The sequence below is a fragment of the Actinoplanes palleronii genome (assembly GCF_016862315.1).
Lineage (GTDB): Bacteria > Actinomycetota > Actinomycetes > Mycobacteriales > Micromonosporaceae > Actinoplanes > Actinoplanes palleronii.
In genome coordinates this window covers 1-230,686 of the sequence record NZ_BOMS01000009.1, presented here as the reverse complement: position 1 = coordinate 230,686, position 230,686 = coordinate 1, and the positions used below count along the sequence as shown (strand labels likewise).

Genomic DNA, 230,686 nt, shown 5'->3' with positions numbered 1-230,686 from the left:
TTGCCGGAGACCGCCGAGGTGTCGTCGATACCGATCGACTTCTCGGTCAGCTCGGCCTCGGTGACCAGCGGTTCGATCTCGGAAATAGCACCGACGAAGGTGGTTTTGCCGACCCCGAATCCGCCGCTGATGACGATTTTGACAGCGATGGGGTGCGCTGCCGACGGCTCGCTAGAGCGCCCGGACACGGTCCCTGATCCTTTCGATCAAACTGGTGGAGAACTCCTCGGGCTGTATTTCCACGTCGAGGAACCCTTGAGTGATCAGGTCGGCCACGATCACGCGGACCACGCCGAGCGGCACCCGCAGCGCCACCGCCAGGTCGGCCACCGACATCGGTGACTGCGCGAGCTCGACGATGCGCCGGGACTCGAAGCGCAGCGGGGCCGACAGCGCGGCCGGCGCCGCGCGTAACAACGTCTCGATCCGCAGGCCGTCGTGCAGCGGCTGGGTGCGCCCGTTGGTGAGCATGAACGGACGGATCACCGGATCCTCGTCCATGTCGCCGGAATGCCGCCCGGTGGGCGTCAACGGCCCACCGGCGTACGGGAACAGCTCCGACTCGGAGCCCCACGAGGACTCGCTCATAGCGGCAGGTGTTGCCGGGACTCTGCGATCAGGGCCGGGGTGAGCATGCTGCCGAAGCGGTCGGCGAGCAGCGAGATCTCGTAACCGACCAGCCCGAGGTCGGACTCGCTGCCGGCCACCACGCCGAGGACGCTGCCGCCGGAGATGACCGAGACCAGCAGGAAGCCCCGATGCATCTCGATCATGATGAGCTTCAGGCCGTCGAAGTCGTACCGGCGGGACGCGCTGCGCGCCAGGCTCGCCAGGCTGGAGACGATCGCGGCCAGCTGATCCGCCTCGGCCCGGTTCAGCCCGTCCGAGCTGGCGATCAGCAACCCGTCGGAGGACACCGCCACGGCGTCGCGCACGCCGTCCGTCTGGTGAACGAAGTTGCCGAGCATCCAGTTGAACTGGTGCCGATCCGCCGAGGTGTCAACGCTCATTTTTCTTCTTTCCAGGTTGCTGCCAAGGGGCCATTTCGGAGTGCCGGTCACGGCAACCCCGCGGTTTCGGCGTTACCGCGCTGAATACCACCGCGCAGCGCGTTGAGCCGGTCCCGCACCGCGTCCGGTGAGTCGCTGATCGGGGCCGGCCGGTCGACCGGCGCGGTGCTGGGCGCGTCCGCCCGTGGCTGGGCGCGCTGGGCGCGGGGGATGCGTTTGCGCAGGCCGTTGGGGGTACGAGGAGCGCTGTCGTCGGCGAAGCTGGGCACGGTGTCGTCCATCGCCACGTACTCGATGGCGGCGGGCTGGAACGGCCGGTCGGCCGTGACCACCGCGCTCGCCGCCGGGGCGGGCGCCTTCTCGGCCGTCGGCAGCCGCAGCGGCCGGGCCGACTCGACGGTGGAGGTGACCTGGCGGGCCGGCTGCCGGGACGGCCGGGACGCGCTGATCACCGGCTGGTCGGTCAGGATCTCGGCGGGCAGCGTGATCCGCGCGGTCACCCCGGTCACCGGCGACGGGGTGAGCTGCACGTCGATGCCCATCTGCAGGGCGAGCCGGCCGACCACGTAGTGGCCCAGGAACCGGGCCGGTGCGGTGATGAAGTCGCCCTCGCCGCGCAGCCGGGCGTTGGCCCGCTGCATGTCGTCCGGGGACATCCCGACGCCCTGGTCGGTGATCGCGATCAGGTAACCGGTGCCGATCCGGCGGCCGTGGATCTCCACGTCCATGTCCGGCGGGGAGAACGACAGGCCGTTCTCGATCAGCTCGGCGAGCATGTGCGCGATGCCGCTGACCGTGGAGCCGGCCACCAGCACGTCGTCCACCCGGCGCAGCGTGACCCGGCGGTACTCCTCGACCTCGGAGACCGCGGCGCGGATCACGTCCGGAACCATCAGCGGCTCGGTGAGCTGGCGCGGGCTCGCCGCGCCGACCAGGACCAGCAGGCTCTCGGCGTTGCGGCGCATGCGGGTGGCCAGGTGGTCGAGCTCGAAGAGGTTCGCCAGGCCGGTCGGGCTGGCCTCCTCGCGCTCCAGCTTGGTGATGAAGGCCAGCTGGCGGCGGAGCAGGTTCTGGTTGCGCCGGCCCAGGTTGGCCATCGACTCGGCGGCCGTGCGGCGCAGCTGCGCCTGCTCGGTGGCGAGCGCGTACGCGGTCTCCTGCACCCGGTCGAACGCGTCGGCCACCAGCCGGACCTCGTCGCTGGCGCCGCGGGGCACGAGCACCGGGGGCGGTGGCTCGGTGTCGGCACCGGCCGACACCCGCTGGACCGCATTCGGCAGCTGGGTGCTGGCCAGCTGGTTGGCCTCGCCGGCCAGCAGTGCGAGCGGCCGGGCCACCGACTTCGACGCGACGGTGGCGAGCCAGACCGAGCCGGCCAGGCAGAGCAGCACCGCACCGAGCAGCACACCCATCCGGACCGAGGCGTCGTCCTCGAGCGTCGAGGCGCGCGCCGCGATGACCGAGCCGACGTGGTGCTCCAGCTGCAGCATGTCGTCGAGCACGGTGGTCTGCGCGGACCACCAGGACTGCGGGTTGACCTGGAGGTACTTGCCGTCACCGGAGAGCAGGGCGACCCGCTCGAAGTAGGCCGCCTCCCGGGCCGCGCCGGTGTCCAGGGTGTAGTCCCGGGCCGCCCGCGAGGCGGGGTCCGCGTAGCGGTCGAACGCGGTCAGCGCCGCGTCCTTGGTGGCGCGCATCGTGACGAACTGCAGGAACTCGCCGCGCTTGAAACCGCCGGCCGAGAAGACGCCGTTGAGGAACGCCCGCTCCTGAGCGGTGGCCTCCTTGACGTCGCCGAGCGCCTCCAGCGCGGTCGCGCCCCGGCGCAGCTCCTCGTCGCCGGTGCTGTCCAGGTCGAAGTCGAGGTTGCCGAGCTCGGCGATGCGGTCGGTGTAGTAGCCGATGGTGGCGATCTGCTTGCCGGAGCCGGTGTCGGTGCCGGCCCGGACGCTGGTCAGGCCGTCGAGTTCGCGCACCGCGGCGGCGGTCCGGTTCTCGACATCGTCGTCGTCGGTGATCAGTCGCTGCACCGCGTCCCGGCCCAGGTCGACCTCGTTGCGGGCCCGCTGCAGCTCGGTGCGGAACCCGTCGTTGCCGCCGAGCAGGCCGGCGGCCAGGCCACGTTCGGTCTGCAGGCCCTGGATCAGCTCCTGGACCGCGAGGTCGATGGTGACGGCGTGCGAGGTCGCCGACGCCGTCCGGAAGTTCTCGATCTCGCCGACCGCCACGATGGAGAGCAGCACCAGGGTGGTCGCGACCGGCAGGGCCAGGGTGCGGACCACACGCCGGCGGATCGTGCCGCCGGTCCGGCGACGTGGGGACGTCTGGTGTCGGGGGGCGGCGCTGGGGTCGGGCGGGCTGGTGTGGCCCGGCTCGGTCTGCTCGGCGCCCTCAACGTGGACGGACAAGCGATCAGCTCCTCTGTCGACTGCCTGCCCGGCGAGGTCACGGCCGGCAGACAAAGTCGAAGTGACTACGGAAATACCGTTAAGTTTGTTTAGCGAAGCCGAGAACGGCGCAGCGCAAAATGCGGCCCCCGGGGGAATGGGGCCGATCATTCGCGATCGCCGGAATAGGATCTGCTCTTTGTCCTTGATGGTCAACACCGCGAACCGAAATTTACGGCGCTGCAACCTCTTTATGCAGCGGTGCGATTACTCAAGGTCATCTGGGAGCGCTCTCAGTTGCTGGCTGTGAAACCCGGCGCGGTGGACGGGGACGGGCTTTCCGGGCCCACCACCCGATTACGGCCGCCGTTCTTCGCCTCGTACAGGCGGCGGTCCGCGATTTCCAGCAGCGCGGCGGCCGAGCCGGCCTCGTGGTGCGCGGCGATGCCGATGCTCACGGTGACCCGCAGGCCCGGTGCGATCGGCGTCCAGTCGAACGCCTCGATCAGCTCGCGTAGCCGCTCGGCGACGGCGTCGTCCGGCTCGTCACCCTGGTCGCTCAGCAGCAGGGCGAACTCCTCGCCGCCGTAGCGGGCCGCGTGGTCGGCCGGCCGGCTGGACTGCAGGAGCAACGCGCCGAGCTGACGCAGCACCTGATCGCCGATCTGGTGCGAGTAGCTGTCGTTGACCCGCTTGAAGTGGTCCACGTCGAGCAGCGCGATCGAGTACCGCTGCCCCTCGGTCTCCAGCAGCCGGTCCAGCAGCCGGCGGTTGGCCAGGCCGGTCAACGGGTCCTCGAGGCTCTGCTGCAGCAGGCTCTCGGCGTGCCGGGTCAGCTCCAGATTCGAGTGGTAGAGCTCCTCCGCGCGGGCCCGTTCCCGCATCGCGTAGTCCTGCGCCCGGGACGTCTCCAGGCGGATCGCGGCGATGCTGGCGCTGCGCTGCGCCGCCTCGGAGGCGACCAGGGTGAACAGCGTGTGGAAACGCTTGTGGTACTCCAGGGCGGCGCGAAAGTCGCCGTTCTTCTCGTGCGCCTCGGAAAGGTGCTCGCAGTAATACATCGCGGTGTTGTTGCCCGCGGACAGTTCCAGGGCCTCGGCGAAGAGCCGGGCGGCCTGGTCGTAGTTCTTCAGCGCCAGGTGGACGCATCCGCGGGTGTCCAGCAGATGCGTCACCATGGAGACCGAATCGAGTTCCGGATCGATCTCGATGGTGTCCATCAGCTCCAGCGCCTCGGCCGGGCGGCCGATGAAAGCGAGCCCTTCGGCCAGATTGCCCAGCGCGTTCACCTGGTAATAGCGGTGCCCGCACTGACGGCCGATCTCCATGGCCTCGCGGGCCCGGTCGGCGGCGAGCTGGCCGTAGGAGAGCGCGGCGTCCTCGTTGCCCTCCTCGCGGGCGGCGTAGGCCTGGCCCATGAAGACGCAGGAGATGGTGTCGATCAGGCTGCCGTGCACCGCGACGTCACCGAGCAGCCGCGCGGTCTCGGCGGCCCGCTCGCAGTACTCGATCGACAACTCGTGCTGGCGCAGGCACAGGTGCACGATGCCGATCGCGGTCAGCGCCAGCAGGCGGGGTCGCAGCTCGCCGCTAAGGTCGGCCAGCTCCAGGGCGATCAGGCCCTCGTCGAGCGACTCGGTCAGGTCACCGGTGAGGATCAGGACCCGGGCGATGGTGGAGCGGGCCGAGGACTCACCGGCCAGGTCGCCGAGCTCGTGCCACAACCGGACGGCCTGCAGCCCGACCTCGATGCTCTGCGCGTACCGGTCCAGCCGGTGGTGACAGGCGGAGATGACGGCGAGCGCGTGTGCCCGGACGGCGGGCGTGCCGGCCAGGGTCTCGGCGCGCACGGCGAGCTCCATGGCCGGGGTGTACCGGGCCATGTCGAGGTGCTCCTGCGCCTGAAGGACCATGGACGCCGCGTCGTCCATGGTCTCGATCACAGGCTGAGCGTTCACGCTCGGTTCTATCGGCCGGGAGCGCCCGGAACTGAGCGTCCGGCCCGCGGTCAGCGGCCGTAGCGGTCGTACGAGACGGTCCAGTCGCCGAGGCCGTTCCAGATCTGCAGGGTGCGCGGGCTGTTCTTGACGTCGACCACGTCACCGACGATGAAGTTCTCGTACACCCATTTGGCGTCGGCGGTGCTGAGGTTGACGCAGCCGTGCGACTTGTTCGCCTGGCCCAGCGACCGGTTCCACGGGGCGGCGTGCAGGAACTCGCCCGAATAGGAGATCCGGGTGCAGTACTCGATCTCCTCGTCCCCGTAGTAGTACGGGTTCTTCGGGTCGGTGACGCCGTAGCTCGACGAGCTCATGCTGTGCGTGCGCTCCTTGGAGAGCACGACGTGCGGGCCACCGGCGGTCCAGAAGTTGATCTCCTGGCCCTGCGCGCCCTTGGTGGTGCCGCCCATCCCGAAGCTGCTGGCCATGGTGCGGACCACTTTGCCGTCGATGTAGACCTTCGTCTGGTGCGTCCGGCTGTCGGCGATCGCGATCAGCTGGCGGCCGATCCGGAAGTTGGCCGACGCGTTCTTCTCGCCGTAGACACCGCTGCCCAGGTTCTTGCCGTGGATGTCGACGCTGACCTTGATGCTGGTCCCGCTGGTCCAGTACTTCGCCGGACGCCAGTGCACGGTGCTGTCGTTGACCCAGTAGAACTTGCCCTCGACCGACGGCGACGTGGTGATCGCGATCGCCTTCTCGGCCTTCTCCTTGTCGACGGCCCGGCTGAACGCCACGATCACCGGCTGGCCGGCGCCGTACGTGCCACCGTCCTTGAGCACGTTCAGCGCGTTCGACTGGAACGTGATGTGGGTGAGGTGCTTCGGCTTGACCGTGGCGAAGGTGGAGGTCTGCTCGGTGGCCACGCCGGAGCTGTCCGCGGCGGTCACCACCACTTTGTACGTCTTGTCGTACGAAAGGTCCTCGCTCGAACGCCAGGTCCCGTCGGCCTGGACCGAACCGTCGATCTTCGCCTTGCCCGCCGTGACGGTGACCTTCTGCAGCGTGCCACCCGCCGCGGCGACCGTGATCGGCTTCGTCACACCCCATCCGGTGGCCTTGTCGGCCGGCGTGACGGTCAGTTGGACGGTCGAGGCCGGCGTGCCCTCGGTGACGGGCGCGGCCTGGTCGTCGGAGACCGGCTGGGTCCAGACGGCACTGCCGGCACTGGCCGAGGCGTGTGCGGAACAACCGGCGGCGGTGGCCGTGGCGGCCACTCCGAGAGCGCCGACGATGACCTTGCGTCGCTGAATCATGACTCTCGCAATCGAGGGGTCCGCTGCTGCCCTGGCGGGCCGCACACCCTGTAACACGCGCAGGGGCGGCAAAAGGTTGTCCGCCGAATTTGATCAATCTGCCCAAGTCCACGAACGTTGTCAACCCGTCGATGTCCCAGGTCACGTTTTCGCTGGCAGTGAACACCGGAAGATCCGAGGCCCGGCCGAGGTTGAGCCGCTTGTACTCAACTCCTCGGAGGTACCCGGTGACCAGTAAGCGACTCCCCGTTCTGTTCCTAGAAGACATCGTGCTGCTCCCCGGCATGGTGGTGCCGGTCGAGCTGGACGAGAAGGCCCAGGCGGCCGTGGACGCCGCCCGCACCTCGGCCGACGCCGAGCTCCTGATCGCCCCGCGGCTCGACGACCGGTACGCGTCCTACGGCGTGGTGGCCGTGGTCGAGCGGGTCGGCAAGTTCCGTGGCGGCACGCCCGCCGCCGTGCTGCGCACCGGTGTCCGCGCCAAGATCGGCAGCGGCGTGACCGGCCCCGGCGCGGCGCTCTGGGTCGAGGCCGAGCCGGTCGAGGCCGTCGCCGGCGGCGAGGCTGCCCGTGAGCTGGCCGCCGAGTACAAGCAGCTGGTGGTCTCGGTGCTGCAGCGCCGGGAGGCGTGGCAGGTGCTCGACTCGGTCAGCGCCATCGACGACCCCGGTGACCTGGCCGACACCGCGGGCTGGGCGCCGTACCTGTCCAACGACCGCAAGCGTGAACTGCTGGAGACCCCTGACGTCACGGCCCGGCTGCGGCTGCTGATCGACTGGACCAAGGACTTCCTGGCGGAGTCCGAGGTCAACGACAAGATCGAGACCGACGTACGGGAGTCGGTCGAGAAGCGCAACCGCGAGTACCTGCTGCGCGAACAGCTCAAGGCGATCCGCAAGGAACTCGGCGAGGGCGACGCCGACGGCACCGACGACTACCGGGCCCGGGTCGAAGCGGCCGACCTGCCCGAGCCGATCCGCGAGGCGGCGCTGCGCGAGGTCGACAAGCTGGAACGCGCCGGTGACCAGAACCCCGAGGCCGGCTGGATCCGCACCTGGCTCGACACCGTGCTGGACCTGCCCTGGGCCACGCGTACCACCGACAACACCGATCTCGGCGCGGCCCGCGCGGTGCTCGACGCCGACCACCACGGCCTCGACGAGGTCAAGGAGCGGATCGTCGAGTACCTCGGCGTCCGCGCCCGTCGCGAGTCCCGGGGCCTGACGACCGTCGGCGGCCGCGGCTCCGGCGCGGTGATCCTGCTGGCCGGCCCGCCCGGCGTCGGCAAGACCTCGCTGGGCGAGTCGGTCGCGAAGACCCTCGGCCGCAAGTTCGTCCGGGTCGCCCTGGGCGGCGTGCGCGACGAGGCCGAGATCCGCGGGCACCGGCGCACCTACGTCGGCGCGCTGCCCGGCCGGATCGTACGGGCGATCAAGGAGGCCGGCTCGATGAACCCGGTCGTGCTGCTCGACGAGGTCGACAAGGTCGGCAGCGACTACCGCGGTGACCCGGCAGCGGCACTGCTCGAGGTGCTGGACCCGGCGCAGAACCACACGTTCCGCGACCACTACCTGGACCTCGATCTCGACCTGTCCGACGTGCTGTTCATCGCGACGGCGAACACCCTGGAGACGATCCCGCAGGCGCTGTTCGACCGGATGGAGCTGATCGCGATCGACGGCTACACCGAGAACGACAAGGTCGCCATCGCCCGCGACTTCCTGGTGCCCCGGCAGCTGGAGCGGGCCGCCCTGTCGCCGGGTGAGGTGACGGTGACCGACGACGCGCTGCGCGAGATCGCCGCGAACTACACCCGCGAGGCCGGCGTTCGTACGATGGAAAGGCTTCTGGCCAAGGCGTTCCGTAAGGCCGCGCTCGGATCTCTGCCGGCCACGGTCTCGGCGGGAGATCTGAAAGATCTGATCGGACGGCCGCGCTTCATGCCGGAGTCGGCCGAGCGGACCGCGGTCCCCGGCGTGGCCACCGGCCTGGCGGTGACCGGGATGGGCGGCGACGTGCTCTACATCGAGGCGTCCCTGCTGCCCGGCGACAAGGGTGGGCTGTCCGTTACTGGTCAGCTCGGTGACGTGATGAAGGAGTCCGCGCAGATCGCGCTCTCCTACGTGCGGGCGCACGCCGACGAGCTCGGCATCTCGCCGGAGCAGCTCGATCACCCGATCCACCTGCACGTGCCGGCCGGCGCGGTGCCCAAGGACGGCCCGTCGGCGGGCGTCACCATGACGACCGCGCTGGTCTCGCTGCTGCTCGGACGGAACGTGCGTGCCGAGGTGGGGATGACCGGTGAGGTGTCGCTGACCGGCCGGGTGCTGCCGATCGGCGGGGTGAAGCAGAAACTGCTCGCCGCGCAGCGGGCCGGTCTCACCGAGATCTACCTGCCGCAGCGCAACGAGCCGGACCTCGACGAGGTGCCTCAGGACGTGCTCGCGGCGCTGACCGTGCACATCGTCGCGGACGTCCGCGACATCCTGAAGACCGCTTTGGACCAGGTGTCCGTGGAAGCGGTCGCCGCGGCCTGACGGGCGGGGACGTGGCCGGCGGGGTCTCCCTCGCCGGCCACGTCTCTGTGCCGGGCGATCCGCGGTCATTTCTTCTGCTGTCTGCCCGGGATGTGCCGAATACAGCAGGTGGCACATCCCGGCGCAGCCTGGCGGCCAGTGAAACAATCCGGGAGACACCGTGCTCACCCAGCAATTCGTCACCTTCGACGTCGAGAACCACTTCTTCGGCGTCCCGGTCGGTGCGGTGCAGGAAGTCCTGCTCAACGAGCACTACACGGCGATGCCGCTGGCCCCGCCCGCGTACGGCGGACTGTTCAACCTGCGCGGCGAAGTGATCGGCACCGTCGACCTGCGGGTCCGGTTCGGGATGGCGCCGCGGCCGATCACCGGTCCGGTCATCAACGTGGTGGTGCGGGTCGCCGGCGAGGCGGTCAGCCTGCTCGTCGACCGGATCGGGCTGGTCGCCGACCTCGACGACAGCGCGTTCGAGCCGCCGCCGGAGACGCTGACCGGCCCGACCCGGCGGATGGTGACCGGGACGTACAAGACCGAGGGCCGGCTGTTGCTGGTCCTCGACGTGGACCAGTGCGTGAACCCGACCCCGGCCGTGGCCGCCGTCTAGGGCGTCGTCCGGGGCCGGTAACGCTCGGACAGTTCCGCGCCGATGCGGGCGAGTTCGGCGCGGACCGCGGGTGGGTCGAGGACCTCGACCATGGCTCCCCACCCGGCCAGCGTGCGGGCGATGTCGCGCGGTGTCGGCGCGCCGACCCGGAGCCGCGCGCGGCCGTCGGCGAGCACCTCGAGCTGCTCGCAGTGCCGGCCGAAGTGGTCGCGCAGCACCCACGCGAAGCGCTCCTCGATCAGCAGCTCGGCCCGGGTGCCGGCCCGTTTCTCCTCGACCTCGCCGACCACGGTCTGCCACGCCTCGCCCAGGTCGAACCCGGCCGGCGGCTCGACGGTCTCCGTGGTGACCACCAGCTCGCCGACCCGATCCACCCGGAACGTGCGCCGGCCCCGCTCGGTGCCGGCGATCAGATACCAGATGTCGTCCTTGTCGACGAGCCCCCACGGGTCGGCCACCCGCTCCGCGCCCCGGTAGGCGAACCGGATCCGGCGCCGCCGGACCACCGCGTCCTGCAGCCGGTCGACGATCTCCGGGCGGGAACCGGCCCGCTCACCCCAGCCGGCCGGGTCGACGAGGGTGGCCGTGGCGGCGGCCTGCGCGTCCGCCCGGAACGGCGCGGGCAGCGCGCGGACCAGCTTGCGCAGCGCCGACCTGGCCGCCGGGGAGACACCCGCCGCCGGGCCGGCCAGCAGGAACAACGCTTGCGCCTCCGCGGACGTCAGCCCGGTCAGGTCGGTCCGGGCCCCGCCGACCAGCGACCAGCCGCCGTGCCGGCCGGGCTGCGGATAGACCGGGATCCCGGCGGCGGACAGGGCTTCGAGGTCGCGGCGGGCGGTCGCCACCGACACCTCCAGCTCGGCGGCGAGCTCCGCGGCGGTCACCCGGCCGCGGGTCTGCATCAGCAGGAGGGTGGCGACGAGCCGGTCCGCGCGCATGTCGTTGAGGATAAGTGCTCAGAAGGTGAGCACTTAAGCCGCGAGGATGGGGCTGAGACGTCGACGGAAAGAGGAACAGCCATGCTTCGCGGATTGACCACCGTCACCTTCTTCGCCGAGGACCTGGACGCGGCCCGCACCTGGTACACGACCTTCCTCGGGGTCGAGCCGTACTTCGTCCGTGAGGGCGGCTATCTCGAGTGGCGGGTCGGGGACTACCAGCACGAACTCGGCATCGTGAACGCGCGGTTCGCCCCGCGCCCGCACGGCCGGGAGCCGGGCGGCGCGATCGTCTACTGGGCCGTCGACGACCTCGAAGCGGTCTTCGCCCGGCTGCTGGAGCTGGGCGCGACGGAATACGAGAAGCCGGTCGAGCGCGGACCCGGTTACGTCACCGCGTCGGTCACCGACCCGTTCGGCAACGTCCTCGGCATCATGCTCAACCAGCACTACCGCGACGTCCTGGCGGCGTCCGGGAACAAGCCCGCCGCGGACTGACGCTGCACCCTTTGTGATCAACGCCGAGGTGCAGATCTCTCTGCTCGACCGGTCCCGGAGCCGGGCCGGTGAGGCCGAGACGGTGGCGCTGCGGGGCACCGTCTCGCGCGCCAGGCACGCCGAGCGGCTCGGCTACCAGCGGTTCTGGGTCGCGGAGCACCACGGGGTGCCGGGCATCGCCGGGGCCGCGCCGGCCGTGCTGCTGGCCGCGATCACCGGCGCCACGAGCACGATCCGGCTCGGGTCGGCCGGTGTGATGCTGCCGCATCACCAGCCGCTCGTCGTGGCCGAGCAGTTCGCGACGCTGTCCGCGTTCGCTCCGGGCCGCGTCGACCTCGGGCTCGGGCGGTCGCCCGGTTTCACCCCACCGGTACGGCGCGCGCTGCGGCAGGTGGATCGGGACTTCGCCGCGGATCTGGCCGAGCTGCGCGGATTCCTGGACGGGACGGCGGAGATCACCCTGCATCCGCGTCCGGAGGGTGCGGTGCCGCTGCACGTGCTGGCCACCGGGAGCGGGCTGCGGGTCGCGGCCGAGCTGGGGCTCCCGGTGATCGTGGGCGGGCCGCTGCTCGGGGTGGCCGGTGATCCGGAGCCGGGGCGGGCGGCGCTGGCGGAGTATCGGCGGGCGTTCCGGCCGTCCGCGCAGCAGCCGGTGCCGCGGGTGGCGATCAGCCTGGACGTGCTGGTGGCGGACACCGCGGCGGAGGCGGCTGAGCTGTTGCTGCCGGAGGCGTGGGCGATGGCCCGGAGTCGTACCACAGGGGTTTTCCCGCCGTTGGAACCGGTGGCCGCGGTGCGGTCCGGAAGCCGGACCTCGCGCGAACAGCAGTATCTGGAGCAGGTGGCCGCGGCGGCGATCACCGGGACGCCGGCGGGGGTGGAGAGCCGGCTCGCCGAGCTGATCGAGCGGACCGGGGCGGCGGAGGTGGTCGCCGCGGGGAGCACGTTCGACCGGGAGGCGTTGGCGGCGTCGGATGCGGCGGTGGCCGCGATGGTCGGCGGAGTGGCGCGCTCGCTCGACTCCACAGGGGCGGCGGGGGTGCGCGGTCGGCTGTGAACGGGCGGTGGGAGCGCGCGTTCGGGTTTGGCGGGGCGGTGGGAGTGCGCGTTCGGGTTCGGCAGGGCGGTGGGAGTGCGCGTTCGGGTTCGGCGGGGCGGTGGGAGCCCGCGTTCGGCTTTGGCGGGGCGGTGGGAGTCCGCGATCGGTCGGGGTTCGGGGCGGTAGTGGCACGCGATCGGGGATTGCGTGCGGGTGCCGCCCCTATGGGGGCGGTGGCGGGCCGCAATCTGATACTGCGTGCTCGCACCGCCCATCCGAAGACGAGGGACTAACCGCGGGTCATGGGCAATCGGGGCACCCGAAGCCGGGTCGATGCCGCTGAGTTGTCGGCACGCGCAGACGTCTCGGCGGCTGATGGCAGGCGTATTGCGAACGCAATACGGTGGATGGATGTCGTGCGCCTGCTTGTCGATGATTGAGGAGTAGCGCCAGCTGGATCAGTGGGAGAGGAGCCGTCATGAGCAGCCATGAGGTGCGGATGGCCGGGCTTGCCGAGGCAATTGCCGAGAACCGGCTCGTCTTCGATCACGGGGTCACTGCTGAGTTGCCCCCGGCGCTGGAGAGCGAGCCCAAGGTGACGGTTTCGCTGCGTCTGGATGTCGCCGACTACGAGCGGGTCCGGGCGGTGGCCAAGGCTGCCGGGATCAAGCCCACCAGGCTGATGCGCGACTGGATCCTCGCCGGGCTCGCGGGAACCGACGACGAGAAGACCATTTCCGTCGCGGACCTGTTGCGCGCGGTCGCGGCGATCGCACCCGCCGTCGCTGCCGGCGGTCCGACCCGAAATGCGGCCTGAGGCGCGGTCAGGCGGGGGCCGGGGCGATCGTGGTGGCCAGGTGGCGGAGGGCGGCGGTGAGGTCGGCGGCTGACGGGGCCTGGTCGGGGTCGATCAGCCACTGGGTCAGGACACCGGTCAGCAGGGCCTGATGGAAGGCGCCCACCGCCGCGGTCAGCGCCGGGGAGACCGGCGTCGGGGAGACGTCGAAGAGCTCGGCCAGGCCCAGCCGGGCGGCGGCCAGGCCGCCGGCCAGCTGGGCGCGGACCTCGGGCTGGTGCTGGCTCTGGGTCAGGGCCTCCAGCTGCATCGCCCACAGTGACCGGTGCGTCCGGAACGAATCGATGATCCGGGTCCAGACGGCCTCGAAACGCTCCAGCGGGCCGGCGTCGGCCAGGTCGTCGGTGGCCAGGGCCCGGGCCATCTCGTCGCCCCACTCCTGCATCACCTCGAACAGCGCGGCGTTGAGCAGGGCCTCGGTGGTGCGGTAGTGGTAGCCGATGGCGGCCAGGCTGGTGCCGGCCGCGGTGGCGATGTCGCGGGCGGTGGTGCGGGCGTAGCCCTTCTCGGCCAGGCAGCGCTTCGCGCCCTCCAGCAGAGCCTCGCGATTTCCCATACCGGTCAGGCTACCGTCTCAGACATTCATCTCACACAACAGTGCAACCGCCGCGTCGAGGGTGGTCCCGGCGGCCGCGCGGACGGCCCGGGTGATCTCGTCGGCGGTCAGCGACTCGCGGGCCGCGCGTTCCGCCGAGTCGCGGTCGGCCACCTCGTCGGGGGTGAACAGCGACGAGCCGAGCGTGACGCGTTCCCGGGCGGCGAGCAGCAGCAGGGTGAGCCCGCGCGCCGGGTCGCCGTCGAGAACGGCCAGCTGGGCCAGCCCCTCGACCGCGTCCACCTGCCCCTCGACGATGGCGAGGTCGGTGTAGAGGCGTAGCGCCGCGCGCATGTGCCCGGCGGAGGCGGCGAGCCGGCCGCGGCGGCGGGACACGATGCCGAGGTTGTTCAGCGCGGCCGCCTCGCCCCGCGGATCGCTGATCTCCCGGAACACCGCCAGGGCCCGCTCGAACAGCGGTCCGGCCTCGTCCAGCCGCCCGGCGCAGCGCAGCGTCCCGGCGGTGTTGTTCATCGCCGCGGCGATCCCGCGCCGGTCACCGTCCTGCTCGGCCAGGGCCAGACCGCCATATCCGTACGACAGGGAGCCGTCGTAGTCCTGCTGCCCCTGTGCGGTGATGGACAGGCTGTTGAGCGCGGTGATCGTGCCGGGCCGGTCACCCAGTTCGCGGAAGACGGCCAGGCTCTGCTCACCGAGCGCGCGAGCGGCCGCCAGGTCACCGGAGCTGCGAGCCAGCGAGGCCGCGCCGCGCAGGGCCTGCCCGCGCGGCGGGGTCGGTGTCGCCGGCGCGGCGGCCAGCGCCCGGCCCAGCCAGGAACGGCCCTCGGCCACCCGGCCGGTGACCCACCAGTACCACCACATGGCCGCGGCGATGGTCAGCCCCTGTCCCGGGTCGCCGTGCCCGAGCGACCGGTCGAGGGCGGCCACGATGTTGTTCGTGCCGAGCAGCCGGATCACCCGGTCCAGCTCGGCGCGCCGGCCGATGAACCGGCTGCGCGAGCCGGGCAGCCCGGGCACCGGCTGGTCGAGGGTGGGGTCACGGCGGCGGACCGCCCGCCGCGGCCCGCGGCCGGTCGCTGCCGTCCCACAAGGTGAGCGGCCGGTCCCGGCAGGCGATCCGGCGCGGACCGTTCCGGGGCGGCCCGAGCACACGGTACGGCGTGGAGCACGCGATGTTCCGCGTCCCCGGGCGGCGGCGCGGCTCCCGCCCCCGGCTGGCTCTCACGGCCCTGTCAAGCCCGTCTTAACGGCCGCCAGAACCAGCCGCACATCCCCGCCGGCCGGGCTGGCTCCGGCGGCCGTTATGGGTGCTGTTTGAGGGCCGTGAGGGCCAGCTTGGTGGGCCGGGCTGGCTCCGGCGGCCGTTGTGGGTGCGGTTTGAGGGCCGTGGGGCCGGCTTGGTGGGCCCGGCTGGGCGTGATGGCCGTTATCGGGCTCAGGCGGGAGGCGGCGGTGGGCGGGCGGTCGGGGCTTTCGGGATGGGGCTGGTCGTCGCAGCTGTTCTGGCGCAGCGTTCAGGGCGTCAGGATCCAGGCGTCTACATTGCTGATACAAACGTCTTGCACAAGTGTCTTACACGTGCGTATCGTCGAGGCATGACGAAGACGGTCCTCATCTCAGGCGCCGGTGTCGCCGGCGTGACCTTGGCGTACTGGTTGCGCCGCCACGGCTTCACGCCCACGGTCGTCGAGCGGGCGCCCGCTCTGCGCGACGGTGGCTACAAGGTGGACATCCGCGGCGCGGCGCTCGAGGTGGTGCGCCGGGCCGGGCTGCTGGAGTCGATCCGCGAGCGGCGCACCGACGTGCGCTCCGGAGCGGTCGTCGACCGCACCGGCAAGCGGGTGGCCAGCATGAACGGCGACGTCTTCGGCGGACGCGAGGAGGCCGACGCGGAGATCCTGCGCGGCGACCTGACCCGCCTGCTGTTCGACCTGACCAAGGACGAGGTGGACTACCGGTTCGGCGACGCGATCGCCGCGATCGACGGCCACACGGTGACCTTCGACAGCGGCCGCACCGGCACGTTCGACCTGATCGTCGGCGCCGACGGGGTGCACTCGCGGACCCGGGCACTGGCCTTCGGCCCGGAGGCCGGCTTCGTCGCCGACCTGGGTTACCGGGTCGCCATCGCCTCGGTCCCCAACCACCTGGGCCTGGACCGTGAGGAGCTGACCTACGTCAGCCCGGGCCGCACCACGCTGGTCTACAGCACCGCCGGCGCACCGAGCGCCAAGGCGATGTTCCTGTTCAGCGCGCCGGACGGGATCGACGAGAGCGACCCGCGGCAGGCGCTGCGCGAGGCCTACGCGGATCAGGGCTGGGAGGTGCCACGGCTGCTGGAGGCGGCGGCCGACGCCGGCGACTTCTACTACGACCGGATGCTGCAGGTGCGGATGGACCGCTGGTCGACCGGCCCGGTGGCGCTGGTCGGCGACGCGGCCTACTGTGCGGCTCCCTCCTCCGGCCAGGGCACCAGCCTCGCGCTGGTCGGGGCGTACCTGCTGGCCGGGGAGCTGGCCGCGGCCGGCGGGGACCACACCGCGGCCTTCACGGCGTACGAGAAAAGGATGCGGCCGTTCGCCGAGCGCAACCAGAAGCTCGGCCCGGCCAACGTCAAGCGGATGGTGTTGAGCAGCGCCGGCCAGGTGCGGACCTCGATGGTGATGCTGAGCGTGATGTCCCGCCTGCCCGGCCGCGACCGGATGATGGCGGCGATGATGGCCCCGCTGCACAAGGCCGCCAACGCCATCGAGCTACCTGCCTACCCCACCACGGCGGACCGGCCCTGACCTGCGGTTCGGCCCGACGATAAGGGTACGAAGGCGCCCCGATAGCGGTCGGTCCCACAGTGGAGGCAGGCAGCCGGGATGTCCGGTCGCCTCCCCGGCGGAAGCGGCACCTCCCACCGGGGGACGGGGGATCCGACACGGAGGTCCATCATGGGACTTATCGAGCGCGATGAGGCCGTGGCCTGCCTCGACGAACTCCTGGCCGACGCGGTCGCCGGCCGGGGGCGGGTGGCCCTGGTCACCGGCACCGTCGCGACCGGCAAGAGCGAGCTGCTGAACGTCCTCGCCGACCGGTCGATCGAGCGCGGCGCGCTGGCGGTCACGGCGACCGGCTCGGCGGACGAACGGGACCTGCCGCTCGCCCTGCTCGGCCAGCTGTTCCACGACGCGCCGCTGCCCACCGAGGACCGGGACCGGGCGATGAGCCTGCTGCTGGAGGGCACCAAGGCGGTGCTGGCGACCGGCGGCCAGCTCGACCCGCAGGTCATCCACGGCCTGTGCGCCATCCTGCTGGAGCTGGCCGGGCGGTTCCCGCTCGCGCTGCTGGTCGACGACGTCCAGCACGCCGACCGGGCCTCGCTGGTCTGCCTGTCCTACCTGGCTCGCCGGGCCCGCCCGGCCCGGGTGCTGCTGGTCGTCACCCGCAGCACGTTCCAGGCGGCCGGCGACCCGGCGTGGCAGAACGAGCTGCTGCGCCCGGCCTCCGGCAACCGGATCCACCTGGAGCCGCTCACCGGCGACGGGGTCCGTGAGCTCGCCGGGCAACTGGCCGGCCCGGAGACCGCCGGCCGGTTCGCCGAGCAGTGGCACCGGCTCAGCGGCGGCAACGCGCTGCTGGTCGAGGGCCTGGCCGCCGACCACCGGCAGGCGCTCGCCGAGACCGGCGCGGCGCCGGACGGCCCGGTCGCCGGCGACGGTTACACCACGGCCGTGATGGCCTGCCTGCACCGCGGCGAGGCCCGGCTGCTCGAGGTGGCGCGCGGCGTCGCGGTGCTCGACGACCCGGAGAGCCTGGACGCCCTGATCGGGCTGGACACCCAGCAGGTGGCGCAGGCGGTCCGGGCGCTGACCACGGCCGGTCTGCTCGGCATGGGCGCGTTCCGGCATCCGGCGGCCCGCGCGGCGGTGCTCGGCGACGTACGCCAGGAGCAGCGCGCCGAGCTGCACCGCCGCGCCGCGGTGCTCACCTACGACCGTGGCGCCTCCACCCGGGTGGTCGCCGAACACCTGGTCGGCGCGAGTGACGTCCAGGAGAGCTGGGGCGTCACGGTGCTCGAGGACGCCGCCCGCCAGGCGCTGCGCGAGGGGCGCGTCGAGGCCGCGGTGCGTTACCTCAAGCTCGCCTGGAAGGCGTGCACCGACGACCGGCGCCGCGTGCGGATCATGACGACCCTGGTCCGTGCCGAGTGGCGGATCAACCCGAGCACGTCGGCCGGGTACCTGCCCGAGCTGACCGGCGCCCTGGACAAGGGCGTGCTGCGCGGCAGCGACGCGATCGTGCTGGCCAAGGCGTTGCTCTGGCACGGGCAGTTCCGCGACGCCGAGCACGTGCTCGACCACCTCGCCGCGAACGGCGCCGACCTCGACCCGGACACCGCCGCCGAGCTGGCCGCCACCCGGCCGTGGCTGCGCTGCACGTACGCCCCGTTCGTGGCCCGGCTGCCGAAGACCACCGCCACGGCCGGCACGGTGTCGGCCAGTCGCCGGCTGGCCGCGGCCCGGGCGCTCTCCTCGGTGATCAGTTCCAGTCCCGGCCCGGACCTGGGCGACTCGCTGGAGCGGATCCTGCGCGGCTCCCGGCTCGACGAGATGTCCCTGGACACCGTGGAGAGCGCGCTGCTGGCGCTGACCTACGCCGGGCACGCCGACAAGGCGGCCGGCTGGTGCGACCTGTTCGTGGAGGAGGCGTACACCCGGCGGGCGCCCAGCCGGCAGGCCCGGCTCGCCGTGGTCCGCGCCGAGGTGGCGGTCCGCACCGGCAACCTGGCCGGGGCGGCGCGGTACGCCCGTACCGCGCTGGAGATCATGCCGCCGGCCAGCTGGGGGGTGGCGATCGGGCACCCGCTGTCGCTGCTGATCATCGCGTCGATCGCGATGGGCGAGTTCGACGACGTCCGCGAGCAGCTCGACCAGCCGGTGCCGGAGGCGATGTTCCAGACCCGGTACGGCCTGCACTACCTGCAGGCCCGTGGCCGGTACAGCCTGGCCACCGAGCACCCCGCGCTGGCCCTGCGCGACTTCCAGCGCTGCGGCGACCTGATGATCGCGTGGGGGCTGGACGCTCCCGGGCTGGTCGCGTGGCGGTCCGACGCCGCCGAGGCGAACCTGCGGATGGGCCGGCCGCTGCAGGCGCGCAAGCTGGTCGAGGAGCAGCTGGCGCGGTGCACCGGGCCGATGCCCCGGGCCCGCGGGATCGGGCTGCGGCTGCTGGCCGCCACCGAGCAGGCCCGGCACCGCCCGATGCTGCTGCGCCAGGCCGCCGATCTGCTGCAGACCAGCGGCGACCGGTACGAGCTGGCACACGCCCTGGCCGACCTGGCCCAGGCGTACCAGGCGCTCGGCGAGTCCCGGCGGGCCGGCATGATCACGCATCGGGCCCGGGCCCTGGCCGAGGGTTGTGAGGCCGCCCCGCTGCGCCGGGCCCTGGCGCCGGACGAGGCGGGGGAGTCCGGCGAGCCGGCCCCGGCCGTGGTGCCCGTCCCCGCCGCCGGGACGCTCAGCGACGCCGAACGGCGGGTGGCCGCGCTGGCCGCGGTCGGCTACACGAACCGGGAGATCGCCGACAAGCTCTACATCACCACGAGCACGGTCGAGCAGCACCTGACCCGTACGTACCGGAAATTGAACGTCACCCGCCGCAGTGACCTGCCGGCGAACCTGGACGCAACGCTCACCCCGGCCGGCTGAGGGACGACATGATCGAGAAAATCCTGCCCGCCGGCGTGACGGCGGTCGACACGTTCGACGACCTGCCGGACGCGACGCTGCTGCCCGCGGAGGAGAGCATCGTGGCCACCGCGGTCGAGAAGCGGCGCCGGGAGTTCACCACCGCCCGGCACTGTGCCCGGGCCGGCCTGGCGCGGCTCGGCCGGCCGGCGGCGCCGATCCTTTCCGGTCGGCTCGCCGAGCCGCTGTGGCCGGCCGGGGTGGTCGGCTCGATCACCCACTGTGCCGGTTACCGGGGTGTGGTGGTCGCCGACGCCGCGACGATCACCACGGTGGGTATCGACGCGGAGCCGGACGAGCCGCTGACCCCCGGGGTGCTGGAGTCGGTGGCGCTGCCGGACGAACGTGTCCACATCGCCGAGTTGCTCCAGGCCCGGCCGGAGATCCGCTGGGACCGGATGCTGTTCTGCGCCAAGGAGGCGGTCTACAAGTCGTGGTACCCGCTGGCCCAGCGGTGGCTGGACTTCGACGACGCGGTGATCACGCTGCGGCCGGGGTCGGCCGGCGCGCTGACCGGGGATTTCGACGCGCGGCTGCTGGTGGTCGGACCCCGGGTGGCCGGCCACCGGCTCACCGGGTTCACCGGGCGCTGGCTGGTCGAGCAGGGGCTGATCCTGACCGCGATCGTGCTGCCGTGTCACCGGCGCGCAACGCACTCTTAACGGAGTTACCAGTCGGTAGGGCAAGGGGTTGACCGGGCAATTCTTGTGTTCGAAGGTCGGACCTCCGGCAGTCACAGCGGGTAGCGCTACCGGCCGTACTTGCATAGCATTCCTTCTATACGGGGGCTATACGGGGGTTTTCTGACGTGCCCGGCTGTGATCAGCGGTGAGCGGGCGGCCCCGCTCAAGGAGGCGCACGTGCAGATTCTCATTCTGGGAATTCTCGAGGTGCTCATCGGCGAGCAGCTCGTCGAGCTCGGCGGTCAGCGTCAGCGGATCGTTCTCGCCACCCTGGCGCTCGAGTCGAACCGGGTGATCCGGGTGACCCGGCTGATGGAGGCCCTGTACGGCGACGACCTGCCGTCCACCTCCCGGGTCCAGGTGCAGATCTGCATCTCCGCGCTGCGCCGGCTCTTCGCCGGGCACGGCCACCCGGACGCCATCATCACCCGGACCCAGGGGTACGCCCTGCAGGTGCCGGACGGCAGCCTCGACCTGCACCGCTACGAGGAAGCCCTGACCCAGGCCCGCCAGCTGCGCGAGTTCCGGCGTCCGGCGGAGTCCGCGGCCCAGTACCGCCGGGCGCTGGCCCTGTGGCGCGGCCCGGCGCTGGACGGCATCGAGAGCCGGGTGGTGCAGGGCGCCGCCGACCGGCTGGCCGAGCGCCGGCTCACCGCCACCGAGGAGTGCATCGAGCTGGAGCTGCGGCTCGGCCGGCACCGTGAGCTGCTCGACGAGCTGGGCGCCCTGGTCGGCGAGCACCCGCTGCGGGCCCGGCTGCGCGAGCACCTGATGCTCGCGCTCTACCGGTCCGGCCGGCAGGCCGAGGCCCTGGACACCTACCGCGCCGCGCGCCGGCTGTTCATCGACGAGCTCGGCCTCGAACCGGGCGAGGAGCTGCGCCGGCTGGAGCACGCCATCCTGACCGGCGACGCCACGCTGACCCTGCCGGAGCCGGCCGTGGTGCTCACCCCGCGGCCGATGGACCCGGTGCCGCCGCCGATGCCGCCGGTGATCCTCGATCCGATCCGGGATCCGGCCGGCGTGACATCCCCGGCGTCGCCGACGGCGCCACCGATCGCGCCACCGGTGTCGGCCGTGCCGGCGGCCGGGCCCGGCCTCTCGCCGGTGCCGTGCCTGCTGCCCACCGACATCGCCGACTTCACCGGGCGCAGCCAGCAGATCGCGGCCATCCACGGCCAGTTCGGCCTGGCCGAGGACGCCGCGCAGTTCGCGGTGCCGGTCGTGGTGATGGCCGGCAAACCCGGTATCGGCAAGACCACGCTCGCCGTGCACGCCGCGCACCGGCTGGCCGCGCGGTACCCGGACGGGCAGCTCTTCGCCGACCTGCACGGCCGGCACACCGAGCAGGTCGGCCCGATGCGGGTGCTGGAACGCTTCCTGCGCGCCCTCGGCGTGACCGGCACCCAGATGCCGGAGCTGCTCGAGGAACGCGCCGAGTTGTACCGGGCGCTGCTCGCCGACCGCCGGATGCTGGTGGTGCTCGACAACGCCGGCGGGGAGGGCCAGGTCCGGCCGCTGGTGCCGGGCACCTCGCAGTCCGCGATGCTGATCACCAGCCGCAGCCGGCTGGCCGGGCTGCCCGGCGCGGTGCACATCGACGTCGACGTGTTCAACCCCGAGCAGTCCACCGAGCTGCTCTCCCGGATCGCCGGCGCGGAACGCATCGAGGCCGAGCCGGACTCCACCGCCGAGCTGGCCGAGCTGTGCGGGCACCTGCCGCTGGCGCTGCGGATCGCCGGCGCCCGGCTGGCCGCGCGTCCGCACTGGAGCGTCGAGCACCTGGTCGAACGGCTGGCGAACGAGGCCCGCCGGCTGGACGAGCTGAAACACAGCGGGATGGGGATCCGGGCCAGCATCTCGCTGACCTACGACCACCTCGAGGACGACGCGCGGCGGCTGTTCCGGCTGCTCACCGTGCTGGACTTCCCGCACTTCTCCGGCTGGGCGGCGGCCGCCCTGCTGGACACCGGTTTCGGCGACGCGCAGGACCTGCTCGACGACCTGGCCGACGCGCAGCTGATCGAGACCAGCAGCGACGGCCGTGGCGTGCACGCGCAGTACCGCTTCCACGACCTGATCCGGGTCTTCGCCCGCGAGCGCCTGGTCGCCGAGGACTCGGTGGAGGAGCGCGACCAGGCGCTGCAACGGGCCATGGGCGCGCTGCTGTTCCTGGCCGAGGAGGCGCGCCGTGGCCTGTACGGCGACTACCTGCGGGTGCAGACCGAGGCGCCGCTGCACGAGCTGCCCGCGCGGCAGGTCCGTCAGCTGGTCGATCCGCCGCTGCCCTGGTTCGAGCGGGAACGGCTCACCATCGTCGCCGCGGTCCGGCAGGCCGCGCAGGCCGGGCTGGCCGCGCACAGCTGGAGCCTGGCGATGACCGCGGTCACCCTCTTCGAGTCGCGGATCTACCTGAGCGACTGGCGGGAGACCCACCAGGTCGCGCTGGACGCCGCCCGGCAGGCCGGTGACGAGCGCGGGCAGGCCGCGATCCTGTACTCGCTCGGCTCGCTGCACATCGGCGAGCAGCGCTTCCCGGAGGCGGTACGCCTGCTGGCCGGCGCCGACGAGCTGTTCCAGCGGGTCGGTGACCTGCACGGGCGGGCGATGGTCAGCCGGTACGTGGCGTACATCGACCGGCTCAGCGGGCGGTACACCGAGGCCACCGAGAACTACCAGAAGGCGCTGGAGACGTTCCGGACCGGCGACGACCTGGTCGCCGTGGCGTACGTGCTGCAGAGCATCGCGCAGATCAAACTGGAGCTGGGTGACCTGGACGCGGCCCGCACCCTGCTCCCGGAGGCGCTCGACTACGCCCGGCGCGCGAACAGCCGGCGGGTGGAGGCGCAGGTGCTGCACCGGCTCGGTGAGACGCACCTGCAGGCCGACGAGGTGCAGGCCGCCATCGCGGTGCTGCGGCAGGCCGTCGCCGTGGTGCGGGAGCTGGGCGATCCGGTGGGGCAGGCGTACACGCTGCAGGGGCTGGGCGCCGCGTATCTGCGGGCCGGCGCGTATGCGGAGTCCGGCGAGGCGCTGCGCGAGGCGATGGAGCTGGCCTGCGCGGCGACCGAACGACTGATCGAGGCCCGGGTCTCGATGGTCCTCGGCGAGCTGGCGATGGCGGTCGGCAATCCGCCGCAGGCGGTGGTCCACCTGCATCGCTCGCTGGGACTGTTCCGGGCGATCTCCGCGCCGCAGTTGGAGGCGCAGGTGCTGGGGTTGCTCAGTGACGCCTACACGGCCGCGGACAACCCGGTGGGCCGGGACGCGGCGGCGCTGGATCCGATCGCTGGTGCGGTTTTCGGTACGCCCGCAAGCTGACGTCGCCCGCGAGCTGACGTCCGCGACGATCCCGGCCGGCCGGTCCGGGGGTCATCGGGCGCCACGGTGGCGCTCAGTCGCCGTTCAGCCCCACTTGGTGTCGTCGGTGGTGGCGGTCGGGCTGGGGGTGCCACCCTCGGACTGGACGCTGACCGAGTGGCTCGCCGGCGCCGTGCCGGTGGCCGTCGCGGCGAACACCGCGGCGACCGGAGCGGCCGTCAGGACGATGGCGAAAGCGACCTTGACCGACGCGGTGACGAGGTTCTTACGCATGGGTTTACCTGCTCTTTCGTAAGTGGGGTCCGGCGGGCTGTGTCACCTTCCGCCGTGCTGCCACCGACGCTAGGGACACCCCTCATCGCCCGGTTATCGCCGCACCACGCTTCCGGCATCGCCGGGGTTATCGGGGCCGGCGATAAGGGCCGCGGGCCGGGGGATAACGCGGCGAAGCCGGTTCGATAACGGGCGTGCCCACCATCGGGACCGGAGCCGGATCGCCCGGCCCCGGCACGGGCGCCGCGGTCGGATCCGCACCCGGGCGTGGTGAACAGGTGGTGATCGGCATGAGCGTCTCGGCTCAGGCCCTGGACGGCGTCTACGGGAAACCGGCGGCCGGTGTGCGGGCCCGCCTCGAGCACGGGGTCGACGGCCGGTGGCAGGCCGTGGCCAGCGCGGAGACCGACGAGGCGGGCGGCATCGCCGGCTTCGGGACCGGGCGGCTGACCCGCGGGCCGTACCGGATCGTCTTCGACAGCGACCGCTACTTCGCCGGGCTCGGTGTCAGCGCCGCGTACCCCGAGATCACCGTGGTGTTCCGGGTCCTCAGCGAGCTGCACGCCTGCCAGATCCAGGTGCTGATGACCCCGTTCTCGTACTCCTTGTACTTCGGCGAGCGGGCCTGACCCGACCGCCTGGCGAAAGGACCGGCCAGTGACAAGCAACCACCGATACGTACGCCCCGCGACCGTGGACCTGCCCGGGCGCGCCTGGCCGGGCCGGACCATCGACGCCGCGCCACGGTGGCTCAGCACCGACCTGCGGGACGGCAACCAGTCGCTGGTGAACCCGATGACCCCGGACCGCAAGCTGGCCATGTTCCGGCTGCTGGTGGAGATGGGCTTCACCGAGATCGAGGTCGGTTTCCCGGTGGCCAGCCAGGACGACCACGACTTCCTGCGGCTGCTGATCGAGCGGGACCTGATCCCGGACGACGTGCGCATCTCGGTGCTGGTGCAGGCCCGCGACGAGCTGATCCGGCAGACCGTGGAGAGCCTGGCCGGCGCCCGGTCGGCCACCGTGCACCTCTACAACGCGACCTCGCCGGAGTTCCGCCGCACGGTCTTCGGACTGTCCCGTTCGGAGTGCAAGGACCTCGCGGTGCAGGGCACCCGGCTGTTCATGAAGTACGCCGACCGCACGCTGGCCGGCTGCGACCTGGGGTTCCAGTACTCGCCGGAGATGTTCGCCGACACCGAGCCGGAGTTCGCGCTGGAGGTCTGCGAGGCGGTGATGGACGTCTGGCAGCCCGGACCGGGCCGGCCGATCACGCTGAACTTCCCGACCACCGTCGAGCGCAACACCCCCAACGTGTTCGCCGACCAGATCGAGTGGCTGGACCGGAACCTGTCGCGCCGCGAGCACGTGTGCCTGTCGGTGCACCCGCACAACGACCGCGGCACCGGGGTCGCCTCCGCCGAGCTGGCCGTGCTGGCCGGCGCGCAGCGCGTCGAGGGCTGCCTGTTCGGCAATGGCGAACGGGCCGGCAACGTGTGCCTGGTGACACTCGCGCTGAACCTGCTCACCCACGGGATCGACCCGGGGCTGGACCTCAGCGACCTGAACCGGATCCGGCGGACCGTGGAGTGGTGCAACGAGATGCCGGTGCACCCGCGGCACCCCTACGGCGGGGACATGGTCTACACCGCGTTCTCCGGCTCGCACCAGGACGCGATCAAAAAAGGCTTCGACGTACGGGCACGCGCGCTCGACGCGGGCGCCGACCCGGAGCAGCTGCGCTGGGAGATCCCCTACCTGCCGCTGGACCCGCACGACGTGGGCCGCACGTACGAGTCGGTGGTCCGCATCAACAGCCAGTCCGGCAAGGGCGGGGTGGCCTACGTGCTGAGCAGCCGGCAGGGCCTGGAGCTGCCACGTGACCTGCGGATCGAATTCGCCGGCACGGTGCAGGCGGCCGCCGACGCGCTCGGCCGGGAGATCGCGCCGGACGAGGTCGCCGCGATGTTCCTGGAGGAGTACGCCTCACCCCGGTTCGTCACCGTCCCGGTGGCGTTCCGCAAACCGGTGCCGACCGTGCTGCACGTGCAGGGTGACGGGTTCGCGGTCGGCGCGGGCCGGGCCGACGCGCTCGGCGACCTGGAGGCACACCTGGCCTCCTGGGGCATGCAGGTGCACGAGGTGCACCGGATCGGGGTGAGCGCCGCCGACTCGCGCCGCGAGGACGTGGTGGTCTACGCCGAGTGCGTGATCGGGCAGCGCCGGGTGTGGGGGGTCGGCACCGCCGCCGACCTGGACGGGGCCGCCCGGGCCGCGGTCCGCGCCGTGATCACCCGGGCGCTGCACGGTGCCGGTGCCCGGCGTACCCCTGAAACGCGGCGCTGGGAGCGCGCCGGCTGATCTGGGGTGTACGACCCGATCCGCGGCTGTTTACGGTCGAAGTCCAGTTCGTTCGAGGAACAGGGTGACTTCGATGATCGCTGCGCGGGCCCGCTCGCTCGGCCCCGCGCTGGTGCTGGCGATGGCGTTGCCGACCTCGGTGCTCTACTCGGTCGGCGCGGTCGGCGCGCAGATCACCGCGACGTTCGGCGTCTCCCGTTCCGCGCTGGGCGCCTTGCCCGCCGCGGTGTTCGCCACCGCCGCGGTGCTGTCGCTGTGGTCCGGCGGCCTGGTCGACCGGATCGGCGCCCGGGCCGCGCTGTTCACCCTCTTCGCGGTCGCCGCGAGCGCGTTCCTGCTGATGGGACTCGCCACCGGGTACGCCGGGCTGGTCGCCGCCATGGTGCTCAGCGGGGTCGGCCAGGCGATGTCCAACCCGGCCACCAACCTGGCGATCACCGAGAGCCTCGGCCCGGCCGACCGGGCCGGCGCGGTCGGCCGCAAACAGGCCGGTGTGCAGCTCTCGGCGCTGGTGGTCGGTCTGGCCGCGCCGCTGCTGACCGAGCTGGCCGGCTGGCGGGCGGTGCTGCTGGCCGGTGCGCCGCTGGCGGTGGCCGCGCTGGTCGTGACGGGCACCGCGGTGCCGGCCCGGCCGCTCGCCCGGCGGGCGTTCAGCTGGCGCCCGGCCCGGCCCAACCACTACCTGGGCCTGCTGATGGTCTTCCTGGCCGCGCTCGGCTCCGGGGTGTCCGGGGTGGCCACCTTCACCGTGCTCTACAGCCAGGAGCGGTTGCACCAGGGCCCGGCGGTCTCGGCCGTGCTGATCGCGGCGCTCGGTGTCGCCGGGGTCGCCTCGCGCCTGCTCTGGTCGCGGCACGCGGCGGCGCTCCCGCTGCTCAGCCCGCTGCTGCGCCGGCTGTCCGGCGGCGCCGCGGCCTCCGCGCTGCTGATCTGGAGCGCAGCCAGGCTCGGCCCGGGTGCGCTGTGGGCCGGCACGGTCGGGGTCGGCGCCACCGCGGTCGGCGCGAACGCGGTCGCCATGGTGCTGATCGTGCGGGACCGGCGCTGCGGCCCGCTCGGCCCGTCGTCGGCGCTGCTGTCGCTGGGCTTCTTCGCCGGATTCGTGGCCGGGCCGGTACCGCTCGGCCTGCTCGCCGACCACTGCGGCTACGGCCCGGCCTGGCTCACCGTGGCCGCCCTGTTCCTGCTGGCCGCGGTTCTGGCCGGCCGGGTACTGCGCCACGAGGCCGCCGACCGGCCCGGATGACGGCCCTGGACTCGCCCCGGACCCTGGGTCTAGCTTGTCGATAGTGGCTTTCGCTAGTCGAGAATGCAGTGGGAAGAGTCCACCATGACACCTCACCCCCAGGATCTATCGCTCCGCGCGGCCCGGGCGCTGGTGCGCCGCGCCGTCGACAAGGCCGAGCAGCTCGGTCTGCGGGGCGGCGTCGCGGTGGTCGGCGCGAGCGGCGCCCTGATCACCGCGTCCCGCCTCGACCACGGCGGACCGGGCGGGATGGCCCGGGCCCGTTCCAAGGCCTGGATCGCCGCGACCCAGCAGATCCCCAGCTCGGAGCACCTGCGCCGGATGACCACGCTGCCGGCGCCGATCGCGGACGGCTTCGTCCGGGTCAGCCCGGAGGCGGTCTTCCCCGGCGCCGGCGGGATCCCGGTGCGCGACGAGGACGGCGTGGTGGTCGCCGGGGTCGCCGCGTCCGGCGCGACGGTCAGCCCGTTCCTGCCGGAGGGGGTGGCCCCCGAGGTGGTCAGCGCCGACGGTCAGCCGGCCAACCCCGAAGATCTCCTCATCGCGTACGCCCTCGGCGTCCCCTACGCCGGCCAGCACGGCGACGACCTGGCCCGCTGGACGCAACGGTTCGGTGACCTGGTGGTGCCGCCCGGGGACAGCCTCGGGATGAGACCCGCCCCGCCGGCGTCCCGGCAGCCCGAGCTGGCCTGGGCCCGGGACCTCGCCGACCGGGTGCTTGCCGAGGCCGGGCGGCGCGGCCTGCTGATCAGCGTCGCCGTGACCGACCGGGGCGGCGACCCGATCCAGCAGGACCGGATGGACGACGCGCCGGCCGGTGGCGTCGAGGTCGCGCTCGGCACCGCGGCCGCCGCCGCCCGGTTCGGCTGCCCGAGCGAGCTGCCGGCCCAGTGGTACGGCGCCGCGGTCACCGGCCTGCACCCGGTCCCGGTGCTCGCGGTCCCGGGCGGCCTGCCGCTGCCCGAGGACGGCCGGATCGTCGGCGGCATCGGCGTGGGCGGCGCGAACCCGGCCACCTGTGCGGCCCTGCTGCGCGAGGTGGTGAAGCCGTGAGCCCCGACCCGTTCCGGATCGCCGTGCTCGGCTGCGGCGCCATCGGCAGCCTCTACGCCGCCCACCTCGCCCGCGTTCCGGGTGTCGAGGTCTGGGCGGTCGACCCGTGGCGCGACCACGTCGAGGCGATCGCCGCCGGCGGTCTCACGGTGACCGGCCAGGCCGCCTTCACCGCGCCGGTGCACGCGCTGACCAGCGCCGACGGCCTGCCACCCTGCGCGCTGGGGATCGTGGCGACCAAGTCGCTGCACACCCGGGCGGCGGTCACCGCGGCCCGGCACGCCCTGGCCGACGCGGCGGTGGTCAGCGTGCAGAACGGCATCGGCAACGAGGAGCTGATCGCCGAGGTGGTGCCCCGGGTCATCCGCGGCACCATCGTCACGGCCGGCGCGGTCACCGCACCCGGCACGGTCCGCTACGACGCGCCCGGCGACTCGTGGTTCGGGCCGTTCGAGCCGCAGCCGGCGTACCCGGGCGAGATCGGGGTGCTGGCCGGGCTGCTCAGCGAGGGTGGCCTGCGGTCACACGCGGTCGACGACGCCCGGGGTCCGCAGTGGACGAAGGTCGTGTTCAACGCGGCGACCAGTCCGCTCGCCGCGCTGACCGGGCTCACCGTGGGGCAGGTGTGCACCGAGCCTGCCCTGCGTACCCAAGTGGAGATTTTGATCGTGGAGGCGCGGGCGGTGTGCCGGGCGGCGGGAATCGCGCTGACCAGCGACCCCGCCGAGGCGGTCGAGGAGGCGATCCGGGAGGCGTTCGGGCACCGGCCGTCGATGCTGCAGGACGTCCTGGCGCGGCGGCCGACCGAGATCGACGTGCTCAACGGCGGCATCGCGGACGAGGGCCGCCGGGTCGGTGTGCCCACGCCCGCGCACGACGCCATGGTCGCGCTGGTGCACGGCCTGGAGAGGTCCTGGACATCCCGGTGAGTGTCGTTTACGTTTCCATCAGCAACACAGAAAGTCGTTTTCACCTGGTGAAAGTGCCATGCGGCACGGCCTGCGGGGAGGCCGGACCGGTCCGATAGCTCTCGTTCCGTCGTACGGAGGAGTCCGGCCGTGACATCTCATCCTGCGCGCACCTCGCGCGCCGTCATCCTTGCCACGTCGCTGCTGCTGGTGGCGTCGTGCAGTCACGCCTCGGAGTCCGGTGGATCCACCACCGGCACCTCCGCGGCCCTTCCCAAGACCCTGGTCTTCTCGCCCCTGTCGCTCGCCCCGCCGGCCCTCAAAGGACTTTCCGAGGGCGTGAAGGGCTACGCCGGTGGCAAGGGCTGGGAGGTCATCGTCCAGGACCCCAACTTCGACCCGAGCAAGCAGACACAGCAGCTGAGCGAGGTGCTCGGCTCCGGGCGGGCCGGCGCCGGCTGGATCCTCGCGGTGGCGCCGCCGTCGATGCTGCCGATCATCAAGACCGCGCAGGGCAAGGGCATCCCGCTGCTGGTCAACGGCCGCCCCGACGAGTACGGCTTCACCGGCCCGCAACCGGGCGTCACGTTCGACTACGTCGACTACACGGCCGGCGGCAAGGCCCTCGGCGAGCAGCTCGGCAAGTGCGTCAACGAGAAGATGGGCGGCACCGCCCAGGTGCTCGCGGCACAGAGCTCCGAGGGCCAGGCCGGCAAGAAGGAGTTCGAGGAGGCCGCCGCGGCCGCGCTCAAGGCCACCGCGCCCGGCGCCAGCATCGTGCAGACCGTGGTCGCCAAGGACCGGGCCGGCGCGCAGACCGAGATCGGCAACGTGCTGCAGGGCAAACCCGGCCTGTCGGCGGTGATGGCCTCCAACGACGAGGGCGCGCTCGGTGCGATCGGCGCGTTCGCGGCGGCCGGGAAGACGGCGCAGTGCGTGACCGACTTCGGCGGCAACGACGAGGTGCTCGCGAACGTCAAGTCCGGGAAGATCTACGCCTCGGTCGCGCTGCAGTTCCAGGCGGACATGGCGCAGTCCTTCGACACCCTGGTGGCGATGCAGGCCGACCCGAAGGCGAACGGTCAGATCCTGATCGTGCCGCAGAAGGTCATCACGGCGCAGGGATGACAGTGACCGCAGAACCAACGATCGCGGAGACCGCCGACCCGGCCGGTGTCCGAGGGCTGCTGTTCGTCCGCGACCGCGGCATCTTCGTCCTCTGGGCCGCGCTGCTGATCGGTTTCGGCCTGTGGGCCAGCCCGTACTTCGCCAGCCTGGACAACGCGCTGCTGATCGCGAACGCCGCGGCACTGACCGCGATCTTCGCGGCCGGGATCGCGGTCGGCATCATCTGCGGCGCGCTCGACCTGTCCATCCCGGGCACCGCCGCGATGGCCGGCTGCGTCTGCGGCGCTCTGATGACGCACGGGGTGCCGGTGGGTCTCGGCATCGTCGCCGGGCTGGCCGTCGGCGTGCTGGTCGGTGTGCTGAACGGGCTGATCGCGCTGCGCGGCTTCAACCCGATCATCGTGACCATCGGGTCGTTGTCGGTGCTGTCCGGGCTGGCCGCCGCGCTGGCCGGCGGGTACACCATCCCGGGGCTGACCGGGCTGATGTTCCTCGGCACCGACCGGTTCGCCGGGATCCCGGCGCCGGTCTGGGTGGTCGCCGCACTGTTCGTGGCCGGCACGGTGTTCCTGACCCGGACCCGGGACGGCATCCGGCTGATGGCGGTCGGCGGCAACGCCGAGGCGGTCCGGCGGGCCGGCATCCACGCCGACCGGTACAAGGTGCTCGGCTTCGTGGTCAGCGGGTTCTGCGCGGCGCTCGGCGGCCTGGTCACGGCGGCGCTGGTGACCGAGGCGAACCCGGCCGCCAACCCGGGCATCATCTTCAACGCGCTGACCGCGGTGGCGCTGGCCGGTGTCTCCCTCGCCGGCGGGCGCGGGTCGCTGCCGCGGGTGCTGGTCGGCGCGCTGATCCTGGGCACCATCGCGAACGGGCTGACCATCAAGGGCATCCAGCCGTACTGGGCGACCGCGGTGACCGGGGTGCTGCTGCTCGCGTCGCTGGGTCTGGAGAAATGGGTGTCCACCACGGTCTCCCGCCGGCTGGTCGTCGCGGCGCAAGACGACAAGAAGGTGACCCGATGACGGAATCCGTGCTGGAACTGCGCGGCATCGACATGCACTACGGCTACGTCCGCGCGCTCGACGCCATCGACGTCACGGTGGGGCACGGCGAGGTGGTCGGCCTGCTGGGCGACAACGGCGCCGGCAAGTCGACCCTGCTCAAGGTGATGTCCGGGGCGCACCAGCCGACCAGCGGCACGATCCTGGTGCACGGCGAACCCACCACGTTCGCCTCGCCGAGCGACTCCACCGCCGCCGGCGTGCAGATGGTCTACCAGGACCTCGCGCTGGTCGAGGCACAGGACATCGCGACCAACCTGAACCTGGGCCGGGAGATCCTGCGCAAGGGCCCGCTCGGCTGGCTCGGCTTCGTCGACCACAAGGCGCAGCGCAAGCGGGCCGCCGACGAGCTGGACCGGCTCGGTGTGCGGACCGCGCCGGTGACCCGGCCGGTCGAGATGCTCTCCGGCGGGCAGCGGCAGGTGGTCGCGCTGGCCCGCGCCGCGACCCGGGTGACCGGCGAGCGCAACGGCGTGCTGCTGCTCGACGAGCCCACCGCGGCGCTCGGCTACGAGCAGACCCGGCAGGTGCGGGCGCTGATCCGGCGGATGGCCGAACAGGGCGTCGCGTGCGTGCTGGTCACCCACGACCTGCCGCTGGCCGCCGCGGTGTGCGATCGGATCGTGGTGCTCAACCGCGGCCGCAAAGTCGCCGACGTGGCAGCGGCGGAGACCGACAACGATCAGCTGGTCGGCTGGATCACCGGAGCGCGGGAGTCGATGTTCTGTTAACGGCTCCACTGGACGGATCCAGGGGATTCCCAGCTCGGACTGCATCCGATCCACCGTCCCGAGAGGAAGCGATCGAATGTCTGATGTCGTCGGCACTGGCACGGACACGCTCTGCCGTGGCGAGGATCGTCCTCGCGGCGTTGACGTCGCGGTCTGCGGTGTAACCGCAGGCCGCGCAGTCGAAGACGCGGATACCGAGTCCGAGGCGTTGCTTGGCTCTCGCGCCGCATTCGGAACAGGTCATCGTGGTGTAGGCGGGCGGCACCAGCACCACCTTCCGGCCCGCCCGCTTGCCGCGGTAGATCAATTCTCGTTTGCATGCCCCGATCGCGGCGTCAGCTGCTTTGCGGGCCATGCGGGACTTGGCCAGGAATTTCGGCTTGAAGTCCTCGACCGCTATGAGGTGATGTTGCTGGACCACGCTGGTGGCCCACTGGCGAGCGTCATGGGTGTTCTGCCGGGCGGCTTTCTTTTCGATGCGGGCCGCCTGCCGTTTTGCCCGCAGATAGCCTCTCGACGGCGTGACACCCCTCGGGCGACGTCGTCGAGCCATCCTGCGTTGGGCCTTCGCTCGTTCTGCGGCGCAACGCTTGCGGTGGCCAAGGTGTGGCAGGTCGAACCGGGTGTCTGTGGTCGTTGCAGTGGTTTTCACGCCCCAGTCGATGCCGATGGCGGAACCGTCCGCCGGTGCCGGGGTCAACGTCTCGCGTTTGACTACGAAGGACGCATACCAATGGCCGAGGTTGTCCTGGTAGACCCGGACGCTGGTCGGATCGGACGGCAACTCTCGCGACCAGACGACCGGAATACTGACCTTGCCGGGGAGGCGCAGCCGTCCGGCTTTGATCCGGAATCCGTGAGTGGTGTATTCAAGGCTCGGCAGGGTCCTCTTGAGTTTCTTGACCTTTGGTCTCCCGCGACCTTTGACTGTGAACGAGGAGCTCAGAGCTGCCATGTAGGTACGCAGTGTCTGCTGCTGGGCGACCTGCGACCCCTCTCGAAGCCAGGCTTTGCCGGCCCGGGCCTGAGTCAGCAATTTCGACAATTTGCACATGGTCGGGTTGCGGCGGGTCTTCTGCTGGTGGACGGCTTCGTTCCACAGCCAGCGGCAACGCCCCCACTCGGCAAGCAGTGCGGCCTCAGCCAGGCGGCCGGGCCGAAGCCGGTAGGCGTAGCGCACCGTCTCCGTAGGCACCGAAAAAATATACAGCCGAGATATCGATCCCCAAGGACGAGTTCGGCAGTAGTTCTGTCTTCTTCCCAACGCTGAGCCAAAAGCTGAGGGTCCCCCACGGAAGGATTCTGATGGCATTTCTCTGGGGCGTCGCCACGTCCGGGCACCAGACCGAGGGTGGCAACGACACGAGCGACACGTGGTTCGCCGAGAGCGTCTCGCCGACCGTCTTCCGGACGCCGTCCGGGCCGGCCTGCGACAGCTGGGCCCGCTGGCGCGACGACCTCGACCTGGTCGCCGGGATGGGCCTGACCGCGTACCGGTTCTCGGTGGAGTGGGCGCGGGTCGAACCGGTCGAGGGGGAGTTCTCCGCGGCGGCGCTGGACCACTACGCGGCGATCGCCGAGCGGTGTGCCGAGCTGGGCCTCGCGCCGGTGGTGACGTTCAACCACATGACGGCGCCGCACTGGTTCGCGGCGCGCGGCGGCTGGCTGGACCCCGGTTCGGCGGAGCTCTTCGCGCGCTACTGCGGCGTGCTGATGGACCGGTTCGGCGACACCATCGCGTACGCGATCACGCTCAACGAGCCGGACCTGCCGCGCCTGCTGTCCTGGGTACCGATGCCGGACTTCGTGCGCGACCTGGAACGGGCCACCCTGGACGCGGCGAGCGCGGCGGCCGGCGTGCCGCGCTACCGGCTCGCCAACGTCGCGCTGCCCGAGGAGTTCGACGCGCTCGAGGACGGCATGGCCGCCGCGCACACCGCCGGGAAAGCGGCGATCAAGGCCCGTCGCCCGGACCTGCCGGTCGGACTGAGCCTCGCGGTGGTCGACGACCAGGCGGTGGGCACGACAGCGGTCCGCGACCGCAAAAGATCAGAGGTGTACGGCCGGTGGCTGCGTCTCGTGCGCGACGACGACTTCGTCGGGGTGCAGAACTACGAGCGCGCCCGCTACGACGGCGACGGCCTGGTCCCCCCGGAGCACGCCGCGGGGGAGCTGTTCTCCGACGTGCACCCGCCGTCGCTGGGCAACGCGGTCCGGTACGTGCACGCCGAGACCGGCGTCCCGGTCTTCGTCACCGAGCACGGCCTGGCCACCGACGACGACACCGCCCGCGTGGCGTTCCTCGAGCCGTCGATCACCGGTTTGCGGGACGCGATCGACGACGGGGTGCCGGTGCTCGGCTACCTGCACTGGACCCTGCTCGACAACTTCGAGTGGGTCTTCGGCTACGACATCAAGCTCGGCCTGGTCGAGGTCGACCGGGCCACGTTCGCGCGCACGCCGAAACCGAGTGCCGCCGAGTACGCGCGGATCGTACACAAAGGGGGTTGGTGATGTCCCTGATCCGCCGCGGCGACGACGGCTACGAAGCGGCCCGGACCGGCCGGATCTTCAACGACCGGCACCCGGAGCGCTACCCGGCGGCGATCCTGCGGCCGGCCGACGCGGACCAGGTGGCGGCCGGGGTGCGCCGGGCCCGCGCCGAGAACCTGACCGTGAGCGTCCGCTCGGGCGGGCACTCCTGGGCGGCGTGGAGCCTGCGCGACGACGCGCTGCTGATCGACCTGGAGCGGCTGAACCGGCTCGACTACGACCCGGCGACCGGCGTGGTGATCGCCGGTCCGGCGGTGCGCGGCGGCCTCGACCTGGCACCGTTCCTCGCCGAGCGCGGCCGCGCGTTCCCGGGCGGGCACTGCCCCGAGGTCGGGCTCGGCGGTTACCTGCTTCAGGGCGGGCAGGGCTGGAACGGCCGCCGGATGGGCTGGGCCTGCGAGAGCGTGGTGGCCGTCGACGTGGTCACCGCGGACGGCGAGCAGGTCCACGCGGACAGCGAGCAGCACAGCGACCTCTACTGGGCGGCCCGCGGTGCCGGACCGGGCTTCCCCGGCATCGTGACCGCGTTCCACCTGCGGACCTACGAAGCGCCGGCGGTGATGTGGCACGACACCCGGACGTTCCACCCGGACGACGCCGCCGTGCTGCTCGGCTGGCTGCACGACCTGCTGCCCGGCCTGGACCGGCGGATCGAACCGGTCCTGGCCGCGACCCGGCTGCCCGGCGAGACCACCCTGCTGCTGCACACCACGGTGATGGCCGGCTCCGACGACGAGGCGGCCGCGCTGCTGCGGGTCTTCGGCGACGGACCGCTGGCGGGCAAGGAGCGCAGCCGGGTCACCGGGCCGACCTCGATCGCGCAGGAGTGCGTGGCGCAGGCCGAGCAGAGCCCGGAGGGTTACCGGTACGCGGTCGACTGCACCTGGACCGACGCCCCGGCCGACGTCCTGGAACCGCTGCTCAGCCGGCTCTGGCGCGAGCTGGACACCGAGCACTCGTTCGCCATCTGGTACGGCTGGGCGCCCGATCACGAGCTGCCCGACATGGCGTTCTCGGTGCAGGGCAACGTGTACATCGCCACCTACGCGATCTACGCCGACCCGGCGGACGACGAGAAGTACCGGACGTGGGTGCACGAGCGGACCGCCGACCTCGCCCGGCACGGCACCGGCGTCTACCTCGGCGACACCGACTTCACCGGCCGGCAGGACCGGTTCCTCTCCGGCGAGCACTACCGCCGGCTCGAGGAGATCCGCGCGCACCGGGACCCGGCCGGGGTCTTCGCGTCCTACCTGACCGCCGACCGGGAACGCCTGAACGTCCATGACTGAGCCCCGCCTGGACCACGCCGGGCTCTCGGTACGCGACCTCGAGGCCGCCGCCGACTGGTACTGCGCCGCGTTCGGCTACACCCGGGAGGTGGCGCTGCGGGTCGACGCGATCGACCTGGACATCGTGATGCTGATCCACCGGGCGCACGGCGACCGGCTGGAGCTGCTGCACCGCCCCGGCTCCGCACCCGGCCCGCGCCCGGCCGACCCGGCCGAGGCCGCGCTGTCGCAGACGTTCGGGCACGTGGCGTTCGACGTGGCCGACCTGGACGCCACGGTCACCCGGGTGGTCGGCCTGGGCGCCCGGCCGGTGATGCCACCGCGGCCGTCCCCCGAACCGGGCGTACGGATGGCTTTTGTGGCCGATCCTGAGGGCAACCTGATCGAGATCCTGTCCCGAGGAGCAGCGTCATGAAGGTTCTGGGTCTGGGCTGCGGCCGGCCCGGCGGCAGCGCCGAGATCCTGCTGACCGCGGCGCTGCGCGCGGCCGGCGACGCGCACCTGGTCCGGCTGACCGACCTGAGCGGCGACGACGACCTCTGGTGGCTCTGGGAACGCCTGGTCGAGTGCGACGGCCTGATCGTCAGCACACCGATCATGACGCGCACCATCGCGGCCCGCCTGAAAACCGTGATCGACTTCTTGCTGGGGCCGAACGCGGACGCCGCCATCATCGAGCACCTCACCGCGGTGCGCCGTGGCGGCACCGAGCCGGCCGTGCCGTTCCGGGTCGACGAGCGGGTGCTGAAACCGCGGGTGGCCGGCCTGCTCGCGGTCGGCGGCTCGCTCACCCCGCAGTGGAAGACCCTGGCGCTGCCGCTGCTGCACACCACCGCGTTCTCCATGCACATGGCGGTCGTCGACCAGGCCGTCTTCGGCGGCGCCGGCACCCCGCAGTCGATCCTGCTCGACGACGCCGCCCTGGAACGCGCCGCCCGGCTCGGCGGCAACGTGGTCTCGCAGCTCGGCCTGGCCTTCGACGACGTGCGCTACCTCGGCGAGCCGGGGCTGTGCCCGATGTGCCACCTCGACGTGGTGGAGCTGACCGGCACCGCGGTCACGTGCGCGACCTGCGGCAGCGCGGGGGAGCTGGGCGACGGCGGCACGATCCGCTGGACCGACCTGACCTCGTCGGTGATCTCGATGGCCGAGAAGCGCGCGCACGCCCGGGAGATCCAGGAGACCGCCGCCGCGCACGGGAAACTGCGGGCGGACATCGACCGGCGGGCCGCCGAGTTCGGGATCTTCGAGCACATGCTGCGCCCATAGGTGGCTTTTTCGGAGCCGGCCGGGCTCCGGACGAGCGACCGCAGCCTCCACAACGGACATCCAGGCGCTAGCCTCAGGGCTGGCAGCGATGATGGTCTATGTGTTGGAGGTCAGATGAGTGTGCGCAGGTGGACGACGGCCGCCGCCGGGGCGTTGATGACGGTGGCGGCTCTCGGCGTCAGCAGCCCGGCGACGGCGGCCACTCCGGCGCCGCCGGGTGTCACCCACGAGCAGAACCCGCGCGTGCCGGAGGGCGCGGTGTGGACCGAGGAGTACTTCCCGTCCGCCGACCACAGCGGCGTCGAACTGCACGCCGACGTGCTGCGCCCGGCCGGCCTGCCACCGCACGCGAAGACGCCGGTGATCCTCGCCGTCGGGCCGTACTTCAGCCACGCGGGACAGACCGGTCCGGAGGGGTGGCCGCAGACCGGGCCGTCCAGCCGGTTCGCCGACTTCACCACCGGCACGAACCTGTTCGCCCGCGGCTACACGTACGTGATGGTCGACCTGCGCGGCTTCGGCGGCAGCACCGGCTGCCTCGACTGGGTGGGCCCGGGTGAACAGGCCGACGTGCGAGCCGCGATCCGGTGGACAGCCACTCAGCGCTGGTCGACCGGCAAGGTGGGGATGTACGGCAAGTCGTACGACGCGGTGACCGGCCTGGTCGGCAACAACCTGCGTGTCGGCCCGCTCAAGGCGGTGGTGGCCCAGGAACCCGTCTGGAACATGTACAACTACCTGTTCAGCAACGAGGTGCCCCGGCCGAACGTGACCGGCACCCCGAACGCCTACAACAGCATCGCCACCATGCCGACGCTGCCCGACGACACCGGCCGCTACCAGGCGAACGCGACCTACGAGCAGGCCCACCCCGAGTGCCTCGCCGACAACCTCACCAACAACGACAACCCCGACCTGGACTCGTCCTACTGGCGGGCCCGCGACCTCGCCACCCGGGCCAAGGGCACGAACACCCCGCTCTTCGTCACCCAGGGCTTCATCGAGAACAACACCAAACCCGAGGACATGGAGAGTTACCTCGACAACCACCGGGGCGTCGAGCGCGGCTGGCTCGGGCAGTGGGAGCACGTCCGCGGCAACGAGACGAACAGCTCCGGCCAGCTGCTGCAGGGCCGGGCCGGCTTCTTCGACGAGGTGATGCGCTTCTACGACTTCTACCTCAAGGGCATCCGGCCGGCGGTGCACGACCCGGCGTACGCGATCGAGGACAGCACCGGCGTGTGGCGCGCCCAGCCGACCTGGCCGATCGAGTCCTCGGACACCACGGCCACCCTGCTCGACGGCGAGTACGTCGACGACGGCGCCGCCTCGGCCCTGGCCGCGCCGAGCGATCAGCAGTGGGACATGGAGCACGGCGCGGACCCCGCCCCGCCCGCCGCCCGCGGCCTGGCCCCGGCGTCCGGGAGCTACGTCACCTGGTCCACGCCGGTGAAGTCCCGGCTGCGGATCACCGCCACCCCGCGGCTCACCCTGCGCGCGAGCGCACCCGGCAACGTCATGGTCAAGCTCTGGGACGTCGCACCGGACGGGACCGCGGTGATGTTCGACGAGAACGTGGCGCTGATCGAGAAGGCCGGCCGGGTCGGGTTCGACCTGAAGTCCACCGACTGGACCCTGGAGGCCGGGCACCAGCTCGGCGTGCAGATCGGCACGATCGGCAGCGGCAGCTGGCGCGACACCCCGAGCGGCAACACCATCGCGGTGACCCGGGCACGACTGGACCTGGCGCTGCAGAACCCCCGGTTCGACGTGCCCACCCAGGGCGACCGGTCGCCGTTCCTCGACACCTACCTGAGGCAGTACACCCGCACGCTCACCGGGGTGGGTCCGGGAACCTTCCCGCTCACCCTCCGCACGGTCGTGCCGGACTGATCGACCCCGGTCCCGGCGCCGATCGGCCACGGTCCTCAGCACCGTCGGCGCCGGGATCCCCGCGGGCGACATACTCCTTGGGTGAATCTTCCCGTTCTGGTGGTCGGTGCCGGGCCCGCCGGCCTGGTCGCCGCACTCGACCTCGCACGCCGTCGCGTCGATGTCCGGCTGATCGAGCAGTCGGCGTCGCCGTCAGCCGGCTCCCGGGCAAAAGGAATCCAGCCCCGCACCCTGGAGGTCTTCGAGGCGCTCGGCGTCGTCGAGGAGGTGTGCCGCTCCGGCGGGCCGTTCCCACGCTGGCGCACCTACCGGGCGGGGCGCCCGGCCCGAGAGAAGTCGATCTACGACATGCTCGGGATCGGCCAGCCGGTCGCCGGTCCGGCCGTTCCCTATCCGGAGACCTGGATGATTCCGCAGTGGCGCACCGAGGAGATCCTCCGGGACGCCCTGCGACGCCTCGGCGTGCGGGTCGAGTACGGCTCGGCGCTCGTCGCGCTCACCGACGAGGGAACCGAGGTCACCGCCACGATCCGCCGGGACGGGGAGCAGGAACGTCTCCGCTCGTCCTACGTCGTCGCCGCCGACGGCGCGGCCAGCACCGTACGCAGGATTCTCGGCGTCGCGTTCGACGGGGTGACCCGGGACGACGAGCGATACCTCACCGCCGACGTGCGCGCCACCGGGCTGGACCGTTCCTGCTGGCACAACTGGTCGCGCCCCGACGACCCCGCGGCCCGGGTGTCCGTCTGCCCGCTGCCGGGGACCGACACCTTCCAGTTCGTCGCCCCGCTCCCGCCGGGGGAGGAGACACCCGCTCTCGTGCTGGCCACCGTGCAGCGTCTGTTCGACGAGCGGTCCGGCGGTGCCCCGGTGACCTTCGACGAGGTCTGCTGGATCACCGTGCATCGGGCCAACGAGCGGCTGGCGGATCGGTACCGGGTCGGCCGGGTCTTTCTCGCCGGTGACGCCGCGCATGCCGTGCCCGCGGCCGGCGGCCAGGGGTTGAACACCGCGGTCCAGGACTCGTACAACCTCGGCTGGAAGCTCGCGGCGGTGCTGGCGGGCGCGCCCGAGGAACTCCTGGACAGTTATGAGGAGGAGCGGCGTCCCCTCGCGGCGCGCCTGATGCGGGGCCTGGGTGCGGCCGACGACCGCGGCGAGGTGCCGGACATCTTCCAGCTCCGGAACAACTACCGCGGACGCCGGCTCAGCGCCGAGACCCGGCGGGATCCGGGCGGTGTGCAAGCCGGTGACCGGGCGCCGGACGCGCCGCTGAGCCTTCTGGACGGTTCGCGGTCCCGGTTGTTCGAGTTCCTGCGCGGCGCCGACGTCACCGTTCTCGCGTTCGGCGACGAAGCGGCCGGGGGAGGCCACGCCGTCGCGGGCCGGCACGGATCGTCGGCTGTCCTCCGGATCCTCGACGTCCGCACCGAGTCACCCGCGACCGTGGGCGCGGTGCAGGAGATCTATGACGTCGCTTCCGGCCAGGAGGCGCTCTTTCTGGTACGTCCGGACGGTCATGTCGGGCTCGCCGCGGAGGACCACTTCGCCGAGCGGCTGGCCGAGCACCTGCCGCGGTTGACCGCCGGAGGACTGGCCCGGACGTGAGCAGCGGGCCGCACGGTCACCGGCCGTCCACCGGCCGGACGGCCCGCGCACTCACGTAGTTGTTGTCGTGCTCCAGATCCAGGGCCTGTGCACTCAGGTAGTCCACCCCGTCGACGTAGGTGTACGGCTGCATGAACCGGCCGGCGCGCACGTCCCGGTACAGCCGCGCCAAGGGGTGACCCGCCACGTACGTCGCCCCGCCCACCACGGTCAGGCAGTCGTCGACCACCGCCGCCGCCAACTGGTTGACCATGAGCTTGGCGCACTGGAACGGGGTCATCATGCGCCGGCCCCGGTCGTCCGCGTCCATGTCCTGGCGCGGTGAGAGCTCGTCGGCGTTCATCAACGCGGCAGACGCGGTCGCCCGCAGCGCGTACAGGCGTGCGTCGATCTCGGCCACCAGGGTCCGCGTCGCCGCCGGCGGTGTGCCCGGCCGCCGGGTGACGGTGAGGTCGCGGGCCGCCTGGGCCACACCCGCGTAGATGCCGAGCATCGTGATGGAGCTCACCGTGTGCCCGGCCAGGGCCGCGTCGCTGTGCGCGCCGACGCTGCCGCGCGCCAGCACGTCACCGGCCGGCACCGGGCAGTCGTCGAACGCCACGTCGAGCGTGCCGGACGCACGCATCCCCAGGCCCTCCCAGCCGTCGATGACGGAGAGCCCCGGGGCGTCGCGGGACACGATCGGCGCGAACAGCAGCGTCGGGCCCCCGGCCACGGGCGCCTGGGCGGAGACGACGAAATGCGTCGCGATCGGCGCCATCGTCACCAGCATCTTGCGGCCGGACAGCAGCCAGCCACCGGAGCCGTCGGGGCGCAGCCGGGTGACCGCGCCCGGGTGGTCCTTCACCGCGCCGCAGACCACCGCCTCGCCGCGCGCCATCCCGCGCAGCAGCCGTTCGGCCAGGGCGCGGGCGGGCGGCGGTCCGTGCCGCCATTCGTACGTCAGGGTGATCCCCCGGCTGAACTGGGCATGCAGGGCCAGCGCGGTGGAGGCGTCGGCGTCGGCCACCCGCAGCAGCGCGACCGCCACGTCGTGCAGCCGGCTGACACCCATGCCGCCCAGCTCCGCGGGTACGGTCGCGCCCAGCACACCGTCGCGCGCGAAGTCCCGGAAGGTCGCCACGGGGAAAGCGCCGTCCCGGTCGTTGGGCGTGGCCCCGGACCGGATCGCGGGCAGGTGCCGGCTCAGGACGGCCAGCAGCTCACCACCGGGCCGGGTGATCGCGTCATCCAGGGTGCCGGGCGTGACCGGCCGCGACACGCCGGGACCGGTCTCCGGCACGGTGGCGACGGCCCGGGGGGAGACCGGGATGCCGGGCCCTCGCTTCACGCTCTCTCGATTCATCAGAGCACCCGGACATCCGGCACATAACTGATCCATTGCCCGCCACGGCGCCGGAACTCCTCTTCCTTCGCCATGATCTCGTCGGCGTGGTTCCACGCGAACAGCAGCGCGTAGTCCGGGTACGGGTCGCGGAACGCCGTCGGTGGGCGCACCGGGATGTGCTTGCCGGGGGTGATCCGGTGCTGCTTGGCGGGCGTGCTGTCACACACGTACGAGACGAGCTCGGGCCCGATGCCGCAGAAGTTCGTGACCGTCGCGCTCTTCGCGGTGGCGCCGTACGCGACCACCAGGGATCCCTCGGCGCGGAGCCGCCGCAGCAACGCCATCAGGTCGTCGCGGACCCGCAGCACGCTGTCGCCGAAGCGGCGCAGGGTCGTCAGGTCGGACAGGCCACTGGCGTCCTCCTCGGCGAGCAGGCCGGCGACGGCGGCGCTGGGCACGCGCGCGCCGGCCCGGGCGAGCGTGTACCGGACCTCGCCACCGTGCACCGCCAACCGGTCCACGTCCACCAGCTGGAACCCGTAGTGCTCCGCCATGGCTCGCACCGAGTGCCCGCTGAACAGGAAGAAGTGCTCGTCGTAGATCTGGTCGAAGGACGTCTTCGCCACCAGGTCGCCGAGGTACGGGTCCTCGAACACGAACACGCCGTCCGGAGCCAGCAGCGCGTCGACACCGCGGAAGATCGATTCCGGGTAGGGGATGTGACACATGGTGTTCGCCGCGTAGATGACCTGGGCCGGTCCCTCCTGCGCACGCACCCGCGCCGCGGTCTCCTCCTCGAAGAACGCGGTGCGCACCCGGATTCCCTGAGCGCGGGCCGCCTCGGCCACCCCGTTGGAGGGTTCGAAGCCCAGGTGGCGTACCCCGGCCTGGTTGATGGTGGCGAGCATGACGCCGTCGTTGCAGCCCATCTCGACGATGAACGGGTCCGCCACGGCCAGTTCGGTGTCGAGGAACCGCCGCGCGACGGTCGCGAAGTGCGCCCGCATCACCGCGGACCCGGACGAGTGGTACGGGTAGTCCTCGTGGAACATCTTCTCCCGCGGTACCGACTCGGTCAGCTGCACCATGGTGCACGACTCGCAGCGCCCGACGGCGAGCCGGAAGAAGAACTCCGGGGCGACGCTCTCCGGCTCACGGAACGCGTCGGACAGCGGCTGCCGTCCGAGATCGAGGAACTCGTGGACGTGTCCGCCGCACACCTTGCAGGTGACGGCCACCGGCTCGTTCGGCACAGTGCTCCCTCCATAGCAGTGTGGATGTGTCATGAACCGGTCAGTACGTCGCGAAGTCCCCGGATGACGGCCTGCTGGCGGTCGAGCGGCAGCGACGGGTACATCGGCAGGGAGAACACCTCACCGGCGAGTCTCTCGGTGACCGGCAGCGAGCCCTTGGCGTACCCGAGGTGCGCGAATCCGGTCATCGTGTGCACGGGCCAGGGGTAGCTGATGTTCAGCGCGATGTCGTACGCCCGCAGCCGCTCGATGATCTCGTCCCGGCGGGGATGCCGGACCACGTACAGGTAGTACACGTGCTCGTTGCCGGGCGACACCGCCGGCAGCACGAGCCCGCCCGGCTCGGCGAGGTCACCCAGCGCCTCGGTGTATCGCCGCGCCACGGCCCGGCGCCCCGCGATGTAGGCGTCGAGCCGGCGCAGCTTGCCCCGCAGGATCTCGGCCTGCACCTCGTCCAGGCGACTGTTGTGGCCGGGAGTCCGCTCCACGTAGTAGCGGTCCTCCATGCCGTAGTAGCGCAGCCGCCGGACGTCCTGGTCGACGTGCTCGTCACCGGTGATCACGGCGCCGCCGTCACCGTAGGCGCCGAGAACCTTCGTCGGATAGAACGAGAACGCGGCCGCGTCGCCCATCGTGCCCGCGAGCCGGCCCTGGTGGCGCGCGCCGTGTGCCTGGGCGCAGTCCTCCAGCACGGCCACGCCGTGCCGGGCGGCCAGCCGGCGCAGCGGGGTCATGTCCACGCACTGGCCGTACAGGTGCACCGGGACCAGCGCGCGGGTGCGCGGGCCGATCGCGGCCGCGACCTGGTCGGTGTCCATCAGGAAGTCGTCCTCGCGCACGTCCACGAAGACCGGTACGGCACCCGTGCCGTCGATGGCCACCACGGTCGGCGCGGCGGTGTTGGCCACCGTGATCACCTCGTCGCCCGGACCGACGCCGAGCGCCTGCAGGGCCAGCTTGATCGCGTTGGTGCCGTTGTCGACACCGATGCAGTGGCCGATGCCGTGGTAGGCCGCGAACTCCTCCTCGAACCCGGTCACCCCGGGACCCAGGATCAGCTGGCCGGACTCGAACACCCTCGCCACCGCGGCGAGGATGTCCGCACGTTCCTCCTGGTACTCCGGCAGGTAGTCCCACACCCGGATCGTCATCGCCGCCCCCTGAGACCGGCGGGCAGACGATCGGCCGTGCGGCCCGCCGCCCCGGCTTCCCAGCCCGCGTCGATGCCCCAGGCGACGATCCGGACCGGGTGGATCCGGATCAGCTCGGTACCGGCGCCGCCGGCGGCCGGGAGCGCCTCGGCCTCGCCCCGGATCTCCAGGCCGCGGAACGCCGGCGGCGAGTCGGAGGTGATGTCGTCGACGACGAAAGCCACCCGGCCGTCCGCCCGCACGTCACGGTACTTGCGGCTCCCGCTCAACTCCCGGCCGGTGATGTCGATGGTGTCCCGGTCCGCGTTGTAGGTGAACCTCACCGGGACGCAATGCGGATGGCCGGCGCCGCCGGTGGTGGCCAGGCGGCCCAGCGGCTGTGTCCGCAAGTAGGCGACTTCCCCTGCGGTGAACAACATGGCGTTCCCTTCTGCACGGGGCTGCGACGCCGGTGATCCTTCGGGACGCCGATCGAGATCTCCTCAAGGGCGGTTGGGGGCGGGGTCGTCCGCCGCCCGAGCGGTTCTGGAACCGGCATCCGTACGGTTCGGCGCACCGACCCACTACCCCGGAGGCCGCCGTCATGGGCCGCATCGCCGTCACCGGCTCCATCGCGACTGATCACCTCATGCGGTTCCCGGGCAGTTTCAGCGAGCAGTTGCTGCCCGACCAGTTGCACACCGTCTCACTGTCGTTCCTGGTCGACGCGCTCGACGTGCGGTACGGCGGGGTGGCCGGCAACATCGCGTACGGGTTGGGCCGGTTGGGCCTGAGCCCGTTCCTGATCGGCGCGGTGGGCGCGGACTTCGCCGCCTACCGGACGTGGCTGGAGAGCCACGGCGTGGACTGCGAGTTCGTCCGGGTCAGCGAGACGGCACAGACATCCCGGTTCACCTGCACCACCGACACCAGCATGTGCCAGATCGCGTCGTTCTATCCGGGCGCCATGGCGGAGGCGGCTCAGATCGACCTGGCGCCGCTGCTCGCCCGCTCGAACCCACCCGACCTGGTCATCGTCGCCGCGGACGACCCGGCCGCGATGATGCGCCACGCCGACCAGTGCCGCCGGATCGGGCAGCCCTTCGTCGCCGACCCGTCGCAGCAACTGGCGACCATGCCGGGCGGGGTGGTCACCGCGTTCATCACCGGCGCCGACTATCTGGTGACCAACGAGTACGAGGAGCACCTGCTGCTGGCCAAGTCCGGGTTGACCCCCCGAGAGTTGCTCGACCGGGTCGCCGTGCAGGTGACCACGCTCGGCGAACGCGGCGTCCGGATCACCGGCCGGGACATCGAGCCGGTGTGCGTACCGGCGGCCGGCGGGGTGCGGCCGGTCGACCCGACCGGCGCCGGGGACGCCTTTCGCGCCGGTTTCTTCGGTGGCCTCGGCTGGGGGCTGCCGCCGCGGCGGGCCGCCGAGGTCGGGTGCCAGCTCGGCGCCCTGGCGCTGGAGAGCGTCGGCACCCAGGAGTACACCGTGGACCCCGCCGGCTTCGGTGAGCGGCTCGCCGCCTCCTACGGTGACGAGGCGGCGGCCGACGTGTGGTCGCACTGGACGGCCTGATCGCGGCTCGTCCTCACGCCGCAGCGTGCGACCGCGGCAGCACGAGGTCCAGGTCGGCCTCCGGTCCCGGCGTCCACGGGTCGCCGGTGACCACGTCGTGCTGGAGCCGGCACAACCCCGGCGAGGGGTGTACCCCCAATTCGGCACCGAGGGTGACCCGGATGCGTTCGTACACCTGCAGGGCGTCGGCGCGCCGGCCGGTCTCGGTCAGCGCGATCATCAACTGCTGGTGGAACCACTCGTCGAGGGGGTGGGCGGCCGCCAGGAACTGAAGTTCGGGGATCAGGTCGTGGTGGCGGCCCAGCCGCCGGTCGGCGAGGATACGCAGCCGCAGGGTCCAGGTCCGGGTCTCCTCCAGGTGCGTGAGGTGCGGCGCCAGCACCGGCCCGGCCGGGACGTCGGCCAGCGCCGGGCCGCGCCACAGCGCGAGTGCCTCGTGCAGCTGCCGTGCGGCCCGCTCGACGTGCCCGGCCTCCAGTGACGCGTGCCCCTGGTCGCTGAGCCGTTCGAACACCCGCGCGTCGATCTGCGCCTCGTCCGCCTTGAGCAGGTATCCGGCCAGGCGGGTCTCCACGAGCTCGCCCGCGCCGAGCCGGTCCTGATATTTCTTGCGCAACTGGTAGATGTAGGTCTGCGCGGTGGTCACGGCACTGCGAGGCGGGTTCTCGCCCCATAGCTCCGTGATGATCGACGTGCGGCCGACGACGTGGTTCGCCCGCAGCAGCAGCAGGGCGAGCGTCCAGCGGACCTTGGCCGCCGTGGGCGTGTCGACCGTGCCCTGCACGGTGACTTCCAACGGGCCGAGTACTCGAAAGATCATGCCGCTTTGTAACACCACAGATGCTCTGCGTGACAGGTTGAGCGGTCCAATGAGGAGTGTCGCTGGTTCCGGGGGTACAGCGGCACTGGGCACCGGGTGACAGTGCCGCTCAACCCGTACTGATCGTCGCTTGAATCTCGACCCGGCGTCGAGCGGGCGGGCGAAGAGTCAGCCGTGGGCCGCACGGTGCGGCCGGCACCTCCGAGAACGGACGGGCTGATCTATGTCCGAGACCACCATCGAGGCGGACGGCTTCCTTCGCGGTCCGCCGCTGGACCACACCGTCGCGCACGAGATCGACGCACGCGTGGACGCACTCCTGACCCGTGCGGCGCTACTGGCACCGGACCGGATCGCCGTGCGCTCCGACACCGCCTCGCTGACCTTCGCCGAGCTGGACCGGCTGGCGACGCGCAGCGCGGCCGCGCTGCGCACCCTGACCGGCGGGCCGGACCAGGTGGTGGCGCTGGCCGGCGTGCTGGATCCGGTCTTCGCGGCCGGATTCTTCGGGATCGCGCGGGCGGGTGGCGTCAGCGCGCTGATCAACCCGTTGCTGCGGGAGGACGGCCTGGTCCACGCGCTGAACACGGTCCGGGCCGGCGCCGTCGTGGCGACGCCGGAGATGCACCGCCGGATCCAGTCGGTGCGGCATCGGCTGCCCGGGCTGCTCCACCTGGTGCTGACCCACCGGGAGGACGGCGTGCCGGCCGACCCTGACGTTCCCACGCTGAGCGAACTGATCGCCGCCGCCCCGCCCGGGGTGCCGGCGCCGGCCGGCACGCCGGACGCGGTGGCCTGCCTCCAGCTCACCAGCGGGACGAGCGGGCCGGCGAAGGCCGTGCAGCTGACCCATCGCAACCTGACGGTCAACGCCGCGCAGACCGTGTACGGCCACCGGCTCACCGCAGACTCGGTGCTCTTCAACTACCTGCCCACGTTCCACCTGATGCATCTGACCATCGGACTGGTCGCGACGGCGACACACGTGCTCTGTGCGGAGCCGGACCTCGCCGTGGCGATGCGGGCCGCCGCCGCGTGCGGCGCGACGCACCTGTACAGCCTGCCCGTGCGGCTGTCCCGGCTGGCGGTGGATCTGCGGCTGCCGGCGATGCGGATCGACTCCCTGCGAGCCATCCTGTCCGGCGGCTCGGCCATGCCCGAATCGGCGACCGTCACCCTGAGCGAGCACTTCGGGATACCGGTGGTGCAGGGGTACGGCCTGGCGGAGACGTCGCCGTCGACGCACCTCGGCGACCTGGACCGGCCCCGGACGGGTTCCTGCGGGCTGCTGGTGCCCGGCACGGATTGCCGGATCGTCGACGTGGACACCGGTGCGGTGCTGCCGATCGGCGCCAAGGGCGAGGTGCAGGTGCGCGGCCCGCAGCTGATGCACGGGTACCTCGGTCGTGAACGCTCCCAGGACGTCGACCCCGACGGCTGGTTCGCGACCGGTGACATCGGCCGGATCGACCCGGACGGCTACCTCTTCCTGGTCGACCGCCTCAAGGACGTCTTCAAACGCGACAACTGGCTGGTGGCGCCGGCCACCGTCGAGCGCGAGCTGCGCCGGCATCCGGCGGTCACCGACTGCGTCGTCTTCGACTACCCGGACGAGTTCAGCGGGGCGGTGGCCTACGGCTTGGCCGTGGTCCGCGACGGCGCCGCCGGTCCGGCCGACCTGATGGCGTACGTCAACGATCGCCTGCCCTACTACGAGCACCTGGCCGGGGTGGAACTGGTCGACGAGATCCCGCGGTCGGCCACCGGCAAGGTGCGGCGGCGAGAGCTGCGCGACCAGACGCTCGACCGGCACCGGGTCACCACGGCCCGCGCCGACCAGGACTCATTCCCCGCAGGACGCAGCTGAAGGTGAGGACCACATCGTGTTCATTTTCATCGACCGGATGACGGTCACCGGAGACGTCGAGGAGTTCGAACGGGCGCTGGCCCAGATCTCCGACCACATGGCGCGGCAACCGGGCTTCCGTTCCCACCAGCTGTACCAGTCGGCCGGTGACCCGAAGGTGTACGTGGAGATCGCCCACTGGCAGGACGCGGCCGCGCATCGCACGGCCACCGGTTCGGAGGGCTTCCGCACGCCGTTGCAGCAGGTGATCAAGAATGCCACTGTCGACTTCTCGCCGTACGAGTTGCGCTCCAGCCACGGCGCCGGCGCGGTGACGCCGTCATGAGCGACATGACGGTACCGCAGGCCGTCCGGCAGCTGCGTGAGCTGGCGCTGAGTGCCGCGTGCGCCGCGGCGCTGCGAGCCGCGGCGCGGCTCGGTGTGGCCGACGCGCTGGACGACGACCCGGCGTCCGTGGACGAGATCGCGCGGACGGTGAAAGCCGACGCCGGTGCGCTGCGGCGGCTGTTGCGCGCCCTGGCCAGCAACGGCATCTTCACCGAGGTGACCGGCGACCGTTTCGCGCACACCGACGCCTCGCGCCTGCTCCGCGAGGACACGCCACGCGGCCTGCGATACACCACGCTCTGGGCGACCGAGCCGTGGACCTGGGAACTGTGGCCGCGGCTGGACGAGGCGGTACGGGCCGGCCGCAGCGTCTTCGGCGACCTGCACGACAAGGGCTTCTTCGAGTACCTGCACGAGGACGCGCCGGAGTCGGCCGCCGTTTTCGACCGGGCGATGACACAGGCCAGCGCGCTGTCCGCGCAGGCCCTCGCGGGTGTGCTGGACCTGCACGGGATGGCCGTGGTGGCGGACGTCGGCGGCGGGCAGGGCGGCGTGCTGCGCGCCCTGCTGGAGCGCACCCCGGCGCTGCGCGGCGTGTTGTTCGATCTGCCGGAGGTGATCGCCAACGCGGACCCGTGCCTGCGCCCGGGCGGCTCCCTCGGTGATCGGGTCCAGCTGGTCGCCGGTGACTGCCGGCGCGAGGTCCCGGTCGAAGCCGACCTCTACCTGCTGAAGAACGTCCTGGAATGGGACGACGAGAGCACGGTGGCGACCCTGCGGGCCATCGCGTCGAGCGGCCGGCCGGGGGCACGGGTGGTCATCGTCGAGAACCTCATCGACGGCAGCCCGGAATTGCGGTTCACCACGGCCATGGACCTGCTCCTGCTGCTCAACGTCGGCGGCCGGAAGCACACCCGGGCCGGCCTGGAGGACCTGATCGGGCAGGCCGGCCTGATCCTGGGCAGGGTGGAACCGGTCAACTCCTACCTGCACATGTTCACCTGCGTGGTATCCGCCTGACCATCGGCGCCCCGTCCCGATCATCGGGGACGGGGCGCCGCCGTGCGGGCCGGGATCAGGCCAGGTCGTCGCGAGTGACCCGGCGGGACCGCACCCGGAGCTGCCCGTCCTCGAGCACCAGGACGTCCTCGCAGACGCAGGTGCGGTGCAGGCGCGGGGTCCCGCCGCGCAGCGTCGAGAAGACCAGCGCGTAGCAACGGACCGCGATCGTGCCGTCCGGAGCCGGCCGGACGTCGAGCATGCCGTGCCAGTGCCGGCGGATCTCGCCGGCCGCGGCCAGCTCCGCGGCGGCCCGGCTCATCGTGGCGATCAGCTCGTCCCGGCCCCGGGTCGGCTCGTCGAGTGTCGGCGCCTCGAAGGTGCCGTCCTGGGTGAAGGTCTCCGCCCACTCCCGCGCCGCGCCGGCGTCCAGCAGCTGCATGTGTCGTGCGTAGAACTGCTGGACCTGGACGTAGCGGCGTTCGAAGGCGAGGTCCGTGGTGGGCAGGTCGACCTGTGTAGGCATGGCCACTCCGTTAGGGCAGGTGGGTTGGGTTACCGCGCGCACCGGCTCAGTCTGTGCCGCAGCTCTCGAACCGCGGTGGAGCGTCGTTCACGGGCCCGCTGTCGACCGGTGCTCCACCGTGCCTCCAGCAGCCGCGTCGACGGTGGCAACCATCGCCCGCGATTTCATGGCCGAAGGGATCATCCAGTGTTGACCAGTGCTACCCATGTCGTTGAGGAGAAGATTCCGGTCCGCGCGCCGGTCCAGGTGTGCCGCGACCTCGTGACCGACCTGGCCGGCTGGAGCCAGCTGCACCGGCCGGCGGTGCACGCCGAACACCTGGCCGGGGACGCCTCCGGTGAGCTGGTCCAGCGGTGGTACGTCACCGGACCCGACTCCGTCCGGACCTGGCGTGAGCGTCGCACGGCCGAGGACGACGGCCGGCGCGTCACGTTCGTCCACGAGCCGGCCGACCCGCCCTTCGCGGACCTGCGAGGGGCCTGGTATCTCGAGGAACAGCCGGACGGCACCACGCTTGTCGTCCTGCGTCACGAGTTCGCGCTGCTGGATCCGGATCCCGCCGAGCTGACCCGCCGGGCCGGCCTGCTGCGCCAGGACAGCCTCGCGGAGCTGGAGACCCTCCGGTACGCCGCCGAACACCGCGACGAGCTGGCCGAGCTGATCATCTCCTTCGAGGACCCGCTGTTCGTGGCGGGTTCCGTGCGCGACGCCTACACGTACCTCTACGAGGCGGACAAGTGGCCGGAGCGCATCCCGCACGTGGCCCGGCTGACGATGACCGAGGAGGTGCCGGGTATCCAGTTCTTCGACATGGACACGGTCTCCGCGGACGGGTCCGAGCACACCACCCGTTCGGTCCGTATCTGCCTGCCGAACCGGAAGATCGTCTACAAGCAGACCCAGCCGCCCGCGACGATGACCGCGCACGCCGGCCACTGGATGTTCACCGAGACGCCGGAAGGCCTGATCCTCGGCGCCCGGCACACCTGCACGATCCGTCCCGACGGGCTGCACCTGCTGGGTGCGGGCACCACGGTCGCCGGGGCCCGGCGCTATCTGCGCAAGGTGCTCAGCGCGAACAGCATGGGCAACCTGCGCCTGGCCAAGGCGTACGCCGAGGAGCGGGCGGAAGCGTGAAGCGGACCGAACCGACACATGGGGAAGACCCCGCCATGCCCGCCCAGCCCGCCGACGGCTCCGGCGACGCGGTGATCGCCCTCGCACCGGACCAGGTGATGGCCGGTGCCGCCGTGTACAGCCGGAGCATCCTGGCCGCCTACGACGTGTGGGTGCTCGGCTTCGTCTGCTCGGCCGTGTGGCACTGCCCGCGGCGGCACATGCTGAAGCACTACGACCGCAACGTCGGCCGCCGCCACCTGGATCTCGGCCCGGGCACCGGCTTCTTCCTGGACCGCTGCACGTTCCCCGCGGACCGGCCCCAGGTGGTTCTGGCCGACTTGAACGACGAGGTCCTGCGCAAGACCGCGGGCCGCCTGGCCCGGTACCGCCCGGCCATGTACCGCCGCGACGTGCTGCAACCACTGGAGTTCGGCGCCGCCCGGTTCGACTCGGTCGGCATGAACTTCCTGCTGCACTGCATGCCGGGTGACATCAAGCAGAAGGCCGTGGTCTTCGACAACGTCCTGCCGTACGTGGTGAAGGGCGGGCGGATCTTCGGCGCCACCGTCCTGACCCACGGGGTACGGCACGGACGGCTCGCCCCGAAGGCGCTCGAGTCGCTCAACGCGGACGGGGTCATGAGCAACAAGGACGACTCGCTGGCCGACCTCGACGCGGCCCTCGGGGCCCGGTTCGAGCGCTACCAGCTGCGGGTGCGGGGATCTGTCGCGATGTTCGAGGTGTCGGTCGTCTAGGAGGGAGACAGTCGATGGATGACGTCGACGTTGTGGTGGTCGGTGGCGGCCCCGCCGGCACGATGCTGGCCTGTGAGTTGCGGCTCGCGGGGGTCCGGACGCTGGTCGTGGAACGCATGACCGAACCGTTCGGTCATGCCAAGGCCCTGGGCCTGCACGCCCGTACGATCGAGGAGTTCGAGCTCCGGGGGGCCCACGAGGACCTTCTCGACGGCGCGCCGAAGCTGCGCGGCGGCCACTTCGCCAGTCTGCCCTCGCCACTGGTGTACGAGGTGCTCGACAGCCGCCACCCGTACGGGCTGTACCGCACGCAGGTGGAGGTCGAGGAGTTGCTGACCGCGCGGGCCGGCCGGCTCGGTGCGGAGATCCGGCGTGGGCACGAGCTGGTCCGGCTCGAGCAGGACGACACCGGTGTGACCGCCGGCATCCGCGGGCCGGACGGGGAGTACCAGATCCGGTCGCGCTACCTGGTCGGCTGTGACGGCGGTCGCAGCACCACCCGCAAGCTCGCCGGTATCGAGTTCCCCGGACAGGAGCCCAGCCTCGCCGTGCTGCTGGCCGATGCCAAGTTCAGCGGGGAACTGCCGGTCGGCGAGGGGATGGGGCCGCTGCGCCCGTACGGCGTGGTGCGGCCCGAGAAACGTGCCTGGTTCTCGGCGGTCCCGCTCTTCGAACCGGGCCTGCACCGCGTCATGGTCTTCTGGTACGGGCGGACCTTCCCCGACCGCCGTGCGCCGGTGACCGAGCAGGAGATGCGGGCGGCACTCGTCGACATCGCGGGCAGTGACTTCGGGCTGTGCGACATCGAGTGGCTGACCCGGCTGACCGACAGTTCCCGGCAGGCCGAACAGTACCGGCGGGGACGCGTCTTCCTGGCCGGCGACGCCGCCCACGTGACGTTCCCGGCCGGGGGACCGGGCATGAACATGGGGCTGCAGGACTCGATGAACCTGGGGTGGAAGCTGGGCGCCGCCGTGCACGGCTGGGGCGGTGACACGCTGCTGGACTCCTATCACAGCGAGCGTCATCCGGTGGGTGAACTGGTGTTGCGTAACACCCGTCTCCAGGTCGTGCTCCTCGATCCCGACCCGAACCTGCGGGCGCTGCGCGACACCTTCACCGACCTGCTGCGCATGCCGCAGGTCAACCGCTACTTCGCCGGGCTCGGCGTGGCGCTGGACATCGAGTACGACCTGCCCGGCGCGCATCCCATGATCGGGCGGCGGATGCCGGACGTGCCGCTGGTCACCCCGGAGTCCCGCCGCTACCTGAGCGAGTACTTCCACTGTGGTCACGGCGTGCTGGTCATGCTGGGCCGGGCCGCCGGGGCGAGCGACGTGGCCACCGCGTGGAAGGACCGGGTCGACGTCCTCACCGGTACGGCCGCCGAGCCGGACGACCGGCTCGCGAACGCCTTCCTGGTGCGGCCGGACGGTTATGTCTGCTGGGCCGGCGACCCGGTCGCCGAGGCCGCGGAGCTGCGCGCGGCGTTGGAGACCTGGTTCGGAGCACCCCTGCGGTGACACCAGGACGGTGGCCGGGTTCGTGACACGAACCCGGCCACCGTGGTGTGCCGGCTGCGGCCGACGATCAGCGCACCGCCGCCGTGGCCCGTCCGAACCAGGTCGCGAGGGCGGCCGGCAACGACGACTCCGCCGCTGCGGGTTCCTCGCCCGGAGTGGCGGCCCACGCCACGTACCCGTCCGGCCGGATCAGCAGCCCGCCCAGGGGGGCGCCGCCCTCCTGCCGGGCCGTGACGACGTCGACCCGGTCGCGCCACCCGGCAGCCACGGTGGCCACCGACGGATCGTCGCCCGGGTCGACCAGGACCGGCCGCCCGGTACGGAGCAGGTCCGCCACCCGGACCGGGCCGTCCGCGGTGCACAGCCGCAGCGGCGGGAACAGCTGTCCGACGAGCGGGTGCGCACCGGCGGCCGGTGCGTAGCGCGCGTCCAGCCCGGTCAGCATGCGCGACAGGTGGCGGTTGACCTCGTCGATCGCGAGCAGCTCCCGGAACACCTCGCGCAGCGGGTCGATCCGTTCGTCCGAGTTCATCAGCGCGAGCTGGGCCCGGGTCTCCAGGACGACGCGATCGGCTGCCGGGCGCCGCTCCCGGTCGTAGCTGTCCAGCAGGTCGTCCGGCGCCCACCCGTGGATCCGGCCGGCCAGCTTCCACCCGAGGTTCATGGCGTCCTGTATGCCGAGGTTGAGCCCCTGGGCGCCGATCGGGAAGTGGACGTGTGCCGCGTCGCCGGCCAGGAACACCCGGCCGTTGTGGAACCGGTCCACCACCCGCGACGCGTCGGTGAAGCGGGCGAGCCAGGTCGGCGCGGTCATCTCGATCTCCGTGCCGGTCACCCTGGCCACCGCGGCGCGCAGTTCCTCCATCGTCACCGGCGCGTCCCGGTCGGGCACCGGCCGGTCGAACTCACAGGTGAACACGCGGATGCCGGTGTCCGGCATGGCCACCGCCATGACCAGACCGGACCGGGTGCGCAGCGTGCCGGGGATGCCGGAGGGGAAGGCCGCCGGGTCGGCGAGCGTGACGTCGCCCAGCAGTGCGCTCACGGTTCCGGGGGACCCGGGAAACCCGATCCCGGCCGTCTTGCGGACGACGCTGCGTCCGCCGTCGCAGCCCACGACGTAGTCCGCCGCGAGCGAGTACCGGCCGGCCGGGCTGCTCACCCGCAGCACCACCCGGTCGTCGGTCTGTTCCACGCCGGTCACCTCGTGGCCCCGCCGGATCTCGGCGCCCAGCCCGGTCGCGTGCTCCGCCAGGTACGCCTCGGTGCGCGCCTGCGGGATGCCCAGGGTGTACGGATGCTCGCTGTCCAGCAGGTCCAGGTCCAGCAGCGGTGGCCGGATCGCCGCGAAGTGCGTCTTGGGTATCTTGACGGCGTCGGCGACGAACCGGTCGAGCAGCCCGCGCAGATCGAGCAGTTCCAGTGTCCTGGTCTGCAGCCGGAAGGCGCGGGAGTGCACGGTCGGCGCGGCGGCCCGCTCCAGCACCACGACCCGGACGCCGGCCAGGCGCAACTCGCCGGCGAGAAACGCACCGACCGGGCCGCAACCGACGATGACGACATCGGCAGTCATGTCTCTCCTCCTGAGTCAGTGGGTCGGCGCGGCGTCGGCCAGGAGCTCGCGGATCGCACGGCGCGGATGGCCGGCCGCCCACGCCCCGATCGCGCCCATCCGGTCCGGGGTCGGATCGATGTAGCGGACCTCGGGCCGGTTGAACTCCAGCGGCGGCAGCATCCAGTCGGCGGCCCGGATCTTCTCGTTGATCCGGTCGCCGGCCCGCTGCGCCGGCTCCGTGCCGGCATCCACCGCCGCACAGGCGGCCACCACCTCGTCGAAGAGCTCGGCATAGAAGTCGATCGGGCACCACAGACCCGGGTACGGGCTGTCGTCCAGCCGGCGGCACGGTTCGTCGTCGCCGGTCCGCTGTGCGGCGATCATGGCATTGAGCACGTGCTTGCCCCCGAGCACGCTGCCCGCGGCCCAGATGCGGAACACCGCGTTCCACAGGTCGTAGTTGCCGAAGGCGATGAACGCCGAGTTCACCAGCTGGTCGTTGTAGTCCAGCAACCCCTGCTCGAGCCGCTCCACGGGTGCGAACCGCTCGGCGGAGAAGTCGTCGTCGCGCAGCGCCTCCATCAACCGCCAGGCCAGCGTGTTGATGACCTCGCAGGTGTTGGAGAGCCCGCGGGAGAAGAGCGGGTCGATGAAGCCGCCCGCGTGCGACATCAGGCACCAGCGGTGTCCGGTGGTGCGTGCCGAGGAGTACTGCATGCGGTCGGTGCCGACCCATTCGCGGACGCTGCGCGCGTTGGCCAGCTGCCGCTTCACCGCCGGGAACCGGTCCACGTGGGTCCAGAACTCCTGCTCGGGTGAGAGCTCGGGGCGTGCCGGATAGCGCCGCGGGTCGAGCTGGATGCCGACGCTGCACAGCGGGTTGGTGGCGCCCTCCCGGTTGTTGAACGGGATGATCCACATCCACCCGCGATCGAAGATCTGGTGCATGGTGCCGTCGTTGAACGGCACCGGCGGCTGGTCCTGGGGCCCGAACCCGAGGTGGTCGTCCGCGGGCTCGACGCCGATCATGTGCGTGAAGATCGAACGTGCGTGGTGCTTGAGCCGGCTCGGCGTCTCCCGCAGGTCCAGCCGCTGGGCCAGTGGCGAGCGGAACCCGCTGGCGTCCACGAGGTACCGGCTGCGGTAGGCGCTGCCGTCGGCGCCGGTGACCGTCACCTCGTCCTCCGCCAGGTCGATCTTCTCCACCCGGTAGTTCTGGCGGGCGTCGCAGCCGTACCGGATGGCGGTGTGGAACATGTAGGCGTCGGTGTCCTGGCGGAAGTAGTGCGCTGCCTGCCCCATCCCGGTCGGGATGCGGAACATGTTGGTCTCCCGCGGGTCCGGCTCCTGGCCGTCGTGGTGGAACGCGAAGCCGAAGTTGCTCTTGCGCCCGTGCCCGCTGCTGATGTTCGTCAGCACCCCGTCGAGGCTCGCCAGGTTGGCGATCTCCGGCACGTCGTACCGGGTGGCGATGAGGCGCATCACCGAGAGGGTCTGCCCGATCGTCGACTCACCGACCGCGAAGCGCGGATGCTGAGTGCCGTCCAGCAGCATCACCCGGAAACCGTGCCGGGCCAGGATGGAGCCGAGAATGGTGCCGGACAACCCGGTACCGATGATGGTGACGTCGTAGGTGGCGTTGTCTGTCGTCACGTCGGGATCTCCTATCGAGCGGGGCCCTCGCGGGCGCGGGCGTCAGGCGGAAGCCACCAGCGGACTGCTCCGGATGTCCGCGCCGGCCGCGCAGTCCTCCAGGAGGCCGACCACGGCGGCCGGCGCCGGTGTCGTCGCGACCTCCCGCTGCAGGGCCAGGGCCCGCTGCCGGTACTCCGGCCGGGTCAGGACCGTCTCCAGCGCATGCTGGATGGTGAGCTCATCGGCGGCCTCCGGATCGGCGATGGACACGCCAAGGCCGAACTGCTCGACCTTGTTCGCCCAGAAGTCCTGCGAGGTGCTCTGCGGCAGGGTGACCTGCGGAACGCCGTTGGCGGCGGTGTGCATGCCGGTGCCCAGCCCGCCGTGGTGGATGACCGCGTCGCAGGTGGGCAGCAGCACGCTCAGCGGATACGACTCGACGACGCGGATGTCCGGCAGGCTCTGCGCGACGCCGGCGCGGTCCGCGCGTTCCACGGCGATGACCAGTTCCGCGCCGGTCTTCTGGACGGCCCGCGCGATCCGGGCGGTCAGCGGGTCGAGCACGGTCGTGGTGATGCCGGAGGTCAGGCAGATCCGGGGGCGGTCCCCGGAGGGCACCAGCCACGGCTCGGCCACCACCGGACCGTTGTAGGACACCAGCCGCATGCCGGCCCAGGGAATGCGGTAGGGGTCGCGCAGGCTGGGCGGGCACGGGTCGACCAGGATCTCAGGAAAGATCGGCTCGAGGCCGAACTTGTCGAACAACCCCTGGTAGGCAGCCCACAGTTCCGGCTCGCCCCGGTAGTCGAAGTCCAGTGTGTAGCCGGCGGTGTGCCCGATCGCCGGCACCCCGATCGCGGCCGCCGCGACCAGCCCGGCGGACGCGACGGTGTCGTAGACCACGACGTCCGGCCGCCAGGCCCGCGCCAGTGCCACGGTGTCCGCGGCGGTCGCCTCGGCCGCCGCGAGCAACCGGTTGGCCATGCCCACCCGCAGCTGTTTGTCGAGCAGTTCCGGCCGGGCGAACCAGTTGCCGGTGATGTCGCGCGGCGTGCCCTTGTAGGCGAGGCCGCTGTGCCGGTTCTGTGCCTGCTGGATGGTGGCCTCGTCACCCACCGGCACGGTGACCAGCCCGGTGGCCTTGACCGCGTCGACACCCTGTGGCCGGACCGCCACCCTGACCTGGTGTCCCGCCAATTGACAGGCCCAACTCAACGGCACGATCCACGGTACGTGCGGACCCGCCGCAGCAACGAAGAGAACTCGCATCTACACCTCCTGGTGATGATCGTCAGCTGGCTGCCATCGGACGCTAGAGGGGGTGTCTCGACGCGACGTCGACGGCGACTCGACGGATCGCGCGCGGCGGCACGGGGTCGCCGCGGTGGTAAGCTGCGTGTCGGGTAGATCGTCATTTCAATCGGTTTCGAGAGGGAGTTGAGATGCGCCGACAGTCCGGAGCTGTAGACGGGACGGTCATGTCGGCTATCTACCTAAAGGTGACGTTCATCAATGGACTCCCTCAATATCGGGATCGTTGCGCATGTTGACGCCGGAAAGACGAGCCTGACCGAGCGGCTCCTGCATCACACCGGCGTCATCGACCACGTCGGCAGCGTCGACGCCGGCAGCACCCAGACCGACTCCATGGAGATGGAGCGGCGTCGCGGGATCACCATCCGGTCAGCCGTGGTGTCCTTCACGATCGACGATCTTCAGGTCAATCTCATCGACACGCCCGGACACCCGGACTTCATCGCCGAGGTGGAACGTGCGCTGCGCGTGCTCGACGGAGCCGTCCTGGTGGTCTCGTCCGTCGAAGGGGTGCAGGCGCAGACCCGGATTCTCATGCGGACGCTGGCCCGGCTGCGGATCCCCGTCCTCATCTTCGTCAACAAGATCGACCGGGTCGGCGCCCGCTACCAGGATCTGCTGGACGGCATCGGCGAGAAGCTGACTCCCCGGCCGCTCGCGATGAGCACGGTGACCGATCCCGGCACCGGCCGGGCGCGATCGGTGCCGCTGCCGCTGTCCGGGGGCCGGCGCGGTGCGCTGGTGGCCGACCTGCTGGCCGACGCGAGCGACGCCTTCCTGGAGTCCTACCTGGACGACGACACGTACCTCACCGAGCGGGACTTCGCCGCGGAGCTGACCCGTCAGGTGCGGCAGTCTCTGGTGACACCTGTCTATTTCGGCTCGGCCATCACCGGCGAAGGGGTGGAGGACCTGGTCCGAGCGATCAAGAAGTTCCTCCCGCCGCCGCCCGGTGACCCACTGGCGCCGCTGCGGGCCGGCGTCTTCAAAATCGACTGGGCGTCCGGCGGCGAGAAGGTCGCCTACGTACGCGTGCACTCCGGCCGGCTCGCGGCGCGGGAGCCGGTCGACACGTACCGCCGTGGCCGCACCGGTGACGTGATCGAGGGCACCGGCAAGACGACGTCGGTGCAGGTCTTCCAGAACGGCACCACCACCAGCGAGACGGTGGCCGAGGCCGGCGACATCGCCAAGGTGTACGGGCTGGCGCACGTGCAGGTCGACGACCAGCTCGGCTCGCCCGAGGGGCTGCCGTCCAGCGGCTTCTTCGCGCCGCCCAGCCTGGAGACCGTGGTACGGGCTGCCCGGCCGGAGCAGACCGGCCAGCTGTACCAGCGCCTGCGACGGCTGGCCGAGGAGGACCCGCTGATCAATGTGCGCCGCAACGAGGCGGAGCAGAGCATCTCGGTGGCGCTCTACGGCGAGGTGCAACGTGAGGTGATCAAGGGCCTGCTCCTCGACCGGTACGGCATCGAGGTGGTCTTCGACGAGATCACCACGGTGTACGTCGAGAAGGTGGCGGGTGTCGGCCGTGGGCTGGAAGTGATCTGGCAGAACGCGTTCGCCGCCACTGTCGGCCTGCGGATCGAACCGGGTCCGGCCGGCACCGGCCTGCGATACCAGCTCGAGGTCGAGCCCGGCGGCCTGCCGGCGGCCTTCCACAAGGCGATCGAGGAGACCGTGCGGCAGACGGCGCAGCAGGGACTGTACGGCTGGGAGGTCATGGACTGCGTGGTGACGTTGACCGACACCGCGTATTTCAGCCCGGTGACCTCGGCGGGTGACTTCCGCAAGCTCACCCCCCTGGTGCTGATGACCGCGCTCCGCGAGGCCGGGACCACGGTGCACGAACCGGTCGACCAGTTCGAGCTGGAGGTACCGGACGACACGGTCCGCGCCGTCATGTCCCGGCTGGCCGCCGGGCGGGCGGTCGTGGACCAGTGCGAGGCGCGGGGCTCGGTCAGCCACCTGCAGGGCACGATCCCGGCGAGCGGCGTGTACGAGTTCGAGCGGCAACTGCCGGGCCTGTCCCACGGTGAAGGCGTGTTCGTCTCCGCGCTGAGCGGCTACCGCAAGACCACCGGCGCCCCGCCGACCCGCCGGCGCACCGACGGCAATCCGCTGAACCCCAAGGAGTACCTGACGCACGTGCTCAAGCGCGGGTGATCGATCGCCGGGGCGGGGTTGAGGGCCGTTGTAGCCGGGAGTGTATCCGGATGTCCACAGCGGACCGTCGCGCGTTCCCCATAGGACAATGAACTCTGTCGATCCCGCACCGGCGGCTGTTAGAAACGTTTCATGAAGTTCCGAATACTCGGCCCGCTCGAGAGTTCGATGCAGGGGAAGCCGAGCACACCCAGCGCGACACGGGTGCGGTGGACGCTTGCCCTGCTGCTGTTGCGGGCCAATCAGGTGGTCGATCGAGGCTGCATCATCCAGGAGCTGTGGGGGGAGAACCCGCCACGCAGCGCCGTCACCACCGCGCAGACCTACATCTACCAGTTGCGGAAGAACTACCAGCGGTACGCCGATCAGCTCGGCTGGGGCGAGTTCATCGAGACGCGGCCGCCGGGCTACCTGTTGCGATGCCACGAATCGGAGATCGACGCGTTCGCCTTCGAACGGCTGAGCGGGGAGGGCATCGCGGCCCACGCTGCGGGCGAGCCGGAGCGCGCGGCCCGCTTGCTGCGGGAGGCGCTGGCACTGTGGCGCGGCCCGGTCCTCGCCGACATCACCGCGGGCCCGGTCCTGACTCCGCACCTGCGCCGGCTGGAGGAGGCGCGCACCCGGGCGGTACGCACCCGCATCCTGGCCGACCTGCGACTCGGCCGGCATCGCGAACTCATCCCCGAGCTGCGGTTCGCCGCGCTGGAGAACCCGTTCGACGAGTGGTTCTACGAGCAGCTGATGATCGCTCTGAGCGAGGAGGGCCGCCGGGCCGACGCCCTGGACGCCTACCGCCAGTTGCAACGCATGCTGGATCAGAAGCTCGGTATCGAGCCGTCGCACGCCCTGCGGCAGCTTCAGCACGACGTACTCGTCGGCGTCGTGCGCAGCCCCCACGTCGTAGAGGAAGTGGCGTGACAGAACAGGTGAGACCGCCGGCCGGGCGGTACGGTCCGAGTGCGCAGTGGCAGCACATCACCGAGGCGCACATCACCGAGGAAGCCGCGGTGGATCTCACCGGCTTCAAGTCGAACGCGGTCAACTTCAAGCTGGCGTTGTGGAACCCCCAGCCGAACGGCGTGCGGTATCTGAAGGCGCTCACCTTCGCCCTGGGCATGCGGCTGACTCCCGAGAACCGCGAGCGGCTGCGCCGCACCCGCCACCGCGAGGTCGGCAGGCCCTATGCGGTGCGCTGCAACGGCGAGCCGGTCTGCCTCGACTACTTGCAGGCGGTGCACGAGGTGGAGTTCCTGGCGGCTCAGCTGCCCCTCGACGGCGCCCAGGTGATGGAGATCGGCGCCGGCTACGGCCGGACCTGCCACACCCTGCTCTCCAACCACGAGGTCGCCGGGTACACCATCGTCGATCTGCCGAACACGCTGGCGCTCTCCCGCCGGTACCTGGAGACGGTGCTGACACCGGAACAGTTCGCGAAGATACGGTTCGTGGGCGTCACCGAGGTGGACGAGCGGGTGCGCGGCACCCGCTTCGACCTGTGTCTCAACATCGACTCGTTCGCCGAGATGGATCCCGGCACCGTGCACGACTATCTCGAACTGATCGACGCGACCTGCGATCACTTCTACGTCAACAACCCGGTCGGCAAATACCTCGACGAGACGCTGGACGGCCATTCGCAGGGCGCCGAGGTCGTGCGGCTGGCGCTGAACAGCGGGCTCCTGCGCGACGTCATCGACATCCACGACAGCGAGGCGGTGCGCGAGCAGGCGACGGCTTTCGTGTCCGCGTACCGGCCCGCCGAGCGCTGGCGGTGCGTGGCGCAGGACCGTGCCGTGTCGTGGAGCTATTACTGGCAGGCCCTGTACCGCGCCGATCCGGAACCGCGGTGACGGCCGGAGCGGACCGGCCGCTGGTCGTGGTGCTGGGTGGTTCCGGCTTCGTGGGCGCCGCGGTCGTCGAAGCCCTCGCCCGGCGGCCGATCCGGCTGCGCACCGTCGGCCGCCGGCCGCAGTCGGCGCCGGCCGGCGCCGTGGCCCAGGTCGAGGTACGGTCCGCCGATCTCACGGCCCGCCGGGAGCTCGAAGCCGTGGTCGCCGGCGCGGACGCGGTGATCCATCTGCTGATGCACACCGCCGGCTGGCGTGAGGCCGCGAGCGACCCAGCGAGCGAGCGGGTGAACGTCGGGGTGGCGCGCGACCTCGTCGGGGTGCTGCGGGAGCGGCGCGGGACGGCCCCGCCGCCCACGGTCGTGTTCGCCGGTTCCACCTCGCAGGCCGGCGTGCCGCAGCGGCTGCCGCTGGACGGCAGCGAGCCGGACCGGCCCACGACCACCTACGACCGGCAGAAACACGCCGCGGAGCAGGTGTTCAAGGCGGCCACCGCCGCCGGGTCCGTCCGCGGCGTGTCGCTACGGCTGCCCACGGTCTACGGTGACAGCCCTCGCGGCCGGCTCACCGGCCGCGGCGTGGTCTCGACCATGGTGCGCAAGGCCTTCGCCGGCGAGGAACTCACCCTGTGGAACGACGGCACGGTCCAGCGTGACCTGCTGTACGTGCACGACGCGGCGGACGCCTTCCTCGCCGGGCTGGACCACGTGGATCTGCTTGCGGGCGGGCACTGGCCGCTCGGCACGGGACGTGGTGTGCCCCTGGGCGACGTGCTGCGGACCATCGCCGATCTGGTCGCCGCCCGCTCGGGACGACCCCCGGTGCCGGTCGTCTGCGTACCGCCGCCCGACGTCGCCACGGCCACCGACATGCACAGCATCGTGATCGATGCGTCGGGCTTCCGGACGGCCACCGGCTGGCGTCCCCGGGTGCCGTTGCACACCGCGCTGCGGCGCTGCGTCGACGCGTTCGCCCGGGACGCCGGACAGCGCGCCTACAGCCGGCCCTGACACAGGCCGGCGACGGCCAGCAGGGTGCGGGCCTGGACGTTGAGGTAGTGCCCGTGCCGGCTCAGTGAGCTGAGCTGGCCGGGGGTCACCCAGGTGAACCCGGGCGGGGGTTCGTCGGCCGCCTCGGCCTCGCTGGCTTCCACGAGCAGGAAGCGGCTGGTGGCGTTGAGGAATCGGCCGCCTTCCTCGGAGTGCTCCGCGGCGTACCGGATGCGGTCCGTTCCGACCTGGGACACCAGGTCGAGGAAGGGTGGGCGCTCATGTTCCGGCAGGTGGGCGTAGTTCTCCGGAGTGCACTGCACGGTCGGTCCGAGCTCGACGGTGTCCAGGAAGCCGCCTTCGGCGCGGGCGTGGACCAGGACGTGCGGCACCCCGCCGAAGCGGTGGACCAGGAACGCGCACAGTCCCAGCCCGACCGGTTCGAACAGCGGCTGCATCCATGAGGTGACCTCACGGTTGCCGGCCTCGACCGACACCCCGGTGACCCGGAAATACCGGTTGTCGCGATGGCGGATGTCCTCGTCGGTGAGCACCCAGTCGCGGAGGTCGGCCAGCGGGACGCGCCGGACCCGTACGTCGTGCCGGGCCCGTTCCATGGTGAACCAGGACAGCAGGTCGGTGTCGGAGTGCAGCGCGCCGGCCTCCGGCCGGGTCGTCGGGGCGCAGGCCAGCACGCTGCGCGCGTCCATGTTCACGACGTGGTCCCGTTGCAGCAGCATGCCGATCTGTCCGAGGGTGAGCCAGCGGAAGTCGTCGTCCGGCGGCAGGTCGTCGGTGGTTTCCGCGATCATGTTGCGGTTCGATTTGCACAGGAACCAGGAGCCGTGCTCCGACTGCAGCACGTCGGTGAGCATGCGGCCCCGGCCCGGACCGATGAAGTGATCGAGGTATTTCACCCCGGCGCCGCGGTGTACTCCGGTGTAGTTGCTGTGGGTGGCCTGCACGGTCGGGGAGAGCTGCAGCAGACCGGGATTGCCCGGCTCCATCTTGGCCTGCATCAGGAAGTGCAGGACGCCGTCGAACTCCTTGGCCAGGATGCCGAGGATCCCCACCTCGGGCTGCACGATGATCGGCTGCTGCCACTCGCGGGCACCGACGGTGACGTGCAGCCCCTCCACCCGGAAGAACCGCCCGCTGTGGTGGCCCAGGTTGCCGCCCGGCTCGGACGACCAGCCCTGGAGCTTCGCGAGCGGCAGCCGCTCGACGGCGAAGCGGTGGGCCCGGCGGCGTTCGGCGAACCAGCTGTCGAACTCCTCGATCGGCAGGCCGGCCCGGGTCGTGATGGTCCGCAGGGACCGGGCGAGCCGGGCCGGCAGCCGGTTGTCCTCCCGCTCCGCCAACCGCGTCGCGATCGTCATGCTGGGCTCCTTCGGTGTGCACGATCAGGCGTTGACGGCGGCCTTCAGCTCGGCGATCCGGTCGGTGCGTTCCCAGGTCAGGTCCGGCAGTTCCCTGCCGAAGTGCCCGTAGGCGGCCGTCTGCCGGTAGATCGGACGCAACAGGCCGAGATCCTCGATGATGGCGGCGGGCCGCAGGTCGAAGACCTCGTCGATGGCGGCGACGATCCGCTCGGCCGGCACCGCCTCGGTGCCGAAGGTCTCGACGAACAGCCCGACCGGACGTGCCTTGCCGATGGCGTACGCGACCTGCACCTCGCACCGTTCGGCCAGGCCGGCCGCCACCACGTTCTTGGCCACCCAGCGCATCGCGTAGGCGCCCGAGCGGTCCACCTTCGAGGGGTCCTTGCCGGAGAACGCCCCGCCGCCGTGCCGGGCGTAACCGCCGTAACTGTCCACGATGATCTTCCGGCCGGTCAGGCCGGCGTCGCCCATCGGACCACCGATCTCGAAGCGGCCGGTCGGGTTCACCAGCAGCCGGTATCCGGATGTGTCCAGCTCCAATCCGGCCAGCTCGGGCTCGACGACGTGGGTACGGATGTCGGGTGCGAGCATCGCGTCGAGCGAGACGACGGGGGCGTGCTGCGAGGAGACGACCACGGTGTCGAGCCGCACCGGCCGGTCGCCGTCGTACTCGATGGTCACCTGGGTCTTGCCGTCCGGCCGCAGGTACGGCACGGCGCCGTCCTTGCGGGCGTTCGACAGCCGCCAGGCCAGCCGGTGTGCCAGGGCGATCGGCAGGGGCATGAGCTCGGGTGTCTCCCGGCAGGCGAAGCCGAACATCAGCCCCTGGTCGCCGGCGCCCTGCTGGTCGCCGGCGCCCTGCTGGTCGCGGGCGTCCCGCTCGCCGTCGCGGTGCTCGACCGCGGAGGCGACACCCCGGGCGATGTCCGGCGACTGCGCTCCGACCGACACGGTGACCCCGCACGAGGCGCCGTCGAACCCCTTTGCCGACGAGTCGTACCCGATGTCGCGCACCGTCTCTCGTACGATCGCCGGGATGTCCACCCGCGCCGTCGTGGCGACTTCGCCGGCGACGTGCACCAGGCCGGTGGTCAGCAGCGTTTCCACGGCGACCCGGCTGGCACGGTCCTGCGCCAGCATGGCGTCGAGGATGCCGTCGCTGATCTGGTCGGCCATCTTGTCCGGGTGCCCCTCGGTGACCGATTCCGAGGTGAATAGGCGGCGTGCTTGCATCTGCCCTCCAGGGTGGCGAATGGAATGCCGGTGTGCCGGCTGTTCTCAGGCGGTGAGCCGGGCCACGGCCGAGGTGATGCGCTCGTCGGTCGCGGTGACGGCCAGTCGGATGTGGTTCTCGCCGGGCCGGCCGTAGATCGATCCCGGCGCGCCGAGGATGCCCTCGCCGGCCAAGAACGCGGCGGTGTCCCAGCAGGGTTCGTCCCTGGTGGCCCAGAGGTACAGGCCGGAGTGGGAATGATCGACCCGCAGGCCGCGCGCCTCCAGCGCGGGGCGCAGCCAGGCCCGGCGGCGTGCATAGCGTTCCCGCTGCAGCTCGACGTGCGTGTCGTCGGCCAGCGCCGCGGCCATCGCCGCGGCGATCGGCGTGGGCAGGATCAGGCCGGCGTGCCGGCGTACTTCGAGCATCTCCCGCACGATGCGGAAATCCCCGGTGACGAACCCGGCCCGGTACCCGGCGAGGTTCGAGCGCTTGGACAAGGTGTGCACGGCGAGGACTCCGGTGTGTGAGCCGCCGCAGACGTCGGGGTGCAGGATCGAGGTCGGTTGCTGTTCCCAGCCGTACTCGAGGTAGCACTCGTCGTTGACGACCAGGACCCCCCGGTCGCGGCCCCACGACACGATCTCGCGCATGCGCTCCGCGGACAGCACCCGGCCGTCGGGATTGGACGGCGTGTTGAGCCAGAGCACCCGGGGCGCCGGGTCGGGCAGGCCGTGGTCCAGGTTCACCGGCATCGGCGTGGCGCCGGCCAGCCGCGCGCTGACCTCATAGGTGGGAAACGCGAGTTCCGGATAGGCGACGAGGTCGCCCGGACCCACGCCCAGCACGGTGGGCAGCCACGCGATCAGCTCCTTGGTGCCGACCGACGGCAGGATCGCCTCGGGTTCCGCCGCGACGCCGAACCGCCGGCGCAGATACGCCGCGGCCGCCTCACGCAGGGCCGGTGTTCCCTCGGTCGCCGGATGGCCCGGTGCGTTCGCGGCCTCGCACAGAGCCCGCTGGACGAAGTCCGGTGGCGCGTCGACGGGCGTGCCCAGGGCGAGGTTGACGATGCCGTCCGGGTGCTGTGCCGCGCTGTCACGCAGTGGCGCGAGCGCCGACCACGGGAACTCGGGAAGAGCCTTGATCACGATGCACTCCAGTCCTGAACCGAGGGGTTCGCCGGGGCGCGCATGTGCCACCAGCCGTTGGTTATCTCGCCGATCACCGGCGGGTGCCCCCGGATGACGGCGCCGGCGAGCAGGATCGAGCCCCGCACGACCGCGTTCTGCACCTTGCATTCCGGCCCGACGGCGACGTACGGGCCGATCTGGCTGTCCTCGACCACGGTGCCGGCCCCGAGCACGAGCGGGCCCCGCAGCACCGAGCGGGTCACTCGGGCACCGCGCTCCACGGTCACGCTGCCGTGCACGACGGTGCCGGCGTCGACCTCGCCGGCGATCTCCGGTGGCAGCCGGTCCAGCAGCAACCGGTTGCAGTCCAGCAGGTCCTCGACGGTTCCGGTGTCCTTCCACAAACCGGTGAAGGGCCGGGCGGAGACGGTCTGGCCCGCGTCGATCAGGTGCTGGATCGCGTCGGTGATCTCGAGCTCGCCGCGCGCGCTCGGCGTGATCCGGCGGGCCGCGGCGCAGATCGCCGAGGTGAAGAAGTAGACGCCCATGATCGCCAGGTGGCTCGGCGGGCGGGGTGACTTCTCCACCACCGCACGGAGGCCGCCGTCCGGCCGCAGGTCGGCCACGCCGTACCTGCTCGGGTCGTCGACCGTGGCGAGCAGCAGCTTCGCCGCCGGGCGGTGGGCACGGAATTCGTCCGCGGCGCCCGCCAGGTCGCCGACGACCACGTTGTCACCCAGGTAGAGAACGAAGTCCTCGTCCGCGAGGAAGTCCGCGGCGATGCGTACGCAGTGCGCGAGCCCGGCCGGTCTCTCCTGCCGGATGTACGTCAGGTGCAGGCCCAGGGCCGATCCGTCACCGAACGCCGCCCTGATCTGCTCGCCGTGCTCGCCGTGCACGATGCCGACCTGCCGCACGCCCATGACCCGGATGTTCTCCAGGCAATGGCGCAGCACGGGCTCGTTGGCGACCGGGATCAGCTGCTTGGGGAGGGAGTACGTCAACGGGCGCAACCGGCTGCCGGTGCCACCGGCCAACACGAGTGCCTTCATGCACCGCATCCTGCGGCCGGTCGGTCGAGACGTGTTCGAGCGTCGCTGTTCAGCCGGGCCGGCGTGCCGGGGACGGGATCAGAGGTCCAGTCGTATGGTCGCGGCGATCATCATGAGGGCGCGGGCCTTGTTCACGGCGTCGATGCGCGACACCGCGTTGAGCTTGGCGAAGATGTTGTGCAGGTGGCGCTTGACGGTGCCCTTGGTGATCGAGAGCTTGCGAGCGATCTGTGCGTTGCTCATCGCCTGGGCGACCAGCACGATCACCTCGCGTTCCCGGTTGGAGAGCACCCGGGTGCCGCTGCGGGTCAGGGACGGGATGGCGGACGGGTACGCGGAGATGAAGACCCGCTCGTCCTCCCGGCACATCTCTCGAATCACCGAGGCCAGATAGCCGTGGGAGACGTCCTTCGGCAGGTAGGCGCGTGCGCCCTGCTGAAGCAGCGACTCCGCATGGCCCGGATGGTCGTCGGGGCCCAGGATCACGACGCGCTGGCCGCCGCCCACGGCGAGGAGCCGGGCCAGGGCTCCGCTCACCTCGTGTACGCGCTCGTCTATGCCGAACACCACGACGTCCGGAGGGCTCAGCGGGATGGCGTGCAGGGCCTGCTCGATCCCGGACACAGCGGCGATGACAGTCATGTCGTCATTGGCACTCAGCAGCGCCTCGAGGCCACCACGCAACAGTGGATGGGACTCCACCACGAGCACGCTCATTGATGACATCACGGCAACGGTCATGCGAAAGCCCCCGGGGTTGGACAGGAAGTGGAAACGCTCGGCGTCAGTGGGCAGCGGCTCGGCGTGAACCGCATGGCCGACGGGACAGGGTGCCGAGCCCTGGCCGTTCCCCGCTCCGCGGGAACGGGTACGGCCGGGATGCGCGGGACGCGGGGAGAGTGATGCCGTGCTGGCCCAGCACGGCGAATACGAAACAGTCCGTCGTGGATGCGCCGCAATGCGGCATCATTGCCGCCCGCAAAACTTCAACTCTCCGTAACCATCACGGAGCAGAGTGTAGCATTATCGCCCTTGATCAACGTGCAACTTGCACACTTTCCCCGAGCCGCTCGGAGCGAGTGGTGAAGGTGCTGACATTTCCCATTCCGCCCGGCCGGTTCTCGGGCGTGCGCGGTCGCGGCATTCATCCTGTGTGACGAATGTAACATTGATTCCCGTGATTCAGCCTTGTCGGGTGTCAAGGCGGAATCCGGATCGCGACCATTGACTCGCGTGTCGCCGGAAGGGCGCTGAGCTGCACATTCGGCGGTCGTTGCGAGCCTTGTCGATGATGGCGATCGTCCGCCGGTGGTGGCACGCCGGAGCCGGGGCCGCCGATGAGATCGTTCCTCCCGGCGGGTCGTCCGGTCGCCGGCGCAGCAGCGGCACCTCGTCGGCCCGGTCACTGATGGTGAGGAGCACGGCATTCTGCACGTGCAGCCGCAGGTGCGGCAGCCCTTGCGGATGATGCCGATCCGGACATCCCGAGGTGGGGTTACTATCCGTGACATTTTCCGGCCGTGTCGGAGACGCGGACCGGCGTCACCATCGTTCTCGACGCCACCGCCGCGCCACCGGCATTGCCGGTGCCGCCGGATTTTGCCGGCACGTCCGTTCGCCCCGCCGCTATTCCCCCTGGCGGGCTCCGGATGATGACGTGTCCTTGCCCGGGAAAAGGTTCTGCACCCGGTGCGGGTCCTTGTGGATTCCTCCGGATGGTTTTGCCGGGGCGATGATGTGGGTGATTTCGTGACGCATTCTCCGGTTCGGGGCGCGACACCGCACCGGATTCCGGACCGCACCATTACGGTCATCGGACGCGACCGCATTCCCCGGCTCGGCGCAAGGGAATGCCAGCGGCACCTCAGAAATCGAGGGCGACGTCGTAGCGGCTGATCCAGTCGTTGAGCCAGAGAGCCATCTCGAGACCACCCCGGTCGTACGGCCGGCTCGAGCCGTGCAGCGGGCGGTCCAGCAGGCGTCGCACCCGGTCCCGGTCCAGCAGCGGCAACACCGGCGCATCACGGTCCGCCAGGACGCGCGTCAGTTCGGCGCGCAGCGCGATCTCGTAACCGGGGTCCTGGGTGGCCGGATAGGGAGTTTTCACCCGGTCCAGCACCGAGCGCGGGAGGAGATCGTCCATCGCGGCCCGCAGCAGGCCCTTCGGGCGGCCGTCGAGGGTCTTCATCGGGAACGGCACGTTGAACACGTACGAGACCAGCCGGTGGTCGCAGAACGGGACGCGTACCTCGAGGCCGACGGCCATGCTCATCCGGTCCTTGCGATCCAGCAGGGTCTGCACGAAGCGGGTCAGATTGAGGTAGGACACCTCACGCATCCGTCTCTCCGCGGCGGGTTCGCCGGGCAGCACCGGCACCTCGGCCAGCGCCTCGCTGTACCGCATCGCCCGGTAGGCGGGGATGTCGAGCTTCTCGATCAGGCCCCGGTCGAGCAGCGACAGCCCGCCGAAGTACCGGGCCGAGCCGGAGGTCAGCCACGGGAACGTCGACGCGCCGACCGCCCTCGGATTGTGGAACCAGCGGTACCCGCCGAACAGCTCGTCGGCCGCCTCACCGGACAACGCCACGGTGCACCGGTCGCGGACGGCGCGGAAGAGCAGATACAGCGACGGCCACATGTCGCCCCAGAACGCCGGTGGCAGATCGGTCGCGGCGAGGACCCGCTCCCGTACCGCCGGGTCGGTGAGCTGCTCGCTGTCGAGCCGGACCTCCGTGTGGTCCGCGGCGACATGCCGGGCCAGCTCCCGGGCGAACGGGCTGTCCGCGTCGCCGCGCACCGCGTCCGGGGCGAAATGCTCATCGGCACCGACGAAGTCGACGGCGAACGACTGCACCGGACCGGCGCCGCCGCGCAGCAGGGTGCCCGCGGCCAGGGCGGTGACCGCCGAGGAGTCCAGACCGCCGGAGAGCAGCGTGCCGACCGGCACGTCGGCGACCAACTGCCGGGCGACCGTGTCGTCCAACAGGTCCCGCACGTGTCGCACCGTGGACCGTGGATCGTCGGCGTGCGGCTGCGCCGCCAGGGTCCAGTACCGGTGGCGGGTGACACCGGTGTGCCGGACCCGGACCAGGTGGCCCGGTCGTACCTCCGCCATCCCGGAGAACACGGCGTGCTCGGGCGTCTTGACCATGTCCAGGACCTCGCACATCCCGTCGGCGGCGACCCGGGCCGACGCGAGCGGGTTGGCGAGGATCGCCTTGGGTTCCGAGCCGAACAGCACGCCGCCGGGGGTGGGGTAGTAGTACAGCGGCTTGACGCCCATCCGGTCCCGGACCAGGAGCAGCTCCTGGTTCCGTTCGTCCCAGACACCGAGGGCGAACATCCCGTTGAACCGGGTCACCATGTCCGCACCCCATTGCAGGTACGCGCGCAGCACGACCTCGGTGTCGCCGCGGGTGCGGAAGTGATGCCCGTACCCCTCCAGCTCGTGCCGGAGCTCCACGAAGTTGTACAGTTCGCCGCAGAAGGTCAGCACCACGGCGGTCCGGCCGTCGGTCTCCACGGTCATCGGCTGCGTGCTGCCGGCCAGGTCGACGACCGCGAGCCGGCGATGCCCGATCGCGGCCCGCCGGCCGAGCCACAGCCCTTCCGCGTCCGGCCCCCGGCAGCACATCGTGTCGGTCATCGCCTGGACCGTCGCTCGCGAACCGGACAAGTCACGCTGGAAGTCCACCCAGCCGACGATTCCGCACACCGTATTGCCTCTCCGTCGCTACGCGTTCGCCTGAAGCCGGTTGTTGACCTCGTCGAGGAGCTCTCGTGGGGTACGGGCGTCCGCCACCACCGAGTCGGGCAGCCGGATGCCGTTCTCCCGTTCGATGCGGCTCACGGTGTTGAGCATCGCCAGCGAGTCGTAGCCGAGAAGCTCGAACTCCCGGTCCATGCTGTCGCCGCTGAGGTCGATGCCCTCCTCCTCACCGGCACTCTCCTTGAGTAGCTGAAACAGGGTCTCGATGCTGAGCTCCGCCATGTCGTCAACCTTCCGGTCCGCGGCCACGCGCCGGCGTTGTCCGCCGGCGCTCGGGACAGCCGATCCGCCGGTGACGACGCTGCGCCGCGCCCGTCGAACGACGATCGAGTCCCGGTGGAGAGCCCGCCGCGATCCCGGTGGCCGGGCCGGTTCCAGCGCGGCTTGACGCGCCTTCGATGCCCGCTTCGCACACTGGCGGCCCGGCGTCGAAACGGAGAGGCCTGCGATGACCAGTACTGCGGTGAGCACGGATCGGGCGGCCGATGCGGTGTCCTGGGCACTCTGCCCGGGCTGCCGGACCGTGCATCTCGGCAACCGGCTCCTGCGCGGGCTGTGGGTGTGCCCCGGCTGCGGGCACCATCTGCGGATCACCGCCGCGCAGCGGCTCGACGCGCTGTTCGATCCCGGTTCGGCGCGGCTGGTGGACTCGTCGTCGACGGACACCGACCCGCTGGGGTTCAGCGACACCGAGCCGTATCCGCGCCGCCGTGAGCGGGCCCGGCGGCGTACCGGGATGCGCGAGGCGATGCTGGTCGCCACGGGCACCATCCACGGCCAGCCGCTGGTGGCCGCGGTGTCGGACTTCCGGTTCCTGGGCGGGAGCATGGGGGTGGCCGTCGGCGATCTGCTCACCCGGGCCGCCGAGATCGCCCTGGCGCGCCGGGTTCCCCTGCTCATGGTGACCGCGTCCGGTGGCGCCCGGATGCAGGAGGGCGTGCTCTCCCTGATGCAGATGGCCCGGACCACCCAGGCGCTCACGCGGCTGGACGCGGCCGGCATCCTCACCGTCTCGCTGATCACCGACCCGACGTTCGGCGGCGTCGCGGCCTCCTACGCCACCCTGGCCGACGTCATCCTCGCCGAACCCGGCGCCCGGCTCGGTTTCGCCGGTCCCCGGGTGATCGAACAGCTGCTCGGCAAGCCGCTGCCGACCGGCTTCCAGACCGCCGAGGCGCTGCGCGACCAGGGGCACCTCGACCTGGTCTGCCCGCGGGGGGACCAACGGGCACTGCTGGGCAGGCTGCTCGCGCTGACCGCGCCGGCGGCCCCGGCGGACCGGACCGGGCTGGACGCCGGCACCGTGACCGACCCGGAAGCTCTCCACCAGCGGGACCCGTGGCAGTCGGTCCGCCGGGCGCGGGACATCACACGCCCGACCACGGCGGACTACGCCGCCCGGGTCTTCACCGACTTCCTGGAGTTGCACGGCGACCGCCTGACCAAGGACTGCCCCGCGATCATCGGCGGACTGGCCCGCCTCGACGGGCGTCCCGTGGTGATGGTCGGCACCCAGAAGGGGCATACGGCGGCCGAACTGTCCGCGCGTCACTTCGGCATGGCGTCGCCGGCCGGCTATCGCAAGGCGGCTCGGCTGATGCGGCTGGCGGCGAAGCTCGGCGCACCCGTCGTCACACTCATCGACACACCCGGCGCGCACGCCGGGATAGAGGCCGAGGCGCAGGGGCAGGCCCTGGCCATCGCCGAGAACCTGCGCCTGCTGACCGAACTCCCGGTGCCGGTGGTGGCGGTCATCACCGGCGAGGGCGGCAGCGGCGGTGCTCTCGCGCTCGCCGTCGCGGACCGGGTGCTGATGCTCGCCAACGCCGTGTACTCGGTGATCAGCCCGGAGGGATGCGCGGCGATCCTGTGGAACGACGCGGCCGAGGCGCCCCGCGCCGCCGCCGCGCTGGGGGTGAGCGCACCCGACCTGTTGCGACTCGGTGTGGTCGACGGCGTGATACCGGAGCCGGGCGGCGGCGCGCAGACCGACCACGCGGCCGCCGCGGAACTGCTGCGCGCCGCCCTGACCGCGACCCTGGCGGAGCTGGGCGACTTGTCGGCGGGGGAGATCCGCTGCCGTCGCTCCCGCCGGTTCGAAGCGTTCGGCGGCTTGTCGTCGCCCCGTTCGGACAGCATGGGAATGGAGTGAGAACGGTGGACAATTTCCGGCCCGCACCGAATGGCCGCGCGCTCGCCGAGCCGCAGCCCGACCTGCCCGAACGCAGCGGCGAACCCCACGACGACGCCGGGACCTCGTCCGCGCTCCGGCAGGCGACGCAGGCGGCCGACCGGCTGCTGCGCCTCGGCGGTCCGCCCCCGGCGACGCTCAGCGTGCGCGCCGGTGAGGTGTGGATCGAGATGACCTGGGCCGTGCCGGGACCGGAGACCGGTGCCCCGGCGGGTGCCCCGGCCGCGCCGGTGGACCAGGCCGGCGGGCCGCCCGCCGACTACATCACCGCGCCGGCGGTCGGCACCTTCTACCTGGCGCCCTCGCCCGGCGCCGAGCCCTTCGTCCGCCCCAGCAGCCTGGTCGTGGCAGGTCAGCAGGTCGGCATCGTCGAGGCGATGAAGCTCATGATCCCCGTCGAGGCCACCGCGGCCGGGCGGATCGGCAAGGTGCTGCACGCCGACGGCGAGCCGGTGGAGTACAACCAGCCGCTGTTCGAGCTGGACCCGTCGTGACCGACGGCATGTTCCGGACGGTGCTGGTGGCCAACCGCGGTGAGATCGCGGTGCGGGTCGCCCGCGCCTGCCGGGAACTGGGCATCCGCGTGGTGGCCGTCTGCTCGGAGGCCGATCGTGGGTCGGCCGTCACCCGGCTCGCCGACCGTACGGTCGTGATCGGGCCGGCGGCGCCGCGCGCGAGCTACCTGAACGCGGCCGCGATCATCGAGGCCGCGTTGATGACCGGAGCCGAGGCGGTGCATCCCGGGTACGGTTTCCTCTCCGAGGACGCCGATTTCGCCGAGGCGTGCGCGGCGAGCGGACTCACCTTCATCGGACCGCCGGTCGCCGCGATGCGGCAGCTCGGCGACAAGATGAGCGCGCGGACCGCGATGGCCGCGGCCGGGCTGCCGCTGCTGCCCGGCGTGCTGGACCCGGTGCGCGACGAGGAGGAGGCCGCACGGGCGGCCGGCGCCGTGGGATACCCGTTGATCATCAAGGCCACGGCCGGCGGTGGCGGCCGTGGCATGCGGGTGGTGCGGGGCCCGGACGAGCTGACGAAGGCGTACCGGGAGACCACGGCAACCGCCCGGCAGCTCTTCGGTGACGGCCGGGTGTACCTGGAGCGGTACCTGGCCGCACCCCGGCACGTCGAGATCCAGGTGCTCGCCGACCTGCACGGGAACTGTCTGCATCTCGGCGAACGCGACTGCTCGGTGCAGCGGCGGCACCAGAAGCTCATCGAGGAGAGCCCCGCGCCCGGCCTGCCCGCGGAGTTGACCGGCCGGATCGCCGAGGCGGCGGTCCGCGGCGCGCGGGCCGCCGGGTACGCGGGCGTGGGCACCTTCGAATTCCTGGTGGACGCCGCAGGCGAGTTCTACTTCATGGAGGCCAACTGCCGTCTCCAGGTCGAGCACGGTGTGACCGAGCTGGTGGCCGGCGTCGACCTGGTACGGGAGCAGCTGCGGGTGGCCGCGGGCATGCCGCTGGGCCTGCGGCAGGAGGACGTACGCCCGCGCGGGGTGGCGATCCAGTGCCGCATCAACGCCGAGGACCCGGCCCGTGACTTCATGCCCACCCCCGGCGTCCTCACCGAGTTCGTCGCTCCGTCGGGCCCGTTCGTCCGGGTGGACACCCACGCCTTTCCGGGATACCGGGTGCCGGCCAGCTACGACTCGCTGCTGGCCAAGGTCCTCGTCTGGGCGCCCGACCGGGAGCAGGCGATCACGCGGATGCGTCTGGCCCTGGACGAACTACGGGTCGGCGGAGCCGGCGTGCACACCACCGCCGCGCATCTCAGCGGGGTCCTGGCGGACCCGTGCTTCCGCGCGGCGGCGCACAGCACCCAGTGGGTGTACGACGGTGCCGGGGCCGGCTGACCCGTCCGGGCCGGGCCGGCCGTGGCTCATTCCTCCGGGACCAGCGCCACGGCCCGCGCCCAGCCGGCGCCCGCGTTGGCGATCTTCACGGGGAAGCAGCACACCGTGAAGCGGGGCGTGTCGAGCAGCGCTTCCAGGTTGTTCAACCGCTCGATCTGGCAGTACTCGCGCCGGCGACCGGCGAAGTGCGCCGGCCACAGCACGCTCGGATCCGCGTTCTTCTGGTACTCCACGATCATGTGACCGAAGGGCGCGTCGAGGCTGAACGCGTCGGTGCCGATGACCCGCACACCCCGATCCAGCAGGAGGTCGGTGGCCGGGCCGTCGAGTCCGACGAAGTCGGTGAAGTACTTGGGCGTACCGGCGAGGGTGTTCGCGCCGGTGTACAGCAGCACCACGTCCATCGGCTCTGGTGCCCGGCCCGCATGGTCGAAGGCCTGCCGCAACCGGTCCGCGCCCACCGTGCCGACCGGCGCGTCGGAGACGTCCAGCACCAGGCCGGGCCGGAAGAACCAATTCAATGGCATCTGGTCGATGTGGCGGGGCGGCCCGTACTCGGTGGTGGAGCCGTAGTGCGAGGGCGCGTCCACGTGGGTACCGGTGTGGGTGGTCAGCCGCAGGGTGTCCAGCGACAGCAGTTCGCCGTCCGGCAGCACGGCGGGGTCGAAGTCGAGGCCGTGGTTCTCCCGCATGCTCTCCGCCATGTGCACGGCGCCCTCGGCGGGAGAGAGCACCGTGTGCTCGGTCGGGTTCGGTTCCCAGACCGTGGCGTCGATCGGCGTGGACAGGTCGATGATGCGCATGGTGGCACTCCTCGGTGGGATCAGCGGGATCAGCGGGTCGGCTCGGGCTCGTGCGGGACGAGGCCGCACCGGCGCAGCAGCGCCGTCAGCCCCTGCTCGCCCGCGATCCGGCCCTTGCCCGCCAGGTAGCCGTCCGGGCGGATCAGGGCGTACTCCCCGGCGTCCAGGCCGAGCTGGCGGCGCAGCGTGCCGCCCGGGTCGCCGAGCGGCCCCGGGTACGTGCCGGCGATGTCGGTGGTGTCGGCGACCGTGCGCACCGAGAGGGCCCGGCCGAAGTCACGTTCCACGTCCGCCAGCACCGCGGCGAGCCCGTCCGGTCCGGTGTCGTCGGTGGTGGCGAGCAACGTCCACCGCGGGTCGGTCAACTCGGTGCACATGTCCCGCCAACCGGCGCTGGCCAGCGCCGTCTCTCCGGAGCAGGCGACGCGGTACCCCGGCCCGATGCCGCGGGCCGCGACCACCGGCTGGCTCAGCGGGCTGGCGCCGTAGTGCAACGCCAAACCGGACATCCCCTCCATGATCTTGCGTTCGACCCGCCGTTTGAGCGGCGTGGCCAGGTTGAGCAGACCCAGCCCGATCGGCAGGGTGACGGGCGCGGCGGCGTTGCGCAGCGCCACGAGCGCGGTGGCCGTCCTGGTCGTGCCGAGCAGCGTGGCGCCGACCGGCACCCGCTCGGCGGTGTAGCTGTCCAGCAGCGCGTCGTCCGCGTGACCGCGCAGCACGTCGGCCAGCTTCCAGCCGAGGTTGTACGCGTCCTGGATGCCGGTGTTCATGCCCTGGCCGGAGGCCGGGCTGTGCACGTGCGCCGCGTCGCCGGCGACGAAGCAACGCCCGGAACGCATCTGCCGGATCATGCGCTGCTGGATCGTGAAGACCGAGACCCAGCTGGGGGTGGACACCCGGACCGGCGTGCCGAGAGCCTTCGTGATCTTGCGGGTGAATCGCCTGGCGACCGCGTCGGCGTCGTCGGCGCCGTCGACGTCCACCGTGTCCAGCAGCCGCCACTTTCCCGGCTCCGGGAACGGCACCAGCATGATCGTGCCGTTCCCGGCGTGCATCCAGTGCAGGCTGTCGCGCGGCAGGTCGGCGTCGAGGACCGCGTCGGCGATCAGCCAGGTCTCCGAGGACTCGCCGACCAACGTGAAACCGAGCTGCCTGCGGACCACGCTGTGGCCGCCGTCCGCGCCGACCAGCCACCCCACCTCGACCTGCTCGATGCCGCCGCCGGCGTGCTGCAGGGCGGCGGTCACCGTGTCGTCGGTCTGGTCCAGCCCGGTCAGGCCGACACCCCATTCCACCGTGACGCCCAGGCGCCGCAGTGCGGTCCGCAGGATCTCCTCGGTGGTGACCTGGTCCACCTGGAGCGTGAACGGGAACCGGGTCGGCACGCTCGAGTAGTCGGTGTCGAGACGGATCAGCCGCCGTCCCCGTTGGTGCATGGTGAAGTGCTCGACCCGCTGCCCGCGCCGCAGGAACTCGTCGATGAGCCCCATCTGGTGGTAGGTCTCCAAGGTGCGTGCGTGGGTGGCGGTCGCCCGGCTCGTGGTGGCCGGCCCGGATGCCTGATCGACCACTCGTACCGCCGCGCCGCGCCGAGCCAGCTCGTAGGCGGCCGTCAGGCCGACCGGGCCGGCCCCCACCACGAGCACGTCGTAGCTAGAAGGGCTCATCGGCTTGCTACCTCCCCGCGTTCCAGTGTTTCCGGGGCAGCGTGCCGGGCGAGGCTCGACTCCGGCCGGAACGCCGCTGGAGGCCGTGCCCGCTCGATCGGCGCTCCAGGGCGGCGGGCGAGGATCCGGCCACGCGGTGACCGACGAGGAGCGGAGACCAGAACCGATGACGTACGAGGGAACCGGGCGTCCGATCGCCCTGCTGATGGCCGGTCAGGGGGCCCAGCATCACGGCATGGCCGTGGAACTGTACGGCCGTGAACCCGTCTTCAGCGCGGTCATGGACGAGTTCTTCGAGCTCATGGGCGCACCGGGGCGCCGGCTGCGTACGGACTGGCTCGCCGACCGGCCGGCGGTCTCGCTCGACGACGCCGGGACCGCACAACCCCTGTTGTTCGCGATCGGGTACGCCCTCGGCCGCGCCTTGCACGCCCGGGGATGTCCGCCGGTGGCACTGCTCGGGCACAGCGTCGGCGAACTGGCCGCGGCCGCTCTCGCCGGCGTGCTGGACCTGCCCGGTGCCGCCGCCGTCATGCTGGCACGCTCGGTGGTGATGGCCACGGCACCGCCCGGCGGCCTGCTCGCCGTGAGCGCGACGCCCGCGGAACTCGCACCGTACCTGGGCGTCGCCGGCGAGCCGGGCAGCGTGGTGATCGGCGCGCGGAACGCGCCGCGGCAGACGGTGCTGGCCGGGCCGGAACCACGCCTGTCCGACGTGGAGCGCGAGCTGCGGGCAGCCGGGCTGGTCAGCCGGCGGGTCGGCGCCCGGCAGCCCTTCCACTGTCCCGCCGTGGCCGATCAGGCGAGAGCCTTCGCGACCGCGTTCGAGGCTTTGCCACTCGGCTCCCCGGCGGTGCCGATCTGGTCCACCCGGACCGGCCGGGTGGTGGACCGCGAGCAGGCCGGGAGACCGGAGTTCTGGGCCGGGCAGCTGTCCGCGCCGGTACTGTTCTGGCCGGCCCTGGACGCGCTGCTGACCGGCGGCGACTACACCCTTGTCGACGCGGGTCCCGGCCAAGGGCTGTCGATGCTGGCGCGCCGGCATCCCGCCGTCCGCGCCGGGCGCAGCACGGTGGTTCCGTTGCTGCCCCGGGGCGCGAGCGGGTCGTGGGACACCTGGTGCGCCGCCGTGCGGGAGCTGGGCGCGGCGCGACCGGACGCTATGCGGGACGCCGGAGCACCATCGCCGAGTTGAAGCCACCCTGCCCCCGGGCGAGGACGAGCGCGTTGGTGAGCGTGGCCTCCCGCGGCTCGGATCCGACCAGGTCGATCGCCTCGGCGAAGGCGGGGCGATCGATGTGGATGGTCGGCGGGATCACCGAGTCGCGCAGGGACAGCAGCGCCGTGGCCACATCGAGCGCGGCCCCGCCGCCCAGCAGACGGCCGGTCATGGTCTTGGGCGCCGTCACGGGCACCGCCCGCGGCCCGAAGACGGTGGCGAGGGTGTCGACCTCCACCCGGTCCAGCGCCGCGACCCCGGCGGCGTCGGCGAAGACCACGTCCACCTCCGCCACGGACAGTCGCGCGTCGCGCAGCGCCAGCTCGATGGCCCGGCGCAGGCCCGGCTCCCGGCCCGAGCCGGGCTGCGGGTCGAAGGTGGCGGCGTGCCCGGCGACCACCCCGTAGATCCGGTCCACCCCGCGCTGCCGGGCCTCGCCGGGATCCTCGACGACGAGCAGGGCGCCGCCCTCGCCCGGCACATGACCGGTGACGTCCAGGTCGAACGGCAGATACGCCCGGCTCGGTTCGGTGACCGGGCTGACCCGGCCCGAGCGGATCATGCAGACCCAGGACCACGGGCACAGCGAGCCGTCCACCCCGCCGGCGAGCATGAGCGCAGTGCCGTCGCGTACGTGCCGGCGAGCTTTGGCGATCGCGTCCAGCCCGCCGGCCTGCTCGGCGACCAGGGTGCTCCCGGGCCCTCGCATGCCGTGCCGGATCGAGATCTGGCCGCTGTTGACCGGATAGAACCAAGCGAAGGACTGGTACGCGCTCACGTACGCGCCGCCCTTGCTCCACAGCGCCTCGAGCTCGCGCTGCCCGAACTCGAAGCCACCGGCGGAAGCGGCGGTGACCACCCCGGTGGCGTAGTCGGCCAGCTGCCGCGGGTCGGCGCCCGCGTCGGCAAGCGCCTCCTCGGCCGCGATCAGCGCGAGCTGGGTCATGCGGTCGGTCTGCGGCAGCAGCCGGCTCGGCAGCCGGCTGGCCGTGTCCAGGGTGACCTCACCGGCCAGCTGCGCCGAGTACGGCGCCGGGTCGAACCTGGTGATGCGGCCGATGCCGGACTCGCCGCGCAACGTCGCCGCCCAGTACTCCGCCACGCCGAGGCCGTTGGGTGCGACCACGCCGAGGCCGGTGACCACCGCGGTGCCGGTTGCCCGGGCCGGCGCCGTCCCGGCGGTTCCGGGCGCGGTCATGCCGCCCACCGGCCCGGCCCGGCGAGGACGATCGCACTCTGGAAGCCACCGAAGCCGCTGGCCACGCTGAGCACCACGTCGGTGCGCTGTTCCCGGGCCACGAGGGGGACGTAGTCCAGGTCGCACTCGGGGTCGGGTTCCCGGAGGTTTGCCGTCGGCGGGATGACCGAGTGCTCGATGGCCAGCACGGAGGCCGCGACCTCCAGTGAGCAGATCGCTCCCAGCGAGTGACCGATCATCGACTTGATCGAGCTGACCGGTGTCGTGTACGCGTGTTCGCCGAGACTGCGCTTGTAGGCGCCGGTCTCGTGCAGGTCGTTCTGCTTGGTCGCGGAGCCGTGCGCGTTGATGTAGTCGATCTCGGACCGGTCGACGCGCGCCAGGTCCAACGCGCCGGTGATGGCCGCGGCCAGTTCCACGCCGTCCGGACGCAGCCCGGTCATCGAGAAGGCGTTGCACCGGGAGGCGTATCCGGCGATCTCGGCGTACACGTGCGCGCCCCGGCGGCGAGCGTGGCCGAACTCCTCCAGGACGAAGACGGCCGAGCCCTCACCCAGCGCGAAGCCGTTGCGGGTCCGGTCGAACGGCCGCGACGCCGTCTCCGGTTCGTCGTTGCGCGGCGTGGTCGCCTTGATCGCGTCGAAGCACGCGACGGTGATCGGCGAGATGGCGGCGTCCGACGCTCCGGCGATCATCACATCCGCCTCGCCGTCCCGGATGAGGTCCACGGCGTGGGTGACCACGTCGATGCCGGACGTGCACCCGGTGGACACGATGCCCACCGGCCCCTCCGCCCCCACCAGGCCCGCGACCTCGGCCGCCATGGACGAGGGCACGAAGTAGTCGTACAGGTACGGCATCGCGTGCGCCTCGTCGACCTGCCAGATCCGGCCCTCGTCGCTGACCACCGCGTATTCGTGGTCGAGGCTGATGGTCATCCCGCACGCGGTGCCCACCATCACCCCGGTGCGCTCCGGGTGCAGCTCGCCGACGATGCCGCTGTCGACGAGCGCCTCGCGGGCCGCCACGTACGCGAACTGTGTGGTCCGATCCCACCGGCGGATCTGCCGCTGGGTCAAACCGGCCTCGACGGGGTTGAAATCGCACTCGGCGGCCACCCGGGAGCGGAACTGGGTGGCGTCGAACGCCGTGATGGTCCGGGTGGCGGTCCGCCCGGCGGTCAGCAGGTCCCAGTACTGCTTCGTCCCGATGCCGCCCGGTGCGACCACCCCGATCCCGGTCACGACCACCCGCCGTCCACCCCGCGGTCCTTCCTCGTTCTTCCGCAGCACCCCGTCTCCCTTCACCGTTGCCAACCGGCCAAGGCTGTCCTGCCGACCTCGATTCGCCCTTGACCCGCGCTGGACAGCCAGCGGCCTCGGCCGCCGCTCGACGTGAGCACGACCGGCCGGTGCGACGGTGTGCCCCGCAACGACCGATCGGGAGTAAGGACAGACGATGACCGTTGGCGTACCTCCCCGCAGTTCAGTGGCCCGGGCCCGGGCCGTCGTCCGGCTCAACACGGCGTACTTCCAGACGAAGGTCCTGCAGAGCGCGGTGGAGCTCGGTGTGTTCGACCTGCTCGCCGACGGTCCGGCCACGGCGGACACGCTTCAGGAGAAACTGGCCGTCCGGCACCGGCTGACCCCCGACTTCCTCGACGCGCTCGTCGGGCTGGAGTTGCTGGAACGCGACGGAGCGGAGTACCGCAACAGCGACCTCACCGCCGAGTTCCTGGTGACCGGGCAACCGACCTACCTGGGCGGCACCTGCGCCCAGCACGCGAAACTGCACTACCACGCGTGGGGCCGGTTGACCGAGGCGCTGCGGGACGGCCACGCGAAGTCGTCGGTGGCGGCGCAGGGTTCGACCGCCTATCCGGACTACTACCGGGACCTCGACAAGGCCCGGCAGGTCATGACGCACATGGACGCCCACAACGGCTTCACGGCCGATGAACTGGCTCGCCGGCTCGACTGGTCGGAGTACACGACGTTCACCGACGTGGGCGGCGCCCGCGGCAACGTGGCGGCGCGGATCGCCCGGGCACATCCGCACCTGCGGGGCTCGGTCGTGGACCTGCCCGCGCTGCGACCGCTCTGCGACGAGCTGATGCGGGAACTGGGCACGGCCGACCGGGTCCGCTTCGCGGGCGGTGACTTCTTCGTCGACCCGCTGCCCGCCTCGGACGTGATCGTCATGGGTCACGTGCTGGCAGACTGGCCGCTGGAGAAGCGGATGCGGTTGCTGCACAGCGCGTACCGGGCGGTCTCGCCCGGTGGGCGGATCGCGGTCTACGACGTCATGATCGACCCGAGCCGGGACGACCTGGAGACGCTGCTGCAACGTCTCAACAGCGCGATGATCCGCGACGACAACTCCGCGTACTCGGTGTCCGACTGCGAGGGGTATCTGCGCGAGGCCGGCTTCGAGGTGGAGCAGGTCTTCCGGGCGGACACGATCACCCGCGACCACGTGGTGGTCGCCCGCAAGGCGGCGTGACATGCGCGGGCAGCACGACCTCCGGGTGTCTCCGGAGGTGGCCGCGGCCTGTCTCGAGCCGGCCACTTTCCGGTCGGTGATGAGCGCGTTCCCGTCCGGCGTCACGGTGGTGACCACGCTCGGCGCCGACGGCGCGCCACTCGGTGTCACCTGCAGCGCGACGTGCAGCGTGTCTCTGGAGCCGCCGCTGCTGCTGGTGTGTCTCAACCGGAACAGCCGGGTGCTGAGCGCGCTGGTCGACCGCGGCCAGTTCATCGTCAACTTCTTGCGGGACAGCCGGGAACGCACCTCGTCACTGTTCGCGTCGAGCACGCTGAACCGGTTCGAGACGGCGAGGTGGCAGCCCTCCCGGCGCGGCGGGCTCCCGCTGCTGTCGGCCGATTCCCTCGCGCACGCCGAGTGCGACGTCGCCGGGGTGATCGACGCCGGTGACCACACGATCGTCGTCGGCGCGGCCGTGGACGGTGGCGTGCACGACGAGGCGAGCGGACCGTTGATGTACTGGCGCCGCAGGTACGGACGCTGGCCGGCCGAGGACGACACGCGAACCGTCGCGCTCACCCTCGCCGCGGAAGGGTGAGCGGACCGTGTCGCACACCCCCGTTCCGCTGATCCCGGCGCCGCAGCTGATGCTCTTCCTGCTCCAGGTGGCGGTGCTGCTGACGCTGGCCTTCGTGCTCGGCCGGCTGGCCGTCCGGCTGGGCATGCCGGCGGTCGTCGGTGAGCTCTCGGCCGGGCTGCTGCTCGGGCCGACCCTGCTGGACCACGTCGCGCCCGGCGTGGCGGCGTGGCTGTTGCCCAAGCAGGCCGGTCAGTTCCACCTGCTCGACGCCGTCGCCCAGATCGGGGTCCTGCTGCTGGTCGGGGTGACGGGGATAGAAGTCGATCTCCTGCTGCTGCGCCGGCGGAGCGCGACAGTGGTGCGGGTGGCGACGGCGGGGTTGCTGCTGCCGCTGGGGCTGGGCGTGGCCACCGGCCTGCTGCTGCCGGCCGCGCTGGTGCCGGGTGGCACCGACCGGATCGTCTTCGCGCTCTTCCTGGGCGTCGCGATGTGCCTCAGCGCGATGCCGGTGATCGCGAAGACGCTGACCGACATGCGGCTGCTGCATCGCAACATCGGTCAGCTGATCCTGATCACCGGGATGGTCGACGACGCGTTCGGCTGGCTGATGTTGTCGATCGTCGTGGCGATGGCGGCCACCGCCCTGCAGGCCGGCGTGATCGTGACGGCGGTGCTGACCCTGCTGGCGATCGTCGTGACGGCGGCCACCGTGGGCCGGCCGCTGTTCCGTGTCGCGCTACGCCAGGCGGACCGGGCGGCCGGGCCGACCGGCGTGGTGACCGTCGCGGCCATCGGCATGCTGGCCTGCGCCGCGGGCACACAGGCGCTGGGCATGGAGGCAGTCTTCGGGGCCTTCGTGGGCGGCCTCCTGGTGGGCAGCTGCGGCGGCGTGCCGCGAGCCGCGCTCGTGCCGTTGCACACGACGGTGCTGGCCTTCTTCGCGCCGCTCTTCTTCGCCACCGCGGGATTGCGTGTCGACCTGACGGCGCTGGGCCGGCCGGTCGTCCTGCTGGCCGGACTGGTCGTGCTGACGGTGGCGGTGGCGGGCAAGTTCGCGGGCGCGTTCATCGGCGGGCTGACCAGTCGGCTCACCAAGTGGGAATCGCTCGCCCTCGGAGCCGGCATGAACGCCCGCGGCGTGGTCGAGATCGTCATCGCCATGGTCGGGCTGCGTCTGGGTGTCCTCAATACCGAGACCTACACCATTGTGGTAATGGTGGCCATCGCTACCTCGCTGATGGCGCCGCCCATCCTCCGGATCGCCATGCGTCGCGTGGAGTTGACCGCGGAGGAATCCCTGCGCGGTGACCGGAGTGGTGAATCGACAGCACAGCGAACCCCATATCGGTAAACGAATTTCCCACACTTCAGGAGGCCCGCCGAACTCGAGCCGAACTATGGTCCGGCGCGGGTTTGCGATATCTTCCATTGGCTCGGAACGGCCCATCTTTCCCGAGGAGACAGTGATGACGACTCCCGAACCCGAGGCAGTTGACGCACCGTCGCGTGAGGGGCCACTGGGTCGCAGCTCAATGCGTATCGTCGTCATCGCGATGATGATCTGTTCCGCGCTCGGTTCCCTCGATCTGACCATCGTGTCGACCGCCGCGCCGACGATCGTCGGCCAGCTCGACGGCGTTCAGTACCTGTCCCTGCTGTTCACCACGTACATCATCGTGGCGGGTGTGACCACGCCGCTCTACGGCAAACTCGCCGACCTGTACGGCACGCGCCGGTTGTACATCTTCGCCATCAGCGCGTTCCTGGTCGGCTCGGTCCTGTCCGGCGCGGCGCAGTCGATGATCCAACTGATCGTGTTCCGCGCCGTCCAGGGGGTGGGCGCCGGTGGCCTCTCCGTGCTGACGATGACGGTCGTCGCGGAGATCGTGCCGCTGCGCGAACGCGGCAAGTTCATGGGCATGTTCGGCGCCGTGCTCGGCGTCGGTGCCATCGCCGGCCCGCTGCTCGGCGGCATCCTGACCGATCAGCTCTCCTGGCGCTGGATCTTCTACATCAACTTGCCGCTGGGTCTGATCGCGCTGGTCGCCATCGTCCGGGAGTTGAAACTGCCGCCGAAGAAATCCACGGCTCCCATCGACTACGCGGGTTTTTTCCTGCTCGCCGCATTGATCGCTGACATCACGCTGCTGGCGTCCTGGGGCGGCGCACAATATGCCTGGTCCTCCCCGATCATTCTCGCTCTGGCGGCCGGCGCGATCGTGCTGGTAGCACTGTTCGTGATGCGCGAGTTGCGGGCGCCCGAGCCGATCATGCCGCCGCGGTTGTTCCGTATTCCGTCGATCACCTTCGCCTGCCTGGCCAACGTGATGGTGCATACCTGGGTCACCGTCATCGGAACGTTCGTGCCGCTTTTCATCCAGCTCGCCATGGGCATCAGCGCTTTCAACTCCGGTCTGCTGCAGTTGCCGATCGTGTTCGGGCTGATGGTGGTCTCCATCGTCGGGGGCGGCCTGATCACCAAATGGCGCCGATACAAGTGGTCACCGGTTCTCGGCAGCGCCCTGGCCGTGCCGTCGTTGCTCCTGTTCGCCACGATGACCCCGGACACCAGCCTGTGGCTCGTCGTCACCTACATGGTGTTCTTCGGTCTGACCGTCGGGCTCTGCATGCAGCCGCTGATGGTCGCCATCCAGGCCACCGCGCCGGAGCGCGACATGGGAAGCGCGACGGCGACCGGCGCGTTCTCCCAGCGCATCGGCGGCTCACTCGGTTTCGCCGCGCTGGCCGCGCTGTTCAGCATCCGGCTCAGCGCCGAGTTGTCGCAGCGGTTGCCGGCCGGCACCGCGGCCCGGATCCCCTCGGACGGATCGATCTCCCCGATGGATCTGCGCGCGCTCCCCGCCGACCTGCGCGCCGCGGTGGAGCTGGCGTTCGCGCACACGATCCGCAGCGTCTTCCTCTGGACGATCCCGCTGATGGTGCTGGCGCTCGTCTTCAGCCTCATGCTCAAGGACGTCCGGATCGACGAGGGCGTGGAGATCGAGGTCTGACCCGGCCGGGACCGCTCGGCGCACCGGCACCGTGCCGGTGCGCCACTCGTCGGCATCGCCATACCCCAGGCGGCGGGACTACAGGCTGCGGGCGGTGATGTCGCCGTAGGCCGTGGTGGCGTGGATGGTCAGGGCGGCGGCGCCGTCACCGTTGCGCAGCGAGTTCTGGATGCGGCCGCTGCCGGTGCCGGCGTCCAGCGACGCGGAGACGCCGCTGGCGGCCGCGACCGCGACGTTTCCCGCTTCGGTACGAAGGACGAGCGCCCCGTCCACCGCCTCGGCGATCCGGATGTCACCCCGCTGGGTGCTGATCCGCGCCGGCCCGGTCAGGCGGCCGACCGTGATGTCGCCGTCCTGGAGGGTCAGCCGGGCGCTCGCCGTCTCGTCCAGCTTGACCTGGCCCTGTGCCCCGTCGAACGTGACCTCGCCGAGCCGGCCCACACCCCGCAGGTCCCCGGCGGCCGTCGTCGCCTCGACCCGCGACCCGGCCGGCAGCTGGACGGTGACCTCGACGGCGCCGGAGTTGCCGAGCAGCTTGTGCTTCGGCGCGGCCGTCGCGATCCGCAGCACGCCGTCCCGGTAGTCGACGGTGACCTGCTCGGCGGCCTTCACGTCGCGGCCCTTCGACGCGTCGGCGGGCCGGATCTCGACAGTGGCGTCGGCGCGGTCGGCGGCGATCAGCTGGAGCCGGCCGGCCGGGATGTCCAGGACGGCGGCGATCGGGGCGGTGGTGGCGAACTTCTGCATGACTAGCTCCTTCGATCCGTTGTTTCCGATGTGCAAAACGCTACGTTGCGTTCGCGCTTTGGGCAACATGTTCGTTGCTTATTCGCGGCGTATTAGCAGCTAGATGCGCGAGAATCGTTGCAACGGTTTGAAAATCAACGCAACGCACCGTTGCATTGAGTAGAAAATGAACGCTATGCTGCCGTGCGTCAGACAGGTGCGCGTAAGGAGATCGACATGCCCGGTGGCCGGCTCACCCAGCAGGAACGTCAGCAGATCACGCTGGGCCTGGCCGACGGGCTGGCGTACGCGGAGATCGCCCGGCGGCTGGACCGTCCCACCTCGACGGTCACCCGCGAGGTGATGCGCAACGGCGGCCCTGCCGGGTACCGCGGCGACCTGGCGCACCGCGCCACCGAGCAGCGCGCCCACCGGCGCCGGCAGACCGCGCCCCGGGGTGCGCAGACACCCGCGCCGGCCAACGGGCGGGACCCGGCCGCGGTGCTCGCGTACGAGGAGGTGTTCACCACCCTGCTGATGGGGCAGGGCCTGCCGAAGATGATGGCCCGCGTGCTGACCTGCCTGTTCACCACGGACGCGGGCAGTCTCAGTGCGGCCGAGCTGGTGCAGCGGCTGCAGGTCAGCCCGGCGTCGGTGTCCAAGGCGGTCGCGTTCCTGGAGGCGCAGGGCCTGATCCGCAGGGAGCGCGGCGAGCGCCGGCACGAGCGCTACGTGGTCGACGACGACGTCTGGTACCAGTCGATGATCGCCAGCGCCAAGTCGCACGAGCAGCTCGCCGATACCGCGCGCCAGGGCGTCGGCGTGCTGGGCCCGGACAGCCCGGCCGCCGCGCGTCTGGAGGGCATCGCCCGCTTCGTCGAGTTCGTCGGCGAGAGCATCGTCCGTGCGGCCCAGCAGGCCCGCGAAATCCTGCACGCCAAACCCGATCCGGAAGTGTGATCAAGTGCACAGTGGATGCCGTGAACTCGGGTTTAGGCCCGCCAGGGCTGGGTAAACAGGCGCGCCCCGTTCAATAGGATCTTGTGAAGATCGATGATCTTCCCTCATGCTTCGCCGATCCTTGGAAGAAGCTGAGAACGGGGCTCGACATATGAGGCGGCGGATCGCTGTCGTCACAGCGCTCGCTTTGGGACTGTCGGTGGGTGTGCCACCGGACGTGGTGCCCACGGAACGAGATGGATGGCCGCTCTCCGGGCTGCTGTCCGCCCTCCGGCAGGTGCCCGCGCTCGCCGCGGTCACCGGATTGCCGAAGCAGGAGCGCGGTGGCGCAACCGGTGAGGTGGACCATTACGTGTCCACCGCGACGACCACGGTGAACGGGGGCGCCGGGACGGCGCCCGGCCGTGGCAGGGGCATCGCCGACCCGGCGCAGCCCGGGCAACCGGCGCAGAAGAAGTTCACCACCCCGGGGAAGCCGGGTGACGCCACCAGCTTCGACAAGCGCACCAGCAAGCGGCTGCCGAAACGGTCGACGGCGACCTACGACGAGTTCCAGAACGAGGACGGCTCGTTCACCCGGGTGCTCTTCGACGAGCGGGTCAACTTCAAGGCCGCGGACGGGTCCTACCAGCCGATCGACACCACGCTGACCAAGCGCGGCGACGTCCTGGAGACCGCCGCCAACTCGATCGACGTCGCGCTCGGCGCGACCGGCGCCGACGGCACCCCGAGTGCGTCGATCGCCCCGTCGTCGTCGCCCTCCGCGTCGCCCTCCGTCACGCCCTCGGCCTCGTCCGCGCCGTCCTCGCCCTCGTCCGCGCCGTCGGCCGGTGACGCCCTCGCGACGGTGACCACGGCCTCCGGCTACTCGATGGCCTACGACCTGGCCGGCGCCGCCGCGGTGCCCGCCGTGCTGAACGGCTCGACCGCGACGTACCGCGAGATCCTGCCCGGCACCGACCTCGAGCTGCGCACCACCAACGACGGTCTGAAGGAGACCCTGGTCCTGGCGTCGCCGGCGGCCGGCCACGAGTGGGTCTTCCCGCTGAAGCTGGACGGCGTGACCGCGGAGAAGCGGAGCGACGGCTCACTCGAGTTGGTCGCCGCGGACGGCAAGGTCGCCATGCGGGTCCCGCGGGGCTACATGCAGGACTCCAAGGTCGACCCGCACTCGGGCGCACCGGCCGAGTTCGGCGCGGTCCGCTACGACCTGATCACCCTCGACGGCGGACAGGCCCTGAAGGTCACCGCGGACGAGGCGTGGCTCGCCGACCCGGCGCGGCAGTACCCGGTCCGGGTCGACCCGACCATCGAGACGGCCGACACCGGTGACATCTTCACCGACGACAGCACCTCGACCGTCGAGCACAACGGCGACAACCTGCCGGTCGGCACCTGGGACAGCGGCACCACCCGGTCGCGCTCGTTCATGCACTTCGACGAGTTCGACGACAACGGCCTGGTCGGCACGCAGATCAAGTCGGCGAAGCTGTTCATGTTCCACACCTGGTCGTACAACTGCGCCGACCACGAACCGATCTACGTGCGGCGGGCCACCACGAAGTGGACCGTCGCCGACATCGAGGCGGCCGACGGCAAGCTGAGCGCCGGGCCGAGCTACTCGTCGCCGATCGCCCAGTGGGTGATCAGCGACAACACCCCGGCGTGCAACAACAGCGGCGGGGACCGGGGCAAGGGCGCGATGCGGTCGGTGGCGCTGCCGACGCAGACGTTCAACGGCTGGTCGACCGGCACCATGTCGAACTTCGGCCTGGCGCTGACCGCCTCGGAGACCGACTCGTCGGCGTTCAAGCGGTTCACCTCGGCCAACTACGGCGGGTACGACACCGACCCGCGCCTCGAGCTGACCTACGACTACAACACCGACCCGCAGGTCAACGAGCAGTACCCGGCGTACGGGGCGTCGGCGGCGACGCTGACCCCCGAGCTGATCGCCGACGCCAGCGACCCGGACAACTGGCCCAAGACGCTGGAGTACAACTTCTTCGTCTATGACAAGGACCAGAAGACCCAGATCGCCACCTCGGACTGGCAGGCCAAGAAGTCCTGGACCGTGCCGGCCGGCACGTTCAGCTGGAACGAGTCGTACTACTGGACGGTCCAGGTCCGCGACGGGCTTGCCGACAACCACGAGTATTTGATCAAGAACCTGCTGGTGACACCGGTACCGCAGCCGTCGATCACGTCCGCGCTGTCGCAGAACTCCGGGCAGGGCTTCGACCCGGTGATCGGCAACTACACGACCACGGCCCAGGACGCCATGGTCAACACCGTCGGCCCGCCGCTGGAGATCACCCGCTCGTACAACAGCGGTGACCCGCGCACCGGGCAGGCGTTCGGCGCCGGCTGGTCGAGCATCATCGACGTCAAGGCCACCGAGAAGCCGGTCACCATCAACGGCTCGCAGCGGGTCAACACCGTCGTGGTGACCTACCCGAGCGGCCGGGAGCTGGCGTTCGGGCGGAACAACAACGGCAGCTACTCCTCGCCGGCCGGTCAGGCCGCCACCTTCACCGAGGTCACCACGGACGGGAAGCGGACCTACCGGCTGACCGAGAAGGACGGCACCACCTACGAGTTCAAGCAGCTCGTGGACGGGTCCGACGAGTACCCGGTCGCGTCGATCAAGGACATCTCCGGGCGCGCGCAGACGTTCACCTACACCGACGGCCTGCTCGCCACGATCACCGCGGCCTCCGGCCGGACCCTGGACCTGTACTGGACCGAGACCGCGCCGAAGCACGTCGCCTACGTCGCCACCGACCCGGTCACGCCGGGCGACTGGGACTCGGTGAACACCTGGTGGTACTCGTACACCGGGGACGCGCTGACCAAGGTGTGCCCGCCGGACAACTGGGAGAAGTGCAACACCTACAAGTACGACACCACCGGCTCGCTGTTCCCGACCGCGACGGTCAACGCCCGGCCGCACTCGTACTGGCGGCTGAACGAGACCGGCGACACCAAGATCGCGGCCAGTTCGATGCTGGAGAACGGTGGCGCCGACGTCGGCGTCTACAGCGGTGTGACGCTGGGCCAGACCGGTCCACTGGCCGGCTCGTCGGCCACCGCCACGGGCTTCAACGGGACGTCCGCGCAGCTGCAGATCCCGGCGAACCTGGCCAGCGACGGCGCGAACCAGGCGATCAGCATGTGGTTCAAGGCGTCGAAGACCGGCGGCGACGGCGTGCTCTACGGCCAGTCGATGGAGGCCGCCGCCTCGACCGCGGCCACCACCAACCGGGCCTACAACCCGACGCTGTACGTCGGCGCGGACGGCCAGCTGATGGGCGGCTTCGCCAAGGCCTCGAAGCTCGGCGCCTCGCTGGGCACGCTGACCGCGGTCGGCCAGGGCCAGTGCCTCACCGTGCCGGGCAACGTCTCCACGAACGGGACCCGGCTGGCGCTCGCCAACTGTGCCGGCACCGCGAACCAGGTGTTCACCTGGGCCACGACCCGGCAGCTGCAGGTGACCACCGGTGGCGTGGTCAAGTGCGTCGACACCGAGGACCAGGAGGGCACCAACGGCACCGACCTGGTCATCAACACGTGCGCCTCGACCGCCGGCAGCCAGGACTGGAACGTGCAGGCGGACGGGCAGATCGTCAGCGACTACTCCGGGCTGTGCCTGGACTCGGTCGGTGACGGCTCGCAGACCGGCGCGCTCATGCAGATCTGGGCGTGCGGCAAGACGCGCCCGGTCGACCAGCTGTTCCTGTCCCGGATCCACACCCCGATGGCGGCCACCGCCACGGTGAACGGCGTGACGTCACCGGTCAAGGTGAACGACGACGTCTGGCACCACGTCATGCTGTCCGCGTCGGGCAACCGGCAGGACCTGTACCTCGACGGCAAGCCGGTCGCCGCCGAGACCGGCGTGACCGTGCAGGACATCGCCCCGGCGTCGGCGTTCGTCGGCAAGGGCTTCCTCGGCGGCGCGTGGCCGAACCAGTCGCACCCCAGCACCTACAGCAACCTGGGCACCCGCGACTACTTCACCGGGTCGGTCTCCGACGTGGCGCTGTTCGACAACGCGGTCGACGGTCAGCTGGCCGCCGACCTCTACGCGGCCCGGACCTCGGTCAGCCTGCTGACCTCGGTGGTGCGGCCCTCCGGCAACGCCACCGCGGAGATCTCCTACAACACCGCCACCAGCCGGGTGAGCAAGGTGATCGACGGCAACGGCGAGACCTGGACGCCGGAGACGCCGGCCATCGTCGGTTCGACGAAGGTGTACGAGAGCGGTGTCCTCGGCGGGGCGCCGACGAACTACTGGCGGATGGCCGAGTCCGGCGTCACCGACGCGAAGAACGAGGTCAACGGCGGCGTCGCCACCTACAGCACGGTCACCCTCGGCTCGGTCGACGGCCCGTTCGGCGCAGCCCTCGGCAAGGCGGCGTCGTTCAACGGCACCAGCTCGTACGTCTCCCTGCCGACCGGGGTGGCGCCGGCCGGGAACAGCTCCGTCTCGATGTGGTTCAACACGACCACCACCAGCGACGTGCTGCTCGGTATGAAGAGTCAGACCTCCAGCACGCTGCGGTACGACTCCCCGTCGCTGTGGATCACCCCGGACGGCAAGCTGCGTGCGCTGTCGCCCTCGGTGACGCCGACCGCCCCGCTGAACTCCGTCGGGGTCAAGGGCAAGTGTGCCGACGTCACCAGCAGTGGCACCGCCGACGGCACGGTGGTGCAGAGTTACGAGTGCAACGGCTCCGCCGCGCAGAACTGGACCCTGGTCTCGGGCCGGTTCGGCGGCGGTGACCTGACGACCGTGCAGGCCTTCGGCAAGTGCCTGACCCCGGCCGGGAACGCCAAGGTCAGTGGCACGAAGATCGTCCTCTCCACCTGTAACGGCAACAGTTCACAGGACTGGGAGCCGGCCGGCGGCGGGCTGCTGAACTCGTTCTCGGGCCTGTGCCTGGACCTGCCCGGCAGCTCCAAGACCAACGGCACCGACCTGCAGCTGTACACCTGCAACAAGAGCGCCGCACAGACCTGGATCCCGTCGCTGGCGAGCAAGGCCGCGGTGAACGACGGCAAGTGGCACCACGTGGTGCTCAGCACCAACGGCACCGCGCAGACGTTGTACGTCGACGGCGCGGCAGCGCAGTCGACCACCGGGTCGGTGGCGATGGCCCCGTCCCAGATGACGCTCCTCGAGCCGACGAAGTACACCCTCGGCGGTGGCTACATCGACGGGTCGATCACCGGCGCCAACTGGTACTACCTCGACTCGAACACCACGCCGTACTACAAGGGCAGCCTCGCCGAGGTGGCGTTCTACGCCTCCGAGCTCGACGCCTCCCAGGCGCAGTACCAGTTCAAGGCGCGCGACGCGGTCAAGAACGCGCCCTCCGGCCAGATCAACTACGTGATCACCGGGCCGAAGGACCACGAGGACAAGGCGACCCGGACCACCACGGTCAACGACCTGCTGTACGGCCGGAAGGTCGCGGAGATCGACGCGCTCGGCAACGAGCTGCAGTACGGCTACAGCGGCAAGGGCAACCTGCGCACGGTCACCGACGGCAACGGCAACATGACGATCAACGAGTACGACGTGCGCGGCAACGTCGTGTCGGTGACGACGTGTCAGGACCGGTCGCAGAACATCTGCTCGACGTCGTACTCGCTGTACTACCCGGACGCGACGACGGTCAGTCCGCCGGCGAACATCCGTAACGACCGGCTCATCGAGATGCGTGGCGCCGGATCGAAATCGGTCACCGATGCCACGTATCTGACCAAGTACGAGTACGACGACCAGGGCAACCGGATCAGCGAGACCGATCCGCTGGGCCGCCGTACGACGATCAGCTACACCGACGGGGTGAAGCTCGCCGACGGCTCGATGCGAGGCGGCTACCTGGGCGGATCCGTGCCGGCCGGCCTGCCGTGGCGGGTGGTCAAGCCGGGCGGCGGGATGCAGACCATCCTCTACCTGCCGAACGGGGACATCGCCCAGACGACCGACCCGGCCGGCGCCACGACCCGGTACGAGTACGACGGCCTCGGCCGTACGGTCAAGGAGATCGACGTCGTCGGCGGGGTGGTCGGTGCGACGGTGTCCTACGTCCACGACCGCCTGGACCGGGTCGTGTCGGTGACCGACGCCGCGACGACGAACGCGGTGACCAACGCGGTGCACACGCCGGTGACGACGCTGTCCTACGACGTCGACGGCCTGATGACCACCGAGACGGTGTCCGACGCCACCGGCGGGGACGCTCCCCGGACTGTGGTCTACGGCTACGACGCGCACGGCCGGCGGACCTCCGAGTGGGATCAGAACGGCAACGAGGTCAAGCTGGGTTACGACGGCTTCGGCCAGGTGAACCGGCAGACCCACGCGGACGGCTCGACGGTGCTGACCAACTACGACGGCGCCGGCAACGAGGTGTCGACGGTGGTCAAGGGCTTCACCGGCGACCCGGAAGCGCCGACGGCGGCGCGCGACCTGAAGGTCCGGCAGCTGGCCTACGACCCGGCCGGGCGGCTGGCGTCCGAGACCGACGGCATGGGCTTCGTCAACGAGTACAAGTACACCGACAACAACCTGCTGGTGTCGGTGACCCGGACCAACGGCTGTGACCCGGCCAAGACGCCGGGCTGCACCAAGCAGTCGTACGTGCTGGAGAACAACACGTACGACGTGGCCGGGAACCTGACCACGCAGATCACCAACAACGGGCGGACCAAGACCACCCGGGCCTACGACGCCGCGGGCCGGAACACGAGCGCGACGCTCGAGGTGACCGAGGACGGCGAGACCACCACCACCCGGACCACGACGTACACCTACTCGGCCGAGGACGAGCTGCTGAGCACGTCGTTCAGCGACGGCACCTCGGTGCTCGGCCTGGCCGGCAGCGCGTACGACCGGCTCGGCCGGGTCCGGCAGCAGACCAGCTACCTGTCCGCGGACGTCACCCCGACGATGCGGTGGAAGCTGGACGAGAAGTCCGGCACGACCGTGGGTGACACGGCGGGCAACAGCATCGGTACGGCGACCGGCACCGGCTGGTCGACCGACCGGGGCGGCGCGGCCACCTTCGCCGGTGGCACCTCGGGCTCGATCGCCGGGCCGGCCCCGGTGGACACGCTGCAGCCGTACACGCTGAGCGCCTGGGTCAAACTGGATGACAAGAGCGTCGACCGGTACGTGGCGGCGCTCGCCGGTGACATCGGCAGCTCCGCGCTGAAGGTGTACTACGAGAACAAGACCAACTCGTGGCGGCTGGCCATGTCGGTGCGCGAGGCCGACGGCGAGACGAGCTGGCCGAGCAGCGCCAGCACGTACACCAGCGGGTCGGCGACGGCGGACTGGACCCACCTCGCGGTCGCGGTCACGCCGAACCCCGCGGCCGGCGGCACCAACACCGCTCAGCTGTACGTCAACGGTGTGGTCAAGGCGGCGCTGTCGACCACGAAGCAGTTCAACAACCAGGCGACCAGCCTGCTCGTCGGCGCGCAGAACGAGACGACCGGGGTCTTCTCCGGCCAGATCGACGACGTGCAGGCGTACCAGAAGGCGCTCTCCGCGACCGAGATCGGGCAGCTCCAGGCCGGCACCCTGCCGGCGGCCGGCGCCCAGGTCAGCCGGAGCACCTACCAGCTGGACAGCGACGGCACGATCACCTCGGCGGCCGACGCCAAGGGTGTCGTCACCTACATCGCCAACGACCAGGTCGGCCGGGCGGTGACCACCACCGGCCCGGCGATCACCACGGTCACCGGCGAGGGCGCCGCGGCCCGCGAACGCGCGATCTCCCGGATCGGGTACAACACGTTCGGTGAGGTGACCGAGCAGCAGGACCCGAACGGCAAGATCGTGACCAACCGGTACGACGGTCTCGGCCAGATGGTCGAGCAGACGTCGCCCGGCTACGTCGCGCCTACCGGTGGCGCGCCGATCTACGCGAAGACGGCGGTCCGGTACAACAGCGTCGGGCAGGTCGTCTCCAGCACGGATCCGCTGGGCGCCGTCACCGACTACACCTACGACCAGCTCGGCCGCACCACCAAGGTGGTCACGCCGGACAAGGGCGTGACCCGGTACACCTACGACGACAACGGCGAACTGCTCGCGCACACCGACCCGAGCGGGGCGCAGGCCCTGTCGACGGTCGACTACCTGGGCCGGACCCTCACCGCCACGGAGGCGGTGCGGCAGGCGGGCACCGGATACACCACGAGCTACACGTACGACAACAGCCCGTGGCCGACCAGCGTGAAGTCGGCCGGCGGGGTGGTCACGACGGTCAAGTACAACAGCGCCGGTGAGCAGACCGTGGTGACCGACGCCGCGGGCAACGCCACCAAGGTGCGGTACGACGGCCTCGGCCGGCCGGTGAAGTCGACCGCGCCGGACGGCAGCTACACCACCGTCGCGTACGACCTGCTGGGCCGGACCGTCGGCACGTCGGACTACGCGGCGGGCACCGGCGAGCTGGTCAGCACCCAGTCGCAGCGGTACGACATCGTCGGCAACACGCTCGCGGCGAGCAACGCGTACAACCCCGCCGTCGCCGCGAACACCGATCTGCCCGGCAGCAAGCACGAGACCACGTTCGAGTACGACGAGGCCGGGCAGCTCATCTCCCAGCGCGAGCCGATCAGCTCCGCGGACGCGCTCGTGTCGACGTTCGGCTACGACGTGGGCGGGCAGCAGACGCGGTTCACCGACGGGCGGGGCAGCCGGTTCGTCACCACGTACAACTCGTGGGGTCTGCCGGAGTCGCAGATCGAACCGCCCACCGCGAGCACGCCGGCGGCGGCCGACCGCACCTTCACGATGTCCTACGACGCGGGGGGCCGGGCTGTCCGCCTGGACTCGCCGGGCGGCGTGACCGCGACGTCCGAGTACGACGTGATGGGCCGGCTGACCAAGAGCTCGGGCACCGGGGCGCAGGTCGCGACGAAGGACCGGACGTTCACCTACGACCTGGTCGGACGGGTGAAGTCGTTCGGCGGCGCGGCCGGGGCGAACACCCTGGAGTACGACGACCGCGGCCTGGTCACCTCGATCACCGGGGTCTCCGGCAACTCGTCGTACGCCTACAACGCCGACGGCTCGCTGACCACCCGGACCGACGGGGCGGGCGTCACCACCTACGGGTACGACACCGCGGGCCGCCCGGCGAAGGTGGACAACAGCACCGCCGGCGTGCACATGACCTACGCCTACGACGCCCTGTCGCGGGTGAAGACGATCGCGTACGGCGGCAACACCCGCTCCTTCACCTACAACAAGCTGAAGCAGCTGGAGTCGGACGAGGTCAAGACGTCGGCCGGCGCCAGCGTCGGGAAGATCGCCTACGGGTTCGACCTCGACGGCAACCTGACGAAGAAGACGACGACCGGCTTCAACGGGGCGTCGACCAACACCTACAAGTACGACTGGGCCAACCGGCTCATCGGCTATGACAACGGCGTCACCCCGCTCGTCTACGCCTACGACAAGTCCGGCAACCGGATCCAGGCCGGCACCAAGACGTTCACCTACGACGAGCGCAACCAGCTCGTCTCGGACTCCGCCGGCACCACCTACACGTATTCGCCGCGCGGCACGTTGACCTCGACGGTCGCCAACGGCGTGGAGACGAAGACCGTCACCGACGCGTTCAACCAGGTCATCTCGCAGGGCACCAAGACCGGCGGTACGACCACCTACTCGTACGACGGTCTGGGCCGGCTGATCCTGCCGAACCTGACCTACACCGGCCTCGGCAACGACGTCGCCAACGACGGTGCCACCGCCTACGTCCGCGATGTCGGCGACAACCTGGTCGGCGTCGCCTCCGGCACCACCCAGCGGTACGCCTGGACCGACATCCACACCGACGTGGTCGGCGAGTTCGAGGCGTCCGGGACGGCACTCTCCGGGTCGGTGTCCTACGACCCGTGGGGCAAGGTCGTCGCGAGCGGCGGCATGCTCGGCAAGCTCGGCTACCAGCAGGAGTGGACCGACCAGGGCACTGGCAAGGTCAACATGCTGTCCCGCTGGTACGACCCGGAGACCGGCACGTTCGACACCCGCGACGCCGCGAGCAACAGCCCGTCCCCGGGCTCGGGCGCGGCCAACCGGTTCGCGTACGCCGAGGGCAACCCGATGACCAACACCGACCCCAGCGGTGAGGGTGTCGGCGGCAAGTGCGGCCAGTACGACTACGCCTGCGAGGTGAAGAAGTACCAGGCCGCGCTCCAGGTCTACAACCTGGCGATGGAGGCGCGCGACCGGGACATGAAGGCGGTCGGCACCGAGATCGTCCGGCAGGAGGCCGAGTACGTCCGCGCGCTGCGGGAGAGCAACACCAACCTGCTGGACATCCTGCTGCAGGTCGGTATCGGGATGCTGCTCGACATGATCGGCTACAACTCGGTGGTCGGTTGCCTCGGCGGCAGCATCATGGACTGTGTCGACCTGGCGTTGAGCGCGGTCGGCCCGATCAAGGCCCTGAAGATCGGCCGATCGCTGTACAAGGCGGCCGACCGGGCGTTCGCCGGATACCGGTTGTGGAAACGGATCGTCGAAGGCGCCCGCACGGTGATGCGCCGCGCCCAGGACCTGATGAACATGGCGCGCAAGAAGCTCGGCGACCTGATGTCGAAGGTCCCGAAGAAGCCGAAGCCGCCGAAGAAGAAGCCGAAGCCCCCGGCGAAGAAGAAGCCCAAACCCAAGCCGAAGCCGGAAAAGAAGCCGGCCCCGTCCAAACCGGCGAAGAAGCCGAAGCCGGAAAAGGCTCCGAAGAAGCAGGACAAGCCCAAGAAGGCCAAGCCCCAGCAGACCAAGCAGAAGCAGAAGGACAGGGCCGAACCGAAGAAGAAGTCCAAGGACAAGCAGCAGGAACAGGACGACGACGAGGGTTCGGAGACCGCGGAGACGTGCCCGACCGCGCCGCCTCCGCAGGACGACGACCAACCGCACAGCTTCGATCCGTCGACGCTGGTGGTGATGGCCGACGGCTCCACCCGGCCGATCGCCGAGGTGAACGTCGGTGACTCGGTCCTGACCAAGGACCCGGGCTCCGGTGACGTCACCTCGCGGCAGGTCACCCTGCTGCACTCCAACCGCGACCTGGACCTGACCGACGTGACGGTCGCCGAGAAGCCGGCCGACTCCACGACCCGGACCGAGGTGCAGACCGAGGGCAAGGGCGGCCGGAGTACCCGCGGCCCGACCGAGTCGACGGTCCTGCACACCACGTCACACCATCCCTTCTGGGACGCGACCACCGGTGATTGGGCAGAAGCCGCCGACCTGGTTGCGGGCACATCGACCCTGACCGGCCCGGACGGCGAACTCCAGTACGTCACCGCGGTCCACGTCTTCGCCGGCGCCAAGGTCATGCGCGACCTCACGGTCGCCGACATCCACACGTACTACGTAGTCGCCGGGGCCGGACCGGTTCTCGTACACAACAACAATTGTTTGACGCCTGATGAGCGCGCGCATGCCAGAGCTTCAGAAAATGCTGCATACTCGACGCGGCCGGGAAATTCGACATCAAAGTCGGGAGCTACTGGTGGCTATCTTTGGATCAAGGGGCATGGAACGTTTGATCTTTCATCCGACAAGCTTCACTCCTTGATCAAGAAGAATATGGACGAAATTCCGGCGGAAGCGCGCCCTGATCCGGACACATTTTTTGGTTCACATGTTGAGGTGCAAGCCGCCACGTTGATGAGAATCCTGGCGAAACAGGCTGGCCAGGGTGCTCCCAAACTGGAGGCTAGGCTGATGGTTTCCAAGCCTGGTGGTCCCTGCTCCTTCTGCTTGCCCAATGTGGCGGGAATGTTGCCAGAGGGTTCAGCATTGACAGTGCGATCTCAGTTGCGACAAGTGTTTAGCGAAAAGCTTTTCGAGAACTAGAATAAGTGCAGACGGTGGGCGCGGCAATGCGAGCCGCGCCCACCGCTGCATGAGGGTGGGGTGTGGCATAATATAAAGGATGATCGACGAGTTTCCTGAACCTTCAACGATTCTCCAGGCTGTCGACTGGTCCGGCTTGGAGAATGCTGATGGATGTGCTTACCCCGAAACCCCGGCCAAGCTCGCTGACCTGGTGGCGACCGATCCGGGCGCCGTTCAAGGTGCTCTCGATCACCTCGACAACGCTTTGCTTAACGACGGGGTGGTCTACTCCGCGACAGCTCCAGCGGTCCGGTACGTCGCCGCGCTCTTGGGTGATCCGAGAAGCCGGAAATCGCTCGCTCCCGACTGGGAGAAGGGGAAGTACCCGCTTCGGGGTAAATTGCTGACATGGTTGTCTAATGTCGCCTACGATGTGAGTGTGCAGTCGGAACAGCGAATCCGGTCTTGGGCAGGATATGCGCCGACAGTTCCATTTCCTCGTTTTCTGGAGATTCGGAGCCTCTATCCACTTATTTTCCCAAGCGTCGATGCATATCTAAAAGATCCGGATCCGAAGGTTAGGGAAGCCGCTCTCGTCGCGGCCGTTCAGTTGCTGGAATCCTCGGATTTGGTATCCCAGCGTCAGCTATTTGTGCCTTTAGTTAGGAACTTTCTTTCCGCTAGTTCGGATAAGTGGCTCCGGGGTATAGCGATCGAGGCATTGGCGACCTGGGGTGAGAATGTGGATTCGCTCAGGAGTGTTGCTGACTCTGAGCGGGTCGGTGATGATTTACCGAACAGTGACTGGGATTCCAGTGAAGGGCCGATCGATGAGCCGCCATTCTGATAATTTGCACTGCGGTTCGGTCGGCGCAGATCAGGCGCGGCATGAGCTGTGGTGCGGCGTAGATTCGCCGGCTCGGCTGGCGGCTCGGTGATTGTCCGGCCAGGCATCGTTCCTGATGCCGGTCATACGTCGGTGAGTTGCCAGAGGTGGACAGCGGTCCGGTCCTCGGTCACGGTGTACCAGGCGCCGGACCCGGCCGGCCGGGCCGGCCCGACGACCGCGATCGGGTAGCCGACCTCGCCCCGCAGGGTCAACTCGCGGGCGTCGACCACCCAGCGGCGGCCCGGGCCATGGGGCGCGTCGGATTCCGCGGTGCCTGCGACGATGGTTTCCGCATTCCCCTCCGTCCGGGTGCACGTCGAGCAGGATCAGTTCGTCGTCCACCTGCTGAGCGGTCAGCTTCTGGCCGTCCCACCGTCCCCAGAGCACCGGGGAACCCTCTTCGCCCTCACCGATGCTCAGACCCATCCGGCTCGGGTCGGGTGGTGTCGTGTGGAAGGACATCGAGCCGGTGGTGTTCGTCTCCGCCCGGCCGAGGACTTCGCCGGTTCTGGCGTCCAGCACCACCCACAGCTCTGTCCACCGGGCGCTTGCAGATCCAGGGTCACGAGCTCGGTGTCGCCACGCTGGACGAGCAGCCCGCGGCCGGGCCGGTGCAGCACACTCGGGGTATCGGCGGACCCAGGGCCGAGCGGTGCCGAAACGGTGGCGACAAGACGAGCGGGAATCGCCACTCGGTCCTCCTGATGCGCAAGGCGCAGCTTCGCTCGGGGCAAGGCATGCTTGATCGTGTGGTGGCGTCACAGTACCGAGCCCCGGGTCCGGTGCCCTCGGTCCCACGGATGATCCACCGTGAGCCGGCCGACCGGGGAAGGAGGCAGGCAGGATGCTCGACCAGACGGAGCCTTTGGTAACGCTGTTCGACACGTTCACCGGACCGGGCGCTCCGGGTGCCCAGCAGGTGGCGGAGGTTTTGGCCGATCTCGGATGGTGGGTCACCGGCCGCCGCGCCGGCAACTGGGAGGAGTGGGCCAACGGCGACTTCCGGGGATTTCGTGAGGCGTTCGGCCCGATCGACAGTTTCCAGGTGATCACCGTCCTTCTGGAACCGGAGGAGGGCGCCGACTTCGACGAGCTCTACCAACGGTTCGAAGACGGATTCGATCAGCTGTCCGCCTGGGTCCAGGACCGCCTCGGCGAGCCCACTATGACCTCGGAGTTCGACGACCCGCAGCTGCCGATTCCCGGCCAGTTCGACCGTGCCGACGTGTGGCCGGCGGAGCCCTGGTCCGTGATGACCTCGTTCCAGCACGAGGACAAGGAAGCGCCGCTACGGCTGGCTCTCTGGTTCTTCCGGGAGGGCTGACGTCACTGAGGGACGCACGACGGGCCCGGTGACAGCGACCTCTGATCGCTGTCACCGGGCCCGCGTTCGCGGAGCCCGCCGGTCAGGCCTTGGCGAACTTCTGCGCCGCCGAACCGTTGCAGTCCCAGATCTGCAGCCGCGTGCCGTTCGCGGTGCTGCCGTTCGGCGCGTCCAGGCACCGGCCGGACTGCGGGTTGCTGATGCTGCCGTTGCTGTTGACCACCCAGGTCTGCGCCGCGTTGCCGGTGCAGTTGTGCAGCTGGAGCTGGGTGCCGTTGGCGGTGCCGCCACCGACGATGTCCAGGCACATGCCGAGCGTGGTCAGCGACTGCCCGGTCCACGCCCAGTGCTGATCACGAGCGGTCAGCTGACAATCCCAGATTTGTACGACAGCGCCGTCCCCACCATTGTCGTCCCCGGCCACGTCGGCGCACTTGCCGCCCGGGGTGGTGAGGTTGGTGGCGCCGCCGTTGTACGCGAACTTCTGCGCCGCGGACCCGTTGCAGTCCCAGATCTGCAGGCGCGCGCCGTTCGCGGTGCTGGCGTTCGGCGAGTCCACGCACCGGCCGGACTGCGGGTTGCGCAGCGAGCCGTCCGCCTGGGTGACCCACTGCTGCCCGCCCACACCGTTGCAGTCCCAGAGTTCGAGCTGGGTGCCGGCCGCGCTGCCGTTGCCGATCAGGTCGAGGCAGCGGCCCAGCGTCTGCAGGGTGCCGTTCTTCAGCGTCCAGTGTTGGTCCTTGGCGCCGGACTGGCAGTCCCACAGCTGCACCGCGGTGCCGTTCGCGCCGTTGTCGTCGCCGGCCACGTCCACGCACTTGCCGCCGGGGCCGGTCACCGCGTACCCGGTGGTCGAACCGCCGCCACCGCCCCCGCCGCCACCGCCGACGAACGGGGAGAGGATCGCCCCGGCCGAGGTCGGGTTGCTCGAGTAGACCAGTGACTCCTGGTTCTGCACGTCGTCGAAGGCGAACGCGTACGCCTTGCCGTCGGCCATGTTCGCGTGGATGATCCGCGCGTACTGGTTGGTGGGGTTGCTCTTGTAGAAGTCGGCCGCCGACCCGCCCGGCTGGGTGTCGATGGTCCCGAGCGTGCCCCGGTTCAGCGCCGCGCAGAGGGTACGCGCGATCGGCCCCACGACCAGGTCGTTCGGGGCGCCGAGGTTGCCGTCACAGCCCCACACGTTGGCGCTGGACGGCTTGTTGAACGACGCGACCTGCGCGCCGGAGGTATTGGTGAACACCATGGTGTTGCCGGAGGTGCGCCCGAAGTACTTGGTGTTCGGCTGATCCCCGAACGGCACCACGGTGAGCGTCTTGCTCGCGTAGGCGTTCCACGCCGAGTTGATGTACGAGTCGAGGTAGGTGCTGCTGAGCAGCCCGGCGTCGGCGGACTTGCCCGGCGAGAGGACGCGCAGCACGGTCCCGTCCGCGCGGGTGACCACGGTGTTCGCCCAGCCGGACTGCGCCCGGATCTGGTCGATCACGTTCTGCCGGCCGTTCGCGACCACCGCGCCGGTGCTCTTGGTGCCGTCACTGCCCGAGACGGTGACCACGTGCGGGACGGCGAACATGTCCACCTGCGAGCTGTTCAGCCACAGCCCGGCGTCGTTGTAGGTGAACTCGCTCCAGTCGAACAGGATGTCGTGGTTCGGGTCGCCGGAGGCCCACGGCGCGGGCTGGACCAGGCCGTCCGGGGTGAGGAAGAACTTCAGCTTCGCGCCGAGCGACATGTAGAGCCGGCCGGAGAAGTTGCGCGGCAGCTGGACGGTGGTGTTGCCGCCGTTGCCGGGCCCGCCGATCGCGACGTCCGGCGCGGGGGAGGGCGGCAGCGAGCCGGCCGGCCAGGCGTTGAAGGTGCCGCCGGCGGTGACGTAGCCGAGCCGCCCGGTGGTGAGGTTGACGCCGATGACGTAGAGGTAGGTCGCGTCGCCGCGGCCGGTGCTGTTGGTGACCGTGAACGGCAGCAGGTTGGGTCCGACGGCCTCGGCGGCCGGCGCGGCGACCACCGCGCCGATCGGTATCGCCGTCACGAGGGCGGCGAGTGCACTCAGCAGCCTTGATCGTGTGGACATGGGGGTCTCCCGGGGACGGTAGGAGGGTGCCCGTCGAGCAGTCGGGGGAGCGACAAGGGCGGTGCGCAGTCGGAGAGAGCGCTCTCTGAGGATTGACCAGCCAGTAACACTTGTCAATAAGTAACCCTTACAGTCCCCGCAAGCGCCCGCCTGGCGGCCCTCAACGCACGCCGGTGCCGTGGAAATCCGCGCGGAAACGCCGAACGGCGGCTCGCTGCGAGGCAGCGGCCGCCGTTCGGTGAAACGAAGATCAGATCGGACGGATGTTCTCCGCCTGCAGGCCCTTCTGGCCCTGGGTGACGTCGAACTCCACCTTCTGGTTCTCGTCGAGGCTGCGGAAGCCGCTCGACGCGATCGCGGAGAAGTGGGCGAAGACGTCAGCGCCGCCGTCGTCCTGCGTGATGAAACCGAAGCCCTTGTCGGCGTTGAACCACTTCACGACACCTGTAGCCATGTCTGCTCCCTCGCAGGGTGTTCGAGACCGCAATGTGCAGTCTCGGCCGCCGCGTTGATCACCCCGCGCCGAAACGACACGAAAAACGAAAAGCGCCTGGTGGGTTCAGATAACCCGATCAGGCGCCGAAAGCGTTTACGGAAATCAAAACTGCAACGAGGGAACCGTAGCACAGAAATTCCGGCCCGGTGGCCCGTGTCGTGGCGGACGCGGGCCACCGGGAAAAGTCAGATCAAGACGGCGGCGAGGGCGCGGAACGCGTCGCCGGGGAAGGCGGCGCTGTCACCCCCGTTGAGCACCTGGATCGCCACCTCGTCGGCGCCGGCCCGGTAGTGCTTCTCGACGCCCGCGGCGACCTGCTCGGGCGTACCCCAGGGGATGATCGTATCGACCAGGCGGTCGCTGCCGCCGGCGGCGAAGTCGTCGTCGGCCCAGCCGAAACGGCGCAGGTTGTTGGTGTAGTTCGGCAGTCCGAGATACCCGGTCGTGTACTGCCGGGCGGTGGCCCGCGCGGTCACCGGGTCCGCGTCGAGGACCACCGCGACCTCGGTGGCGAGCAGCCGGTCCGGTCCGAGCGCCGCACGGGCCTCGGCGGTGTGCTCGGCCGGAACGAAATAGGGGTGCGCCCCGGCGGACCGGTCCCGCGAGAGCTCCAGCATCCGCGGGCCGAGCGCGGCCAGAATCCGCCGTTCGGGTGCCAGCCCGGCCGCGTCGAGCGCGTCCAGATATGCCACCATCTTCGAATACGGCTTGCGGTAGGCGGCGTCGTCACCGTCGACGAGAACGGCGTGGCTGGCGCCGAGACCGAGCAGGAATCGGCCCGGGTGCGCTCGTTCCGCGTCCTGAGTGAACGTCGCCACCTCGGCCGGCGTCGAGTGCCAGATGGACACGATCCCGGACGCGACGCCGATGCGCTCGGTGCCGTCCAGGATCTCGCGGAACCGCGCGGGAACGTCCGCACCGAAACCGGCCGAGAACCAGATCCGGGAATAGCCGAGCTCCTCCAGCTCGACCGCGGCGGCGACCACGGCCTCCACATTCTTGCCGCCGAGGAAGAACGGTTGCCAGACGCTGACGAGTCGTTGTGCCATAGGTCAACACTAGAGGCGAATTTCCCGAACAGATCCGGCGAACCCCGAAGATCAAGATCATGATGTCGTGCGTCCGCTGGGGTGCGGACCGTCGCTCCCGCCGGGACCCCTGCGGGCTTCGCTGGCCGCTGGCGCGTCCAGAACGCGAAGCCCTCCGGGGCGACGTCCGCGGGTGGGCACGGTCACCCCCCGAAAACCGAGTGTGTGAAGTAACGGCGAGCTCCGCACCCGAACTTCACACACTCAGGGTTGGGCGCCGTGCGTGGTGACTGTGGATGCGGAGCGCGCCGCGACGTCACATGCTGTGGGTCAGGAGCTTGCGGAGGGCGTCGGGGACCTGGGCCAGCTCCGCGGCGGCGGGTGCGGTGACCGTGACCGGCTCACCGAAGGCCGAGTAGCGGCTCATGCTGTCGTAGGCCGGGACCGTGCCGTACGCCGGCAGTTTGAGGGTCAGCGCGGTCAGGCGGCCCTCGCCGTCCACGGACGCCTCGAACGGGATCGCCGTCAGCACGTCGCCGGCCCGCTCCAGCTGCTCGGCGGTCGCCGGCACCAGGCCCCGCGACGTCGCACCGGGCGCGGCGCTGAGGTCGATCGTGCCGGTGTAGGCGCCGTCGGCGGTGCGCTGCGCGCTGGTGGCCGCGGCGGTCAGGCCCTTCGCGCCGGTCGGGTCGAACGGGTCACCGAGGTGGACCATCGACGCGGTGGCGAACTCCGCGGTGGAGAACGCGATGAACTTCTTGTCCAGCCCGGGCCAGGCCGACTTGCCGAGCATCAGGTAGGCCTGGTCGCCGAGGACCCGCACCTCCTCCTTGACCTTCTCGCCGTCCATGTCGGTGGTCACCGTGAGGGTGAGCGCCCGCCCGGCCGGGTCGGTGCCGCCGGCCACGTCGACGTTCGGCACGCTCATCGTCACCCGCGCCGGGGCCGAGGCGGTCTTCGCCGCGGCGGCCCGCACCTGCGCGAGCGGGTCGGCGGGCGCCGGCTCGGCGGCCGTGCAGCCGGCCGCCGCCACGAGCAGGCCGCCGGCCAGCAGACCGATGAGCATTTTTGTCCGGACCACGCCACGTACCCCCGAGATCGATCGGCACCACTGCGGTGCGCGACGGCGATGGTAGCCCGGGGCGGGCTCACGTCCGTACCGAGAAACGGGTCAGCCGGCCAGAGCGGCGACCAGGTCGCTGGCCTGCTCGCCGGTGGCGAGCAGCTGGACGTTGGCCGCCGCGGTGCCGCCGCCGACGGTGGCGAACCTCACTGCGGGACTGGTCCTCGCGATGTCGGACACCGCGGCCACCTGAGCGGCGCCGACGGCGATGACGACGCCGCAGCGCCCGTCGGCGAGCGAGGTCAGGTAGGTGCTCGCGTTGCCGGCGGTCTGCTCGCCGTTGACCGCGAGGTACTGCACCCGGACCAGGTGGGCCGTCCCGGCGGCGGACATCGCCGACCACACCGGAGCCGCCTGTGAGCTGCTGATCCCCTGCTGGTCGGTGAGGAGGCAGGCGGTCGCGTCGAGGTATTCGCGCTGCCGCGGCTCGGGGTCCGGCTGCAGTGCCCAGGCCGTCACCGCACCGGCGACGACGACAACGGCGAGACCGCCGAACAGGAGTTGTCGGCGCGTGGGGCGCCATCCGACCTTGATGGACATCGCGGGAGCGTATGTGCTGCGAGGTCGCGGATCAAGATCTTGCATACGTCAATGACTTGTGAGGATCGGCCATCGTGGGCCCTCGTGCCCCGCCGCTTTCCGGCGCTCGCTGCCGCGCATCAGCCGGCCCGGCCGCATTGTTACGGGGAGCGACTCGTTCGGTTACGAGATTGTTTCCCGGGGTACCGGTTTCCGTTCTCCGGCTGGTCGCGGCATCGACGATCTTCGTAGGTTCAGCTCGCTCGGTGCCAAGAGTGCCGGGGGAGAGGAATCACTGCTGTGCAACCGTTCATGGATCATCCCCTCCAGCGGCTGGGGGCCGGCGTCGCCGTGCTGCTCGTCGCGATCGCCGGGGCCGGACTCGCGGCGTCACCCGCTGCCGCCGACCCGCTCGGTGACGGAAAATCGCCGGCCACGCCCACCCTCGCCGGCCGCTACGTGGTGCGACTCGCGGATGCGCCGCTCGCGTCGTACACCGGTGGGGTCAAGGGTTTGAAAGCGACCCGTGCGCCGCAAGGCGCGAAGCTCAGCCGGACCACCGCGGACGCCGGCGCCTATCGCGGTTATCTCGGTGAGCGGCGCGCGGCCGTGGCCAAGACGGCCCGGGTCAGCATCGGCCGCAGCCTGGACACCACCTTCAACGGTTTCACCGCGACCCTCACCACCGGGCAGGCCGCCACGCTGCGCAAGACTCCCGGTGTGGCCGCGGTCCTCGAGGACAAGCTGGTCACCGCGCAACTCGCGATGCCCGCCGACGAGCTCGGCCTGAGCGGGCGGGCCGGGGTGTGGCAGCAGGGCTTCGGCGGCGCCGCGCACGCCGGCGAGGGCACCGTGATCGGGGTGATCGACAGCGGGTACTGGCCGGAGAGCGCCAGTTTCGCGCCGCTGCCCGAGCCGCGCCCGGACGCCGCGGCGATCGCGGCGAAGTTCACGGGCGTCTGCGACTTCGGCGCCGACGAACCGGCCCGCTGCAACAACAAGGTGATCGGCGCCCGCTGGTACGACAACGACGCCCTCTCCACCCTGAACCCGGAAGAGTTCAGGTCCCCCCGCGACAGCAACGGCCACGGTACGCACACCGCCAGCACCGCAGCCGGTCTCAGCGGCGTGCACGCCACCGTGTCCGGCATGGACATGGGCCTGATCAGCGGCATGGCGCCCGGCGCGCGGCTCTCGATCTACAAGGCGCTCTGGTCGGACGGCGCCGGTGGCGCGGTCGGCAGCATGACCGACATCCTCGGCGCCATCGAGGACGCGGTCGCCGACGGTGTCGACGTGATCAACTACTCGGTCGGTGACGACAGCGAGGCGTGGAACCCGATCGACGAGGCGTTCCTGAACGCCGCCGCGGCCGGGGTCTTCGTGGCCGCCGCCGCGGGCAACGCCGGACCGGGCGCCGGTTCGGTCGACAACACCACCCCGTGGGTGACCACGGTGGCCGCCACCGAGCAGGACCACCGCTGGCTGCGCACGATCACGCTGGGCAACGGGCGCACCTACACCGGTGTCGGCATCGGCACCGCGAGCGGCACGGCACCGCTGGTCGACAGCCGGGCCGCGTCGACCATCGAGGGCGACGACTACTGGGCGAGCATGTGCCTGCCCGGCACCCTGGACCCGGCCAAGGTCAAGGGCACGATCGTGCTCTGCGCCCGCGGCGAGTCGGCACGCGTCTCGAAGAGCCAGGTGGTCGCGGAGGCCGGCGGGGCCGGCATGGTGCTCTACCAGCCGGAGTGGGACGCGAACGCGCTGATGGCCGACCTGCACGCGGTGCCCACCGCGCACGTCGACGTGCCGACCGGCGCCGCGCTGATCACCTACGCCGCCACCGCCACGCCGACGGTCAAGCTTTCCGCCGGCACGTTCACCAAGGTCGAGGCGCCCGCCGTGGCCGGCTTCTCGTCGTCCGGGCCGTCCTCGCTCAGCGGCGGCGACCTGATCAAGCCGGACATCGCGGCGCCCGGCTCCGACGTGGTCGCCGCGGTCTCGCCGGCCGAGCACGACGGCGCGTTCACGATGATGTCCGGCACGTCGATGGCGACACCGCACATCGCCGGGATCGCCGCGCTGGTCAAGGCGAAGCACCCGGGCTGGGACACGGCCGCGATCCGCTCCGCGCTGATGACCGGGTCGCGGGACAAGACCGATGAAGGCCACCCTCTGACGTACGTCGATCAGCAGGCGACGCCGCTCAACTACGGGTCGGGCGAGGTCGTACCCGCGACCGCGATCGACGCCGGACTGGTCTACGAGTCCACCCCCGCGCAGTGGGCCGGCTTCCTCTGCGGCGCGTACGCCGGCCGGGTGGACAACAACGACTGGGCGTACGCCCCGGACTGCACCGGCATCACGGCGACGCCGCCCGCCGCGCTCAACTACCCGTCGATCGCCTTCGGCACCATGGTCGGCACCCGCTCGATCACGCGTACCGTCACCAACGTCGGCAAGCGCACCAGCACCTACGTCGCGAAGGTCGCCGCGCCGAAGGGCTACACGGTCACGGTCACCCCGGCGCGTTTCACCGTGAAGCCGGGCGCCTCGGTCACCTACCAGCTGACCGTCACCCACGCCGGCGGCGCGTTCGGCGTACCGGTCAGTGGCAACCTGACCTGGGCCGACAGCCAGGGCCACCGGGTGCGCAGCCCGATCCTGGTGAACAACACCCAGTTGGTCGCGCCGGAGAAGGTCACCGGCACCGGCACCGGCGGCACACTGACCATCCCGGCGCAGACCGGCTGGCAGGGCCGGCTCGAGATCGAGAAGGCCGGGCTCACCGCGGGCGCCACCACCGGCTTCACCCTCACCGGCATGATCGGCAACGCCTGGGACGACCAGTACGCCACCATCCCGAACCCGCCGCCGCCGGCCATGACGGTCGCCAAGATCCACGTGCCGAAGGGCAGCCTCGGCCCGAACGTCCGGATCGACGCGCAGTACACCCGCTGCTTCTTCGACGACGACGAGGAGGGCGCCTGCGGCGACTTCTACGCCAAGATCTTCGACGCGAAGGGCGCGTTCGTCGACGCGCAGTTCATGCACCTGCCGCACACCGCGACGCTGCAGCTGCCCGACGGCGAGGGCGACTACACCCTGGTGGTGGAGCAGACCGACCTGTGGAACCTGCCGGCCGGGCAGAACAGCCAGCAGCTGAGCTACACGGTGATCACCCCGGGCGCTCCGGGCGTGAACACCGGGACGTTCACGGTCAGCCCGTCCCGGCGCACGGTCAAGGCCGGCGCCACCACCGACCTGACCGTGCGGTGGTCCGGTCTGCAGGCCGGCCAGCAGTACCACGGTGTCGTCGCCATCACCGACGGTAAGACCGTGGTCCGGCGCATCCCGGTGACGATCACGGGTTGAGCCGAGTTGATCTGGGGGACACCGCCGGCCGCTATGGTTGCCGGCGGTGTCCTCGTTAGCCGCTTCACTCGCCCTGCCCAGCGCCACCGGGCCCTTCGTGGGCCGCGCGGAGTTGCTCACCGCGCTCCGTGCCGAGCTGGCGAAGCCGTACGCCCTGGTGGTCCTCACCGGCGAAGCCGGCGTCGGTAAGACACGTCTGGTCGCCGAGGTGCTCGCCGACTCCCCGGTGCCGGTGATCGTCGCGCACTGTGACGACCTGCGCGAACCCCAGCCGCTCGGTCCGCTGCTCGACGGGCTGCGGCTGACCCGCCCGCTGGTCGACGGGCCGCCGCTCGACCCGGACGCCGACCGGGCCCGGCTGCTCCGCGCGATGGCGGCCCTGCTGCGCGACCGGGGCCCGCTCGTGGTCGCGCTCGAGGATCTCCAGATGGCCGACCCGGCGACCCGGGAACTCGTCGACCACCTGGCCGCGCACCCGGTGACCGGCCTGACCGTCCTGATCACCATGCGGGAGTCACCCACCGCTCGCCCGTTGCCGTCCGCGGTCCGCCGGCTCCCGGTCACCCCGCTGGGCCGCGACGAGGTCGCTGCCCTCGCCACCTCACTGTTGATCCCTCGCGACACGGCCGCGGCCACCCACGACCGCTTCGTCACTCATCTGTACGAACGGACGGCCGGCATCCCGTTCCTCGTCGAGGAGGTGGTGCGCTCACTGGTGACCGACGGTGACGTCGAGCAGTTCCGGCGCCACCCCGACGGCGCCGTGCCCGCCCTGCTGCGCGACGTGCTCCAGGGCCGGCTCAGCTACCTCGGCGACACCGTGCGGGAGATCCTCGGCGCGGCCGCGGCGATCGGCCCGGCCGCCGACCCGCACCCGATCGCCGTGGTGCTGGGCGCCGGCGAACACACCGTGGCTGCCGCGCTGGCCCAGGCCCGCGACGCCGGCCTGCTGCACGAGCGGGACGGCCGGCTGTGGTTCCGGCACACCCTGGCCCGGCAGGTGGTCTACGAGCTGGTGCCGCCGGGCACCCGCCGGCTGCTGCACCTGCGGGCCGCGCGGCTGCTGGAGGAGCAGAAACCCCGCCCGGTGGCGCGGCTCGCGCATCACTACCGGCTGGCCGGGAGTCCGGCCGACCACGTCCGCAACGCGGAGGCGGCGGCCGACCTCGCCGCGGCGCAACGCGACGACGCGACGGCGGCCCGGTTCCTGCTGGCGACCACGGTCTACCCGGACCTGCCCCGCCCGGTCCGGGTCCGGCTCGCGGTGAAGCTGGGCCGCTCGGCGATCGAGAGCGTCGCGCAGACCGACGCGATCCCGGTGCTGCGCCGGCTGCTCGCCGACCGCCGCCTGCCACCCGGCGCGCGCGGTGACCTCGGCCTGGCCCTCGGCCGGATGCTGCGCCAGCAGGGTGACGCCCGCGAGGGGTACGACGAGATCGAGCGGGCCGTGCCGTACCTGCGCCAGCACGACCGCCGGGCCCGGGCCCTCGCGGTGCTCTCCGCCCCGGACACCGTGGTCGGCCGGCACGTGACCGAGCACCAGCGCCTCTGCGCCGAAGCGGCCGCCGAGGCCGCGCTCTCCGGCGACCCGTCGGCGCGGCTCGCCGTGCTGATCGCCCAGCTGTCGCTGGCGCTGGAGACCGGCGACCCGGACGCCGGGGCGGCCATCACGGCGGCGCTGGCCGACGGCACGTTCGCCGGCTACCCGCGCGAACGGGCCCGGGCCTGCCTCAACTGGGCGCAGGGCGCGCTGCACACCGACCGGACCGACGTCGCGGCCGGACTGCTGGACACCGGTCGCCGGCTGGTCGACGACGCCGATTACGAGCGCCTGCGCCCGGTGGTGGAACTGACCGCCTTCGGACTCGACCTGGCGGCCGGCCGGCACGACGGGCTGGTGGAGCGACTGCTGCACTTCCTGGCCCGGCCGTACCGGCTGCCGCTGGCCATGGCCGACGCCCGGCTCCACCTGGCCCGGCTGCGCCGCGACGAGGCAGGCCTGCGCGCGGTCGTCGCCGAGGCCACCCGCGTCGGCGCGGTCTGGCCGCTGGTGCCGGCCCGCACGGCCCTCGCCGACCTGCTGATCAGTTCCGGTCGAGGGGAGGAGGGACGGGCGGAGGCGCGTGCCGCGCTGGACCTGGTGGCGGGCAAGGGTTTGCCGGCCTGGGGCACGGAGGCGAACCGGCTGCTCCAGAGATGACGGCCTGCCGGGGGTCAGCGGGTGTGTGCCGCTCCCGGCGGGCGGGCTCCGGTCAGCGGGTGTGTGCCGCTCCCGGTGGGCGGGCTCCGGTCAGCGGGTGTGTGCCGCGAGGATCGTCTGGCTGATCGCGTAGAGGCGCGGGGCGACCGTGGCGGGGTCGCCGAGGTAGCCGGTGACCAGGGCGCCGTCGCGGGCGATGATCAGCTCGTCGGCGACGGTCGCCGGGTCGGGCAGGCCGAGGTGGCCGACGAGCTCCTCGAGCATGGCCTTCCACCACGCGCGGTGCGTGTCGACGACCTGGCGGACCGGATGGGCCGGGTCGGCGAACTCGGCGGCCGCGTTGATGAACGGGCAGCCACGGAACCCGGGGGAGCAGGCCTCGGCACCGATCCCCTCGGAGATCAGGCGCAGCGTGGCGTCGACGTCACCGGCGGCGTGGTCACGCGCGGCCAGGGTGCCCTCGCGCTCCCGCTCGGCCCGGCGCTCGAGATACGCCACGATCAGGTCGTCCTTGGTGCGGAAGTAGCGGTAGAACGTCACCTTGGTGATGCCGACCCGCTCGATGACCCGCTCCGCGCTGACCGCCCGCAGGCCCTGGGTATAGAACAACTCGGTCGCCGCATCGAGGATGCGCTGCCGCATCGGTGTCACTGTCGTCGTCATCGCATTTCCATCGTACCCAATAGGGATCTTGATTGATTGGCTCGCGAGGCGCGCCCGGCGGCGGACCTGCCGCCGGGCGCGGAGGGGATCAGCGGGCGGCCTGCTCGATGATCTTGGTGACGGCGGACGGCTTGCTGACCATGACGGCGTGCGAGGCGTTCACCTCGGTTACCGTGGCCTTGGCCCGGGCGGCCATGAAGCGCTGCAGGTCGGGGGCGATGGCCTGGTCGTTGCGGGTGATCAGCGTCCAGGACGGGATCGTGGTGTAGGCCGCCGCGGCGCTGGGCTCGCCGAAGGCCGCGGCCGAGATCGGTCGCTGGGCGATCGCCATGTCGGCCGCGACGGTTTTGTCGACGTCGGCCGCGAAAGCCGCCCGGAACTGGGCCGGGTCGATGGACAGGTCCACGCCGCCCGGCACCTCGGTCGGCACCACCGGGAGCGCCGGCACCGGGTGCTCGACGACCCGCGCGTTCAGCTCACCCAGCGTCTCGCCCTTCGCCGGCACGTAGGCGCCGATGAAGACCAGCGACTTCACGTCCGGGTCGGTGACCGCCGCGTTGTCGATGACCGCACCACCGTACGAGTGACCGACCAGCACGATCGGGCCGTCGATGCCCTTGAGGAAGCTGGAGACGTAGGCGGCGTCGCTGGCGATGCCCCGCAGCGGGTTCGCGATCGCCCGGACCGGATAGCCGTCCTTGCGCAGCTGCCGGGTCACCGCGGTCCAGCTGGACGAGTCGGCGAACGCCCCGTGCACGAGGACGACGGTGGGCTTCGGCTTCTCGTGGGTGGTCGCCATCGCCGGGACAGCAGCGGCACCGATCAGCGCGAGGGTGGCGGCGCCGATGATCGCGCCACGGGGGGAGATGCGCATGAGAACGTCCTTCCATTTGGGTAGACTTACTAGTACGTCTACCTGTGGGGAGAGCGTGCCCTGTCGATGCGCCCGAGCGCAAGAAAGTGTGAGATCCGTTTCGTCAGCCGGTGGAGCGGCCGTGCAGTTTGCTGAGGCGGACTTCGGCGTAGGCGGTGGTGGCGGCGATGAAGTCGGCGAAGCCCGGGTACCTGTCGATCTCCTGGCCGTCGTTCCACCACAGCACCGTGCCCGCGCCGGGGAAGCCGTTGCGGATCAGCGCGTACACACTGGACATCCCCGGGCCGGCGGCCACCGGCACGACCTGGTCGAACGCGACACCGCTGTCCTCCAGGACGCCCTCGTCGTCGTACGTCTCCAGGGTCTGGATGCCGATCTCCCAGGCGCCCGCGCCGCGCAGTTCGGAGAGGCCGAACAGGTCGATGTCGTACTCGAACTGGGGCCAGCCGTCGGCGTGCAGCAGGAACTCGCGGTACCCGGCCGGCACCTGCTCGCCGATCTCCCGCTCGAAGCCGGCGATGTCCGCCTCGGACGCCTTGACCCGCGGGATCGTGCAGGGCTGGAGCTGCTCCGGGTCAGCGGCGTCGATCTCCGAACGAACCTGGATGAGCCTGCCGATCAATGCCGGCCAGTCGGGTGACGCGTTCACCATTCCACCTCCCCGCATGAGCACCGGCCGCCGGAGAACCGATCTGGAAGAGTAGACGGCGATGACACGTTTCTTGGTCGCAGCGGTCCATCGGATCGCCGGCCGGCCGTGGGCCCTCGTCACCGGCAACCTGGCGGGGGACGCCCTGCGGGCCGGCGACGAGATGGAACTGTCCGACCGGACGGGCACGGTCCACCCGGTCGTGATCAGGTCCATCGAGATGCACGGTCCACCCGGGACGACCACGCTCGCGGTCGACGCGGCGTTCGCCGATCTTCTCGGCGCGGGCTCGATTCTCCGCCGAGGCTGAGACCCACAGGCCCGCCCGGCGTTACGCGCCGAGTCGGCCTCAGTGGTTCGCCGCCCGGGAGTACGCGCTCGGGGTCGGGCGATTGCCGATCACCAGCCCGGCCACGATATGGCGGTCTACGGTGCTGCCGGGCGGTCGGCGGCTGGCCACCCAGGCGCATTCGCTCAGGTGCGGTACGCCCGCCGGGTGCGGCGTCAGATCGAGAACCAGGAGCATGCCGAGGGTCGCGCTGGTTCCCGAATAGTCCGCGGCCTGGGCGAGGTAGGAGCGTTCCAACTCCGCCCGCGAGCTGTCCCGGAGCTCCCGTTTGACCTCGATGAAGAATCGGGTGGCGCCGAACCCCACCATGATGTCGACGCGTCCGGTGGCGACGTTCGGGACTTCGACGGCGATGTGGCCGGCCAGCGGGCCGCGGCGCAACCAGTCGGCGAAGTCCTCCTGCAGCCGGGCCTCTCGAGGTGGTGACCGGGCCGGGAACAGGTAGTCGACCGCTGCCGACCGCTGCAGGTCATGCCGGGTGGCCAGGAAGGTGACGGTCTCGGTGAGCAACGCGTCGAAGGACTGCCGGACGGATCCGGTGTAGTCGGGGCAGGACTGGAGGCCGGTGGTGAGACCCTCGAGGAGGCCGGCGATGACCGGGTCGCGCAGGCTTCCGTGGCGTACCACCGCGTTGTATGCCACGCCCTCGATCATGCGCAGAGCATCGTCGTCGACCTGGCGGGCAAGTCGCGTGGCGGCGGGAAGCCCCAACTCGGCCACCATCGACGGTGCCAGCGAGACAAGTCGTGAGCGTTCGTGGTCGTCGTCGAGCGAGGGCTCCGGAGATACGTCCAGGCGCGCGATGATCTCCCGCAGCCGGCCGACGCGGTCAGTGTCGTCCGCCGCCGCGACACGTAGCTGCACCAGCAACGTCTCCCGCCCGCGGAGCGCCGACGCGATCACCGGCCGGACGACTCGGGCGAGGCCGTCCTGATCGACGGCGCCCGGCACCGGCACCACCGCGCGGTCCAGGGCGTACGCGTCCAGCAGGGCGTCGATCATCGGCCAGGCGTCGAGCCATGCCGGTCGGGTTGTCGCGTCCAACGCTCGGGCCAGGATCGTCACCAGGCGTGCCCAGGCGAAACCGGCCTCGGCGCGGGAACGACGCCAGGCCGGGACGTGCCCGCGCCGGAGCCCGTTCGCCCGCTCGTCGAGCAAGCGGAGCATCCTCCGCTGCACGTCCCGGAGCGCGAGCTGGTCGCCCCGCCGGAAAGCCATGACGGCGTCGATCCCGGTGCCGTACAGGGCGGCGTCATCACCGCACTCCTCGGCGACCTCGGCGTGCGCCAGGTTCTTGCGCGCCACCACCAGCACCGCGATCGGGTCCTCGGTGCTCGGGTCGGCGGCGGACCGGATCTGGTGGAGGCCGAACTCGAACGCCGCGCCGGCCGCTGCCGCCGGATGCTGCCGCAGTTCCGCCAGAGTACGCAGCAGCGACTCGCTGATCGCCCGTTCTCCGCCCCACACGTCAAGTGCCGCGCCGATCAGCCGCGGCAGACGCTCCGCGTAGTCCGGGTCGAGGTCATCGACGGCGTCCGGCGTCACCATCACGACCGTACGCATGATGTCGCCGACCCCGGTGATGGCCAGCCGCAGTGCGCCTTCGGCGAATGCCCCCGCGACCAGAGGCCGAGCCGCCGAGGCGCCGGTGAGAAAGGCCCGGTGCAGGCGGACCCCGTACGACTCGACGAACGCGACCGAGCCCAGTAGCTCATCGGTGGCGTCCAGCAACGCCAGAACGCTGTGTTGCTGGGTCAGTCCACGCAGGAGCGCGGTCACGTCGTCGGGAGCAGCACCGCCGGGCTCGGCCAGCTGCTGGACCAGCGTGGCGCACAACAACGGCGCGAGCGGCCCGGCGGCACACCGCTCGATCTCCGGGGCGGGCGGCCCGGCGAGGCGCTCGACCACCGCGGCCAGTGGTGGCGGCACGCCACCCATCGTCACCAGGAGCCGGTCGAGCTCACCCGATGTCACCACAACGGCTGCCCGGGACCGGGTGGCGAGATGATGGTCGAAGCGGTGAGCACGCGGTCCACCAGCTCCTCGTCCGCGGTGGTGACCAGTACCTGCAGCCCGGGCGTCGCCTCGCAGAGCTGCTCCAACGCGACCAGCAGGGCGGCGGCGTTGTCGTCCTGTACCTCTTCCGACGGGGGCTGTCGATGAGCAGGAGCCCGGGGTGGGTGGCCACGCCGTGACGATGGCCGATCCGGAGCAGGGCGACCACCACCGCGATCCGGAGCCGGAGCCGTTCGCCCGGCGACTGGGTGCCGAACCATTCCCGCGGACCGCCGGTCTTGTACACCTGCAGCCGCCCGGCCCGATCGGCGACGACCCGGTCGAGGTTGCGGAAACCGAAGCCCCGGGCGAGCACGGCGATGTCGGTGTTGAGCTCCTCGAAGAGGGTGTCGCTGGCCGCGGACTGCAGCGCGGTCAGCTCGGCGATGGCGGCGTCGAGCACCGTCCGGGCGTCGGTGGACGGGCGCTGTTGCGGCATCGACAGTGACTCCCAGGCGCTGACCATGCCTTCGAGCCGGGTCACCCGGTTCGCGAGTGACTGGCGCTGATCCTCAGTTTTCCCGCTGCGCACGCCGGCCAGGGTGCTTTCCACCTCGGCCAGCGCACGACGGCGGTCCGCGGCGTACGCGGCGTTGTCGTCGAGGCGGTGCCGAGCCAGGTCCTCGGCCTCCCGGCTGGCTTTCCATCGCCACTGGGCCTCCTGGATGGCGGCCTCGGCCTCGGCCGGATCGGAGGCCGTCAGACCGGTCGGCTCGGTGCACACCGCGCAGATCGCCGACGTCCGTTCGGCCGCGCGCCGCGCCGGGCTGATCGGGACCTCGCACCGGGGACACACCTCCGGGTCGAGAGCGTGGAAGAACAACCGGGCCGCCTGGTGCTCGCGAAGGTCGGTGAGCCGTTTTTCGTCGAACCGGCGCTGCCAGCGGAGAAGTTCGTGGTTCTCGCGTGCCTCGCGCAGCGACCCTTCGGCGGTCACGGCCGCGGTGGTGAGGCCGGAGATGTCGGCGATCAGTGAAGCCGTCCCGGCGGGTTCACCGAGGGCGGCCAGTTCGCGGTGCGCCTCGGCCAGCCGGCGTTCCGCGTCGGCCCGCTGGGTGGCGAGCAGGGTCCACATCCGGGCCGAATCCGCCTCGGCCGCCCGGTCGGCCTCCCCGAGCTGGTCACGAGCCGTCCGCATCCGGCTGAGCAGCGCGGCGCCCGGCAGGTCCAGGAACACTTGCAGGAGCCGGCCGGCCAGGCCACCGATGACTGAGTCACCCAGCAACGCCGAGTCGCCGCCGGGCGGCAGATAGAGCGCGCCGAAGTACGCCGGCCAGCCGTACGTGGTCCGGCCGGAGGCGCTGCGGCTGGACGACGACTCCAGGCGTTCGAGGTCGAGCAGTTCCATCATCAGGTTCGCGACCATGGCGGCGAACGTGTCAGGGTCGGTCGCGAGCACGAGCTCCACGACTGCTCGTCCGGGATCGGCCGCGTCGGCCCCGGCCAGGCTCTCCTCGTCGGCCGCCGACAGGACCCGGCCCTCGACGAGTTGCCCGTGCCGAAGGACGAGGCGGAAGCCCAGCGGGCGTCCCGCCACCGTGACATCGCAATCGAGCCGGCTCAGCCAGCTGCGGACGACACCCTGGAGGTTGGCGCGGGGTGAGCCGCGCAGGCACCAGGTGATCAGTTCCAGCACGCTGGTCTTGCCCCGGAGATTGTCGGCCGCCAGCACGGTGAGGCCGGTGCCGAATGGGAAGACCCGGTCGAACGGTCCCCGAGGCTCCACCGTCCGGGTGCCGGCGATGCGAAGCCGGCGCAGTTGCACCGGCCGCGGCAGTGCACCGGACAGGATCGGCGAGAAGCCGTACCCCTCGAACACCCGCTCCACGACCGGCACCGGCACTCCCGCGCGGACCGCGATGCGGGTGGTGAGTTCCTCGGAGCTCATGCGGCATCGACCGAGGACGGTTGCCGTTCGGCGGCGCATCGGCGCCAGCGTTGCTGGACGCGTGGCGCGATCGTGGCGATCTGGTCGCCGATCACCGCGTTGCGGTACTCGTCCTGCTGGTACTGCCGCGCTTTCAGGCGGCTGCCGCCGTACCCGGTGGCCAGGCGGGCGACGAGCTGGGTGCGATCCACGAAATATCCGAACTCCGGGACGTCGTGCACGATCTGCTCGGCAGCCGACCGCCCGGTCCGGGTGAGGTAGTAGTCGTGCCGCCGGACCCGGCCGTCGACGGTGCCGCGCTTGCGCCGCACGACCAGGTGGGCACTGCGGAGCACCGCCAGCGCGTCGTCCAGCGGCTCGTAGGCGCCGAAGAGGAACCGCATCATCGGGTAGCGCCGTACCTCCGGCTCGTCGGCTGCCAGGATGCTCCCGGCCAGCTCGAGGAGCTCGGCGTCGCCGCCCTGCTCGTAGTCGTTGAGCAACTCATCGGCGAGGAAGTCGGGGTTGCGCACCCAGAAGTCGAGCTTCTGCAGCAGCACCTGACTCTCCAGGACCGCCACCGCGTCGGCCGGCACCGGATCGTTCGGTGCCGGATCGGCGCCGTGGTCGCCGGCCGTGGCCGGGATCGGCGTGGCCGCCGCGGAAATGATCAAAAGGATCCGTACGGCATCCTGCCCGCGGCTGGGGGCGCTCATTCCACCGGGCTTGATTGGGGACACGGATCGCATTCTAGGAAGACGACCGGCCGCTCGCTAGGCCTTGCGGATTGTCCCGATTGCTGACTGCGCCCCGCAATTAGCAGAAAGGTCAGAGTGGCCGAAGATTCACTCATCCTGATTTTTTGCGGCTGTGGCAGAACCCGACAGGCTGAATAGCCTTGTCTCGATCTTGGAAGCGCCCGCAGAATCTATGCACCCGTGAGGCAAGGGATATGGTGTGGCGCGAGCCTGGACGGATCTTCCTCTTGATCAGCCGATTGTCGTCGAAGGGCCGACTGCCAGCGCGCTGGCGCTGTCGCTGGAGCCGCTTCCGGCAGAGGCGCCCGCCGTCATCACCTACGAGGCGACCGCGCCGCGCCGTCCGGCCCAGCTCATCGACGACCTGCTGGATCGGCTGGACCGGGTAGCCCGCGAGTTGTTCCCGGCCTGGCTGCCGGCCGCTGCCGGGATCGACGGTCCGGCCGGTGCCGGCGTGGTGGCGGTGCGCTCGATCGCTCTGCGAACCGCCCGTGCGGGTGATCTGTTCGGACCGTTCCTGGCTGATCTGGCCGAGCGTGCTCTGCGCGGTTCGGGGGCTCCTGATCGCTTCTCGCCGGAGACGCGTGCGGCTGAACTGGCCAAGGTGATCGCACGGAGCTTCGGCCGCCGGCGTATCGCGATCCTGATCAGCCTGCCGCCCGGGCTGACGCCGGAGAACGAGCAGGCTCTGATCTCGGCCGCGCGCTGGCTCGCGGACAGCGGCGGTTACGGCATCTGGTTCGCCGGGAGTCCCCTCGGTTCGATCGACAACGTGGTGCGCGTCCGGGTCCGGCCGGCGCCTGGCGACACCGTCCCGACCGAGGAATCCGGCGCGGATGAGCGCAGCCTGGACAGCCCGGTCGGATATCCCGCGATCGCCGGCCGGCCACACCCGGCCAGCCACGCCGAGCAGTCGCTGGAGGACGCTCTCGGCAGCGTTGACTGGGCCGGCGGGCGTGAATGGAATCAGTTGTACCAGGCGCATCCGCTGACCAATCCGGTCCGTGTCGACCTTCTCTGGCGCTCTGAACGGTGTGTCGTCGAGATCGACGGGGCGGAGCACCGGGATCCCGAGCGTTTCGCCGCCGACCGGCAGCGCGACGTGCAGCTCCAGCTCGCCGGATATGCCGTGCTCCGATTCACCAATGCCCAGGTCGTTCAGCATCGCGACCTGGTCCTGTCACAACTTCGTCAATTCCTTGACGGGCGTCGGGCCGAACACCGCGAAAGGGCCATTCATGAGTGACTTGAAGCTTTCTCTGCCGGAACGCGCACTCCTGCTGATCTTGATGGCCGAGAATGCCGAGCTGTCCAACAAACAGATCTCGGAAAACTATGCACCCGGTCTGCAGCTGACCGGCAAGTCCCGGATCAAGCTCGTCGAGGCGAAGCTGATCGAGTGCCGCAGGGAAGGACGATCCTTCCTGTTCTCCTTGGCCGACGGCGGCTGGTGGTGGGGGCGGGAGGAGCTGACCCGGGAGGTGCCCAAGGGCGCCGGATCGGCGGGCCAGGCCCTGTACGCCGTGCTCAAGCGGCTGGACCACTACCTCGACGCGACCGGCCGCAGCCTGGCCCAGGTGCTCGGTGTCCAGCCCGAGAGCGACGACCGCCCGGCCGGTCCGGTAGCCACTGCGCCGGCGAGCCGTCCGGCGGCGGACGAGATCGAGAAGCGGGTCCGCCGGGCGTACGGCGAGCTGGCGAAAGCGGCCGGCGACTGGGTCGGCCTCGCCGATCTGCGGCAGCACTTCGGTGACGTCGCCACAGCCGACCTCGACGGCGTGCTGCGGCTGATGGCACGGATGCCGGGAGTGCACCTCGAGGAGGAGACCAATCAGAAAGGGCTGGAGGGCCGGGACCGGGCTGCCGCGGTGGTCATCGGCAGCCGGGACCACCACGCGCTGGCGATCGAGGAACTATGACGGAGGACGGCCTGAAGGCCCTTTCCAGCCTGCGGATCAACGTCACGCCGACCGCCGACGACGTCTGGCGCCGCTCGGAGTTCCACGTCGACACCCTGAACCGTGAGGTGGCGCGGGGGGTTCTGGACGCCATCGCGGACGCCAGGGACAGTCCGTCCGGCAGCCCGGTCGGCGTCGTGGTCCAGGGCCAGCGGGGCACCGGCAAGACCCATCTCCTCGGCTGGGTCCGGGAGCAGGTCCAGGGTCAGGACGGCTATTTCTTCCTGGTCGGCCTTCTGGACGGCACCCGTTTCTGGCACAGCGTGGCGCATTCGATGCTGACCGGCCTGGCTCGTCGGATCGACGGGCAGGAGACCCAGTCGCAGGTCTTCCTGCGCCGCCTCACGCTGCTGACCGGGGTCCCCTTCGCGGAGCGGCAGGCGCTCATCGGCGCGGCTCCACTGCTTCGCCCGGCCGTCGAAGCGCTTCTGGGCGCCTTGCACCGGCACGCTCCCGACGTCGCCATGGAATGCCGGCACACCGTCCGGGCACTGGCGCTCTACAACGCCGGTGACTTCCGGGCCCGGGAGGTGGGGAACAACTTCCTGCAGTCCGGTGAGGAGTGCGAGCCGGGCGAGCGTGCGCCGTGGGGCCTGCCCCGCGAGGTGCACCCGCCGGAGAAGGTGGTCGGTGAACTCTCCTGGCTGCTTTCCTTGACCGGTCCGTCGGTGATCGCCGTGGATCAGATCGACGGGCTGCTGGCGCCGGTCGCCAAGGCGATCCAGGCCGGACAGAGCGCCGAGTGGCAGGACTCCCTGCAACTCGATCAGATCGCCAACGGATTGATGGATCTGCGCGAACGCACGCACAAGACCGTCACCGTGATCGCCGCTCAGCACGCGACCTGGGAGGTGATCAAGAAGAACGCGATCGCGTCGGTCCAGGATCGCTTCGTCGCGCGGCAGCACTTGGGCTCGGTGCCGTCCGCGACGGTCGGCCGCGAGCTCGTCGCGCGACGCCTGACACCGCACTACGACGCGACGGGCTTCGTCGCGCCCTACCCCACCTGGCCGGTCCAGGAACGAGCGTTCGACGACGCGGTGAACTTCAAGCCGCGCGAAATCCTGCAGATCGTCGACGATCACATCCGGGGCTGTGTCAACGACGGTGTCGTGCGCGAGCTGGGCGAGCTCCGGGCCTCCCAAACCATTGTCGACGACACCATCGTCGTACCGTCCGAGTTGGCTCTGATCGCGATCGACAAGACGTTCGCGGAGCTCACCGCGGCCGCGACCGTCGACGGCGTACTGAGCTCCGGTGCCGAGGACCTGGAACTGCCAGGTCTGCTGTCGGCCGGGTTGCAGGCCTGGATCCTCGAACGCGGCGCCGCGGGCCGGCAGTTCGAGCAGGACCCGCCGCCGAGCACCAAACCCGCGTTGCACGCCCGGCTGCGTCGCACCATCGACGACGAGACCGAGGTGGAGGCGCACTGGGGCTTCCGTGGCATCGCGCCGGACTACCATGCCAATGCCGTTCTCAACCGGATTCGGGCCGGCTGCACCGAAGCGGGCCTGGCCGGCGGCGTACAAAATCGGCGGTTGTTCTTTCTCCGCAACGCGGAGTGGCCGCAGAGCGCCAAGAACCGGGAGGCGGCGGCGGCCTTCGAAGCGGCCGGTGGCCGGCGTCTGACGGTGACCGACCAGGATCTCCGGATCCTGTGGGCGTTGCGGGATCTGCTCGCGAAGGCGCCGCCGGACCTGCCGGCCTGGCTCCTGGCGCGGCAACCGACCGGCAAGGTCGCCTTTCTCCAGGAGGCGCTGGCCGACGCCGGGGCCGGCCTGCCGACACCCGATCTCGCTGCTCCCGCACCGGTGCAGGAGGAGGCCGGACCGGTGGAATCGGCCCGGCCCGTCGTCAGGGCGCCGCTCGGGCCGGCCATCTCGCTCGGCGTCAGCTTCGACACCGCGGAACCGGTGATGGTGGAGCTCGAGGCACTCCGGAAGCACACCGCGATCTTCGCCGGATCGGGTTCCGGCAAGACGGTCCTGCTGCGCCGGATCATCGAGGAGTGCGCGCTCCAGGGCGTCTCCACGATCGTGCTCGACCCCAACAACGACCTCGCCCGGCTCGGTGATCCGTGGCCGGAGCAGCCGTCCGCGTGGGGCCCGGGCGATGCAGGCAAGGCGCAGGACTACCTGCAGAACACCGAAGTGGTGATCTATACGCCGCGTCGGGCGGCCGGGCGGCCGATCACCTTCCAGCCGCTCCCGGACTTCCATCAGCTCCTCAACGACCCGGACGAGTTCGAGGCGGCTGTGGATGCCGCGCTCGCCGCGCTCTCCCCACGAGCGAAGGTGGACGGCCGGACCGCCAAGGCGGAAAAGGGCCGGGCCGTCCTGAAGGAGGCGCTCGTCCACTACGCCCAGCGGCATAGGGACACCTCGTTGCGCGGTTTCATCGGCATGCTCGACGACCTGCCGGACACCGCCAGCAGATTCGGGGCCGATGCCACCAAGATCGCTGCGGACCTGGGCCAGTCGCTGACCGCGGCCACCGTGATCGATCCGCTGTTCGGCGGGGTCGGGCAGCCGGTGGACCCGGGTGAACTGCTGACTCCCGCAGAGGGGAAACGTGCCCGGGTCTCGGTGATCAGCCTGATCGGCCTGCCCAGCGACGATCAGAAGCAGAGCTTCGTCAACCAGCTCCAGATGGCACTGTTCGCCTGGATCAAGCGAAATCCGGCCGGGGAGCGGCCGCTCGGCGGCCTGTTCGTGATGGACGAGGCGCAGACCTTCGCCCCGTCCGGCGCGATGACCGCCTGCACCGGGAGCACGTTGTCGCTCGCCTCCCAGGCCCGCAAGTACGGACTGGGACTGGTCTTCGCCACCCAGTCGCCGAAGGGGCTGCACAACCAGATCCCGGGCAACGCCGCGACCCAGTTCTTCGGTTTGCTGAACGCGCCCGTCCAGATCGAAGCCGCGCGAGAGGTGGCCCGGGCCAAGGGCGGGGATCTGCCCGGCATCTCGCAGCTGCGCGGCGGCGAGTTCTACGTCGCGGTGGAAGGCTCGTCGTTCAGCAAGGTCCGCACGTCACTGTGCTTGAGCCACCATCCGAAAAGTCCGTTGACCCAGGAGGAAGTGCTTCAGTACGCCAGCGCCGAACGGCCCTGACGGGACGAATCCCGCGCCTCCGGGTCAGGAGTCCAGGCGGAGGTCGGGGTGGCGGCCGGCGACTGTGCGCATGCGCCAGCGGTGCGGGAAGACGGCCAGCAGGGCGCCGTCGCGGACGCGGGTCATCACCTCGATGTTCGACTCGGCGCGCAGGATCTCCCGGCCGGCCTCGTCGGTGCGGGCGGCTACCTCGTACGGCAGGTGGTTGAGGGTCACCTTGACGCCGAACTCGGCCTCGAGACGGTGTGTCGCGACCTCGAACTGCATCGGGCCGACCGCGGCGAAGACCGGTACGCCGTCGCCGCGCTGCTCGGAGCGCAGGACCTGGACCACGCCCTCGCCGTCGAGCTGCTCGATGCCGCGGCGGAACCGCTTGTACGTCGAGGTGTCCGCGGCGGTCACCGCCGCGAAGTGCTCCGGCGGGAACGACGGCAGGGCCGGGTACTTCACCGGTGCCCCGACGTAGAGCGTGTCGCCGATGCCGAGCGTCGTCGCGTTGACCAGGCCGACCACGTCTCCGGGGTAGGCCTCGTCGATCGTCTCGCGGCCCTGGCCGAAGATCTGCTGCGCGTACTTGGTGGCGAACGGCTTGCCGGTGCCGGCGTGCGTGACGATCATGCCGCGCTCGAACTTGCCGGAGTTGATCCGTACGAAGGCGAGCTGGTCGCGGTGGGTCCGGTTCATGTTCGCCTGGATCTTGAAGACGAACCCGGAGAAGGCGCCCTCGACCGGGCGGTCGTCCCCGGCGACGGTGGGCCGGGCCTCCGGCGGCGGAGCCAGCTCGACCAGGATGTTCAGCAGCTGGCTCACGCCGAGGTTGGCCACCGCCGCGCCGAACAGCACCGGGGTGCTCTTCGCCGCGAGGAACTCCGCCTCGTCGAAGTCGGCGCCGGTCATCTCGAGCAGCTCGAGCTCCTCGGTCGCGGTGGTCCAGTCCGCGCCGAACCGCTCGGCCGCCTCGTCGGCGCTCATCTCCTCCTCGACGGCGAGGTCGGCGCCACCGGGTGCGCGCTCCATCCGGACGAACGCGCCGGTGCGGCGGTCGACCACGCCGCGGAAGTGCCCGGCGATGCCGACCGGCCAGGTCAGCGGCGTCGGCTTCAGCCCGATCCGCTGCTCGATCTCGTCCATCAGCGCGAGCGCGTCGAGGCCGGGCCGATCCCACTTGTTGATGAACGTCATCACCGGGATGTTGCGCTGCCGGCACACCTCGAACAGCTTCAGCGTCTGCGGCTCCAGGCCCTTGGCCGCGTCGAGCAGCATGACCGCGCTGTCGACAGCGGTCAGCACCCGGTAGGTGTCCTCGGAGAAGTCAGCGTGCCCGGGGGTGTCCAGCAGGTTGATCACGACGTCCCGGTAGGAGAACTGCAGCGCCGCCGAGGTGACGGAGATGCCGCGCTCCTGCTCCATCGCCATCCAGTCGGAGACCACGCCCTTGCGGTCGCCCTTGCCGTGCACCGCGCCGGCCTGCCCGATCACCCGCGCGTGCAGGGCGAGCGCTTCGGTCATCGTCGACTTGCCGGCGTCCGGGTGTGAGATCACCGCGAACGTACGCCTTCGTTTCGCCTCAACGGCCACACCCGCCGCCGACGCCAGCACGTTCTGACTCACGATCTCGCTCCCCGACCTTGTTCTCGACGCCTCAAGCGCGCATCCGGTGTACGACCTGCCGCACGTATCTTCTCGCAGGCGCTGATGAGTCGTAGCGCAGGGTGATCGCCCTCACCCGGTGCGGCCGGGCGAGCCCGGCGACGCCGGTGGGACGCGCGCCCGGGGGAAACGCCGAACGGCGGCCCGCTGAATCAGTCGGGCCGCCGTTCGTCAAACGAAGATCAGAGCGGGCGGATGTTGTCCGCCTGCAGGCCCTTCTGGCCCTGGGTGATGTCGAACTCCACCTTCTGGTTCTCCTCGAGGCTGCGGAAGCCGCTCGACGCAATCGCGGAGAAGTGGGCGAAGACGTCAGCGCCGCCGTCGTCCTGGCTGATGAAGCCGAAGCCCTTGTCGGCGTTGAACCACTTCACGGTACCTGTAACCATTGTCTTGCTCCTTAGCGAGCTGTTCGAGACCGCACTGCGCGATCTCGTACGCCGCTGTGTTGATCACCCGCGTCGAACCGACACGTCCAACGAAAAAGCGCCTTGACGGGTTGACTGAAACCCATCAGGCGCCGAAAACGTCTACGGAAATCAAAACTGCAACGTCGAAACCGTAGCACAGGATTCTGGGTCGTCCAGGGCGTGGCACGCGCGCGATCCCGGTCACAGGACGTGTCGGTTATGGGTGATCCCCCGATTCGGCGGAGGTGCCGTCGCGCCCGATGCGGGTACAGTGGGTGGCGGATCAGCTCGTGAGAAGGCGCCCGTGCCGGGCGATGCAGCTGACAACTCAGGGCAAGCCGTCATGGGCGAAAGCATGGCGGTTTCCAGATGGCTACCGTGCCACGCCTCCCCCCAGGCGTCACGACCACCACGCGCAGACGGATCGTCCCGCCCGCTGCTCAGGACGCAGGCGGCCGGCGTTCCGGCCACGAGTTACACCGACACCCCAGGAGAGCGACTTCCGTGCTAGCCCCGCCCCCGGTCACTGCCTCAACGTTGCGCGAGCCCGCCAAGACCCTGCGTGAGAAGGGTGCGGACAGCTTCCACGCCGCCCTCGCCGCGGTCCTGACGTCCGCGCTTGACGACGCCCTCGCCACGGGTGACCACGCGAGAGCCGTCAACATCATCAACCGCGGCTTCGCGGAAGGCACCCCGCAGGTGGGGTGCGACCTGCTCTGCCGGGCCATCTCGGTGGTCGGCGCGGCCCGGACGTGGACCGTCCAGCTCGCCCCGCCGACCGCGGTGCGGCAGCGCTCAGCGCCGTAACCGAACGACGTGAGAAAGGCCGGGCCGCGCGAGCGGCCCGGCCTTCTTGTCGTTCCCCGGAAACGCGAGCGGCCACCGAAAAGGGCCGGACCCGCGAGCGGCAGGTCCGGCCCTTCAGCGAGAGCTAAAGGCTGACGGTGAACGCCACCGTCGCGGCCGGGCTGACCAGCCCGGTGCCGCCCACCGCGGTCACCGTCACGGTCGTCGGCGTGGCCTTCGCGACGGTCACGGTGACCGGCGCCTGCAGGGTGCTGCCGCTGACCGTGGTGTAGGCCCGGCCGTTGACCAGCACCTGGTAGCCGGTGATGCCGGACAGGCCGGCGGCCGGCGCCGTCCAGGTCACCGTGAACGACGTTCCGGTGGTGCCCTTGGCGGCCGGGCTGGTGATCACCGGCGCGCCCGGCTTGGCCGAGTCGACCAGGACGGCGCCGGCGGCCGCTTCGGTGGTGAGCCCGGTCAGGTTGGTGGTCTGCACGACGATCTGCCAGGACCCGTCCTCCGGGACCGTGACGGTGGCAGTGGTCGCGGTGGTGGCCACCTTGACCGTCCGGCTGCCGTTGGACGCGACGACCGTGTACCCCTTGACGCCCGACTCGGCGTCGCTGCCCGCCGACCAGGAGACCTTCACCGCGCGGGTCGCCTGACTGGCCGGCACGGTGGCCGGCTGGGCGGCGGTGGGTGCGGTGGTGTCGAACCAGACCGGGCCGGTCGTGCCCGCCGTGCTGGTGTTGCCGGCGTTGTCGACCGCCTGGACGGTCCAGGTGTGCTTGCCGGGCGGCGTGGTCACGGTCGCCGTGGTGGTCGTGGCGGTGGTGACCCGGGTGCCGTCCAGGGAGAGGACGTATTCGGCGATGCCGGTGGTGCGGTCGGTGGCGGCGGCCCAGGTGACCACGGTCCGGTCGTCCGCGCCGGAGACCTTCACCTGGGCGGGGACGGTCGGGGCGGTCGGGTCGTACGTGTAGCTGACCGACTCGGCCGGCGAGCTGAGCCCGGCGTTGTTGACCGCGGCCACGCTGACCGTCTGGCGCCCCTCGGACGGCTTGTACGAGTAGCTGGTCGTGGTGCCCGGCACGATCGTCTTCTGCGTGCCCACCGTCACCACGTACGACGCGATGCCGGAACCGGAATCGGTCGTCGCGTTCCAGGTGACCGTGACCGGCGCGGTCCGGGCGGTGCTGTCGGCGACCGGTGTCACGATGGTCGGCGCGGACGGCGCGGTCCGGTCGGTCCACGCCGTGTACGTCGCGGACGCCCCGGTGTTGCCGGCCGCGTCCACGCCGGTGATCGTCCAGGTGTGCTGGCCCTCGGCGGCGGTGTTGGGCGCCTCGGCCTTGGTGACCAGGACCGCCGCGCCGTCGTCGACCTGCACCTTCCACGACACCGGGGAACCGGCGGCGGAGCCCGCGACCCAGGTGAGCTTCGACTGGTCGGTGGCGAGCTTGATGGTCTTGGCCATGTCCGGCGTGAGCGTGTCGACCTTGATCGTGCCGGTGGCCGCCTTGGAGACCACCCCGGCGAGGTTCTTCGCGACCACGGTCACCGGGAAGGTGCCGTCGGCGGAGAGGGTGACCGTGGTGGAGGTGGTGTCCCCGTCGACGACGGTCGCCCGGCCGCCCACGGTCACGGTGTAGGAGCTGATCCCGGAGCCCGGCGCGGACGCGGCGCTCCAGACGAGCGTGACCTGCCGGCTGTTCTGCCAGGTGTCGGCGCTCGGCGCGGTGATGACCGGCGAGACCGGTGCGGACGGGTCGATCCACAGGGTGGTCTCGGTGGCGGTGCCGACGTTGCCGGCGGCGTCCGACGGGGTGACCGACACGGTCCGCCGGCCGGCCGCGATGCTCACCCTCGCGGTGGGGGAGGTGACGGTGGCGGTGAGCGTGCCGTCGACGCGCACCGCGTACGAACGGGTGGTGCCCTTGTCGGCCGGAGCCGTCCAGGAGACGGTCTTGCCGTCGGCAGCGACCTTGAGGGCGGTGACCGCGTCCGGCGCGGCCGAGTCGCGCAGGATCGACTTCGCCGCGCTGCTCTTGATCAGACCGGAGCCGTTGACCCCGACGACCGTGACCGTGTTGGTGCCCTCGGCCAGCGCGACGTCCGCGGTCAGCGTGTCGCCGCCGGTCTCGGCCGCCGTGCTGCCGTTGACCAGCACCCGGTACGCGGAGATCCCGGACTCCTTGTCCGCGGCCGCGCTCCAGGTGATCGTCTGGGTGGCGGTGTTCGTCATGGTCGCGGTCGTGGTGATAACCGGTGCGGTGTTCGGGACGGTGGTGTCCGCGGCCGCCGCGACCTCGATCGTGGCGGTGGTCGCGCCGACCGAGGTCACCTTCACCGTCTGGTTGGTGCCGGGCACCGCCCACACGCCGTTGAGCGGCAGGTTCGCCGCCGAGAACGCCGAACTGCTGGTCGGCTGCAGGTCGAGCAGCTGGGTGGTCGGCGGGTTCGTCGCGGTCCGCAGGTGGGCCTGGACGCCGGCCCAGTACGGCGCGCGGGTGTCCCGGCCGGTCGCCGGGCGGAAGTCGACGAACACCGTGCCGGCCGAGGTGGCGAGCTTCACGCCGGTCGTGCCGGAGTGCGTCGACAGCGCCGACAGGTCCACGGTGGTCTTCTGCGAGGTGGACGCCGTGACGGTCTGCGCGAGGCCCAGGTAGTCACCGAACGCCGAGTTCAGGTTCCCGGAGGCGTAGCCCTGCATGGCGTAGCCCATCACGTCGGTGACGTCGTTGTACTCCGCGATGGTGCACGAGGTGGACAGCGTGACCCGGCCGCCGGTTCCCGAGCAGGTCGCCTTGTTGGCGTGGCCCAGGCCGATGTTGTGGCCGAACTCGTGGGTGAGCACGTCCTCCCACGGGTAGCCGTTGATCCAGATGATCGACCCGTTCACCGAGCCCAGCCCGGCCCACGAGCAGCCCGACTGCTTCGGGAAGTAGACCGCGACGTGCTGGGTCGCGTCGGTCGGTGAGGTGAGCCCGTTCGCGGCGAGGGCCGCCTGGTAGATCGCGGTGGTGTTGCAGCTCCCGGACGGCGCCGACACCTGCTTCCAGTCGCGGACGTCGACGTTGATGGCGATGCCGCCGTTGGACTGCTCGGCCCAGTAGCTCTTCGCCTTGGTGGCGAGGGTGGTGAGCGAGCTCGGCGTCTCGGCGTCCTTCGCCGACCAGAAGACCGGCAACACGGTCAGCGTGTGCGAGCCGATCGCGGCCTCCTGCGTCGCTGCCGCCGCCGTACCGGTCAGCCGGGCCGCGACGACCGCCGCCGAGCTCGACCCGAGGGCGCGGGCCGTGCTCGAGGCCGCCACCGGCGTCGTCCCGGCCGCGTCGGTGAGCGCCTCGGCCCGGCTCGTGCCGGGCCGCGTCTTCAGCTTCAGGGTGGCCTGCTGGCCGGAGTCCGCGCCGGCCAGGGCGCCGGCCGGGACCGGCAGGAGCAGATCATCGACCTGTACGAAGGCCTGCTCCTGCTCGGCGCCCTCCGGCGTGCCCGGCAGCGGGTCGACGACGACTGACTGGACCGTCCCGGTGACGGACAGGGTCTCGGTGGCGGTGGCCGCGAACGCGGTACCCGGCGCGAGCCAGGCGGCCGCGACCGCGGAGGTGACGATCGCGCCACCGAGGCTCTGGACGAACAACCGATTGGGTGTCATGCGTGCTGCTATCGACGGCCCCGGGCGGGACCTGACGAGAATGATCAGTTGAAGGCCTTCACCTCCAGCAGTCCTACCGAAGCTGCACCGCTGGTCAACGCGACCCGCAACCGCGTGGTACTGATCTGTCCGAAGGTGACCGCGTTGTACTGGTCCGCCGCCACCGGGTACGCGCTGGGTGACGGCACGTCGGCGTACGCGCTGCCGGTCCAGTACTGCAGTTTCCAGGACGCCGGCAGGTCGATGCCCTGGCCGTCGTCGAAGAAGTACACCTGGGCGGACGTCAGCGACTGCGCGGACGGCCAGGTCAGCTCGGCCCACTGCTGGCCGGTGTTGGGCCAGGTGCCCCAGCGCGGGTTCACCGTGTCGTTCGACGACGGCGGGTCGATGCCGTCGTTGAGTGCCGCGACGCTCTCCCAGGACGAGGTGAACGACGCGCTCGGCGTGGCGGTCAGCGCGAGGTTCGCCGACACCGGGGGTACGACCACGCCGCGCTGGTAGAGCTTGAGCTCGGTGAGCCCGGTCTTCGTGGTGCCGGTCGGCTGGGTGAACTGGATCCGCAGCCGCGACGTGGTGACCGGCGTGAAGTTGACCTTGTTGTAGTTGGACTGTGGCGTGCCGGGCGACTTGACCTGGGAGGCCGCGGCGACCCAGGCGGTGCCGTTCCAGTACTGCACCGTGTACGCGGCCGGCGGCCGGTACCGGTTGGTGGCCCGGTCGTTGCGGAAGTACAGCCGGGCCTCGTCGACCGTCCGGTTCGCGCCGAAGTTCAGCTCGTACCAGTCGGTGGCGTTGGTGCTGCCGTAGCTGCCCCAGAGCGGCGCGTTGGTCGGCAGGTCGTCGATCGCGGCCGCGGTCGTGGTGCCGGAGGCGGTGTACGACGCCGTCGCGGTGGCGCCGGCCGCCAGGTTGGTGGTGCTGGAGGTCAGGTCCACGCCGGCCTTGGCGAAGACGTCGACCATCCGCGCGCTGTTCTGCACCACGTTCTGCGGCGCCTGCAGCGACGGGAACGCGGCGCTGTAGGTGACCGTGCCGACCCCGGACGGAATGGTGACCGCGCCGGTGGCCGGGTTGTAGACGAACGGGGTGAGCCGGTCGACGGTGGCCACCCGGGTGCCGTTCAGGTAGATCGAGTAGCCCTGCGGGACACCGGCGTACTTGACCACGCCGTCGGCCGGGTCGTCCCAGACCACCGACAGGTCGGCGTTGCGGTAGCGCAGGTTGTTCACCGCGAAGTTCGGCCAGCCGATGGTGATCGGGGACAGCTCGATCTGCGCGTCGTTGCGCGGGCGCAGCCCGGCCACGTCCTCGATGATCGTCCAGTTGCTGCTGCCGAGGATGTTGTGGTGGATCCAGGAGCGGTAGGTGATCGCGCTGCCGTTCCAGTCGGCCCAGAACTCGTTCGCGTCGGGCCAGGCGGTGTTGCCGTCGACGTACTGGGCCCAGGTGTTCCAGTACAGCAGCTTCTTGTAGTCCTCACTGGTCATCGACGCGTTCGGGTAGTTGCGCAGCACCGACGAGTAGAGCCGGAACTGGACCGTCGAGTTGATCGTGGAGAAGTTGTTGCTGCCCGGGTTGCCGGCCGCCGCGGCCGCCGCCTTGTCCTTCTGGTTCGCCGTGTAGAACGGGAAGATCGGGTACTCGGCGGGGTCGGCGAACAGGCGCAGGGCGGCCTTGTACTGCTCGGTGTTCGGCATCAGGCCGACCGCGTACGGGTAGTAGTTGTTGATCTCCTTCCACGGCACGAACGCGTTCGTCGCCACGTGCTTGTGCTCGAGCAGCTGGTCGGCCGGGTTCCACAGCGTGGTGATCACGCCGTTTTTGATCCGGTCGGCGAGCGTCTGCATCTCGGTGCTCTTCGCGGTGTCACCGAGCAGCGCATAGGCCTGCTTGGCGGCGTTCGCGGCGGTCCACACGTAGGCGGTCTCGGCGCGGTCCAGGTTGCCGGTGCGCCAGTGGAACGACACCGCGTCGGCGTCATTTCCGGTCATCGCGCCCCAGTCGTACTCGATGACGCCGTTGTTGTTGGTGTCGTAGGTGGCCAGCTGGCCCTTGGCGTCGCCCTCGGCGTACCGGGCGAAGTTGCGCAGCATGGCCGGCTGCCCGCCGTGGATCTGGTAGGCCCGCCAGGCCGCTTCGGCGATGTACTGGGTGTAGGAGTTCGACCAGTTCTCCGGATCACCCGGGTTGTCGACGAACCGGCCGTTCGCCGAGTACTGCCCGACCGCCAGGTAAGGACCGTAGGAGTACTCGGCGTTGCGCAGGTACTTCAGGTCGTCGATGTGCATCGGCTGGGTCAGCGCGATCGCGTTGTTGTATCCGGTCGCGCCCTCGACCGACTGCGGGAACTGGAAGTCCTGCCCCGGGATGTCCGCGTCGAGGTGGTTGAACCGCATCAGCCACCAGCGGTAATAGATGTTCTTCTTGATCGCCGCGTCCGGCACGTCGATGTAGGGCACGTTGTCGGCCCACCACTTGTTGTAGGCCCGCACGTGGGTGGCGAACGCGTCGGCCGCGGTCCGGGCACGGTAGGCGTCGTACTCGGTCCGTGACTCCGGTATCTCGGTGGTGACGAACCCCAGCTGAACCTTGACCGTTACCGTCTGGCCCGCTGCGACCGTTACTGATCGGCTCAGCCCGCTGCTCGCGGCGGTGAAACCGTCACCGGAGAACCGCGGGTAGAGCGTGGTCAGGTTGTTCTTCACGGCCCGGGTGCCGGTCAGCTCGGTGCCGCTGACCGTGCTCGCGTAGGGCGAGGTGGCGTTCAGTGTCAGGGTCGCCGAGGCGGTGCCGGTGTTGACCACCGCAACGTTCGTGACCAGCACGTTGTTGTCGGTGATGAACTTGGTGACGTCCAGCCGGACGGTGCCGCCGGTGTGCACGCTGCGCCAGTGGCTGGGTGCCTGCTTGCGCTGGGCGGGCTGCTCGGTGAACGTGCCCGGCGACGCGGTGATCGCGTAGGCGTTCTGACTGCTGATGTTGTCCCAGTAGGCGGCGTTGCCGCCGAAACCGATCACCGCGGGATTGTGCGTGTACATGAACGCGGCCCGCCCGCGGGTCATCAGCCAGGTGCCGGACGGGTCGTTACCGGTGCGGGCCAGCAGCCGGTCCATCCAGAAGTCGGTGCCGCCGGCCTCCGCGTCGTAGATGGCGCGCATGGTGTCGCCGGTGGCGTAGCCGACCGGCGGCGCGGGGATCGAGCCGGCGCCGGTGAAGGCGGGATAACCGATGGTCTGCGCGGCCATGGCCGCCTGCGGAAGGCTCAGGAAACACACGATCAAAATCAGACCCATAGCGTACGAACACAGTCGTCGGATCACGGCTGGAACGCCTTCCACTCGAGCACGCCCGTGGAGTAGCCGGTCCGGGACGTGATGGACAATCGCAATCGCGTCGTGCTGATCGCCGGGAACGTGCTCACGTTCTCGGTGTTGCCGGCCACCCCGCACGCCGACTGCCCGGGCACCGCCGCGTACGCGCTGCCGGTCCAGTACTGCAGCTGGCAGGACGCGGGCAGGTCGATGCCCTGGTCGTCGTCGAACCAGTAGACCGAGCTCTTGTTGATCGACTTGGCGGCGGGCCAGGTGTACTCGACCCACTGGGTGCCCTGCTGCGGCCAGTTGCCGTAGGCCAGGTTGGCGCGGTCCGCGGAGCTGGCCGGGGTGCCGCCGTTGTTGATCGCGGCCAGGCTCTCCCACGAGGACACGTAGGACGTCGACGCGGTCGCCGACGGCCCCAGGTTGGTGCCGCTGCCGGTGCCGCCGCCGACGGTCGGGATGACCTTCTGGATCGTGCCGTCGGCGTTGAAGGTCAGCTTGTCCACCGCCACCGACCGGCGGAAGTTGCCGCCGCCCGGCGCGTCAGCGGTGTGGTAGACCAGGTACGACTGGCCGTTCAGCTCGGCGATCCCGGCGTGGTTGGTGGTCGACGAGACCTGGCCCAGGACGATGCCGCGCTCGGTCCACGGCCCGAGCGGGCTGCTCGCGGTCGCGTACCGCTGGCAGGCGTAGCTGGAGTTGGTGACGCAGCCGTTGGTGTCGTTCGCGGCGTACATCAGGTAGTAGAGGCCGTTGCGCTTGAACATCCACGGGGCCTCCCAGTAGTTGGTGAGCCCGGTCGGCGTGACCACCGCGCCGACCGTGTCGATCATGTTGGCGGCGAGCTTCACCGCCCGCGGCGACCAGTACCCGCCCCAGTACATGTACGCCTGGCCGTCGTCGTCGACGAAGACCGTCGGGTCGATGTTCAGCCCGGACGAGTTCGCCGTGCTGTCGCTGATCAGCGGCCCGCCCTTGGCGTCGGTGAACGGACCCAGCGGGGTGTCGCCGACCGCGACGCCGATGTTCATCCAGCCCGCGCCGTTGCCGTTGATCGAGGTGTACCAGTAGTACTTGCCGTTGCGCGGCTCCACCTCACCGGCCCAGGCGTCGGCACCGGCCCAGCCGAAGGTGCCGATGCTGGCCTTGGCGCCGTTGTCGGTCCAGGTCTGCGCGTCGGTGGAGGACAGCACGTGCCACTCGCGCATCACGAAGTTGCTGGTCCCGGCGGGCGCCTCGTCGCGCCCGGCGTAGATGTACATGGTGTTGCCGACCACCAGGGGCGCGGGATCGGCGGTGTAGATGCTGGTGATGATCGGGTTGGCGGCCTGCGCGGGCAGGGCCACCGCGGCGACCGCGGTGACCACCCCGCACACGGCGGCAACCCATCTCCTGGCGGACATAGGGGACTCCTTCACTGACCGGTGGCGTTCAGTTGGGACACCTCGGCCGCGGACAGGGCCCGGCTGTAGATCCGGAACCCGTCGACGGCCGCGGCGAGATAGGGATCGCCGGCGTACTGGGAGCGGCCGATCCAGTTCTGGGTGGTGGCGCCGAGCACGCTGGGCCGGATGGTCAGCGCGCTGTTGCGGGCCGCCTCGGCGCCGTTGACGTAGAGCACGCCGAGGTTGCCGGTGTGGGTGACGGCCACGTGCGTCCAGGCGCCGGTGGGCAGGGCGGCCGGGCCGTCGATGCGCTGCTCGGCGCCCGCGCCGCCGGTGGTGATGGCGTACCGCGGGGTGCCGGCGCTGCTGCGCGGGGTGAGGAACAGGTAGGTGCCGGTGCCCGCGCCGAGGTCGAACAGCCGGGGCCAGGTGGCCGCGGTGTCCAGCCGGACCCAGGCGGCGATGGTGAACGAGGTGGCGCCGGCGAGCAGCCCGGCCGGCAGGTTCACGTACGCGCCGGAGCCGGTGAGCTGCACCGCGCCGCCGCTGCGCCCGGTGGTGCGGGTGGCGCCGCCGGCCAGCGCGGCGTCGCGGCCGTTGCCGGTGGCGTCGAGCGCGGTGCTCCCGGACGCCTCGTCGAACGGGTAGTGCGCGGCGAACGTCCCGGCCACGTTCCAGTACACCGAGTACCGCTGGCCGTGGGTCTGGTAGAACGGCCGCAGCAGCACCGAACCGGCGGTGTACTCCAGCGGCACCCCGGTCGGTTGCAGGGCGGCCGGGTCCAGGTTGGGCAGCGCGCTCAGGTTGGTGGTGCCGAACTGCCCGGCCAGCACCACCGGGCCGTGCCGGACCGCGCGGACCGCCGGGTTGTCCGGTGCGGGTTCCAGGCTCAGCGCCATCGGCAGGCTGATGTCGACGGTGTCGCCGCCGGCCCAGGTCCGGTTGATCGCCAGGTAGGACCCGGGGACGGGGGAGCCGGTGAGGACGCCGTTGACCCGGACCTGGGCGCCGGTGGTCCAGGACGGGATGCGTACGCGCAGGTCGATCTGCCCGGTCCCGGTGATGGTCAGCCGGGACGTGGCGGTCTCCGGGAAGCCGGTCGCCTGGGTGACCGTGATCCCGCGGCCGGGCCAGGTGAGCGTCGCGGGGATGAACAGGTTCAGATACAGCGTGTTGCCGCTGGTGAACCAGATGCTGTCGGTGAACTTGGTGTTGGTCTCCATCCCGGTGCCGTGGCAGCAGGTGAAGTTGTCGTAGTCGTTGCTGTACGTCTTGAGCCCGCCGGCCCGCAGCGGCACGTAGTAGCAGTGGAAACCGTGCGCCGACGCCGGGTTCTGCGCGCCGAGCAGGTGGTTGACCAGCGCCTTCTCGTAGAAGTCCATGAACTCGGCGCCGCGGGCCGGGTCGGTGAGGAACAGCTGGCGGGTCAGCTTGAGCATGTTGTAGCTGTTGCAGCACTCGCAGGTGGTGTCGGACAGCTCGCTCGCGATCCGGTTCGGCGCCTGGAAGTACTCGCCGTTGGAGTTGCCGCCGATCGCGTACGAGTGCTGCTTCACCACGAGGTTCCAGAAGGTGACCGCGATGTCGCGGTACCGGGTGTCGCCGGTGGCGTGGTACCCGCGGATCGCGGCGAGCGCCTTCGGGATCTGGGTGTTCGCGTGGAACCCGGCCAGCGCGTCCACGCCGGCGGCGAGCGGGTCGAGCACCTGCGCGTGGTCGAAGTACTGCGCGGTGGTCAGGTGCGCCGGGTTCTCGCTGAGCTGGTACAGGTTGAACAGGGTCTCGCCGATCCCGCCGAACTCGACGCGCAGCATCTGCTGCCGCTGCGCGTACGAAAGCAGGCTGTTGCGGGCCTGGACCCACGCGGCCTTGCGCTCGAGCACGGTCCGGGCCAGCGCGGACCCGGTCAGCTGGTGCATGTCCAGCAGACCCGCAACGATCTTGTGCAGCGTGTAGTACGGCGCCCACACCTGCTGGCCGGCCTCGAGCCGGTCGATGAAGCTCTCCGGGTATGCGGACAGGAACCCGTTCGGGCGCTGGCAGAGCGCCAGCTCGGCGACCAGGTAGTCGCCCTTGGTCTTGAACGCGGCCTCGCCGGTGCTCGCGTACGCCTGGGCGAGAGCGGTCAGCACGTGCCCGATCGAGTGCCCGCGCAGCTCGGTGGACGGCGACTCCCAGCCGCCGCAGGGTGTCGCCGACGACGGCCGCCCGGCGGTCACCCGGAACATGTGCAGCAGCCGGTCGGCGTCCAGGAAGCGCAGGTAGGCATGGGTGCGCGCGGTGTTCTCGGCGAACCGACCGGCGCCCAGCCGGACGGCGGTGAGCGGGAACGCGTACGCGGTGACGCCGGCGTCCGGGCGGAGCGCGAGGGCCGGGCCGGCCGGCAGCAGGGCGGCGGCCTTGAGGAGGGTGCGACGGGACGGCATGGGACGGCACCTTTCGCCGGAGTCCCGGCCGGGGGCCCGGCCGGGACGGGATCTGCAGGGGGACGGCGCGATCAGTAGCCGTAGCGGTTCTTGAGGTGCCGCCACCAGTCGCGGAACATCCAGGCGTCGAACTCGGTGATCTGGGTGGCGGTGCCGGCCTGCATGAGGAAGCCGCCTACGCCGGTCGGGGTCCAGTCGTAGAAGTCGTCCAGGCCCCAGGTGTGGCCCATCTCGTGCAGCAGGATGTGGATGTTCGTGGCGGTCAGGTTGCCCATGAAGTACTCGCGGCCGATCCGCTGGCCCCAGTCGCCGCCGGCGCCTCCGCCGAAGCCGTCGGTGAGCCACAGCGACTGGTCGTAGTGGTGGGCGTAGCCGCCCGGGCAGCTGGGGTACTGCGCGTTCTGGTGGAAGAACCGCCCGCACGGCTCGGAGCACTGCGGCGCGTTCTCCCGGATGTCGTTGACGTAGATGTCCACCGAGGAGTCGGTCCACTGCAGCTGGGACCGGTTGCGCACGGCCCAGCCGACCACCTTGACCGGCACGTCGGCGTACGGCCAGGCGTTGTGCCCGACCAGCTCGTCCATCCACTTCTTGTGCTGCCGGGCCAGGGTGGCCTGGATCTGGTCGCGCTGGGCCGCGGTCACCGAGGCCGTGGAGTCCCAGCGGACGCAGTAGTTGATGTACCCGCGGTTGGCCATCACCTGGTCCCAGCCGTAGTTGCGGAACCCGTACAGGTCGCCGTAGGTCTGTTCCTGGTGCTGCCAGACCTGGGCCAGCGGGGTGACCAGGTTCGCCGGCGGGCTCCAGGTCGGGGGAGCGGCCCAGGCCGGGGCCGGCACCATGACGACCGCCAGCAGCAGGGCGATCCACTTTGCTTTCACGAGGCCTCCTTTAATCGATGTTGATCTATCTATGTCCCGGCACTTCACCCCCACGACGATCGGTGCTGGTGGATGAGCGGCACTCTTGATCCGGGCCGCCCGTAGGTGAGACTTCCTTACGAAAAGGTTTTCGGCAAGATGTGCACCGTGTTACGAATGGGTCCTCCGTAACGGGCGATAGTGCTGGTAGCGTCCCCGCAACCACAGAGGACCGGCACCGAAAGGCAGTTGATGGGACGGCGAAGATCCGAGGCGATCACCCTGGCCGACGTGGCCCGCCGGGCCGGCTGTTCGGTGGCCACCGCGTCGAAGGCGCTCAATGCCCGCGATCAGGTCGCCGAGGCCACCCGGCAGCGGGTGCTGGACGCCGCCGCCGAGTTGTCGTTCCACCCCAACGCGCTCGCCCGCGGCCTGATCTCCGGCCGTACCCGGGCCATCGGCCTGCTCACCGACGAGCTCGGCGGCCGGTTCTCGATCCCGATCCTGCTCGGCGCGGAGAACGCCCTCGGCAACGAGCGGATGTCGGTGCTGCTCTGCGACGCCCGCGGCGACGACGCCCGGCGCCGGCACTACGTCACCACGCTGCTGGCCCGGCAGGTGGACGGCTTCATCGTGGTCGGCGACAACAACGACCTGCGGCCCGCGCTGCCGCGGAACCTCCCGGTCCCGGTCGTCTACGCGTACGGCGAGTCCGGGCATCCCGACGACGTCTCGGTGATCGCCGACGACGAGGGCGGTGCGCGGCTGGCCGCCGACCATCTGATCAGTCTCGGTCGCCGCCGCATCGCGCACATCACCGGCCCGCGCGGCTACCGGGCGGCCCGCGACCGGGCGGCCGGGCTGCGCGCGGTGCTGGCCGAGCACGACCTGCCGCTGGCCGGCGGCGAACCCGGGTACGGCGAGTGGTCCCAGCGCTGGGGCCGGCTCGCCGCGCACCGGCTGCTCGCCGCGCATCCCGGCCTCGACGCGATCTTCTGCGGCAACGACCAGATCGCCGCCGGGGTGGCACAGACCCTGCGCGAACGCGGCCGCCGGATCCCGGACGACGTGGCCCTGGTCGGCTACGACAACTGGACCGAGTTCGCCGCGGACTGCCGCCCGCCGCTGACCACCGTCGACCTCAACCTCGAGGAGCTGGGCGCGACGGCGGTCCGGCACCTGTTCGCGGCGATCGAGGGCCACCCGTCCCGCGGCGTGCTGCGCGAACCGTGCCGCCTGGTGGTCCGCGACTCCACGGTGCCCGGCCCGGAACCGGCGGGCCGACGCCCCGGATAGGGCCGGGACGGCGGCTCCACACCGTACACAATGGGTCTTTATGGTCGGCGGATCACCGCGACCGGAGGCCGGGTCGTCAGGCGGCGGCGGTGTTCAGCGGATCGCTGAGGAGGCGTTCGAAGGCCAGCTCGGCGGCGCCGATCAGCGGGGCGTCGTCGCCGAGCAGGGCGACGCTCAGCCGCAGGCCGGCGCGGCAGGCCGGCAGGGCGGACGCGTGCAGGCGGCCGCGGACCTGGTCGTGGCCGTCGCGGTAGAGGCCGGCCAGCGTGCCGCCGAAGACGACGGCGCCCGGGTTGAGGATGTTGACCAGGTTGGCGAGGCCGTGACCCAGCCAGAGTGCCGCGCGGGCCCGATCGCCGGCCGCGGCGCTGATCTCGGCCTCCCAGCAGCCCCGGTGCCCGCAGCGGCACGGGTGGCCGTCCGGGTTGACCACCATGTGGCCGGCCTGGGCGCCGATGCCGTTGTGGCCGGTGAACCCGCGGCCACCGATGATCAGTCCGGCGCTGATGCCGTCGTCGCCGTGCAGGTGGATGACGTCGTCGACGCCGACCGCCGCGCCGCGGGTGTGTTCGGCGAGCGCCGCGAGGTCGGCGAGGTTGCCGACCTGGGCCGGGTGATCGAGGCCCAGGGCCTCGCCGAGGGTCTCTCCCAGGGCCGGGTCGCGGTCCGTTCCCACCACCGCGACGGCACAGCCGAGCGGGACGCTGCCGTCGGCGGGGCGCAGCTCGCGGGCCAGCCCGGTGAGCGTGGCGGTCAGATCGTTTCCGGACGGCCGGGCGACGGTCCGGCTGTCCAGGATGTCGCCGCCGAGCCCGATCCGGGCGGCGCGCAGCCGGCCTGCCTCGACGGTCAGCGCGTACGCGGAGAAGCCGGCGGCGTTGGTGCGCACCACCGGTGACGGGCGCCCGGCGCGGCCGCTGGCCCGGGGCGCGCCCTCATGGACCAGCCCGACGGCGGTCAGCTCGGCGGCGAGCGCGCCGATGGTGCTGCGGTTGAGTCCCAGTTCGCTGGTCAGTTCGGCGCGTGAGGTGGCACCTCGCAGGTGCACGTAGCGCAGCACCGCGCCCAGGTTCCGCCGGCGCACCGCCTCCTGGTGAGGGACGGACACGACGTCTCCTTCTGGTGGTATCGCAAATCCCTCTGGTGGTGTCGCAAACAGCGAACGGGTGCCCCCGGCAGAGCCGGGGACACCCGCAGTCGCTAACCGGGAATTACTTGGTGAGCGCGGACAGCTTCGGGTCGTTCGCGTAGGCCTCGGCAGCGTTCGCCTTGGTCACGATGACCGGGGGGAGCAGGTAGGCCGGGACGACCTTGGAACCGTTGTCGTACGACTTGGTGTCGTTGACGGTCGGCTCGGCACCGGTCTGCAGGGCCTGGACCATCTTGATGCTCTCGGCCACCAGGGTGCGGGTGTCCTTGTTGATGGTGGAGTACTGCTCGCCAGCCATGATCGACTTGACCGACTCGACCTCGGAGTCCTGACCGGTGACGACCGGGATCGGCTTGCCGGCGGCCTTGACCGAGGTGATGATGGCGCGGGCCAGGGTGTCGTTCGGCGAGAGGACGCCGTCGAGGGTCTTGGCACCGTTGTAGGTCGAGGTCAGCAGCGAGTCCATGCGCGACTGCGCACCCTCGGCCTTCCAGCCCTGGATGGCGGTCTGCTTGACGTCCTTCTGGCCGGAGCCGACGACGACGTCACCCTTGTCGATCAGCGGCTTGAGGACGTCCATCGCACCGTTGAAGAAGACACCGGCGTTGTTGTCGTCCGGCGAGCCGGAGAACAGCTCGACGGTCCACGGGCCGGTCGGCTTCTTGGCCTTCATGCCGTCCAGCAGGGCCTGGCCCTGGAGCTGGCCGACCTTGAAGTTGTCGAACGCGATGTAGTAGTCGACGTCCTTGGTGTTCGTGATCAGCCGGTCGTAGGCGATCACGGTCGCGCCGGCGGCCTTGGCCGCGGTGACCTGGGTCGACAGCTGCGCGGCGTCGGTCGCGCCGATGATGATGACCTTGGCACCCTTGGTCACCATGGCGGTGATCTGCGCCTGCTGGTCGGCGACGGTCGTCGACGCACCGGCGTACTGCACGTCGGACTGGAAGCCGGCGGTCTTGAGGCCGTTGGTGAACAGGTCACCCGCGAGGACCCAGTTCTCCGAGGTCTTCGACGGCAGCGCCACGCCGATCAGGGCGTCCTTGGCGAAGCCCTTGGCGGCGGTACCGGTGTCGGTGCCGGTGTCGCCGTCACGGTCGCTACCACCACAGGCGGCGAGACCGAGGGCGAGCAGAGCGGCCGTGCTGACGGCCAGGCTCCGGGTGAAGAATTTGCTCATGGTGCGGTAGACCCTTCTGTTTCTTTAATCTGGGAGTGAGAGAAGTCAGTTGGAAGCGGGGGTCTTGTCGTCGGCGACGTGCTCGACGACCGGCGCCGCGGCCGGGGTGGCCGGCTCGTCGCGGCGGAACGGTTTCGTCAACGCACCGACGATCGAGAACTTGCCCTGCTTCTTGTTGTAGACGTCCAGGGCGACCGCGCCGAGCAGGAACAGACCCTTGATGATCTGGACCTTGTCGGAGCCGGTGCCGATCAGCTGCAGGCCGTTGTTCAGCACTGCCATGACCAGACCACCGACGATGGCGCCGCTGATCGTGCCGAGGCCACCGGCGACTGCCGCGCCACCGATGAAGACGGCGGCGATCGCGTCGAGTTCCCAGCCGTTGCCGTCCTGCGGGCCGGAGGCCGCGGACCGGGCCACGAAGATCATGCCGGCCAGAGCGGCCAGGACCGACATGTTCATCATGACGTAGAAGTTGACCCGGCGGAGCTTGACGCCGGACAGCTCGGCGGCGCGGGAGTTGCCACCCACCGCGTAGATGTGCCGGCCACCTGAAGTGTTCCGCGTGTAGAACGAGTACGCGATCACCAGAACGGCCAGAATGATGCCCGAGATGGGGAAACTGGTGCCGACCCGGCCACCGGCGAAGCGCAGCGTCGCGAAGACGATGACGGCGACCATCAGGGCCATCCGCAGGATCGCGATCCACAGCGGGCTGGGCTCGGCGCCGACCATCTGCTGCCGGACCTGCCGGGCGCGCAGCTCCCGCCAGATCACCGCGAGGCAGGCGAGCAGGCCGAGGATCAGGGTCCAGTTGTTGTACCCGGTGTTCGGGCCGAACTCCGGGAGGTAGCCGGAGCCGATCTCCCGGAAGCCCTCCGGCACCGGCACCGTGCTGGCGTCGCCGATGTACTGGTTACCACCGCGGAACAGCAGCATGCCGGCCAGCGTGACGATGAACGCCGGTACGCCGACGTACGCCACCCAGAAGCCCTGCCACGCGCCGATTGCCGCGCCGACGACCAGGCCGAGCAGGATGCCCAGCGGCCACGGCACGTCGTGCTCGGTGATCGCCTTGGCCACGATGATGCCGGTGAACGCGGCGACTGAGCCGACCGACAGGTCGATGTGGCCGGCCACGATCACCATCAGCATGCCGATGGACAGGATCGAGATGTACGCGTACTGCTGGGTCAGCGCGATCAGGTTGCCGGAGGTGAGCGTCAGCCCGTCCGTCTTCACCTGGAAGAACACGATGATCGCCAGCAGCGTGAAGATCATCCCGAACTGGCGTGCGTTCGAGGTACCGCCCCCGAACAGGTTCTTCTGCAATTCTTTAAATCGGCTCATGACGTGGCCAGCTTCTTCATCGAGGTCATCTGCTTCATGAGGAGTTCGGGTGCGGCGTCACGCCGGGCGATCTCGCCGGTGATCGAGCCTTCGAACACGGTGTAGATGCGGTCGCAGAGCCCGATCAACTCGGGCAGCTCGGAGGAGATGACGATGACGCCCTTACCCTCGTCGGCGAGCCGCTGGATGATGCCGTAGATCTCGTACTTCGCGCCGACGTCGATGCCACGGGTCGGCTCGTCGAGGATCAGCAGGTCCGGGTCGGTGAACATCCACTTCGCCAGGACGACCTTCTGCTGGTTGCCACCGGAGAGCTTGGTGACCCCCTCATCTACGGTCGGGGTCTTGATCCGCAGGTTCTTGCGGTACTCCTCGGCCTGCTGGTACTCGGCCGCCTCGTCCAGGACACCGTGCTTGGTGATCTTGGAGAGCTTGGCGGCGACGACCGAGGTCTTGATGTCGTCGAGCAGGTTCAGGCCGACTGCCTTGCGGTCCTCGCTGACGTACGCCAGGCCGTTCGCGATGGCGTCCGAGACGTTCTTGAGCTTGACCTCTTTGCCGTCCTTGATGATCGTGCCATCGAGGAAGACGCCGTAGGACCGGCCGAAGATGCTCATCGCCAGCTCGGTGCGGCCGGCGCCCATCAGACCGGCGAAGCCGACGATCTCGCCGCGCCGCACGGTGAAGTTCGAGTTCTTGCAGACCAGCCGGTCGGCGGAGATCGGGTGCCGGACCGTCCAGTCGCGGACCTCGAAGAACACCTCGCCGATCTTCGGCTCGTGGTCGGGGAACCGGCTGTTGAGGTCACGGCCGACCATGCCGCGCACGATCCGGTCCTCGTCGGCGCCCTCGCCCTTGACGTCGATCGTCTCGATCGACTTGCCGTCGCGCAGGATCGTGATCGAGTCGGCGACCGCCTCGATCTCGTTCAGCTTGTGCGAGATCATGATCGAGGTGATGCCGCGCGACCGGAACCCGCGCAGCAGGTCCAGCAGGTGCTGCGAGTCGTTCTCGTTCAGCGCGGCGGTCGGCTCGTCCAGGATGAGGAGCTTGACGTCCTTGGCGAACGCCTTGGCGATCTCGACGAGCTGCTGCTTGCCGACGCCGATGTCCTTGATCAGGGTGTCCGGGTCCTCGCTGAGCCCGACCCGGGCCATCAGCTCGAGGGCCTGACGGTTCGCGGCCTGCCAGTCGATCCGGCCGAACCGGCGCGGCTCGTTGCCGAGGAAGATGTTCTCGGTGATGGACATGCCGGGCACCAGCGCGAGCTCCTGGTGAATGATCACGATGCCGGCGTTCTCGCTGGCCCGGATGTCGGAGAACTTGGTCTCCGCACCCTGGTACAGGATCGATCCGCTGTAGGAGCCGTACGGGTAGACGCCGCTGAGCACCTTCATCAGCGTCGACTTCCCAGCACCGTTCTCCCCGCAGATCGCGTGGATTTCGCCGGAGCCGACCACCAGGTTGACGTTCGACAGCGCCTTGACGCCGGGGAACTCCTTGGTGATGCCTCGCATCTCCAGCAACGGCGGAGCGCCGCCCATGTTCGCCTCCAGGGGTGCCAGACGAAGACCGTCATCCGCCCGGGGGCGGCTGGGCTCGTGCAGCTGTCGAAGCAGCCGGGGTAGCTCTACTCGAGCCTGGCCCCGTCTTTTCGAGACGGAAACTTTCTTGTGCCGGGACTGTAAATCCAATTGTTTTACTAAGTCAACGCGAGGCGGCATCATGTTGGTAACAGCTCGATGGAGGCTCGCGCGTGCGACGAACAGGGACGAATCTTCCAAAGGTCGGTCAGTACAACCAAGCGGTCGTACTCGACCAGATCCAGCACGCCGACGGCATAAGCCGTGTGGAGATCGCCCAGCTCACCGGTCTCACCCCGCAGACCGTGTCCAGTATCGTCCGCCGGCTCATCGGTGACGGCATAGTCCGGGAGGACGGCGCCGAGTCGTCCTCCGGCGGCAAACCCCGGACCCGGCTGCGGATCAACGCGGCCGCCGGTCTCGCGGTCGGTGTGCACTTCGACCCGGTCCAGATCACCTGCGTGGTGGTCGACCTGCTGGGCCAGCCACTGGTCACCATGCAGCGGCCCACCCCGCCGGACGCCGACCCGGAACGGATCACCGAGGCGGTGGCCGAGATCGTCGGCGAGGTGCTCGCCGCGGCCGGCCTGCGGCGCGACCAGGTGCTCGGCCTGGGCCTGGCCACCCCGGGACCGATCGACCAGTCCCTGGGCATCCTGGTGGTGCCCCCGCTGCTGCCCACCTGGGGCCGGGTGCCGCTGAAGAAGATGCTGGTCGAGGCGACCGGCATGCCGGTCACCCTGGACAACGACGCGACCGCGGCGGCGATCGGCGAACGCTGGGCGGGCGCCGGGCGCGGGGTGGGCAACTTCGCGTACTTCTTCTTCGGCGCCGGCATCGGTGGCGGCCTCATCCTCAGCCACCAGATCTACCGCGGTGGATCGATGAACGCCGCCGAGTTCGGGCACACCTCGGTGCAGGAGGTCGGTCCGCCCTGCTACTGCGGCAACCGGGGCTGCCTGGAGAGCCTGATCAGCCCGGCCGCCCTGGTCGGCGAGACCCGGCGCCGGCTGGCCGCGGGGGCCGGCCGGAAATCCCGGCTCGCGAAGCTGTTCGAGGACGACCCGGCCTCGGTGGACTACGACGCGCTGCGCCTGGCCGCGGCCGACGGCGAGCCACTGGCCGTGGAGATCATCGAGGCGGCCGCCGAGCGGCTGGCCACCGCGGTGGTCAACGTCGCTAACGTGGTCGACGTGGACCTGTTCGTGCTCGGCGGGCACGGCCTGCGGCACATCGAGGACCGGTTCCGGAGCGCGGCGGAACGGGCGCTGGCGACCCGCACGCTGGCCCGTCGTATTCGTACGGTGAAGGTGGAACTGTCGCCGCTCGGCCCGGGTGCCGCCGTGATCGGTGCGGCCGCCCTGGTCCTCTACGACACCTACTCGCCGCAGGTGTCCGAGCTGCTGTCGCTCTGACCGGAAAAGGCTCGCCCGCAGCAGATGCGGACGAGCCTTTTACCGTACGAACAGCCTGGTCAGCCGCCCAGAACCGGGGGAGCGGCGTTGCTGCCACCCCACACCATCTCGTCCTCGGTCAGCCAGGTGGTGCGCTCGTCGGCCTCGTCCTCGTCGCCCCGGCCCGCGCCACGCCCGGCGGCGTTGCCCGCGGCCTGGCCGCCCTTGCCGTGCAAGCCGTCCCGGACACCCAGGTCACCGGCCGTCCCGCGACCGGCACCGGGCCCGTTGCCGGCGCCGTGACCGCCGGACGACGACGCGCGAGCAGTCTCGCCGCCACGCCCGCCGCCACTGCCACCGGCCGACATCGACCGGCCGCCGGGCGGGTTGGCGCCCTGCACACCGGCGCCCGAGGAGCCGTTGGTGAGCAGCGCGGCGCCACCGACCAGACCGGCGGCGAGCGCGAGCCCGCCACCGGCCGCGAGCCAGCCGTTGCCGCTGCCACCGGTCAGCGAGGAGCCACCGCCGGCCGTGATCAGACCCGGGCTGGTGCCCGGACCGGTCGTGCCGCCGCCACCACCGGCGCCGGCCAGGCCGGTGCCGGGCGGCTCGTCGCCGACACCCAGGGTGGGTGAGGTCGTCGCGTGGTCACCGCCGCCACCGGTGCCGATGTCCGGCCCGGTCGAGGCGTGCGTCGGCGTGGCGATGGTGCGCTCGGACTTCAGCCCGCCGAGCCCGGTGGACCCGGCGCTGCTGACCGCGGCGGACGTGCCGACCGACGTCGCCTTGTAGCCGTCGTCGTTGATGCTGCGCGGCAGGCCCGGGTCGACCGGCTTCAGCGGCGGCGCCCACGTCGAGCCCTCGGCCGTCTGGTAGGACGCCGCCAGGCCCGCGACCAGCTCGATCATGCGGTTGTGCGCCTTGTCCTGCTCGGCCTTGTCCTGCTGACGACCGTAGATGCTGCCGATCAGCGCGCCGGGCGCGCCACCGACCAGGCCGCCCTTGAACGCCCCGGAGATCGCCTTGTCGTTGTCGTCGGTCTCCGCCGGGTCCTCGGCCTTGGCCTGTGCCGAGCGCAGCACGGCGGCCTGCTCGGTGAGCCCGGTGCCGAACCGCTGGTACTCCTCGCTCAGCGTCTGGGCGTGCCCGGACACCAGCGACAGCCGCTGCTTGAACTCGGCGCCACCGGTGCTGTCCCACGACCCGGAGAGCTTGCCCAGATCGGTGTCGAGGGCCCGGGCCAGGTCGGCCAGTGTGCTCGTCATCGCCGACCACTTGGCGGCCAGGCCGTCGATCTGGCCCGGGTCGCCGGCCTTGAGGTCGTTGTACAACTTCTCGTGGCTCACGCCCTCGTACTTGGCGTAGAACTCGTCAGCCATTACTCGCCCTCCAGGGCCGTGTAGACACCGGTGAGGGCCGAGCCGATGGCCTCGGCGTTGGCGCGGTTGCGCGCCTCCGTGGTGCTGTAGTTCGCGATGATCGTGGTGGTCGCCTCCTTGGCGGCCACGATCGCCGCCCGCAGGCTCAGCGCCCGGGAACGGTGCTCCTGCAGCAACTCGTTGTACCGCTTGGCGCCGGCGTTCGCGTCGGCGAACTCGCCCAGCTGCGGTGGCCGGCACGCCAGCTCGTTGTCGAGCTGGCGCAGCACGAACTCGGCCTCGGCCAGCCGGGCGGTGAGTGTGTCGTGGAAATCCTCCAACGAGAGGACATCCACCGTGGTGCGTTGGTCGGTCATCGCGTCATCCCCGTTCGATCTGCGCGACCGCATCGGCGATCTACTGTCGTTCGCTGTGCAGACGTCAGATTAATGGATCCCGGCCAGCGAAGCGACCGCCTATAGACCTGTCGCTATTTGTCAGGACATTCCTCATGATCCGGTCGATGCCGCCGGAGCGGCCTGTGTCGTGGCGAACGCCTTGGCGGCGGCGATGTCCAACGTGGGCCCGGTCGGCACCAGCGTCAGCATCGCGGCGGGCACCGGCGTCGGCGTCACCCCGCCGTACCCGAGCGCCTTGCGCGCGTCGCCGTTGCGCTCGCCGAACGGGTACCGCACCCCGCCGGCCACCAGGTAGACCGCGGTGCCCGAGGACTCACCGCTGCCCGCGATCGCGCGCACCACGGCGGCCCGGCCACCGGTCATCACCACCTGGTCGACGGTCTGCACCTGGTCGCGGGCGCCCTGCTGGCCGGCCACCGCGTCGGCGGTGGCGGTCTGCAGATCCGGGGGCAGCGTCTTGAAGACCTCGACCGTGGTGGTCAGCGGCATCCGGCCGGCGGTGTCCCGGTCCGCGACACAGACCGCCACCGGCGCCGGCAGGTTGTTCAGCGCCGGCATCGCCGGCGGCATGCCCGCCGGCTCGACGCTCTCCCGCACCAGTGCGCCACCGACCTGGTCCGGGGTGATCTGCCGGGGGCTGCCGCCACCGGCCAGCGCCAGCCGGGCGCTCACCTCGCCGATCGTGACCAGACCGGTACGGGTCAGCACGTAGTACTGCCCGGCGGACTGGAAGAGGTCGCCGACCAGCGCCGACGCGCCACCGATCGGCTTGGAGCTGGGCAGCCCCTTGCCGGGCAGCGCCAGCGGCTCCAGGTCGGGGCCGGCGGCGATCGCGTTGATCAGCGGTTCGTCCACCTCGACCGGGGTGGCCGAGGTCAGGCCGAGCGCCGCCATCACCGCGGTGCTGGCGATCCGCAGGCGGGTGTTGTGCCACACCAGATAGGTCGCGTCACCGGAGCTGACCAGCAGGCCCCGCTCGCCGAGCGGCGCCGCGCCGGGCAGCTCGCGCCCGATCACGGCGCGTGAGACCGAGCCGCCGGCGGTCGTCTCGCTGGCCGCCTGGCACACCTGCCAGGGCAGGCCGAGCAGGTTGCCGGCCGCCGGCAGCGCGTCGGGCGCGCCGGCGATGCCCACCGGGAGACCCCGGGGCAGGCCCTGCAACGACTTCTGCGACATGGTGCGGACGTCCGGCGCCTCCGAGTCCAGCACCAGCCGCGCCGACGTGTAGTTCAGCGCCGGGTACAGCTTGCCGTTCAGATAGACGTACTTCGCACCGGTCTCCTTCTCGATGACCAGTGCCTGGTCGGACAGCCCGCTCTGCTTCCCGGTCACCAGACCGTAGACGCCGAGCCCGGCCAGCACGATCGCGCCGACCATGGCGCTGGCGAACAGCGCCATGCCGAGCCGGCGCATGGGTAGCTCGTTACTCTCCGGTTCCCCGGACAACATGGCGGATACGATCCGCCGCGTCACGAACCGGTACGCCTGAACCTGCTCCCGCCGCGTGCGCACGGTCACCTCCGAGCCGAATCCGCCAATACACCCGGAGAAAGTCCGGAAGCACCCCCGCCGCGGCCCTACCGGCTCCGCGGAGCTTCCCTACGATAAGGGTCCGCCGGGCGGCGTGTGACACACGCTTGGCCCGGACAGCGGGGCACGGTCGAGAAGGAGAACGCGGGGGATGACGATTACCCAGGCGCAACCGCCCCGGGGGAGCGAGCCGGTCGCGGCCGGAGGACCGGTGTCCCCGGCTCGACGGCGGACAGGGCGCATCGCCGGCCTGCACGTCGGACAGGTGATCGCGGTCGAGATCGCGGCCCTCGCGGTGGCGCTGAGCCTGCACCAGCCGATGTGGATCGTCGGCGTGGTCGGCGGCGCCGCGGCACTGGTGCTGATCGCCGGCTTCGGCCGCCGTCAGGGCCGGTGGTGGTTCGAGCACCTGCTGGTCAACCGGCGGTTCAAGCGTCGCGCCCGGCGGTCGGCGGCGGCGGCCGCGCAGACCCGTACCGGTGCGCTCCCGGCGGCTCTCGCGGCCCTGGCGCCGGATCTGCGGATCGCCCAGATCACCGACCGCGGCAACCAGGTCGGCATCGGCCAGGACGGCGACGGCTTCTTCGTGGCGCTGGCCGTGACGCTGCCCCGGCAGCAGCCGCACGCCCTGCCGATCCCGGTGCTGGAACGGCTGGCCGCCGTCACCACCAGCGGCAACCCGGCCTCCGCGATCCAGATCGTGGTGCACACCGTGCCCGGTCCCAGCGCGCTGCTGCACCGGTCGGCGCCGGCCGTGCAGTCGTACCTGGAGCTGCTCAACGGTGAGGCGGTGCCGGCCAGCCGGCAGATCTGGGTGGTGATCCGGCTCGATCCGCGCGACGCGCGGACCGCGTCGGCCGCGCGCGGTGGCGGGATCGACGGCGTGCACCGCGCGCTCACCGCTTTCGCCGGCCGGGTCGGCAAGGCCCTGCGCGGCGGCGATGTGACATATCGCATCCTCGACGCCGACCAGCTGACCGCCGCGATCGCCACCGCGGCCGGCCTGACCGGATCGCCGACCCCGCCCCGGGAGGAGTGGGCCCGCTGGGTCAGCGGCGAGGCCGGGCACCTGGTCTTCGCGCTGACCGGCATCCCGCCGCGCTCGCTCAGCGGGCTGCTGCAGGAGACCGCACAGGGCCCGGTCACCTCGACCACCGTCGCGGTGCGGATGGCGCCGGCCGCCGAGGGCGCGCTGACGCTCAGCGGCGTGCTGCGGGTCGCCGCGGCGCCGGACGGCCTCGAGGAGGTCGGCACCTGGGTGCGGGCCCAGGCAGACCAGGCCGGGGTGAGCATGCAGCGCCTCGACGGGCAGCAGGCCGTGGGCGTCTACGCGGCCGCACCGACCGCGGCCGGCCCGCTGTGAGACCCTGCACGCGCCTGACGACCGGGAGGCCGACGAAGTGAGCGACAACACCCTGATGCTGCGGCACGCCGCCGACCCCGCGTCGCCGGCCGTGCAGCCGTTGCCGGCCGGTCCGACCGGGCTGGTCCTGGGCCGGGTGCAGGACGGCAGCGTCGCGACGGTGCCGATGTTCCGGCCCGAGCGGACCCGGATCGCGCTGATCGGCAAGCTGGCGCTGGGCCGGCTGCTGGTCTTCCGGGCACTCGCCATGGGCGCCCGGGTGGTGGTGCGCACCGAGTCACCCGCGCACTGGCAGGGCCTCGGCGAGTGGGCCACCGGCCGGTCCGACCGGCTGTGGCTGATGACCGAGGGCAACGTGGTCCCGCCGATCCCGTCCGACGCCACCCAGCCGGCCCTGATCGTGCTGGACCTCGGGTCCGCCGCGCTGTCGGTGACCACACCGGAGCAGCCGTGGCACACTCGGCTGACCCTGCTGCCGGACCTGAGTGTGAGCAACGCCCGGACGGTCGCCGACGCCGACGCCTACGTCTTTTCCCGCCTGACGGCGGAGGAGGTCTCGGTCGCGGTCTCCAGCCTCCGGCTTCCGGTACGAGCAGTGGACCCGCTCGCGGTGCTGAACCCGGACATGGTCGGCGTGGTGCAGGCGGACGCGGCCAGCTACGTGTGGCTGACGCCGACCGCCACCGAGCGCCAGCACCTGGGCCTGACCACGTGAGGCGGGGCCCCCGTCACCGGGGGCCCCGGGTTCACGACTTGACCGTGGTGATCCAGCCGTACAGGCCGCAGACCCAGGCGGCCAGCGGCACGACGGCGACGATCAGCAGGATCTCGGCGAGGTCGAGCAGCCGTCCCCAGACCGGGGAGATCCGCCGGCCGGCCACCGCGGTGCCGTAGACCAGGCTGATCGCGGCCGCCACCACCAGGCCACCGGTCACCGCGGTCAGCCGCAGCGCCGGTCCGCCCTGGTGGTACAGCCCGTACGCGGCCAGGGCCAGCGCCAGGCTGCCGGCGCCCAGCATCGGCAGCCGCTGGGCCTGCGTCAGCAGCGGGCGGGCCCGCAGAAGCAGGAGCAGCGCGAACACCGCGCACAGCGCCAGGTTCGGCGCGTCGCCGTCGAGGACCAGCACCAGCGACGCGCCGCAGATGATGGTCGCCACGGTCGCGATCAGGCCGGTCAGGAACCGGTCGGCGCGGTCGCTGAGCATCAGGATCCGGGCGCCGTCGACGAAGTCGTCGTCGGTCTTGAGGTCGTCCGGGCCGGTCGGCACCGACGGGATAGGCAGCCGGGCCAGCCGGTACGCCAGCAGCGGCAGCGACGGCACGACGGCGAACGCCAGCGCGGCCGCGACCGCGGCGCCCGCACCGGGGGCCACCCCGAACGCCAGGCAGACGCCGGTGCCCAGAGCCAGCGCCCCGGCCACGCCCATGGTGCCCAGGAACAACGGCCCGGATGCGCCGACCGCCACGGTGGCGGCCGCCGCGGCCACCAGCAGGGTCACCGCGGAGAGCAGCACGTGCGGCGCGGCCAGCTCGCCGAGCTTGCGGTCACCGCCCAGCACCAGCAGGCCGCCGACCGCTGCGTACCCGAGCCCGGCGACCGCGACCAGGGTGGCCGCGGTGGTGTGCCCGGCCGCCCGGGACAGCACGGCCGCGGTGGCCAGCAGGGCGATCGCGGCGCACAGCCCGACCAGCCCGCCGGGCAGCTGCGGCGGGCCGGAGAACAGCACGGCCACCGCGCCGGCCAGGGCCATCGTCGCCGCGAACACCACGGCGAACCGCCGGGTGTGCTTGACCTCCCAGCGGCCCGAGCGGTTCTGGGTGCCGGTCGCCACGGCGTCCACCACGTCGTCGAAGAGGACCTCGGGCGCGGCCGCGTTGCGCGGGGTGAAGTAGAGCACCTCACCGTCGCGGATCTCGAGTTCCATCGATGTCCGGCTGGAGTCCAGCGGCGACTGGCCGAGCCGGTTCAGCGACCATCCGCCGTTCTTGGCGCCCTCGTCGGCGAGGTCCTCCCCGGCGTGCCACAGCAGGATCGGAAGCAGGTCGGCCATCGGCACGTCGGCCGGCAGCGCCAGATCCATCCTGGTCCGTGGCGCGACGATGGTGACCCGGGTGAGACCCCCCACGATGCTGCTCGTCACATTCGCCCCCCGTGCCGGTTGATGTCGCGTATGTCCGGTGCCCGTCGCCCTCACCGACCACGTCCATCGATGGGGCACGCACACGACCGGTGCAGCGTACCTATGATGTCGTGCGCGTACGATGCCCACCCAAAGAGATCGGCGTCAGCCGGCAGACGGACATCCGGGGGAGGTGACCCGTCGTGAGTACGGTGCTGTTCCGACGCCCGCCCAGGCGCATGGGCCCGCAAATGCCACGCGGCGAACTGCTGTTGGAGTCGCCGCCCGAAATTCCCGAGGCGCTTCCCCGCAGCATGGGGCAGATGCTGATGGTGCTGCCGATGATCTGCGGCGTCGGCGCGATGGCGTTCCTGTACGCCGGCAAGGGCGGCGGCACCATGATGTGGGTGGCGGGCGGCCTGATGGGCGTCTCGATGCTCGGCATGGCGGTCGGCACCATGGGTGGCGGCAACAACGACTCCAAGGCGGAGCTGAACGCCGAACGCCGCGACTACATGCGGTACCTGGCCCAGATGCGCAAGCGGGCCCGTCGCGCGGCCGCGCAGCAGCGCTCCGCGACCACCTGGAAGCACCCCGAGCCGGACGCGCTGTGGTCGATCGCCGCGTCCCGGCGGCTGTGGGAGCGCCGGATCACCGAGGACGACTTCGGCGAGGTGCGGGTCGCGGTCGGCTCGCAGCGGCTGGCGATCCAGATCGTCCCGCCGGAGACCAAGCCGGTCGAGGACCTGGAGCCGATGACGGCCGTCGCGCTGCGGCGGTTCGTCCGGGCCCAGTCCAGCATCCCCGGACTGCCGATCGCGCTGTCGGTGCGCGCGTTCAGCCGGATCGTGCTGCGCGGCGAGCGCGACCCGGTCCTGGACATGGCCCGTGCCCTGCTCGGCCAGCTGGTCACCTTCCACGCGCCGGACGACCTGCTGGTCGTCGTGGTCGCGGCGGCCGACCGGCAGCCGGTGTGGGACTGGGTGAAGTGGCTGCCGCACGCACAGAACACCCGGCGTACCGATGCGGCCGGCGGCCGGCGGATGGTCTTCAGCACTCTCGCCGAGGCGGAGGCCGCCCTGGGCGAGGACCTCGGCAGCCGCCCCCGGCACAGCGCGGACGCGCGCCCGCTGACCACCGCGCCGCACGTGCTCGTGGTGCTCGACGGCGGTGAGGTGACGCCGACCTGCCAGCTGCTCGGCTCCGGTCTGCTCGGCACCACCGTGCTGGACCTCTCCGGGGCGGTGCCCCGCGACGCCGGCCGGTGGCTGCTGTGCCTGGACGTCGGCGCCGAGAGCGTCGGCATCGACCGGGGCGCCGCGAGCACCCCGCTCGGCCGCCCGGACCGGCTCTCCGTCCCGCAGGTCGAGGCGCTGGCCCGGCAGATCGCACCGTTCCGGCTGTCCGCCCCGGCGGTCACCGACGAGCCGCTGGCGCGCAGCATGGAGCTGCCCGACCTGCTCGGCGTCGGCGACGCCGGCGCGGTGGACCCGCGGCTCACCTGGCGGGTCCGCCCGCACCGGGAACGGCTGCGGATCCCGCTCGGCGTCGGACCGGACGGCAGCGTCATCGAGCTGGACTTCAAGGAGTCGGCGCACGAGGGCATGGGCCCGCACGGCCTGATCATCGGCGCCACCGGCTCCGGCAAGAGCGAGCTGCTGCGCACGATCGTCGGCGCGCTCGCGGTCACCCACTCGTCCGAGGAACTGAACTTCGTCCTCGTCGACTTCAAGGGCGGCGCGACGTTCGCGTCGCTGGACGTGCTGCCGCACACCAGCGCCATGATCACCAACCTGGAGAACGAGCTGCCGCTCGTCGACCGGATGAAGGACTCGCTGGCCGGCGAGATGGTGCGGCGCCAGGAGCTGTTGCGCGCCGCCGGCAACTACGTCTCCCGTTTCGAGTACGAGAAGGCGCGCCAGGACGGCGAGCCGCTCGAGCCGATGCCCAGCCTGCTGATCATCTGTGACGAGTTCAGCGAGCTGCTGGAGAAGAAGCCGGACTTCATCGAGCTGTTCGTGATGATCGGCCGGTTGGGCCGCTCGCTCGGCGTCCACCTGCTGCTGGCCAGTCAGCGGCTGGAGGAGGGCAAGCTGCGCGGGCTGGACACGCACCTGTCGTACCGGATCGGTCTGCGCACGTTCTCCGCGGTGGAGAGCCGGATCGTGCTCGGGGTGCCGGACGCGTACGAGCTGCCGAACGCACCCGGGCACGGCTACCTCAAGACCGACACCCAGACCATGCTGCGGTTCCGTGGCGCGTACGTGTCCGGCGACTACCGCCAGGCCGGCCGCGCCACGCGCTCGCAGGCGGTGGTGCAGCGGCAGGTGGTGCCGTACGGCATCGACTTCGTACCGGTGCCGGAACCGATCGGCGAGCAGATCACCGCGCCGGAGTCCGAGCAGGAGGCCTCCGGCAAGCAGCTGAGCATGCTCGACGTGATGGTCGACCGGCTCCGCGGGCACGGCAGCCCGGCACACCAGGTCTGGCTGCCGCCGCTGGGCGAGCCGCCGAGCCTCGACGAGATCCTCCCGCCCCTGGTGGTCGACCCGGTGTTCGGGCTGACCACGGCGGGCTGGGCCGGTCGTGGCCGGCTGCACGTGCCGGTCGGCGTGGTGGACCGGCCGTACGAACAGCGCCGCGACCCGATGATGGTCGAGCTCGACGGCGCCGGCGGCAACGTGGTGATCGTCGGAGCTCCGCTGTCCGGCAAGAGCACGCTGCTGCGGTCCATGCTGTCCTCGATGGCGCTCACCCACACCCCGCGTGAGGTGCAGTTCTTCTGCCTCGACTTCGGTGGTGGCGCGCTGGCCAGCCTGGACGGCCTGCCGCACCTGTCCGGGGTGGCGCGCCGCCGGGACGTCGAGGGGGTCCGCCGGACCGTCGCCGAGGTCACCGCGCTGCTCGACCAGCGCGAGGTGCACTTCGCCGAGAACGGTGTCGAGTCGATGTCCGGATACCGCCGGCGGCGTGCCGCGGGCGAGTTCCGCGACGACCCGTTCGGCGACGTCTTCCTGGTCGTGGACGGCTGGAACACGCTGCGCCAGGAGTACGAGGAGCTGGAGCAGGCGATCACCCTGCTGGCCGGCCGCGGGCTCGGGTTCGGTGTGCACGTGGTGATCACCGCGGCCCGCTGGGCGGAGATCCGGATCAACATGCGGGACCTGCTGAGCACCCGGTTGGAGCTGCGGCTCGGCGAACCGGGCGAGTCGGAGATCGACCGCCGGTCGGCCGCGAACGTGCCGCAGAAGTCGCCGGGTCGCGGTCTGACCCGGGACAAGCTGCACATGCTCGCCGCGGTGTCGCGTCTGGACGGACGGCACGACATCGAGGACCTGGGCGACGCCACCGGCGACATGGTCAAGCGGATCGCCGCGGCCTGGCCCGGCGAACCCGCGCCGAAGGTCCGGCTGCTGCCGCGCGAGCTGCCGGTCGCCGAACTGGCCCGGCTGATCGACCCGGCCGCGCCGGGCATCGGGCTCGGCGTCGACGAGGCCGCGTTGGCCCCGGTCATGCTCGATTTCGCCACCGAGCCGCATCTGATCATTTTCGGTGACGCGGAATGTGGCAAGACGAACCTGCTGCGCCTGATCGGCCGGTCCATCTCGCAGCGGTACACCCGTGAGGAGGCGCTGCTGGTGGTCGCCGACTACCGGCGCGGGCTGCTCGGCGCGTTCGACGAGTCGCACCTGCTCGACTACGCGCCGTCGGCACAGGTGTTCAGCAAGGGACTCGGTTCGATCAAGTCGGCGCTGGAGAAGCGGCTGCCCGGACCGGACGTCACCCAGGAGCAGCTGCGGGCCCGCAACTGGTGGAAGGGTCCGGAGCTGTTCCTGCTGGTCGACGACTACGACCTGGTCGCATCGGCCGGCAACAACCCGCTCAGCGCCCTGATCGACCTGCTGCCGCAGGCCCGGGACATCGGACTGCACCTGATCGTCACCCGCCGGATCGGCGGCGCGGCGCGGGCCATGTTCGAGCCGGTCCTGCAGCGGATGCGGGAGCTGGACACCCCCGGTCTGCTGATGTCCGGCAACCGCGAGGAGGGTCAGCTGCTCGGCAACCTGCGGCCCAGCCCGCAGCCGCCGGGCCGCGGCACCCTGGTGCGCCGGCGTGACGGACATCGCGTCGTGCAGACCGCGTGGAGCGAATTGTGATGACTCAAATCGGACAGATGGCGACCGATATCGACGGGAATCGTGAAGGATTTCCGGGTTCGCCGCTGCCCGGGGCTGCTGAGGGTGGCAAACCTCAGTTACGGTATGGCGCAAAGTGTCCGACGGTTAGGTCTCAGCGCCTTACCGCGGGGGAGGCGCGGCAGCACGCCGCCTTAACGATGACGAAGGGGTGAGAAGCATGACGTCCCCGTTCGAGGTCGATCACGCGACACTGCATTCCGCGGCGAACGACGTCCGCACCACGCGCAGCGAGGTCGACGGTGAGCTCAAGAAGCTGTTGGGTGTAGTCGACGATCTGGCGATCGCTTGGCAGGGGCAGGCGTCCAGTGGCTTCCAGAGCCTGATGCAGCGGTGGAACGAAGACACCACCAAGCTGCAGACCGCGCTGGACGACATCGCGAACCTGCTCGACAAGTCCGGTACCGCGCACCAGGTGACCGACGAAGAGCAGCAGCAGATGCTCGACAAGTTCCACTCTGCGCTGAACCCGTAGGCCTGACGACGAGAACCTGGGTGGATTTCTGATGAGCATGATCAAGGTCGACTACGCCGTCCTCGAGAATTCGCACGCGCAGATGACGTCGATCTCGCGGACCATCGACGAGAAGCTGGACACCCTCCGGCAGATGCTGTCGAAGCTGGTCTGGGATGGTCAGGACCGCGCAGCCTACGAGCAGCACCAGGCTCAGTGGGACGCGGCCGTGCGTGACATCAACCAGATCCTGAACGAGATCGGTGGAGCCGTGGGCGTCGCCCGCGAGAACTACGTCTCGACCGAGATGAGCAACTCGAAACTCTGGGGCTGATCCCAGCTCCTCCGCACGCGGCTCCGTTCCCGGTTCGGTCCGGGGCCGGAGCCGCGGGTGTGTCGGCTTCAGGAAAGGGACTACGCGCGATGCGTTTGACGGTGGGAACGGGGCCGGTGGCCAGGGTGGCCGCGGCCGCACTGGCGGCGGCGATCGTGTCGGTCCTGAGCTGGCCGGGCGTGGCACACGCCGACACGGTCGCCGACTACCAGAAGTGGTATTTCGACGCGTTGAAGATCACCAGCGCCCACAAGACCTCGCAGGGCGCGGGTGTCGTGGTCGCCGTGGTGGACAGTGGTGTCGACGCCACTCACCCGGACTTGCGCGGCCAGGTCCTTTCCGGACACAGCACGACCAGCGAGGGTGCCGCCGACGGCCGCCGCGATCTCGATCGGGACCAGGGTCACGGCACCGCGATGGCCGGCGTGATCGCGGGCCGTGGTGGCGGGTCGCAGCACGTTCTGGGCATCGCGCCCAAAGCCAAGATTCTTCCCGTGTCGGTGAGTGAGCGCTACGACCCGCGCCAGGTGGCCGATGGCATCCGCTGGGCCGCCGATCACGGTGCCGATGTGATCAACGTTTCCATGGGTGGCACCGACAGCACCGACAGTCAGGTCAGTGCGATCCAGTACGCGCAGTCGAAGAACGTCGTCGTGGTGGCCGCCTCCGGCAACACTGACGAAGGCTTCCGGACGGTGCCCCGACCGGCCAACATTCCGGGTGTGATCGCCGTGGCCGGCATCGAGAAGTCCGGTAATGCCTGGGATGGTGCCACGACCGGCCCAGAGGTCGTGCTCGCCGCCCCGTCGGTCCAGGTCATCTCCGCGGCGCCAGGCGGGCTGACATCGAACGGCTACCGGGTGGGCGATGGCACCAGTGAGGCATCCGCGATCGTGTCCGGGGTTGCCGCCCTGATCCGAGCGAAATATCCCGATCTGGACGCCGCGAATGTGGTGAACCGGCTTATCCGTACCGCCGACGACCGCGGTGCGTCGGGCCGCGACGCGGAATATGGCTTCGGTGTGGTCGACCCTGTCGCCGCCCTGACCGCAGATGTCCCATCGGTGAAGGCGAACCCGCTGGTGGGCAGCACGAGCGCGGCGGCGCCCGCCGGTCCCGGTGCGACCACGGGCGAGGAGAAGGGCGACAGCGACCCCGATGTGGCGTTCTCCGTCGGAGACCCGAAGGCGGCCGTCCTCCAGGGCGGACTGTGTCTCGCCGTGGTGGTCCTGATCGGATGGCTGCTCGTCGCCAGGTCCCGCCGCAACCGCCGCAGGGCGGCCGCGCTCCGATCCGCCTACCCGCCCGGCTATCCCAGCGCGCCGCCCGGCTATCCGCAGGGTGCCCCGCCGCAGCCGGGTTACTACCCGCCGGCCCAGCCCGGCTATCCGCCGCAGCAGCCGGGTTATCCCCCGGCCCAGCCGGGCTATCCGCCGCAGCAGCCGGGTTACTACCCGCCGACCGGCTATCCCCCGGGCGCACCCGGGCAGGCACCGCCGCCCGGGCCGAACCCCGGCCCGGACCACCGGTAACAAAGACACCGCACGCTACGGGGAGGACTGACCGATGACGGATGAGTACACGGACCCTGATCGGACGGGGTCGAGCATCCCGGTGCCTGTTCCGGTGCCGATGCCAGGGATCTTCCTTCCCGGCCACTTCGGTTCGGAGATGGACAACGTCTACACCTCGAGCGTGCCCACGGGCGTGGTGGCCGACGCGGGGGACGCTGGCGCCAACACCGAGTGGGACGCCGCCACCCTCGACGACGCGATCAGCTGGCTGAACGCCACCGGTAAGTGGCTCCACGACCTGTCCTTCGGGATGGTCGACATCAAGGAGCTGATGGGCGGCGCGGAGGGTGGGAAGAGCCCGATGGGCACGTTCCCGTGGGCGCAGGAGCTCAGCAGGCTCCATTCCACGCTCTACAGCAACACGGAAGCCCAGATCAAGCAACTGTCCAAGAACCTCTACGAGGCCGCGACCGCCTTGCAGAACGTGAAGGACAACTACGACCGGGCCGAGGAACGCAACGCGTTGAACGCGACCGACATGCAGCAGATCTTCGCTGACGCGGCCCGCCGCCCGCAGGCCTGAGCACGGGGGAGGAAGCGATGAGCAAGAGCTGGGAAGAGATGGTCCAGGAGGTCGTCGTCGACGGCCGTCCCGGTGATGTGCGGAGCGCCTCGCTCGGCTGGCAGGAACTGCTGGGTCACCTGCGGGACGTGCAGACCAGCCTGGAGACCAACGTCAAGGACCTCGGTGCCACCTGGAAGGGCAAAGGCTACGAGGCGTTCAAGGCCCACATCGACGGCCTTGCCAAGACCACCGGATACCTGGTGGAGGACGCCGAGAAGAACGACGGGATCGTCGCCAGCCTGAGCGGTGCCGCGGACCGGCTCCACGAAGCGCAGGCGGCGATGCCGATCCCGCTGGCCTCCCAGGTCGACATCGCGGCGGCCCGGGACGGTCGGCTCGTTCTCGGCGTAGGAACGTTCGAGGTGAAGGTGAAGCCGGGCTTCCTGAGCTGGGGGCCGCAATCGTGGGGCGCGAAGCTGCACGACTGGATGTTCGACCAGACCTCCGAGGCCCGGAAGATCTACGACCAAGTCGACAATCAGTATCAGACTCAAGCCGCGAACATGCCTGAGCCGATCATTGAGACCGGAGGCGGTCTCGACAAGGGCTACACCACCCCCGATCTCGGGGGCGGCGGCGGCTCGGGCGGCGGCGCGGGCGGCTTCGGCGGCGGCGCGGGCGGTGGCGCCGGCGGCATGCCCAGCTCAAAGGGCTTCAACCCCTCCGACATCGGTTCAGGCGGCGGAGTCGGTACCGGCGGTTCCGGCAACTACCCCTCCGGCGGTGGCTCCGGCGACTACCCCTCCACCGGCGGCATCGGCGACTACCCGTCCTCAGGTGGCGGTTCCGGTAGCTACCCCGGCACCGGCTCCGGCAGCTACCCCGGTTCCGGCTCCGACCCCGGCGACTACGGCACCGGCCTGGCCGGCGCGGGCGGCGGTGGCATCGGCGGTGGCGGTGGTGGCCTGGGCGGCGGCGCCGGTATCGGCAGCGCCGGACTGGGCGGCCTCGGCAGCACCAGCGGTCTCGGTTCCACGGCCGGCCTCGGCGGCGGCGCCGCGGGTGCCGGTGGCTTCGGCGGCGGCGCGATCCCCGGCGGCGGCGCGCTGGGCAAGCCGGTCAGCGGCGCTGCCCCGGGCATGATGGGCGGCGGCGCGGGCGCCGGTGCCGGCAAGGGCGGCGCGGGCAAGGCGGGCGGCACGAAGGCCGGTTCCTCACTGCGGGCCGGCGGCGGCGCGGGTGCCGGTGGAGCACCGGGTTCGCGCGGCGGCGCCGGCTACGGCGAGGACGGCCAGGAACGCAACAGCTGGCTGCAGGAGGACGAGGACGTCTGGGGCACCGGCGGCGACCTCCCGCCCGGCGTGCTCCGCTGACGACGACCTGACGACGACCTGACGACGAAGGCCCCGGCCCGGACCCGCTGACGCGGCCGGGCCGGGTCCCGTTCAACCCCCGACCACCCCGCCGCTCACGAAGGCCACGCCACGCATCCAGCAGCGCAGGAAAGGCCGCGAGGGAAAGCGGCGCGGCGCAAGGAAGGCCGAGCAGGGAAAGCCGAGCAGGGAAGGCCGAGCGGCCAGGGAACTAGGACGGACCGGCCCGCCAGCCCCGTTCCTTGCCGCGCCTCGCGATCGGTCGCGCCAGCAGGATCAGGATCGCCAGCACCACCGCCACGATCGCGGCGATCTCCGCGGCTGTCCGCACCCCGGCCATCGCGTCGTCCGCGTTCTGCGGTTTCGGCAGCGCCGCGGCCGGCAGGTTCTCCCGCTCGCCGAGGACGCTGGTCACCGCGCGGTACGGGTTGACCACCCCGGCCCCGGCCTCCGGGGTCAGGCCCTCCGGCGGGTTGTCCGCGGTGGCCACGATCCGGTGCAGCAGCTCGTCGACCGGCATGTCCGGGTAGTACGACCGGACCAGCGCGGCCACCCCGGACACGTACGCGGCAGCGAAGCTCGTGCCGCCCTCGGCCTCGCTGGTGAAGCCACCACCCGGCGCCGGCGCCGTGATCTGCAGCCCGGGCGCGGCCACGTCGATGTAGTCACCGCTGATCGACGTGTCCACGTGTTTGTCCTGCTGGTCGACCCCGGCCACGGCGAGCACCACCGGATAACCGGCCGGGTACGCCGGCTGGTTGCGCTGCGTGCCGCTCTCCTGGTTGCCGGCCGCGGCGACCACCACCACCCGGTGGGCGATCGCGTAGTTCACCGCCGCGGCCAGCTGGGGCGTCGGCACGGTCTCCAGCGACAGGTTGATCACGTCGGCGCCGTTGTCGACCGCCCAGCGGATAGCCTGCGCGATCCGGAACGGCAGCTGCTGGTCGAAGTTCTTGTCGGTGGTCTGCAGCACCCGCACCGGCAGGATCAGGGCGTCCGGGGCGATGCCGCTGAACGCCGAGCCCTCGGTCTGCCGCCCCGCGATGATCCCGGCGACCATCGTCCCGTGGCCCGCCTGGTCGCAGCGGCCCAGGAGCGCGGGCTGGATGAAGTCCTTGCCGTTGCGCACCTTGCCTTTGAGCGCCGGGTGGTCCGCGGCGACGCCGGAGTCGATGACCGCGACCGTGGTGCCCAGGCCGCGGGTGAGCGGCCAGACGGCGTCCGGGGCCAGCCGGGTCTGCGCCCAGGGCGCGGTGGTGGGCGCCGCGGTGCCTTTCGGGCCGCAGGTGGCGGCGAGCGCCGGCTCGGCCACCACCATCGGGACCGCGGCCGCGAGCAGGACCGCGGTCAGCAGCCTGGCGGTCCGGCCGGTACGGCGGGGGTGTGCGGGCGCGGTTCGCGGACGATTCGGCACCCAGCGAGGGTAGCGGGCCGGAGCCCGGCGTGGTGGGGGTGACCGGCGCCGGCCGGGAGTCGGTAGGGTGCCTGCGATTCGGCGGACGTGCCTGGGGAGGCTGCGAGTGAACCGGTGGCGGATGGCAGAGCGCGGTACGGCCGCGGTGGGCGCGGTCCTGCTGGGTTTCCTCGCGGGGGTCGTGCCCGCCGCCCCGGCGCTCGCCGAGTCCATTCAGGAACGGCAGTGGTACCTGGACTACCTGCACGTACGCGAGGCGCACAAGATCTCCACGGGCAAGGGCGTGGTGGTCGCCGTGATCGACTCGGGGGTGGACGCCCGGAATCCCGACCTGGCCGGGCGGGTGCTGGAGGGCAAGAGTTACTGGCCCGCCGACCCGGCCGGCGACGGCGGCAAGACCGATCACGGCGGGCACGGCACCAGTGTGAGCGGGATCATCGCCGCCAACGGCCGGAAGTACGGTGCGCTCGGCATCGCCCCCGGCGCGAAGATCCTGCCGGTGTCCGTGACGGTCGGCAAGGGCAGCGGCGGCATCTACAGCGGCAGCGTCCCGCCGGACAGCATCCGCTGGGCCACCGACCACGGCGCCCAGGTGATCAACATGTCGTACGGCGGCAGGATCACCTCCCCCGAGGAGCGCGCCGCGATCCAGTACGCGCTGGACCACGACGTGGTGCTGGTCGCCGCGGCCGGCAACAGTGCCTTGTCCACCGGGGTCGACTCGCCGGCCAAGATCCCGGGCGTGCTGGCGGTGTCCGGGTACGACGAGAAGGGCACGTTCTGGAGCGGCTCGGTACACGGCCCGGAGGTGGCCCTCGCCGCGCCGAGCGTCAACATCATCACCCTCGGCGTGATGGACCGGGGCGCGAGCGGTTACGTGCTGGCGCCCGGCGGCACCAGCGGCGCGGCCCCGATGGTCGCCGGCGCCGCCGCCCTGATCCGGTCCCGATACCCGGAGCTCAAGGCCCCCGACGTGATCAACCGGCTGATCTCCACCGCCACCGACGCGGGCCCGAAGGGCCGGGACGACCAGTACGGTTTCGGCCGCCTCGACCTGGTCAAAGCGCTCACCGCGAAGGTCCCCGCGGTCACCGCGAACCCGCTCGGCGACCCGACCCCGACCGCCGAACCACTGGCCGCCGAACCCGAGTCGAAAGCCGACGCGTGGCTGCGCCAGGTCCTCACGATCACCGCCGCGGCCCTGGCCGGCCTCCTGGTCGTGGCCGGCTCGCTGTTCCTGTTCCTGCGCCGCCGCTAAACCCCATTGGGTACGAATACCGAGTCCCGCCCGCAGGCTACGAGCCGCGTCCCGCCCATGAGGCCGCCGCGAGACCGCGCCCACCCGGACCGAGGCGCGCCGCAGGGTTCCGGCTGGTTCCTGGGGGTGTCTCAGGGGTGCGCAGGCACCCCTGAGAACCAGCCAAGGCCGGGAGGCGCGCGGCGGCCCGGTGCGGCAGCGGTCTCGCGTGGTGAGCGGCACCGGCCGGGGGCGCGCTGCGGCCCGGTGCGGCAGCGGTCTCGCGTCGCCTCACGGGCGGGACTCGGCTCGTAGCCTGCGGACGGGACTCGCTGGTCGTACCAAAAAGGGGTTTGGGGTCTCAGGGGCCTCGTTGTTCTCATGTGAGTGCGGGGGCGGCCGATCCGGCTGAGCATGATCCGACCGGTTGCGTTGTTCACCGCCGCACTGCTGTGCGCCACTCCCGCCGTCGCGCAGGCCGCGCCGGCCGGGACCACGCTCACCGGGGTGCTGCAGCGCACCGTCGCCGACGCGTTCCCGGGTGGCGCGGACGTCACCCGCACCGAGGTGGTGACCAGCGCCGGGACGGCGATCGCGGTGCCGGCGGACCTGGCGGAGGGGATCACCTCCGGCGCGACGGTGACCGTGGACCGGGCGGCGGACGGGACGGTCAGCGAGGTCGGCGGGCGGATGCGAACCGCCGCGACCACGTCGGTGGCCGGGACACACCACCTGGTCGTCGTCCCCGTCCACTGGCAGGCCGCGCTCGCGCCGGTGCCGGACTTCGCCGCGCTCGGCAAGCAGGTCGACAAGTACTACGACACGGTCAGCGGCGGCGCGATCCGGTTCACCGTCGACAAGGTCACCGCGGTGACCAGGCTGAGCACGGCGATCAGCGGCTGCGACCACAAGGCGATCGAGACGGCCGCCCGGGCGATCGCCGGCACCACCGTGAAGGACCGGTTCCACCACGTCGTCGTCTGGTTCCCCCGGCTGGCCGCCTGCTCCTGGGCCGGTCTCGGCACCATCGGCGCCGGCCAGTACGGCGACAGCTTCGTCTGGCTCAACGGCTACGACTCCACCCAGGTGGCCGGGCACGAGCTCGGTCACAACCTGGGCCTGTGGCACAGCGACGGCTACCACTGCTACGCCGACGCCACGCGCAAGACGACGGTGCCGCTCTCCGCGACCTGTGCCGTCGAGGGGTACGCCGACCCGTGGGACATCATGGGCAACCGGGCGGCCGGCGAGCTGACCGCGGCGCACCTCGACGCGCTCGGGGTGCTGGGCGCCGGTGGCACCCAGCCGGCGACGGCGGGCAAGCAGGTCGTGCTCGCGCCACTCTCCGGCGGCAAGGGTCTGCGGCAGGTCACCTGGACCAGCGGGACCCGCACCTGGTTCCTCGAGTACCGCACCGGCGGGCGCCTCGACCAGCCCATGGCCAAGGCCGGCACCGGGCTGGCCGTCCGCTTCGTGGACAGCGGGCTGGCCAGCGAGTACGCCCACGACCACCAGCTGCTGTCGTACCACCCGGCGGTGCCGGTGCTGCTGCCCGGCGAGGGCTGGAACGATCCGGCCGGCACCATGGCGATCCGGACCGGCACGGCGACGGCAGCCGGGCTGCCGGTGACGATCAGCAAGGTCGTCGACACCAAGGCGCCGTCCGCGTTCGCGCTGACCGCCCCGAAGGCCAATGCGTCGATCACCACCGCGAAGGCCACGGTGACCTGGAGCCGGGTCACCGACGACTCCGCTGTCACGTCGGTGTCGGTACTTGTCGACGGCGTGGTGGTGGCGACCGCCCCGGGGACCGCGACGTCGGTGGCGGCGGCGATCCCGGACGGGACGCACAAGCTGCAGGCGGTCGCGGCCGACCCGTACGGCAACACCAGCCGGACCGCCGCGATCACGATCAAGGCGGACGGCAACGCGCCGGTGGGCAGCCCGGTGCCGGCCGCGTACCTGCGGGCCGGGGGCACGGTCAGCGCGAGCGGGGTGCCGGTGTCGGTGCGCTGGGACCTGACCGACCCGAACGGCGTCGCCCAGCAGAAGATCACGGCGAGCACCGGCAGCGGCGCGACGACCCTGGCACCGGCGGCGCGGCAGTTCGCGGCGACGGCGAAGCCCGGCGTACGGACCCGCTGGGATCTCGCGGTCGCCGACAAGCTCGGGCACGCCGGCAAGGTCCTGGGGGAGTGGGCGACCACGGCGGTCGAGGTGCGCGGGGGCACGTACACCGGGGCCTGGTCGACGACGAGCGGAAGCACCCGGCTCGGTGGCAGTGAGCAGACCACGGTGGCGAAGGACGCGGCGGTGTCCTACACGTTCACCGGCCGTTCGGTCGGGCTGGTCGGCACCCGCGACAAGTCCAGCGGCGTCGCGGACGTCTACGTCGACGGCACGAAGTTCAGCAGCGTCAACCTGGCCAGTGCGACGGCCGGGAACCGGTCGGTCGTCTACACCCTGACCTGGTCGGGGTCCGGCACGCACACGGTCCGGTTCGTGAACCGCGCCAGCCGGCTCAACGTGGACGGTTTCGTCACGTTGTCCTGACACACGACGACGCCCTCTGATCCGGAGCCGGATCAGAGGGCGTAAGCCGTTTCACATGTGGTGCGCGGGCCGGATCTTCAGCATGCCGGACAGCTTCGCGGTCACCGAGCGGGCTTCCAGGTGCAGCCGGGCGATGTTCAGACCACCCTCACCGATCACCACCAGCAGGGCCAGGTCCCCGATCGCGTAGACCGTCAGGTAGCCGTTCTGGTTGTGGATGGTGACGTCGGAGAAGCCGCCCTGCCCGAGAACCGCACCGGTCGTGCGGCTGATCCCGTGCGCGCCGGCCGCCAGCGCGGCGACGTCGTGCGGCTCCGTGCCGATGGTGGTGTCGTACAGCATGAGCAGGCCGTCCACACCGGCCACCACGCAGCCCGCGACGCCGGGCACCTGCAGGCGCAGCGTGGCGAGCTCAGCCAGGACGGAGGCGTCGAGATCCTCCTGGGTGGGCATCAGACGTCGAGTTCCGCTTCGATCCGGCGGAGCTGGTGGCGGGCCAGCCCCAGGTTGGCCCGGTCCTTGCGCAGCGACAGGTAGAGGAAGAACGACTCGCCGTTGCGCTTGTTCTGCAACAGGCGGATCAGGTGGTACTGGCTGTCCAGGGTGATCAGGATGTCCTCGATGCCGTCCTGCAGCCCGAGCATCCCGAGGGTGCGTACCTTGGCACGGATCACGTCGGTGTTGCCGGCCGCCGCGATGTTCATGTCCATGGTCGGGCCGCCGCCGAGCACGCCCAGGGTGAGCCCGCTGGTGTAGTCCACCAGAGCGACGCCGATAGCGCCCTCGATGGTCATCGCTTCCTTGAGCGCCGTCTCGATATTCACTGCACGTACTCCATTTCGACCGACATGATCAGGCGCTGCCAACAGTGACACGCGATATTTGCAAGGGCACTGAACCAAGCCAGGTCGGGCCGAAGATCCGGCGGCCGGTGGCCTGGATCGAGCCGGAAAGGGGCGCAACGAAGGATGGACATTTCCCGAACCGTCCGGCGGGGCGTCGCACCAGGGACGAGACAATTCGAGAACCGCCTACCGGGGCAATTATCCGAAATAACCGATAGGCGGGCTGATACGTCAGAGATCCGACGGCGCGGGGATGTTTCGCGTACGTCGGACGCGCGTCAGCATGGTGAACGTGACATTCGATCGAGTACGGGCGGAGTCCAGCGCCGAGCTGCTCGCCCAGGGCCGCAAGCGGCTGGCGCGTGCCGTGGCCACCACGGCGCACGACTGGTCGCCGGCCCAGCAGGAGATGCTCACCGCCGTCGAGAACGCGCCGGACGACATCGCCGGCGTGATCGAGCGGCTCAGGGTCGTACAAAAAATCCTTGATTCGCTGCCACCGAGCCCCGGGACCAATCGGGTCGCGGCGTTCAACACCCTCTACCTGACCATCACCGAGAAGGTCGCCGACAGCCTGACCACGCCGGAGTGCACCGACCCGGAGTGGCTGGAGACGCTCGACGTCGAGTTCGCCCGGCTCTACTTCCGGGCGCTCGGCGACTGGGGTGTCAGCGGCCGGAACCCGGCCGACGCCTGGGAAGTGCTGTTCCGCCGCGCCCACGACGACTCGATGACCGTGATGGACGCCGCGGTCCTCGGCGTCAACGCGCACATCAACCACGACCTGGCGCTCGCCGTGATCGCCACCTGGGAACGCCTCGGCTTCCCCGGCGACGGTCCGCAGCACCCGGACTACCTGCTGGTGAACCGGATCTTCTACCAGCAGATCCCGATCCTGCGCCGCCGGTTCGCCACCGCCTGGCAGCTCGAGATCGACCGCTGCGTCGGCGACCTGGACGACTGGAGCCAGAGCATCCTGGTCCGCGCGACCCGGGCCCTGGCCTGGGAGCAGGCCGAGATCCTCTGGCGCCTGCGGGACGACCCGGAGGACCTGGCACAGGCGCTGCTGGTGCTCGACCGGGTCTCCGCCTGTGCCGGGGAGACGCTGCTCAACGGCACCAGCCTGCTGCGGGTGGTGTGGCTGACCCTCACCGCGTGGTTCCGCGGTCTCCGGCGCCGGCTGCGCCCGGTCGCCGCCACCGCCTGATCACCAGCGGTCTGATCAGACCGCCGGTGCCCGGTGGCGGGGCAGGCGCTCGATCGCCGGGGTGCCGTCCGCGCGCACCCCGGCCGGGGCGAACCCGGCCGCCCGCAGCGCGGCCAGCGTCTCGGCCTGCGGTTTCGCGCTGGCCAGCACGGTCGGCGCGAGCCGGGTCAGCGCGAGCGCGCGCAGCGACTTGGTGTGCAGGATCTCGGTGAGCAGCGGCTCGTCGTCGCTGCACAGGCAGCAGGCCACCGGGCGTACCTGGACCCGGCCGTGCCGCCGCACGGTGTCCTCGATCAGGTAGGTCAGCGGCTGCGGGAACCGGCCGCCCTCGGCGACCTGGCGCAGCCGGGCCAGCAGGTCCGCGCCCTCGATCCCGGCGTCGACCGCCCGCAGCACGCTGGCCGGGGAGAACCGCCAGGTCCAGGCGCCGCTGCGGGACTCCGGATCGGCGGCGCTGTCGAGCAGCGCGAGCAGCGCCGCGGACGGGGTGCCGGTGGCGACCGCGGTGAGGTCGTTCTGCAGCAGGGCGGTGGCCCGGGTGGCCGGGACCATGGCGTCGGCCTGGGCTTCGAGGGCCGTGGCGGTCTCGTCGCCGGGCTCATCCGAGCCGGCCAGCAGGAGCCGGCACAGCACGGTCGGCGTGCCGTGGGCCAGCAGCCCGATCGCGTGGGCCTCGCGCCAGATCCCGGTCAGGAAGCGGCCGAGGTCGTACCCGGCCGCTTCGGCGAGCGCCGGGAGCCGCCAGGCGATCTGCCCGGCCATGTCGTCCGCGGTGACCGCCTGGCCCTCCGGCACCATCGCCACGACCGTCCGCAGCAGGGCCGTCCGCAACGCGGTCAGGAGCGCGTGCTCGTTCGCGTCCCAGTAGATCGCGCGTTCCGCCGGGTCACCGGGCCGTCCCGGCGCGAGCGGGCAGGCCGGCATCTCCAGCCACGTCTCGACGGCGTCCAGCAGTTGCCCGCCGGGCGCCATGGTGGCGTAGTCGTCATAGGCCTCGGACACCGTGACGGTGTCCTGCACCGCGATCAGCCCGCCGGCCGCGGCCAGTTCGAGGGTGAGCCGGGTGCGGTCCTCGGTGTGCCCGGCCGCCTTGACGATCCTGCGGAGCTCGCGGACACCCAGCCCGCCGGTCTTGAGGGTCGCGACCGGCGCCTTGCTGATCGTCTCCAGCACGGCGGTGACCGCCGCCAGGGTCTCGGTGGCCGCGGCGGCCGCGTCCCGGGCCACCGCCTGCGCCGCGACGGCGACGGCCGGCAGCGCGGGCGCCTCGCCGTCGAACGGCGCGTGGTAGTCGGCGCCACGCAGGGCCAGCGCCACCTCCCGGGGCATCCGGCCGCCGCTGCCCCAGCCGGCCTGGACCATGAGGCCGCGCTGGGTCGCCCACGGCGGGGCCGGCACGACACCGCCGTAGGCGAAGCCGTTGAACGTGTAGAGGTCCACGGGTTCCAGTGCCACGTCCTGCAACCGCCGGCGGACCTCGGCCGGCGCGTGCGCGACCACCCCCCGCACGTTGTCCGGAATCGACAACCACGCGGTCAGCGCGGCCACCACGTCGCCCTTCAACCGCCCGGCGGTCACCCCGAGATCCTGCGCCATCTCCCGCAGCTGCGCGGTGGCCAGCCCGTTGAGCATCTCGGCGGCCCCGGCACCGAGACCGAGCGGGTTCGGCCACATCACGTCGAGATGCCCGGCGGCGAAACCGTCACCGATCGGCCAGATCAGGGTTCGCTCGGACAGGTGCGCGACCGTCGTGCGCAAGGCCGCGTCATTTTCCGGTACGCCGAGGAGCGCGGCCAGCCGGTCCATCGTCCAGCCGTCGCCGAGCGCCGTGACGGCCTCGGCCACCTGCAACCCGGGCAACGTCAGCACCGAGCAGGTGAGCTCGATCGCCTCGCCGTCCAGCAGCCGCTCGGCCCGTTTCGCCGGGGTGCGGGGCGCCGGGGCGGCGGTGAGTTCCGGCCGGACCGCGGTCAGCTCGGCGAGCTGCCGGGCGGACAGGCCTGTCAGGTGGGTGATGAGCGCCGCGCGGGACGCCTCGGAAACCGGCACCCGCAGAATTTACGCGACCGCCCCGGGCGAGCGCCCGCACAGGTCGTCCGCGAGCGTGTCGATCAGCCGTTCCTCCATCACCGACCGGCCCTCCCGGGTCATCAGCTCGCCCAGCGCGGGGTCCCACGGTGTCACCGCGACCGCGCCGAGCAGGCCCGGACCCGTACCCGCGGCGCCCGCGTAGTCGGCGGCGCCCATCCGCCACGGCATCGCCGACGGGTACCGGGCCAGCGCCGACCCGGTCAGCCGCACCCCGGTCCAGTCGAAGTCGTTGCGCCAGCGGATCACCGTGCCCGGCCCGGCGGCGCCGAGCAGCAGGTGCACCGCCGCCGACGGCACACCCTCGGTGCAGACCAGCGGCGCGGTGGCCCGCCCGGTCACCGCGCGCAGCACCGCCGGGTTCTCACAGACGAAGATCTCCGGTACGGCCAGCACCGGCGGTGTCAGCCGCAACTGGTGCAGGGTGACCCGGAACGGCACGTGCGCCGCCGCGGCCCCGGTCAGCCACTCGCCGAGCAGGCCGCCGCCGGCCGGCAGGTTCAGCACCAGCACCTGACTGGCCAGGTCGTCGGGCACCACCCCGGCCAGCTCCCACAGCGCCCGTTCCTGCTCCGCGCCGGCCGGGATCGGCACCTGGTGCCAGCCGGCCAGCGCGCGCAGCACCAGTCCGCGTACCGGGCCGTCGGTGAGGGCCTTGGTGTCGCCGAGCACCCGTTCGGCGAAGACCGGCATCGGCTCGCCGGCTGCCGGCAGCGCGTCCAGTACCGCCACCACGGCGGGCAGCGGCAGTCCGGCCCGGACGATCCGGGTCAGCGTGCCGTCCCGGCGCAGCGATGCCACGAAGTCGAGATACCAGGGCTGGGCGGCGTGCCGGCTCTCCCCCGCGAGAGACAGCGCCGCGTCCCGGCCGACCGCCTCGCGGGCGCGTTCCCCCGGCCGGTCCCGGAACGGGCCGACCGTCTCGGCCAGGCCGGCGCCGTGTGCCGCGCGCAGGAACGCGTCCAGTTCGGCGAGCCGCACGGTGACCCGGGCGACCCCGGCCGGCCGGTGCACCCCGGTCACCCCGATGACGACGCGGCGTTCGGCCTCGTCGGGCGCGGCGAGCGAGACCGAGCCGGCCAGGCTGCCGCCGGTGCGTTCCAGGCTGCGCCGGGCCGCGGCGAGCAACCGCTGCCAGCCCGGTTCGGCGCCCGGGTCAGGCATCGGCGGGCACCCGGCGGGTCTCCGGCGAGCCGAGCGCGCGGGCCAGGGTACCGTCGAAGTCGGCGACGTTCATCGTGCCGTCCCAGACCAGCAGCACCGTGGAGACGGTGTGCTCGACAGTGGAGTGCGACAGGTCGTAGTGGGCGCAACCGGTCACCGCGGGATGGGTGGCCCACAGGTCGTACCCGGTCATGAACAGGTCCAGGTCGAACTGCTTCGCGAGGGACATCAGCTCGCCGCGGCCGTTGTCGTCGACGCCCGCGAACGCCTCGTCCAGCCCGAGCAGCCGCGGCGCGTCCGGGCGGGCCGAGCCGAACAGCGCGTTCGCGGCGGCGAACAGCGGCAGGTGCAGCGACACCGACTGCTCGCCACCGGAGAGCTGGCTGTGCCGGGCCCGGGTCAGCGGCTCGGTGGTGCCACCCGGGCGGTGCAGGGTGAACGCGAACACCCGCCACTGCCGGTAGTCGAGCACCTCGGCCAGCAACTCCCGGTACGGCTTCTCCGCCGCCTGCGCCCGGGCCGCCTTGATCCGGGTCGCGAAGTGCCGCCGCAGCATGGTCAGCTGCGCCGGGCCGAGCCGCGCCGGGTCCCGTTCCAGCAGCTTGCAGACCTCGCGCTGGTCCGGGTCGAGGTCGTCGGCGAGCCGCCAGCCGACCCCGACGGTCAGCCCGGACGACATCCGCCGGGCCCGCATCTGGGTGTCCATCGCGTCGACCAGGTCCCGTGCCTCGATCGTCCGGCGGTGGATCTGCCCGGCCAGCTGACCGAGCAGTGCGTCCTCGAAGACCCGCTGTTCCGCTTCGGTCAGCAACTGCTCCTGGTCGCGGCGTTCACCCGCGATCCGTTCCGCGAAGTGCGCGACCGGGGTCATCCCCTGCTCGTCGGCGACCCGGACCACGATCACGCCCTCGTCGGTGTCCCACTCCGGCCGGTGGTCGAGCCCGGCCGCCGGCAGCTGCGCCTGCAACTCGGTGAGCGCGCCGGTCAGCCGGGTCGCGGACTGCTTCAGCGAGGACTCGGTCGGGCTCAGCTCGCGGGTCGCGGTCAGCACCGCCTCGTGCAGCGCCACCACCGCCGGGTCAAGATCCAGATCCGCGAGGCCGGCGGTGGGCCACCGCAGGTGCGGCGGGCAGCGCATCAGCCCCAGAAGATCAGCTTGAGCGTACGGGCGCAGCCGCACCGCCTCCCGTGCCGTCTCCGCGGCCGCCTCCGCCACGGCCTGCTCACCGAGCTCCACCCGGGCGGTCGCGCCGGCCTTCTCCTGCAGCGCCACGCTCTGTGCGGCCTGGGCGTCCCGCAGCGCGGACTCGGCCACCGTCACGGCCTGCTCGGTGTCCTTGACCTCGGCCAGGATCTGGGTCGCCTCGGCACCGATCGCCGCCGCGAGGGTGCGCAGCTCCTCGTCCTTCTCGCCGTGCCGCTGCCGGCTCTCCCGGGCGGTCCGCGCGGCGGACTCGGCCCGCTCCTCGGCCTCGGCGTGGCGCTCGGCGGCCTCGTCGGCGAGGACGGCCGCCCGCTCCGCGGTCTCGTAGGCGTGCGTGAGTTCGAGACCGAACCTGTCGAACCGGTCCAGCGCCGCCGCGGTCTGCTCGACCCGGTCGACCGGGAGTGATCGTTCGGCGACCGCCCGGCGCAGCGCGGCTCCGGCCGACGCCTGCTCGGCGACCGCGCTGTCGAGGCGGCCGGCTGCCTCGGACGCGGCTTCCCGTCGTACCCGGAGCAGTGTCGCGGCCCGGTCCACCAGCCTCTCGGCCTGATGGATCGCGGTGCGCGGCGGCAACGCCGCGCCCGCGGCGGCGACCTCGGCCAGCATGCCCCGCCGCGCCTGCCGGACCGCCTCGACCCGCGCGATCTCGGTGTCCAGGTCGGCGATCCGCTCGTCGCAGGCGGCGATCCGGGCCGCGCGCCGGGCGGCCCGGGCGGTCGCGCCGATGTACTCGCAGCGGTCCTTGACGAACCGGCCGACGCCGCTGCCCTGCGCCCAGCGCCCGTCACCGGCCACCCCGGACGCCCCGGTGAGCGCGCCGAGCGCGATCCCGCTCAGGATCTCGGTGATCCGCGCGGTCGGCACCATCTCCTGATCCTCCGGGACCAGCACGGTCGCGAGCGTGGCGCCGCCGATCGGCGGCGCCGCCTGGTCCGCGGCCTTTTCCCCGGCCGGAGGTGTGGGCTGCCCGCCGGTCGTGCGCAGGAATGCGTCCTGTGCGCCCCGGCCGAGCGCGGTCTCGGTGTCCGTGTCCGCCGGGTGAACCCAGGCGTCGAGCAGACCCGCCGCGTGCAGAGCGGCTTCGATGCCCGCTGCCTCGGCGTCCGGAATGCCGTCGGCGAACCGGACCAACCGCCAGAACGGCGCGCCGGAGCGGCCGGTTCGCGGTGCCGGCCGGGTCGGTGAGGCCGGCGGGGCGTCGTCGTGTTCGGCGGCGATCGCGGCCCGCTCCGCCGCCACCTCGTCCCGCTCGCGGCCTCGCCGGTCTGCCTCGGCGCCGAGCGCGGCGACCTCGTCGCGGATCGCCGCGACCGGGACCGCGACCTGCTCGGTGTAGAGATCGCGCAGCGAGATCGCGTCGCCGGTCCGGCTGTCGTCCGGTCCGGCCGGGCGCGCCGGTTCCGGGGCGGCGTCCGGTTCGGTGAGCGTCGCCGCCAGCTGCTCCGGCAGATGTGGCAGGTCCAGATCGGTCAGCAGGGCGGTGTGCTGGACGCCCCAGGCACGCACCGCGGCGGCGGTTTCCCGCCGGGCCACGCCCAGCGCCTCGGCCGCGCCCCGCTCCGCGGTGATCGCGTCGTCCACGGCGGCCCGGGCGTCGCGGTCCGCGTCGGCGGACCGCACGTGGTCCCGCTCCGCCTCGGCGAGCCGATCCGCGAGCCCCCGCACCGCCCGCACGTCGGCGCGGCGGGTCTCGGACCGGGCGGCCAGGCGGGTGGCCAGCCCGTCCGGCGCGGCGTCCGCGGTGTGCCAGTCGAGGCCGCCGGACTCCGCCTCGGCCGCGAGGGCGGCGGCGATCCGCCCGGTCCGGGCCCGGCCGTCCTGCGCCGCTGTCGCCGCCTTGACCGATTCGGACTGTCGTTTCCCGGCGGTCGCCCGTTCGCCGTCGGCCAGCTCGTCGGCGTCGCGGGCGGCCTTCGCCAGGTCGGTGACGTGCCGCTCCAGGTCGGCGAGCTGCTCGTGCGAGCGGTAGGCGGCCGAGCCCTTGAGTCGTTCCAGGTGCGCGCGCAGCCGGCCGGGTTCCCCCTCGGCGGCGCGCAGCCGCTCGGTGGCCTCGCCGGCCCGCTGCTGCGCGCCCTCCGCCGCATGCCGGGCCGCTTCCAGGGTCGCGTGGCGTTCCGCGGCCGCGTCCCGGCGTGCGGTGAGCGCGTCCGCGGCGGCGCGCGCGTGGGTCCGCAGGTAGGTGGCGTAGACCCCGAGGAACGCGCCGGTCGCGGCGTCCGCCGCGATCAACCCCTCGAGGGTACGGGCCACCGCCTCCATGTCGTCGAACGAGCGCGCCGCCTCGACCAGCAGCTGGTCCTCCACCGGCCGCAGGCCCCGCTGCAGGGTGCGGGACAGCTCCACCGGGTTGAGATCCTTCGCCAGCTGCGGCTTGCGCAACGTCAGCACCAGGTCCAGCAGCTGCTCGTAGCGGGCCGGGCCGAGCTGGAACAGCCGCGCGTCGACCAGGTGCCGGTACTCCTCGGCCGAGTCGCGGACCGCCTCCGCGCCGAGCCGGTCGATCAGGTCACGGCGGGACACCGGCCGGTCGTCCGCGTCCAGCAGCGACAGGTCCACGCCGACCCGGCCGTCCGCGACGAAGTGCCAGCGGGTCACCCGGTCGTTGTGCCGGTGCGCCCGCAGCCCGATCCCGATCGTCACGAACGACGCGCCGTCGCCGAACTCCATCCACACGTACGCGTACGCGGAGTCCTGCCCCCGGTAGAGCAGGTTCGACTTCATCGTCCGGTCCTCGCCGGCGAACGGGTTCAGCCGGCGCGGCTCGATCCGCCCGTCCAGCACGAACGGGAACAGCACCTCGAGGGCCTTCGTCTTGCCGGAGCCGTTCGGCCCGCGCAGCACCAGCCAGCCGTCGACGAACAGGAACTCCTCGTCCCGGTAGTCCCACAGGTTGATGATCCCGGCCCGGGTGGGTGCGAAGCGTGCCACGTGCGTCCTTCGTTCGACGGTCTCAGAAGAGCGTGCGCTGTTTGACCTGCGCGACCGTGCTGCGGTACCGGCCGATCAACGGGCGGGCCAGCACCCCGCCGGGGACCACCACGACCGCGTCGAAACGGACGAGCAGGGCCACCGCCTCGGTGCGCAGGCGCTCCGGATCCGCGTGCCAGGCGGTACCGAACGCCGACCCGTACGCCGACAGCACCTCGGCCGTCGCCTCCCGCAGGAAACTGTCGGTGATCAGGGGCAGTCTCCGCTGATCGGTCTCGTCCGGATCGCCGGCCGGGTCCACCGGGTCCGGCTCGTCGAGCAGCAGCGGGACGCCGGCCGGCAGACCCGCGTCGATCTGCCCGGCCAGCTTGGCCCGTACCTCACCCGGGTCCGGCATCGGCATCCGGCGCGCCTTGCGACCGTCCGGGTCGGACACCCGCTCGGCGATCGCGACCGCGAGCAGCACCGCGGCCTGCGCCACCGACCCGGTGCCCGGGAACCGTTCGGACGACCAGCCGGCCGTGTCGACGAGCAGCACACCCTCGGCCCGGCGTTCCAGGCGCAGGCCGGTCAGCCGCTGCAGGTCGGCGGCGAGCGTCTGCCCGCGCAGATGGTTGCCGACCTCGACCGGCACGTCGTCGAAGTAGACCACCGGGCGCTCCAGCACGGCCCGCCGGGCGGCCTGCGCCGCGGCCCGCCGCTCGGCGTTGCCGCTGCTGATCGGCGACCGTTCCAGCAGCGCGCCGACCGAGTCGATGTGCTGCAGCACGCGCGGCGGGCGGAACAGCGCGAACACCGCGTCGCGGGCGACGTCGTAGAGCGCCTCGCCGGCGCCCGGGTCACTGGCCCAGGCCGAGCTGGACCCGTCGGCGAGCCGCAGCACGCCGCGTTCCTCGAGCCAGGCGACCGCGTCGACGAACGCGCGCCGGTCCGCGCCGACGTCCGGGTCCAGGCCCAGCCCGGTGATCCGGTTCGCGTCACCGCCGACCGACTCGGCGAGCTCGCTCAGGGTGATCTGGATGCCCGCCCGGCCCAGCGTGCCCAGGCACAACGACAGGTACGCGTAGCGCTGGCGGTCGAACGGGCGGCCGGTCCGGGACACCGCGCCGCGGTCCGGGTCGAGCCGGTCGGCGGTGCGGACCAGGCGGGCGGTGGCGCCGTGCAGCTCCAGCCGGTAGCCGAACGCCTCGGACAGGTCGGTGCGCAGTTCGGCGGCGAACCGGCGGACGCGGGGGAGGGCCTTCTCGTCCGGGAACGTGGCGGTGATCAGCGGGTGGCGCAGCACCAGGCGGACGGCGCGCTGGTAGTCGGCGATCTCCAGGTCGGCGACGTCGGCGGCGAACCTCATGCGGTGACGGCTTCCGCCGGGCGACGGGCCGTGGTGTGCTCGGCAGTGGTCACCGTCAGTTCGTAGCCGTCCAGGTGCAGGCGGCCCGCGTCGGTGGTGACCGTGCTGAAGCGGCCCGGGCACGGGTGCAACGTCAGGCGTACGCCGAAAGCCGCCGCGGCCAACGGCGCATCCCGGCGGCCGGCCGCCCGCGCCGAGAGGGCGATGTCCAGCAGCCGGCGCAGCGCGGCGGTCTGGTCGTTGCTCAGGTTGCTGTCCTTCTCCCCGGTCAATCCCTGGTGTTCGACAAGGCCCGCCGCGGCCTCGGTCTGGCGGCGTTCGTCGGCCAGCTGCCGCTCCCGCAGCACCCGCCGCGGCGCCTCGGACCGGTCGATCCGGGCCGGTCGCCCGTTGCCCTGCCCGGGCATCCGCCCGGACTGCACCAGCGACCGGGACAACTCCACGGCCGGCGCCTCCCACCAGGACAACCGGCTCGCGATCGCCTCCGGATCCGGGTACGCCACCCCGGCGTGCCGGGGCGCGCCCAGCCCGAACACCACCTCGAACAGCGCGTGCGCGGCCTCCGCCGACCCGGCGCCGGTGAACCAGGCGGCCAGGTGCCGCAACTGCGACTCCCGGCTCACCCCGCCCCGGCGCGCCTCGGTCACCCGGCGCAGCAGCGCGAGGACGTCCCCGATCGCCGCCATCGTCGCCCCGGACAGCCGTTCCGCCTCGCTCGGCACGTCGGTGCTCGGCGCGAGCCACGACCGCAGCCCCTGCCATCGCCGCGCCCAGTCGCTGATCCGCTCGGCCGGCGTCGCGAACAGCCGCTCGTCGGCCTCCGCGGCCGCCTCGATCATCCGGTCGAGACCGGTCGCCTCGACCTCGTGCACGGCCTCGCGCAGCCGCGGCGTGTACCGCTGCAACTCGTCGTGGAAGTCCCGCAGGTGCACCAGCAGCGCATCCTTGTGGGCGAGGAACACCTCGGGCCGGATGTCGTGGGTCCGGCCCAGGTCACCGAGCATGTGATAGAACCGCGCGGCCCGTTCGGCGACGTCGGCGAGCGCCCGGTCGAGGCGGTTGAGCTTGCGGTAGACCTCTTCGGCGTCGCCGCTCTCGTTGGCGTCCCTGAGCGCCTTGAGGTCGGCGAGCAGGTCCGCGAAGACCAGCCGGGAGAGGGTGCTGTCCTCGATCCCGGCGGCCAGGACACTCTCGACGGCCCGGTGCGCGCGGTAGCCGGCCTCGGTGAACTGGTAGACGGAGTGCCGGTTGCGGTACTCGGCGAGGGTCGCGGCCCGGGTGCCGTCCTGACCGCGGTCGAGTACACCCCAGTCGACGAGCGCGTCCAGCAGCCGGGCGAGCTCCAGAGTGGCCGGATCGGGGCATTCGGCGTGGGCCGCGCTGAGCCCGGCCAGGGCGGCGTGCACATCGGAGGTGTGCAGCACGACCTGGTAGCTGGTGCGGGCGGCCTCGAAGGCGCGCAACAGCCAGAGATACGCGAGCCGGTTGTCCGCGTTGACGTAGCTGAACAGCCGCAGCCGATCATCGACCCCGAAGTCGTCGAGACCGAACGACCCACTCCGCTGCCCGGCCATCCCACCCCTCCCGAAGATCTTCAACCCACCCTATCCACCCTTCCTCGTCGCACCTTCGTCAATACCCCGGGCGGGTGATCACAGGCCGGCGCGGGCCAGGGTCGCGAGGAAGGTGGTCTTGCGGGCGTGCGTCTCCTTGACGCCGGCGAGGAAGGCCGGGTAGTCGCGGCCGGCTCGCTCGTGCAGGTCACGGAGGTCGGCCAGCAGGCGCGCGGCCTCGGCGTACCCCTTCTTGTCCTTGCGGTCGACAGCGGCCTCGACCCGGTGGGCGAAGGCCGGGATCGCATCCGCAGGATGCGTCTTCGCGCGTTCCTCGGCGACCTGATACAGCTTCCCGGTGCTGCACTGGTACTTCCCGGCGGCCGCCCACGCGGCGTCGACGTCTCCGCCGTCCAGCAGGATCTGGACCAGCGCATCGGCGTGGTAGCCGCCGTGCGCCGCGCGGCCGTGCAGGTGGGTGTTGGCGCGTTCGGCCACCTCGGTCAGCGTTCCGGCGCGTTCGGCCGCGTCGAGCAGGGCACGGTGACCGGGGCTGTCCGGGCGTTCGGCGAACAGCATCCACCGGACCTCGGCGGCCGCGGCGTCGTCGCCTTCGCCGGTGAGCAACTCGGCGAGCAGCAGATCGATGCGGTGATCGCGCTGGTCCGCCTCGGCCAGCCCGCGCCGCAGCCAGGCGATGGCCTCCACCGGCCGCCCGGCGTCCCGGAGCACCTCGCCGATCTGGACGTACCGATAGGCCTGCGGCAGCTCCTCGGCATACACCGCGACCAGGGCGTCCGGGTCCTTCGCGATCGCTTTCAGGTACTCCTCGCGCAGGTGCCGCACGGCCCACTGGCCGGCGGATCCGAGCCGCGTTCCGGCGAGGTCGGTGAGGTGCTGCCAGTACACCGCCAGGCCGCTCTCCCCGAGCCCGTCGGCGAAGTCGCCGATCGGAACCTCCGGCCACCCCGGCCCGTTGACCTGGAAATCGATCATCCAGGTGGCGAGCTCGGCCGGGTCGGCGGGCGGTGCGGCCCGGCACGCCTTCGCATAGCCGGCGACGGCCCGGCGGATCGCGTCCCCGATCATCCCGGAGGAGTCGTCGGCCTGCTCGGTCGTCTTGGTCAGGTGCTGGATGGCCGTGCGGTAGAGCGGCCCGATCTCCTGCGGGGACTGCGCGGCCGCCACGTCGAGGGCGTCCAGCACCTCGCCGGCTTTGCGCGCGTAGTCGAAGCTGCGCCCGTACGAAAGAAATCCGCGACCACGCAGGGCGCCGAGCACCCGCCGTAATTCCTTGACGTCGGGGGTGCCGTGGGTGGCGGCCCGCAGCGTCAGCGTCCGCCGCAACCCCGGATCGGCCTCGACCAGCTCCATCACCAGCTCGACGAGGGCGTCCGGCCCGATCGCGCGCAGATAGTCCCGGAGATCTGCTTTCGGTGCCTTGACCATGGACCCATTCCACCATCCGGGTGGGGCTCAGGCCGAGTGCGGACTGCGGCGTTTTATGCTGCGCGGGTGCCGGTGTCGAAGAAGCGGAAGAAGCCCAGCAAGCCCAACGCGGCGGCGAAGGCCGCCCGGCTCCGGGCGCAGCGTCCGGCGGAGTCGATGGTTGACGTCGACAGCCGGGTCCGGACCGATCGGGAGCGATTCGACGCGGCCCGTCGTGACGCCTCGGTCGCGCCGGCGGCCGCCCTGGTCGCGGAGTTGACGGCGCTCGCCGCGTCACGGTCGGACGTCGAGCTGGCGGACGAGCTCTGCGCGCGGCTCGGACCGCTGCTCTCCGAACTCGACGCCCGCAGGCCGGCCATCCGGATGATCAGCCCGGACATCTTCGCCGGGGTGCTGGCCCAAGCGGCCACGGCGAATGACGGCCCGGACGCGCCGCGTGTGCTGTCCGCCCTGGCCGGGGTGCTGCCCCAGTCGTTCACCGGCGCGGCCGCCCCGCCGGTCGGCGAGACCCGGTGGACCCGGGACCGGTACGGGAGCCGGTACGGCATCACCGCGTCGTTCCCGGCCGGTGACGGGGAGCGCTGGTATCTGTGGGACGTCGACGCCTGCGCTCTCCTGGTGGCCACCGTGCACAGCGGCTTCTACCCGACCGCGGCGGACGCCCTGGCCGCATGGCAGCAGGGCGTGGGCGCGTTCGCCTCGGCCGGCACGACGTGGGGCGAGATCGACGACCGCACGCTGCTGCAGAAGCTGCTGCCGGTGTCCGAGGGTGATCTCCGGATGGGTGGCGAGACCGTCGACCAGTTCGCCGAGTACCACCGCTGCCGACGACTGGCCGAGTCGTTGCTGGAGCTGCCGGTGGCATCGCCCGCCGAGCCGGCCGGCGCGGCGTCCTCGTTCACGGCGTGGCTGACCGAGCGGGGGACCACCCTCAGCACCGACGACGTGCACGACGTCGCGGGGTCGCTGACCGAGATCTGGGGCGGGGTGCGGGACATCGGCTTCGGTGCTTTCTCGCCGCACCGGGTGGCGTACACGAAGCAGTACATCCACGACGACTACGACGAGGAGTACGGGTCGTTGCTGCTCGCCACGCTGCCGGAGTGGATCCGGTGGCTGGCGTCGACGACGGGCGCGGCGCCGGAGCTGCTCGACCGGGCACTGGAAGCGGTGGAGACCGCCGTCTACGACGACAGCCCCCTGGCCCGCGTCGTCGAATAGCCCGGCTCAGGCCGGGGATCAGGTCGAAGTAGCCTTCCCCCGGGTACTCGTTCTGCGGGTCCATGCCTCATCCGCGACCCGGAATCGCTGAAGTCCGCCATGAGGCTCGCCTCATGACCGTCCGGTACGCAAGAATTTCCGGATGAAGTACGGGACCGCGGTGAAGCGGCTGCAGACCATCGCCGGCCGCTGCCAGCACGTGGGTGACCTGGACGAGCTCCTGCTGGTCGGAGCGTATGCGTTCGGTGCGGTCCTCGACGAACCAGGCGACCTGGACTTCGTGCAGGTCGCCTTCGTCCTCGACCTGCCGCCGGACGATCTGCCGTGGCACACGCAACCCCAGAGCTGCAGCAGCATGCCGTACTTCCTGCAGATCGACAAGGGTGGGGTGGACTGGTTCTGGCGCTCCGCGTCGAGGCCGGTGTCCAACCACCGGATCGTCCGGCCCCTGCGGATCTGGTCTCGCGAGGGCGGGCCGGACGCTGTCGCTCTGGACGCGCTTCGCCGCGGAGAGGCGGAGGAGTTGCGGCCGGCGGCTCCGGACGCCGCCGAGTTGCGGGAGCAGCTCACCGCAGAGCTGGCGACGAGCCTCGCCCACCTACGTCGCGTCGAGGGGAGCTACTGGGAGCGCGAGTGGCGCCGGGACAACCGGGGCGGCGGCACCTACCCGGAGAACCACTTGTGGGACGCCACCCACGGCTACCTCGACCTCCTCGACACCCTGTCCTGAAACGGTGACCTACCGACCCCGGCCCTGCGTCCTATCGCGAAGCAGCCGCGCTGCGGCGAAACCGATGAGGGCTCCGGCGGCAAGGGCCGACGAGGTGCGTAACGCGCGGACCGAGGCTGTGCCGGTGCCCCAAGCCTCTCGGTTTCGCTGCTTTTCGGCTCGCCGGTGGAGCGGTTGGTGCTGCTGTCCCATGCAACCTCGGCCGGGTCGTGCCAGCGCCAGCGGTGACAGCAACACCGCGCCAGGAGCGCCCGTGATCGCCAAGGCGGTCAGTGTGTGCGTGACGGTCCGGAGCCCGGTGGCTCGGACCGAACGTCCGGCGATCTGTGAGGAACGAGGCACCGCTACTCGAATCCATTGTTCGATGCGATTTCCCGCGTGTTCGATGCGATTTCCCGCGTGAAAGAAAGATTGAAATCTTCGCTCTGGGCATACAGCCCAATCAGCACCTTGCGACAGCGCTCGATGGTCGGCGAGTCGGTTAACTTCGCGGCGCCCTGCGGGGCTCCGTCTTTCCCGTAGTGTCTTGTGGCCCAGAAGAACTAGTTCGGGAATGGTTCCAAGGATGTGCTCGGCTGGCGCCAAGATCATTTCCGGGTTGCATATCGGCGAGAACGGTTGGTCTTCTGCGAAGCGCGGCAGACCGTCGAAGAACTTGGCGAGATGCTACGAGGGCATGCGATCATCAGACCTGGACAGTGACGGCGGCATGTACTTCATCGGGCCTGAGGCGGAGAAGCGATTCGGGTATCGACACTTCATGGACATGATGGCGGTCTTTCTCGGTGCACCCGAGTTCACGGTTCTGGCCGGCCGCAATGAGCTCGGAAGAATCGATCCCTCGTTGCTGGTCGAGGAAGTCATGGGTCCACGTCGGCTGCTTCTGTCCGGGCGGAGCTGGCAGGTCAGCTACATCGTCTGGAAGCGGCGGCGCTGCTTCGTCGAGCCGGTCGACTCGGGTGGCCGTGCTCGATGGACATCGAGCGACATGGCCGGCACGGGTTTTGAACTGACCAGAGCCATGCGAGATGTGCTGCTGGGAGCGGACCCGCCGGTGAAGATGACCCGCCGCGCCGTCGACCGGCTGGCCGACGAGCGCGAAGAGTCCTCGTCGCTCGTGCATCCCGGCGGGAACGTCATCGTGCGCGAGAAGAACGGCGATCTGAAATGGTGGACGTGGGCGGGTCTCCGGGCGAATGCCACTCTCAGCGAGGTGACTGATCCCGGTCACAAATTCGATGACCTGTACATCCGGCTGCGTGAAGATCTCACACCGGATGCATGGCGCGCCTTGACATCTGATGCGGAGACACGGCTCTGCCTGCCCGAGATCAATCGAAGAGCGCTGGAGGGGCTCAAATCCAGTAGGGCGTTGCCGGAACGGCTGGCTGTGGCTACTCTCGCGGCTCGCCTTGCGGATCTCCCAGCTGCTCGTCGAGTGATTTCCGAGCGGAGCCGCTTCGTTTCTGTTGTTCAGTAGCGTCCGGATGGTAATGGCGTTCGTGGATTTTCACGTGGGGTCGTAGGTCCTCGGGCTGCCGATCTGGGGTGTCGCCCGCTAGCTCGGTGACAACCTGTCATGCCGCTATCCAGTGCCGATCTAGCGTGACCGGATCGAACCGACGGCGAACGGTGCGCTTCGTGGCTGACGACGTTTTGGCAGTTTGGTCCTCCTCCAGTCCAAACGGATCACGCAACTTCGAAGAAGGTCTCAGGACTCGGACCTGGGGATTCAAGAGTTTCGAACCCGACTACCGCAACTCGATCCGGTGGATCCTGTTCGGCTACTCGCACAGCAGCGGCGGGCCGCGTCAGCAGGCCGCTGACTGGCAAAAGGGTGTCGTCGACATTCTTCTCTGTGAGGTCAGCGGCGATTTCTACACAGGCCATGCACCGCACTGGGAAGACGAGATCTCACAGAACAAGATCATTTATCCATGCCGTGTCGGCATGACCGTGATCGGCTCCGCCACCGGCGTAGCCACCGATGCAGCCGGACCGCTCGGATTGGCTGGAAGTGAGGCGTTGCGTCTTTCCGGTGCAGGTAACCGCGGTGTCCGATTCCGCGCGGATCTCGGTGATCTGCACCGGGTTCTGAGGGCTGATGTCACCCCGAGCGGGGTTGTCGACCTCAGTCGCACCGCTGGTGACGTCATTCCGGAGCGACCTGGTCGGCGAAGTGCGGGGCAGGGGCGGTCTCAGGACGCGGCCTTCAACAAGGCGCTGGAGGATCACGCCGTTGCCATGGCGATCGAGCATTACCGCCGCCGCGGATGGGATGAAATCCGGACCCTTGGTAAGCCTTATGATCTGGTTTGCACCAAGGTGACGGGCGAGGAGAAGCACGTCGAGGTGAAGGGCACGACCGGCGCGGGCGGCGACGTCAATTACACCCCGAACGAGATTCAGCACTTTCGTGCGTGCCCGTACGGGGCGGATCTCGTGGTGGTCCGCGACATCCGGGTCGATCGCACTGCTTTGCCGCATGTCACCAGCGGTGGCGAGTTGCTGCATATCGAAAACTATGAGGCTCCGCCCGAGGACCTGAAAGCCACCGGTTGGACCGGTCGAGTCACTGGTTGGCTCTGATCGGGACAGGCCCGGCGGCTACTTGATGCCGGTCTGTGAAGGGTCCTTCAGGGCCGTGTCGATGTCGGCGCTGGCCTTTGTCAGGATGGCCTGGATCTGGGGGCGGGTCAGGGCTCCATCGGACTGCCACAGGTCGGCCAGGTCCTTGGCGATGATGCTCTCGACCACGATCCACGCTGGGATCGAGGGGTACATTTTGCCGGCCGGGATCATCTCTCGGAACGCCGCGTAGGCCGGGTCCGTCTCCAGGCGGGTGCCCTTGATCGCCGCGGTCCGCGACGGCCACAAGCCCGACGTCACTCCATAGCGGCGCTGGCTTTCCTCGCTCGTCAGATACTTCACCCACTCGAAAGCGGCGTCCGGGTGCTGCGCCGACTTCAGGATCGCCAGGCCGGAACCGCCCAGGAAGCCGAAGCGGCCGGTCTTTCCCGCCGGCATCGGGGCCGTTCCCCACCCGTTTCGCAAGCCCGGGCGGTTCGGTTCCGACAAGTAATCCCCGACGGACTGGGAATTGTCGATGGTGATGGCGCCGATGCCGTTCGCGAACGCTTCCGGGACGTCGCTGGAGGTCAGCTTCATCGCCTTGGGGTCGTCGTAGAGGCCGACCAGGCGCTGGTAGTAGGCCACACCGTCGACGGCGGGGGGTTCGGCCAGCAGGGAATGGTCGCCGGTGCCGTTGAGCAGGTCGCCGCCGGAGCCCCAGATGAACGGGGCGACGTTGTGGATGATGCCGAAATTGTTCTCGTTGCCGATCGCCAGCGGCCACACCGTACCGTGGGAGTCTTTGATTTTTTTGAGGGTTTTCTCGAACGCGGGCCAGTCGGTGAACGCGGTCGCCGGGTCGACGCCGGCCTGCTTGAGGACGTCCTTGCGGTAGAACAGCGCGCGGACGTCGGTCAGCCAGGGCAGCGCGGTGATCTCGGCCGAGCCGAGCTGATGGCTGGCACTCCAACTCGCGGCCGCGAACACGTCCGGGCCGCCGACCGCGGCGACTTCCGATTCGGTGTACGGACGCAGAGCGCCCAGCGCGCTGAACCCGCCGACCCAGGTCGTGCCCATCACGGTGACGTCCGGGCCCTCGCCGCTCGTCGTGGCCGTGCTCAGGCGGGTCAGCGCCTCGCTCCACTCGATGCGTACCGGATTGATGGTGATGTTGGGGTGGGCCTCGTGGAACTTCTCGGCCTCCTGGAGCACCGCACGGTCCTGAATCGGGCCGCCGTAGGGCATGTACCAGAAGTCGAGAGTGACGGACGGCTGGCCGGTGGGGTAACCGACGCCCCCGCGCGACGGGGAGGGCGCGGTCCCGCACGCGGTCAGCAGCAGCAGAACAACCATCGTCGCGACGGCAGGGAGACGCCTCGTCATATCAGCCTCATCGGCCGTGCCCGGCGACCGCTGAGCGGGAAAACGCTTGGCCGGACGCCTCCGCCCGCCGATATGAGGACCATGACCGGCGGACGGGGGACCTCGGAGTCGTGGCGGTGGCCGCGCATCCTGGTGCTGACGATGCTCCTGCTCGCCAGCGTGACGGTCGCCAACTTCGTGCTGCACGGGCGCAGCGGCGACCACGAACTCGCCCGGTCCCGGCTCAGCCAACTCGACATGCTGCTGCACGAGGAGAGCTCGCTGCAGTGGAAGACCCTGGCCAAAGGCAACACTCCGGTACGGGTGGCGCGCGAACTCGGCGCGATCCGCTCACAGGAGAAGAAGATCCAGGAGGAGTTGGGGGTCAACGACGCGCTGCGCAAGCAGGTCGCCGACTACCACGCCGTGCTGGACACCGAACTCGGCCTGCTCGGCGTCGGCAAGACCGCGGACGCGCTGGCCCTGGAACAGCAGCGGACCGAGCCGGCCTTCGTCGCGCTGGCCGCCGAACTCGACCAGCTCGGCGAGGCCGAGATGACCGCGGCCGGAGTGGCGAAGAACATCGCCGACCTGACCCTCGCGCTGGCCATGATCGCGGTGGCCGGCCTGATCGGGCTGCTGCTGTACCGATTCGAACGCGAGCACCGCATCGCGCGGCGGGTCACCGACGAGATGCTGCACCAGCAGTCGATCGCGCTGGAGACGCTCACCGAGCACGAGGCGCTGGTACGCCACCAGGCGCTGCACGACCCGCTGACCGGGCTGCCCAATCGCCGGGCGCTCAGCGCGCTGCTGGCGGGCGGCGGACGGCAAGCCCTGCTCCTCGTCGACCTGGACGATTTCAAGCCGGTCAACGACCAGCTCGGCCACGCCGCCGGCGACGAACTGCTCGTCACCGTCGCCCGGCGGCTGCACCGCTGCGTCCGGGAGGGTGACAGCGTGGTCCGGCTCGGCGGCGACGAGTTCGCGGTGTTCGTCCAGGACGGCGACGCGGCGGCCGCCGTCCACGTCGCCGAACGCATCGTCGACCAGATCGGAGAGCCGTTCCACATCGCCGGCACCACGGTCCACATCGGCGCCAGCGTCGGTGTCGCGGTCGGTGCGGACGTCGTCGACGGCGATCTGCTGCTCCGCGAGGCGGACGAGGCGATGTACCGGGTGAAGCAGGCCAACAAGGGCGGGTATGCGGTCGCCGGGTCGGCCCATACGGCGTGACCAGCGGTTATGCGCGAAAAAGTGGACATTACTCGCTGATTGCACACTTGTGGGGGATCGGGATGTGGTCGAGTCTTTGAGGCTCTGCCTGGGCGCCCGATAGAGTCGCACCTGTGGAGCATGATTTGAGCGTTGTTCGAGTCCCCTACCTGCCTGGCAGGCCGATCAGGGTCGGTACCGTCCTGACGCAAGAGGGAGAGCTCTATCTGGTCCGGTGGGACGACGGAGCCGAGGAAGAGATCAAGCCCGGCGAGTACGAACTTCTGGCCCCGCGTGACTCGCTGCGGTTCGCATCGTTCGTTGATGCCGAAGCGGTGCGCGCCGATTTCGAGGCCGATCCGTTGGGGATCGTGCTGCGGGTGCTGGGAGAGAACGGCACGCCGATGACCCGCGGCCAGATCGCGACGTATCTCGTCGATCTGGGTGTGGAACGCAAGCGGTTCGCTGCCAAATGGCGCAAGGTCCAGACCGCGCTGGCGTCGACCGACGGCGTGACGGTCAGCGGCGAAGCCACTGACCTGGCGTTCGCCTGGGACGGCGAGTTGGCCGTCGAGCCGGTGGCAGTGGCCGAGGAGAGTTAGCCGACGCTAGAGCTGCGTCGCCCCAAACACCTTGTCAGGCGGAGGGGCGACCCGGCGGCGTTTTCAGTATTTTTCGGGGTCAAGGCTGCTGGAGTTGGTCCAGCGGCACTCCGTTGACGACTCTGACCAGGTTGGCGTCATGGTCCGCGGCCACGAGGGCGGCGGCGAGCTCATCCAGGCCGGGGATGTCACCGAACCGGGTCTGCAGCACCAGGCGCATTGAGCGCACGAGACTCTGTTTGTAGCCTTGCTCAAATTGTTGCTTGAGGCCTTCTTTGATGCCTCGCTCCAGGTATTTCTGGGCGATTTCACGGCCGGCTTCCGTTTCTTCGAGGAAGTTGCCCATCCCTCTGCTCCTCTACGGTCGCGCTGATCGACGGTGACTTTGTGATCAGAGTTGTTGAAGTTCGGTCAGGGGGACTCCGCTGACGACTTTCACCATGTTGGCGTCGTGGTCTTCCGCCACGAGTTTCCTTGCCAGGTCGTCCAGGTCGGGGATGTCACCGAACCGGGTCTGCAGCAGCAGGCGCATCGAGCGCACCAGGCCTTGTTCGAGGCCTTGTTCGAGGCCTCGGTTCAGGTTTTTCTGGGCGATCTCACGGCCGGCTTCTGTTCCTTCGAGAACGTTGCCCATTCCTCTGCTCCTCAACGCAGTGACGACCTGAGCTGCGAGACCTTCCTCGGCCAGCATACAAAGGTCGACGAGAACCAACTGTTGCTCGCGGTTCGGCAGCTCGCCGATCCGCCCGCCGATCCGGTCGGCGAAATCGGCCGGCCGCCGGCTCGACCACAGCACGAGCGGGGCGAGCGGACTCGCCAGCAGGGCATCCGGGTCGAGGTCGTCCGGGACGTTCACCGAGTCCCATTCCAGGTGCATACGGTTCCGCCGGAGGGATCCGGGACTACCGCCACCGACCGGCCACACCGCGGTCTGATGGATCTGGTGACGGGGATCCTCGTATTTGATGGCCAGTCCCGCCCAATACGCCGCCATCCGTGCCGGGAAATCGCCGGTCCGCTTCACCTGCACTTCGATGTGGTGCACGTCGACTGTGCCGTCCGGCCGGGACACCATGAACACCTTGTCGCGCTGCAGGCTGCGCTGCCGGACCTGCTCGGTCGGCCCGTCGGCGACCACCGTGTGATCGCCGACCTCGACTCGGCACAGGAGCCGCAAAGCGTCCTTCGGATGCGCCTCCATCAGCGCCTTGTACAAGCCGTCGTAATCTCGCGCCGGGGCAGCGCCGGGACCGCAATCCCCAGGGATGGGTGACATGCGACAACTGTACGCACGACCAGGTGCCCGCGACAAGGGCTGACCGGGATGGCGCGAATCCGTGATCACACGGACTGCCGTGAGTCACTACGTTGATGGCGATCCGGCGGAATGGCTGGCACTCAGAGGAGACGAAGAAGTGGCTCAACGAAACGTCCGCCGCCCTGCCCGCACCGGCCTGGTTCCGCTGGTGGTGGCCGGTGTCCTGACCCTGAGCGCCTGCAGTGCGGGCGCCTCGTCCGGCAACCCGGCCCCGGCGGCCCCGGCGACCGCCCCGACGAGCACCACCACCGCCCCGACCGGCACCGCCACCGGCTCGGTGACGGGCACGCCGAGCAGCAGCGGTACCGCGGGCGCCGATGGCACCGCGCTGGCCGACGGCAAGCACGATGCCTACCTGACCAAGGTCGACACGAGCAAGCGCACGATCACCTTCGACAAGGTCGAGATGCTGACCGGCGAGGCCGCCCGGAAGAAGTACCAGGAGCAGAACCCCGGCGAGACCGACGGCCCGCCGAACGACTACGTCCTGGTCAACGACAACAAGTTGAAGCGGACGTTGCCGGTCTCCGGCTCGGTCAGCGTGTCGGTGATCAAGGCCGGGTCCGGCGACTCGGTCAACCCGGTCCCGAGCTCGTTCGCGAAGCTGCCCGGCTACCTCGCCGACAAGGACAACAGCACCCTGTTCGCCTTGACGGTGAAGGGCGGCGAAATCGTCAGCCTGACGAGCATCTACCTGCCCTGACCCGCAGCGGTGCGCACGACAAAGCAACAAAAACGAGGCCCCCTCACGGGGGCCTCGTTAGCGATCAGAAACGGTCGGATCAGTTGGGGCGGTCGCGGCGGACCGTGGGGCGGCGGCCGCGGATCGTGCTGTGGCTCAGCGCCCGGATCACCTTCTCCGCTTCCGCCTCGGGCACCTCGACCAGCGAGAACCGGTCGGTGATCTGGATGGCACCGACGTCGCGGGCCGACAGCCCGGCCTCACCCGCGATCGCGCCGACCAGGTCCTGCGGCCGCACCCCGGCCCGGCGTCCCAGGCCGACGAACACCCGGGTCACCGCGCCGCCGTCGGCGCGGCCCCGGCGCGGTCCGGTACCCGGACCACCCGCCGGACGGCCCCGCTCGTCGCGCTCGCGGACCGGGGAGATCGTCGGGATCTCCGCCTCGTCGACGTCGCCGCCGTTCGCCTCGTGCAGCAGCTTCAGCGCCGCCAGGGCGACCAGCTCGATGTCCGACTCGTCGGTCAGCGAGTCCAGCACCGCCCGGAACCGCTCGAGATCCTCGGCCGTCAGCGCTTCCTGCACCGTCGTCCGGACCACCTCGAGGCGGCGGGCGCGCAGGTCGGTGACCGTGGGCAGCTTCTCCAGGGCGATCCGCTGGCCGGTCAGCCGCTCGATGGCCTTGAGCATCCGCTGCTCACGCGGCTCGGCGAGGGTGATCGCCGCACCGGTACGCCCGGCCCGGCCCACGCGGCCGATCCGGTGCACGTAGGCCTCGGGCGCCGACGGCACGTTGTAGTTGATGACGTGGGTCAGCTGCTCCACGTCCAGGCCGCGGGCCGCCACGTCCGTGGCCACCAGCAGCTCGGTGGCGCCGCCGCGCAGCCGGCCCATCACCCGGTCACGCTGGTCCTGGCTGAGACCGCCGTGCAGGGCCTCGGCCCGGTACCCGCGACCGTTCAGGCTCTCGGTGACCTCGTCGACCTCTTCCCGCGTACGGCAGAAGACGATCGCCGCGGTGGGCGCCTCGACGTCCAGGACCCGGCCGAGCGCCGCGGTCTTGTGCGCGCGGGCGACCAGGTACGCACTCTGGCGCACCGTCGGCAGTCCGTCGGCGGCGGAGGTGTCCTTGCCCATCCGGATCCGCAGCGGATCCCGCAGGTGCCGGCGAGCGATGGCGTCGATCCGTGGCGGCATGGTGGCCGAGAACAGCACGGTCTGCCGCTCCGCGGGCGTCTCGGCCAGGATCGCCTCGATGTCCTCGGCGAAGCCCATGTCGAGCATCTCGTCGGCCTCGTCGAGCACGACGGTGCGCACCGCGTCGAGCTGCAGGGTCTCCCGCTCGATGTGGTCCAGGATCCGGCCCGGGGTGCCGACGACCACGTCGACGCCGCGGCGCAGCACCTGCAGCTGCCGGCTGATCGGCTGGCCGCCGTAGACCGGCAGCACCCGCACGTTCAGGTCCCGCCCGTACCGGTGCACGGCCTGCGACACCTGCTCGGCGAGCTCGCGGGTCGGCACCAGGACCAGCGCGGCGGGGCTGGTGCCGCCGGTGGTCAGGCTCTGCAGCAGGGGTAGCGCGAAGGCGGCGGTCTTGCCGGTGCCGGTGGCAGCCTGACCGACCAGGTCGTGGCCCGCGATGAGCGGGGCGATTGCCTCCCGCTGGATCGGCGTGGGCTCCTCGTAACCGAGATCGGAAAGGGCGCGGAGCAGCTCGGGCCGCAGTCCCAGTCCGGCGAAGCCTCCATCGGTGCTGGTAGCGAGGTCTTCGTCCATGGAAGCAAGGATACGGAGCCGTTCTGGCGGCCCGCGTGCGGGCCGTACAGGTGTTACTTAACGTACGCGCTGGTCGGCCGTTGACGTGCTAAAAGGGACGATAGCTACCCCACCCATCTCCTCGATCCGCCGCCACAACGGCGCGAGCGCCTTCTCCGGGTCACGGCTGAAGACACTGCCCCTGATCCGTACGAAAACGCAGTTGCCCACCCGCTCCAGCAGCGCCTGGCGCCGGATGTCGTCCTCCCAGCGGTCCGGCCCGTGATACGCGTCTCCGTCGCACTCGATCGCCAGCCGCCGCCCGTCACCCGTCGGGAGGACGAAGTCGATCCGATAGCTGCCGATCTTGAACTGGGGCAGCGGCCGCAGCCCGCGCAGCAGCATCCGTTTCAGCACCGCCCGCTCGAAGTCGCTGTCACAGCGCTGTTCCAGGTCGCCGTACGACTCGGTCGCCGTCCCCACGTTCTGGCAGTACGTCAGCAGCTGCCCGCGCGCGTCGTCGCCCGGCACGTCACCGGGCTGGAACGAGTGGAACACCCACAGCTGGTCGCGGGCCCGGGACGCCGCCACGTTGATCCGCCGGTGGTAGTCGCGCTTGGTGAACGCCGCGATCCGCCCGTCGTTCGCGGACACCACCGTCGACAGCAGCACCACGTCCCGCTCGTCGCCCTGGAACGTGTACGAGTCGCCGACCCGCAGCCGCCGCCGCTCCATCTCCTCCAGCCCGATCGTGGCCTGCAGCCGTTGCAGGAGATACATCCCCTGGTCGCTGCCGCTGAGCAGGCTGATCACGCCGAGGCTCTTCCCGTCGTACGCCGGATCCTCGACGATCGTCTGGACCTGGGTCAGCAACCTTTCCGCCTCCGCGACATTGACGTCGCCGAAGGCGGCGATCGCCTGCCGCGTCCCGTCCGGTACGTGCACCGCGCGCACCGGCTCACCGATCCCGGCCGGTCGATCGGTGCGCAACGGTTCGATCCGGTGTTCGTAGTAGGTGGCGCTGGAGAACTCGATGATCTGCGGCACGCAGCGGAAGTGCTCGGTCAGCAGGATCCGCTCGGAGCGGCGCACCGCGTGGTCGTAGAGGCTGCCCTCCGGGTCGAACTGGTTCGCCGACGGCACGTCCGGCAGGTGCGCCTCGATCAGGCCCTGCACGTCGCCGAGGAACGTCAGTTGCGGGCCGATCTGCTGGTCGTCGCCGACCACCACGGCGCGTTCGGCCAGGCTCAGCACCGGCAGCGCGAACATGTCGGCCTGCGACGCCTCGTCCACGATGATCACGTCGAAGCGCGCGCCGCCGGCGAACTGCTCGATCGCCCGGTCGATCGACATGACCCAGACCGGCACGGCGTCGACCGCCGCCGACATCTGCCGCTGCGCCTCGGCCTGCCAGTGCGAGGCCTTCTTCCCGGTACCCTTGCCGATCTTGCGGAGCGAGGTGGCCCAGTCGGCGAGCGCCGCGCGTTTCCGGTCGTCGAGCGCGCGGGAGACGGCCAGCCACGTGGACGCGACGACCAGCTCGTGGGTGAGCTGCCGGATCGCCTGCCGGGCCCGCTCCACCCGCCGGCCCAGCGTCTCGACGTCCAGGTCGCCGATCACCTCGTCGAACCAGGTCTGCGCCTGCCGCCACCGCCATCGTTGCAGGCAGTCGGCTCCGCTGCCGTGCAGGGCGGCCGCGGTTCCCGCGCCGATCTCCGCGGTCCAGGTCGGCGCCGCGGCGCCGAGCCGCGCGGAGAATTCCGTGTACGCCAGCGCGTCCGGGCGCAGCGCGGCCAGCCGGCGGATCTCCGCGCACGTGCCGTCCCAACCGGCCAGGTCGGCGTCCTGCCACTGCATGTCGAGCAGCCGCCACAGGTCGCTGGCGTCGGGCTGCGACATGCCGTCCTGCAGGTAGGCCACGATCCGCTGATCCGTCTCGGTCAGGTGATCGTGCTCGAACAGCACCGCGACCCGGCCCAGCAGCTCGGCCGCCTGCGCCAGCACCGCGCTCTCGGCCCGGGGCTCCAGCTGAGGCAGCACCAGCCGCAACTCGTCGTAGAGCGCGGGCCACTCGTCGTGGTCCCACCGCACCGCGATCCGGGCCTGCTCGATCAGCCCGCTCGCCCACAGCTCCGGGAACCCGGTGAACTGATCGGCCGGGATGTGCAGCCACTGCGCCCAGTCGGTCCACCGCCCGGCCAGCTGGCTCCGGACCTGGACCCGGGTCACGTAGGCGATCACCAGAACGACGTCGTCGGCGGTGCGCAACGGCTCGCCGTCCACCAGGCACTCCGCGGCGAGCCGGGCCAGCCCGCTCTGGAAGACCCGGCTCACCCCCTTGCCGGCGGCGAACCGCTGCCGCAGCTCGGCCAACTCGGCCTGCAACTGCCGGGGCTGCCCGAGGTGGCTGTCCGGAACGGTCACGGTGTGCCCGCCGATCGCGCCGGCGGCCTCGGCCAGCTGCACCAGCGCGGCCTGGCACCCGGCGACGTGCTGCTGCCACTGCTGTGCCCACTGCGGGTCGGCCAGCTGCCGCCCGAGCCGGTCCACCCACGCGCCCTCGCGCCGCCGCAACAGCCCCACGGTGTCGTGCAACCGCCGGGTGAGCTGCGACAACCCGTCCGGACCGGACCGACGGACCGCGGCGAGGTGCACCCCGGCGTCCGCCAGCGCCGCGAGGTCCGCGGCAAGTGCCGCCTGCCGGCGCCGATTCGCGAGCATCGCCGCTGCTTGCGGCAGTTCCGCGGCCGGCGGCAGATGTCTTTTCGCTTGTACGCGGTCAGCCGGATCCAGCGTCGCCGCCAGCCGCAGCAACTGCGCGAACTCGTCGGCGCTCAGCGGCGGCGGCTGATCCTCCGGTACGGCGTCCGGGATGTCGCCGAACGCGGCCTCCCGCGCCACCAGCCACTCACCCACGTCCGCGGGGCTCAGCGGGGCGCCGTCGATGCGGTAGGTGCGCGCGTCGTTCTCGGCGATCGACCGCAACGCCGCGAGCGCCCGGCCCAGCTCCCGCTCGGTCTCCTCCACCTGACCGGTCAGCGCGTCGATCCGCTGCTGCTCCCGGTGCTGGTCCAGCGTCGCCGCCCGGTCGGACAGCTCCCGGGCCGCGTGCTGCAACTGGGTCAGCTGGTCGGCGGAGCGGCCCAGCACGGCGAGGCACAGCGCCCGGATCTCGGCCGGCAGCCCGTCGCGCAGCACCCGCAGCGGATCCTCCTTCTGCGCCACCACCAGGACCCGCTTGCCGTGCGCCATCAGGTGCGAGATCAGGTTCCGGATGGTGTGCGTCTTGCCGGTGCCGGGCGGACCCTGCACCGCGACGTTCCGGTTGCCGGCCAGCCGGCGCGCGATCGACTCCTGCGCCTCGTTCGTCGGCAGCGGCATCAGCAGCCGCCCACCGACCGGTTTCCAGCGTTCCGGCTCGTCGCCGGGCATCGCCAACCGGCTCGGTTCGTGCGCGACGATCGAGGCCAGCGCGCCGACGCTGTTCAGGTCACCGGCCGCGAGCCGGTCCCGCAGCTGCTCCAGGAAGCGCCGCAGCATCCGCTGCCGGGGGCGGACGAACAGCACCCCGGTGTCGTGCACGTGCGGCCCGTCGACGGCCGGCCCGGTGGCGTCGCGCAGCACCGGGTCGTGGCCCAGCCGGCGCAGCGCCCGCTCGAACAGCTCCCGGCGCTCCAGGTCGTCCCAGAGGTCGACGCTGACCAGGCCGCCGTCGCCGAGCGCGAGCAGCTGGCGCAGGTGCCGGTCGTCGATGCCGATCAGCGCGTCGGTCTGCAGCCGGGGCGGCCCCTGCGGCGACACGCTGACCACCGAGAGGTCCGCGTCGTAGTCGATTGTCACCGGCGTGACCAGCAGCGGATAGGCGACCCGCTGATCGGCGACGGTCAGGTGGACGACCCCGTGCCCCCAGACGAGTTCCTCGGCCGCGGTGTTCATGTCCAGCCGGCTGCGCATCTCGCTCAGCCGGGCGTGCAGCTCCCGGGTCGCGTCCACCGGCCGGGTCTCGGCCGCCCACGGCCGCCAGACCCGCTCACGCCACTCCGCGACCTCGGTCTCCAGTGCGGCGGCCCGGTCCGGGTCCACGCCGGGCGGCGCCCGGAAGACCGGCTCCTGATCCGCGACGACCGGCTCCCGCAGCGCCTCGGCGAGGCGCCGGGGCGGTTCCAGCGCCCGCACCTTCGGCGGCCGTCCGACCTGCAGCCAGGCGGCCTCGTCGCCCTGCGGCCCGAGCCGGCACTGCGGATGCGCGGGCAGCTGGTGCTGCCACACCCGGGCCTCGGCCGGCACGGTCCGGGTCGGCTTCTCCATCTGCGCCCGCACCGCGAGGAGATATTCGGTCAGGCTCGCGGCCCGGGTACGGATGGTGCCGGGTTCCTCGTGCAGCACCGAGGCAGTTCTCCTTCAGCCGGACCGGGGATCGAGCACGGACCCCCTACACGCTAGGTGGTCGTGTCGATGCGGTCCGTGCCGGGTCTCAGGCGCAGCCGGGGAAGTCCTTCTTGGCCCAGCGCTGGGTGCCGGTCTGGTTCGTCACCACGACCTCGTCGGCGCGGTTGCCGTTGCCGGAGCACCAGACCGGTTTGACGTAGCTGTCGAAATGGTCGCGGGCGGCCACGTAGGTGTACCCGGCCGAGGGATCCACATAGAGCAGCACGGTCCGGGTACCGGTGGCCTTCTCGAGGTCCTTCAGCGCGCTTTCCAGATTGGCGGACACCGCGTCGCCGCTGACCGATCTGAGCTGCACGGTGGAGGTGCGCGGGCCGCTGCGCACGACGAGGCCGGAATCCGATCCGATCGTCAGCTTCGCGGCCGGGTCCTCGCGCAGCATCCCGGCGGCGATCTGCAATTCCCGGCGGTGCCCGATCTGCTCGTTCACCGGCGTTGCGGGTGTTCCGGTGTCGTACTCGAAAATCAGGTCCGGCAGTTTCGTGTACAGGATTTCCGGGTTCGTCAGCCGGGTGGAGCGGACCAGCTCGCCGACCTCCGGCAGCGCGCCCGCGGTGACGACGTCCTCCATCGCCGCTATCGCTTTGGCGGCGTCGAATCCGCGTGCGCGGCGCATGGCGTCCAGCGCGAAGAGCACCGTCTCGGTCGGTGCCGGGCCCAGGGCGCCGAGGACTTTCGAGCGGCCCGGGACGATGCCGTTCTCCTGCAGCCGGCGCATCAGTCCGAGGGTCGAGCCGTGCAGTTCCCGGTTGAACACCTGCGCCTGATAGTCGGCGGTGACGTTCTTGTTGGTCGGCGCCGGATTCGGGAAACTCATCGCCGGTGTGGTCGCCGATTTCCCGGGTGCGATGGAACCGAGGTTCTTGACCTGGGTCTGCGTCATCCCGGGCGCCACCGAGGCGATCACCGAGGCGTCGCCGGCCGCCGTGCCGGTGTTGCGCACCGTCACTGACCAGGTGCAGGTCACCGTGCGGCAGGTGGTGGCCCGGACGGTCGTGTCGAAGGCGGGCCGTTTCGCCGGCACCTTGCCGATCGGTACCGACTCCTGCGGGGTGCGGGGCTGGCGGGCATTCTCCGGTGTCGGATTCACCAGCACGCTCACATAGGACGGGGTCACCAGCGGCCGGGATTCCAGGCCCAGCGGCGTGCCGAGCGGGGTGCCGTCCTGCATCGGGCCGCCGAACCACACCAGTCGATGCGGTTCCGCGCTGCTGACCATTGCGGTCCAGCCGTTGCGGCGCAATCCGACCACCGAGGTGCCGGCGACGGTTTCCGCGTCGGTGACCGGGGTGCCGCCGTCGCCCATCCAGTCGAGCATTCCGGCCAGGGCGGCCGGTGCCAGCTTGCTGTCGTCGACCGGGAACGGGGGTTCGTCCGGTCGTACCCAAAGGTCGGTGACGATGCCGGTGCGGGCCGGGTCGCGACGGGACCACCAGGCGCTGTCACCGCGTACCGCAATGGTGTCGCCGGAGGCGTGATAATCCGCTTTCCCGCCGCCCGCGTCGGTCAGCGTGCCTATCGCGAATCCGTCTTTCGTGACCGTCAGGTCGCCGGTGACATCAACGCCGGCCTGGTCGAAGAAACTCACCTCGAGCGACGCGGTGTCCCGGTCGCGCAGCGCCGTCGCGGCCTGCGCGGCGGCCGCCGCGGAATCCGGCGTCGTGGCCGGCCGGGTCTGCAAATAGAAAAGGCCGAGAGTGGCGGCGAGCGCCAAAGCCAACGCGACGCCGATCAGCAGGCCAGCTCCGCGGGGCGACCTTTCGGCCGCGCGTTTCTCCTCGGGTACGACAGGAGCCGCCGCCGGTCCGTGCCCGATCGCCGACGGCGCGGGCGGTGCCCCGCCGGGTGTCGCTCGTGCGGGTTGCGGGGGAGCGGGCGGCGGGCGCCGGGCGGGGGTGAAGAGCGGCTGGTGCTGCTGCGGCACCGGTGCGGCGGGTGGGGTCACCGGGTCGGGAGCGCGGGGCGGCGGGGCGACCGGTTCCGGGGTGCGCGGCGGGGCGACCGGTTTCCGGGTCTGCGGGCGAACCGGTGTCGCCCACGGGTTGGACATGCGCGGGGTGGCGGGGGATGGCGATTCCCTCGAGACGACCGTCGGTTGTGGTGGCTCGGCGTCGGTGACCTTCGCAGGATCCCCGGCGGGCGGCTGGGGCTCTGCCGAGCGCGCCGGCACCGGCCGGGTGCGGCCCGGCGGCGGTGAATCGGCCGGGCGCGGGGGAGTGGGGTCGGTCCTGCGCGGTGGGCTGTGACCGGGTTTGCGCGCGGGAGCGGGGTCGGTTTTGCGCGGGGGTGTGTCCCACGGGCCGGGGTTGGGTGCCCGTTCCGCGTCGTCGCCCTCCGGATCCATCCACAACCTCCCGGTCCGTGCCCGGACGATCCTAGTGAAGAGAGTCGATAACCGGCGGATCGGAACGACGATTTGGCACGTTCGGCGGCCGGCGGGTGCGAGCCGAAATTCTGTCGCACCCGGACGGTACGCTGCGGTCATGGTCGATGGCTTGCTCGACTCCTAGAGCATCGGCCGCACGTTTTCGAGTCGGGGGATCGCATGACTCAGCCGCCGTCGGGTGGGCAACCGGAGCAGCCGTCGCAGGATGACGGGCAGCCTCCGCAGATGCCGCAGCAACCACAACCTCAGCCGCCGTCACCGACGCCGCCGGTCCCGCAGCAGGGGCCGCCGGTCCCGCAGCAAGGGTCGGCGCCCCCGCCGGAGGGCCGGCCTCAGCCGGTGCCTCCGCCGGAAGGCCAGCCGCAGCAACCGCCGGTCCCGCCGGCGGGCTGGCCCCAGCCGCAGGACCCCTGGCAGCAGCCGCCCGCACCGGCGAGCTGGCAGCAACAGCCACCTCCTCCGGCGGGCTGGCAGCAGCAGCCGCCACCGCCGGAGGGCTGGCAGCAACAGGTGCCACCGCCCGGGTGGCAGCAGCAGCCGGCGCCGCCCGGGTGGCCGCAGCAGGCGGTTCCCCAGCAGGGTGGCTGGCCGCCACAGCCGCCTCAGCAGGGCTGGCAGCCGCCGTTGACGCCACCACCGCCGGTGGTGCCCGCGCCGCCGCGCGAGCCCAAGAAGTCCGACCGGCTCGCGATCGCGGCCGGCAACGCCTCGTTCCTGAGCGTCGGCTACTTCATGGCCCGGCGCGGTGGGTGGGGGTTCCTGACCCTGATCGTCTCGTTCGTCCTGCTGTTCTTCGTCGTGCCGTCGGTGCACACCGTGCTGATCGAGATCGTCGCGGTCCTCTGGTGGCTCGCGCTGATCGTGCACGGCTTCTTCCTGGCCAAGGGCCCGGTCGAGCCGGCCGCCAAGCTCCGCCAGCGGGGGGTGGGCATCGCCGCCGCGGTCGCCGCGCTGCTGGTCCTCGGCCTGCTGCGGGTGCAGGCCGGTGACATCGGCCAGACCGTGGCGGACGCCAAGGCCAGCGGCGACTGCAAGCACGCCATGGACAGCCTCGACAAGGTGTGGCTCGGCCTGCGCATCGCCGACGCGCCGCTGGCGGCCGAGGGTGACGACACCGTCTCCGCGTGCCGGGAGCTGACCGCCGCCGGCACGAAGCTCACCGACGGCCTGTCCGGTGACGTCACCGACCTGAACACCGGCTTCAACCAGATCGGCACGGTGCTCGCCACCCGGCCCGGGCACGAGAAGATGGCCGACGCGGTCGTCGACGGGTTCCTCGCCGGGCTGCCGGTCCAGGATCCCTGCACCACCGTGACGATCACCGACTGGATCACCAAGCGGCCGAAGACCGGCAACACCCTCGACCGGTCCGTCGAGGCGGTGGCCAAGCACGAGCCGGCCGCGCTGCTCGGCTGCGGCGACAAGTACATGGCGGCTGAGCAGTGGACCTCGGCGAAGGCGTCGTACCAGTCGCTGATCCAGGCGTACCCGGCCGACGCGGGCAAGGCCAAGGCCGTCGCCGGGATCGCCAAGGCCGACCTGGCCATCGAGCTGGCCACCGTCCGGGAGAAGCTGGAGGGCACCGGGACGAATTCCCAGCCGGCGTACTGCGGCAGCCCGGCGAAGTACAGCGCGGCCAAGGCGTACGGCAAGGGTGTCAACAAGGCGTTGTTCTTCGGCAACGACACCGAGTCGGGTCGGCTGCCCAAGACCTGGTCGGCCAGTGACGTCACCAATGCGACCCTGGTGGTCTGCATCGGCGACGACACCCGGGGCGCCTCGGTCCAGTCGTGCAGCTACCGGAGCAACTTCGGCACCGGCCCGAGCTACAAGGTGACGTTCCACAAGGTCAAGGTCGCGGTGAAGGCGTACGAGATCCGCACCGGCCGGGTGGTGTTCAACAAGACCATGCAGTTCGGCGGCTCGAGCTGCCCGTCGACGGTGTCGTACACCTCGACGCTCGGCAGCGACCTCGGCCCGCCCAGCCACATGGACGTCAAGGTCAACGCCAAGGACGTGAAGACCCAGTTCCAGAAGTTCGTCGTCAAGTAGCCCAGCGCACAGCGGCGTCACCCGGCCAGGTGGCGCCGCTGTGTCTTGGCAGGATGTGCCGGTGACGCTCACCCCCTGCACCGATCTGTCGGCCGCCCGCTGGCTGATGGACGATCCCCAGCCGTGGGGGTTCCAACTGCTCACCGTCGGCCCGGCCGGCTTCCCGGCGTACGCGCGGCTGCGGTTCCTGCCGGAGCCGGAGTACCCCGGGCCGGACGCGGCCGACGTCGCCGACGAGGTGCCGTCCGAGACTGAGCAGTTGCGGACGGTGCTGACCGTGCTGGCAGGGCACACCACGACGCCGGACGCGTGCTGGTTCGCGCTGTGGGACGGGTGGGGCAGCGACATCCACGGCAGCGCCACCGTGGCGCCGGCGTTCCCGCCCGAGGTGCTCGACGGGCCGAGGCTGCAACTCTGGGGGCGGGCGTACTACCTGTTCTGCGGGGCGCTGACCGACTTCGGGGACTGGGGCGGGGCCGAGATGTGGCCCGGCCAGCCGCGGTTCGCCATGCCCGATCCCGGGTTCATCTGGCCGGCCGACCGTGCGTGGTGCGTCGCCAACGACGTCGACCCGCCGTGGGCCGGCCTCAGCGGCAGCGTCCCGGCCGTCGACGAGGTGGTGGCCCTCGCGGGCGTCGACGTGGTGCGGGTGGACCCGGAGCGGGACCGGCCGGGGGACGGCTGATTCCGTACGGTCAAATTTTGGTGTTGATCTTGTCGGCGGAGCCGCGGGCGGCCTCGACCGTGTAGCGGCGCCCGGCCTCGGCGAGTTTGTCGGTCGCGGCCTCGACCAGGTCGATCCCGAGCACGTCGGCGAGCCGCACCAGGTAGATCGTGACGTCGCCGATCTCCGCGCGCACCCGCGGCCCGAGATCCGGATCGGTCATCACGGTCGCGGACTGCTCGGGCGTCAGCCACTGCAGCTCGGCCAGGAGCTCGCCGACCTCGCCGGCCAGCGCCATCGCCAGGTTCTTCGGCGTGTGGAACTGCTCCCAGTCCCGCTCCCGCGCGAACGCGCGCACCTTTTCGGTCAGCTCAGCGATGCTCGACAAGACGTTTCCCGGCCTCAGGGTCGCGGTGGTGGTCAGCGCGATGGTAGGCGCGGCGACCAGTCAGTCGAGCACCGGGTGGGCGTCCTCGATGCGGCCGGCGCGCAGGTAGATCAGCAGTAACTCCTGGTCACGCTGCGGCAGATCGGCGTAGGCGGCATAGGCCACCTCGCGTGCGTGCGGGGTCTCGGCGGCGAGCAGCCCGATGATCGCCGCCCAGGCGACCGAGACCAGGTGGAACAGCCGGTCCTCGCGCAGCAGCGGCAGCCGGCTCAGCTCGCCCAGCAGGTCGGCGATCTCGTCCCGGCCGGCCCGCGTGATCAGCTCGAGGACGGCGGGGGCGCGCTGCGGGCCGCGGCCGCGGGCCAGCTCGGCCAGCTGCTCGTCCGGCAGTCCCGACAGCGGTTGCGTCACCTCATCGACCTTACGTCCTTCTCTGGAGTCGAGACCTCGTTCGCTCTAGAGTCGAGCGATGGACGCCGATCAAGCCCGGGCCCGGCTCGGGGCTGGTGACAAGTTCACGTTCGACGAGCTGGACGAGATCTGGGCGGCCCTGCCCACCGTCCGTCCCGAGGAGATCCTCGGGGCCTGGCGGGGCAGCGAATTCGTCACCGGGCACCGGTTCGAGGGCACCCTGGCCAGGATCGACTGGTACGGGAAGATCTTCACCTCGCTGACCGACGTGTCCCCGATCGTCTGCCGCCGGCCGGACGGCGCGCTCTACGACAACATCGAGATGGCCAAGGGCCGGGCGAGCCTGTGGACCGTCGAGTTCCGCGGCGAGCCGACGGCGACCATGATCTACGACGGCCAGCCGGTGCTCGACCACTTCAAACGGGCCGGTGAGCACACCCTGCTCGGGGTGATGAACGGCAAGGGCGTCCGCGACCAGGGACGGTACTACTACTTCCGCCTCGACCGCGACCCCGGCTGACGTGCGGATCGAGGCGGCCCTCGTCGAGCAGCCCGGTGGACCGTTCGTGCTGCGGGACGTGGAGATCGCGGAACCGCGGGCGGACGAGATCCTGGTGCGGATCTCCGCGGCCGGGATCTGCCACACCGACCTGATCATGCGGGGCCGCTGGCCGGCCGCGCGGCTGCCGATGGTCTTCGGGCACGAGGGCGCCGGGATCGTCGAGGCGGCCGGCGACGCGGTCGTCACGGTCCGGCCCGGCGATCACGTCTGCCTGAGTTTCCGCAGCTGCGGCACGTGCTCGGAGTGCTCGGCCGGGCAGCCGGCGTACTGCCTGGACAGTGCGGTGAACACGCGAGGGGTCAGCACGACGCTGAGCCGGGCCGGGCGGCCGGTGTTCGGTGGCTTCTTCGGGCAGTCCAGCTTCGCGACGTACGCGATCACGTACCCGAGCAACACCGTACCGATCCCCGCGGACTTTCCCGCCGCGCTCGCCGCGCCGCTCGGGTGCGGGGTGCAGACCGGGGCGGGGACCGTGTTCACCGTCCTCGACCCGTCGCCCGGTGACACCGTGGTGATCTTCGGGGCCGGTGGGGTCGGGCTCAGCGCACTGCTCGCCGCACGCACCCGGGACTGCCGGGTGATCGTGGTCGAGCCGCAGCCCGCGCGACGGGAGCTGGCCCGGGCGCTCGGCGCGGCGGAGACGGTCGAGCCGGGCGTGGAGCTGCGGCAGATCGCCCACCACGCGATCGACACCACCGGGCGGCCGGACACGATCGCCCGGGCGGTGACCGCGCTGCGGCGGCGGGGCACACTCGCCCTCGTCGGCATCGGCGGCAGCGCAAGTGTCGACATCATGACCGTACTGGCCGGTGGTATCCGGATCCGCGGAGTGATCGAGGGGGACGCCGATCCGTTCCGGCTGCTCCCCGAGCTGATCGCGTTGCAGCAGGCCGGGCGGTTCCCGCTGGAACGGCTGGTCACCACGTATCCGTTCGGCGCGATCGAGGCGGCGGCGCAGGACGCCCTCGACGGCCGGACGATCAAGCCGGTGCTGCTGTTCGGCGAGCCGTGATCTCGGACCGAAGCGGATCGATCCCTCTTGTAGGCTCGCCCTCGACACACCGCCGAACGCAAGCCGAGGGATCCAGCCGATGAACGACGAGTCCGGGTTCCACGCGGACCGTACCCAGGAGATCACCCTTCGCGCGACGGCGCAGCCGGTGCCTCCGCAGCACGGCGGGGCCGAGGTGGTCGAGGCGGCCGCCTACCGGGGCGACACCGTCTTCGAGCGCGAGGTGATCGAGAAGCTGGCCGGCGCCGCGGCGCGGTCGGTGCCCGGTGTCGCCGAGCTGGGCGGGGACGTGGCGCGGTTCTTCAACGCCGTGCTCGACAAGGTCGGCCTGGACGAGGTCGGCGACGCCCGCCGCGGCGTGACGGCCAAGGTGGACGGCATCGACGTGGACCTCACCGTGGTGCTCTGCCTGCGGGCCGGCGAGGTGGTCGCCGAGGTGACCAAAGAGGTGCGCAGCCGGGTGATCGAGGCCGTCGAGAAGTACGGCGTGCACGTCAACAACTGCACGGTCAAGGTCGACGACATCCTGATGTCGTAGTGCTCCAGGAGCGGCTCATCGCCCGGGTCCGGGAACTCTGCCGGGAGGACGCCCGGCTGAGCGCGGCGCTGATCTACGGCTCGTTCGTCACCGGGGAGGCCGACGAGCACAGCGACGTCGAGTTCTGGCTGTTCTCCGACGAGCCGGTGGATCCGCTCGCCTGGCTGGACGCGATCGGGCCGGCCCGGCACGTGGTCGTCAACGAGTTCGGCGCGCACGTGGTGTTCTTCCCCGGGCTGGTCAGCGGGGAGTTCCACTTCGCCGGCACTGCGGAGATCGCCTCGGTGGGGACGTGGCCGGCTCGGGGCGCGCCGGCCGAGCACATGGTCGTCGTGGATCGGACCGGGGCGCTGCGGGTGGCTCTCGACTCGCTGCCCGCGGAGCCGGTGCTGCCGGACGACGTGGGGGAGTTGTGCGGGCGGTTCGCGAACTGGCTGGTGCTGGCGTACCGGGTGGCGGCGCGGGGTGAGCTGCTGCGGGCGGTGGACGCGCTGGCGCACGTGCAGCGGCATCTGCTGTGGATGGCCCGGCTGGCGGAGGGGCGTACCCGGCATTGGCTCACGCCGTCCCGGGCCGCGGAGACCGACCTGCCTCCGGACGTGGTGGCTGCCCTGCACCGGGTGACCGCTGATGCCGCATCGGTGACCCCGGCGCTCGCCGCGGCGTGGGTCTGCGGGCGTGGGTACTGGGTGCGGCTGGTGCCGTCCGTACCGGTCGGGCTCTTCGAGGAACTGGACGCGGCATTTTTGTCGTAGGTGGCGACTAGCCTTCCGGGTATGAAAGCGATCAACGTCCGCGAGCTGCGGCCCGGCGAGTTCAGCCTGTGGCTGGAGGCCGACATGAACGATGTCAACGAGGTCATCGCGGAGCTCGGGCACCTGCCCAACGGCTATTTCTGGGACGGCGTGGTCGACCGGATCGTGGCGCACGAGGCGCCGCATCTCGCGGGCCGCTTCAAACCCGACCCGGAGGCCGGGGCGTATTCCGCCTACGGCCCCGACCGGGCCGCCCTGGAGGATCTCGCCGCGCGGCTGACCGCCGCGGCCTCGGACGAGGCGCGGGTGCGACACCTGCTCGCCCTCCCGCGACCCGGCACTAGCTGACCTGCCGGGTGCTCTCCCTGACCACCAGGCTCGTGGTCATCCGGACGTGCGGGGTGTCCAGGGTTTCGCCCCGGGCCAGGGCCAGCAGCGTCTCGGCGGCGCTGCGGCCCATGTCCTGCAGCGGCTGCCGGACCGTGGTCAGCGGCGGCGACGCCCACCCCGCCCCGGGCAGGTCGTCGAAGCCGACGACGCTGAGCTGCTCCGGGATGCCGACGCGCAGGCGGCGGGCCGCCTCGTAGACGCCCAGGGCCATGTGGTCGTTGGCGGCGAAGATCGCGGTCGGCGGCTGGTCGCGGGTCAGCAGGCGCAGCCCCGCGTCCAGGCCGGACCGGTGCAGGAAGTCCCCGCACTCGACAAGGCCGCCGGAGAGCCCGGCACCACCAGCGAGCCCGGCCTCCTCCAGCGCGGCCCGATATCCGTCGAACCGGGCCTGACTGCAGCGCAGGCCCGGATCTCCGGTGATCGTCGCGATCCGGCGGTGGCCGAGGTCGAGCAGGTGCCGGGTCGCGGCGTGGGCGCCGGCCCAGTTCGCGGCGTCGACAGTGGGGACCTCGCCCGGCATCCGGATCGCCGGGTCGAGTGCCACCACCGGGACGTTCAGGCTGCTCAGGGCGGATCGCATGGGTTCGTCGCCGGTGTTCGCGGCGAGGATCACGCCGTCGGTGCGGCCGATCCGCAGCCGCCGGAGCAGCTGCTCGGTCGCGGTGGCACCGCCGCTGAGCGAGGACACCACGATGCCGACACCGGCGTCCCGGGCGACCTCCTCGATGCCCCGGATGTGCTCGGTCTCCCAGGCACACTCGATCTCCGGGAAGATCACGTCGAACAGGGCGAGCGAGGAGCCGGCCCGCAGCGAGTTCCGGGCCCGGTATCCGTGCTCCCGCAGCAGATCCTCCACCCGGGACCGGGTCGACGGCGACACGCCGTCCCGGCCGTTCAGCACCCGGGACACGGTCGGCACGGACACTCCGGCGACCTGCGCGATCGACTCCATGGTCACCCTGGACGAGGTCATAACCGACCCTCATCCATCGAGACCGGTTAGTCAAACGAGTTCGCGCCGACACCGTCCGGGCGAGGGTCGATGCCCGTCCGGGCGATCGAGGTCAGTACGTCGGGCACAACCGCGCCCGCACCACCTTGATGACCTGCGAAGCGGTGGCATCGGCCAGCCCGTCCGGGGTCTTCGCCGTGGTGAACCGCTGGCCGGCGACCTTCGTCCACTCCTTCTCCGGGCGGGCCTTGATGTCGCGGCACTGGTCCCGGCCACGGTTCACCAGCGCTTCCGGGTCGGTGGTGGCGACGAGCGCCGGGTCGATCGCCTTCAGATCCGCGAGGTACGACTGCGTGGTCGCCGCGTCCGGCTTCGGCGGGAACCCGAGCTGCGCTTCGGCGCTGGCCTTGAGCCCCGGTTCCGCCCCGGTGCCGACGGCGACCGGTGAGTCCTGTGCGGCCGGGGCGATCGTCGACTCGGATCCGCTGGAGCATCCGGTGACGCAGACGGTCAGAGCGGCGAGGGTGGCGGCGATGGCAAGCGTGCGAGACATGTCCGGGTCAACGAGAGCGCCGCCGGATGGTCACCACTGCATGGCCGCCACCATATCTTGGTGATCAAGATATAGTGGTGATCATGGCAGATCCCATGCGGGAACCGACGTTCCTGATTCTGACCGCGCTGGCCGACGAGGCCCGGCACGGATACGGCCTGATCACCGAGGTGAGCCGGCTCTCCGAGGGCCGAGTCGCCCTCAAACCCGGCACGCTCTACGGCGCGCTGGACCGGCTCGCCGACGAGGGCCTGGTCGCCCGGGACCGCGAGGAGGTCGTCGACGGCCGGCTGCGCCGCTACTACCGGATCACCCCGGACGGGGAGCGTGCCCTGCGCGCCGAGACCGACCGGATGCGCCGGCACGTCGCGGCGGCCACCGCAAAACTGGGCCCGATCGGCGGCGCCACGCAGGCAGGGGTGAGCTTCGCATGACCGACACCCCCACCGAGCCGTCGACCACCCCGACCGTCGATCTCGCCGCCGCCTACCAGCGACTCCTCTTCGCCTACCCGAGCCGCTACCGGCGCGAACGCGGCCCCGAGCTCGTCGACCTCTACCTGGAGATGGCCGGCGACCGGACTCGCCCCGGGTTCGCCGACACCGCCGACCTGATCCGCGGCGGCCTGCGCGAACGCCTGCGCACCATCGGCCTCGGCGGCCTCGCCGACGGGGTCTCCGCGGCCGGTGTGCTGGCACTCACCACCCTCGGCGCGCTCTCGGTCTATTTCCTGTCCACCGTCGAGGTGCAGCACCTCTGGCCGAACGCGACCCAGATGAACCTGCCGCTCGGCCCGTTCCGCACGCCGGCCGCGCTCGCCTATCTCGCCTGCCTGCTGGCCGTGCTGGCCTTCGCCGCGCGGCCCGGCCGGTTCGCCCGTGTGGTCGCGGTCGTCGCTCTGCTGCTGGTCACGGCCGTGCTGCTGGTCCGGGCGACGGTCGGCATCCCGGTCGTCTCGATGCCCGGTTACCTCCTGCTCCCACTGGTCGCCCTGGCCGTGCTGGCCCTCGCCGCGCCGAGCACCCCGTCCTGGCCGGTCCGGCTCCTGCCGCTCGCCGCCGCCGTCGCGACGTTCCTGGCGGGCGGTGCACACCTGCCACTGACCTCGCTCGCGGTGGGCGTCGACGAGCCGGTCGGCAACGTCTGGGACACCACGACCTGGGGTTACCGCTTCTGCTGCGGCTACATCACGCCCACCATGTACATCCTGCACATGATCGCCCTGGCCCTGCTGACCGCCGCCGTCCTGCTGGCGCTGCGCGACGCCGTGGCCGGCCGGGCGCGCGGCGCCTGGACCCTGCTGATCCTGCTCACCCCGATGACCCTGATGGAGGCGATGCGCCTGAACGACATCGCCCCGTTCTCCACGATCAGCCGGCTCGTCGGCTCCCACGACTACGAGCGCCAGGTGGTCATCGCCGGCCTGCTCGGCGTCCTGATCACCGGCGTCCTGCTCCCCCTCGCCACCGGCCAGGCCGTCCGCCTCGCCCGGCACCGCAAACGCATCCTCGACTGACGATCCGCTGTCCGCTTCCGGTCACCCCTTTTCCGGTACGAACACGGAGCGCTCCGCCGCAGGCTACGAGCCGAGTCCCGCCCGTGAGGCGACCGCGAGGCGGCAGCCCGCACCGGGCCGCCACGCGCCTCCCGGCCCCGGCTGGTCCTCAGGGGTGTCTCCGCATCCGTGAGACACCCCCAGGAGCCAGCCGGGGACCTGGTGGCGCGCAGCGGTCCGGGGTGGCAGCGGCGTCGCGTTCGCCTCACGGGCGGGGCTTGGCTCGTAGCCTGCGGGCGGGCGCTCCGGAGCCGTACCAGAAAAATGTGGTCAGGGGTGGGCGGCGAACCTGGGGCCGGACTTGTGCAGCAAGGGGAGGATGGCGTCGGGCGGCAGCGGCCGGGAGAACAGATAGCCCTGGCCGGTGTCGCAGCCCAGTTGGCGCAGGCGGTCGGCCTGGAGGCGGGTCTCGACGGCCTCGGCGGTGACCGTGATGTTGAGGGCGTGTGCGAGCCGGACGATCGTCTCGACGATCTGCTCGTCGACGGCGGCGCCCTCCGAGGCGGACGCCGGATTGCGGAGTCCGTCGACGAACGGGCCGGCCAGTTTGAGGATGTGGATCGGGAGCCGGCGCAGGTAGGCGAGGTTGGAGTAGCCGGTGCCGAAGTCGTCGATGGCGATCCGGATGCCGCGGTCGGCGAGGCCGTCGAGGGCGGCGAGCGGCGCGCCGTCGGTATCCATGATCGCGCTCTCGGTGAGTTCCAGGACGAGCAGGCGCGGGTCGAGGCCGGTGTCCGCGAGGATCTTGGCGACTTCGGAGGGGAACGCCGGCTCGTGGGCCTGGGCGACGGTGATGTTGACGCTCACGAAGATCGGCGTGTCCGGGAGGCGGCGGGCCCAGTCGGCGGCCTGGGCGCAGGCCTGTTCCAGCACGTGCCGGCCGAGCGCGACGATCACGCCGGTCTCCTCGGCGAGCGGGATGAACGTGCTGGGGGAGAGTTCGCCGAGCAGCGGATGCCGCCAGCGGACCAGCGCCTCCACGCCGCGCGTGCGCTCGTCGGCGAGCGAGACGAGCGGCTGGTAGACGACGCTGAACTCGCCGCGATCGAGGGCGTCCGGCATCGCGGCGGCCAGGGCGTAGCGGGCGGACTGCCGGGCGTTGCGGTCGGCGTCGTACATGACGTAGCGGGCGCGGCCCTCGGACTTCGCGACGTAGAGGGTGAGGTCGGCGGCCTTCATCAGCTCGGCGGGCGTGGTGGCGCCGACGTCGCTGTCCACCACCCCGATGCTCGCCGAGACGCGCAGATGGTGACGACCGATTTCGTACGGCCGGGTCAGCTCGGCCAGCATCCGCTCGGCCAGCGCGCGCATCTCGTCCGGCCCGGACGGGTCCCGGACCGCGAGCACGAACTCGTCACCGCTCATCCGGCCGGCCACCCGGCACGGCTCGTCGGCGCACCCGGCCAGCCGCTCGGCGACCGCCACCAGCAGCGCGTCGCCGACCAGGTGGCCGAGCGTGTCGTTGATCCGTTTGAAGCCGTCCAGGTCGAGGTAGCACAGGCCGACCCGCCCCGCCGTCTTGAAGATCCGTTCCAGGTGCGCGGCGATCATCGTCCGGTTCGGCAGGCCGGTCAGCGGGTCGTGGGTGGCCTGGTGCTCCAGACTCTCCTGCAGCCGCCGGGGCTCGGTGATGTCGTGCACCATCACGATGGTCAACTCCGGCGCGCCCTGCTCGTCGCGGATCAGCGACGACGTCAGGTCGGTCCAGACCGCCCCGCCGTCCGAGCGCGGGTAGGCCTTCTCCAGCCGCACGTGGTCGCGCTCGCCGCGGATCATCTCCTCGTACAGCTGCCACATGCCGGGCGGGTCGCTCGGGTGGGCCAGCTGCGGCACGGTCATCGTGCACATCTCGTCGACGGTGTAGCCGAGCAGGTCGGCGAACGCCTGGTTGACCCGGACGATCCGGCCGTCCATGGTGCTCACCCCGATGCCGATCGCGGCGTGGTGGAAGATCGCCCGCAGCCGGGACTCGCTGGCCCGCAACGCCCGCTCGACCGAGGCGTGCCCCTGCAGCACGGCCCGGGTCAGCTGCTCCTGCTCGGCCATGGTGGCCTGGCGCAGCGCCTGGGCGTACCCGGCGGCGACCGCGCCCGCGAGCTCCCGGTCGGCGATCAGCGGGAGGGTCTGCGCCAGCACCTCCGGATCGGTCAGGTGAGCCCGGACCAGTTCCGCGCCGACCTCCCGGCCGTCGGTGCCCTGGTGGAGCCGGTCGGCGAGCCGCTGCAGCAGGGCTTCCAGGCCGGCTCCGTCCAGAGGGACGAAGCCCTCCCGGGGAATCTTTTGCAGCCAGAGCTGGACGAAGTCGGTCATCCCTTGCGGCCGACGCCGGCGTACGCTCCCACTCGCTCGGGGTGCTCGTCGACCGGATCCTGTGGGTCCGGCCGCCACTGCGGGATGAAGACCAGGCCCGGTTCGACCAGATCAAACCCTTGGAAGTACGAGGTGACCGCGGCCGCCGGGCGCAGCACGATCTCGGTGGCCGTCCGCCCGGACAGCTTCTGCGCCTCGATCACCTCGGCCGGCTGCCCGTCCCCGGTGGCGTGCGAGATCAGCAGGTAGCTGCCCGGCGCGACGGCCGCACCCAGCGCCGCCACCGCCGAGGCCGGATCGTCGGCGTCCGGTACGAAGTGCAGCACCCCGGCCAGCAGCACCGCGACCGGCCGGGTGAAGTCCAGGCCGAGCTTCTCCGCCTCGGCGAGCACCCGGTCGGCGTCGCGCACGTCGGCACAGATCACCCCGGTCCGGTCCACGCCGGCCAGGATCGCCCGGCTGTGCTCGACCGCCACCGGGTCGATGTCGACGTAGACGACGCTCGCGCCGGGCGCCGCCGCCAGCGCGATCTCGTGCACGTTGCCGGCCGTCGGGATGCCCGAGCCGATGTCCAGGAACTGGCGGATGCCCTGCCCGGCCAGGTAGCGCACCGCCCGGCGCAGGAAGACCCGGTTGGACCGCATGGTCTCACCGATGTTCGGCGTCATCGCGGCGATCTGCTCGGCGAGCGCCCGGTCGACCGCGAAGTTGTGCGCCCCACCCAGGAAGTAGTCGTAGACGCGCGCCGCACTCGGCCGATTCACGTCGATCCCGGCCGGCACCCACTCGATCGGCTCCGTCACGCCAGCCCTCCACGATCCCCATCGGACACTCTGCCAAGAACCACAACTGTCTATCGTTCCTGCCCCAGGAAGGCAACTGTCCGGATCAGCGGTCGTAGTGGAAGAGTTTGGCGGCCAGGTCGGTCATGACCTCGGTGGTGCCGGCGCCGATGCCGAGGATGCGGGTGTCGCGGTAGTGGCGTTCGACCTCGGACTCGCGCAGGTAGCCCATGCCGCCGTGCAGCTGGACCGCCTCGTCGACGACGTGTTTGCACGCCTCGACCGCGGCGTTCTTGGCCAGGCAGACCTCGCCGGCCACCCACTCGCCGGCGGCGTGCCGGGCCGCGACCCGCCGGGTGAAGGCGCGGGCCAGCTCGATCCGCTGGCGCATCTCGACCAGCTTGTGCCGGACCACCTGCCGGCTGATCAGCGGTCGGCCGAACGTCTCCCGCCGGCGCACGTGCTCCAGGGTCAGGTCGAGACAGCGCTGGGCGATCGCGTAGCCGTGTACCGCCGTGACGATTCTTTCCGGTACGAACACCTGCCCGATCAGCGGGAACCCGCCGTTCTCCGGCCCGACCAGGTTCGCGGCCGGGACCCGGCAGTCGGTGAACGACAGCTCGGCGGTGTCCGAGCAGAGCCAGCCCATCTTGTCGAGTTTGCGGGAGACCGCGAAACCGGGCGTGCCGCGCTCGATCACCAGCAGGCTGATCCCGGCCGCGCCCGGGCCGCCGGTACGGACCGCGGTGGTCACGAAGTCGGCCCGGGTGCCGGTGGTGATGAACAGCTTGGCGCCGTTGACCACGTAGTCGTCGCCGTCGCGGACCGCCGTGGTGCGCAGCGCGCCGACGTCCGACCCGGCGTCCGGCTCGGTGACGCCCAGCGAGCAGAGTTTCTCACCGGCCAGCGCCGGGCGGACGAACCGCTCGATCAGGCCGGGATCGCCGGTCGCGACCATGTGCGGCAGCGCGATGCCGTGGGTGAACAGCGCGGCGTGGCAGCCGGACGAGCCGCCCGCCTCCAGGAACGCCTCGGTGGCCACCACCATGTCGACCGTGTCGCCGCCGTCGCCACCGACCTGTTCCGGGAAGCTGATGGCGTAGAGGCCGGCCTTGGCCGCGCTGAGGTGCAGCTCGCGGGGGATCTCGCCGGCGCGTTCCCAGTCGGCCAGGTGCGGGGTGATCTCCCGCTGGACGAACCGGGTCATCGACGCGCGCAACGTGACGCGTTCCGCGGTCTCGAACGGGTCCTCGTACATGGTCAGTGTCCCTTCGCGCGTTCGACGAGGGTGTCCGGGGCACGCCGCCCGAGCAGGACCGCGGCCGCCCGTTTCCACCGGCGGATCAGCAATTCCCGGCGCCCCAGCTCCCCGCTCACGATGCCGGTCATCACCAGGCCCGTCATCACCTCAAAAGTCATCTGTACGACGGTGGGCACCCGCGGATCGTCCCCGAGCAGCGCCACGCCCCGGTCGTGCAGCACCCCGAACACCTCCTTCTCCACCGGCATCAGCGCGGCCCGCAGCTCGGTGTCGGTACGGGCGGCGTTCCACAGCTCGAGCGCGGCCCAGAACAGCGGGGCGGAGAAGTGCCGCCAGACGATGTCGACGAACGCGTCCAGCTCGGCGCCGTCGCCGGGCACCGCGTCGAGCTCGGCGACCAGCGCGTCCAGCCGCCGCCGGGCGACGTGCTGGACCGAGGCGACCAGCAGGTCGACCTTGGTGGGGAAGTGGTGCAGCAGCGTGCCGCGGGGCACGTCGGCACGGGCCAGGACCTCGGCCGTGGTGGTCTCCGCGTAACCGCGCTCGACCAGGGACTGGCACGTCGCGTCGAGGATCCGCTCTCGGGTGGCCTCGCTGCGCTGGGCCTGGGTCCGCCTCACGGCACTTACCGTACGACGTGACGGTTAGTGGCGTCCATGACCGAACTTTCCCGACCGTTTTCGGTCTTGTCGTGATGCACGTCACTGAATTACCGTCACGCGAGACTGTTAAGAGGAGTCGATGCGTCTTCGCCGCCGATCCGAGCCCGCCGCACCGCCCGCCGTGCCGCCGCCGCGCGTGCTGGCCCGGCCGTGGGCGCTGTCCGTGGCGGTCGCCGCGCCGGTCGAGCGGGTGTTCGGCTATCTGGCGACGCCGGCCCGGATGGCGGACTGGCTGGTGATGCACACCGGCTGGCCGGCCGAGCCGCCTCCGGTGCTGTCGGCCGGTGCGCGGTTCGCCGAGCGGGTCAAGCTGATGGGTACGCCGGTCGAGGTGCGCTGGACGGTCGCCGGGGCGGACGGGCCGCGGTATCTCTGGTTGGACGGGACCGGGCCGATGGGCATCGAGGTCGGTGTCTACCTGTCGCTGGAAACGGGCCCGGGTGGGGCCGGGACGGTGGTGCGGCTGGACGGCGGGGTGCAGGGCGGGCCGACGGCGGGACCGCTCGGGCCGATGGTGGCGCGGAGTCTCGCGGACGCGCTGCGGAGCTCCTTGCGGAGGCTGGCGGCCGCTGATCTGCCGGTCGCCGCGGTGCCCGGACCTCAGAAAAAGCGCGAGAAGCCAGGAAAAATCCGGCATGAGCGGAGCGGGCGCGACCTCGACCCGTGGACCCCGGTCATCGTCGGCGTGGGCCAGGTCAGCGACCACACCACGGACGTCCGCGACGGCGACCCGGTGTCGCTCGCGGTCCGCGCCCTGCGCCTCGCCGCACAGGACAGCGCCGCAGCAAGCGCGCCGGAAAGCGGCGCAGCGCGGTCCAGCGGCACGGACGGCGGCGCAGGGCGGCGCAGCGACACGGACGGCGGCAGCGCCGATCTCCTCAAGAACGCGGACACCGTCGGGTGGGTGGCCAGTGTGTCCTGGCAATACCCCGACGGCGGGGCGCTCGTCGCCGCGCAGGTCGGCGCCGCGCCACAGACCACCGTGCAGACCGGGCTCTTCGGGGGCGACGGACCGCTCCGGCTGATCAACGACCTCGCCGCCGCGATCACTCGCGGCGAGACCACGGTCGCCCTGATCGCCGGTGCCGAGGCCGCCGCGACCGCGGCCGCCGCCGAGCGCGCCGGCCGCCCGCTCGGCTGGCCTGCCCAACCCGACGGCACGGCACCCTCGCGCACCCTCGGCGCCGACCGCGAGCCGAACAACGCCGCGGAGACCGCCGCCGGCCTGATCTCCCCGCTGCACGTCTACGCCCTGATCGAGTCCGCGCTCCGCGCCCGCCTCGGACTGTCCCAAAGCGATCACCTGAAGCGGATCACCGGGCTGTGGGCGCGCTTCGCCGAGGTCGCCGCGACCAACCCCTACGCCTGGTTGCGCCAACCGCGCACCGCGGCCGGGCTCGCCACCCCGGACGGCGGCAACCGCCCGGTCTGCGCGCCGTACACCAAGCTGCTCACCGCGAACCTGCAGGTCAACCAGGCCGCCGGCCTGATCATGTGCAGCGCCGAGGCGGCCCGCGACGCCGGCGTCCCGCAGGGCCGATGGATTTTTCCGTACGCCGGGGCGCACGCCGCCGACACCTGGTTCGTCACCGAACGCGCCGACCTGACCACCTCACCGGCCCTGCACGCGGTCGGCACGGCGGTCCTCGCGCACACCGGCCGGACCATCGGCGACGTCCGGCACCTGGATCTCTACGCCTGCTTCCCGTCCGCGGTCCAGATCGCCGCCGCCGAGCTGGGCCTGCCGATCGACGACCCGGACCGGCCGCTCACCGTGACCGGGGGACTGACCTTCGCCGGCGGGCCGGGCAACAACTACGCGAGTCACGCGGTGGCCACCCTGGTGCCGAGGCTGCGCGCCGACCCGGACGGTCTCGGGCTCGCCACCGCGGTCGGCTGGTACCTCACCAAGCACGCCGCCACGGTGTTCTCCGCGTCGCCGCCGGACCGGCCGTTCCGCGACGTCAACGCGGGCCTGCGCCTGCACCGCCCCACCCGCGCGGTGCGCACCGGCGGCGCGGGGGTGCGCGAGGCCGGCACCGTCGTCTACCGCCGCGACGGTGAGCCGGAGGCCGGGATCGTCACGGAGATCCTGGACGACGGCAGCCGGGTGGTCCGCCGGGTCGATCCGGCCGGCGACGTGCAGCCGGAGGGCAAGCCGCTCCCGCCGCCCGGTGAGCCCGCGGTGCTGGTCGAGTGGCGCGGCCCGGTCACCGTGATCCGGCTCGGTGCGACGGCAACCGCCGACGCACTGCACCACGCCGTCGAGGACTTCGACGCGGACCCGGACGCCAAGGTCGCCGTCCTCGCGGGCCCGGCCCCGGCCGGCACGATCACGTTCGCCGCCGGCAAGCCGCTGATCGCCGCGGTCGAGGCCGCCGACGGCGGGGGAGCGGGGCTGGCCGCCGACCTGATCGTCGCCGCCGAGGACGCGCTGATCGGCGTCCCGGAGAGCGACGACGCCGGGAGCGGGCTCCGGCGGCTGGCCGGCCTGCTGCCCCGCGCCCTCGCCATGGAACTGCTGCTCACCGGTGACCCGATCCCGGCCCGCCGCCTCCACGACCTCGGACTGATCAACCGGATCACCCCGGCCGGCACGGCGTACCAGACAGCTCTTGATCTCGCGGCCTCGATCGCCGCCCACCCGGCGGAGGCTCTGCTCCGTGCCCACCGCACCGTCGACGACCTCCGGCGAAAGGCCTGATCATGAGCACCCTGGAAAACCTGCGCGCGGTACTGCGGATGCACCAGATCGGCATCGTCAACCTGCTGCGCCCGGACCACCTGCTCGGCGCGGCGAAACGCAACGCCCGGCTCGGCCCGCAGGCCGCCCTGATCATGAAGGCGGCCGCCGAGCATCCCCACGCGCCGGCACTCACCGACGAGCGCGGCACGCTCAACTACCGTCAGCTCGACGAGCAGTCGAACGCGCTGGCGCACGCCCTGCGCGAGCTGAACCTGCCGGAGCGCTCGGTGATCGGGGTGCTGGCCCGCGACCACCGCGGCCTGGTGCTGACGATCAGCGCCGCGGCCCGCGCCAACCTGCGCCTGGCCCTGATGAACACCGGCCTGGCGCCGCAGCAGTTCGCCGAGGTGGTGGCGCGGGAGAACGTCCGCGCGGTGCTCTACGACAGCGAGTTCGCCCCGGTGATCGAGGCGCTGCCGGGTGACCTGCCGCGCTACCTGACCTGGGCCGACGAGGGCGCTGCCGACAAGACCATCGACATGCTGATCGCCGGCCGGCCGATCACCCCGCTGCCGATGCCGGAGCGCCCGCCCGGTTTCATCATCCTGACCAGCGGCACCACCGGGCTGCCCAAGGGCGCTCCGCGCACCAAGGTGTCGCCGCTGGCCAGCGCCCTGATCGCGGACCGGATCCCGTTCCCCCGGCAGGGCGCGATCGTGGTCGCCTCGCCGCTGTTCCACAGCACCGGCTTCGGGGCCTGGACCGTCGGGTTGTCGCTCGCCGACCACGCCGTGCTGCTGCGCCGGTTCGACCCGGAGACCATCCTGCGGGCGATCGCCGAGCACCGGGCGCAGATGCTCGTTGCGATCCCGACCATGCTCACCCGGATCCTGGCGCTCGGCCCGGAGGTCATCGCCAAGTACGACACGTCGTCGCTGCGCTCGGTCTTCGTGGCCGGTTCCCCGCTCGCCCCGGAGCTGACCACCCGGTTCCAGGACACCTTCGGCGAGGTGATCTACAACGTGTACGGGTCGACCGAGGTGGCCGTCGCCTCGGTGGCCCAGCCCGCCGAGTCCCGCCGCGCGCCGGGCACGGTCGGCCGGCCGCCGGTCACCGTGCACGTCGGGCTCTACGACGACCAGGACGCCAAGATCACCCGGGCGCACGTCACCGGCCGGGTGTTCGTCCGCACCGGCATCCCGTTCGAGGGCTACACCGACGGCCAGCGCAAGCAGGTCATCGACGGTTTCATGGCCACCGGCGACCGCGGCCACCTGGACGACGCCGGCCTGCTCTACATCGACGGCCGCGACGACGACATGATCATCTCGGGTGGGGAGAACGTCTACCCGCTCGAAGTGGAGAACCTGCTGGCCGAACGCGACGACGTGGTCGAGGCCGCGGTGATCGGCGTCGACGACCCGGAGTTCGGCAGCCGGCTGCGCGCCTTCGTGGTGTCCACCCCGGACGCGTCGCAGGACCCGCAGGAGATCCGGGACTACGTGCGGGCCCTGCTGGCGCGCTACAAGGTGCCGCGCGACGTGATCTTCATCGACGAGCTGCCGCGCAACGCCACCGGCAAGGTGGTCCGCCGCGACCTGCCGGCCGGGCCGCTCTGAGCACTATTGCAGCAGCCGGCCGACCTCGCCGGCGCGGTCGCCCAGGCTGCGGCGCAGCACCTCGGCGATCTCGCCGGCCGGGCGCTGGGCGAGCACGGCCAGGATCTCGTCCAGGCCGGAGGTGAGCACGTCCATCCGCTCCGCGCTGCGGACCAGGTCGTTACGGGCCCAGCCACCCATCCGGAAGTCCTTCTTGCCGGTGGCCGGGTTGATCTCGACGTGGTTCCACGAGCCGGCGCCGACCGCTTTCTGACCGCGATCGGACTCCAGGGCCTTGAGCACGGCGGCCATCACCTCGGCTTCGGTCATGTCGTCCTCCAAGAGTCCCCACGGGCGGGTGTCCCGCTCCTGCGCGGTGGTGTATCGGGCGGAGAAGTGCGCGTGCTCGGTGTGCGGGCTGGGCCCGGCGTAGTCCCGGGCGGTCCAGCCCCAGCTGCGCGACCAGACCTGCCGGTCGAAGATCACGTTCTGCAGCCGGTCGTCCTGGCCGGCCCGGTGCCGGCCGACGATGACCTGCACGGCCCGGGCCATCGTCCAGCCGGGCTTGCGCAGGTCGTCGTCGACGTCGATGGCGTGCACCTCGTTGACCCGGTCGGCGTCCTCGGACGGCGTGTTCCCGGTCTCGTCCGGATTGTGGTCCGAACTCGACCGGGCGTGCGCCTGATTGCCGATCGAGCCGTCCGAGGTGCGGTCGCGGTGCGGTGCGAGGGTGTCGAACTCGGTGCGCAACGACACCAGGCAGGGCACCAGAATCCAGTCGGCCACGGAACGAGGTTCTCCGCTCATCCGGTCACGGGCAACGATCAACCATCCGTACGGGTGGGTGAATCCGGTCCGGCGCTCCCGGCCGGGTACTCCAGCAGCGGCACCTCGCCGGCCCGCCACGCCGCCGCGACCGGCTCGACGATCCGCCAGCACTGCTCGGCGGCGTCGCCCCGCACCGAGAGCATCGGATCGTTGTCGAACACCCCGCGCAGCACCTCGCCGTACGGCGGCAGGTCACCCGGGCCGAAGTCGACGTCCCAGGTCACCGGGTCCAGTTCGAGCGGGTCGCCGGGGCCGTTCACGGTGAAGTCGAGCGCGAGCATGTCCGGCCCGAACCCGATCCGCAGCCGGTTCGGCGCGTCGTGCCCGTGCAGCCCGCCCGGCACCCGCGGCGCCGCCTTGAACGTGATGATCGCTTCCTTGCGGCTGTTCGCGACGGCCTTGCCGGACCGCAGCGTGAACGGGACACCGGCCCAGCGCCAGTTGTCCACGGCCAGGGTGACCTCGGCGAGCGTCTCGGTCTCGCGGGACGGGTCGACGCCCTTCTCCTCGGCGTACGCGGGAAGCTGTCTGCCGTTCAGTTCGCCGGCCGTGTACCGGGCCCGCACGCTGGACTCCTTGGCGTCGCCGCCCCAGAGCCGGGTGGCGCGCAGCGCCTCGGACGTCTTGTCACGGAACTCCTGCGGGTCGAGCGTGAGCGGCGCCTCCATGGTCAGCATCGCCAGGATCTGCAGCAGGTGGCTCTGGATCATGTCGGACATCGCGCCGGCGTGGTCGTAGTACCCGGCCCGCCCCTCGAGCGCGAGGTCCTCGTCGAAGACGATCTCCACGCTCTCCACGTGCTCGGAGGTGAGCAGCGGCTCGAAGATCCGGTTGGCGAACCGCACGCCGAGGATGTTGAGCACCGTCGACTTGCCCAGGAAGTGGTCCACCCGGTGCACCTGCTCCTCCGGCACCAGCCGGGTGAGCAGCCGGTTCAGCGAGGCGGCACTGCTCGCGCTGGTGCCGAACGGCTTCTCCAGCACCAGCCGGGTGCCCTCCGGCAGGTCCACCTCGGTCAGCGCCTCACACGCCTTCGCGGTGATCGCCGGCGGCAGCGCGAAGAAGATCACCGGCCGCTCGGCCCCGTCCAGCAGCCGCCGCAGGTCCTCGGCCTTGGTCACGTCGGCCTGCGCATACGTGCTCTCCTCGATGACCTTCGCGGCCTGCTCCGCAGTGCCGTGGTCACCGAACGCGTCGACGACCCGCTTGCGCCAATGGTCCGCGTCCCACTCGTCCATCCCGGCACCGACCAGCGTCAGCGGCGGCGCGTCCCCGGCCGCCAGCAGCGCGCCCAGGCCGGGCAGCAGCAACCGCGCGGTCAGATCCCCCGAGGCACCCAGGATGAGCAGAGTCTGCGCGTCATTCGTCATGCGCCTCGCTTGCCCCGCCAACCCCAAGATCAAAACCATTCTTCGGTACGAAGGGACAGGTCCCCCACCGCAACGCCCCGTCCCGCCCGCACGACGCGACCGCCGCCGTCCCTCCCGGCCGCTGAGCGCCCGCCGGGGCGTAGCGGCCCCTCCCCGGACCACCCGCACCACCCCGGCGCGCGCTCAGCGGTCTGGGGTGGCGGGGGTGTCGCGTTGATGGCCCGGGACGGTCACGCTGCGTTTGGGGACGACCCAGGTCGTACGATTTAAGGTTGTTTAAGGTTTTGACCTGGACAAACGGTTGACCCGGCATCGACCTCCTGCTTTATTGGCAAGTAACTTGCCAATTCCCCCCGGCGAGTGAATCCCTATCGCATCGAGGTTTCCCCATGCGCAAGCGCACCCTGCTGGCCCTCGCCGTGTCGACCGTGATCGTCGGCGGGCTCGGCGTCGCCGGTATCACCAACGCGTCGGCGGCCGCCACCCTCGACCCCACCGTGGCGCCCGGCGGCAACTTCGACCTGCCGGTCTGGCAGCTGCAGCTGCCGACCGGCTCGCCCGGCAAGCCGGACACCATCTCGCCCGCGCAGCTCAAGGGCGCGAACGGCTACAGCAACCCGACCTACTTCTGGACCGACAAGAACGACGGCTCGATGACCTTCTGGGCGCCGGAGAAGGGCGTCACCACGCCCAACTCCAACTACGCCCGGTCCGAGTTCCGGGAGATGAACACCAACGGCAGCGCCGCGGACTGGACCCTGTCCGGCAACCACACGCTCACCGCGCAGCTGCGGATCCCGTCGGTGACCAAGAACGTCGCGGTCGGCCAGGTGCACCTCGGCTCCGGCGGCACGTCGACCAAGCCGCTGCTGGAGCTCTACTACCGGCCGAACGGCGATATCTACCTGGGCACCGAGAACTCACCGGCCGGCGGGCAGACCCTGCACAAGGTCGGGAACGTGGCGCTCGGTGTGAAGTGGACCTACGTCATCAACGTGACCGGCAACACGATCAACCTGACCGTGAACGGGACGAGGACCAGCTACGCGATCCCGTCCTCGTTCAACCCGTACCGGCAGTACTTCAAGGCCGGCTCGTACAACCAGTCCTCGTCGGAGAGCACCAGCAACGGCGCGAAGGTGAAGTTCTACAGCCTCACCGTCAAGCACAGCTGACCGTTTCTCACCGCAGCCGGCGCGCCCGCTGGACCGCAGGAGCGATCAACTCCTGGACCAGGGCGGGCCGGCCGTCGGTGGTCTCCCACCCGGTGTCGGCGACCATCACCAGCACCCGGCCGGCCGCGGCGACCGCCACGTGCACATCCGTGGTCACCACGTCGCCGTCGTGCCGGAACCGCCGGCGCAGCCGCAGCAGCAGCGAATCCGGGCCGGCCACGTCCCGGCCGGTGATCGACCACAGGTGACCGCCGCCGTCGACGACCAGGTGCTGCTCCAGCGAGGCGCGCAGGTCGCGCAGGTACCGGGCGGGGTCGTCCGGTCCGTGCACGGACAGGTACTCCAGGACCAGGGTGGGCCGGTCGTCGACGGTCACCACCGCGGACATCGCCCGCTCGGCGACGACTGTCCCGGCCAGCGGCGACGCGCTGCTCAGATCGGGCCGGGGCGGGCACAGCCCGGCCCACCGGTCGCCGGTCACCGCGGCGCCGGTCGCGCCACGCAGGTCGGCGGGCTGCAGCATGGCCGCGTCCGGGACGTGCGCCGGCGCGGTGGTGTTCCGCAGGTCGAGGGTGAACGCGCCGACCCGGCTCAGCACGCTGGACAGGCTGGCGTGGATCGCCGGGGCGCGGTGCCCGGGTGACGCCGGCTCCGGACGGGACGGCCCGCGCTGCGTCGGGAACGGGATGATCGGCATGTCGGGCTCCGGTACGGGGGGTTCTCGCATGAGGTGGCGCCGATCACTGATCCGTGGCGCGGGAACCGTAGGACGCACAAAACTGCAGGTCAGCGGTTCGGGAATGCCGAACCTTAGCATGGAAAACGACGTCGGAGCCGATGGTGATCCGGCTCATCCCGGTGATCCGGTCAGTCCGGGAGAATCGGACGGTGAGCCACGAGCGGTTACTGACTTTCGTCCTTGCCGGCTTCGTCGTGCTGGTGATGGTGCGCTGGGTCGCCGAACGCACCGGCCTGCCCTCCGCCGCCCTGCTCACCCTGGCCGGCATCGGCTACTCCCTGCTGCCCGGCCAGAACGTCGTCCTCAACCCCGAGTTCGTGCTGACCTACCTGATCCCGCCGCTGCTCTACAGCGCGGCGCTGGACTCCTCGCTGCTGGCGATCCGCCGTTACCTGGTCACCGTGATCGGGCTCTCCGTGCTGCTGGTGCTGATCACCGCGTTGACGATCGGCGCCGGGTTCGCCTGGTTCGTCGGCGGGGCGACCCTCGCGGCCGGGGTGACGATCGGCGCGGCGGTGGCGCCGCACGACCCGGGCGTCGCGCTCGGGGTCGCCCGCCGGTCCGGGCTGCCGGTCCGGTTGGTCACCGTGATCCAGGGGGAGGGGCTGCTCAACGACGCCACCGCGCTGACCCTGCTCAGCGTCGCGATCACCGCGGCGGCCGGGCACGGGTTCTCCGGACCGGCCGCGCTGGGCCGGCTCCTGCTCGCCGCGGCCGGTGGGATCGTGGCCGGCGCGCTCGTCGCGTACGGCGTGCGCCGGCTGCGCCACCTGGCCCGGGACCCGCTCACCGCCAACGCGATCTCGCTGGCCACGCCGTTCGCCGCGTACCTGTTGGCCGAGTGGGCGGGCGTCTCCGGCGTGCTGGCGGTCGTGGTGACCGGGCTGATCGTCGGGCACGACGCGCCGCGGTGGGCCTCCGGCGCGAGCCGGTTGCAGACCAGCGCCGTCTGGCGGCTCGTCGACTTCCTGCTGGAGGGCATGGTCTTCCTGCTGATCGGCCAGCAGCTGCCGGCCATCCTGCGTGACCTGCGGCAGTACGACGCGGCTGTCATCCTCCCGGCCGTGGCGGTCACCGTCGGGGTGGTCCTGGTGTCCCGGCCACTGTGGCTGCTCGCCACGCACACCCTGCCGGCCCGGCTCGGCTGGCGTTCCGGCGCACTCACCGGCCGCGAGGTGATCGCGCTCAGTTGGACCGGCACCCGCGGGGTGATCAGCCTGGCGGCCGTGCTGGCCGTGCCGCTGACCACCGTGGACGGTTCGCCGTTCCCGCTGCGCGACCTGCTGGTGTTCTGCACCCTGACCGCGGTGCTGGTCACCCTGCTCGGGCAGGGCCTGACGCTCGCCCCGCTGGTGCGCCTGCTCGGGTTGCACGCCAGCCCGGACGACCAGGCGGCGCTGCGCAACGAGGCGCGCTCGGCGTCGGTGCACGCCGCCCTGATCCGGCTGGGCGAGCTCGGCGCCCAGGAACCGGAGCTCGACCCGCGGCAGATCGCGCAGATGCGGGAGGCGCTGCAGGTCCGGTTACGCCGGTACGAGGGCCGGATCGAGTCGCTGCGGACCGCCGGCGCGGAGATCGAGGGTCATACCGAGGGCTACGAGACCCGCGCCTGGCTGCGGCACGTCACCATCGACGCGCAGCGGGAGGAACTGCTGCGCTGGCGCGACGCCGGCCGGCTGCCGGACGCCGGCCTGCGGGTGCTGGAACGCGAGCTGGACCATGAGGAAAGAATGCTGCCACCTGGTTGACAATTGAGCGCCGAACCGGGATACGTGCTAGTTTCGGCCCGCCTTGGTTTTGGCACGCATTTTCCGCGGCGCGCCGGCGTTGCGCTTCGCGATCGTCGGAAAGGCACCATCGAAATGATCATTCCGAAGCACCTCATCCTGTCCGAACTCCGTGGTCGTGGCCTGTCGCACCGCGCGGATTTCGTCGACAAGCAACTGCCCGACGACGTCGACACCCAGAAGCACGGCGGGCTGCTCTCCACCCTGCAGCTGGACCTCGACGCGCTGATGGCGAAGGCACCGGAGCAGAAGTCCGGCGACGCCTGATCGTCAGACCGGCGCCGCGGTGACCGCAGGCTCGCTCGACCAGGGGAAATTGATCCACTTGTCGGTGCGGGCCCAGACGTATTCGCACCGCACCTCGGAGTGCGGCTTCTCGTAGATCACCGCGGTGCGCACGGTGGCCGCGTGCCCGGCGCAGAAGTCGCGGACCAGCTTCAGCGTCGCGCCGGTGTCGGCCACGTCGTCGACGATCAGCACGCTCGCGCCGTCCAGGTCACCCGCGTCCGGGACCGGGGACAGCAGCACCGGCACGTCCAGCCGCTGGTCGACCCCGGTGTAGAACTCGACGTTGATCAGGTGCACCCGCTTCACGTCGAGGGCGTAGCTGATCGACCCGGCGGCCAGCAGACCGCCCCGGGCCACCGCCAGGATCAGATCCGGCCGGAACCCGTCGTCGGCGATCGCCTGCGCCAGTTCCCGCCCCACCCGGCCGAAACCGTCCCAGGTCAGCGTCTCCCGCTCGGTCATTCGCGCTCCCGTTCACCCGATCTTGCGGCAAACCCTAACCCGGCCCCTCACGCGTGAGAACGTCAGAGGACAGGGCCGGACGGCCCGGAGGAGGCGATCGCGATGATCACGGTGCCCGCCGGGAGCACCCTCACCCTGCGCTGCCCGGACATGGAGGCGATCCCGCTGGTCTGTCTGTCCGAGGTCCGCGCGCCGTTCCTCGCCGAGCTGCCGCCGATGCCGGTGCTCAGCCTCGACGAGCCGGGCACCCGCCGGTACGGCATCCTCGAGCTGGCCAGCAGCGCCGGCGTCACCTGGGTCGAGGCGGAACTGCGCGACGGGCTGATCACCGTGCTCGGTGACACCCCGGCCGGTGTGGTCCAGCGGCGGGACTCGCCGCGGCGGCCCGGGTCGTACCCGGCGACCGGCACCGCGCAGGTCGACACCGGCGCCACCCAGCGTCTGGTGGCCCTCTCCGGGCATGTCCAGGACGTCTCCACCAGCGGCCTGCTGCTGCGCGCCACCGCCGACGACGCCAGCCCGCACCTGCCGTCCGCGATCCTGCGCACCCTGCTGCACGTCAGCATGCCGTGGGGGGAGATGAACGCCGCCATCACCACCGTCGACCAGCGTTCCGACCGGTTGCGCGGCACTTTCGAGTGGATCGATCCGGGCGACGCCCGCGCTCTTGCCGCGTTCGTCACCGGAAGCTGACTACTACGACGGCCCGAGGTTTCCTATTATCGGGGGGTGCCCCCTGAGAAGCCCCGCGAAGACCGGCTCGATGCCCGCCATGCGGAGCTCGAGCGGTGGGAGAACGCCCTGGCACAGCGGGAGTGGGCGGTCGAGGAGCGCGAGCGCCTGGTCGGCGTCCGGGAGCGGGTGGCCGACGAGCAGAGCCAGGCCGCCGACGAGCGGGAGGCCCGGGCCAACGAGCGCGAGGCCGTCCAGTCGGCCCGGGAACGAGTCCTCGACCAGCGGGAGCTGGACACCGCCGGTGCCGACCCGATCGAGGGAATCGAGGACGCGTTCGCCCGAGAGGTGGCCCGGCTGGACCGCAGCAACGCGTTCCTGGACCGGTCCCGCGCGGCCGTCGAGCGCGCCCAGGCCCGGCTGGAGGGCCTGCGCCAGCACCGGGACACGCACTGAATGATCGGCATGACGGTTCCCGGACGGGGCATGAGATGACCATGACCTGGCTGGAATTCGCGTTGCTGCACACGTCGGCGCCGACCACCGTGCGGGTCTCGGCCCGGCACGGCGACCGGTTCGCCGAACCCACCCTGGTCGGCCCGTGCGTGGTCGACCACCGCCGGACGATCGTGTTCTGCCCGCCGGACGCCGACGTCCCGCCCGGCTCGCTGGTCACCCTGCCGACCGGCCGGACCACCCGGGTCCGGTCCGCCTGCCACCTGGACGCGCACGGCTACCAGCTGCCCGGCCACCTGCAGCTCGACCTGGAATGACGCGCCGGCGTCAGAGCGGCTCGGCCGCCTTGCGCTCGGAGCGCCGGCGCCGGTCCCGGACGTAGATCACCGAGGTCTTGCCGCGCTCGGTGGGCCGCCGTTCCGACTCGAACAGCCCGGTGGTCAGCAGCAGATCGCTGAGCTTGGTGTAACCCCAGTTGCGGGCGTCGAAGTCGGGGCTCTGCTTGGTCAGGATGTGCCCGACCGCCGCGAGCGCCGCCCAGCCGTCGTCGTCGGACGCCGCCTCGACCGCGTTGCGCAGCTTGTTGACGAGCGCGCTGTCCGATTTCAACTGTGCGGCGGGCAGTGGCGGACGCGGAGCGGCGGGTGTGTCGGCCGGCTCGATCGGGCTGTGGTGCACGGCCAGGTTCTCGGTGTAGATGAACTTGTCGCAGGCCGCCACGAACGGTTTCGGGGTCTTGCGCTCACCGAAGCCGTACACGGTCAGCCCGGACTCCCGGATCCGCGCGGCCAGCCGGGTGAAGTCGCTGTCGCTGGACACGATGCAGAAACCGTCGAGCCGCCCGGAGTACAGCAGATCCATGGCATCGATGACCATCGCCGCGTCGGTCGCGTTCTTGCCGGTCGTGTACGCGAACTGCTGGATCGGCTGGATGCTGTAGGCCAGCAGATGTTCCTTCCAGCCGCGCAGGTTCGTCCCGGTCCAGTCGCCGTAGGCCCGCTTGACGTGCGCGGTGCCGTATTTTGCGACCTCCGCGAGCAGCCCTTCGACGATGGCCGGCTGCGCGTTGTCCGCGTCGACCAGCACCGCCAACCGGGCGATCTCGTTGCTGCTGATACTCATCGGCCCTCCCGCCACCGGGTCCGACACTACCCATCAGACCGCGACAGATCACTGCCGCAGACCCTTTCGGTACGACCTGGCTGCCGTCACAGAAGCAGCGGCCCGCTCCCGGGCCTCCACGCGACGCCCGGCCCGCACCGGGCCGCGACGCCCCGCCGGGCCGGATCCGGTGGTCCCGGCGGCCCTCGTTTTAGTGCATTGACGTTTCTAAATTGTTGCCGTAGGTTGGCCCGGAAAGCGCATTCCTGCACCTCAAGACTTGCCCCAACGTCGTACTTCCTGGTTCCGGCTGCTAGCCCAGCCGTCGGCGCATCGACCCGAGAGCGTCGCCGGTCACCTGGTGGCCGGGCCGAACCAGTCGAGGTCGACAGCTCCGGCGATCGCCTGCATACCCTTGTCGCCAGGGTGCAGGTGGTCGCCGGAGTCGTTCACCGCCAAGAACCGGGTCGGGTCGGCCGGGTCCTGGGTCGCGGTGTCCTGGGCGAGCACCTGGTCGCAGCCGCTCTCCGGGCTGCGCACGAACGCGTTGTAGGCGGTCCGCCCCTGCTCACCCCGGGCCGACCAATACCCCGCGCCCTCGAACGGCGTCAGCGTCGAGCAGATCACCCGGATGTCCGCCGCGTGCGCGCGGGCGATCAGCTGCTTCAGCACCGCGAGGATCTGGTCGCTGGTGACCGGCTTGCGGCTGCCCAGGTCGTTCAGCGGGTCGTCGGAGATGAGCACCCACGCCACCCCGGTGCGGTCCAGCACGTCGCGCTGGAAGCGTTTCGGCGCGCTCTCGCCGCGCCCGTCCTTGCCGTTCTTGGTCAGCCGGTTGCCGCTGATCCCGGTGTTGACCACACCGAACGTACGGCCGGAGGCCCGCAGCCGGTCGGCGAGCAGGTCCGGCCAGCGCAGATTGGCCCCGGGTGTCGAGCCCCGCCCGTCGGTGATCGACGCGCCGAACGCCACGACGGTGCCGGCCGCCTCCTGGTTCACCACGTCCAGGGCGGTCAGGAAGAAGTAGCTGCTCGCCGTGGTGGCGCCGCTGATCGTGGTCGCGGCGGCCTGGTCACCCGTACCGATGAAGTTGGTCTGCGTCCCGAGCGGATGCCGGGTCGTCTCGCCGGTCGCGGCCGGGAGGTAGACGCTGACCGCGAGATCGGTGTCGGCCGTGACGGCGAACTCGGCCCGGTCGCTGACCACCGAGGCGCCCGGTGCGAGCGTCACCGTGGTCTTCCCGCCGAAGGTCACCGCGGTGTCGGTGACCGGGTCGATGGCCGCGTCCTTCACCCGCTGGGCGATCCGCACCCCGCCGAGGACCAGCGGCTGCGTCCCGAACGCGTTGGAGATCTTCAGCCGGGCGCCGTCCCCGCCGACGCTGGTGTGCACGATCTGCCGCAGCGTCTGCTTGGCGAACGCCTGCCCGCCGTCGGTCATCGCCACACCCCAGGTCGCCACCCAGGCCGGTCCGGCCGGCACCGACGGTGAGGCGGCCGCCGAGGGCGGTGCCGAGGCTCCGGACGCGTACGGCGGTGCCGTGTTGCATGCGGTGAGCAGCAAGATCGTGCTGCCGGCCACCCAGGCAGCAGGAATCGACCGCATGAAACCCCCGTGATCACTCGTCCGCGCTTCGCGGAACATCCTCACATTCGACCTTGTGCGCGGGCTGTCAACACCGGAGATTCATGGCATTCGGCACGTCCGGCGGCGTGGCGGCACCGAGGGGCCGCCGCCGCGACCGGGCTCCCGGGCG

General features: G+C 71.1%; 178 protein-coding genes (1 of these 178 cut by a window edge). 90 read left to right on the top strand and 88 right to left on the bottom strand.

Annotation, left to right across the window (positions count from 1 at the left end; all coding sequences use genetic code 11):
* The 6 genes from Apa02nite_RS02865 to Apa02nite_RS02840 form a co-directional block, all read right to left on the bottom strand.
* On the bottom strand, positions 1-188 hold the beginning of the coding sequence (locus Apa02nite_RS02865; protein WP_067687342.1) for a GTP-binding protein. The gene continues 415 nt to the left of window position 1, outside the view; 188 of the gene's 603 nt are visible here — the first part of the coding sequence; it begins with the start codon at positions 186-188; the stop codon falls past the left edge of the window.
* Positions 172-588, bottom strand: a complete 417-nt coding sequence (locus Apa02nite_RS02860) for a DUF742 domain-containing protein (protein WP_083971056.1) — start codon at positions 586-588, stop codon at positions 172-174. Before Apa02nite_RS02860 ends, Apa02nite_RS02865 begins: the two co-directional genes overlap by 17 nt.
* Entirely contained in the window at positions 585-1,010 is a 426-nt protein-coding gene (locus Apa02nite_RS02855; protein WP_067687340.1) for a roadblock/LC7 domain-containing protein, read from the bottom strand. The genes Apa02nite_RS02860 and Apa02nite_RS02855 overlap by 4 nt, the downstream gene beginning before the upstream one ends.
* Positions 1,011-1,057: 47 nt before the next feature.
* Positions 1,058-3,418, bottom strand: a complete 2,361-nt coding sequence (locus tag Apa02nite_RS02850; RefSeq protein ID WP_239164075.1) for a sensor histidine kinase — start codon at positions 3,416-3,418, stop codon at positions 1,058-1,060.
* A 272-nt stretch (positions 3,419-3,690) separates the two neighbouring features.
* On the bottom strand, positions 3,691-5,355 hold the full coding sequence (locus Apa02nite_RS02845) for a GGDEF domain-containing protein (RefSeq protein WP_203823685.1): 1,665 nt from the start codon (positions 5,353-5,355) through the stop codon (positions 3,691-3,693).
* A 50-nt stretch (positions 5,356-5,405) separates the two neighbouring features.
* Positions 5,406-6,653, bottom strand: coding sequence for a L,D-transpeptidase (locus Apa02nite_RS02840; RefSeq protein ID WP_203823684.1), 1,248 nt, complete (start codon positions 6,651-6,653; stop codon positions 5,406-5,408).
* A gap of 284 nt (positions 6,654-6,937) precedes the next feature.
* Here Apa02nite_RS02840 and lon point away from each other — a divergent pair, with 284 nt between their 5' ends.
* Complete coding sequence (gene lon / locus Apa02nite_RS02835) at positions 6,938-9,190, top strand: endopeptidase La (RefSeq protein WP_239164084.1); 2,253 nt, start codon at positions 6,938-6,940, stop codon at positions 9,188-9,190.
* A 160-nt stretch (positions 9,191-9,350) separates the two neighbouring features.
* On the top strand, positions 9,351-9,794 hold the full coding sequence (locus Apa02nite_RS02830) for a chemotaxis protein CheW (RefSeq protein WP_203823682.1): 444 nt from the start codon (positions 9,351-9,353) through the stop codon (positions 9,792-9,794).
* Here Apa02nite_RS02830 and Apa02nite_RS02825 read toward each other — a convergent pair.
* Positions 9,791-10,732, bottom strand: coding sequence for a helix-turn-helix transcriptional regulator (locus Apa02nite_RS02825; protein ID WP_203823681.1), 942 nt, complete (start codon positions 10,730-10,732; stop codon positions 9,791-9,793). The two genes, Apa02nite_RS02830 and Apa02nite_RS02825, sit on opposite strands and share 4 nt — an antisense overlap.
* Positions 10,733-10,813: 81 nt before the next feature.
* Here Apa02nite_RS02825 and Apa02nite_RS02820 point away from each other — a divergent pair, with 81 nt between their 5' ends.
* The 3 genes from Apa02nite_RS02820 to Apa02nite_RS02810 all read left to right on the top strand — a co-directional run bounded on the left by Apa02nite_RS02820 (position 10,814) and on the right by Apa02nite_RS02810 (position 13,086).
* Entirely contained in the window at positions 10,814-11,230 is a 417-nt protein-coding gene (locus tag Apa02nite_RS02820) for a VOC family protein (RefSeq protein ID WP_203823680.1), read from the top strand.
* Positions 11,231-11,258: 28 nt separating this feature from the next.
* Positions 11,259-12,287 (top strand): MsnO8 family LLM class oxidoreductase, encoded by a 1,029-nt coding sequence (locus Apa02nite_RS02815; protein WP_239164074.1) that lies wholly within the window; start codon positions 11,259-11,261, stop codon positions 12,285-12,287.
* Positions 12,288-12,747: 460 nt separating this feature from the next.
* Positions 12,748-13,086 (top strand): hypothetical protein, encoded by a 339-nt coding sequence (locus Apa02nite_RS02810; RefSeq protein WP_203823679.1) that lies wholly within the window; start codon positions 12,748-12,750, stop codon positions 13,084-13,086.
* Between the two features lie 7 nt (positions 13,087-13,093).
* Here the strand turns inward: Apa02nite_RS02810 and Apa02nite_RS02805 are convergent, their stop codons facing one another.
* Together Apa02nite_RS02805 and Apa02nite_RS02800 are read right to left on the bottom strand one after the other, a co-directional pair.
* The gene (locus Apa02nite_RS02805; RefSeq protein WP_203823678.1) at positions 13,094-13,681 is read right to left on the bottom strand and encodes a TetR/AcrR family transcriptional regulator; all 588 of its coding nucleotides are present in this window, start codon (positions 13,679-13,681) and stop codon (positions 13,094-13,096) included.
* Positions 13,682-13,699: 18 nt separating this feature from the next.
* On the bottom strand, positions 13,700-14,698 hold the full coding sequence (locus tag Apa02nite_RS02800; RefSeq protein ID WP_203823677.1) for a tetratricopeptide repeat protein: 999 nt from the start codon (positions 14,696-14,698) through the stop codon (positions 13,700-13,702).
* Between the two features lie 578 nt (positions 14,699-15,276).
* On the opposite strand from Apa02nite_RS02800, the gene Apa02nite_RS02795 reads away from it, so the two are divergent.
* The 4 genes from Apa02nite_RS02795 (at position 15,277) to Apa02nite_RS02780 (ending at position 23,420) form a co-directional block, all read left to right on the top strand.
* On the top strand, positions 15,277-16,470 hold the full coding sequence (locus Apa02nite_RS02795; protein WP_203823676.1) for an FAD-dependent monooxygenase: 1,194 nt from the start codon (positions 15,277-15,279) through the stop codon (positions 16,468-16,470).
* A gap of 150 nt (positions 16,471-16,620) precedes the next feature.
* Positions 16,621-19,377 carry a helix-turn-helix transcriptional regulator gene (locus Apa02nite_RS02790; RefSeq protein WP_203823675.1) on the top strand — a complete coding sequence of 919 codons (2,757 nt, stop codon included), beginning with the start codon at positions 16,621-16,623 and terminating at the stop codon, positions 19,375-19,377.
* A gap of 8 nt (positions 19,378-19,385) precedes the next feature.
* Positions 19,386-20,078, top strand: coding sequence for a 4'-phosphopantetheinyl transferase family protein (locus Apa02nite_RS02785; protein WP_203823674.1), 693 nt, complete (start codon positions 19,386-19,388; stop codon positions 20,076-20,078).
* Positions 20,079-20,276: 198 nt separating this feature from the next.
* Positions 20,277-23,420 carry an AfsR/SARP family transcriptional regulator gene (locus Apa02nite_RS02780; protein ID WP_203823673.1) on the top strand — a complete coding sequence of 1,048 codons (3,144 nt, stop codon included), beginning with the start codon at positions 20,277-20,279 and terminating at the stop codon, positions 23,418-23,420.
* Between the two features lie 84 nt (positions 23,421-23,504).
* Here the strand turns inward: Apa02nite_RS02780 and Apa02nite_RS02775 are convergent, their stop codons facing one another.
* Complete coding sequence (locus tag Apa02nite_RS02775) at positions 23,505-23,693, bottom strand: hypothetical protein (RefSeq protein WP_203823672.1); 189 nt, start codon at positions 23,691-23,693, stop codon at positions 23,505-23,507.
* Between the two features lie 290 nt (positions 23,694-23,983).
* Here Apa02nite_RS02775 and Apa02nite_RS02770 point away from each other — a divergent pair, with 290 nt between their 5' ends.
* The 8 genes from Apa02nite_RS02770 (at position 23,984) to Apa02nite_RS02735 (ending at position 32,184) form a co-directional block, all read left to right on the top strand.
* On the top strand, positions 23,984-24,322 hold the full coding sequence (locus tag Apa02nite_RS02770) for a hydroxyisourate hydrolase (protein WP_067687420.1): 339 nt from the start codon (positions 23,984-23,986) through the stop codon (positions 24,320-24,322).
* Between the two features lie 28 nt (positions 24,323-24,350).
* On the top strand, positions 24,351-26,054 hold the full coding sequence (locus Apa02nite_RS02765) for a 2-isopropylmalate synthase (protein WP_203823671.1): 1,704 nt from the start codon (positions 24,351-24,353) through the stop codon (positions 26,052-26,054).
* Positions 26,055-26,127: 73 nt separating this feature from the next.
* The gene (locus Apa02nite_RS02760; RefSeq protein WP_203823670.1) at positions 26,128-27,300 is read left to right on the top strand and encodes an MFS transporter; all 1,173 of its coding nucleotides are present in this window, start codon (positions 26,128-26,130) and stop codon (positions 27,298-27,300) included.
* Positions 27,301-27,384: 84 nt separating this feature from the next.
* Positions 27,385-28,353 carry a GlcG/HbpS family heme-binding protein gene (locus Apa02nite_RS02755; protein ID WP_203823669.1) on the top strand — a complete coding sequence of 323 codons (969 nt, stop codon included), beginning with the start codon at positions 27,385-27,387 and terminating at the stop codon, positions 28,351-28,353.
* Positions 28,350-29,282, top strand: coding sequence for a ketopantoate reductase family protein (locus tag Apa02nite_RS02750; RefSeq protein ID WP_203823668.1), 933 nt, complete (start codon positions 28,350-28,352; stop codon positions 29,280-29,282). The genes Apa02nite_RS02755 and Apa02nite_RS02750 overlap by 4 nt, the downstream gene beginning before the upstream one ends.
* A 129-nt stretch (positions 29,283-29,411) precedes the next feature.
* The gene (locus Apa02nite_RS02745; protein ID WP_203823667.1) at positions 29,412-30,389 is read left to right on the top strand and encodes a sugar ABC transporter substrate-binding protein; all 978 of its coding nucleotides are present in this window, start codon (positions 29,412-29,414) and stop codon (positions 30,387-30,389) included.
* 2 nt (positions 30,390-30,391) lie between these two features.
* Positions 30,392-31,414 carry an ABC transporter permease gene (locus tag Apa02nite_RS02740; protein WP_203823666.1) on the top strand — a complete coding sequence of 341 codons (1,023 nt, stop codon included), beginning with the start codon at positions 30,392-30,394 and terminating at the stop codon, positions 31,412-31,414.
* A complete protein-coding gene (locus tag Apa02nite_RS02735) occupies positions 31,411-32,184 on the top strand; it encodes an ATP-binding cassette domain-containing protein (protein ID WP_203823665.1) in 774 nt (257 codons plus the stop codon). The genes Apa02nite_RS02740 and Apa02nite_RS02735 overlap by 4 nt, the downstream gene beginning before the upstream one ends.
* Here the strand turns inward: Apa02nite_RS02735 and Apa02nite_RS02730 are convergent.
* Positions 32,153-33,379 (bottom strand): RNA-guided endonuclease InsQ/TnpB family protein, encoded by a 1,227-nt coding sequence (locus tag Apa02nite_RS02730; RefSeq protein ID WP_203823664.1) that lies wholly within the window; start codon positions 33,377-33,379, stop codon positions 32,153-32,155. The two genes, Apa02nite_RS02735 and Apa02nite_RS02730, sit on opposite strands and share 32 nt — an antisense overlap.
* A gap of 110 nt (positions 33,380-33,489) precedes the next feature.
* On the opposite strand from Apa02nite_RS02730, the gene Apa02nite_RS02725 reads away from it, so the two are divergent.
* The 6 genes from Apa02nite_RS02725 to Apa02nite_RS02700 all read left to right on the top strand — a co-directional run bounded on the left by Apa02nite_RS02725 (position 33,490) and on the right by Apa02nite_RS02700 (position 40,799).
* Entirely contained in the window at positions 33,490-34,698 is a 1,209-nt protein-coding gene (locus Apa02nite_RS02725) for a family 1 glycosylhydrolase (protein ID WP_203823663.1), read from the top strand.
* Positions 34,698-36,029 carry an FAD-binding oxidoreductase gene (locus Apa02nite_RS02720; protein WP_203823662.1) on the top strand — a complete coding sequence of 444 codons (1,332 nt, stop codon included), beginning with the start codon at positions 34,698-34,700 and terminating at the stop codon, positions 36,027-36,029. Before Apa02nite_RS02725 ends, Apa02nite_RS02720 begins: the two co-directional genes overlap by 1 nt.
* The gene (locus Apa02nite_RS02715; RefSeq protein ID WP_203823661.1) at positions 36,022-36,444 is read left to right on the top strand and encodes a VOC family protein; all 423 of its coding nucleotides are present in this window, start codon (positions 36,022-36,024) and stop codon (positions 36,442-36,444) included. Before Apa02nite_RS02720 ends, Apa02nite_RS02715 begins: the two co-directional genes overlap by 8 nt.
* On the top strand, positions 36,441-37,298 hold the full coding sequence (locus tag Apa02nite_RS02710; protein WP_203823660.1) for a flavodoxin family protein: 858 nt from the start codon (positions 36,441-36,443) through the stop codon (positions 37,296-37,298). The genes Apa02nite_RS02715 and Apa02nite_RS02710 overlap by 4 nt, the downstream gene beginning before the upstream one ends.
* Before the next feature lie 114 nt (positions 37,299-37,412).
* Positions 37,413-39,191: a CocE/NonD family hydrolase gene (locus tag Apa02nite_RS02705; protein ID WP_203823659.1), complete on the top strand. Its 1,779-nt coding sequence runs from the start codon at positions 37,413-37,415 to the stop codon at positions 39,189-39,191.
* Positions 39,192-39,272: 81 nt separating this feature from the next.
* Positions 39,273-40,799, top strand: coding sequence for an FAD-dependent monooxygenase (locus Apa02nite_RS02700; protein WP_203823658.1), 1,527 nt, complete (start codon positions 39,273-39,275; stop codon positions 40,797-40,799).
* A 16-nt stretch (positions 40,800-40,815) separates the two neighbouring features.
* On the opposite strand, the gene rubN8 is transcribed toward Apa02nite_RS02700, so the two are convergent.
* From rubN8 to Apa02nite_RS02680, 4 genes are read right to left on the bottom strand one after another with little or no spacing between them, the layout of a single operon-like run.
* Positions 40,816-42,129 carry an amino sugar nitrososynthase RubN8 gene (gene rubN8, locus Apa02nite_RS02695; protein WP_239164073.1) on the bottom strand — a complete coding sequence of 438 codons (1,314 nt, stop codon included), beginning with the start codon at positions 42,127-42,129 and terminating at the stop codon, positions 40,816-40,818.
* 14 nt (positions 42,130-42,143) lie between these two features.
* Entirely contained in the window at positions 42,144-43,379 is a 1,236-nt protein-coding gene (locus tag Apa02nite_RS02690; protein ID WP_373872812.1) for a class I SAM-dependent methyltransferase, read from the bottom strand.
* A gap of 29 nt (positions 43,380-43,408) precedes the next feature.
* Entirely contained in the window at positions 43,409-44,530 is a 1,122-nt protein-coding gene (locus tag Apa02nite_RS02685; RefSeq protein ID WP_203823656.1) for a DegT/DnrJ/EryC1/StrS family aminotransferase, read from the bottom strand.
* Positions 44,527-44,949 (bottom strand): PPOX class F420-dependent oxidoreductase, encoded by a 423-nt coding sequence (locus Apa02nite_RS02680; protein WP_239164072.1) that lies wholly within the window; start codon positions 44,947-44,949, stop codon positions 44,527-44,529. Before Apa02nite_RS02680 ends, Apa02nite_RS02685 begins: the two co-directional genes overlap by 4 nt.
* A 164-nt stretch (positions 44,950-45,113) precedes the next feature.
* On the opposite strand from Apa02nite_RS02680, the gene Apa02nite_RS02675 reads away from it, so the two are divergent.
* On the top strand, positions 45,114-46,094 hold the full coding sequence (locus Apa02nite_RS02675) for a carbohydrate kinase family protein (protein WP_203823655.1): 981 nt from the start codon (positions 45,114-45,116) through the stop codon (positions 46,092-46,094).
* Between the two features lie 13 nt (positions 46,095-46,107).
* On the opposite strand, the gene Apa02nite_RS02670 is transcribed toward Apa02nite_RS02675, so the two are convergent.
* On the bottom strand, positions 46,108-46,914 hold the full coding sequence (locus tag Apa02nite_RS02670; RefSeq protein ID WP_203823654.1) for an AfsR/SARP family transcriptional regulator: 807 nt from the start codon (positions 46,912-46,914) through the stop codon (positions 46,108-46,110).
* 223 nt (positions 46,915-47,137) lie between these two features.
* Here Apa02nite_RS02670 and Apa02nite_RS02665 point away from each other — a divergent pair, with 223 nt between their 5' ends.
* Genes Apa02nite_RS02665 through Apa02nite_RS02655 form a run of 3 tightly spaced genes read left to right on the top strand, consistent with a single transcriptional unit; the run spans position 47,138 to position 50,128 of the window.
* Positions 47,138-48,781 carry a class I adenylate-forming enzyme family protein gene (locus Apa02nite_RS02665; RefSeq protein WP_203823653.1) on the top strand — a complete coding sequence of 548 codons (1,644 nt, stop codon included), beginning with the start codon at positions 47,138-47,140 and terminating at the stop codon, positions 48,779-48,781.
* 16 nt (positions 48,782-48,797) lie between these two features.
* Positions 48,798-49,106, top strand: a complete 309-nt coding sequence (locus tag Apa02nite_RS02660) for an antibiotic biosynthesis monooxygenase family protein (RefSeq protein ID WP_203823652.1) — start codon at positions 48,798-48,800, stop codon at positions 49,104-49,106.
* On the top strand, positions 49,103-50,128 hold the full coding sequence (locus Apa02nite_RS02655) for a methyltransferase (RefSeq protein ID WP_203823651.1): 1,026 nt from the start codon (positions 49,103-49,105) through the stop codon (positions 50,126-50,128). The genes Apa02nite_RS02660 and Apa02nite_RS02655 overlap by 4 nt, the downstream gene beginning before the upstream one ends.
* Before the next feature lie 55 nt (positions 50,129-50,183).
* On the opposite strand, the gene Apa02nite_RS02650 is transcribed toward Apa02nite_RS02655, so the two are convergent.
* Complete coding sequence (locus Apa02nite_RS02650; RefSeq protein WP_203823650.1) at positions 50,184-50,633, bottom strand: nuclear transport factor 2 family protein; 450 nt, start codon at positions 50,631-50,633, stop codon at positions 50,184-50,186.
* A 186-nt stretch (positions 50,634-50,819) separates the two neighbouring features.
* Here Apa02nite_RS02650 and Apa02nite_RS02645 point away from each other — a divergent pair, with 186 nt between their 5' ends.
* The 3 genes from Apa02nite_RS02645 to Apa02nite_RS02635 are packed head-to-tail and all read left to right on the top strand — an operon-like array spanning position 50,820 to position 54,030.
* Positions 50,820-51,770, top strand: coding sequence for an aromatase/cyclase (locus Apa02nite_RS02645; protein ID WP_203823649.1), 951 nt, complete (start codon positions 50,820-50,822; stop codon positions 51,768-51,770).
* A gap of 35 nt (positions 51,771-51,805) precedes the next feature.
* Positions 51,806-52,507, top strand: coding sequence for a class I SAM-dependent methyltransferase (locus Apa02nite_RS02640; RefSeq protein ID WP_203823648.1), 702 nt, complete (start codon positions 51,806-51,808; stop codon positions 52,505-52,507).
* Between the two features lie 14 nt (positions 52,508-52,521).
* Entirely contained in the window at positions 52,522-54,030 is a 1,509-nt protein-coding gene (locus tag Apa02nite_RS02635; protein WP_203823647.1) for an FAD-dependent monooxygenase, read from the top strand.
* Between the two features lie 67 nt (positions 54,031-54,097).
* On the opposite strand, the gene Apa02nite_RS02630 is transcribed toward Apa02nite_RS02635, so the two are convergent.
* From Apa02nite_RS02630 to Apa02nite_RS02620, 3 genes are read right to left on the bottom strand one after another with little or no spacing between them, the layout of a single operon-like run.
* Positions 54,098-55,603: an FAD-dependent monooxygenase gene (locus Apa02nite_RS02630; RefSeq protein WP_203823646.1), complete on the bottom strand. Its 1,506-nt coding sequence runs from the start codon at positions 55,601-55,603 to the stop codon at positions 54,098-54,100.
* Between the two features lie 15 nt (positions 55,604-55,618).
* On the bottom strand, positions 55,619-57,238 hold the full coding sequence (locus Apa02nite_RS02625; RefSeq protein WP_203823645.1) for an NAD(P)/FAD-dependent oxidoreductase: 1,620 nt from the start codon (positions 57,236-57,238) through the stop codon (positions 55,619-55,621).
* Between the two features lie 42 nt (positions 57,239-57,280).
* Positions 57,281-58,489, bottom strand: a complete 1,209-nt coding sequence (locus Apa02nite_RS02620; RefSeq protein WP_344573322.1) for a nucleotide disphospho-sugar-binding domain-containing protein — start codon at positions 58,487-58,489, stop codon at positions 57,281-57,283.
* 243 nt (positions 58,490-58,732) lie between these two features.
* Here Apa02nite_RS02620 and Apa02nite_RS02615 point away from each other — a divergent pair, with 243 nt between their 5' ends.
* From Apa02nite_RS02615 to Apa02nite_RS02600, 4 genes are all read left to right on the top strand, one after another.
* On the top strand, positions 58,733-60,700 hold the full coding sequence (locus Apa02nite_RS02615; RefSeq protein WP_203823643.1) for an elongation factor G: 1,968 nt from the start codon (positions 58,733-58,735) through the stop codon (positions 60,698-60,700).
* A 132-nt stretch (positions 60,701-60,832) separates the two neighbouring features.
* The gene (locus Apa02nite_RS02610; protein WP_083971040.1) at positions 60,833-61,618 is read left to right on the top strand and encodes an AfsR/SARP family transcriptional regulator; all 786 of its coding nucleotides are present in this window, start codon (positions 60,833-60,835) and stop codon (positions 61,616-61,618) included.
* Positions 61,615-62,550 carry a putative sugar O-methyltransferase gene (locus Apa02nite_RS02605; protein ID WP_275412418.1) on the top strand — a complete coding sequence of 312 codons (936 nt, stop codon included), beginning with the start codon at positions 61,615-61,617 and terminating at the stop codon, positions 62,548-62,550. The genes Apa02nite_RS02610 and Apa02nite_RS02605 overlap by 4 nt, the downstream gene beginning before the upstream one ends.
* 26 nt (positions 62,551-62,576) lie before the next feature.
* Positions 62,577-63,557, top strand: a complete 981-nt coding sequence (locus tag Apa02nite_RS02600) for an NAD-dependent epimerase/dehydratase family protein (protein WP_203823748.1) — start codon at positions 62,577-62,579, stop codon at positions 63,555-63,557.
* Here Apa02nite_RS02600 and Apa02nite_RS02595 read toward each other — a convergent pair.
* The 7 genes from Apa02nite_RS02595 to Apa02nite_RS02565 all read right to left on the bottom strand — a co-directional run bounded on the left by Apa02nite_RS02595 (position 63,542) and on the right by Apa02nite_RS02565 (position 72,307).
* On the bottom strand, positions 63,542-64,915 hold the full coding sequence (locus Apa02nite_RS02595; RefSeq protein WP_203823642.1) for an NDP-hexose 2,3-dehydratase family protein: 1,374 nt from the start codon (positions 64,913-64,915) through the stop codon (positions 63,542-63,544). The two genes, Apa02nite_RS02600 and Apa02nite_RS02595, sit on opposite strands and share 16 nt — an antisense overlap.
* 24 nt (positions 64,916-64,939) lie before the next feature.
* On the bottom strand, positions 64,940-66,151 hold the full coding sequence (metK, locus tag Apa02nite_RS02590) for a methionine adenosyltransferase (protein WP_203823641.1): 1,212 nt from the start codon (positions 66,149-66,151) through the stop codon (positions 64,940-64,942).
* Positions 66,152-66,196: 45 nt separating this feature from the next.
* Positions 66,197-67,282 (bottom strand): succinyldiaminopimelate transaminase, encoded by a 1,086-nt coding sequence (dapC, locus tag Apa02nite_RS02585; protein WP_275412417.1) that lies wholly within the window; start codon positions 67,280-67,282, stop codon positions 66,197-66,199.
* Positions 67,279-68,316: a glucose-1-phosphate thymidylyltransferase gene (locus Apa02nite_RS02580; protein ID WP_203823640.1), complete on the bottom strand. Its 1,038-nt coding sequence runs from the start codon at positions 68,314-68,316 to the stop codon at positions 67,279-67,281. Before Apa02nite_RS02580 ends, dapC begins: the two co-directional genes overlap by 4 nt.
* Positions 68,317-68,394: 78 nt before the next feature.
* Positions 68,395-69,033, bottom strand: a complete 639-nt coding sequence (locus Apa02nite_RS02575; RefSeq protein WP_203823639.1) for a LuxR C-terminal-related transcriptional regulator — start codon at positions 69,031-69,033, stop codon at positions 68,395-68,397.
* A gap of 1,147 nt (positions 69,034-70,180) precedes the next feature.
* Positions 70,181-72,031, bottom strand: a complete 1,851-nt coding sequence (asnB, locus tag Apa02nite_RS02570; protein ID WP_203823638.1) for an asparagine synthase (glutamine-hydrolyzing) — start codon at positions 72,029-72,031, stop codon at positions 70,181-70,183.
* Between the two features lie 18 nt (positions 72,032-72,049).
* Entirely contained in the window at positions 72,050-72,307 is a 258-nt protein-coding gene (locus tag Apa02nite_RS02565) for an acyl carrier protein (protein WP_067687403.1), read from the bottom strand.
* Between the two features lie 226 nt (positions 72,308-72,533).
* Between Apa02nite_RS02565 and accA the strand changes: the two genes are divergently transcribed.
* The 3 genes from accA to Apa02nite_RS02550 are packed head-to-tail and all read left to right on the top strand — an operon-like array spanning position 72,534 to position 76,131.
* Positions 72,534-74,237, top strand: coding sequence for an acetyl-CoA carboxylase carboxyl transferase subunit alpha (accA, locus tag Apa02nite_RS02560; RefSeq protein WP_203823637.1), 1,704 nt, complete (start codon positions 72,534-72,536; stop codon positions 74,235-74,237).
* Between the two features lie 5 nt (positions 74,238-74,242).
* The gene (locus tag Apa02nite_RS50835) at positions 74,243-74,770 is read left to right on the top strand and encodes an acetyl-CoA carboxylase biotin carboxyl carrier protein (protein WP_239164069.1); all 528 of its coding nucleotides are present in this window, start codon (positions 74,243-74,245) and stop codon (positions 74,768-74,770) included.
* Between the two features lie 8 nt (positions 74,771-74,778).
* Entirely contained in the window at positions 74,779-76,131 is a 1,353-nt protein-coding gene (locus tag Apa02nite_RS02550; protein ID WP_203823745.1) for an acetyl-CoA carboxylase biotin carboxylase subunit, read from the top strand.
* A gap of 26 nt (positions 76,132-76,157) precedes the next feature.
* Here the strand turns inward: Apa02nite_RS02550 and Apa02nite_RS02545 are convergent, their stop codons facing one another.
* Complete coding sequence (locus Apa02nite_RS02545) at positions 76,158-76,934, bottom strand: cyclase family protein (protein WP_203823636.1); 777 nt, start codon at positions 76,932-76,934, stop codon at positions 76,158-76,160.
* A gap of 29 nt (positions 76,935-76,963) precedes the next feature.
* Positions 76,964-78,604: an FAD-dependent oxidoreductase gene (locus Apa02nite_RS02540; protein ID WP_203823635.1), complete on the bottom strand. Its 1,641-nt coding sequence runs from the start codon at positions 78,602-78,604 to the stop codon at positions 76,964-76,966.
* A gap of 166 nt (positions 78,605-78,770) precedes the next feature.
* Between Apa02nite_RS02540 and Apa02nite_RS02535 the strand changes: the two genes are divergently transcribed.
* On the top strand, positions 78,771-79,799 hold the full coding sequence (locus Apa02nite_RS02535) for an acyltransferase domain-containing protein (RefSeq protein WP_203823634.1): 1,029 nt from the start codon (positions 78,771-78,773) through the stop codon (positions 79,797-79,799).
* Here the strand turns inward: Apa02nite_RS02535 and Apa02nite_RS02530 are convergent.
* Together Apa02nite_RS02530 and Apa02nite_RS02525 are read right to left on the bottom strand one after the other, a co-directional pair.
* Positions 79,765-81,021, bottom strand: a complete 1,257-nt coding sequence (locus tag Apa02nite_RS02530) for a ketosynthase chain-length factor (RefSeq protein ID WP_203823633.1) — start codon at positions 81,019-81,021, stop codon at positions 79,765-79,767. The genes Apa02nite_RS02535 and Apa02nite_RS02530 overlap by 35 nt on opposite strands.
* Positions 81,018-82,328 (bottom strand): beta-ketoacyl-[acyl-carrier-protein] synthase family protein, encoded by a 1,311-nt coding sequence (locus Apa02nite_RS02525; RefSeq protein ID WP_275412420.1) that lies wholly within the window; start codon positions 82,326-82,328, stop codon positions 81,018-81,020. Before Apa02nite_RS02525 ends, Apa02nite_RS02530 begins: the two co-directional genes overlap by 4 nt.
* A 151-nt stretch (positions 82,329-82,479) precedes the next feature.
* Between Apa02nite_RS02525 and Apa02nite_RS02520 the strand changes: the two genes are divergently transcribed.
* The 4 genes from Apa02nite_RS02520 to Apa02nite_RS02505 are packed head-to-tail and all read left to right on the top strand — an operon-like array spanning position 82,480 to position 87,096.
* On the top strand, positions 82,480-83,523 hold the full coding sequence (locus Apa02nite_RS02520; protein WP_203823632.1) for a methyltransferase: 1,044 nt from the start codon (positions 82,480-82,482) through the stop codon (positions 83,521-83,523).
* A 1-nt stretch (position 83,524) separates the two neighbouring features.
* On the top strand, positions 83,525-84,103 hold the full coding sequence (locus Apa02nite_RS02515) for a flavin reductase family protein (protein WP_203823631.1): 579 nt from the start codon (positions 83,525-83,527) through the stop codon (positions 84,101-84,103).
* 7 nt (positions 84,104-84,110) lie between these two features.
* Positions 84,111-85,436 (top strand): cation:proton antiporter, encoded by a 1,326-nt coding sequence (locus Apa02nite_RS02510; RefSeq protein WP_239164068.1) that lies wholly within the window; start codon positions 84,111-84,113, stop codon positions 85,434-85,436.
* Positions 85,390-87,096, top strand: a complete 1,707-nt coding sequence (locus tag Apa02nite_RS02505) for an MDR family MFS transporter (RefSeq protein ID WP_203823630.1) — start codon at positions 85,390-85,392, stop codon at positions 87,094-87,096. Before Apa02nite_RS02510 ends, Apa02nite_RS02505 begins: the two co-directional genes overlap by 47 nt.
* Before the next feature lie 78 nt (positions 87,097-87,174).
* On the opposite strand, the gene Apa02nite_RS02500 is transcribed toward Apa02nite_RS02505, so the two are convergent.
* Entirely contained in the window at positions 87,175-87,843 is a 669-nt protein-coding gene (locus Apa02nite_RS02500) for a DUF4097 family beta strand repeat-containing protein (protein ID WP_203823629.1), read from the bottom strand.
* Between the two features lie 216 nt (positions 87,844-88,059).
* On the opposite strand from Apa02nite_RS02500, the gene Apa02nite_RS02495 reads away from it, so the two are divergent.
* The 3 genes from Apa02nite_RS02495 to Apa02nite_RS02485 all read left to right on the top strand — a co-directional run bounded on the left by Apa02nite_RS02495 (position 88,060) and on the right by Apa02nite_RS02485 (position 101,507).
* Positions 88,060-88,782, top strand: a complete 723-nt coding sequence (locus tag Apa02nite_RS02495) for a helix-turn-helix domain-containing protein (protein ID WP_203823628.1) — start codon at positions 88,060-88,062, stop codon at positions 88,780-88,782.
* A gap of 199 nt (positions 88,783-88,981) precedes the next feature.
* Complete coding sequence (locus tag Apa02nite_RS02490) at positions 88,982-100,678, top strand: LamG-like jellyroll fold domain-containing protein (protein ID WP_203823627.1); 11,697 nt, start codon at positions 88,982-88,984, stop codon at positions 100,676-100,678.
* A 79-nt stretch (positions 100,679-100,757) separates the two neighbouring features.
* Positions 100,758-101,507, top strand: a complete 750-nt coding sequence (locus Apa02nite_RS02485; protein WP_203823626.1) for a hypothetical protein — start codon at positions 100,758-100,760, stop codon at positions 101,505-101,507.
* Between the two features lie 122 nt (positions 101,508-101,629).
* On the opposite strand, the gene Apa02nite_RS02480 is transcribed toward Apa02nite_RS02485, so the two are convergent.
* The gene (locus Apa02nite_RS02480; protein WP_203823625.1) at positions 101,630-101,779 is read right to left on the bottom strand and encodes a hypothetical protein; all 150 of its coding nucleotides are present in this window, start codon (positions 101,777-101,779) and stop codon (positions 101,630-101,632) included.
* Positions 101,780-102,393: 614 nt separating this feature from the next.
* On the opposite strand from Apa02nite_RS02480, the gene Apa02nite_RS02475 reads away from it, so the two are divergent.
* Entirely contained in the window at positions 102,394-102,873 is a 480-nt protein-coding gene (locus Apa02nite_RS02475; protein ID WP_203823624.1) for a hypothetical protein, read from the top strand.
* Positions 102,874-102,955: 82 nt separating this feature from the next.
* Here Apa02nite_RS02475 and Apa02nite_RS02470 read toward each other — a convergent pair whose 3' ends face one another.
* The 5 genes from Apa02nite_RS02470 to Apa02nite_RS02450 all read right to left on the bottom strand — a co-directional run bounded on the left by Apa02nite_RS02470 (position 102,956) and on the right by Apa02nite_RS02450 (position 108,134).
* Positions 102,956-104,947, bottom strand: coding sequence for a beta-1,3-glucanase family protein (locus Apa02nite_RS02470; protein WP_203823623.1), 1,992 nt, complete (start codon positions 104,945-104,947; stop codon positions 102,956-102,958).
* Positions 104,948-105,197: 250 nt separating this feature from the next.
* Complete coding sequence (locus Apa02nite_RS02465) at positions 105,198-105,401, bottom strand: cold-shock protein (RefSeq protein WP_067697690.1); 204 nt, start codon at positions 105,399-105,401, stop codon at positions 105,198-105,200.
* Between the two features lie 227 nt (positions 105,402-105,628).
* Complete coding sequence (locus Apa02nite_RS02460) at positions 105,629-106,492, bottom strand: TIGR03620 family F420-dependent LLM class oxidoreductase (protein WP_203823622.1); 864 nt, start codon at positions 106,490-106,492, stop codon at positions 105,629-105,631.
* A gap of 295 nt (positions 106,493-106,787) precedes the next feature.
* Positions 106,788-107,537, bottom strand: a complete 750-nt coding sequence (locus Apa02nite_RS02455) for a hypothetical protein (RefSeq protein ID WP_203823621.1) — start codon at positions 107,535-107,537, stop codon at positions 106,788-106,790.
* A 105-nt stretch (positions 107,538-107,642) separates the two neighbouring features.
* Positions 107,643-108,134, bottom strand: coding sequence for a hypothetical protein (locus Apa02nite_RS02450; protein WP_203823620.1), 492 nt, complete (start codon positions 108,132-108,134; stop codon positions 107,643-107,645).
* Between the two features lie 291 nt (positions 108,135-108,425).
* Here Apa02nite_RS02450 and Apa02nite_RS02445 point away from each other — a divergent pair, with 291 nt between their 5' ends.
* Both Apa02nite_RS02445 and Apa02nite_RS02440 read left to right on the top strand, forming a co-directional pair.
* The gene (locus Apa02nite_RS02445; RefSeq protein WP_203823619.1) at positions 108,426-111,494 is read left to right on the top strand and encodes a S8 family serine peptidase; all 3,069 of its coding nucleotides are present in this window, start codon (positions 108,426-108,428) and stop codon (positions 111,492-111,494) included.
* A gap of 46 nt (positions 111,495-111,540) precedes the next feature.
* Positions 111,541-113,694, top strand: coding sequence for an AAA family ATPase (locus tag Apa02nite_RS02440; protein ID WP_203823618.1), 2,154 nt, complete (start codon positions 111,541-111,543; stop codon positions 113,692-113,694).
* A 90-nt stretch (positions 113,695-113,784) separates the two neighbouring features.
* Here the strand turns inward: Apa02nite_RS02440 and Apa02nite_RS02435 are convergent, their stop codons facing one another.
* The 3 genes from Apa02nite_RS02435 to Apa02nite_RS02425 all read right to left on the bottom strand — a co-directional run bounded on the left by Apa02nite_RS02435 (position 113,785) and on the right by Apa02nite_RS02425 (position 115,883).
* Positions 113,785-114,357 (bottom strand): TetR/AcrR family transcriptional regulator, encoded by a 573-nt coding sequence (locus tag Apa02nite_RS02435; RefSeq protein ID WP_203823617.1) that lies wholly within the window; start codon positions 114,355-114,357, stop codon positions 113,785-113,787.
* Between the two features lie 88 nt (positions 114,358-114,445).
* The gene (locus Apa02nite_RS02430) at positions 114,446-115,231 is read right to left on the bottom strand and encodes an alpha/beta fold hydrolase (protein WP_239164067.1); all 786 of its coding nucleotides are present in this window, start codon (positions 115,229-115,231) and stop codon (positions 114,446-114,448) included.
* A 103-nt stretch (positions 115,232-115,334) separates the two neighbouring features.
* Positions 115,335-115,883 (bottom strand): SMI1/KNR4 family protein, encoded by a 549-nt coding sequence (locus Apa02nite_RS02425; RefSeq protein WP_203823616.1) that lies wholly within the window; start codon positions 115,881-115,883, stop codon positions 115,335-115,337.
* A 58-nt stretch (positions 115,884-115,941) separates the two neighbouring features.
* On the opposite strand from Apa02nite_RS02425, the gene Apa02nite_RS02420 reads away from it, so the two are divergent.
* Entirely contained in the window at positions 115,942-116,190 is a 249-nt protein-coding gene (locus Apa02nite_RS02420; RefSeq protein ID WP_203823615.1) for a hypothetical protein, read from the top strand.
* Positions 116,191-116,229: 39 nt separating this feature from the next.
* Here Apa02nite_RS02420 and Apa02nite_RS02415 read toward each other — a convergent pair whose 3' ends face one another.
* From Apa02nite_RS02415 to Apa02nite_RS02405, 3 genes are read right to left on the bottom strand one after another with little or no spacing between them, the layout of a single operon-like run.
* Complete coding sequence (locus Apa02nite_RS02415) at positions 116,230-118,203, bottom strand: amino acid adenylation domain-containing protein (protein ID WP_203823614.1); 1,974 nt, start codon at positions 118,201-118,203, stop codon at positions 116,230-116,232.
* Entirely contained in the window at positions 118,190-120,172 is a 1,983-nt protein-coding gene (locus tag Apa02nite_RS02410; protein WP_203823613.1) for a hypothetical protein, read from the bottom strand. The genes Apa02nite_RS02415 and Apa02nite_RS02410 overlap by 14 nt, the downstream gene beginning before the upstream one ends.
* Positions 120,169-120,891, bottom strand: a complete 723-nt coding sequence (locus Apa02nite_RS02405) for a hypothetical protein (RefSeq protein WP_239164066.1) — start codon at positions 120,889-120,891, stop codon at positions 120,169-120,171. The genes Apa02nite_RS02410 and Apa02nite_RS02405 overlap by 4 nt, the downstream gene beginning before the upstream one ends.
* Before the next feature lie 217 nt (positions 120,892-121,108).
* On the opposite strand from Apa02nite_RS02405, the gene Apa02nite_RS02400 reads away from it, so the two are divergent.
* Genes Apa02nite_RS02400 through Apa02nite_RS02390 form a run of 3 tightly spaced genes read left to right on the top strand, consistent with a single transcriptional unit; the run spans position 121,109 to position 125,977 of the window.
* Positions 121,109-122,155 (top strand): DUF559 domain-containing protein, encoded by a 1,047-nt coding sequence (locus Apa02nite_RS02400; RefSeq protein WP_203823612.1) that lies wholly within the window; start codon positions 121,109-121,111, stop codon positions 122,153-122,155.
* Positions 122,148-122,828: a hypothetical protein gene (locus Apa02nite_RS02395; protein WP_203823611.1), complete on the top strand. Its 681-nt coding sequence runs from the start codon at positions 122,148-122,150 to the stop codon at positions 122,826-122,828. Before Apa02nite_RS02400 ends, Apa02nite_RS02395 begins: the two co-directional genes overlap by 8 nt.
* The gene (locus tag Apa02nite_RS02390; protein ID WP_203823610.1) at positions 122,825-125,977 is read left to right on the top strand and encodes a helicase HerA domain-containing protein; all 3,153 of its coding nucleotides are present in this window, start codon (positions 122,825-122,827) and stop codon (positions 125,975-125,977) included. Before Apa02nite_RS02395 ends, Apa02nite_RS02390 begins: the two co-directional genes overlap by 4 nt.
* A gap of 24 nt (positions 125,978-126,001) precedes the next feature.
* Here Apa02nite_RS02390 and Apa02nite_RS02385 read toward each other — a convergent pair whose 3' ends face one another.
* Positions 126,002-127,588, bottom strand: a complete 1,587-nt coding sequence (locus tag Apa02nite_RS02385; RefSeq protein WP_203823609.1) for a peptide chain release factor 3 — start codon at positions 127,586-127,588, stop codon at positions 126,002-126,004.
* 221 nt (positions 127,589-127,809) lie between these two features.
* A complete protein-coding gene (locus Apa02nite_RS02380) occupies positions 127,810-128,013 on the bottom strand; it encodes a cold-shock protein (RefSeq protein WP_067697713.1) in 204 nt (67 codons plus the stop codon).
* A 558-nt stretch (positions 128,014-128,571) separates the two neighbouring features.
* Between Apa02nite_RS02380 and Apa02nite_RS02375 the strand changes: the two genes are divergently transcribed.
* A complete protein-coding gene (locus Apa02nite_RS02375) occupies positions 128,572-128,841 on the top strand; it encodes a hypothetical protein (RefSeq protein ID WP_067697716.1) in 270 nt (89 codons plus the stop codon).
* A 124-nt stretch (positions 128,842-128,965) separates the two neighbouring features.
* Here Apa02nite_RS02375 and Apa02nite_RS02370 read toward each other — a convergent pair whose 3' ends face one another.
* The 5 genes from Apa02nite_RS02370 to Apa02nite_RS02350 form a co-directional block, all read right to left on the bottom strand.
* On the bottom strand, positions 128,966-132,478 hold the full coding sequence (locus Apa02nite_RS02370) for a beta strand repeat-containing protein (protein WP_203823608.1): 3,513 nt from the start codon (positions 132,476-132,478) through the stop codon (positions 128,966-128,968).
* 44 nt (positions 132,479-132,522) lie between these two features.
* Positions 132,523-135,771, bottom strand: coding sequence for a discoidin domain-containing protein (locus Apa02nite_RS02365; protein ID WP_203823607.1), 3,249 nt, complete (start codon positions 135,769-135,771; stop codon positions 132,523-132,525).
* A gap of 23 nt (positions 135,772-135,794) precedes the next feature.
* Positions 135,795-137,198 carry a family 43 glycosylhydrolase gene (locus tag Apa02nite_RS02360; RefSeq protein WP_203823606.1) on the bottom strand — a complete coding sequence of 468 codons (1,404 nt, stop codon included), beginning with the start codon at positions 137,196-137,198 and terminating at the stop codon, positions 135,795-135,797.
* An 11-nt stretch (positions 137,199-137,209) separates the two neighbouring features.
* Positions 137,210-139,606 (bottom strand): glycoside hydrolase family 127 protein, encoded by a 2,397-nt coding sequence (locus tag Apa02nite_RS02355; protein WP_203823605.1) that lies wholly within the window; start codon positions 139,604-139,606, stop codon positions 137,210-137,212.
* Between the two features lie 71 nt (positions 139,607-139,677).
* On the bottom strand, positions 139,678-140,487 hold the full coding sequence (locus Apa02nite_RS02350) for a hypothetical protein (protein ID WP_083971866.1): 810 nt from the start codon (positions 140,485-140,487) through the stop codon (positions 139,678-139,680).
* A gap of 231 nt (positions 140,488-140,718) precedes the next feature.
* Between Apa02nite_RS02350 and Apa02nite_RS02345 the strand changes: the two genes are divergently transcribed.
* Positions 140,719-141,762, top strand: a complete 1,044-nt coding sequence (locus Apa02nite_RS02345) for a LacI family DNA-binding transcriptional regulator (RefSeq protein ID WP_203823604.1) — start codon at positions 140,719-140,721, stop codon at positions 141,760-141,762.
* Between the two features lie 76 nt (positions 141,763-141,838).
* Here Apa02nite_RS02345 and Apa02nite_RS02340 read toward each other — a convergent pair whose 3' ends face one another.
* The 4 genes from Apa02nite_RS02340 to mmsA form a co-directional block, all read right to left on the bottom strand.
* Positions 141,839-142,870: an ROK family protein gene (locus Apa02nite_RS02340; RefSeq protein WP_239164065.1), complete on the bottom strand. Its 1,032-nt coding sequence runs from the start codon at positions 142,868-142,870 to the stop codon at positions 141,839-141,841.
* Between the two features lie 103 nt (positions 142,871-142,973).
* Positions 142,974-144,089 (bottom strand): substrate-binding domain-containing protein, encoded by a 1,116-nt coding sequence (locus Apa02nite_RS02335; protein ID WP_203823603.1) that lies wholly within the window; start codon positions 144,087-144,089, stop codon positions 142,974-142,976.
* A gap of 45 nt (positions 144,090-144,134) precedes the next feature.
* Positions 144,135-145,439, bottom strand: coding sequence for a multiple monosaccharide ABC transporter permease (gene mmsB / locus Apa02nite_RS02330; protein WP_203823602.1), 1,305 nt, complete (start codon positions 145,437-145,439; stop codon positions 144,135-144,137).
* On the bottom strand, positions 145,436-146,983 hold the full coding sequence (gene mmsA / locus Apa02nite_RS02325; protein ID WP_067697732.1) for a multiple monosaccharide ABC transporter ATP-binding protein: 1,548 nt from the start codon (positions 146,981-146,983) through the stop codon (positions 145,436-145,438). Before mmsA ends, mmsB begins: the two co-directional genes overlap by 4 nt.
* Before the next feature lie 212 nt (positions 146,984-147,195).
* Between mmsA and Apa02nite_RS02320 the strand changes: the two genes are divergently transcribed.
* Complete coding sequence (locus Apa02nite_RS02320; RefSeq protein ID WP_203823601.1) at positions 147,196-148,437, top strand: ROK family transcriptional regulator; 1,242 nt, start codon at positions 147,196-147,198, stop codon at positions 148,435-148,437.
* Between the two features lie 59 nt (positions 148,438-148,496).
* On the opposite strand, the gene Apa02nite_RS02315 is transcribed toward Apa02nite_RS02320, so the two are convergent.
* From Apa02nite_RS02315 to eccB, 3 genes are all read right to left on the bottom strand, one after another.
* Entirely contained in the window at positions 148,497-149,795 is a 1,299-nt protein-coding gene (locus tag Apa02nite_RS02315) for a WXG100 family type VII secretion target (protein WP_203823600.1), read from the bottom strand.
* Positions 149,795-150,151 carry a hypothetical protein gene (locus tag Apa02nite_RS02310; RefSeq protein ID WP_067697742.1) on the bottom strand — a complete coding sequence of 119 codons (357 nt, stop codon included), beginning with the start codon at positions 150,149-150,151 and terminating at the stop codon, positions 149,795-149,797. The genes Apa02nite_RS02315 and Apa02nite_RS02310 overlap by 1 nt, the downstream gene beginning before the upstream one ends.
* Positions 150,152-150,283: 132 nt before the next feature.
* Positions 150,284-151,705 carry a type VII secretion protein EccB gene (eccB, locus tag Apa02nite_RS02305; protein ID WP_067698033.1) on the bottom strand — a complete coding sequence of 474 codons (1,422 nt, stop codon included), beginning with the start codon at positions 151,703-151,705 and terminating at the stop codon, positions 150,284-150,286.
* 169 nt (positions 151,706-151,874) lie between these two features.
* Between eccB and eccE the strand changes: the two genes are divergently transcribed.
* Both eccE and Apa02nite_RS02295 read left to right on the top strand, forming a co-directional pair.
* A complete protein-coding gene (gene eccE, locus Apa02nite_RS02300) occupies positions 151,875-153,086 on the top strand; it encodes a type VII secretion protein EccE (RefSeq protein WP_203823599.1) in 1,212 nt (403 codons plus the stop codon).
* Positions 153,087-153,123: 37 nt separating this feature from the next.
* The gene (locus tag Apa02nite_RS02295) at positions 153,124-153,801 is read left to right on the top strand and encodes a hypothetical protein (RefSeq protein ID WP_203823598.1); all 678 of its coding nucleotides are present in this window, start codon (positions 153,124-153,126) and stop codon (positions 153,799-153,801) included.
* A gap of 31 nt (positions 153,802-153,832) precedes the next feature.
* Here the strand turns inward: Apa02nite_RS02295 and eccD are convergent, their stop codons facing one another.
* Positions 153,833-155,212, bottom strand: coding sequence for a type VII secretion integral membrane protein EccD (eccD, locus tag Apa02nite_RS02290; RefSeq protein ID WP_239164064.1), 1,380 nt, complete (start codon positions 155,210-155,212; stop codon positions 153,833-153,835).
* A gap of 197 nt (positions 155,213-155,409) precedes the next feature.
* Between eccD and eccCa the strand changes: the two genes are divergently transcribed.
* From eccCa to Apa02nite_RS02260, 6 genes are all read left to right on the top strand, one after another.
* Positions 155,410-159,363, top strand: a complete 3,954-nt coding sequence (eccCa, locus tag Apa02nite_RS02285; protein ID WP_203823597.1) for a type VII secretion protein EccCa — start codon at positions 155,410-155,412, stop codon at positions 159,361-159,363.
* Positions 159,364-159,562: 199 nt separating this feature from the next.
* Positions 159,563-159,877 carry a WXG100 family type VII secretion target gene (locus Apa02nite_RS02280; protein ID WP_067697749.1) on the top strand — a complete coding sequence of 105 codons (315 nt, stop codon included), beginning with the start codon at positions 159,563-159,565 and terminating at the stop codon, positions 159,875-159,877.
* A gap of 31 nt (positions 159,878-159,908) precedes the next feature.
* Positions 159,909-160,190, top strand: coding sequence for a WXG100 family type VII secretion target (locus Apa02nite_RS02275; protein ID WP_232344436.1), 282 nt, complete (start codon positions 159,909-159,911; stop codon positions 160,188-160,190).
* 89 nt (positions 160,191-160,279) lie between these two features.
* On the top strand, positions 160,280-161,722 hold the full coding sequence (gene mycP / locus Apa02nite_RS02270) for a type VII secretion-associated serine protease mycosin (protein ID WP_203823596.1): 1,443 nt from the start codon (positions 160,280-160,282) through the stop codon (positions 161,720-161,722).
* Between the two features lie 139 nt (positions 161,723-161,861).
* Positions 161,862-162,287 (top strand): hypothetical protein, encoded by a 426-nt coding sequence (locus tag Apa02nite_RS02265; protein ID WP_203823595.1) that lies wholly within the window; start codon positions 161,862-161,864, stop codon positions 162,285-162,287.
* 17 nt (positions 162,288-162,304) lie between these two features.
* Positions 162,305-163,642, top strand: a complete 1,338-nt coding sequence (locus Apa02nite_RS02260; protein ID WP_203823594.1) for a WXG100 family type VII secretion target — start codon at positions 162,305-162,307, stop codon at positions 163,640-163,642.
* A gap of 211 nt (positions 163,643-163,853) precedes the next feature.
* Here Apa02nite_RS02260 and mycP (Apa02nite_RS02255) read toward each other — a convergent pair whose 3' ends face one another.
* On the bottom strand, positions 163,854-165,056 hold the full coding sequence (gene mycP / locus Apa02nite_RS02255; protein WP_239164062.1) for a type VII secretion-associated serine protease mycosin: 1,203 nt from the start codon (positions 165,054-165,056) through the stop codon (positions 163,854-163,856).
* A 121-nt stretch (positions 165,057-165,177) separates the two neighbouring features.
* Here mycP (Apa02nite_RS02255) and mycP (Apa02nite_RS02250) point away from each other — a divergent pair, with 121 nt between their 5' ends.
* Both mycP (Apa02nite_RS02250) and Apa02nite_RS02245 read left to right on the top strand, forming a co-directional pair.
* Entirely contained in the window at positions 165,178-166,314 is a 1,137-nt protein-coding gene (gene mycP / locus Apa02nite_RS02250; RefSeq protein ID WP_203823593.1) for a type VII secretion-associated serine protease mycosin, read from the top strand.
* A 393-nt stretch (positions 166,315-166,707) separates the two neighbouring features.
* Positions 166,708-168,846 (top strand): Ig-like domain-containing protein, encoded by a 2,139-nt coding sequence (locus tag Apa02nite_RS02245; RefSeq protein WP_203823592.1) that lies wholly within the window; start codon positions 166,708-166,710, stop codon positions 168,844-168,846.
* A 51-nt stretch (positions 168,847-168,897) separates the two neighbouring features.
* On the opposite strand, the gene Apa02nite_RS02240 is transcribed toward Apa02nite_RS02245, so the two are convergent.
* Complete coding sequence (locus Apa02nite_RS02240; RefSeq protein ID WP_203823591.1) at positions 168,898-169,299, bottom strand: roadblock/LC7 domain-containing protein; 402 nt, start codon at positions 169,297-169,299, stop codon at positions 168,898-168,900.
* The gene (locus tag Apa02nite_RS02235) at positions 169,299-169,640 is read right to left on the bottom strand and encodes a hypothetical protein (protein ID WP_067697766.1); all 342 of its coding nucleotides are present in this window, start codon (positions 169,638-169,640) and stop codon (positions 169,299-169,301) included. Before Apa02nite_RS02235 ends, Apa02nite_RS02240 begins: the two co-directional genes overlap by 1 nt.
* Before the next feature lie 343 nt (positions 169,641-169,983).
* Here Apa02nite_RS02235 and Apa02nite_RS02230 point away from each other — a divergent pair, with 343 nt between their 5' ends.
* Positions 169,984-170,898: a DUF5995 family protein gene (locus tag Apa02nite_RS02230; RefSeq protein WP_203823590.1), complete on the top strand. Its 915-nt coding sequence runs from the start codon at positions 169,984-169,986 to the stop codon at positions 170,896-170,898.
* Positions 170,899-170,913: 15 nt separating this feature from the next.
* Here the strand turns inward: Apa02nite_RS02230 and Apa02nite_RS02225 are convergent, their stop codons facing one another.
* The 6 genes from Apa02nite_RS02225 to Apa02nite_RS02200 all read right to left on the bottom strand — a co-directional run bounded on the left by Apa02nite_RS02225 (position 170,914) and on the right by Apa02nite_RS02200 (position 182,635).
* The gene (locus tag Apa02nite_RS02225; RefSeq protein ID WP_203823589.1) at positions 170,914-172,947 is read right to left on the bottom strand and encodes a helicase-associated domain-containing protein; all 2,034 of its coding nucleotides are present in this window, start codon (positions 172,945-172,947) and stop codon (positions 170,914-170,916) included.
* A 9-nt stretch (positions 172,948-172,956) separates the two neighbouring features.
* Positions 172,957-174,150 (bottom strand): TIGR02679 family protein, encoded by a 1,194-nt coding sequence (locus Apa02nite_RS02220; RefSeq protein ID WP_203823588.1) that lies wholly within the window; start codon positions 174,148-174,150, stop codon positions 172,957-172,959.
* Positions 174,143-178,285 carry a TIGR02680 family protein gene (locus tag Apa02nite_RS02215; protein ID WP_203823587.1) on the bottom strand — a complete coding sequence of 1,381 codons (4,143 nt, stop codon included), beginning with the start codon at positions 178,283-178,285 and terminating at the stop codon, positions 174,143-174,145. Before Apa02nite_RS02215 ends, Apa02nite_RS02220 begins: the two co-directional genes overlap by 8 nt.
* Positions 178,286-178,307: 22 nt before the next feature.
* Positions 178,308-179,633, bottom strand: coding sequence for a DUF2398 family protein (locus tag Apa02nite_RS02210; protein ID WP_203823586.1), 1,326 nt, complete (start codon positions 179,631-179,633; stop codon positions 178,308-178,310).
* Positions 179,630-181,207 carry a TIGR02677 family protein gene (locus tag Apa02nite_RS02205; RefSeq protein WP_203823585.1) on the bottom strand — a complete coding sequence of 526 codons (1,578 nt, stop codon included), beginning with the start codon at positions 181,205-181,207 and terminating at the stop codon, positions 179,630-179,632. Before Apa02nite_RS02205 ends, Apa02nite_RS02210 begins: the two co-directional genes overlap by 4 nt.
* 78 nt (positions 181,208-181,285) lie before the next feature.
* Positions 181,286-182,635 (bottom strand): DUF6880 family protein, encoded by a 1,350-nt coding sequence (locus tag Apa02nite_RS02200; protein WP_203823584.1) that lies wholly within the window; start codon positions 182,633-182,635, stop codon positions 181,286-181,288.
* A 66-nt stretch (positions 182,636-182,701) separates the two neighbouring features.
* Between Apa02nite_RS02200 and Apa02nite_RS02195 the strand changes: the two genes are divergently transcribed.
* The 4 genes from Apa02nite_RS02195 to Apa02nite_RS02180 all read left to right on the top strand — a co-directional run bounded on the left by Apa02nite_RS02195 (position 182,702) and on the right by Apa02nite_RS02180 (position 187,175).
* Positions 182,702-183,856 carry a hypothetical protein gene (locus Apa02nite_RS02195; protein WP_203823583.1) on the top strand — a complete coding sequence of 385 codons (1,155 nt, stop codon included), beginning with the start codon at positions 182,702-182,704 and terminating at the stop codon, positions 183,854-183,856.
* A gap of 142 nt (positions 183,857-183,998) precedes the next feature.
* Positions 183,999-184,586, top strand: coding sequence for a DUF7711 family protein (locus Apa02nite_RS02190; protein ID WP_203823582.1), 588 nt, complete (start codon positions 183,999-184,001; stop codon positions 184,584-184,586).
* 709 nt (positions 184,587-185,295) lie between these two features.
* Positions 185,296-186,066, top strand: coding sequence for a hypothetical protein (locus Apa02nite_RS02185; protein WP_203823581.1), 771 nt, complete (start codon positions 185,296-185,298; stop codon positions 186,064-186,066).
* A 161-nt stretch (positions 186,067-186,227) separates the two neighbouring features.
* Positions 186,228-187,175, top strand: a complete 948-nt coding sequence (locus Apa02nite_RS02180) for a protein NO VEIN domain-containing protein (protein WP_203823580.1) — start codon at positions 186,228-186,230, stop codon at positions 187,173-187,175.
* Between the two features lie 18 nt (positions 187,176-187,193).
* On the opposite strand, the gene Apa02nite_RS02175 is transcribed toward Apa02nite_RS02180, so the two are convergent.
* Entirely contained in the window at positions 187,194-188,726 is a 1,533-nt protein-coding gene (locus Apa02nite_RS02175) for an extracellular solute-binding protein (protein WP_203823579.1), read from the bottom strand.
* Here Apa02nite_RS02175 and Apa02nite_RS02170 point away from each other — a divergent pair.
* Positions 188,682-189,755, top strand: a complete 1,074-nt coding sequence (locus tag Apa02nite_RS02170) for a GGDEF domain-containing protein (RefSeq protein ID WP_203823578.1) — start codon at positions 188,682-188,684, stop codon at positions 189,753-189,755. The two genes, Apa02nite_RS02175 and Apa02nite_RS02170, sit on opposite strands and share 45 nt — an antisense overlap.
* A gap of 113 nt (positions 189,756-189,868) precedes the next feature.
* Positions 189,869-190,336, top strand: coding sequence for a hypothetical protein (locus Apa02nite_RS02165; protein WP_157441672.1), 468 nt, complete (start codon positions 189,869-189,871; stop codon positions 190,334-190,336).
* A 79-nt stretch (positions 190,337-190,415) separates the two neighbouring features.
* Here Apa02nite_RS02165 and Apa02nite_RS02160 read toward each other — a convergent pair whose 3' ends face one another.
* Entirely contained in the window at positions 190,416-190,682 is a 267-nt protein-coding gene (locus Apa02nite_RS02160) for a hypothetical protein (RefSeq protein WP_203823577.1), read from the bottom strand.
* Between the two features lie 45 nt (positions 190,683-190,727).
* A complete protein-coding gene (locus Apa02nite_RS02155; RefSeq protein WP_203823576.1) occupies positions 190,728-191,552 on the bottom strand; it encodes a hypothetical protein in 825 nt (274 codons plus the stop codon).
* A 199-nt stretch (positions 191,553-191,751) separates the two neighbouring features.
* Here Apa02nite_RS02155 and Apa02nite_RS02150 point away from each other — a divergent pair, with 199 nt between their 5' ends.
* Positions 191,752-192,357, top strand: coding sequence for a hypothetical protein (locus Apa02nite_RS02150; protein ID WP_203823575.1), 606 nt, complete (start codon positions 191,752-191,754; stop codon positions 192,355-192,357).
* Between the two features lie 79 nt (positions 192,358-192,436).
* Here Apa02nite_RS02150 and Apa02nite_RS02145 read toward each other — a convergent pair whose 3' ends face one another.
* The 3 genes from Apa02nite_RS02145 to Apa02nite_RS02135 form a co-directional block, all read right to left on the bottom strand.
* Complete coding sequence (locus tag Apa02nite_RS02145; RefSeq protein WP_203823574.1) at positions 192,437-194,110, bottom strand: DEAD/DEAH box helicase; 1,674 nt, start codon at positions 194,108-194,110, stop codon at positions 192,437-192,439.
* A gap of 57 nt (positions 194,111-194,167) precedes the next feature.
* A complete protein-coding gene (locus Apa02nite_RS02140) occupies positions 194,168-198,475 on the bottom strand; it encodes a PDDEXK-like endonuclease domain-containing protein (RefSeq protein ID WP_239164061.1) in 4,308 nt (1,435 codons plus the stop codon).
* A gap of 88 nt (positions 198,476-198,563) precedes the next feature.
* Positions 198,564-200,585 (bottom strand): hypothetical protein, encoded by a 2,022-nt coding sequence (locus Apa02nite_RS02135; protein ID WP_203823573.1) that lies wholly within the window; start codon positions 200,583-200,585, stop codon positions 198,564-198,566.
* Positions 200,586-201,260: 675 nt separating this feature from the next.
* Here Apa02nite_RS02135 and Apa02nite_RS02130 point away from each other — a divergent pair.
* A complete protein-coding gene (locus Apa02nite_RS02130; protein ID WP_203823572.1) occupies positions 201,261-202,973 on the top strand; it encodes a proline-rich domain-containing protein in 1,713 nt (570 codons plus the stop codon).
* A gap of 61 nt (positions 202,974-203,034) precedes the next feature.
* Positions 203,035-203,658, top strand: coding sequence for a hypothetical protein (locus Apa02nite_RS02125; protein ID WP_203823571.1), 624 nt, complete (start codon positions 203,035-203,037; stop codon positions 203,656-203,658).
* Between the two features lie 10 nt (positions 203,659-203,668).
* On the opposite strand, the gene Apa02nite_RS02120 is transcribed toward Apa02nite_RS02125, so the two are convergent.
* The gene (locus Apa02nite_RS02120; RefSeq protein ID WP_373872805.1) at positions 203,669-204,025 is read right to left on the bottom strand and encodes a nucleotide pyrophosphohydrolase; all 357 of its coding nucleotides are present in this window, start codon (positions 204,023-204,025) and stop codon (positions 203,669-203,671) included.
* Between the two features lie 60 nt (positions 204,026-204,085).
* Positions 204,086-204,436 (bottom strand): hypothetical protein, encoded by a 351-nt coding sequence (locus Apa02nite_RS02115; protein ID WP_239164060.1) that lies wholly within the window; start codon positions 204,434-204,436, stop codon positions 204,086-204,088.
* A 58-nt stretch (positions 204,437-204,494) separates the two neighbouring features.
* Here Apa02nite_RS02115 and Apa02nite_RS02110 point away from each other — a divergent pair, with 58 nt between their 5' ends.
* From Apa02nite_RS02110 to Apa02nite_RS02090, 5 genes are all read left to right on the top strand, one after another.
* Positions 204,495-204,956, top strand: coding sequence for a DUF4334 domain-containing protein (locus tag Apa02nite_RS02110; RefSeq protein ID WP_067697838.1), 462 nt, complete (start codon positions 204,495-204,497; stop codon positions 204,954-204,956).
* Between the two features lies 1 nt (position 204,957).
* Complete coding sequence (locus Apa02nite_RS02105) at positions 204,958-206,010, top strand: NAD(P)-dependent alcohol dehydrogenase (RefSeq protein WP_203823570.1); 1,053 nt, start codon at positions 204,958-204,960, stop codon at positions 206,008-206,010.
* A gap of 79 nt (positions 206,011-206,089) precedes the next feature.
* Positions 206,090-206,548 (top strand): Asp23/Gls24 family envelope stress response protein, encoded by a 459-nt coding sequence (locus Apa02nite_RS02100; RefSeq protein WP_067697842.1) that lies wholly within the window; start codon positions 206,090-206,092, stop codon positions 206,546-206,548.
* Positions 206,548-207,303 (top strand): nucleotidyltransferase domain-containing protein, encoded by a 756-nt coding sequence (locus tag Apa02nite_RS02095; RefSeq protein ID WP_203823569.1) that lies wholly within the window; start codon positions 206,548-206,550, stop codon positions 207,301-207,303. Before Apa02nite_RS02100 ends, Apa02nite_RS02095 begins: the two co-directional genes overlap by 1 nt.
* A 21-nt stretch (positions 207,304-207,324) precedes the next feature.
* Positions 207,325-207,651 (top strand): Imm51 family immunity protein, encoded by a 327-nt coding sequence (locus Apa02nite_RS02090; protein WP_203823568.1) that lies wholly within the window; start codon positions 207,325-207,327, stop codon positions 207,649-207,651.
* On the opposite strand, the gene Apa02nite_RS02085 is transcribed toward Apa02nite_RS02090, so the two are convergent.
* A complete protein-coding gene (locus tag Apa02nite_RS02085) occupies positions 207,644-208,666 on the bottom strand; it encodes a LacI family DNA-binding transcriptional regulator (protein WP_203823567.1) in 1,023 nt (340 codons plus the stop codon). The two genes, Apa02nite_RS02090 and Apa02nite_RS02085, sit on opposite strands and share 8 nt — an antisense overlap.
* Before the next feature lie 91 nt (positions 208,667-208,757).
* Positions 208,758-209,198 (bottom strand): hypothetical protein, encoded by a 441-nt coding sequence (locus tag Apa02nite_RS02080; protein ID WP_067697848.1) that lies wholly within the window; start codon positions 209,196-209,198, stop codon positions 208,758-208,760.
* A gap of 83 nt (positions 209,199-209,281) precedes the next feature.
* Here Apa02nite_RS02080 and Apa02nite_RS02075 point away from each other — a divergent pair, with 83 nt between their 5' ends.
* Both Apa02nite_RS02075 and Apa02nite_RS02070 read left to right on the top strand, forming a co-directional pair.
* The gene (locus Apa02nite_RS02075) at positions 209,282-209,632 is read left to right on the top strand and encodes a PadR family transcriptional regulator (protein WP_067698049.1); all 351 of its coding nucleotides are present in this window, start codon (positions 209,282-209,284) and stop codon (positions 209,630-209,632) included.
* The gene (locus tag Apa02nite_RS02070; protein WP_203823566.1) at positions 209,629-210,714 is read left to right on the top strand and encodes a hypothetical protein; all 1,086 of its coding nucleotides are present in this window, start codon (positions 209,629-209,631) and stop codon (positions 210,712-210,714) included. The genes Apa02nite_RS02075 and Apa02nite_RS02070 overlap by 4 nt, the downstream gene beginning before the upstream one ends.
* A gap of 309 nt (positions 210,715-211,023) precedes the next feature.
* On the opposite strand, the gene Apa02nite_RS02065 is transcribed toward Apa02nite_RS02070, so the two are convergent.
* From Apa02nite_RS02065 to Apa02nite_RS02050, 4 genes are all read right to left on the bottom strand, one after another.
* The gene (locus Apa02nite_RS02065) at positions 211,024-213,063 is read right to left on the bottom strand and encodes a putative bifunctional diguanylate cyclase/phosphodiesterase (RefSeq protein ID WP_203823565.1); all 2,040 of its coding nucleotides are present in this window, start codon (positions 213,061-213,063) and stop codon (positions 211,024-211,026) included.
* Positions 213,060-213,866, bottom strand: a complete 807-nt coding sequence (locus tag Apa02nite_RS02060) for an SAM-dependent methyltransferase (RefSeq protein ID WP_067697854.1) — start codon at positions 213,864-213,866, stop codon at positions 213,060-213,062. The genes Apa02nite_RS02065 and Apa02nite_RS02060 overlap by 4 nt, the downstream gene beginning before the upstream one ends.
* Before the next feature lie 85 nt (positions 213,867-213,951).
* Positions 213,952-215,103: an acyl-CoA dehydrogenase family protein gene (locus tag Apa02nite_RS02055; protein ID WP_203823564.1), complete on the bottom strand. Its 1,152-nt coding sequence runs from the start codon at positions 215,101-215,103 to the stop codon at positions 213,952-213,954.
* A 2-nt stretch (positions 215,104-215,105) separates the two neighbouring features.
* A complete protein-coding gene (locus Apa02nite_RS02050) occupies positions 215,106-215,726 on the bottom strand; it encodes a TetR/AcrR family transcriptional regulator (protein ID WP_203823563.1) in 621 nt (206 codons plus the stop codon).
* Between the two features lie 121 nt (positions 215,727-215,847).
* Here Apa02nite_RS02050 and Apa02nite_RS02045 point away from each other — a divergent pair, with 121 nt between their 5' ends.
* On the top strand, positions 215,848-218,472 hold the full coding sequence (locus Apa02nite_RS02045; RefSeq protein ID WP_203823562.1) for a type II toxin-antitoxin system Rv0910 family toxin: 2,625 nt from the start codon (positions 215,848-215,850) through the stop codon (positions 218,470-218,472).
* Between the two features lie 2 nt (positions 218,473-218,474).
* The gene (locus tag Apa02nite_RS02040) at positions 218,475-220,073 is read left to right on the top strand and encodes an AMP-binding protein (protein WP_203823561.1); all 1,599 of its coding nucleotides are present in this window, start codon (positions 218,475-218,477) and stop codon (positions 220,071-220,073) included.
* Between the two features lie 3 nt (positions 220,074-220,076).
* Here Apa02nite_RS02040 and Apa02nite_RS02035 read toward each other — a convergent pair whose 3' ends face one another.
* The gene (locus Apa02nite_RS02035; protein WP_203823560.1) at positions 220,077-220,838 is read right to left on the bottom strand and encodes a hypothetical protein; all 762 of its coding nucleotides are present in this window, start codon (positions 220,836-220,838) and stop codon (positions 220,077-220,079) included.
* A 38-nt stretch (positions 220,839-220,876) separates the two neighbouring features.
* Positions 220,877-222,250, bottom strand: a complete 1,374-nt coding sequence (locus tag Apa02nite_RS02030) for a glucose-6-phosphate dehydrogenase (protein WP_203823559.1) — start codon at positions 222,248-222,250, stop codon at positions 220,877-220,879.
* 389 nt (positions 222,251-222,639) lie between these two features.
* Between Apa02nite_RS02030 and Apa02nite_RS02025 the strand changes: the two genes are divergently transcribed.
* Entirely contained in the window at positions 222,640-223,425 is a 786-nt protein-coding gene (locus Apa02nite_RS02025; protein ID WP_203823558.1) for a polysaccharide lyase family 7 protein, read from the top strand.
* Between the two features lie 7 nt (positions 223,426-223,432).
* On the opposite strand, the gene Apa02nite_RS02020 is transcribed toward Apa02nite_RS02025, so the two are convergent.
* A complete protein-coding gene (locus tag Apa02nite_RS02020) occupies positions 223,433-224,122 on the bottom strand; it encodes a hypothetical protein (protein WP_203823557.1) in 690 nt (229 codons plus the stop codon).
* A 191-nt stretch (positions 224,123-224,313) separates the two neighbouring features.
* Between Apa02nite_RS02020 and Apa02nite_RS02015 the strand changes: the two genes are divergently transcribed.
* Both Apa02nite_RS02015 and Apa02nite_RS02010 read left to right on the top strand, forming a co-directional pair.
* Positions 224,314-225,912 carry a Na+/H+ antiporter gene (locus Apa02nite_RS02015; protein ID WP_275412416.1) on the top strand — a complete coding sequence of 533 codons (1,599 nt, stop codon included), beginning with the start codon at positions 224,314-224,316 and terminating at the stop codon, positions 225,910-225,912.
* A gap of 114 nt (positions 225,913-226,026) precedes the next feature.
* Entirely contained in the window at positions 226,027-226,218 is a 192-nt protein-coding gene (locus tag Apa02nite_RS02010) for a hypothetical protein (RefSeq protein WP_067697874.1), read from the top strand.
* Positions 226,219-226,221: 3 nt separating this feature from the next.
* On the opposite strand, the gene Apa02nite_RS02005 is transcribed toward Apa02nite_RS02010, so the two are convergent.
* Positions 226,222-226,701 carry a phosphoribosyltransferase gene (locus tag Apa02nite_RS02005; RefSeq protein WP_203823555.1) on the bottom strand — a complete coding sequence of 160 codons (480 nt, stop codon included), beginning with the start codon at positions 226,699-226,701 and terminating at the stop codon, positions 226,222-226,224.
* Between the two features lie 102 nt (positions 226,702-226,803).
* Here Apa02nite_RS02005 and Apa02nite_RS02000 point away from each other — a divergent pair, with 102 nt between their 5' ends.
* The 3 genes from Apa02nite_RS02000 to Apa02nite_RS01990 are packed head-to-tail and all read left to right on the top strand — an operon-like array spanning position 226,804 to position 228,146.
* Complete coding sequence (locus Apa02nite_RS02000) at positions 226,804-227,394, top strand: PilZ domain-containing protein (RefSeq protein WP_203823554.1); 591 nt, start codon at positions 226,804-226,806, stop codon at positions 227,392-227,394.
* 36 nt (positions 227,395-227,430) lie between these two features.
* Positions 227,431-227,829, top strand: a complete 399-nt coding sequence (locus tag Apa02nite_RS01995; protein ID WP_203823553.1) for a hypothetical protein — start codon at positions 227,431-227,433, stop codon at positions 227,827-227,829.
* Positions 227,830-227,870: 41 nt separating this feature from the next.
* A complete protein-coding gene (locus Apa02nite_RS01990; protein ID WP_203823552.1) occupies positions 227,871-228,146 on the top strand; it encodes a hypothetical protein in 276 nt (91 codons plus the stop codon).
* A 10-nt stretch (positions 228,147-228,156) separates the two neighbouring features.
* Here Apa02nite_RS01990 and Apa02nite_RS01985 read toward each other — a convergent pair whose 3' ends face one another.
* Both Apa02nite_RS01985 and Apa02nite_RS01980 read right to left on the bottom strand, forming a co-directional pair.
* On the bottom strand, positions 228,157-228,951 hold the full coding sequence (locus Apa02nite_RS01985; protein WP_067697883.1) for an NYN domain-containing protein: 795 nt from the start codon (positions 228,949-228,951) through the stop codon (positions 228,157-228,159).
* Between the two features lie 333 nt (positions 228,952-229,284).
* A complete protein-coding gene (locus tag Apa02nite_RS01980; protein ID WP_203823551.1) occupies positions 229,285-230,535 on the bottom strand; it encodes a GDSL-type esterase/lipase family protein in 1,251 nt (416 codons plus the stop codon).
* Positions 230,536-230,686: the final 151 nt, after the last annotated feature.

Bases quoted from the DNA above. Each gene is read 5' to 3' on its own strand.
- Apa02nite_RS02860 (WP_083971056.1), bottom strand. From the start codon at position 588: ATGAGCGAGTCCTCGTGGGGCTCCGAGTCGGAGCTGTTCCCGTACGCC.
- Apa02nite_RS02855 (WP_067687340.1), bottom strand. From the start codon at position 1,010: ATGAGCGTTGACACCTCGGCGGATCGGCACCAGTTCAACTGGATGCTC.
- Apa02nite_RS02840 (WP_203823684.1), bottom strand. From the start codon at position 6,653: ATGATTCAGCGACGCAAGGTCATCGTCGGCGCTCTCGGAGTGGCCGCC.
- lon (WP_239164084.1), top strand. From the start codon at position 6,938: ATGGTGGTGCCGGTCGAGCTGGACGAGAAGGCCCAGGCGGCCGTGGAC.
- Apa02nite_RS02825 (WP_203823681.1), bottom strand. From the start codon at position 10,732: ATGCGCGCGGACCGGCTCGTCGCCACCCTCCTGCTGATGCAGACCCGC.
- Apa02nite_RS02820 (WP_203823680.1), top strand. From the start codon at position 10,814: ATGCTTCGCGGATTGACCACCGTCACCTTCTTCGCCGAGGACCTGGAC.
- Apa02nite_RS02810 (WP_203823679.1), top strand. From the start codon at position 12,748: ATGAGCAGCCATGAGGTGCGGATGGCCGGGCTTGCCGAGGCAATTGCC.
- Apa02nite_RS02805 (WP_203823678.1), bottom strand. From the start codon at position 13,681: ATGGGAAATCGCGAGGCTCTGCTGGAGGGCGCGAAGCGCTGCCTGGCC.
- Apa02nite_RS02795 (WP_203823676.1), top strand. From the start codon at position 15,277: ATGACGAAGACGGTCCTCATCTCAGGCGCCGGTGTCGCCGGCGTGACC.
- Apa02nite_RS02790 (WP_203823675.1), top strand. From the start codon at position 16,621: ATGGGACTTATCGAGCGCGATGAGGCCGTGGCCTGCCTCGACGAACTC.
- Apa02nite_RS02785 (WP_203823674.1), top strand. From the start codon at position 19,386: ATGATCGAGAAAATCCTGCCCGCCGGCGTGACGGCGGTCGACACGTTC.
- Apa02nite_RS02775 (WP_203823672.1), bottom strand. From the start codon at position 23,693: ATGCGTAAGAACCTCGTCACCGCGTCGGTCAAGGTCGCTTTCGCCATC.
- Apa02nite_RS02770 (WP_067687420.1), top strand. From the start codon at position 23,984: ATGAGCGTCTCGGCTCAGGCCCTGGACGGCGTCTACGGGAAACCGGCG.
- Apa02nite_RS02760 (WP_203823670.1), top strand. From the start codon at position 26,128: ATGATCGCTGCGCGGGCCCGCTCGCTCGGCCCCGCGCTGGTGCTGGCG.
- Apa02nite_RS02755 (WP_203823669.1), top strand. From the start codon at position 27,385: ATGACACCTCACCCCCAGGATCTATCGCTCCGCGCGGCCCGGGCGCTG.
- Apa02nite_RS02735 (WP_203823665.1), top strand. From the start codon at position 31,411: ATGACGGAATCCGTGCTGGAACTGCGCGGCATCGACATGCACTACGGC.
- Apa02nite_RS02725 (WP_203823663.1), top strand. From the start codon at position 33,490: ATGGCATTTCTCTGGGGCGTCGCCACGTCCGGGCACCAGACCGAGGGT.
- Apa02nite_RS02720 (WP_203823662.1), top strand. From the start codon at position 34,698: ATGTCCCTGATCCGCCGCGGCGACGACGGCTACGAAGCGGCCCGGACC.
- Apa02nite_RS02715 (WP_203823661.1), top strand. From the start codon at position 36,022: ATGACTGAGCCCCGCCTGGACCACGCCGGGCTCTCGGTACGCGACCTC.
- Apa02nite_RS02710 (WP_203823660.1), top strand. From the start codon at position 36,441: ATGAAGGTTCTGGGTCTGGGCTGCGGCCGGCCCGGCGGCAGCGCCGAG.
- Apa02nite_RS02705 (WP_203823659.1), top strand. From the start codon at position 37,413: ATGAGTGTGCGCAGGTGGACGACGGCCGCCGCCGGGGCGTTGATGACG.
- Apa02nite_RS02685 (WP_203823656.1), bottom strand. From the start codon at position 44,530: ATGACGATCCGGGTGTGGGACTACCTGCCGGAGTACCAGGAGGAACGT.
- Apa02nite_RS02680 (WP_239164072.1), bottom strand. From the start codon at position 44,949: ATGTTGTTCACCGCAGGGGAAGTCGCCTACTTGCGGACACAGCCGCTG.
- Apa02nite_RS02675 (WP_203823655.1), top strand. From the start codon at position 45,114: ATGGGCCGCATCGCCGTCACCGGCTCCATCGCGACTGATCACCTCATG.
- Apa02nite_RS02670 (WP_203823654.1), bottom strand. From the start codon at position 46,914: ATGATCTTTCGAGTACTCGGCCCGTTGGAAGTCACCGTGCAGGGCACG.
- Apa02nite_RS02665 (WP_203823653.1), top strand. From the start codon at position 47,138: ATGTCCGAGACCACCATCGAGGCGGACGGCTTCCTTCGCGGTCCGCCG.
- Apa02nite_RS02655 (WP_203823651.1), top strand. From the start codon at position 49,103: ATGAGCGACATGACGGTACCGCAGGCCGTCCGGCAGCTGCGTGAGCTG.
- Apa02nite_RS02650 (WP_203823650.1), bottom strand. From the start codon at position 50,633: ATGCCTACACAGGTCGACCTGCCCACCACGGACCTCGCCTTCGAACGC.
- Apa02nite_RS02640 (WP_203823648.1), top strand. From the start codon at position 51,806: ATGCCCGCCCAGCCCGCCGACGGCTCCGGCGACGCGGTGATCGCCCTC.
- Apa02nite_RS02635 (WP_203823647.1), top strand. From the start codon at position 52,522: ATGGATGACGTCGACGTTGTGGTGGTCGGTGGCGGCCCCGCCGGCACG.
- Apa02nite_RS02630 (WP_203823646.1), bottom strand. From the start codon at position 55,603: ATGACTGCCGATGTCGTCATCGTCGGTTGCGGCCCGGTCGGTGCGTTT.
- Apa02nite_RS02620 (WP_344573322.1), bottom strand. From the start codon at position 58,489: ATGCGAGTTCTCTTCGTTGCTGCGGCGGGTCCGCACGTACCGTGGATC.
- Apa02nite_RS02615 (WP_203823643.1), top strand. From the start codon at position 58,733: ATGGACTCCCTCAATATCGGGATCGTTGCGCATGTTGACGCCGGAAAG.
- Apa02nite_RS02610 (WP_083971040.1), top strand. From the start codon at position 60,833: ATGAAGTTCCGAATACTCGGCCCGCTCGAGAGTTCGATGCAGGGGAAG.
- Apa02nite_RS02595 (WP_203823642.1), bottom strand. From the start codon at position 64,915: ATGACGATCGCGACGCGGTTGGCGGAGCGGGAGGACAACCGGCTGCCG.
- metK (WP_203823641.1), bottom strand. From the start codon at position 66,151: ATGCAAGCACGCCGCCTATTCACCTCGGAATCGGTCACCGAGGGGCAC.
- Apa02nite_RS02580 (WP_203823640.1), bottom strand. From the start codon at position 68,316: ATGAAGGCACTCGTGTTGGCCGGTGGCACCGGCAGCCGGTTGCGCCCG.
- Apa02nite_RS02575 (WP_203823639.1), bottom strand. From the start codon at position 69,033: ATGAGCGTGCTCGTGGTGGAGTCCCATCCACTGTTGCGTGGTGGCCTC.
- Apa02nite_RS02565 (WP_067687403.1), bottom strand. From the start codon at position 72,307: ATGGCGGAGCTCAGCATCGAGACCCTGTTTCAGCTACTCAAGGAGAGT.
- accA (WP_203823637.1), top strand. From the start codon at position 72,534: ATGACCAGTACTGCGGTGAGCACGGATCGGGCGGCCGATGCGGTGTCC.
- Apa02nite_RS02550 (WP_203823745.1), top strand. From the start codon at position 74,779: ATGTTCCGGACGGTGCTGGTGGCCAACCGCGGTGAGATCGCGGTGCGG.
- Apa02nite_RS02545 (WP_203823636.1), bottom strand. From the start codon at position 76,934: ATGCGCATCATCGACCTGTCCACGCCGATCGACGCCACGGTCTGGGAA.
- Apa02nite_RS02540 (WP_203823635.1), bottom strand. From the start codon at position 78,604: ATGAGCCCTTCTAGCTACGACGTGCTCGTGGTGGGGGCCGGCCCGGTC.
- Apa02nite_RS02535 (WP_203823634.1), top strand. From the start codon at position 78,771: ATGACGTACGAGGGAACCGGGCGTCCGATCGCCCTGCTGATGGCCGGT.
- Apa02nite_RS02530 (WP_203823633.1), bottom strand. From the start codon at position 81,021: ATGACCGCGCCCGGAACCGCCGGGACGGCGCCGGCCCGGGCAACCGGC.
- Apa02nite_RS02520 (WP_203823632.1), top strand. From the start codon at position 82,480: ATGACCGTTGGCGTACCTCCCCGCAGTTCAGTGGCCCGGGCCCGGGCC.
- Apa02nite_RS02515 (WP_203823631.1), top strand. From the start codon at position 83,525: ATGCGCGGGCAGCACGACCTCCGGGTGTCTCCGGAGGTGGCCGCGGCC.
- Apa02nite_RS02500 (WP_203823629.1), bottom strand. From the start codon at position 87,843: ATGCAGAAGTTCGCCACCACCGCCCCGATCGCCGCCGTCCTGGACATC.
- Apa02nite_RS02495 (WP_203823628.1), top strand. From the start codon at position 88,060: ATGCCCGGTGGCCGGCTCACCCAGCAGGAACGTCAGCAGATCACGCTG.
- Apa02nite_RS02485 (WP_203823626.1), top strand. From the start codon at position 100,758: ATGATCGACGAGTTTCCTGAACCTTCAACGATTCTCCAGGCTGTCGAC.
- Apa02nite_RS02475 (WP_203823624.1), top strand. From the start codon at position 102,394: ATGCTCGACCAGACGGAGCCTTTGGTAACGCTGTTCGACACGTTCACC.
- Apa02nite_RS02470 (WP_203823623.1), bottom strand. From the start codon at position 104,947: ATGTCCACACGATCAAGGCTGCTGAGTGCACTCGCCGCCCTCGTGACG.
- Apa02nite_RS02465 (WP_067697690.1), bottom strand. From the start codon at position 105,401: ATGGCTACAGGTGTCGTGAAGTGGTTCAACGCCGACAAGGGCTTCGGT.
- Apa02nite_RS02460 (WP_203823622.1), bottom strand. From the start codon at position 106,492: ATGGCACAACGACTCGTCAGCGTCTGGCAACCGTTCTTCCTCGGCGGC.
- Apa02nite_RS02455 (WP_203823621.1), bottom strand. From the start codon at position 107,537: ATGCTCATCGGTCTGCTGGCCGGCGGCCTGCTCGTGGCGGCGGCCGGC.
- Apa02nite_RS02450 (WP_203823620.1), bottom strand. From the start codon at position 108,134: ATGTCCATCAAGGTCGGATGGCGCCCCACGCGCCGACAACTCCTGTTC.
- Apa02nite_RS02445 (WP_203823619.1), top strand. From the start codon at position 108,426: ATGGATCATCCCCTCCAGCGGCTGGGGGCCGGCGTCGCCGTGCTGCTC.
- Apa02nite_RS02435 (WP_203823617.1), bottom strand. From the start codon at position 114,357: ATGACGACGACAGTGACACCGATGCGGCAGCGCATCCTCGATGCGGCG.
- Apa02nite_RS02430 (WP_239164067.1), bottom strand. From the start codon at position 115,231: ATGCGCATCTCCCCCCGTGGCGCGATCATCGGCGCCGCCACCCTCGCG.
- Apa02nite_RS02425 (WP_203823616.1), bottom strand. From the start codon at position 115,883: ATGGTGAACGCGTCACCCGACTGGCCGGCATTGATCGGCAGGCTCATC.
- Apa02nite_RS02420 (WP_203823615.1), top strand. From the start codon at position 115,942: ATGACACGTTTCTTGGTCGCAGCGGTCCATCGGATCGCCGGCCGGCCG.
- Apa02nite_RS02410 (WP_203823613.1), bottom strand. From the start codon at position 120,172: ATGAGCTCCGAGGAACTCACCACCCGCATCGCGGTCCGCGCGGGAGTG.
- Apa02nite_RS02395 (WP_203823611.1), top strand. From the start codon at position 122,148: ATGAGTGACTTGAAGCTTTCTCTGCCGGAACGCGCACTCCTGCTGATC.
- Apa02nite_RS02390 (WP_203823610.1), top strand. From the start codon at position 122,825: ATGACGGAGGACGGCCTGAAGGCCCTTTCCAGCCTGCGGATCAACGTC.
- Apa02nite_RS02380 (WP_067697713.1), bottom strand. From the start codon at position 128,013: ATGGTTACAGGTACCGTGAAGTGGTTCAACGCCGACAAGGGCTTCGGC.
- Apa02nite_RS02370 (WP_203823608.1), bottom strand. From the start codon at position 132,478: ATGACACCCAATCGGTTGTTCGTCCAGAGCCTCGGTGGCGCGATCGTC.
- Apa02nite_RS02365 (WP_203823607.1), bottom strand. From the start codon at position 135,771: ATGGGTCTGATTTTGATCGTGTGTTTCCTGAGCCTTCCGCAGGCGGCC.
- Apa02nite_RS02360 (WP_203823606.1), bottom strand. From the start codon at position 137,198: ATGTCCGCCAGGAGATGGGTTGCCGCCGTGTGCGGGGTGGTCACCGCG.
- Apa02nite_RS02355 (WP_203823605.1), bottom strand. From the start codon at position 139,606: ATGCCGTCCCGTCGCACCCTCCTCAAGGCCGCCGCCCTGCTGCCGGCC.
- Apa02nite_RS02345 (WP_203823604.1), top strand. From the start codon at position 140,719: ATGGGACGGCGAAGATCCGAGGCGATCACCCTGGCCGACGTGGCCCGC.
- Apa02nite_RS02335 (WP_203823603.1), bottom strand. From the start codon at position 144,089: ATGAGCAAATTCTTCACCCGGAGCCTGGCCGTCAGCACGGCCGCTCTG.
- mmsB (WP_203823602.1), bottom strand. From the start codon at position 145,439: ATGAGCCGATTTAAAGAATTGCAGAAGAACCTGTTCGGGGGCGGTACC.
- mmsA (WP_067697732.1), bottom strand. From the start codon at position 146,983: ATGGGCGGCGCTCCGCCGTTGCTGGAGATGCGAGGCATCACCAAGGAG.
- Apa02nite_RS02315 (WP_203823600.1), bottom strand. From the start codon at position 149,795: ATGGCTGACGAGTTCTACGCCAAGTACGAGGGCGTGAGCCACGAGAAG.
- Apa02nite_RS02310 (WP_067697742.1), bottom strand. From the start codon at position 150,151: ATGACCGACCAACGCACCACGGTGGATGTCCTCTCGTTGGAGGATTTC.
- eccE (WP_203823599.1), top strand. From the start codon at position 151,875: ATGACGATTACCCAGGCGCAACCGCCCCGGGGGAGCGAGCCGGTCGCG.
- Apa02nite_RS02280 (WP_067697749.1), top strand. From the start codon at position 159,563: ATGACGTCCCCGTTCGAGGTCGATCACGCGACACTGCATTCCGCGGCG.
- Apa02nite_RS02275 (WP_232344436.1), top strand. From the start codon at position 159,909: ATGAGCATGATCAAGGTCGACTACGCCGTCCTCGAGAATTCGCACGCG.
- mycP (WP_203823596.1), top strand. From the start codon at position 160,280: ATGCGTTTGACGGTGGGAACGGGGCCGGTGGCCAGGGTGGCCGCGGCC.
- Apa02nite_RS02265 (WP_203823595.1), top strand. From the start codon at position 161,862: ATGGACAACGTCTACACCTCGAGCGTGCCCACGGGCGTGGTGGCCGAC.
- Apa02nite_RS02260 (WP_203823594.1), top strand. From the start codon at position 162,305: ATGAGCAAGAGCTGGGAAGAGATGGTCCAGGAGGTCGTCGTCGACGGC.
- mycP (WP_203823593.1), top strand. From the start codon at position 165,178: ATGGCAGAGCGCGGTACGGCCGCGGTGGGCGCGGTCCTGCTGGGTTTC.
- Apa02nite_RS02245 (WP_203823592.1), top strand. From the start codon at position 166,708: ATGATCCGACCGGTTGCGTTGTTCACCGCCGCACTGCTGTGCGCCACT.
- Apa02nite_RS02240 (WP_203823591.1), bottom strand. From the start codon at position 169,299: ATGCCCACCCAGGAGGATCTCGACGCCTCCGTCCTGGCTGAGCTCGCC.
- Apa02nite_RS02235 (WP_067697766.1), bottom strand. From the start codon at position 169,640: ATGACCATCGAGGGCGCTATCGGCGTCGCTCTGGTGGACTACACCAGC.
- Apa02nite_RS02220 (WP_203823588.1), bottom strand. From the start codon at position 174,150: ATGCCTGACCCGGGCGCCGAACCGGGCTGGCAGCGGTTGCTCGCCGCG.
- Apa02nite_RS02210 (WP_203823586.1), bottom strand. From the start codon at position 179,633: ATGAGGTTCGCCGCCGACGTCGCCGACCTGGAGATCGCCGACTACCAG.
- Apa02nite_RS02205 (WP_203823585.1), bottom strand. From the start codon at position 181,207: ATGGCCGGGCAGCGGAGTGGGTCGTTCGGTCTCGACGACTTCGGGGTC.
- Apa02nite_RS02200 (WP_203823584.1), bottom strand. From the start codon at position 182,635: ATGGTCAAGGCACCGAAAGCAGATCTCCGGGACTATCTGCGCGCGATC.
- Apa02nite_RS02190 (WP_203823582.1), top strand. From the start codon at position 183,999: ATGAAGTACGGGACCGCGGTGAAGCGGCTGCAGACCATCGCCGGCCGC.
- Apa02nite_RS02185 (WP_203823581.1), top strand. From the start codon at position 185,296: ATGTACTTCATCGGGCCTGAGGCGGAGAAGCGATTCGGGTATCGACAC.
- Apa02nite_RS02170 (WP_203823578.1), top strand. From the start codon at position 188,682: ATGCTCCTGCTCGCCAGCGTGACGGTCGCCAACTTCGTGCTGCACGGG.
- Apa02nite_RS02160 (WP_203823577.1), bottom strand. From the start codon at position 190,682: ATGGGCAACTTCCTCGAAGAAACGGAAGCCGGCCGTGAAATCGCCCAG.
- Apa02nite_RS02145 (WP_203823574.1), bottom strand. From the start codon at position 194,110: ATGGACGAAGACCTCGCTACCAGCACCGATGGAGGCTTCGCCGGACTG.
- Apa02nite_RS02135 (WP_203823573.1), bottom strand. From the start codon at position 200,585: ATGTCCAACCCGTGGGCGACACCGGTTCGCCCGCAGACCCGGAAACCG.
- Apa02nite_RS02110 (WP_067697838.1), top strand. From the start codon at position 204,495: ATGGACGCCGATCAAGCCCGGGCCCGGCTCGGGGCTGGTGACAAGTTC.
- Apa02nite_RS02100 (WP_067697842.1), top strand. From the start codon at position 206,090: ATGAACGACGAGTCCGGGTTCCACGCGGACCGTACCCAGGAGATCACC.
- Apa02nite_RS02090 (WP_203823568.1), top strand. From the start codon at position 207,325: ATGAAAGCGATCAACGTCCGCGAGCTGCGGCCCGGCGAGTTCAGCCTG.
- Apa02nite_RS02085 (WP_203823567.1), bottom strand. From the start codon at position 208,666: ATGACCTCGTCCAGGGTGACCATGGAGTCGATCGCGCAGGTCGCCGGA.
- Apa02nite_RS02080 (WP_067697848.1), bottom strand. From the start codon at position 209,198: ATGTCTCGCACGCTTGCCATCGCCGCCACCCTCGCCGCTCTGACCGTC.
- Apa02nite_RS02075 (WP_067698049.1), top strand. From the start codon at position 209,282: ATGGCAGATCCCATGCGGGAACCGACGTTCCTGATTCTGACCGCGCTG.
- Apa02nite_RS02070 (WP_203823566.1), top strand. From the start codon at position 209,629: ATGACCGACACCCCCACCGAGCCGTCGACCACCCCGACCGTCGATCTC.
- Apa02nite_RS02065 (WP_203823565.1), bottom strand. From the start codon at position 213,063: ATGACCGACTTCGTCCAGCTCTGGCTGCAAAAGATTCCCCGGGAGGGC.
- Apa02nite_RS02055 (WP_203823564.1), bottom strand. From the start codon at position 215,103: ATGTACGAGGACCCGTTCGAGACCGCGGAACGCGTCACGTTGCGCGCG.
- Apa02nite_RS02045 (WP_203823562.1), top strand. From the start codon at position 215,848: ATGCGTCTTCGCCGCCGATCCGAGCCCGCCGCACCGCCCGCCGTGCCG.
- Apa02nite_RS02040 (WP_203823561.1), top strand. From the start codon at position 218,475: ATGAGCACCCTGGAAAACCTGCGCGCGGTACTGCGGATGCACCAGATC.
- Apa02nite_RS02030 (WP_203823559.1), bottom strand. From the start codon at position 222,250: ATGACGAATGACGCGCAGACTCTGCTCATCCTGGGTGCCTCGGGGGAT.
- Apa02nite_RS02025 (WP_203823558.1), top strand. From the start codon at position 222,640: ATGCGCAAGCGCACCCTGCTGGCCCTCGCCGTGTCGACCGTGATCGTC.
- Apa02nite_RS02020 (WP_203823557.1), bottom strand. From the start codon at position 224,122: ATGCCGATCATCCCGTTCCCGACGCAGCGCGGGCCGTCCCGTCCGGAG.
- Apa02nite_RS02010 (WP_067697874.1), top strand. From the start codon at position 226,027: ATGATCATTCCGAAGCACCTCATCCTGTCCGAACTCCGTGGTCGTGGC.
- Apa02nite_RS02005 (WP_203823555.1), bottom strand. From the start codon at position 226,701: ATGACCGAGCGGGAGACGCTGACCTGGGACGGTTTCGGCCGGGTGGGG.
- Apa02nite_RS02000 (WP_203823554.1), top strand. From the start codon at position 226,804: ATGATCACGGTGCCCGCCGGGAGCACCCTCACCCTGCGCTGCCCGGAC.
- Apa02nite_RS01990 (WP_203823552.1), top strand. From the start codon at position 227,871: ATGACCTGGCTGGAATTCGCGTTGCTGCACACGTCGGCGCCGACCACC.
- Apa02nite_RS01985 (WP_067697883.1), bottom strand. From the start codon at position 228,951: ATGAGTATCAGCAGCAACGAGATCGCCCGGTTGGCGGTGCTGGTCGAC.
- Apa02nite_RS01980 (WP_203823551.1), bottom strand. From the start codon at position 230,535: ATGCGGTCGATTCCTGCTGCCTGGGTGGCCGGCAGCACGATCTTGCTG.